Here is a 226,954-nt window from a genome sequence, read left to right on the forward strand (position 1 = left end):
GCCCCCGGGAGACGGTCGGGCGGGCCCGCGGCCCCCGGGCCGTGCGGGGCGGGGGGGGAAGCGATACGCGGGGCCGCGCCCCCCCCCCCCGCGGGGGGCCCGGGGGGGGGGGGGGCCCCCCCCCGGGGCCCGGGGAACCCGCGCGGCGGTGCCTCACTCCCGCCGCGGCGGGTGGTCCGGCCGCGGGCTCTACAGCGCCGGGTAGGCGTTCTGCATGAGCTGCGCGAACTGGGCCGGGAACCAGGCGCCGGAGATCGGCGCGTCCGGCAGGGCACCGGACATGCTGTTCCCGTTGCGGGCGTTACCGGTGTACGTCGGGTCGCACATCCGGTCGAAGCCCTTGCCCTCGTTGTTCGGGATCTCCTTGCTGGAGCCGTCCGACTCGCCCGGGGGCTTCACCCAGACGTAGGCGTCGATACCCGGCTCCGGGTTCGCCCGCGGCCGCTCGCCGAGGCCCGCACCGGCCTGGTTGCACCAGTTGCCGGCGTGGATGCGGCGGTCGACCCGACCACCGTTGACGTAGGCGTCCACGCTGGTCAGCGGGCCCGCACCGGTCGGCCGCGCCGAGCCGCCCCAACCGTTGCGGGAGGTGTCGATCAGCATGCCGATGTTGCTGTCGAAGCCGATCGAGACCAGCTTCTGCCGGAACGCCTGGGCGAACGAGAGCTCGTCGACGTAGAAGTTCCAGTCGATCCACTTGGCCTGCCGCACGGTCTGGCCGTTCACCGAGTCGGTGATCTTGATGTACGGCTCCTTGAGCGCGGAGTAGTTCGCCGTGTTGACGATGAAGCCCTGCACGTTCTTCACCGTGCTGCCGGACGCGACGGCGGCGGCCTTGAGCTGGTCGGCGGTCGGGCCGAAGTTGCTGTCCCAGCCGATCCAGCCGTGGTGCGCGGCGTCGATGTAGTTGTAGACGTTGCCGATCGCGCCGAGCTTCGCCAGCGCGTAGCCCACGCCGTTGACGTACGCGCCGTTGGCCTTGACCGTGTCGCACATCGCGGTGCCGCCCGGCTGGCCCGAGGTGTTGGTCACCAGGTTGGGCAGCGAGTCGATCTCGATGATGTTGACGATGCGCAGGTTCTTGTACTTCGCGTCGGCCTGGATCGCGGCGATCGGGTCGATGTACTCGGTCTTGTAGCGGGGCAGGTCGTCCGGACCCAGCTCACCGTTCGACGCGAGCGCGGCGCAGTCGCGGCCGGGCAGGTTGTAGATGACGAACTGGATGTAGCCGGCGCCCTGGGCGAGCGCGGCGTCCAGGTGGGCGCGGACGCCCATCGCACCGTTGGAGCTGCTGTCCGGCGTGCCGTTGATGGCGGCGATCCGGTCGATCCAGACCGCGGTCGGGTTGTTCGACACCCGGTTGCCACCGGCCACCGACTCGGCCTTGGCCTTCCACTCCGGGTTCACGTACCCCTTCACCCCGGCGTACGGGTTGTCCACCTTCTGCCCCGGCGGGGTGGTGGGCGGCGGCGTGGTGGGGGGCGGGGTCGTCGGCGGGGTGCTCGTGGGGGGCGTGCTGGTCGGCGGCGTGCTCGTGGGCGGGGTGCTGGTGGGCGGCGTGCCGCCGTTGCAGACCGTGCCGTTGAGCGTGAACTGCGTCGGCTTCGGGTTGCTGCCGCTCCAGGCGCCGTTGAACCCGATGTTGGTGCTGGCGCCGGTGGCGAGCGAGCCGTTGTAGGACTCGTTCTGCGCGGTGACGTTCTGGCCGCTCTGGGTCCACTTCGCCGACCAGCCCTGCTGCACGCGCTGGCTGCTGTTCGGGAACGTGAAGCCGAGGGTCCACGAGCTGACCGGGTCACCGAGGTTCTTGATGACCACGGTGCCGGTGAAGCCACCGGCCCAGTCGTTGGTGGTGTAGTCAACGCTGCACTGCGTCGCGGCCTGCGCCGCGGTGACCGGAAGGGTCACCAGCCCGCCGGCCACGAGGACGCCGGCGCCGGTGAGCGCGAGCGTCCGGCTCCGGCCGGACAGCCTTCTCCACAGATTCATACCACTGATCTCCTTGGGCGAGACCGGATCCGCGTACGGCCCGGCGGAATGGCGGCGGTGGTCGCCCTGCGGGAACGACCGTGCGCGCCATGGGTTACTTCGGGGGACGCCCGTCCCGGACGGGCGTGAGGGTGGTGGTGCCGACCGGTCCGCAGGACCGGCCGAAGGAGCCGGACGTCGTCCGGTGAGACCGGTTGCCCTCGACGTCTGAGCTCGCGGTGTGGCTCCCCGAACCGCGTGCAGCGATTCTTGCATGGGAGCGCTTCCATGGCAATGGCTCGATACGCCCGCCTCGACCCTACCCCCGCCCCCACCCCACCCCGCCTTCCGAACCCGCCCCACCCCCACGCCGTTGATCATGAAGTTGACGGCGCCGGAAAGCGTTTCCCCACTCGCCAAACTCCATGATCACCAGCCCCGAGGTGTCGCTCGGAGGTCGCCGCCGGTGATCAAGGGGTTGGCGGGGTGGGGCACACGGGCCCAGATGGCTACAGGAGTCGCCTTACCCTCCGGAAAGCCGCATCATCGGCAAACTCCTAAAAACGAATCTTTCCCCGAATAAGTCGCGAAAAGGTCTAACGTCGGCCGTAGCTCGACTGACGTCGGGCTCAGGACGAACAGGGATGGAGTGACGCTGGTATGGCTGACAAGATGCTCGGGAAGATCGTCGCGGGTGCTGCTCTCGGCGGCGCGAGCCTTCTCGTGTTCACCCCGGGAATGGCCTACGCAGGCGGGCACGACGACGAGGGCAAGGTGATCGCCAAGCCGCACGTGGTCAAGGCCGGCGACAAGGTGGAACTGCTCCAGATCTGCGCGGAGCCCCAGGAGCACGCCTACGTCTGGTCGAAGGTGACCGGCAAGGTCGACCTCCACCCGGCCCGTGACGGCGAGCACGGCGACTGGGCCGACCAGGGCGGCAGTAACTGGGCCGACCAGGGAGGCGACTGGGCCGAGGACGCGGACCAGGGCCCCGACGGCAAGGACGGGCACGGGGAGGAGCACGGCAAGGCGCCGGAGGGCAAGGACGAGCACGGCAAGGCCGAAGAGGGCAAGGGCCCTGAGGGCAAGCCCGAAGAAGGCAAGGGCCCCGAGGGCAAGCCCGAAGAGGGCAAGGGCCCCGAGGGCAAGCCCGAAGAAGGCAAGGGCCCCGAGGGCAAGCCAGAAGAGGGCAAGGACGGGCACGGGCCCGGCGAGGCGGGGATGCCGGAGCCGCCGGCCGACGCGCCGAAGCCGGCCGGCATGGGTGCCGGCATGGCCGCCGACGCCGGGGACCAGGGTCCGCAGGGCCACGAGGAGTACGGCCAGGACGCCGAGCCGGGCTGGGACGCCGCCGACTGGACCCGGGACGAGTACGGCCCGGACGGCAAGGACGGACACGGCCAGGAGGCCAAGGACGAACACGGCGCCCGGCCGGAGGGCAAGAAGGACGAGCACGGCAAGGACGGCAAGGACGAACACGGCAAGGACGCCAAGGACGAACACGGCGCCGACGCCAAGGACGAACACGGCAAGGACGGCAAGGACGAACACGGCCAGGAGGCCAAGGACGAGCACGGCAAGGACGGCAAGGACGAACACGGTAAGGACGGCAAGGACGAGCACGGCGGCTGGCAGGAGGACTGGCAGGACGACGCCGGGTACGGCCAGGGCGAGGACGAGGCCGGCTGGGAGCACGGGAAGGACTTCGTCTACTACGGCGAGGCCCGCGTCTCCGAGGACGTCCACCCCGGCCGGTACGAGCTGAAGGGCTCCTGCGGCGAGGGCGAGCTGGTCGTCCTGCCCCGGGGCGGGGTCGACGGTGGTGACGGCGGCATGGCCACCACCGGCCTGGACCGTGGTCTCGCCACCGGGGGCGCCGGCATGATCGGTGCCGCCGCGCTCGGCGGACTGGTGCTGCTGCGCCGGCGGCGGGCCGGTGGCCTGGTCTGACCGGACGACGACCCGGGCCGGCGGCCGTCACGGGAGACCGTGGCGTGCCGCCGGCACGGCCGTCGTCGTCCTGCTCGCCATGCTGGGCTCCGGCCTGATCGGCGCATCCGTCCGCACCGTCCCGCCGCCCACCCCGCCGCAGCCGATCGCGCAGGCCGGACCGACCGGCACGACGGATGCCGCCGACCCGGCGTCCGGACCCGACGCGGACGGCGAGATCGCCGGACCCGACGCGGACGGTGGGGCCGTCACGCCGTGGGACGACGTCGACCCCGCACCGACGTCGCCGACGGCACCGCCCGCAGCCACCCCGACCGGCCCGGCGGGAACCGTCCCGCCCGGAACCACGCCGGCAGCACCATCCGGGGTCACGCCGCCCGGAGCTATGCCGGCGACACCGCCCGGCTCCCGCCCGGGGAGCGCTCCGGGCGTACCCTCCGCGGCCGTGCCGCCGGGTCCCGGGGCCGCGCCGACCGGGCCCACGGGTCCCGGGGCCGGGGCCGACCGCGGCCCGGCCGCGCTGCCCCGCTCCGCGCCCACCACCATCGTGATCCCGCGGATCGGGGTCCACGCCGAGATCATGACGCTCGGCACCAACCTGGACGGCACGGTCCAGGTGCCCCCGCTGGACCAGGCGATGAAGGCGGGCTGGTACTCCCCCGGCGCCAGCCCCGGCGAGGTCGGCAACGCGGTGGTCGTCGGGCACGTCGACTCCGCCAAGCTCGGCCCGGCGGTCTTCTTCAACCTGGGCGCGCTGCTGCCGGGCGACACCATCGCCGTGTCCCGGCAGGACGGCTCGACCGCCACGTTCACGGTGGAGGAGGTCCGGTCGTACCCGAAGACCGCCTTCCCGGCGGAACAGGTCTACGGCCCGTCCGCCGTGCCCGGCCTGCGCGTGGTCACCTGCGGCGGCGTGTTCGACCGGAGCGCCGGCAGCTACCTGAACAACATCGTGGTCTACGCGCGCATGATCACGTAAACCACCTCATGCACGGAAAGAGTGCCCATCCGAAGCGCGATGGGCACTCTTTCCGTGTATCAGCGAGCGGGCCGGGCGACGGGGCGTCAGGCCGCCGCCGAGGTCCGGACCAGGGTACGGATCTGGCGCAGCAGGACGGACAGCGCGGACAGGTCGGCGCGGGACTCGTCGAACTCCCCCATCGCCCGGTGCGCCCGGTGGATCGAGGTCGCGTTCGCCTGCTCCCACTCCTGCACCCGTTCCACCGGCGGCTGGCTGTCCGAGGTGGAACTCAGCACCTCCGCGGTGAGCGCGGCCAGCGCGGCGTACAGGTCGTAGCGCAGCGCCATCCGGGCCAGCGTCTGCCAGCGGTCCTCCCGTGGCAGCAGGGAGATCTTCGACAGCAGCGCGTCCACCCGGAACCGGTCGGAGAGCACGAAGTAGACCGAGGCCACCTCGCTGACCTCCCGCCCGGTCGCCTTCGCCGTCTCGACGATGTCGAGCAGGCCGAAGCTGTACATCAGGCGGGTCGCCTGCACGGCCAGCTCAGGCGGCAGCCCCTTGCCGACCAGCGCGTCGATGTGCGCCGCGATCGCCTCTCGCTCGGTGCCCCAGAACAGGCGCTCCAGGTCCGGCATGAGCTGGGCCACGCCGTCGCGCAGCCGGGCGATCTCCGCCGGCACGTCGATCGGCGAGCGCCGGTTGGTGACCAGCCAGCGCACCGCGCGGTCGAGCAGCCGCCGGGTGTCCAGGTAGACGGCGGTCTGCAACTCGGGCGAGACCTTGTTGTCCAGCGCCTCGACCGCGTTCCACAGGTCGCCCAGCTCGAACACCTCGCGGACCACCACGTACGCCCGCAGCACGTCCGCCGCCGAGGCGGCCGTCTCCTCGACCGTCCGGAACACGAACGAGATGCCGCCCCGGTTGATCGCCTCGTTGACCAGCACCGTGGTGACGATGTCCCGGCGCAGCCGGTGCCGGCCCATCCGGTCGGCGAAGCGCTGCCGCAGCGGCGTCGGGAAGTAGTTGACCAGGACGTCGGTCGTCCACTCCTCGTCCGCCAGGCCCTCGCCGACGATCTCCCGCTCCAGCACGATCTTCACGTACGCGAGCAGCACCGCGAACTCCGGCGGGGTCAGCCCGGTCTCGACGCGGACCGCCAGCTCCTCGTCCGACGGCAGCGCCTCCAGCGCCCGGTCCAGCGCGCCGGACCGCTCCAGCTCGTTGATCATCCGGCGGTGCACCGGGAGCAGCGAGGCGGCCTGGGCCTGGGCGTTGTTCAGCGCCCGCGCCTGGTCGTAGTTGTCCCGCAGCACCAGCTCGGCGACCTCGTCGGTCATCTGGGCCAGCAGCTCGTCGCGCTCCGGCCGGTCCAGTTCCCCGTCGGCGACCGCGGTGTTCAGCAGGATCTTGATGTTCACCTCGTGGTCGGAGCAGTCCACCCCAGCCGCGTTGTCGATGAAGTCGGTGTAGATGCGGCCGCCGCCGGCGGCGTACTCGATCCGGCCCTGCTGGGTGAAGCCGAGGTTGCCGCCCTCGCCGACCACCCGGCAGCGCAGGCTCTTGCCGTCCACCCGGATGGCGTCGTTGGACTTGTCCCCGACCTCGGCGTTGGTCTGCGTCGACGCCTTCACGTAGGTGCCGATGCCGCCGTTCCAGAACAGGTCCACCGGCGCGGTGACGATCGCCTTCATCAGCTCCTGCGGGCTGAGCTGCGTGACGTCGTCGTCGAGGCCGAGCACCGCGCGGACCTGCGGCGTGATCGGCACCGACTTCGCGGTACGCGGGAAGATGCCGCCGCCTTCCGAGATCAGCTCCGGGTCGTAGTCCTCCCAGGACGACCGGGGCCTGTCGAACAGCCGCTTGCGCTCCCGGTACGAGGTGGCCGCGTCCGGGTCCGGGTCCAGGAAGATGTGCCGGTGGTCGAACGCGGCCAGCAGCCGGATGTGCTCCGAGAGCAGCATCCCGTTGCCGAACACGTCGCCGGACATGTCGCCGACGCCGACCACTGTGAAGTCCTGGGTCTGGGTGTCGTGCCCCAGCTCCCGGAAGTGCCGCTTCACCGACTCCCAGGCGCCGCGGGCGGTGATGCCCATCTTCTTGTGGTCGTAGCCGGCCGAGCCGCCGGAGGCGAACGCGTCGCCCAGCCAGAAGTGGTGCGCGGTGGAGATCTCGTTGGCGATGTCGGAGAACGTCGCGGTGCCCTTGTCCGCCGCGACCACCAGGTAGGGGTCGTCGGCGTCGTGCCGGACCACGTCCTCCGGCGGCACGATCTCACCGCTGGCGATGTTGTCAGTGACGTCGAGCAGCGCGGAGATGAACTCCTTGTAGCAGACCACCGCCTCGTCCCGGTCGCCCGGCTTCTGCTTGAGCACGAAGCCACCCTTGGCGCCGACCGGCACGATCACCGCGTTCTTCACCATCTGCGCCTTGACCAGGCCCAGCACCTCGGTACGGAAGTCCTCGCGCCGGTCGGACCAGCGCAGGCCGCCCCGGGCCACCGGCCCGAACCGCAGGTGCACGCCCTCGAAGCGGGGCGAGTAGACGAAGATCTCGAACTTCGGGCGCGGGGCCGGCAGGTCCGGGATGGCCTGCGGGTCCAGCTTGAACGCCACGTACGGCTTGGGCCGCCCGCCCACCGGCTTCTGGTAGAAGCTGGTGCGCAGCGTGGCCTGGATCAACGTCAGGTAGGCACGCAGGATGCGGTCCTGGTCGAGGCTGGCCACCTCGTCCAGCGCCTCGCCGATCGCGTCGACCAGCTCGCCGCTGCGCTGCCGCCGCTCGTCAAGCGTGGTCGCGCCGGGCGCGAACCGGGTCTCGAAGAGCTGCACCAGCAGCCCGGCGATGCGCGGGTACGCGATGAACGTCTGCTCCATGTACTCCTGGGAGAACACGGTGCCGGCCTGCCGCAGGTACTTCGCGTACGCGCGCAGCACCACCACCTGCCGCCAGGTGAGCCCGGTGCGCAGCACCAGCTCGTTGAAGCCGTCCACCTCGGCCTCGCCCCGCCACGCGGCGGCGAACGCGTTCTCCACGTGCGGGCGCACCTCGGCCAGGTCCTGGTGCCGCTCCGGCAGCTCCAGGCCGAAGTCGTAGAGCCAGATCCGGCCGTCGACGCGCTCCACCTCGTACGGGTGCTCGTCGACCACCTTCACGCCGAGCGAGTGCAGCACCGGCAGCACGGCGGAGAGCATCATCGGCTCGCCGTACCGGTAGACCTTGAACCGCACGTCCATCGACTCGTCGGCGTCGGCGGCCCGGCCCGAGTAGGCCCGGGGCGCCAACTGCTTGCGGAACAGGTGCATCTCGAGCTGGCCCGGCTCCTCCAGCAGCTCCAGCTTGGCCAGGTCCTTCATCGCCTCGTACGGCGTGTGCCCGTCCTTGTAGCCCTCCGGGAACGCGTCGGCGTACCTGCTGAACAGGTGCTTGGCCTGCTCGTCGCCGAGCTTGCGCTCCAGCACCAGCCGGTAGTCGTCGTCCCAGAGCCGGGTGGCGTCGGCCAGCTCCTCGGCGAGCAGGTCGGCGTCGATCTCGCCGGGCGGGTTGTTCGGGTCGGTGCGGACGATGAAGTGCACCCGGGCCAGCATCGACTCGGTGACCCGGGTGGTGTAGTCGACGCCGACGCCGTTCAGCTCGCGCAGCAGGATGTCCTGCATGCGCAGCCGGTTCTGCGTGGTGAAGCGGTCCCGGGGCAGGTAGATCAGGCAGGAGATGAACCGCCCGTACGCGTCGCGCCGCAGGAAGACCCGGAGCTGCCGGCGGCCGGCCATCCGCAGCACGCCGATCACCGCGTGGTAGAGGTCGTCGGTCTTGATCTGGAACAGCTCGTCGCGCGGGTAGGTCTCCAGGATCTGGAGCAGGTCCTTGCCGGAGTGGCTGCGCAGGCTCAGGCCGGAGCGGTCCAGCACCTCGGCGACCTTGCGGCGCACCACCGGCAGCTCCTGCACGCTGGTCCGGTAGGCGGCGGTGGAGAACAGGCCCAGGAAGCGCCGCTCCCCGACCACGTCACCGGCGTCGTTGAAGATCTTGAAGCCGATGTAGTCGAGGTAGGCCGAGCGGTGCACCGTGGCGCGCGAGTTGGCCTTGGTGATGATGAGCAGGCGCTTCTCCAGCACCCGCTCGTGCGCCTCCGGGGTCATCGAGTTCAGCGACCGGGCCTCCGGCGAGTCGGAGCGCAGGATGCCCAGCCCGGTGCCGAGGACCGCCTCCAGGGCCTGCCCGCCGTCCGCCCCGTCCGCGTCGACCAGGCGGTACTCCCGGTAGCCGAGGAACGTGAAGTGGTCGTGCGCGAGCCAGCGCAGCAGCTCCACCGAGTCCGTGATGTCCTTCTCCGGCACCGGCGGGCGGTTGTCCGAGGTCCGCGCGGCGGCCAGCTCGTCGGCGAGCGCCAGCGCCCGCTGCCGCATCTTGGGCCAGTCCTCGACGGCCTCCCGCACGTCGGTGAGCACCCGCTGGAGCTCGCGGCGCACCGCTTCCCGCTCGGCCGGGTCGCGGACCGGGTCGATCTCGATCCGCATCCAGCTCTCGACCAGGTCTCCGGCGATCGCGTCGTCCGGCTCCACGTCCGCGGAGACCTCGGTGAGCCGGCCCAGCGGCTCCCGCCGGACCACGACCAGCGGGTGCACCAGCAGGTGCACGTCGAGGTGGCGGGAGTTCAGCAGCGCGGTCACCGAGTCGACCAGGAACGGCATGTCGTCGGTGACGATCTCGACGACGGTGTGGTGCTGCTCGGCGTCCGGCTCGTGGATGCGCAGCTTCAGCTCGCCCGGCACCCGCTGCTGGGCCAGGTCCCGGTGGGCCCGGGCCGCCTCCAGCATCTCCTCGGCGGTGAAGCCGATCAGTTCCTCGTCCGGCGCGAACCGCCAGAAGCGGTCCACCAGCGTGGCCGCGTCGTGGTCGTCGCCGGCCAGCGCGACCGCCTGGGCGACCAGCCGCTCCGCGTTGGGCACCGGCTCGTCCAGCTCGGCGTCCTCGACGTCGGCCAGCGCCTGCGCGGGCAGGCCCAGGTCGTAGAGGGTGTCGATGCTGGAACCGGTCAGGCCGGTCACTCCTGTGTCGAGACGGCCGAAACCGTCCCCGTCGGTCGCCGAATCGAAGCTGTCATCGTCCTGGCTGGTGTCAGCCTGGAGATCGGGTCCCGGTTTGATCGCCGGACGCCGGTCCATCGGTGCCACTCCCCTCGACCCACCGCGTTGTGGGTCACTCTGCCGCCCAGCCTAGGCCCTGCCGTCGTACCCCTCCGTCGGCGGACCACTGGCCGGACGTCCGGATCGGGACTGTGCCCTTTCACCTGTTGCGGGTTCGTGGTCGGCCGGCTGCGGATTACCCCGGCTGGCGATGTTCATCACACTGCCACACGCCCGTTCTGAACCCGCCGGAGGCGGTGGCGGGGCGGTGGGGAGCCGCGTGGCGTACTAGCGTGCAGGTCAGTTCGCACCGGAGGGACCGCTTCATGCCCCTGTCGTACCCCGTCCGCCCCCGTCGCCAATCCCGCCGCCGGCCGCTCGCGACGCTGGTCGCCGCGCTGCTGGCCGCCGGCGTGGTGACCGGGTGCTCCGGCGAGGACGGGCCGGCCCGCACCGTCGACGCCTTCCTGGCCGGCTGGCGCTCGGGTGACCTACAACCGGTTGGGTTCATCGCGCCGACCGGGGCACGGGTGCCGGCGGCCGAGGTGACCAAGCAGCTGAAGGCGCTCGTCGGCGACCTGGCCGGCACGCCGCCGGCGCTGGAGCGCACCGGTGAGATCACGACCGCCGGCGACATCGCCACCGCCCGGGTCCGGCTGACCTGGGCGCTGCCGGGCGGCGCCCGCTGGGCGTACGAGAACCCGGTGCGGCTCAAGGGCGGCGGCGACCAGTGGCAGGTGATCTGGGAGCCGGGCGTGGTGCACGAGAAGCTGACCGAGGGCGACCACCTCGCGTTGCGCCGGGAGCCGGCGGAGCGGGCCGCGGTGCTGGACGCCGCCGGCAACCCGATCGTGGCGCCCCGCCCGGTGGTCCGGGTGCAGGTCGCGCCCGGCGAGGTGAAGGACGTGCCGGGCCTGGTGCGGCGGCTGGACGCCGCGTTCAAGGCGATCCGGCCCGCGCTCAGCCCGCCGGTCGACGTCAGCGACCTGCCCAAGCGACTCAAGGAGGCGGACCGGGACGCGCTGGTCGAGGTGGTGACGCTGCGCGACGACGCCTACCGGCAGATCAAGTCCAAGATCTACGACCTGCCCGGCACCCGGTTCCCCACCGACCAGCTCATGCTGGCCCCGACCCGGGAGTTCGCCCGGGCGTTGCTCGGCTCCGTCGACCAGGCCCAGGCCGACGATCTCCAGGCCCACCCCGACCGGTACGCCCGCGGCGACCTGGTCGGCCACGGCGGCCTCCAGGGCCGGTACGACGAACGCCTGCGCGGCGTGCCCGGCGTCACCGTGATCACCGAGCGTCCCGCCGCGGAGGGCGCCACCGAGCCCACCGGCACCGAGGTGTTCCGCAGCGACCCGAAGCCCGGCCAGCCGGTGAAGACCACGCTGGACGTGGCCACCCAGAACGCCGCCGACGCCGCGCTGCGGGGCCAGACCCGCCGTTCCGCGCTGGTCGCGGTGCGGATCAGCGACGGCGCGGTGCTGGCCACCGCGAACGGCCCCGGCGCGGCCGGCGAGAACCTCGCGTTCACCGCCCAGGTGCCGCCCGGCTCCACGTTCAAGATGGTCAGCGCGCTCGGCCTGCTCGACCGCGGCGCGGTGACCCCGCAGACCACGGTGAACTGCCCGAAGACCGCCGAGGTCGACGGACGCATCTTCAAGAACTCGGACAACTTCGAGTTGGGCGCGGTGCCGTTCGCCACCGACTTCGCGAAGTCCTGCAACACCGCCTTCACCGCGCTGGCCCCGCAGCTCGGTCCGGACGGGCTCGCCCAGACCGGCCGCACGCTCGGGTTGGAGGCCGGCTGGGACCTGGGCGCGGACGTGTTCACCGGCAAGGTCTCCGCGAACGGGGGCCGCACCGAGCAGGCCGCCGCCGCGATCGGCCAGGGCACCACGGTGGTCAGCCCGCTGGCCATGGCCGGTGCCACCGCGGCCGTGGCGCGGGGCCGCTTCGAGCAGCCCAGGTTGCTGCTCGACCCGGTGCCGGGCAAGCCCGCCCCGGCCGGGCCGGCGCTCAAGCCGGAGTCCGTGGCGGCGCTGAAGACGCTGATGCGCGGCGTGGTCACCGCCGGCACGGCCACCGCCCTGGCCAAGGTGCCCGGTGAGCCGGTGCACGGCAAGACCGGCACCGCGGAATACGACAACAACCCGGCGCACACCCACGCCTGGTTCGTCGGCTGGCAGGGCGACGTGGCCTTCGCCGTCTTCGTCGAGCAGGGCGGTTCCAGCACTGCCAGCGCGGTGCCGATCGCCGAGCGGTTCCTGCGCGGCCTGGCCCGTTGAGCGCGCGGGCCGTCGACGACGGTGGAGTGACCGCTCAGGCGGGTTCGCCGGCTGCCGGCGCCTGCCTGACCGGCGCGGCGTCCGCCTCGGGCACCGCGACGCGGCGGAGCAACCCGGGGCCGACGGCCGGCCCGGAGACCTTCTCGCCCGGCTCCGGCAGCCACGCCGCCGTGTCGTCGTCGCCGTCCTCGTCGTCGTCGTCCAGGACGGTGCGCGGGCCGGTCGGGTCCGTCGCGTCAGCGGGTACCGGCACCGTCACCGCCCCGCGCGCCATCCGACCGTGGCCCGGCCGGGGCGTCGGGGCCGCCGGGCCGGCCGGCAGCAGCCGGGGCGGCACCGCGCCCGGGGCGACGACCGGGGCGAGCCCGGCCACCACCGTGTTCACGATCTCCGCCGCGTACGCCCCGTCCGGGTCGTAGTCGGGGTCGAAGACGGTCAGCTCGACGCCGAGGCAGTGCGGCGTGTCGACCAGCCCGGCGAGCAGGATCTCCAGTTCGGCGAAGGCGATGCCGCCCGGGTCGGGCGCGTCGACGGCGGGCATCACGGCCGGGTCGAGCACGTCGACGTCGATGTGCACCCAGTAGCCGGCGCAGTCGACGAGCTGCTCGTGCGCCCACTGCGCGGTCCGGGCCGCGCCCTCGGCGCGCAGCGCCGGCACCGGCCGGGTGGTGATGCCGGCGGCCTGGAGGTCGAGGCGATACTCGTCCTGGGCGCGGATGCCGAGCACCACCACGTCGACGTCGCGGAAGTAGGGGCGCCGCCCCTCGATGGCGGCCAGGTCGGGCTGCCCCCGCCCGGTGACCAGGGCCAGGTCCTCCCCCGCCGCGGCGCCGACGTAGGAGGCGTTGCCGGGGTGCCGGAAGTCGGAGTGGCCGTCCACGAAGACCAGCCCGATCCGCCCGCCGACCGCCTCGCCGAGCCGGTGCATGGCCAGCGCCGAGCCGAGCAGCACCGAGCAGTCCCCGCCGAGCACCAGCGGAAACTCGCCCCGGTCGATGATCGCGCCGACCCGGTCGGCGAGCGCCACCGAGTAGGCCGAGATCTCCGGTGCGTGGCAGACACCGTCGCCGGGCCGCCAGTCGCCCGGGTCGTACCGGGGCGCGGTGAGGCAGCCGGCGTCGCGGGCTCGCAGCCGGGCGAGCAGCCCGTGGTCGCGCAGCGCGCCGGGCGCCTTGCCGCAGCCGGGGACGGAGCTGGCCGTGGGCGGGCGCAGTCCGAGGTTTGTCGGCGCGTCGAGGACGGCGATCCGGCGCATCATGAGCTCCCGTCCTCGATGGTCGGGCGGGCCGGCGGTGCGCCGGCCCGCGCGGGCGTGCGTCGAATTCAGAACAGGGCGCTGGCCAGGGCGCGTCGGGCGGAGGCCACGGCGGGGTCGTCCGGGCCGGCGATGGTGAACAGGCCGATCAGGTGCTGGCGGACCCGGTCCCGCTCCTCGCCGGCGGTCCGGCGGACCAGGCCGACCAGTCGCTGGTAGGCCTGCTCGGCCAGCCCGCTGAGCACCTCGATGTCGGCGGCCAGCAGTTGGGCGTCCACGTCGTCGGGGGCCGCCGCGGCGGCGTCGAGCGCCCCCTGCGGGTCCGCGCCGGCCACCCGGCGGGCCAGCCCGACCTGCGCCAGGCCCGCCTCCGCCGCCGCGTCCGCCGGGGACTCGGCCAGGATCTTCCGGTACGCCGCCTCGGCGGCGTCCAGGTCGCCGCTCATCAACGCGTCGTCGGCGGCGTCGAGCCGCGGGTCCTCCGGCTCGGCCACCTCGACGCCGCCGGCCTTGAGCACGGCCTGGAGCCACTTGCGCAGCTCCGACTCGGGCAGTACGCCCGGGAAGGCGTCGACCGGTCGACCGCCGACGATGGCGTAGGTGGTGGGCAGCGCCTGGAGTTGGAACATCTGCGCGAGCCGGGGCTGCTGCTGCACGTCGACCCGGGCCAGGAGCCACGCGCCGGCGCCCTCGGCGGCCAGCCGCTCCAGCACCGGGGCGAACTGGTCGCTCTCCGGATAGCCGGCGGCCCCGAAGAAGACCACGACCGGTGTGGAGAGCGAGCGTTCGAGCACCTCGGACTGGATGTTCGCCTCGGTCACGTCGATCACGGCGGCCGAGCCGGCGGGGCTGCTGGGCAGCCCGGCGGGCGGGCCGCCCTGGGACGGTGTGGCGGGAGAGGTGTCGGCCGGTGCGGGGGTGCGCAGCGCGCTGAGGTCGACCGCGCCGCGGGTGAAGATCGACGAGGTGATCCGTGGGTCGCTCATGGTTGTCTAGTCTCGCACGTGCGGCCCGGAACTCGGCTCACCCGCAATGGCGACGTTGCGACTCTCACCCCTGCTCAGAGGCGCAAGGAGGGGGCCCCGCTTAACACCCGTCTGTTAAGCGGGGCCCCCTCCTAACCGCTAGAAGCGGGCGGGCTCCCGGTAGACGCCCCACTCGGCGCGCAGCGCGTCGCAGATCTCGCCCAGGGTGGCCTCGGCGCGGACCGCGTCCAGCATCGCCGGGATCATGTTCTCGCCGGTCCGGCTGGCCGCCACCATCCGGCGGACGGCGGCGGTGACCGCGGCGTCGTCGCGGACCGACTTGCGCTCGGCCAGCACCCGGCGCTGCTCCAGCTCCACCTCGTGCGAGATGCGCAGGATCTCCAGCTCCTTGGCGACCGTGCCGGTGTGGCAGTTGACGCCGACGATCTTCTTCTCGCCCTTCTCCAGCGCCTGCTGGTAGACGAACGCCGACTCGGCGATGTGCCCGGTGAACCAGCCGTCCTCGATGCCGCGCAGGATGCCCGAGGTCATCGGGCCGATCTGGTGCGGGCCGTCGCCGCCGAGCTGCCGGATCCGGGCGAAGATCTCCTCCGCCTCGGCCTCGATCCGGTCGGTGAGCGCCTCGACGTACCAGGCGCCGCCGAGCGGGTCGGCCACGTTGGTCACGCCGGTCTCCTCCATCAGCACCTGCTGCGTCCGCAGGGCGATCTCGGCCGACTCGTCGGTGGGCAGGGCCAGCGTCTCGTCCAGCGCGTTGGTGTGCAGCGAGTTGGTGCCGCCGAGTACCGCCGCCAGCGCCTCCACCGCGGTGCGTACCACGTTGTTGACCGGCTGCTGGGCGGTCAGCGACACCCCGGCGGTCTGCGTGTGGAACCGCAGCCACTGCGCCTTCTCGCTGGTGGCGCCGTACACGTCGCGCAGCCAGCGGGCCCAGATCCGGCGGGCGGCGCGGAACTTGGCGATCTCCTCGAAGAAGTCCAGGTGGGAGTCGAAGAAGAAGCTCAGGCCGGGCGCGAAGACGTTGACGTCCAGCCCGCGCGACAGGCCCAGCTCGACGTAGCCGAACCCGTCGGCCAGCGTGTACGCCAACTCCTGCGCGGCGGTCGAGCCGGCCTCGCGGATGTGGTAGCCGGAGACCGAGAGCGGCTTGTAACGCGGGATCTCCGCCGCGCAGTATTCCATCAGGTCGCCGATCAGCCGCAGGTGCGGCTCGGGGTCGAAGAGCCACTCCTTCTGCGCGATGTACTCCTTGAAGATGTCCGTCTGGAGCGTGCCGTCCAGCGTGGACAGGTCGGCGCCCTGGCGCTCGGCGGCGACCAGGTACATGCAGAACACCGGCACGGCCGGCCCGGAGATGGTCATCGAGGTGGTGACGCCGGCCAGGTCGATGCCGTCGAAGAGCGTCTCCATGTCGGCGGCCGAGTCGATCGCGACGCCGCAGTGGCCGACCTCGCCGAGCGACTGCGGATCGTCGGAGTCGCGGCCCATCAGCGTGGGCATGTCGAACGCGACGGAGAGCCCGCCGCCGCCCGCGCCGAGGATCATCTTGTAGCGCTCGTTGGTCTGCTTGGCGTTGCCGAAGCCGGCGAACTGCCGGATGGTCCAGGCCCGCCCGCGGTAGCCGGTCGGGTGCAACCCCCGGGTGTACGGGAACTCGCCCGGCCAGCCGATCCGCTCGAAGCCCGGGTAGGCGGTGCCCTCCGGTGGGCCGTACACCGGGTCGACCGGCAGGCCGGAGAGCGTGGTGAAGTCCGCGTCGCGCTTGCGGGCGGCGTCGTAGCGGGCCTGCCAGCGGGCCCGGCCGGCGGCGATCTCGTCAGCGTCCATGCGCGGAGCTCCTCCTCGGGTCCTGGTCCGGACACCGAGTGTAGAACGCCGGACTGAACGATCGCTAAGGACGGGCGTACCGACCGGTAACCCGCCGGGCGCACGGCCCGTCGTGGTCGACCCGGAGCAGGCAGCGCCGGCCGCCGACCATCCGCAGGTCACCGAAGACCCGATGGCGTACGCCCTGCTCGTCCCCGGCCGACACGGTCGTCTCGCCGGGGTCGGCCGAGGCGAGCATCCTTGACCAGCGGGCGATCACCCGGGCCAGGCGTACCGGGCCGGCCAGGTCGCCGGCCACCACGGGCAGATGGACGACGAACCGTTCCGGCATCGCGCTCGCCTCTCGCGTCGGAGCACTGGAAGGGCGGGACCGCCCACCCGCCCCGCAGCGTCATTCCGCAGCACGGCACCAGGGCAACTCAGTCGGCAGGCGCCCACCAACGGGTCGAGTACTGGGGTGATGACTGGTCACCACCAGCGGACCGTTCGGCACCCGGGTCCGGGAAGCGCCTCGGCGACGGCGGGTCGAGCTCGATCCCGGCAGTTCGGTCGTCGCCCGGATGCCGACCGGGAACGAGCGCCGGACGTTGCAGCTCGACGAGGGCGTACCGGTTCTGGAGGTCCACGGCCCGAGCGGCGACGTGGCGCTGCTGCCCGGCGACGAGGTCGAGCTGATCCGCCCACCGGACGCCTGACCGGGCCGGCCAGCTCCGACGTCGTCCGGAGCATCGAGCCCGGCGATGGTCATCGTCGGGCTGGGCGCCGCCGAGCTGAGGGCGCAGACCGCTCAGACCCCACCGCCTCGCTCCCGCGCGTCACTAGGCCCACCAGCGCGCCGATACACCCACGCCGTTCCACCCGCGGCCTGGGTGGGGCGTCACTGGAACGCCATGGGTGTCTGCGGCGCCCTGACGCACCCATGGCGTTCCACTGACGGTCCAGATGGGGCGCGGGTGGAACGGCGTGGGTGTCTGGGGGCGCTCGGGATGACGGTGGGCAGCCGGCTCGGGCGTCGCCAGGCGTGCGGAATCAGCCGAGCGGCGTGCCCGGCTCACCGATCGCCACGTCGTCCACCCGGATGTTGATCTCGTCGACACGCAGCCCGTAGGCCTCGACCGCGGAGGTGACCGCGGCCCGTACGCCGTCGGTGACCTGCGGCACCGGGTGACCGCCGTCGATCACGATGACCAGGTTGACCACCGCCGCGCCGTCGGTGACGTGGGCCGAGCAGCCGCGCCGGGCGTCGCCGACCTGGTCCAGCCCGACCCGGTCCAGCACGGCGTTGAAGAACCGGGCCACGTCGCCGCCCAGTTCGGCCACGCCGGGCACGGACTTCGCGGCGGCCACCGCGATCTTCTCCACCACCTCGTCGGCGACGTGCGTCGTCCCGCCTGCCGTCGCCGCCGGCGTGATCGACAGCTCCTGCGTAGCCTCGTGCTCCACGCTTTCCCCCACCCTCGCTCCAACCGACCCCGGGAGCGTACAAGCCACGCCGACCCGGCCACGCCCCCGCCCGACACCACCGTCGATCATGGACTTTGTGCCCGGCGAATGCCCCTTGTGTCGCCTTTGCCGGGGCAGCAACCGCAAGATCGACGAGGGGGAAGGGGGAAGGGGGTCAGGTGGCGAGCTGGGTGAGCAACTCGTCCGCGGCGGCGTAGGGGTCCAGGGTGCCCTTGGCGACCTTGGCGGCCAGCGCCGGGAGCTGCGTACCGTCGCGCAGGGAGCCGATGCGGGCGCGGAGCGCGCCCAGCGCGATGGCCTCGATCTCGGCGGCGGCCCGCGCCTCCCGGCGGCGGCGCAGCTCGTCGTGGCGCTCCAGCCAGTCGCGGTGCTTGTCGATCGCGGCGGCGATGTCGTCGATGCCCTCGGCACGGGACGCGATCGCGCGCACCACCTGCGGTCGCCACTCCCCCGGCCCGCGCTCGCCCAGCGCGATCATGCCCTGGATGTCGCGGACCGTGGCGTCGGCGCCGTCCCGGTCGGCCTTGTTGACCACGAAGACGTCGGCGATCTCCAGGATGCCGGCCTTCACCGCCTGGATCGCGTCGCCCATGCCCGGCGCGAGCAGCACCAGCGTGGTGTCCGCCAGCGAGGCCACCTCCACCTCGGCCTGCCCGACGCCCACGGTCTCGACCAGCACCACGTCGCAGCCGGCGCCCTCCAGCACGCGCACCGCCTGGGGGGTCGCCGCGGAGAGCCCGCCGAGGTGGCCCCGGCTGGACATGGAGCGGATGTAGACGCCGGGGTCGGTGGCGTGGTCCTGCATCCGGACCCGGTCGCCGAGGATCGCCCCACCGGTGAACGGGCTGGACGGGTCGATCGCCAGCACCCCGACCCGGTGACCGCGCGCCCGAAGCGCCCGTACCAGCTCGTTCGTGGTGGTCGACTTGCCCACGCCCGGCGAACCGGTCAGGCCGACCACCTGGGCGTGCCCGGCGTACGGCGCGAGGGCGGCCGCCACCTGCGGCAGCACCTCGTCGCCGGACTCGACCAGGGTGATCAGCCGGGCCACCGCGCGGGGGTCGCCCGCGCGGGCCCGCTCGACCAGCAGGGGTACGTCACGGCTGCGGCGCACCGGACCGGGGGCCGGGATGGTCACGTCACTCACGCGTGGGACTCGCCGCCCGTCGGCACGTGGATGATCAGCGCGTCGCCCTGGCCACCGCCGCCGCAGAGCGCCGCCGCGCCGGTGCCGCCGCCGCGCCGCTTCAGTTCCAGCGCCAGCGTGAGCACTAGCCGGGCGCCGGACATGCCGATCGGGTGGCCGAGCGCGATCGCGCCGCCGTTGACGTTGACCTTGTCCGCGCTGATCCCGAGGTCACGGGTGGACTGGATGCCGACCGCGGCGAACGCCTCGTTGATCTCGATGAGGTCGAGGTCGTCGAGGCTCAGGCCGCCCTTGCGCAACGCGTGGTTGATGGCGTTGGACGGCTGCGAGTGCAGCGAGTTGTCCGGCCCGGCCACGTTGCCGTGCGCGCCGATCTCGGCCAGCCAGGTGAGCCCCAGCTCGGTCGCCTTGGCCTTGCTCATCACGACCACCGCGGCGGCGCCGTCGGAGATCGGCGAGGCGCTGCCGGCGGTGATGGTGCCGTCCTTGGCGAAGGCGGGACGCAGCCGGCCCAGCGACTCGGCGGTGGTGTCCGGCCGGATGCCCTCGTCCTCGCTGACCACCAGCGGGTCGCCCTTGCGCTGCGGGATGATCACCGGGGTGATCTCCTCGGCGAAGTGACCGTTCTTCTGGGCGGCGGCGGCGCGCTGGTGGCTGGCGGCGGCGAAGGCGTCCTGCTCGGCGCGGGTGATGCCGTGCTTCGCGCCGTGCCGCTCGGTGGACTCGCCCATCGAGCAGCAGTCCCAGGCGTCGGTGAGACCGTCGAGCGCCATGTGGTCCTTGACCGTCACGTCGCCGTACTTGTAGCCGGCGCGCTGCCCGAGCAGCAGGTGCGGGGCGTTGGTCATCGACTCCATGCCGCCGGCCACCACGACGTCGAACTCGCCGGCCCGGATGAGCTGGTCGGCCAGCGCGATGGCGTCCAGGCCGGAGAGGCAGACCTTGTTGATGGTCAGCGCCGGGGTGGACATCGGGATGCCGGCCTCGACCGCCGCCTGGCGGGCCGGGATCTGGCCGGCGCCGGCCTGGAGCACCTGTCCCATGATCACGTACTGCACCTGGTCGGGGGCGACGCCGGCGCGCTCCAGGGCCGCCTTGATCGCGATCCCACCGAGCCTGGTCGCGGGGAGGTCCTTGAGGTTGCCCAGCAGGCGCCCCATCGGGGTACGCGCGCCGCTGACGATCACCGAAGCCATGCCTGCCTCCGAGGGGGTGCCGACCTGTACGCCTTAACGATTGTTCGGTCAGACTAGCGCCATGGCTGAGAACTCCTCCGTCGAGCCCGCTGCCGAGTTTGTCACAGACATCGGCCTGCGCCGCATCGACCACGTCGGGATCGCCGTCGCGGACCTGGACGCCGCGATCGACTTCTACCAGCGCACCTTCGGCATGCGCTGCGTGCACACCGAGACGAACGACGAGCAGGGCGTACGCGAGGCGATGCTGGCGGTCGGGCCGGACGCCTCCGGCGGCATGGTGCAGTTGCTCGCCCCGCTCTCGCCCGACTCGACCATCGGCAAGTTCCTGGACAAGCGCGGACCGGGCATCCAGCAGGTCGCGTACACCGTGGCGGACATCGACGCGGCCTGCGCGGCGCTGCGCGAGCGCGGCGTCCGACTGCTGTACGAGGCGCCCCGACGCGGGACGTCGGACTCACGGGTCAACTTCGTGCACCCGAAGGACGCCGGCGGCGTGCTGATCGAGCTGGTCCAACCCGCCTGAGCGGGTAAGGAGGGGCCCCCTTTTAACACCCGTCTGTTAACAGGGGGCCCTTCCTAACCAGTGGGAACACGCGCGGCCATGCGCGGTTGCGCGTTCCCACGGACATCTCCACGCATCGGCCGATGCAGTTTTTCACACACACCTTCCGACCCTAGCTACCGTTCAGTAACGTCCCGGCCCACAGGAGCGCGACCGGTGCCGGATGTGTCGATTGCCGACATGGCGGTCCCGTCGCACCGGCGCCGACGATGGCAGCACCCCTGCCCCGGTGCGGGTGCTGACGAACGGGAGGTCACCGTGCAGGACATCCTTGAAGCGATCATGGCGACGGAGGGCTCGGCGCGGCCGGAACGGGACCTCGCCGGCCTCGCCGGCCTGCCGGTGCCGGAGAGCTACCGGGGCGTGGTGGTCCGGGCCGAGGAGACCCGGATGTTCGAGGGCATGGCCACCCGCGACAAGGACCCGCGCAAGGCGCTGCACGTCCAGGAGGTGCCCACCCCCGAACTGGGGCCGGGCGAGGCGCTGGTCGCGGTCATGGCCAGCGCGATCAACTACAACACGGTGTGGACCAGCATCTTCGAGCCGCTGCCCACGTTCAAGTTCCTCCAGCGGTACGGCCGGCTCTCCGAGCTGACCCGCCGCCACGACCTGCCGTACCACGTGGTCGGCTCGGACGCGGCCGGCGTGGTGCTGCGGACCGGACCCGGCGTGACCCGGTGGAAGACCGGCGACGAGGTGGTCGCGCACTGCCTGTCGGTCGAGCTGGAGGACGCCGCCGGCCACGACGACACCATGCTCGACCCGCAGCAGCGGATCTGGGGCTTCGAGACCAACTTCGGCGGCCTGGCCGAGCTGTGCGTGGTCAAGGCCAACCAGCTGATGCCGAAGCCGCGCCACCTGAGCTGGGAGGAGGCGGCCAGCCCGGGGCTGGTCAACTCCACCGCCTACCGGCAGCTCGTCTCGCACCACGGCGCGAACATGAAGCAGGGCGACGTGGTGCTGATCTGGGGCGCCAGCGGCGGTCTGGGCGGCTACGCGACGCAGATGGCGCTGGGCGGCGGCGCCATCCCGGTCTGCGTGGTCTCCTCGCCGGAGAAGGCCGAGCTGTGCCGGAAGATGGGCGCCGAGCTGGTCATCGACCGCACCGCCGAGGGCTTCCGGTTCTGGTCCGACGAGGACACGCAGGACCAGGACGAGTGGCGCCGGTTCGGCGAGCGGATCCGCGAGCTGACCGGCGGCGAGGACCCGGACATCGTCTTCGAGCACCCGGGCCGGGAGACGTTCGGCGCCAGCGTCTACGTCGCCAAGAAGGGCGGCACGATCGTCACCTGCGCCTCCACCAGCGGCTTCCTGCACCAGTACGACAACCGCTACCTGTGGATGCACCTCAAGCGCATCGTCGGCAGCCACTTCGCCAACTACCACGAGGCATGGCAGGCCAACCGGCTCGTCGCGCTCGGCAAGGTGCACCCGACGGTGTCGAAGACGTACCCGCTGGAGCAGACCGGTCAGGCCGCGTACGAGGTGCACCGCAACGCGCACCAGGGCAAGGTCGGCGTGCGGTGCCTGGCGCCCACCGACGGGCTCGGCGTCCGGGACACCGAGCTGCGGTCCCGCCACGAAAGCGCGATCAACCGGTTCCGCGGGCACTGACCGTACGGTGACGCCGGATTGCCTTTCCGGCGGACCGGGACGCCATTCGACTGTCGCCGAGACAGTCATGAAGTCAGCCGTGAACACAAAGGGCCGCGGGCACCCGTCCGCGGCCCTTTCCCGCCACCGTCCCGCACCGCCGCCCGGCCCGGGACCTGCCAAGATCGCCGATTGGTCCGGCTCCGTCGCCGGCAGAAGTTGACCATGTAAAGAGGACGCGAAAGCTGCCGACCACTCTTGCGAACCACCCTGGGGCGTCTGCGAGTATGTCCCAATGCCCCAGCAGCAGTCCTCCCCTCTTGCGTTCTTCGATAACGCGAACTCACAGCCCGATTTCACTGTTGGCCTGCGCGGATACAACACCAACCAGGTCGACGACTTCATCGGCCGGCTGAGCGCCGCACTGAGCCAGTCCGAGCAGGCCCGCGCCGAGGCCGAGCAGCGGATGAACGACGCCCAGCGCCGGCTCCGGCAGGCCGAGCAGCGCCAGGGCGCGCTCGAGCAGAAGCTCACCGAGACCAACAAGCAGCTCGAGGAGAACAGCCGGCCGACCCTCTCCGGCCTGGGCACCCGCGTCGAGCAGATCCTCCGGCTGGCCGAGGAGCAGGCCAACGACCACCGCAACGAGGCCAAGCGCGAGTCGGAGGGCATCCTCTCCGCCGCCCGGCTGGAGGCGCGGGAGATCACCGACAAGGCGCGCGCCGAGGCGGCCGCCATGAAGGCCACCGCCGAGCGGGAGGCCGGCACCGTCCGCACCGCCGCCGAGCGGGAGGCCGCCGAGGTCCGGGTGCAGGCCCGCCGCGAGGCGGACACGCTGCGCGCCGACGCCGACCGGGAGACCAAGCAGCTGCGTACGGTCACCGCGCATGAGGTGGCCGAGCTGAAGTCGACGGTCGAGCGGGAGGTCGCCACGCTGCGCGCCACCGCCGAGCGGGAGATCACCCAGCAGCGGGCCAAGGCCGCCCGCGAGGCCGAGGAGAAGCGGGCCGAGGCGACCAAGCTGCTCACCGACGCGCGCGACAAGCGCGACAAGGACCTCCAGGCCCTGGAGCTCCAGCTCGCCGAGCGGCGCGAGAAGTCCGAGCGCGAGGAGTCGGCGCGGCACGCCGCCCAGGTCACGCAGACCCAGAAGATGGTCAACGAGGCCGAGCAGCGGGCCCGGGCCGCGCAGGAGCGGGCCAAGGAGATCGAGCAGCGGGCCGAGGCGCGCCGGGTCGAGTCCGAGCGCACCGCCAACGACACGGTCGACAAGGCCAAGGCGCTGGCCGACAAGACGCTGAGCGAGGCACGGGCCGAGGCGCAGCGGGTGCTCAACGAGGCCCGCACCGAGGCCGAGCTGACCACGCAGGCGGCCCGCCGCGAGGTCGAGGACCTGACCCGCCAGAAGGATGCGGTCACCTCGCAGCTCGGGCAGATGCTCTCCGGCCTGGCCGGCATCGTGCCGGGCGTGCCGGCGGGCGGCAACACGGCGGCCGAGGCGCCGAAGTCCGACACCTCCGGGCAGAAGGTCACGGCCGAGTCGGCCGGCTGAGCCACCACCCGCTGACGGGGCATGAGCCACGGCGCGGGGTGACACCGGGTGACCGGTGCCGCCCCGCGCCGTCATGCTTTTCCCGGCCCGTTTCGCCACGAGGGTGAAGTAGGTCCCAGAAGGGGCGTCCGTATCGCCCCCGCAGGGGCGGATGCGTGTGAGGATGGGGGCATGTCGCACGGCGAGGAACTGTTCGCGCTCGGCGGGGACGTGACCACGGAGCCCAGCTTCGAGTCCGCGCTGCGGGGATACGAGAAACGACAGGTCGACCGCTACGTCGCCCGCGCGGAACACGAGATCGCGGCGCTGACCACCGAGCGGGAACAGGCGTACACCCAGATCCACAAGCTCGCGGGTCAGGTCGAGGTGCTCCAACGCGACCTCGCCCAGGTGCGCAAGCAGGTGGGCGTCGTGGACCGGGCCTCGTTCCGGCACCTCGGTCCCCGGGTCGAGCAGATCCTCACCATGGCCGAGGAGCAGGCCGACGACATCCTCGCCGCCGCGAACGAGGAGATCGAGGCTCGCCGGGCCGCCGCCGAGCACATCGTCGAGGAGGCCCGGGAGCAGGCCGCGCAGGCGCTCAAGGACTTCGAGATCGCGCTCGCCGCGCGCCGGGCCGAGGAGGAGCGGCACACCGCCGCCCGCAAGGCCGAGGCGGAGGCCACGCTGCGGGCCGCCCGCGACGAGTCGGCGAAGCTGCGGACCACTGCCAAGGACGAGTCGGACAAGCTGCGGACGGCCGCCCGGGACGAGGCCGAGAAGCTGCGCCGGACCGCGCAGGACGCGCTGGCCAAGGCCCAGCAGGAGGCCACCCAGCTCCGGGACACCGCCAAGGAGATCCACGCCCGGGCCCAGCAGGAGGCGGCCCGGCTGCGCGAGTCGGCCAAGGAGGCGCTGGCCAAGGCGCAGCAGGAGGCCAACCAGCTTCGCGAGGCGGCCAAGGAGGTGCACGCCAAGGGTCAGCAGGAGGCCAAGCGGCTCACCGACGCCGCTGCGGAGGCGGGCCGGGCGACCCACGCCAAGGCGCTCGCCGAGGCCAAGAAGATCGTCGACGACGCGGAGGAGGCCGCCAAGGCCACCCGCGGCCGGGCCCGCACCGAGGCCGCCCGGCTCACCACCGAGGCCACCGAGGCCGGCAAGCGCAACCGCGCCGAGGTCGAGGCGTACGTGCAGCGGATGCGCACCGAGACCGAGGCGTACGTGCAGCAGTCCCGCGCGCAGACCCAGCAGGAGCTGGGCGCCTGGCGGGCCGGGGTGGAGAAGGAGGTCGCCGGGCAGCGGGAGAAGGCGGAGAAGGAGCTGGCCCAGCGCCGCGCCGCCGCCGAGCAGGAGTTCGCCAAGCGCCGCGACGAGCTGGACAAGCAGCACACCGCCCGGCACGAGGAGCTGGAGCAGGCGTACGCCGCCCGGCGCGACGAGATCGAGCGCAACGCCGGGAGCATCCGGCAGGCCGCCGAGTCCGACGCGCTCACCATGCGGCAGCAGGCCGAGCTGGAGGCCGCCGAGCTGCTGCGCCGGGCCGAGGCGGACGCCACCGAGCAGCGCCGCCGGGCCGACGAGCACGTGGCGGCCTCGCGTCGCCAGTTCGAGGAGTACGCGGCCACCACCCAGCAGCACCTGGCCACCACCCAGCAGCACCTCGCCGCCACCCAGCAGGAGGTGGCCGCGGGCCGGCAGCAGCTCGCCCACGTGATGCTGGAGATCGCCACGGCGCAGCAGGAGCTGGCCGATCTGCGCACCGAGACGTGGAAGTCCCGGCAGGAGTCCGACGACCTCCAGCACCGGCTCACGGAGCTGCGTCGGGACGCCGACTCGGCCGGCATCTCCGCCACTCCGATCGACCCGGCTGACCTCGCCGCCACCACCACCGGCGGCCGCCCGGCGGGTGACGGCGCACCAGTGGGCGGCGGCGCCCTGGTGGGCGGCGGCGCGGCGAAGGGCACCGCCGCGGTGACGGCCAACGGCACCGGCCCGGAGCGGGGCGGGAACCGGTCGACCGGCGAGCCGGCGGAGGCCGGGCAGGCGAAGCCGGTCGCCGAGCCGGTGACCACGATGGACTCGGCCGCCGGCGCGGGCGTCGACGGGGAGCCCACAGTGGCCGCCGTACCGGGCGAGGGCGGCCGGGGCGCCACCCCCACGAAGATCACCAGCACGGGCGAGAACGGCAAGCGCCCGACCAAGCCCACCACCGACGAGCGCAGCGCCAAGCCCAGCGCGGTAACCGTCGACAAGGACTGACCCGCCGCACCCCGCCACCCCCTCCCCCTCAGCTCCCCAACCCTCCTTCGGATTGATCAAGGAATTCGCGTCACAGTCGATCTCCGCAATGACGCAAACCCCTTGATCACCCGCCAGGGCGGGGCCGACCGTGCGGTGATCATGAAGTTGACCGGTTCGGAGAGCGCTTTCTTCGCCGTCAACTTCATGATCAACTGCGCTGGGCGGAGGGGGTGAGGGGGGCGGAGGGATGGTCGGGGCTGAGGGGGGCCACTAGCCTGCGGGGAGAGGGCTGCGGCCTGGGCGACACGCGGGCCGCTCACAAGCGCTCCGACGCGCCGGTCGGGGCTGACGGGGAGTGGGGGGAGGTGCGGGTGTCAGACGAATCCGCCGCCCCGGAGGACGACGAGCCGTTCGAGGCGCTGCGCAAGGAGCCGGGGCCGACCGACCCGGACCACGCGCCGACACCGTCGAACGAGGCCGCCCCGAAGGACACCCTTCCCGCCCGGCCTCCGGGTTCCGGCGGAACCCCCCGCACCTGCGACGGACTCGGCCCGGTAACCCCGAGCGGAAGCACAGGCGCCGACGCCACCGCGATCGAGCCCGGCGAGTTCGAGCCGTCGGGGCGGTTCGGTGTGCCCGGGCGACCACTGCGGCGCAACAGCTTCCTGGTCGGTTTCACCGGCGCGCTCGGCGTGCTGCTGGCGTACGCGGTCTTCCTGGGTGTGCGGAACGCGGCCGGCATCCTGGTGCTGGTGGTGATCGCGCTGTTCCTGGCGGTCGGCCTGCACCCGGCGGTGGTCCGGCTGCAAGGGTGGGGGGTGCCGCACGGGCTGGCCGTGGCAGCGGTGGCGTTGACCGTGGTCCTGCTGATCGTCGGCGGGCTGCTGGCGCTGGTGCCACCGGTGGTGACCCAGTCCGGGCAGTTCGTCCAGCAACTGCCCGGGTACGTCGAGGAGCTACGCCGCAACCCCACGGTCAACGATCTCGTGGTCCGGTACGACGTGATGGAGCGGGTCCGGTCGGCGGCGGACGCCGGCACGATCGGCCGGGCGCTCGGCGGCGTGCTGGGCGGGGCGCAACTGATCTTCGGCACGGTCTTCCGGGTGCTGACCGTGCTGGTGCTGACCATCTACTTCCTGGCCTACTTCGACCGGCTGCGCGATCTCGGGTACGCGTTGGTGCCGCGCTCCCGCCGGGAGCGGGTCCGGCTGATCGGCGACGAGATCCTGACCCGGGTGGGCGCGTACATGGTCGGCGCGTTGGCCATCGCGGTGCTGGCCGGCGCGACCACGTTCGTGTTCGCGCTGGTGGTCGGCCTGCCGTACCCGTTCGCGCTGGCGGTGGTGGTCGCGGTGACCGACCTGATCCCGCAGATCGGGGCGACGCTGGGCGCGGTGGTGGTGACAGTGGTCGGCCTCGCCACCGACCTGCCGGTGGGCATCGCCTGCCTGGTGTTCTTCGTGGTCTATCAACAGCTGGAGAACTACCTGCTCTACCCCAAGATCATGCGGCGGGCGGTGGCGGTCAACGAGGTGGCCGCGCTGCTCGGGGCGCTGCTCGGGGTGTCGCTGCTGGGCGTGGTGGGCGCGTTGATCGCGATCCCGACCGTCGCCGCGTTGCAGCTGATCCTGCGCGAGGTGGTGCTGCCCCGCCAGGACGCGCGCTGACGCGCTACTCGGCGCGCCGCTGCGCCGGGCCGGGGACCGGGGTGTCGGCGAACGCGGCCACCGTGCGGTCCGCGTACGCGCTGACGTCGCCGGTCTCCATCGGGCCGTCCCAGCTCGTCGGCAGCGGCAGCGGCACGGCCGGGGCGACGCGCCGGACGATCTCGTCGAGCACCTTCTCCGCGTCGCCGACCCAGAGGTGCTTGGCGCCGTCCACGCCGACCACCTCGGCCTGCGGCACGGCGGCGAACCGCTGCCGGGCCTCCTCCGGGCGCAGGTAGTCGTCGAACTCCGGCACCAGGGCGGTCAGCGGTCGACCCGACTCGGCCCAGACCGCGAGATCCTCCGGCGCGGAGAACCGTAGCGGCGGGGAGAGCAGGATCGCGCCGGCGACCGCCGGGTCGCAGCCGTACTTCAGCGCCAGGTCGGTGCCGAACGACCAGCCCACCAGCCAGATGTTCGGCAGCTCGTGGAACTCGGCGTACTCGATCGCGGCGGCCACGTCGAACCGCTCGCCGACCGCGTTGTCGAACGCCCCCTCGCTGGTGCCACGGACGCTGCTGGTGCCTCGGGTGTTGAACCGGAGCACGGCCAGGTCGGCCAGCGCGGGCAGCCGCCAGGCGGCCTTGCGGAACACGTGGCTGTCCATCATCCCGCCGTGGGTGGGCAGCGGGTGCAGGCAGACCAGCGTGCCGACCGGCTCGCGCTCCACCGGCCGGGCCAGTTCGCCGACCAGCGTCAGCCCGTCGGCGGTGTGCAGCTCGATGTCCTCCCGGCGGCCGGGCAGGATCGACGACGCGCGAATCGGAGTGCTCACCGTGCCAGTGTCCCGCGCCACCGGCCCCGCCGCCCGCCGGGGCGGGAACCGGGTGATCCAGATCGCTCAGCCGTGCCGGGGGGCGCCACGACCGCGCTGGAGGTTGGGGCCGCGCCGGTCCCGGGCCCGCCAGCAGCCGCTGTGCCAGTGCCGGCGGTCGGTCAGGTCACCCCGGTCGTCGGCCGGCCAGGCCACCAGGTGCGCCACGCCCGGACGGATCTCCTGGTCACAACCGGGACAGCGGTACGTCTTGGCGGACGCGCCGCCGCTGATCCCACGCACCTGCCAGTCGCCGTCGCGCCACTGCTGCACGGTCGGCACGCCGTGCCGGGCGCGGTCGGCGTCCAGGCCGATGGTCTCGTCCCGGCGGGGCCGGTTGCGACGGGGGCTCACGATCACCAAGCGTACGGCCCGTGGCCCGCGAGCCCCGCTCGGGCATTCGCGGTGGGACGGGTGGCACGGCAGGTCAGGGCCAGCTCTGCGGGCGGGAAAGGTCCTTCGCCACCTGTGCACCGGCCAGCACGGTCGCCGCCTCGGCCTCGGTGAAGTCCACCTGGCTCGCGGGCCGGTCGCCCGGGAAAGGCCAGGCGAAGTCGACCGTCAACCGACCTCTGGGGATGCCGAGCAGTTCCAACCGCGTGCCGTCGGGGTAGCGGTAGCCGGGCCGGCCGCCCAGGTCGCGGTTGCTGCTCCGGCCCGTGTCCTCCGCCATCTGCGCCCCGTAGATCAGCCGTGTCCACATGACCGAGGAGGGCTTCCGGGAGACGGTGAGCTGGGCCGTGAAGCCCTTCGGGAAGCCGGCCACGTCCACCGAGCATCCCGTCACCGCCGCGTTCGCCGGCAGCGTGGTCAGCCGCACCGGAGCGGCGCACCGCCGCGCCTCGTCCCAGCGCACCACGCCGGCGGCCCGTTCCAGGGCGGGCAGGTCACCGCCGAGCGTGGCCGCCCGGGCGTAGAGACCGGGGGCGGGCTGCCACGACTTGACCAGACCGCCGGTGGTGCCGGCGACGCGCAGCACGCCACCGTCGAAGGTCATCCGGCCGATGACCGCCTGCACCGGGAAACCCTCGATCGGGGCGTCGTCGAGGGTCCGCGCCTCGTGGCTCACCTCCAGCAGCACCGATTGGCCACCACCGACGCTGAACCGGATCGACTCGACCTGGTTGGAGCTGTAGACGGACCAGCCCAGGTAGCGGGCTCGGCTGCTGTCCAGGCCCAGGTGCAGCACCTGCGGATCGCTGCCGATGAGGTCGGGACGCTCACGGGCCCCGGGCACCCCGTCGGCGAGCGGCGGCACCGGCGGCGGGGCCACCGCCGGCGTGGTGGCCGCCCAGGGCATCCGCCCGGCCAGCCCGCCCACGTCCGCCCGCACCACACCGACCAGACCGAGCACGCCGACCAGGGTGAGCGCGGTGCCGGCGGTGATCCGGCGGCGCGTCTGCCGGCGGCGGCCGAGCGTGCGGGAACCGCGCAACAGGCGGTCGGTGTCGATGTCCCCGTCGGCGCGCTCCCGCAGCGCCGACGCGATCCGCTGGTCGAGGTCGGTCACGGCCGGCTCCCCTTGGTCGTCGGGACGCCGCAGCGCTCCCGGAGGTGGGCGAGCGCCCGCATCGCGTGGGTGCGGACGGTGACCGGGGAGCAGTCGAGGATCTGGGCGATCGTCGCGTCGTCCAGGTCCTCGTAGTAGCGCAGCACGAGCACGGCGCGCTGGCGGTCGGGTAGGGCGCGGATCAGCCGCCACATCTCGTCCCGGTCGGCCGCCTCGCCGTCGAGGTCGCCCCGAACGGGCCGCTCGGCGAACGTGTCCACCGCCAGCTCGCGGTTGGACCGCCGCCGCCACCAGGAGTTGTTGGCGTTGACCAGCATCCGGCGCACGTACACGTCGGGCCGGTCGGCCCGGGCGATCCGCCGCCAGTGCACGTACGCGCGGGCCAGCACGTCCTGGGTCAGGTCCTCGGCGCGGTGCGCGTCGCCCGTCAGCAGCCGGGCCAGGCGCAACAGGGCCGGGCCCCGGCTGCCGACGTACTCCTCGAAGGTCACACCCTCATGACGCCGTCACCGGCGCGGGCCGTTGACCCGCTCAGCGGTTGGTGTGGTCGCGGAACCCGCGACCGCTCTTGCGACCCAGGTAGCCGGCGGTGACCAGGTGCTCCAGCAGCGGCGCCGGCGCGAAGCCGGGCTCGCGCAGTTCGAGGTACAGCTCCCGCTGGATGGCCAGCGAGACGTCCAGGCCGACCACGTCGAGCAGCTCGAACGGGCCCATCGGGTAACCGCAGCCGAGCTTCATCGCGTGGTCGATGTCGTCGGCGGTGGAGTAGCTGGCCTCCAGCATCTTCACCGCGTCGTTCAGGTAGGGGAAGAGCAGCGCGTTGACGATGAAGCCGGACCGGTCGCCGCAGACCACGCCGGTCTTGCCGAGCGCGGCGCAGACCGCACGCGCGGTGGCCGACGTCTCGGCGGAGGTGCGGATGGTCCGCACGATCTCCACCAGCGGCATGATCGGCGCCGGGTTGAAGAAGTGCAGGCCGATCACGTCGGCCGGGCGCTGGGTCGCCATCGCCACGTCGATCACCGGCAGCGACGAGGTGGTGGTGGCGAGCACCACGCCCGGCTTGCAGATCTCGTCCAGGCTGGCGAAGAGTGCCTTCTTGACGCTCAACTCCTCGACCACTGCCTCGACCACCAGGTCGACGTCGGCGAGGTGCTCCAGCGTGGCGGACCAGGTGATCCGGCCCAGCGCGGCGTCCCGGTCGGTCTCGGCGAGCTTGCCCCGCACCACGCCCTTGTTGAGCGAGGTCTTGACCGCCTCGCAGACCGTGGCGGACTTCTCCGCGCCCCGGGTCACCGAGATGACCTCGTACCCGGCCTTGGCGAAGACCTCGATGATGCCGGTGGCCATGGTCCCCGACCCCACCACGCCGACCTTGGCCACGACCCGGGCGCTGTCGGCGAGCGCGGCGGCCGTCGCCGCCGGCGTGTGCTCGTCGGGTACGACCTTCGGCGAGCCCGGCCGCTCGTAGGTGTAGAAGCCGCGGCCGGACTTCCGGCCGAGCAGCCCGGCGGTGACCATCTGCTTGAGCAGCGGGGCCGGGGCGTGCCGGCGGTCCCGGCCGCCGCGCCGGTACATCGTGTCGAGGATCTCGTACGCGGTGTCCAGGCCGATCAGGTCCATCAGCGCCAGCGGGCCCATCGGCAGGCCGCAGCCGAGCTTCATGGCGGCGTCGATGTCCTCGCGGGTGGCGTAGCGGGCCTCGAACATGCCGACCGCGTGGTTCAGGTAGCCGAACAGCAGCGCGTTCGCGATGAAGCCGGCCCGGTCGCTGATCGTCACGTCGACCTTGCCGAGCCGGGCGCAGAGCGCCTCCACGTCGGCCACCACCTCGGCGGAGGTGACCACCGTGCGGACCACCTCGACCAGCTTCATCACCGGTGCCGGGTTGAAGAAGTGGATGCCGATGACCTGGTTCGGCCGGGTGGTGGCGACCGAGATCTCGGTGACGCTCAGCGACGAGGTGTTGGTGGCCAGGATGGCGTCGGGCTTGCAGACCCGGTCCAGCTCGGCGAAGATCCGCTGCTTGAGGTCCAGGTGCTCGGGCACCGCCTCGATCACCAGGTCCACGTCGTGCAACGCGTCCAGCCCGACCCGGAAGTCGACGCGCGCCATCAGCGCGTCCCGGTCGGCCTCGGCGAGCTTGCCCTTGGCCACCGCACGGTCGGTGGAGCCGGTCAGCGTGACCCGGCCGCGTTCCAGCGCGGCGTCGGAGATCTCCACCGCGGTCACGTCGACGCCGTTGCGGGCGAACACCTCGACGATGCCGGCACCCATGGTGCCCAGACCCACCACGCCCACCCGGGTGAACTCGCGCGCCACGACCGGCCTCCCTCGGTTGCCTCCGCCGTTGCCGACATGAACGGCCGCTAAGGTTATGCGCCGGAGTCTGCCACGTGACGCTGCGTTGTCGAGACGCGGTGGGATATTTCACGCACCACGTCTCACCCGGGCGCGGTCACCCCGGCGAGCGCCAGCAGCTCGGCGACGAACTCGGCCGGCCGCTCCAGGTGCGGGCTGTGCCCGCAGCCGGGCAGCGCCACCTCCCGGTAGGTCCCACCGGCCGCCGCGTACCGGTCCAGCACCGCGCGGGTCTGGCCGACCATCGGCTGCGGCGGGCACCGGTCCGCGCCGGGCCAGCCGGGCACGATCCCGAGCTGACCGAGGTACGCCAGGTCGAACAGCGAGGTGTCCGAGACGATCACGTCGGCGTCGCCGCGTACCCAGGTCACCGGCGGCTTGACCGGCACGGCGACCAGCTCGTCGGCGAGCCGGAAGTGGGCCGGGGCCAGCGCGTTGAGCACGCCGCGCCGCCCGGCGGCGGTGCCCGGCCAGTGGTCCGAGGCGAGCGCGGTGCCCGGGTAGTTGTCGTCCCCGGTGGCGGTGGTCAACATGCTCTCCAGCAGCAGGTCCTCGTGGTCGCCGAGCGACGCCGGGTCGGCCACGTACGCGGTGCGCAGCACGCTGCGCGGGCTGGTGGGGCCGTCGGCGCTGCGGTCACCGGCGGCGAGCCGGGCCACGAAGTCCGGGTTCGCCCCGCCCGCGCCGGTGCCGGCGAAGTCAGGCGTGGTGGGCGTGCCGTCGAGGTCCCGGGTGCCGCCGAAGCCGTACGGCGAGACCGGCGCCTCCAGCAGCAGCCCGGCCACCCGCTGCGGGTGGTCGACCAGCAGCCGCATCGCCACCCCGCCGCCGAGCGAGTGCCCGACCACCACCGGTCGGGCGCCGGCGGCGAACAGCCCCGGGGCGTCGAGCAGGGCGGCCACGTCGTCGGCGACGTCACCGAGGCCCCGGGTGGCGTCGACCGGCACGGTGTCGGTCTCGCCGTAGCCGCGCAGGTCGGGGGCGACCACCCGGAGCGTCTCCGGCAGCCTCGCCAGCAGCGGTTCCCAGAACGCGGCGGAGGAGACGTTGCCGTGCACCAGCAGCACCGGTACGCCGTCCGGGGGCCCGGCCACCCGGACCGCGTGGGTGATGCCGTTGGCCTGGACCGTGTGCCGCGTGCTCCGCATCAGCGCATGCTGGCACACCGCCCGCCCGGAAGCCATGTGCGCGCCCCACACACCGCCCCGCCCTGCCCGCGCGCCCTGTTTCACGGAAAGTGCGGCTATCCGGGCCGCGATAGCCGCACTTTCCGTGAATCCGCGCGCACGGTGAATGCGCGCGTGGGTGCGTGGGTGCGTGGGTGCGTGCGGTCAGCGGGCCTCGGCGGGCTGCGCCTCGCGTGACTCGATCGACTGTCGGGGTGCCGGGACCGGCAGCGGCAGCGTGGGCCGCTGGTCGCGGCGGGGCGCGCCGAAGGTCATCCCGACCGGGTCGGTCCGGGCCACGCCGGGGTCGTAGAGGCGCAGGTCGGTGCGCCCGAGCCGGACCACGTCCCCGTCGGAGATCGGCACGCTGCCGGTGATCCGGGTGTCGTTGAGCCAGGTGCCGTTGGTTGAGCCGAGGTCGGTGAGCACCACTCCCTCGGGGGTGGCCTGGACGCTGGCGTGCCGGCGACTCAGGTGCGGATCGGGGAGCACGACGTCGGCGGTCGGCGCCCGGCCGATCACCTGTACGCCCCGGCCGATCCGAAAACTGAGCCCCCGCATCGCCCCGCCCGACACCGTCAGCAACGGCATCAGCTCCGGATGCTCCTCCATGGACAGTCGACCTCCACCCCACATCGCCCCGCGGCGTCAGCCTGCCATCTCACCGTAGTGGCTCCCACCACCGCGCGGTCACCACCGCGACCCCGGCCGGTCATCTCCCGTTCGCCGTTCGGGTGGCCGGGAAGGGCGCGATCGGTCATCACGTACGTCGATGTGACGAACGTCGGTCCGGGCAGCGTAGGGGGCCCGCGCCACCTACCGATGAGTAATATTCGGGTCTAGACTGCGGCCATGACCGCAGTGCATGTCCCCGGAACCCCGCTCATCGAGGCCGGTCGACTGGTGTCGACCAGCCCGGCGACCGGCGCGGAGGCCGGGCGGCTCCCGGTGGCGACCGAGGCGGACGTACGCGCCGCCGTCGACCGGGCCCGCGCCGCCGCCGACTGGTGGGCCGGGCTCGGCTTCACCGGCCGGCGCGACCGGCTCGAGCGCTGGCGCGGCGTGCTCGCCCGGCGTATCGAGGAGCTGGCCGACCTGATGCACACCGAGGGCGGCAAGCCGGTCGGCGACGCCGTGGTGGAGATCCTCACCGCGCTGGAGCACGTCGACTGGGCGGCCCGCAACGCCCGGCGCGTGCTCGGGCCCCGGCGGGTCCGCTCCCGGCTGATCCTGGCCGAGTTCACCGGCCACCTGGAATACCAGCCGTACGGCGTGGTCGGCGTGATCGGCCCGTGGAACTACCCGGTCTTCACCCCGATCGGCTCCGCCGCGTACGCGCTGGCCGCCGGCAACGCGGTGGTGTTCAAGCCGAGCGAGTACACCCCGGCGGTGGGCCAGTGGCTGGTCGACCGGTTCGCCGAGGTCGTGCCGGAGCAGCCGGTGTTCCAGGCGGTGCACGGGCTCGGCGACGTCGGCGCGGCGCTGTGCCGCTCCGGGGTGGCGAAGGTGGCCTTCACCGGCTCCACCGCCACCGCGAAGAAGGTCATGGCGGCCTGCGCCGAGACGCTCACCCCGGTGCTGCTGGAGGCCGGCGGCAAGGACGCCATGATCGTCGACTCGGACGCCGACCTGGACGCCGCCGCCGAGGCTGCCGTCTGGGGCGGGCTGACCAACGCCGGCCAGACCTGCATCGGCATCGAGCGGGTCTACGCGGTCGACCAGGTCTTCGACGCGTTCGTCGACAAGGTGGTGGCGAAGGCCGGCCGGCTGACCGTCGGCGTCGACGGCGCCGACCTCGGCCCGATCACCATGCCGGCCCAGATCGACGTGATCCGCCGGCACATCGACGACGCGGTCGCCCGGGGCGGCCGGGCGGTGCTCGGCGGCCCGGAGGCGGTTCGGCCGCCGTACGTGCACCCGACCGTGCTGGTCGACGTGCCGGAGGACTCCGCCGCCGTCCGCGAGGAGACGTTCGGGCCGACGCTGACCGTCAACCGGGTCCGCGACGTCGACGAGGCCGTCGAGCGCGCCAACGCGCTGCCGTACGGGCTCGGGGGTTCGGTCTTCGGCCGGGCGCGGGCGGTGGCCGTGGCGCGGCGGCTGCGCTCCGGGATGGCCTCGGTGAACTCGGCGCTGACCTTCGCCGGCATGTCCACGCTGCCGTTCGGCGGCACCGGCGAGTCCGGCTTCGGCCGGATCCACGGCGAGGACGGGCTGCGCGAGTTCGGCCGCCCCAAGGCGGTCACCCGCCGGCGGGCCCGCTCGCTGCTGCCGGCCATGACGTTCGAGCGCACCCCGGCCGACGTCGCCCGCCTGGTCAAGGTCGCCAAGCTGATGTACGGCCGGAAGCGCTAGAAGAGCGTCAGCTCGTCGCGCTCGATGCCGCGCAGCTTGTCGTAGTCGACCACCACGCAGCGGATGCCGCGGTCGGTGGCGAGCACCCGGGCCTGCGGCTTGATCTCCTGCGCGGCGAACACGCCGGTGACCGGCGCGAGCAGCGGGTCGCGGTTCATCAGTTCCAGGTAGCGGGTGAGCTGCTCCACCCCGTCGATCTCGCCGCGCCGCTTCACCTCGACCGCGACCGCGCCGGCGTTGGCGTCCCGGCAGAGCAGGTCGACCGGGCCGATCGCGGTCATGTACTCCCGCCGGACGAGCGTGTAGCCCTCGCCGAGCGTGCCCGGGTTGGCGGCGAGCAGCTCCTGGAGGTGCGCCTCCACGCCGTCCTTGCGCAGCCCGGGGTCGAGGCCCAGCTCGTACGAGGTGTCCTGGAAGATCTCCTCCAGCGTGATGCGCAGCTCCTCGCCGGCCTTGTTGACCACCCGCCACACGCCGGGCGCCTCCTCCAGCCGGCACGGCGGGCTCATCCAGTTCAACGGCTTGTAGGCCCGGTCGTCCGCGTGGATCGACACCGAGCCGTCCGCCTTGACCATGAGCAGCCGGGTGGCCGGCGGCAGGTGCGCCGAGAGCCGTCCGACATAGTCCACCGAGCACTTCGCAATGACCAACCGCACCCGACGAGGGTAGCCGAGCCCCCGGCCGGCGCCGACGAGCGCCACTGGCGCACCGGTGCCATATTGAGATCGTGCTCGAAGTTCTCACCGGTTCCGGTCTGGCCGCCTCGGCGGGCCTAAACGCCTACATCCCGCTGATGCTGATGGGCCTGCTGGCCCGCTACACCCACCTGATCGAGCTGCCGAGCGGCTGGCAGTGGCTCGGCAACGGCTGGGTGCTGCTGATCCTCGCCGTGCTGTTGGCGGTCGAGGTGGTGGCCGACAAGGTGCCGGTGGTCGACCACGTCAACGACATGGTGCAGACGGTGGTCCGGCCGACCGCCGGCGGGCTGGCGTTCGGCGCCGGGTCGGGCTCGGAGACGGTCACGGTCAGCGACCCGGACACGTTCTTCTCCACCCACCAGTGGGTGCCGGTGGTGGTGGGCGTGCTCATCGCGCTCGGCGTGCATCTGCTCAAGGCCGCCGCCCGACCGGTCGTGAACGCCACCACGGCCGGCTTCGGCGCGCCGGTGGCGAGCACCGCCGAGGACGCGACGAGCATCATCATGTCGGTGGTGGCGATCCTGCTGCCGGTGCTGGTGCTGGTGTTCGCGGTCGGCCTGGTCGTCTTCACGGTCTGGCTGGTCCGCCGCCGCCGGGGCCGTCGACGGGAACGCGCCGCGGCCCGCGCGGCGGGCTTCCGCGTCTGACCCGCATCAACCCCCAAAACCTCTAAAATCAGGGCAATAACCCATGGAGGTACGGGAATGACCGCGTCGATGGAAATGCCCCGGGTCCAGGAGTGCGCCGTTCGCTCCTGCGCCTACAACCACACGAACGACTGCCACGCCTTCGCCATCACGATCGGCAGCAGCGATCACGCGCACTGCCACACCTTCGTGGAGATGCCGGTGCGCGGCGGGATCGCGCAGTCGATCGCCCAGGTCGGCGCCTGCTCGCGATCCGACTGCCAGCACAATGCCGATCTGGAGTGCCACGCCCCGGCCATCACGGTCGGCCCGGACATGGACATGGCCGACTGCATGACCTACCGGGGCCGCTGACCGCCACGCCCGGCCGACAGGTGTTAAGAAGGGGCCCCGCCTCTACCGAATGCGTTAAGAAGGGGCCCCGCCTTACATCCGCTCGCGGATGACGGTGACCAGCTCGTCGATGATGCCGGTGAGCGCGAAGTCCTTCGGCGTGAACACCCGGGCCACGCCGGCGGCCCGCAGCGCCTCGGCGTCGGCGGGCGGGATGATGCCGCCCACCACCACCGGCAGGTCGCCCCGCCCGGCCGCGCGCAGCCCGTCCAGCACCGCCGGCACGGCGGCCAGGTGCGAACCGGAGAGCACGGAGAGCCCGACCAGGTCGACGTCCTCCTCCACCGCGGCGGCCACGATCTGCCCGGCGGTCAGCCGGATGCCCTGGTAGACCACCTCGAAGCCGGCGTCGCGGGCGCGTACCGCGATCTGTTCCGCGCCGTTGGAGTGCCCGTCCAGCCCCGGCTTGCCGACCAGCAGCCGCAGCCGGCCGGTGCCCAGCTCACGCGCGGTGGCGGCGACCCGTTCCCGGACCGCCGCGAGGCTCGCGTCGCCACCGGCCCCGGCCGCGCCGGTCAACCCGGTCGGCGCCCGGTACTCGCCGAACACCTGGCGCAGCGCGCCGGCCCACTCCCCCGTGGTCACCCCGGCGGCCACGCACGCCAGCGTCGCCGGCATCAGGTTCGCGGTGGTCGCGGCGTCCGCGCGCAGCCGGGCCAGCGCGGCGTCGACGGCCGCCGCGTCCCGCCCGGCCCGCCATTCGCGTACGCCGGCCGTGGCGGCCGCCTCGACCGCCGGGTCCACCTGCTCGATCGCCTCGGCGCCGGCCGCGGTCAGCGGGGACGGCTCGGTCTCGGTGAACCGGTTGACGCCGATCACCACGTCGGTGCCGGCCTCCATCCGCCGCCGCCGGTCGGCCAGCGAGGCGACCAGCGCGCTCTTGAGGTAGCCGGACTCCACGGCGGTCACCACGCCGCCCATCGCCAGCACCTTGTCCAGTTCGACCCGGGCGCCGGTCACGATGTCGTCGACCAGCGCGGTCATCACGTGCGAGCCGTCGAACAGATCGGGATACTCGAGCAGGTCCGACTCGTACGCCAGCACCTGCTGCATGCGCAGCGACCACTGCTGGTCCCACGGGCGGGGCAGGCCGAGCGCCTCGTTCCAGGCGGGGAGCTGCACGGCGCGGGCCCGGGCGTCGCGGGACAGCGTGACGCCGAGCATCTCCAGCACGATCCGCTGGATGTTGTTCTCCGGCTGCGCCTCGGTCAGGCCCAGCGAGTTGACCTGGACGCCGTAGCGGAACCGGCGCTGCTTCGCCTCCGTCACGCCGTAGCGGTCGCGGGTGATCTCGTCCCAGAGCGCGCCGAACGCGCGCATCTTGGCGATCTCCTCGACGAAGCGCACCCCGGCGTTGACGAAGAAGGAGATCCGCTGGACCACGTCGCCCATCCGCTCGGCCGGCACCTGGCCGGAGTCGCGCACGGTGTCCAGCACGGCGACGGCGGTGGCGAGCGCGAAGCCGACCTCCTGCACCGGTGTCGCGCCGGCCTCCTGGAGGTGGTACGAGCAGATGTTGACCGGGTTCCACCGCGGCATCTCCCGCAGCGTGTACGCGATGACGTCGGCGGTCAGCCGCAGCGACGCGGCCGGCGGGAAGATGTACGTCCCCCGGGACAGGTACTCCTTGATGATGTCGTTCTGCGTGGTGCCGGCGCAGCGGCGCAGCTCGGCGCCCTGCTCGACGGCGGCCGTGCCGTAGAGCGCGAGCATCCACATGGCCGGCGCGTTGATGGTCATCGAGGTGTTCATCTCGGCCAGCGGGATGCCGTCGACGAGCGCGCGCATGTCGCCGAGGTGCGCCACCGGCACGCCGACCCGGCCCACCTCACCGGCGGCCAGCTCGTGGTCGGGGTCGTACCCGGTCTGGGTGGGCAGGTCGAACGCGACCGACAGCCCGGTCTGCCCCTTCGCCAGGTTGCGGCGGTAGAGCGCGTTGGAGGCCGCGGCGGAGGAGTGCCCGGCGTACGTGCGCATCACCCACGGGCGGTCCCGCTCCGGCAGGCGTCCCGGCGTCGCGTCATCCATGGCCGGAGTTTAAGTTACCGTTCAGTAAAAGGGGCTGTGCAAAACCACACAGTTGGATGTCCGCGCCGGTGGGCCGGCCGGGCCCTCGCATGTGGCCGGCCCACCTGGCGGGTCATTCGCTGCGGGCGGTCTGCGGACCGGTGACGCGTTCCAGCAGCGGCAGCGTGGCGGCGATGACGGCCAGGCAGCCGACCAGCCCGACGGCCACCACGGCGGCGAACCCGATCCCGGGCAGGTGCAGGTCGTAGTGCATCTGCGCGCGCAGGAACAGGTGCGCGGCGACCAGGCCCATCCCGACCGCCACCGCGGCGACGGTCAGCATCGGCACCACGCTCTCCAGCGCCACCACCCGGCGCAGCAGCCGCACCGGCGCGCCGCTGAGCCGCAGCAGGCTGAACGGCCGCCTCCGCTCGCTGAGGCCGGCCGCCACGGCGACCGCCAGGCTGCACCCGGCGAGCGCGAGGCTGGACACCACGACCACGTCGGCCAACCGCTGCCAACCCCGCATCGTGTTCGTGAAGTCGGACTCGAAGTCGCCGGGCACGTTCGGGGCCACCACGTAGGCGGGGAACGCGACCTCGATGACCGTCCGGGCCCGCTCGATTGCGGCCGGACCGTCCGCGTCGACCGCCACCGAGTCCACCGGCAGGCGCGGGAGGGCCGCCGGCTCGACCGGGGACGCGGGCCAGACCCGGTCCGCCGAGGCGGACTCCCGCCAGGGGATCAGGCCCGACGCCACCTCGGCGACGGCCACCCCGTCGGCGCACCGCCCGTAGGCCGGCGGGATGTCCGCGCAGGCGATCACGCCCGACCCGCCGCCCCCGCCGCGCGCCGGGTTCTCCCGGACGACCAGCGGGTCGCGCACGCCCGGAACCGCGGCCAGGTCGGTCAGCAGCGTGGCGGGCACCGGCGCGTCGTTCACCAGATTGAACGACAGCCGACCGGCCTCCAGCGAACCCCGGGGGGCCGGGCCCCGCTCGGCGGCGATCGTCCCCATCACGCCGACCGCCACTGTCGTCACGAAGAGCGCGAGCATCACGCCGCTGACCGCGCGGAAGCCGGCGGCCGGGTTGTCGGCGAGCCGGCGGGCGGCGATCAGCGCGGCCGGCCGGCTGGCGCGGGCGGCCATCGCCCGCGCGCCGACCATGGTCAGCCAGGGCCCGCCGGTGACCAGCCCGGCCATCACCAGCAGCAACGCGGGCAGGAAGAGCGCCGTCTGCCCGTCCGCGGTGCCCGGCCGGTAGACCAGCGCGAGGCCCAGCACGGCGAGCCCGAGCACGAGCGGGATCAACCGGTACGCCCGCGGCGGCCGGGGCGTCACCCGCCGGGTCACGCCGAGCGGGGAGATCCGCACCCGGCGCAACGCCACCCAGGCCGCGGTCGCCGCGCCCGCCGGCACCCCGAGCGCCACCAGCACGACGTCCGGCACGCCGAGGGAGAGGTCGTCGGGGAAGTACGGCATGCCGGTGAACGGGATTGCGGCGAGCTGCCGACGGAACGCGAGGAACAGGGCGAAGCCGACCGTGGCGCCGGCCACCGCCGCGAGCGTGGCCTCCACGGCCGCGACCACCGAGATCTGTCGCGGGGTGGCCCCGACCAGGCGCATCGCGGCGAAGCGCTGCTCCCGGCGGGCGGCACCGAGCCGGGTCGCGGTGCCGATGAAGATCAGGACGGGGAAGAGCAGCCCGCCGGCCACCACGCCGAGGATGAGGTCGATCGCCGTCTCCGGCAGCGGGGCCCGGTTGTCGTCGATCCGGGTGACCTTCCGGACCCACTCCAGCGCCCCGACCTGCTCCGGGGTGCCGCCGACGAGGATGAGCAGGGTGTCCGGCGAGGTGAGCGCCGCCGGGCCGACGACGCCGAGGTCGCGGCCCGGGTAGCGGTCGGCGAGCTGGTCGGCGGGGGTGGTGGCCAGCAGCTTCCGCAACGCCGGGGAGGCGTAGTACTCGCCGGGGCCGGGCACCCGGGGCACGCCGACCGGGGTGGGCGCGCTCGGCCCGGTGGCGGCGACGTCGACGCGGAGGATCTGCGTGCCGTGGAAGTAGTCGTACCGGGTCGACCAGAGCAGCGGATCGGCCGCGCCGCCCGTTGTCTCCTGCGGGTACATCGCGGCGTACCGGCCGAGCTGGGCGTTGGTGGCGTGCACGCCGGCGACGGTGGTGAGCAGCAGCCCGGTGCCGATCGCGACGGCGGCGGCGATGACCACCAGTCGGACGAGCGCCTCCCGGCCGCCCGCGACCGCGAGGCGGAACGCGAGGGCGATCACGAGCCGACCCTGGCCGGCGCGTTGATCCGCCCGTCCCGCACGACGACCTCCCGGTCGGCGTACGCGGCGACGCGCGGTTCGTGGGTGACCAGGACGACAGTGGTGCCCTGCTCGCGGGCGGTGTCGACCAGCAGGGCCATCACCTCCTCGCCGGTGAGCGAGTCGAGCGCGCCGGTGGGCTCGTCGGCGAAGAGCACCTGCGGGCGGGCGACCAGGCCCCGGGCCAGCGCGACCCGCTGGGCCTGCCCGCCGGACAGCTCACCGGAGCGTCGGTGCTCCAGGCCGGCCAGCCCGAGCCGCTCGAACCAGCCGTGCGCGGCCCGCAGCGCCGGGGCGCGGCGGACGCCGCCGAGCAGCAGCGGCAGCGCGACGTTCTCCGCCGCGGTGAGTTCGGGGACGAGCTGGCCGAACTGGAAGACGAACCCGAAGCGGTCACGGCGCAGCGCGCTCCGCTCCGCCTCGCCGAGCGTGTCGATCCGTACGTCACCGAACCGGACCTCGCCGGAGTCGGGCGGCAGGATGCCGGCCAGGCAGTGCAACAGCGTCGACTTGCCGGAGCCGCTCGGTCCCATCACGGCGACGACCTCGCCGGCGTCCACGGCGAGGCTCGCGCCGCGCAGGGCCGGGGTCTCGCCGAACGAGAACGTGACGTCGCGGGCCTCGATCGTCACGGTCATCGCCGGACCGCCTTCCGCAGGGCGTCGAGTCGGGCGCCGGTCGTCTCGATCCATCGCAGGTCCGCCTCCAGGTGGTAGAGGCCGTGGTCGGCGAGCATCACGTCGACCAGCCCGCCGTTCCGCTTGACCTCGGTCAGCTCGCGCATCCGGTGCAGGTGGGCGGCGCGCTGGGTGTCCAGGTACGCCTCGGCCGGGCGATCCAGCATCAGCGCGAGCACGACCTTGGCGAACAGCACGGTCTGCAGGTGTGGTTCCGGCTCGACCGGCTCGGTGAGCCAGTGCTCCACCTCGGTGGCGCCGCGGTCGGTGATGACGTAGCGCTTGCGGTCCGGCCCGGCGCCGGGCTCGACGTCGCTGACCACCACCTTGCCGTCGCGGGCCAGCCGGCTCAGCGTCGAGTAGACCTGCCCGTACGGCAGCGGTTTGCCGCGCCCGAAGAACGTGTCGTAGTCGCGTTTCAGGTCGTAGCCGTGGCTGGGCTCGCGTTCGAGCAGGCCGAGCAGCGTCAGGGGAACGGTCATGCGGTGACTCTACACCCGATGTATACCCCGCGTACATAGCGAACCCCGGCATCGGGGCCGGGGCCGCACGACGCACACTTGAGTCATGGACCAGCAGCTCGCGATCTCCGTACGGGGACTGCGCAAGACGTACGGCGACAACGTCGCGGTGGCCGGGGTGGACCTGGACGTCCACCGGGGCGAGGTGTTCGCCCTGCTCGGCCCGAACGGCGCGGGCAAGACCACCACGGTGGAGATCCTGGAGGGCTACCGGCACCGCGACGCCGGCGAGGTACGGGTGCTCGGCGTCGACCCGGCCCGCCCCGACGCCGGCTGGCGTTCCCGCGTCGGCATCGTGCTCCAGGGCACCGGTGAGTTCGACGAGCTGACCGTGGGCGAGGTGGTCCGGCACTTCTCCGGCTTCTACCCGGACGCCGACGACCCGGCCAAGGTGGTCGAGCGCGTCGGGCTGGGCGCCAAGGCCAAGGCGCGTACGCACACGCTCTCCGGCGGGCAGAAGCGCCGCCTCGACGTGGCGCTGGGCATCATCGGCCGCCCCGAGCTGCTCTTCCTCGACGAGCCGACCACCGGCTTCGACCCGGAGGCCCGGCGCGAGTTCTGGGAGCTGATCCGGGACCTGGCCGCCGCCGGCACCACCATCGTGCTCACCACCCACTACCTGGACGAGGCCGAGGCGCTCGCCGACCGGGTCGGGGTGATCGCGGCGGGCCGGGTGGTGGAGGTCGCGCCGCCGAACCGGCTGGGCAACCGGCAGGAGGCGCTGGCGACCGTCTCCTGGCGTAACCCGGACGGGACGCCCGGGTCGGCGCAGACCGCGACGCCGACGGCGCTGGTGTACGACCTGGCCGCGCGCTTCGGCGGCGAGGTGCCCGGCCTCACCGTGGCCCGGCCGACCCTGGAAGACGTCTACCTGCGGATGATCGGACACTGATGACCACCACGACGAAGCCGGCGGCCCCGGTCGCCGCCGCACCGGCCCGGCGGCTGGGCGCGGGCGCGCTGGCGCTGCGCCAGGGCCGGCTGGAGATCACCCAGTTCCTGCGCAGCCGGGAGTCCGTCGTGTTCACGATGGGCTTCCCGATCATCATGATCCTGATCTTCGCGGCGATCTTCAGCGACGAGATCGCCCCGGGCGTCAGCTACACGCAGTACTTCATCACCGGCATGATCGCGACCGGCCTGATGACGGTGAGCTTCCAGAACCTCGGCATCTGGATCCCGATCGAGCGGGACCGGGGCGTGCTCAAGCGCTACCGGGGCACCCCGATGCCGAAGTGGGTCTGGTTCGCCGGCAAGGTGATCATGGTGGTGGTGATCGGCATCGCCGAGACCGCGTTGCTGCTCGCCGTCTCGGTGGCCCTGTTCGACCTCGACCTGCCGCAGACCGCCGCCAAGTGGCTCACGTTCGGCTGGGTCGCCGTCCTCGGCGTCACCGCCTGCACGCTCTGCGGCATCGCCATCTCGTCGCTCGCCCGCACCGCGCGCAGCGGCTCGGCGGTGGTCACCCCGGTCGCGCTGGTGCTCCAGTTCATCTCCGGCGTGTTCTTCGTCTTCACCAGCCTGCCCACCTGGATGCAGCAGGTCGCCGCGATCTTCCCGCTGAAGTGGATGTGCCAGGGGCTGCGCTCGGTCTTCCTGCCGGACAGCTTCGGCGGTCAGGAGCCGGGCGGCTCGTTCGAGCTGGGCAAGGTGGCGCTGGTGCTGGGCGCGTGGTGCGTGATCGGCCTGATCCTCTGCCTGACCACCTTCCGCTGGACCACTCGCCGCGACGGCTGACGTGAAAGGAGGGGCCCCTTCTTAACGCCTGGCGTATAGAAGGGGCCCCCTCTCACACCCGGGGCGCTCACCCGCCGGCGACGCGCGCGGCGCCGGCCCCGTGAACGGCGGTTGCCCGGCGGCGCGTACCGGATGGCACACTCGCCGGCATGGCACGCACGTTGAGCCGGCGGACGGTGCTGACCGCCGCCGCCGGGATCGCCGGGGCCGGTCTGGTCGGGGGCCTGGCCGCCCGGCAACTCTCCGGGCCCCGCCCCGGGCCCGGACCCGCCGTGCCGGACGCGCCGGCCGGCGACGAACGGCTGATCCGGATCGCCTCCGCCGCCCGGGGCCGGGAGGTGGACTTCTGGACCGCCGTGCCCGAGGGGTACGGCGATGGTCGCGGCCTGCCCGTCTGCCTGGTCCTGCACGGCGCCTCGGCCACCCCGCGCGACTACGGCCGGTTCGGGCTGGCCCGCTTCCTCACCGACGCGGTACGCCGTGGCGCCCCGCCGTTCGCGCTGGCCGGCGCCACCGGCGGGCGGCTCTCCTGGCGCCCGTCGGGCGACGACGACCCGCAGCGGATGGTGCGCGAGGAGCTGCCCACCTGGTGTGCCCGGCGCGGCTTCGACAGCAGCCGGCTGGCCGCCTGGGGCTGGTCCATGGGCGGCTTCGGGGCGCTGCTGCTCGCCGAGACGTACCCGGACTGGTTGCGGATGGTCGCGGCGTTCTCGCCGGCGGTCGGCCGGGGCGACGCGGTCTTCGCCGGCGTCGACAAGCTGCGCGGCACGCCGGTCGGGCTGTGGTGCGGCCGGCAGGACAACTTCCTCTCCGACGTCCGCGCGCTGGCCCGGGTGCTGCCCGAACGCCCGGTGCGCGCGGCCTGGGCCGACGGGCGGCACAACTTCGGCTACTGGGGCACCGTCATCCCGGACGCGTTCGCGCTGCTCGGCGCCGCGCTCACCCCACCCCGGACATGAGTCGTCCGGGGCGGGGCGGTCGACATGCTCAGTACGGGTAGAAGCCCTGGCCGGTCTTGCGGCCCAGGTCTCCGGCGGTGGCCATGCGCTGGAGCAGCTCCGGCGGGAAGAACTTCTCGTCGGCCGTGTCGGTGTAGATGTTGCGGGTGGCGTTGAGCAGCACGTCCACGCCGGTCAGGTCGACAGTGGCCAGCGGGCCCATGGCGTGCCCGAAGCCGAGCTTGCAGGCGGTGTCCAGGTCCTCGGCGGAGATCACGCCGGACTCGACCAGCTTGACCGCCTCCATCGCCAGCGCGCAGATCAGCCGGGTGGTGACGAAACCGGCGATGTCCCGGTTGACCACCACGACGGTCTTGCCGATCTCCTCGGCGAACGACCGGGCGGTGTCCATGGTCGCGTCGCTGGTCTTGTAGCCCCGGACCAGCTCGCAGAGCTTCATCATCGGCACCGGCGAGAAGAAGTGGGTGCCGACCACCGACTCCGGACGCTCGGTGGCGGTGGCGATCTGGGTGACCGGGATGGCCGAGGTGTTGGTGGCCAGCACCGCATCCGCCTTGCAGATCTTGTCCAGCGCGCGGAACACCTCGTGCTTGATCTCGATCTTCTCGAAGACCGCCTCGACCACGATGTCCGCGTCGGCCGCCGCCTCCAGCTCGGTGGTCGGGGTGATCCGGCCCAGCGTCGCCTCGACGTCGGACGCCTCGATCTTCCCCTTCTCGGCGAACTTCGCCAGCGACTTCCGGATGCCGTCGACGCCCCGCCTGGTGGCCGCGTCGTCGACGTCGCGCAGCGTCACCTGCCAGCCCGCCTGTGCCGCCACCTGGGCGATGCCCGAGCCCATCAGCCCGGCACCGACGACCGCGAGTCGACCCGCCATCTGCTTCTCCCTCGCCGTGTTCTGGAGTGTCCTCCAGCACCCTACTTAACGAGGGATAAGGATCGTCAGATGGCCAGGTCCGGTTCCTCCGGCGCGGTGCTCCGCTCCACCGCGACGCCGAGCGCCCGCAGGTCCGCCACGAAGTCCGGGTAGCCCCGGTCGACGTGGTGCACGTGCGAGACCTCGGTGATCCCGTCCGCGCAGAGCCCGGCGATGATCAGACCGGCGCCGGCCCGGATGTCGGTCGCGCGCACCGGCGCGCCGGACAGCCGCTCCCGGCCGCAGACCAGCGCGTGGTGGCCGTCGGTCCGGATCTCCGCGCCGAGCCGCATCATCTCGTTGGCGAACATGAACCGGCCGTCGAAGATGTTCTCCGTGATCAGGGAGCCGCCGTGGCTCACCGCGGCCAGGCCGATCGCCATCGGCAGCAGGTCGGTGGCGAAGCCCGGATAGGGCAGCGTGACCACGTCCACCGCCGCCGGCCGGTCGTCCATCCGGACCCGGAAGGCGTCGCCGCGGGTCTCCACCAGGCCGCCGGCCGAGACCAGCTTGTCCAGCGCGACCTCCAGGTAGGCCGGGTCGAGGCCGGTCACGGTGACGTCGCCCCGGGTCATCGCGGCGGCGAACGCCCAGGTGCCGGCCACGATCCGGTCCCCCACCGTGGCGTGCCGCACCGGGCGCAGGTCGGGCACGCCGGCGATCTGCACCGTCGAGGAGCCGGCGCCGGAGATCCGGGCACCCATCCGGTTGAGCATCGTGCAGATGTCGACGATCTCCGGCTCCCGGGCCGCGTTGTCGATCGTCGTCGTGCCCCGGGCCAGCACCGCCGCCATCACCAGGTTCTCGGTGGCGCCCACGCTCGGGAAGTCCAGCACGATGTCGGCGCCGTGCAGCCCGTCCGGCGCCTCGGCGATGACGAAGCCGTGCTCGCCGGAGATCTCCGCGCCCATCCGGGCCAGCCCGGCGATGTGCATGTCCAGGCCACGCGAGCCGATCGCGTCGCCGCCGGGGTGCGCGACCCGCACGTGCCCGCGCCGGGCCAGCAGCGGGCCGAGCACGCAGATCGACGCGCGCAGCCGGCGGACCAGGTCGTAGTCGGCCTCCGCGCCCGGCCGCTCCGGCACGTCGATGACGACCGAGCGGGACCGTTCCTTACCGCCGCCGGCGACCATCGGGTCGACCGGGTCGTCGGGGCCGAAGCGTACGCCGCAGCCGAGCCGGCGCAGCACCTCGCCCATGATCGCGATGTCGGTGATCCGGGGCACGTTGGTGATCACGCTGCGGCCGGGCGCGAGCAGCGCGGCGGCCATCAGCTTCAACGCCGAGTTCTTCGCGCCCACCACGTGCACGGTGCCGGCCAGCCGGGCGTCCCCGCGTACCCGGATGACGTCGACGTCGCTGACCGCCGGGTCGCCGGCGTCACCCGGCCCCACCGCGGTCGGCCGGTCCGGCCGCACCGGGATGGTCAGGTCCGGTATCCGTAGGCTGTGCGTCATGGCCGTCCACCTCACGCGCATCTACACCAAGGCCGGCGACGCCGGCATGACCAGGCTGAGCAACAACGAGCAGGTGCCGAAGACCGATCCGCGGATCGCCGCGTACGCGGACGTCGACGAGTGCAACGCCTCGATCGGCGTCGCGCTCGCCCTGGGGCAGCTCCCGGACGAGCTGCGGGAGGTGCTGGAGTCCGTGCAGAACGACATGTTCGACGTCGGCGCGGACCTGGCGACGCCGGTCGAGCCGGATCCGGAGTATCCGCCGCTGCGGGTCACCGAGGAGTACGTCGAGCGCCTCGAGGGTTGGTGCGACGAGTTCAACGCGCGCCTGGGCAAGCTCGACTCCTTCATCCTCCCCGGCGGCACCGCGGGTGCGGCACTGCTGCACGTGGCACGGACGACCGCCCGGCGCGCCGAGCGTGCGGCATGGGCGCTGGTCGCGCACGACCCCGATCGGACCAGCCCCCTCCCGGCAAAGTATCTCAACCGGCTCTCCGATCTGCTCTTTATCCTGTCAAGAACGGCAAATCCGGGCGGCGATGTGCTATGGGTGCCGGGCGGGAAGCGCTGACCGTCGGCGGCCTGCACCACGTGGAGGTCTGGGTACCCGACCTGGCGGCAGCCAGACCTGCCTGGGGCTGGCTTCTCGGCGAGTTGGGCTGGACGCCGTACCAGGACTGGCCCGCCGGCCGGTCCTGGCGCCTCGGTTCCACCTACCTGGTGCTGGAGGAGTCCCCGGCGCTCACCGGGCGGACCCACGACCGGTGTGCGCCCGGCCTCAACCACCTGGCGTTCCACGCCGGTCCGCCGGCGGCCGTCGACCGCCTGGTAGCCGTCGCGCCCGACCATGGCTGGACGCTGCTCTTCCCGGACCGGCATCCGCACGCGGGGGGCGCGGACAGCTACGCCGCCTACCTCACCGACAAGCAGGGGTACGAGGTCGAACTGATCGCCGAGACCGGCTGATCCGGGTACCGGGACCGGCCGACGCCCACCCGGTAGCCGGCCGGTCCCAGCAGCGGTCGACGGGTCTCCGCCGGCCTCAGCAGCGGTCGACCGCGCCCCGCCGGACCGGCGCGGTCCGGCCCGCACCCGGCCGGCGGGAACCCGGCCGGCGGCGCGTGGAGCCCCCGCGCGCCGGCACCGGCCCGGAGCACGCACGGCGGACGGCACGCCGCCGGCGTACCCGCAGGCGCCGGAGCCCGACCGCGAGAGCGACCGCCGCCACCACCCCCACCCCGGCGGCGGCCGGCAGACCGGCCGGCAGACCGCCGGCCACCCAGCCGACCAGGACCGCGCCGGGCACCCAGACGACGACCGCCACGCCGTCGAAGAGCACGAACCGGCGGTACGGCAGCCCGGCCGCCCCGGCCACCCGGGGCACCAGCGTGCGGACGAACGCGGTCCAGCGGCCGAGCAGCACCGCGGTCCCGCCCCGCGCGGCGACCAGCGCCTCGGCGCGCCGCCACCGCCGCTCCCCCACCCGGCGGCCCAGCGGACCACGCCGCAACCGTGGGCCGAGCAGCCGCCCCTCCAGGTAGCCGAGCTGGTCGCCGGCGAACGCGGCGGCGGTGGTCACCGCCAACGCGACGCCCAGGTCGACGCGGCCGGCGCGGGCCAGCAACCCGACGGTCAGCATGGTGGTCGCGGCCGGCAGCACCAGACCGACGAGCAGCCCCACCTCACCGGCGAGGACCGCCGCCGCGACCAGCAGCACGAGGCCCGGCGGCAGCGTGTCGAGGCGGGCCACCAGCGAATCCAGGAAGGTCATGCCTCCCAGCGTGGCGGCCATGCCGGACGGCGGCGTCCTGCCCACGGCCGACCGGGGTCCTCCGGGTGGCCGGTCGTCGCCCTAGGGCCCGCCCGGCCGTCACCCCTAGGGTCCGCCCGGTCGGCTTCCTAGGGCCCGCCCGGACCTGGCACCGGGTTGAACCCGTCGTCGACCAGGCCGAGCCGGTGGGCCACCACCGCGGCCTGGACCCGGTTGCGCAGCTCCAGCTTCTCCATCGCGGCCGAGACATGCGTCTTCACGGTGGTCACCCCGAGGTGCAGCCGGGCACCGATCTCCGCGTTCGACAGGCCCGCGCCGACCAGCGCCAGCACCTCCCGCTCCCGGGGGCTGAGCTGCCCGAGCCCGGCGGCGGCCGGATCCGGGGCACGGTCCCGGTCGTGCGCGGCGAGCGCGCGGCGCAGCACCCGGGCCAGCACCGGCGGGGCGAGCAACGGCTCACCCGAGGCCGCACGCCGTACCGCGTCCACCAGATCCTCCGGGGCGCCGTCCTTCACCAGGTAGCCCTGCGCGCCGGCGCCGAGCGCGCCGTAGACGTTCACGTCGTCGGCGAACGTGGTCAACACCAGCACCCGGGCCGACGGCTGCTGCCGCAGGATCCGACGGGTCGCCTCGATGCCGTCCACCCGGGGCATGCGCAGATCCATCAGGATCACGTCCGGCCGCAGCCGCTCGGCCAGCCGGACCGCCTCATGGCCGTCGCCCGCCTCCCCCACCACCTCGAAGCCGCCGGCCGTCCGCAGCACCAGCCCCACCCCGGCGCGCACCAGGGCCTGGTCGTCGACCACCAACACTCTGATCATTCGCTCTCCCTGATCGGCAGCCGGACCCGGACCCGCCAACCGCCGCCGTCGGTGCGTCCCGCGACGAGCGTCCCACCGAGCAGACCGACCCGCTCCCGCATCCCGCGCAGGCCGTGCCCCGAGGCCGGTAGCCGGGTACGCGGGCGCGCCGGGCCGCTGTCCAGCACCTCGATCAGGAGCGCGCCGTCGACCACCTGGACGTCGACCGAGACGATAGCGCCCGGTCCGGCGTGCTTCAGGCTGTTTGTCAACGCCTCCTGGACCACCCGGGCCGCGGTCGTCCCGACCACCAGCGGCACCCGGTGCAGCACCTCCGGCATCCGCACCTGCACCGCCAGGCCGGCCTCCCGCACCCGGCGGGCCGCATCCCGGATCACCTGGGCCGGATCGACGTGCGACTCGTCCGACGCCACCGCCTCCGGGTCGCGGAGCACCCCGAGCAGCTCGCGCAGTTCGTCCAGCACCTGGCCGGCGGTGTCCCGCAGCTCGCCGAGCGCCAGCACCGCCTCCTCGGGGCGGCCGGTGTGCTGCACCGCGTACCGGGCCGCGCCGGCGCGCAACGCGATCGCCGCGACGTGGTGGGCGACGATGTCGTGCAGGTCCCGGGCGATCGCGGTCCGCTCGGTCAGCCGGACCATCCGCGCCTCCGTGGCCCGCCGCTCCTCCGCCTCCCGGGCCCGCTCCTCGGCCGCTGTCGCTGCCTGGCGTACCCCGCTCAGGTAGCGGCCGAAGGCCACCGGCGCGGCGGCGATCCCGGCCAGCATCACCAGCCGGAGCACCCCGAGACCACCACGGAGCACCTCCGCGTTGCCCGGGTCGATCACGTTGACCAGCGTCACCGCCAGGAAGAGCACGTACGCGGCGGTCGCGCCCGGCCAGCCCGACCGGTACGCCACGTAGCCCAGCGCGACCGCGGCGGCGATCTGGGCGGTGTCCGCGCCGATCACCCCCACCGCGTCGGCGGCGAGCATCAACGCCGACGTGACGAGCAGCACCGGCCACGGCCAGCGGCGGACTCCGACGAGGGCCACTCCGGCGAGCACCGCGAAGACAGCCGCCCACTCCTCGTGCGGGATGCCGGGGATGGCGGTCTGGCTGCTGATCAGCCCCAGGACGGCCGTGCCGAGCCCGAGCAGCAGCTCGGGCCACCAGGTCCACCGCCCACCCCTCACCCGGCCACCATACGGAGCCGGCACGGTGGGACGGCCCTTCCTTCGGCCGGCGCCCCTCCTCCTACTGGCCGGTGTACCGGGCCCGCCGCACGAGACCCGGCCGGCGTCGGGCCGCCTAGCGTCGATCGGCGTGATCAGCGACGCCCCCGCCTTCCTCGGCCAGTTCGCCCGACACCCGTTCACCACCGGCGCGGTGCTGCCCAGCGGCATGATCCTCGCCTGGGACATCACCGCCGCCGTACCCCGCCACGGGCACCCGCTGGTGGTCGAGCTGGGCCCCGGCACCGGCGCCTTCACCCGGGCGATCCAGCACCGGCTGGCCGGACGCGGCCGACATCTGGCGGTCGAACTCAACCCGAGCTTCGCCACCGCGCTGGCCCGCCGTCACCCGGCCGTGCAGGTGGTACGCGCCGACGCCGCCGCCCTCGACCGGGTCCTTGCCGACCGGCAACTCCCGGCCGCCGACGTCGTGGTGAGCGGGCTGCCCTGGGCGGCTTTCGGCGCCGGACGGCAACTGGCCGTCCTCGACGCGGTGCTGCGGGCGCTGCGGCCGGACGGCGTGTTCACCACGTTCGCGTACCGGCACGCGCTGGCGACCCGCCCCGCCCGCCGCTTCAAACGGCTGTTGGCCGGCGGGTTCGAGGAGGTGACGATCGGGCGGACGGTCTGGACCAACCTGCCGCCGGCCCTGGTCTACCACTGTCGCCGGCCGGTGAGCCGGTGAAGGCCGGCACCCGTCGTTCGGGGTGCCGGCCTTCGGTGTCTTACTTGGTCCAGTGCTGGGCGACCAGGTCGGTGGCCTGCTTCTCCCACTGCGCGTACGCGTCCGGGTAGGCCGACACCTGCACGGTCTGGGCAGCCTTGGTCAGCGGCATGTCCTGCCAGCCGTCGACCTGCTTCAGACCCTTCAGGAACGCCAGGGTCGAGTACTCCGGGTCGGTGATCTGCTCCGGGCTGCCCCACCCACTGGACGGGCGCTGCTGGAACAGACCCAGCGAGTCGTGATCGTTGCGGTCGCCGAGGTGACCCAGGTTCTCCAGCTTCGACTCCTGCAGGCTCGTCGCGATCGAGATGACCGCCGCCCGCTCCGGCAGGCCGGCCTTCTTCGTCGCCGCGATGATCGCCTTGGCGTTCGCGGTCTGCTCGTCGTTCAGGCTGATGGTCGACTGCTCGCCCTGCACGGTGGCGGCGGCGACGGGCTTGCCGGCGCTGGCATGGGCGGTGTCGGCGTGGGCGGCGATCGGACCGGCGAACACACCACCGGTGAAGGCCAGACCAGCGATACCCAGGATGCTCTTACGCAGGATCGTGTTCATGAGGGGGCTCCATTCGGGGGTCAACACACCCGGGGATGGGTGCGGGCACCGTCAGGCGCTCTCGGGGGGATCCGGCCGGCTCGCGGAAGCGCGGGGCCTCGACGCGGCGCCGGAAGACTCTGCAACGACCGGCCGCCCACCGTCATTCCCCGGGGGCGGGGTCGGCGGCGCAGGGGCTGGCGCTCGCCTTCCACGGCCGTGCACCCGGTTACAACGCCACGCACCCGCCGACGATTCCATCGCCAGCGTGCCACCCACCACGCCCGAACCGGACATCACACCCATCCGACACGATCGGTGGCACACCACGGCTGTCTCAGCCCATCGCAGACACCCATGACGTTCCACCCATCACCCGATGCCCCCGCGAGTGGAACGCTATGGCTGTCTCAGGTCCCCGCAGACACCCATGGCGTTCCACCCGCCGCCGAGTGGGCAGGGCCGCCCGGCCGCGAGGGGGGTCAGGCGGCGGGCCAGTCCTGGGAGGCCAGACGCGGCGAGGCCGCCCCCGGAGGGGCGGCCTCGAGCCAGGAGAGGAAGCCGGTGACCGTGGATCGCGCCATGGCGATCTCCACCGGAGCATGGTGACTGGTACAGCGCAGGATCACCCAGTCGGCCGGCATGGAGAAGCGCTCCTGCCCTTCGGGCAGCCGACGCCGCTCCACCGCCAGATCCTTGCGGGAGAGCACCCGCTTCGGGCGGAGCGCGAAGCTGAACATGCGATACCAGCGGAGCTGGTCGCCTGCGAAGCGACCGAAGCCGGGCGACCAACCGCGCCCGTCGAGCATCGTGGTGACCCGGACGCTCAGCCGGATGATGCCTCCGCTACGGGTGAACAGGGCCCGCCGGATGAAGAGGATCAGAAGCGCGACGACGACGACCGCGACGCCGATTCCGATCCCTTCCACGATCTCCATCGGCGGGTCGGCTCAGCGGGCCGGAGTGGCCGGGGTGGCGCTCTCGGCGAGGACGGTCACGCCCTCACCGGTCACCGACAGGAAGCCGCCGGCGACGTCGTACGCGACCTGCTGGCCACCGGCCTGCTTGATGCGTACCTGGCTGGGCTCCGCGAGCTGGCCGAGCAACGGCGCGTGCCCCGGCAGCACACCGAGCTCACCCTCGGTCGTCCGGGCGACGACCATCTCGGCCTCACCGGTCCAGACCTTCTCCTCGACGGCTACGAGCTCGACGTGAAGCTGCTGTGCCACGCTGTCTCCTTGCTGCGGCGGCGGATTGCCGAAAGTCTAGTCGCGCCCCCGAGCGCCACCCAACGCGGGTGGTGAGAGCCGGACCACGACGCCCCGCACCCGCTCAGGCTACCGGGTCGTCTGCTTGAAGTCGGGGTGCTCCAGCAGGAAGGCGTCCACCTGCTCGGTACGCAGGGCCGCGAAGAAGTCGTCGGCCGGGGCGAGGAGCTGCTCACCCCGGTAGGCGCTGCCGCTCCCGATCGGCCCACCGGGCAGCTTGATCGTCTCGATGGCGTCCGGGCGGATGTCCTTCAGGGCGAGCCCGAAGTCGACGACGCTGTTGCCCCGGCCATTGAAGACCAGCGACTGCCCGGCCGCCCGCAGCACCCGGTCCAGCTTGACCGGGTTGGCCACCACGTCGGCACTGAACGCCTGGCTCACCATCGCCTTGACGAACTGCTGCTGGTGCCGCTGCCGGCCGTAGTCCGCGTCCGGCACGCCGTTCTTCGGGTAGCGCTGCCGGACGTAGTCCAGCGCCTGCCAGCCCTTGAGGTGGGCGTTGCCCTTCTCGTACCGGGCCTGCGGGCCGAGGTAGCCGCCGCCACCGGGCTTGAGCTGGCGCGGCGAGCCGTCCGGCTGGAGGTGCTCGGACTTCACGTCCCGCTCGATGTACATGTCGACGCCGCCCATGGCGTCCACGATCTTCTTGAACCCGCTGAAGTTGATGATCGCGCCGGCGTCGAAGCGCTTGATGCCGGTGACCCCCTGCACGGTCTTGGCGAGCAGCTCGAAGCCCTGCGCCGCGCTCGGGTTCTTGCCCGGCACGTTGCTGCCGTGCGACATGGCGGCGTTGATCCGGTCGGTGCCGCCGGCGTAGTCGGCCTTCGGGAAGGCCGGGATGTCCACCCGCAGGTCGCGCGGGAGCGAGAAGAGATAGCCCCGGTCCATGCCGGCCGGCACGTGCAGAATCATGATCGAGTCGGACAGCGGTCGGGCCGTCGAGGTGCGCGGGTCGATGCCGACCAGCAGGATGTTGAGCGGACCCTTGATGTTGCTCTTCTTCTCCGTGGCGCCGGCAGCCTGGTCGCCGAAGAGGTCGCCCTTGCCGACCGCGCCCTCGTAGCGCGCGACCAGCGTGTGGTAACCCACCAGCACCGAGCCGCTGAGCACCATCATGACGATGCCGAGGATGGTGCTGACGCGGGCCCACCGCGGCACGCCACGCCACATGGACCGCTTGCCGCGGTCCGTGCCGCCCTTACCCACGAGCATCTCCAATCGTCGCGCCCACGAAGAGGAGACGGGCGCAGGGGTCCGTTTCGTTGCAGAGATCAACGACGGTGACGCGAATTCGTGTCACGAACGGTACCGCGCGCTTCGGCGGACCGCTTGCCGGCGAACCGGGCGTCTGGTACGGCACCGGCCCTGAACAGGCGAAGGCCGTCCCGACGAGATGTCGGGACGGCCCTCACGGTGTGAGCGGGCTCTCAGCCCTCCTCACCCATCAGCTCCTCGGCCTTGGCCTTCAGGTCCTCCAGGCCACCGCACATGAAGAACGCCTGCTCCGGGAAGTGGTCGAACTCCCCCTCGCTGATCCGGCGGAAGGCGTCGATGGTCTCCGCGATCGGCACCGTGGAGCCCGGCACGCCGGTGAACTGCTCGGCGGCGTACGTGTTCTGCGAGAGGAACCGCTCGATCCGGCGGGCGCGGCCGACGGTGAGCTTGTCCTCCTCGGAGAGCTCCTCGATGCCGAGGATGGCGATGATGTCCTGCAGGTCCTTGTAGCGCTGCAGGATCCGCTTCACCTCGGTGGCGACGGCGAAGTGCTCCTCGCCGACGAACTCCGGGGCGAGGATCCGGGACGAGGACGCCAGCGGGTCCACGGCCGGGTAGATGCCCTTGTCGGAGATCGACCGCTCCAGGTTGGTGGTCGCGTCGAGGTGGGCGAACGTGGTGGCCGGCGCCGGGTCGGTGTAGTCGTCGGCGGGCACGTAGATCGCCTGCATCGAGGTGATGGCCTGACCCCGGACGGAGGTGATCCGCTCCTGGAGCTCGCCCATCTCGTCGGCCAGGGTCGGCTGGTAACCCACGGCGCTCGGCATGCGGCCGAGCAGCGTGGAGACCTCGGAGCCGGCCTGCGTGAAGCGGAAGATGTTGTCGATGAAGAGCAGCACCTCCTGCTTCTTCACGTCGCGGAAGTACTCCGCCATGGTGAGCGCGGAGAGCGCGACCCGCAGCCGGGTGCCCGGCGGCTCGTCCATCTGGCCGTAGACCAGCGCGGTCTTGTCGATGACGCCGGACTCGGTCATCTCGGCGATGAGGTCGTTGCCCTCGCGGGTGCGCTCACCCACGCCGGCGAAGACCGAGGTACCACCGAAGTTCCGGGCCACCCGGGTGATCATCTCCTGGATGAGCACCGTCTTGCCCACGCCGGCACCACCGAACAGGCCGATCTTGCCACCCTTGACGTACGGGGCGAGCAGGTCGATGACCTTGATGCCGGTCTCCAGCATCTCGGTCTTCGGCTCCAGGTCCGCGAAGGCCGGGGCCTTGCGGTGGATGCCCCAGTGGTCGTCCGCCTGGATGGTCTCGCCCTCGGTGAGGTTGAGGCACTCGCCGATCGCGTTGAACACGTGGCCCTTGACCGCGTCGCCCACCGGCACGCTGATCGGCGAGCCGGTGTCCCGCACGTCGGCGCCGCGGACCAGGCCGTCGGTCGGCTGCATCGAGATGGCGCGGACCAGGTTGTCACCCAGGTGCTGGGCGACCTCCAGGGTCAGCGTCTTCTCACCGCCGGAGAGCGTCACGTCGACGTGCAGGGCGTTGAACAGCCCCGGCATGGCGTCGCGCGGGAACTCGGCGTCGACGACCGGGCCGATGACCCGGACCACGCGACCCGTGGCCGTCTTGGTCTCCACTGCGGATACAGTCATCACACTTCACTTCCCGACGCGGCCAGCGCGTTCGCGCCGCCGACGATCTCACTGATCTCCTGGGTGATGCCGGCCTGACGGGCCGAGTTCATCTCACGCGTGTACTTCTCGATCATCTCTTCGGCGTTGTCGGTGGCGCTCTTCATCGCCCGCCGACGGGCGGCCGACTCACTCGCCGCCGACTCCAGCAACGCCGCGTAGATCCGCGTGTTGATGTACTTCGGCAGCAGCGCGTCGAGCAGCGACTCCGGCTCCGGCTCGAACTCGTACGCCGGCAGCAGGCCCTCGGACCGCGGCCGGTCCTCCACCTGCATCGGGCCGACGATCCGGGTCACCGGGTTCTGCGTCATCAGGGACTTGAACTCGGTGTAGACGATGTGCAGCTCGTCCACGCCGAGGATCCCGTCCGCCCCGGCGTGGCCGTCCGCGTCGTCCGCGCCGGCGGTGAACGCCTTGATCAGCGTGTCACCGACCTCGCGGGCGTCGTCGAACGACGGCTGCTCGGAGAAGCCCGTCCAGCTGCCGGCGATCTCCCGGTTGCGGAACCGGTAGAACGCCACGCCCTTGCGGCCGATGACGTAGAGCACCGGCTCCTTGCCGTCGGCGCGCAGCCGGGCGATCAGCGACTCGGCGGTCCGGATCGCGTTCGAGCTGTACCCGCCGGCCAGACCCCGGTCGGCGGTGACCAGCAGGACGCCCGCCCGCCGCACCCGCTCGCGCGGGGTGAGCAGCGGGTGGTCGATCCGCGCGTTGGAGGCCAGCGCCGTCAGCACGCCGGTGATCGCCTCGGCGTACGGCAGCGAGGCCGCCACCTTGGCCTGGGCCTTGGCGATGCGGCTCGTCGCGACGAGCTCCATCGCCTTGGTGATCTTCTTCATCCCCTTGGCGGAACGGATCCGCTGTCGGAGAACGCGTACCTGGGCGGCCATCGGATCAGCTCTCGGCGGGGCGGTCGGTGGTGCCGTCGCGGAAGCGGGTCACCGTCTCGCGGGTCTGCTCACCCTCCAGCGGCTCGGCCGGGGCCTCGTTGACGCGGACCTCGTCCTCCTTGCCGAGGAAGACCTGCTTGAACTCGGTGATGGCCGAGTCCAGCGAGGCGATGATGTCGTCGCCCCACTTGTTGTCCGCGATCGAGGCCAGCACGCCCTCGTGCTTGTGCCGGAGGTACTGCAGGAACTCCGACTCGAAGCGGCGGACCTCGCCGACCGGGACGTCGTCCAGCTTGCCCTCGGTGCCGGCCCAGACGGAGACGACCTGCTCGTTCACCGGGTACGGCGAGTAGTTCGGCTGCTTGAGCAGCTCGACCAGGCGGGAACCACGGGCGAGCTGGTTCTGCGAGGCGCGGTCCAGGTCGGAGGCGAAGGCGGCGAACGCCTCCAGCTCACGGAACTGGGCCAGGTTGAGCCGCAGCGAGCCGGCGACCTTCTTCATCGGCTTCACCTGCGCGGCGCCGCCGACCCGGGAGACCGAGGTGCCGACGTTGATGGCCGGCCGGACGCCCTGGTTGAACAGGTCGGTCTCGAGGAAGATCTGACCGTCGGTGATCGAGATGACGTTGGTCGGGATGAACGCCGAGATGTCGTTCGCCTTGGTCTCGATGATCGGCAGGCCGGTCATCGAACCGCCGCCCAGCTCGTCGGAGAGCTTCGCGCAGCGCTCCAGCAGGCGGGAGTGCAGGTAGAAGACGTCACCCGGGTACGCCTCACGGCCCGGCGGGCGGCGCAGCAGCAGCGACACGGCGCGGTACGCCTCGGCCTGCTTGCTCAGGTCGTCGAAGACGATCAGGACGTGCTTGCCGCCGTACATCCAGTGCTGCCCGATGGACGAGCCGGTGTAGGGGGCGAGGTACTTGAAGCCGGCCGGGTCGGAGGCCGGGGAGGCGACGATGGTGGTGTACTCCATCGCGCCCGCGTCCTCCAGCGTCCCCTTGATGGAGGCGATGGTGGAGGCCTTCTGGCCGATCGCGACGTAGATGCAGCGGACCTGCTTCGTCGGGTCGCCGGAGCGCCAGTTGTCCCGCTGGTTCAGGATGGCGTCCAGCGCGACGGTGGTCTTGCCGGTCTTCCGGTCACCGATGATCAGCTGACGCTGGCCGCGACCGACCGGGGTCATCGCGTCGATGGCCTTGATGCCGGTCTGCAGCGGCTCGAAGACGGACTGGCGGGCCATCACGTTCGGGGCCTGGAGCTCCAACTCGCGGAAGCCCTCGTTGGCGATGTCGCCGATGCCGTCGATCGGCTCGCCGAGCGCGTTGACCACGCGGCCGAGGAACGCGTCACCGACCGGCACGGAGAGCACCCGGCCGGTGCGCTTGACGCGCTGACCCTCTTCGATCCCGCCGAAGTCGCCGAGGACGACGACACCGATCTCGCGCACGTCGAGGTTCAGCGCCACGCCGAGCGTGCCGTCCTCGAACTCCAGGAGCTCGTTGGTCATGGTCGAGGGCAGACCCTCGACGTGGGCGATGCCGTCGCCGGCGTCGGCGACGGTGCCGACCTCCTCACGGGAGACGTCGGCCGTGTAGGAGGAGACGTAGCGCTCCAGGGCGCCGCGGATCTCCTCCGTCGAGATGGTCAGCTCGGCCATCCTCTGCTTCCTTAAAGTTCAGGGGCCCGGGATACCAGGTACCGACCGGTCCGATGGCGTCGAAATCAGGGCTGCAAGACGCTGGTCAGCGCTTCGCGAGCGCGTTGCGGGTCTCGTTGAGGCGGCGCAGGACGGTGCCGTCGTACAGGTCGGAGCCGACCCGTACGCGCACCCCGCCGAGCACGTCGGGGTCGACCGTCTGCTTGACGGACACCTCCCGACCGTACATGCCGGAGAGGCGGGCACCGAGGCGTCGCTCCTCCTCCTCGGTCAGCGGGGCCGCCACGGTCACGTACGCGACCTGACGGTCCCGCCGGTCCGCGGCCAGCTCGACCAGCCGAGTGAGCGCGCCCGCGAAGGAGCGACCCCCGAAGCCCGCGAGCGCGACCTCGACGAGGCGGACGGTGACCGGTCGGGCCTTGCCGTCGAGCAGTTGGCCGGCGAGGCCGGACCGCCGCTCGGCCGGGGCCATCGGGTCGGAGAGCGCGTTGGACAGCTCGGCGGAACCGGAGACGACCTGCCCGAAGCGGAACAGCTCGTCCTCGACCTCGCCCAGCTCGCCGGCCGAGTCGGCACTCGCCAGGAGCGCCTCCACACCCAACCGCTCGACGCCGTCGAGCAGCTCGGACGGGGCCGACCAGCGGCCGGCCACCAGCGCGGCGAGCAGGTCGAGCGCGTCCGCGCCGACCTTGCCGCCCAGGATCCCGGTGAGCAGCGCGGACCGGTCCTCGCCCGAGCGCGCCGGGTCGGAGAGCGCCCGGCGCAGCCGCGGCTCGCGCCGCAGCAGGTCCGCGACGGAGAGGATGTCGTCGGCGGTGGAGGCCACCGCCGACGGCTCCGCGCCGCGGACGTACGCGTCGAGGCGCTCGGCCCCGGCCCGGTACGACTCCCGGCTGGCGGCCTGCATCAGCGGGCCCCCGTGCTCTCGAGACCGCTCAGGAACCGGTCGACGGTGCCCTTGCGACGCGCCTCGTCGGCCAGCGACTCACCGACGATCTTGCTGGCCAGGTCCACCGCGATGGTGCCCATCTCGGTGCGCAGCTCACGCACGATGGTGGCCCGCTCGGCCTGGAGCTGCTCCTTGCCGGCGGCGATGACCCGGTCGGACTCCTCGCGCGCCTTGGCGAGGATGTCCTGGCGGATGCCCTCGGCGTCGGCCCGGGCGTCGTCCCGGATCCGGGCGGCGTCGGTACGCGCCTCGGCGAGCTGGGCACGGTACTGCTCGAGCAGCTGGTTCGCCTCGGCCTGGGCGGCCTCGGCGCGCTTGATGCCGCCCTCGATCGCGTCGACCCGGGCCTGGAACGTCTGCTCCATGCGCGGGAAGACGAACTTCATCAGCACGAAGCAGAGGACACCGAAGGCGACCAGCCCGACCACGATCTCCTGCCAGACAGGGATGATCGGGTTGTGGGTCGTCTCACCACCCTCAGCGGCGAGGAAGAACATGGAAGACCTCCCGGTCGAAGGGGGGCTGGATTAGAGCTGGCCCTGCCAGATGAAGCCGAACGCGATGCCCAGCAGCGCCAGCGCCTCGATGACGGCGAAGCCGATCCAGACGTAGGGAAGGGTCATCCGGGACGACTCCGGCTGGCGGGCGGTCGACTGGATGTAGGCCGAGAAGACCAGGCCAACGCCGATGCCCGGGCCGATGGCCGCGAGACCGTAGCCGATGGCGGCGGTGCTGCCCTCTACCGCGGCGTAGATGTCCATTGGTTGGTTCCTCCTGGGTATCACGCGTGACGGTCACGCGGGACGACAACGGTTGGTGCGAAAGAACGGATCAGTGCTCGTCGGCGAGGGCGCCCTGCACGTAGCTGGCGGTCAGCACCGTGAAGACGTACGCCTGAAGACAGATCACCAGGAACTCGAGGAAGGTCAGCGCGACCGTCATCGTCCAGGACAGCACCGACACCGGCGCCAACCAGGCGTTGGCGCTGATCATGGCGAACCCGCCGAGCGTGAAGACCAGCAGGAGCATGTGGCCGGCGAACATGTTCGCGAAAAGACGGACGGCGAGCGAGAACGGCCGGACGATGAACGTCGAGAAGAGCTCGATCGGGATCAGCAGCGGCAGGATGAACCAGGGCGCCGGCGGAACCAGAGAGTTCTTGAAGTACTTCACGAAGCCGTGGTGCCGGATGCCGACGTAGTTGAACATCACGTAGCTGATCACGGCGAGGAAGGCCGGGAACGCGATGTGCGAGTTCGGCGAGATCTGGAAGAACGGCACGATCGCGAAGAAGTTCGTCAGCAGGATGAAGCAGAAGAGCGTGGTGAAGTACGGCGCGAACCGCACCCCCGCGTGCCCGATCATGTCCACCGCGATGTTGTTGCGCACGAAGCCGTAGATCGACTCGGCGAACCACTGCTTCTTGGTGGGGACGAGTTGCGGCTTCCGGTAGCTGACCAGGAAGAAGATGATCAAGATGCCGACGGCGACCCACACCATCGCCGTGATCTTGGTGAACCAGTACGAGTTCTCCGCACCCCAGGGCAGGATGCTGGGCAGGTAGAAGTCCCCCACGCTCGGTGGGAATTCCGCCTGGCCCTGAGCCAGGACGTTCGCCTGTCCGAACACCGCGTCCCTTCCTAAGTAGGCGTGCCCAGCCGGCGGACGACCAGGATGATGCCCCCGGCCATGCCGAGCACGACCCCGATGCCGGTGGCGACGCCGCCGGTATCGAGCCAACGGTCGACCAGCCAGCCGACGAAACCCCAGACGAGCATGCCCCCGATGAGGTATGAGAGCGCGGTCCAACCCTGACCGGCACCGGACGGAACGTCGCCCGGGCCGCCAGTGTTGGGGGGTTTCTGGTCACCGGCCATGACGGGGCGAACGATATCAGCAAGGCAGAAGAGGTTGTGCCTCACCCCCCGCACAACCTGGTTGTGTGGGACACGGGCGGGCGAAGTCGTCTGGAGGCACCGTACTCCTCCCGCGCCACTGAGAGAATGACCGATCGCGGACGCTTCGGCGCGTCGCCCGAAGGATGGGACGCGTCAGCGCGCGACGCGTCGCGCGTGGACGGTGGCCAGCCACCAGATGTGCACCCCGGTCCAGATCACCACGCCCGCCGCGAGGCCCACGCAGAACGGGATCAGCCCTGGCCAGCCGGTGGAGGCGACCAGCACCAGCACGCCGCCGAGCGCGGTCATCTTGGCCACGTAGAGACCCAGCCCGAACGGCAGCACGAGCTGCGGGTCCCGGGCGTCGGCCCACGCCAGCACCACCGTGGTGAGCGTGTAGCTCACCGCCGTGACGGCCACCCCGCCGGCCGCGCCGAGCGCGCCGTCCGCGCCGCGCCACACTCCGCCGGCCACCGCCGCCACCGCGGCCAGCACCGCCACCGCGGCCAGCAGCACGGGCAGGTGGCGCAGTCGCCACCCACGGTCCGCGACCGCCTCCGCCGCGCGCGTGCCCGGCTCAGTCACGGGGGTACGCCGGGAACACCGTGATCATTTGCCGCTCCCTCGCGTTCTCCACAGCGAAGGAGTCTACGGAGCCGCACACTGGAGCCCGTGAGATGCCTCGTCACCGGTGCCACCGGCTACATCGGCGGGCGCCTCGCGCCCCGGCTCCTGACCGAGGGGCACACCGTGCGCTGCCTGGCCCGCAAGGCCGGGCGGCTGCGTGACGTGCCCTGGGCCGCCGAGGCGGAGATCGTCGAGGGTGACCTGCGCCGGCCGGAGACGTTGCCGCCCGCGTTCGAGGGCGTGGACGTCGCGTACTACCTGGTCCACTCGCTCGGCCAGCGCGGCTTCGAGGCGGCCGACCGGGAGGCGGCGACGAACTTCGCCGAGGCGGCGCGCGCCGCGGGCGTACGCCGGATCGTCTATCTCGGGGGCCCGGAGCCGGCGGAGCGGGACGGCCTGCCCTCGGCGCACCTGCGCTCCCGGGCGGAGGTGGGCCGGATCCTGCTCGACAGCGGCGTGCCGACCGCGGTGCTGCGGGCCGCGGTGATCATCGGGTCCGGCTCGGCCTCGTTCGAGATGTTGCGCTACCTGACCGAGCGACTGCCGGCGATGATCACCCCGCGCTGGGTGCGCAACCGGATCCAGCCGATCGCGGTCCGCGACGTGCTGCGCTACCTGGCCGGCTGCGCGCACCTGCCGCCCGACGTGAACCGCGGCTTCGACATCGCCGGCCCGGACGTGCTGACGTTCGCGCAGATGATGCAGCGCTACGCCCGGGTGGCCGGGCTGCGGCGCCGGGTCATCCTGCCGGTGCGCCCGCTCACCCCGGGGCTCTCCTCGCACTGGGTCGGCCTGATCACCCCGGTGCCGAACGCGATCGCCCGACCGCTGGTGGAGAGCCTGATCCACGAGGCGGTCGCACACGAGCACGACATCGCCCGGTACGTGCCCGACCCGCCCGGCGGGCTGACCGGCTTCGACCAGGCGGTCGGCCTGGCGCTGGCCAAGGTGCGCGACGCGGAGGTGGAGACGCGCTGGTCCACCGCGAGCGGGCCGGACGCGCCGGCCGAGCCGCTGCCGTCCGACCCGGACTGGTCCGGCGGCACGGCCTACACCGACCTGCGGGAGCAGGCGGTGAACGCCCCACCGGGGGCGCTGTGGCGGGTCATCGAGGGCGTCGGCGGCGAGCACGGCTGGTACTCGTTCCCGCTGGCCTGGTCGGTGCGCGGCTGGCTGGACCGGCTGGTCGGCGGCGTGGGGCTGCGCCGGGGCCGGCGCGACCCGCACCGGCTCCAGGTCGGCGAGGCGCTGGACTTCTGGCGGGTGGAGGAGATCGTCCCGGGTGAACTGCTGCGGCTGCGCGCCGAGATGCGGCTGCCCGGCCGGGCCTGGCTGGAGATGCGCGCCGAGCCGGCCGCCGACGGCCACAGCCGGTACGTCCAGCGTGCCGTCTTCCTCCCGCACGGCCTGCCCGGCCACCTCTACTGGGCCTCGGTCGCCCCGTTCCACGCCGTCGTCTTCGGCGGCATGGCCCGCAACATAGCCCGCAACGCCGAACACCCCACCCCCTGACGCGCTCCTCCCTCCCACCCCCACGCCCCCACGGGCCTCTTTCACGGAAAGAGTGGCCATTTCCGGCCGCTTGGCCACTCTTTCCGTGAAACAGCGCCCGACGGGGGTGGGGGGTGGGTGGGTGGGTGGGTCAGTTGCCGGTGCGGGGGCTGGTGTGTTGGAAGGCGACCGCCTCGCCGGGCGGGACGAAGTCGCGTACCGGCTGGTCGCGCAGGGTCCAGGCGAGGATGCGGCCGACGGCGGCGATCTGCCGCTTCTGCACGCCGCCGCCGACCGCGTCCCGCGGGTCGTCCGGGTTCGCGGCGATGGTGGCCACCGCGAGCTGCGGGGTGAACGCGACAACGGTCTCCGTGGCGTTCCGCTCCGAGCTGCCGGTCTTGCCGGCCAACGGGCGTCGTAGGCCCGGCGCCAGCTCCTCGGCCGTGCCGCCGGCACACTTGCGGTACATCGACTGGTCGCCCACCGGGCAGCGGCTGGCGTCGGCCGCCGCGCGGGCCACCTCGGTGTCCAGCACCTGCCGGCAGTCGGTGTCGCCGGCGGCCACCCGACGACCGGTCGCGTCCGTGATCGAGGTGACCGGGGTGGGCCGACACCAGGTCCCCTCGGCGGCCACCGTGGCGTACGCGTTCGCCAGGTCGAGCGGCGTGGTGGCGGAGACCCCCAGGGTGAACGGCCCCCAGCTCGCCGCCCCGTCGCGGGCCAGCTTGGCGTCCTGCGGCGCGCGGAACACGATGCCCAGCCGCTCGGCCATCTCGACCACCCGGTCCGCGCCGACCCGCTCGGTCAGCCAGGCGAAGTAGGTGTTCACCGAGCGGCCGAACGCGTCCCACATGTCGCGGTCGCCGTCCATCCAGTAGGTGTTGGCGTTCGCCGGGCACCACCGGCCGCCGCAACTGGCCGGGCCGCCGGAGATCGGGTACTTCGTGACGTACACCTTCGGGGCGTCGAACTCGGTGTCCAGCGGCAGGCCGGCCTCCAGCGCGGCCAGCAGCGCGAACAGCTTGAACGTGGAGCCGGCCTGGTAGCCGGTGATGCCGCCGCCCCCGGCCACGAGCTGGTTGACCGTGTTCGGGTAGTTCTGCTGTCCGGCCGGGTTGTTCCCCACGCCGTAGCCGCGGTTGACCGCCATGGCCAGCACCCGCCCGGTGCCGGGCTGCACCACAGCGGTCGGCGCGGCCCGCGCGATCGTCTCCGGATAGATCGTCCGGACCTGCTCGCTCGCCTTGGCCTGCACGTCCGGGTCGAGCGAGGACACGATCGACCAGCCGCCGCGGCGCAGCGTGCGCTGCCGTTCGTCGACGGTCTTGCCGAACGCCGGCTGGGCGTTCCACCACTGGGTGAACCAGTCGCAGAAGAAGCCCCAGTCGTTGTGGCCGGCGGGCACCGCCGTGCAGTCGTTCGGGGTGGCGCTGGGCTTGAGCTCCAGCTCGGCGCCCTTGGCCGCCGCCGCCTCCGCCGCCCCTACCCGGCCCGTCTCCACCATCCGGTCCAGCACGTACGCCCGGCGGTCCAGCGCCGCCGCGGCGTCCCCGTTGATCGGGTCGTCGTGGTCCGGCGCCCGCACCAGCCCGGCGAGCAGCGCGGCCTGGGCCAGCGTGAGCCGGTCCGGCGTGGTGGAGAAGTAGCGCTTGCTGGCGGCGGCGACGCCGTACGCCCCGGCGCCGAAGTACGCGATGTTCAGGTAGCGCCCGAGGATCTCGTCCTTGCCGACCTGGCGTTCCAACGTCAGCGCGTACCGCATCTCGCGGATCTTGCGGCCGGCGGTGATCTCGGTGGCCGCGGTCCGCTGCGCCTCGGTCAGCCGGGGGTCACCGGCCAGCGCGTTGCGCACGTACTGCATGGTCAGCGTGGAGGCGCCCTGCCGGGTGCCCTCCGTGCGGTTGGCGGTCAGCGCCCGCAGCACGCCCCGCACGTCGACGCCGTGGTGCTCGTAGAAGCGCACGTCCTCGGCGGCCACGATGGCGTCCCGCATCACCGGCGCCACCTCGCCCACCGGCACGTCCACCCGGTCCTCGACGTAGAACGAGGTGATCAGGGTGTGGCCGTCGTTGGCGTAGAGGTTGGAGCGCTGCGCCGGCTGCGGTGCCCGGAGCGCCTCCGGCAGCTCGGTGTACGGCATCAGGTTCCGCACGCCCAGCCCGAAGACCAGCGCGGCCGGCAGCGCGGCGGCGGCCAGGGCCAGTCCGGCGAGCACGCCGGCGAGCAGCACGGTGAACAGCTTGTCGAGATGGGCGCGGTTCATCAGCTCTCCCCGCAGGAGCCGGCCGTACGGACCCGTTCAGAATGACCGGATTCGCCGCTTTCGCCGACACCTTCGGAGAAATGCGCAGGAAGTTCGCGAGAAAGGATGAACGTCAGGGCAGCAACGCGGCGGCCAGCGGCTGGACCGTCTCCTCGATCTCGTCGGCCACCCGGCTGAAGCACTGGTCGCCCCGACCCCACGGGTCGTCCAGGTCGTCGGTGGGCAACGCGGAGTCACCCCGTCGGGCGGCGTCGGCGGCCGCCACCAGGGCGACCCCGCGCGCGTGCACCGCCTCCGGCGTCGGCCCGGCGGGCGGCAACGCGGACCGGTCCAGCGCGCCCAGCAGCCGACCGAACTCGCCCAGCACGAACGTGTGCCCGGCGGCGTCCGGCCGCAGGGCCACCACGTACTCCTGCTGGTCGGCGGTGGCGGTGAGCACCAGGTCGGCGGCGTCGATCAGGTCGGAGCGCAGCCGCCGCGCGGCGAACCCGGCCACCTCACCGCCACGCGCGGTCACCTGTCGCGCGGCCGGCGGGTTCATCTCCTCGCCGGCGTGCCACCCGCCGGTGCCGGCGCTGTGGCTGTGCACCAGCGCGTCCGAGCCGGCCGGATCGACGTCGAGCCGGGCCAGCCGCTCCCGCACGGCGAGCAGCAGCAGCCGCTCGGCCATCGGCGACCGGCAGATGTTGCCCATGCAGACGTGCAGGACGGTGAACGGCGGCACTCAGAACCCCCGCTCGTCGAGCATGTCCGGCGCCACCTCGCGCAGCTTCGCCAACGACACCGCGCCCTGGCGCAGCACCCGCGGCACCTCGCCGGTCAGGTCGACGATCGTGCTCGGCACCGGATCCACCGCCGGCCCGGCCTCCAGGTAGGCCCGGACGCCGTAGCCGAGCTGGTCGCGGGCCTCCTCGGCGGTCAGCGCGGCCGGCTGGCCGATCTTGTTGGCCGAGGCGACCGCCATCGGCCCGGTCTCCCGCAGCACCTCCAGCGCGACCGGGTGCAACGGCATCCGCACCGCCACCGTGCCGCTGGTGTCGCCGAGATCCCAGGCCAGGCTCGGCGAGTGCTCCACCACGATCGTCAGCGCGCCCGGCCAGAACGCCTCGACCAGGTCGCGGGCCGCCTGGGGCAGCGAGAAGACCAGGCCGTCGAGCGTGTGCCGGGAGCCGATCAGCACCGGCGGCGCCTGCCGGGCGCCACCCTTGGTGTCCGCCAGGGCCTTCACCGCGTACGGGGTGAACGCGTCCGCCCCGATGCCGTAGACCGTGTCGGTCGGCAGGACGACGAGTTCCCCGTTCTTGACCGCCTCGATGGCAGCGGCGATGCCGCGGTCCCGGTCGGCGGGCGACCGACAGTCGTAGAGCATCACGAGGAGTCAGTCTGCCACGCCGGGGCGGGGTCGGCGTGGGGGCCGTCCGCCCGCCGGGACGCGGTCGCCCACCGGGGCCGCCCGGCCAGGTCCCGGTGCTCCTCGACGCGCTCGTACCGGCCGTCGCCGGAGAGCAGGGCCGGCACCGCCGTGGCGTGCGTGTCGTCGTGCTCGACGCCGATCACCCCGCCCGGCCGCAGCAGCGTCGCGGCACGGGCCACCACCGGCCGGAGCACGTCCAGCCCGTCCGCGCCGCCGAACACCGCCTCGTCCGGGTCGTGGCCGGCCACCTCCGGCGGCACGGTCACCGACCTCGGCACGTACGGCGGGTTGCAGAGCAGCACGTCGACCCGGCCGACCAGGTCCGCCAGCAGTTCGGGATCGGTCACGTCGGCGGCCACCACCTCGACCGGCCGGTCCCCCGCGTCGGCGCGGGCCGCGGCGTTGCGACGCAGCCAGGCCAGCGCGGCCGGCGAGCGTTCCACCGCCACCACCCGGGCCGACGGCACCTCCTGGGCGACCGCCAGCGCGATCGCGCCGGAGCCGCTGCACAGGTCCACCACGAGCGGCGCGGCGAGCCGGCGGGCCGCGTCGACGCCCCAGCCGGCCAGCAGCTCCGTCTCCGGTCGGGGCACGAACACCCCCGGCCCGACCGCCAACTCCAGGTGCCGGAAGCCGGCCGCGCCGGTGAGATGCTGCAACGGCTCCCGGGCCACCCGCCGGTCGAGCAGCGCCGCCAGGCGGTCACGGTCGGCCGGGGTGAACCCGTCGGCCAGCGCCAACCGGCCGCGCGGCACCCCCAGCACGTACGCGGCCAACTGCTCGGCCTCCGCCCGGGGCGCCTCCACGCCGGCGGCGGCCAGCGCCCGGGCCGCCCCGGCGATCACCGGCGAGACGCGTTCGCGTTCTGTCCCTTCGGACGGGTGTTGTGGGAGTGTGCTCACGCAATAATCATGAAGCGTCGCGGTTCGCCACACGAGCGGGTGCGTCCGGGCGCACACGGCAGGGAGGTCGCGAGTGGGCTGGCTCGACCAGGTCGAGGACCAGGTTGACGCCCTCCGACGTGCCCGGGCGTTGCAGGAGGCGAGCCGTTCCGCCGAGGCGTGCGTGCTGCTCGACCGCGTGATCCGCACCACCGACGATCCGTACGCCCGCGCCGACGCGCTGGTGCAGCGCCTGTCCGCGCTGATCAATCTCGGTCGGACCGCCGAGTTCACCCGGGCCGTCGAGGACGCCTCCGCCGCGGTGCGCGACCTGGCCGAGCCCTACCTGCACGGGCACCTCAACGCGCTGGCCGCGCTCGCCGCCCACCACCAGGGCGCGCTCGACCGGTGCGTGATGCACCTGGTCCGGGCCGCCCGCGCGCTCGGCGCCGACGACACGCCGGACCGGGACACCGCCTGGGGCTGGCACGACCTGGCGATGGCGTACTCGTACCTCAGCTTTCACGGCCACGCGCTCGGCGCGATCGAACGCGCTCGCGAGGTGGGACTGAGCGCGGGCATCCCGGAGGAGACCTTCGCGGCGCCGGGGATCCGGCTGCGCAACGCGGTCGCCCTGGACCACAACGGCGACAGCGACGGCTGCCTGCGGGTGCTGCGCGACGTGGCCGGCGACCTGGCCCGGTTCCTGCGCGGCGGGCGGGCCGGCAACCTGCGGCCCAGCAGCCTCGCCGCCTACGGCTACGCCGCCGCCCGACGCGCCGCGCTCGGCGACCGGGTGGAGTCCGCCGGGGACGCCGACCCGAACCGCCTGCTCGGCCACGGCGGGGACAGCGCCCGCGCCCGCGACCTGCGCCAGCTCGGCCAGGTCTGCCTGGCGGTCGCCGCCGGCCGGCCGATCGAGGCGGTCACCCGGCTGGACACCGTCCGGGCGTCCGACGAGACGCTCGGCGCGGCCGAGCCGCCCCGGCTGCGCAGCATCGCGCTGGCCCGGGCCGGCGACCACGCCGGCGCGCACCGCGCGGACCGGCACGCGTTCCGGCTGGCCGCGCGCCGCAGCGACCGCCTGCGGGACGTCTACATCGACGGCATCGCCGCGCGGATCGACCACGAGGAGATGCGCCGGGAGGCCGCCCGCTACGAGGGCGAGGCGCTCACCGATCCGCTCACCGGCCTGCCCAACCGACGCCGGCTGGAGCGTTACCTCGGCGCGGTGGTGTCCCGGGGCGAGCGGGTGGTGATCGGCGTCTGCGACCTCGACGGGTTCAAGGCGGTCAACACCCGGCACGGCCACCACTCCGGTGACCTGGTGCTGCAACGGGTGGCCGGCGTGATCAACCGGGTGATGCGGCGGGGCGACTTCGTGGCCCGCTACGGCGGCGACGAGTTCGTCGTGGTGCTCCCCGACACCGGCATGCCGGAGGCGGTCGAGGTGGCCCGACGGATCGAGGCGGCCGTGCGCACCGAGGACTGGGAATCCCTGGTCCCGGGCACCCCGGTCGGGGTGACCATCGGGTTCGCCGAGGTCGACGGCAGCACCACGATCAGCGTCCGGGAGGCGCTCGGCGCCGCCTTCGAGCTGGCCGACCGCGAGATGCTGCGCGCGAAAGACCGCCTCCGCGCGAGCTGAGGTGTAAGGCGGGGCCCCCTGTTAACGCCTCAGGTATAGGCGGGGCCCCCGCTTAACACCGCCGCCGCCGCGCGGTCAGCGACGGGACAGCTCGGTCCCGCCGGCCAGCCGGGCCGCGCGGTCCGCCTCGGTCAGCGCGTCGAGCACCCCGTCCAGCTCGCCGGCCAGCGCCAGGTCGAGGTTGTACGCGGTGTAGCCGATCCGGTGGTCGGTGATCCGGTTCTGCGGGAAGTTGTAGGTGCGGATCCGCTCCGACCGGTCCACGGTGCGGACCTGCGCCTTGCGGGCGTCCGAGGCGGCCGCGTCGGCCTGCTCCTGCGCCGCGGCGAGCAGCCGGGCACGCAGGATCCGCATCGCCTGCTCACGGTTCTGGAGCTGCGACTTCTCGTTCTGGCAGGACACCACGATGCCGGTCGGCACGTGGGTGATCCGGACCGCCGAGTCGGTGGTGTTGACCGACTGGCCGCCGGGGCCGGACGAGCGGAACACGTCGATCCGCAGCTCGTTCGCGTCGATGGTGACGTCCACGTCCTCCGCCTCGGGCAGCACCAGCACGCCGGCCGCGCTGGTGTGGATCCGGCCCTGCGACTCGGTCACCGGGACGCGCTGCACCCGGTGCACGCCGCCCTCCCACTTGAGGCGGGACCAGACGCCGTTGCCGCCCTCGGGCACGCCCTTGGTCTTGATCGCCAGCGAGACGTCCTTCACGCCGCCGAGGTCGGAGTCCTGGGCGTCGATCACCTCGGTGGTCCAGCCCCGGCGCTCGGCGTACCGGGTGTACATCCGCAGCAGGTCGCCGGCGAACAACGCCGACTCCTCACCGCCCTCGCCGGCCTTGATCTCGACGATCACGTCCTTGGCGTCGTGCGGGTCACGCGGGATGAGCAGCTCGGCGAGACGCTCCTCCAGCGCCGGCAGGGCGGCCGCGATGGTGTCCGCCTCGGCGGCGAACGCCGGGTCCTCGGCGGCCAGCTCGCGCGCGGCGACCAGGTCCGCGCGGGCCTGCTCCAGCTCGCCGGCCGCCTTGTGCAGCGGCACCAGCTCGGCGTACCGCCGGCCCACCCGCCGGGCGGTGCCCTGGTCGGCGTGGATGGCCGGGTCGGCCAGCCGCTTCTCCAGCTCGGCGTACTCGTCGAGGAGGGCGGCCAGGCGCTCACTGCTCATGCTGCGGATGCTCCTTCGGACGACACGACGACACCGGCGGAAACGGACGAACGCCCGTGCCCGGCACGGAGCCGGACACGGGCGTCGTCGACGGAGCTACTTGGCCTTCTTGGCCTGAACCTTGGCGTACTTCTGCTGGAACTTCGCGACCCGACCGGCGGTGTCCAGCACGCGCTGCTTACCGGTGTAGAACGGGTGGCAGGCGCTGCAGGTCTCGACGCTGATGGCGCCGCCCTTGGCGGTGCTGCGGGTCGTGAACGTGTTGCCGCAGGAGCAGCGGACCTCGGTGGTCACGTACTCCGGGTGGATGTTGGGCTTCATGTCGCCTCGGTCCTTTCGTGGGTGGTCGCCGGGTCGCCGTCGGTGTGCCCCGTCGTGGTGACGGGCTCGGGCGTGAACCGGAACCGGTGGCCGATTGACCAGTGTGCCATGGGCGTCGGCCGGCCGGCACAGCAGGTCCGCCCGCCACAACGCCCGACCATCTCCCCGCATTCCCACCCGCCGCCCCACCACTCCCCCACCCGCCCCCCAACCCCGTGGTGGGGGTCCGGCGAGGGCTCCTCCCCCAGGATGAGGAGCCCTCGCCGGGACCTCATGCGGCGGGGCGCGCCTGCGCCGCCGCGGCGGTGGTCACCGTCGCCTCGGCGCGTACGCCGTTGACGGTGACCGTGAGCAGGACCCGTGCGCCGGGCCGCAGCGCGGTGAGTTGCCCGGTCTCCGGGTCGAACCGGGCCACGTGCCACGGGCGTACCCCGGCCGCGTCGCCGACGTGCAGGTTGGGGGAGCCGGCCCAGTCGGCGCTGACCGGCGCGGCCACCGGCACCTTCCGGCCGCCGGGCTGGGTGAGCGTGGCCGGCACCGCCACCGGTGCGCCGAGGCGAACCTGGGCCGGCGCGTCCAGCGTGAGCCGGTCGACGTGGGCGTGCATCTCGGCGGCCACCCACTCCGGCCCCTCCGCCAGCGGGTCCCGGCGGGCCCGCTCCGCCTCCCGCGGGGTGACCGGATCCACCCCGAACTCGGTCCAGCCGGTGAAGCCGCCGAGCCCGGCCGGGGTGGACGGGTCCTTGCCCGCGTTGCCGTTGATCACGTACGGGACGCCGTCCACCCGGTCGGCGTGGAACGTGCCGACGTGCCCGTTCACCATCAGCGCGCCCTTGCCGGTGCGGTGCTGGAAGTCGGCCAGCCACTGCTCGACGAGCGCGGCCTCCTTCCGGTCCCCCAGTTGGCTGGCCTTGACCGGGCTCGGGTCGCGCGGCGGGTGGTGGAAGAACACCGCCACCGAGCCGACGGCGCGGTCGGCAGCCGCCTCGTCCAGCGTCCGGCGCAGCAGCTCCACCTGGTCGAACCCGCCCCCGCGCAGCGACCCGCTGGCCGTGCTCAACGTGAGGAACCGGGTGCCCCGGTGGTCGAAGACACGCTTGGTGTCCCCGAACACGCTCCGGAAGTTGTCGATCGGGGCGCCCATGATCTCGTGGTTGCCCGGCACGTAGTGGTAGGGCACGTCGCCGCCCAGCTCCTCGTCCAGGATCCGCTTGGCCAGCGCGAAGTCCGCCGGGTACGCGGTGTCCACGAAGTCGCCGTCGATGATCAGGAAGTCCGGCCGGGCGGCGCGGACCTCGCGCAGCGTACGGCGGGCCTGGGCGACCAGTTCGCTGTCCGGGTCGGCGGCGACGAACTGGGCGTCGGAGAGCACCGCGAAGCGCCAGGGCGCGCCGTCGACGGTGCCGTCGCGCAGCACCACCCGGTCGGTGCGGTGCGGCTCCGGCGGGGCCTGCACGTCCGGTGGCACCCGGGCGACCAGGTCGTCGACGACCACCTCGCTGCGGTACTGCTTCGCCGGATCGGTCTCGGCCACGTAGAACCGGCGCACCCGCACCGGGTACTGCACGCCCGGCGGGACCGCGAACTCGACGTACTTCCAGCCGGTCCAGTCGAGGTACGGGCCGCGCAGCACGAACTGGGTGTCCTGCGCGTCGTGCAGGTGCAGGCTCGGCCACTCGCCGGTGCCGTTCGCCCTGATCCACATGCCGAACGCCTGCGGCTGGCCGGGCACGTCGATCCAGGCCGGCGGATCGGCGTACGCCGCGCGGGTGCCGGTGGACTGGCTGAAGTCGTACGACATCTTCAGGCCGGTGCCGGTGTGCCCGTCCGTCGGGGCGACCGCGCCGGACGCGCGGGCCTGGCTGAACCGCCAGGACGCGGCGTCGTCGAAGCCGGCCACCGGCACGTCGGTCAGCCCGACGGTCACCGGCAGCACCGTGGTACGCGTACCGACCCGGGCGGTGACCAGCGCGGAGCCGGACCCGCCGAGGGCCTTCACGGCCAGGTTGCCGTCGGCGGTGGGGGTGACGGAGAGCAGGTCGTGGTCGTACTCCAGCCTCAGGTCGGCCGGCTCGATCGGCGCGGTGTTGCCCTCGGCGTCGTAGCCGACCACGCCGAACAGGCCGGTGTCGCCCGCCCCGTCGAGGCCGACCCGGTCGACGGTGCCGTCGATCCGCGCCAGCGGGCCGAGCACGGTCAGGTCGAGCGTGCCCCGGGCCCGCCCGCGCGCGGCGGTGACGGTGCTCCGGCCGGGGCTGCCGGCCCGGAACACCCCGTCGTCGTCCACCCGGCCGCGGGTGGCGTGCCAGCGCGGCGCACCGGCCGCCGGCCCGTACGTCTCGTCGTGGCCGGCGGCGGTGAGCCGGCGGGTGAGGCCGGGGAAGACGCGGTCCGGCCGGCCGCCCCGGACCGGGGCGACGCCCGGCGCGGCGGTCGGGTCGCTGGCGGTCTCCAGCCAATAGCCGGTGAGCCGGCCGCTGCCCTTCGGCGCGTAGACGGCAAGCCCGTTGGGCACCGGCCGCTCACTGCCGTCCGACGGGCTGTTCTCCACCTGGACCGCTGCCGCGCCGGGCTCCCGGGCCAGCAGCGTGGAGGAGCCGCCGCCGTCGAGGTTGAGCGCGTTCGCGGCGCCCAGCTCGACCATCATCCGGCCCATCTCGGTCTGGGTGACGCCGCGGCTGTCCACCTGCCGGCCGTCCACCGTCAGCATGATCATCCGACGGCCGTCGGCGGAGAACCCCACCGAGGTACGCGGGGCCAGCGACTGGTCGGCGATGGTCTGCACCACGCCGTCCCGGACCAGCACGTTGCCGCCGCCCACCGCGGCACGCAGGTCGCCGCCGTCGGAGGCGCGCGGACGCCAGGACAGGTCGACCGGGTCACCGGGGCGCAGCGCGGCCAGCGCGTCCGCCCCGCTCTCCCGGGCGAGCAGCACCGTGCTGCCGGCCGGGATCGGCCCCTCCCCCGCCGTGGTGGCGACGGCGGCCACCCGCCCGCCGGTCACCGTCACCTCGACCACCCGCGCCGCGCCGTCGACCGCGCGCTGCCGGGGGTACGCCCCCCAGAGCGGGGTGAACACGCCCACGCCGTCACGCTGCACCATGTTGTTGAACTGGGTCAGCGGCACCGGCCCGCCGGGGAGCGCGGCGGTGCCCTCGAAGCCGACCTCGACCACCCGGCCGAGGCCGCCGGCACCGATCCCGACCGCGTTGGGGTGCCCGGCGACCGGCGACTGCACCAGCTCGCCGGAGCGGATGCCGACGCCCTGGGCGGCGCCCGAGTTGTTGATGTCGAAGAAGTCGCCGTTGACGGCCGCCACGGCGCGGGACCGGTCGACCGCCGCCCGCAGCGGCTCGTCCCGGGTGACCGCGCCGGAGTTGACGTAGTCAACGGTCAGCCCGCCGGACAGGTCGGCGGTGAGCGCGTCGGCGCGCAGCCAGCCGGCGGCGTCGTAGCGGTCGAAGGAGGTCAGGTCCAGGCCGGGCGCGACCGGCCGGGTGGTCTTCGCGGTCTCGAGGCCGCCGGCGGGTTCCACAGCGGCCAGCGTGACCGCGGTCGACGGGGTGGCCGCCACGGCCGGCGGTATGGGCGCGGCGAGGGTGAGCAGCGGCGTCAGCAGCAGGACGCCGAGGGAACGGACAGATCGACTGCGCAATCGCATGGACGACAGTCAACCCGACCGTGAATAGAAGTTTCAACACCTCCCGACTGAACCGTAGAAAAACTTCAGCAAGCCGGGGAGTCGGGCGTGTCGCGGCGCGCAAGACGTTCGCCGCGAAGCGATATACCACAGAGTCATAATTATGACCTCCAGGTATATCGCCGAAAACCGATCTGGCTCCCACCCCGACCCGCCGGTACGCGAACGAGGGGCACGGCCGGTGGCCGTACCCCTCGTCGTCGATCCGTCAGGTCACTCGCCCGGAGTGGACTTCGCGATCTGCATCAGGAACTCGATGTTGGTGCGGGACTGCTTGAGCCGGTCCAGCAGCAGGTCGAGCGCGGCCTGCGAGTCCAGCGAGTGCAGCACCTTGCGGAGCTTGTGGATGATCGCCAGCTCCTCCGGCGCCAGGAGGACCTCCTCCTTGCGGGTGCCGGTGGGGTTGATGTCGATCGCCGGGAAGACGCGCTTGTCGGCGATCTTCCGGTCCAGCTTCAGCTCGGCGTTACCGGTGCCCTTGAACTCCTCGAAGATGACCGTGTCCGCCATGGACCCGGTCTCCACCAGCGCCGTGGCGATGATGGTGAGCGAGCCGCCGTTCTCGATGTTGCGGGCCGCGCCGAGGAAGCGCTTCGGCGGGTAGAGCGCGGTGGAGTCGATACCACCCGACATGATCCGGCCACTGGCCGGCGCCGCCAGGTTGTACGACCGACCGAGCCGGGTCACCGAGTCGAGCAGCACGACCACGTCGTGCCCCAGCTCGACCAGGCGCTTCGCCCGCTCGATCGCCAGCTCGGCCACCGTGGTGTGGTCCTGCGGCGGACGGTCGAACGTGGCCGCGATGACCTCGCCCTTGATCGACCGCTGCATGTCGGTGACCTCTTCGGGCCGCTCGTCCACCAGCACCACCATCAGGTGGCACTCCGGGTTGTTGCGGGTGATGGCGTTCGCGATCGCCTGCAACACCATCGTCTTGCCCGCCTTGGGCGGCGACTGGATGAGCGCCCGCTGTCCCTTGCCGATCGGCATGACCAGGTCGATCACCCGGGTGGTCAGGATGTGCGGCTCGGTCTCCAGCCGCAGGCGCTCCTGCGGGTAGAGCGGGGTGAGCTTGTAGAACTCGGGCCGACGCTTCGCCTCGTCCGGCTCCATCCCGTTGATGGTGTCCAGTCGGACCAGCGGGTTGTACTTGTCGCGCCGCTGCTCGCCGTCCCGGGCCGCCCGCACCGCGCCGGTGATGGCGTCACCGCGGCGCAGGCCGTACTTCTTGATCTGGGACATCGAGACGTACACGTCGTTCGGGCCGGCCAGGTAGCCGGTGGTCCGGACGAAGGCGTAGTTGTCGAGCACGTCGATGATGCCGGCCACCGGGACGAGCACGTCGTCCTCGCCGACCTGCGGCTCGCGGACGGCACCGCCGTCGCCGCTCTCGCCCCGCTCGCCACGGCCACGTCGACGGTCCCGGAACCGGCTGCGCCGGCCCCGCCGGCCGCCGCCCTCGTCGTCGTCGTCGTTGTCCCGGCTGTCCCGGTTGTCCCGATCGGCGCGCTGACCCCGGTCGTTCCGGTCACCGCGATCGTTGCGGTCACCGCGATCGTTGCGGTCACCGCGATCGTTACGGTCACCCCGGTCGTTGCGGTCGCCCCGCTCGGCACGCTCGCCCCGGTCGTTACGGTCGCCGCGATCGTTACGGTCACCGCGATCGTTACGGTCACCCCGGTCGTTGCGCTCGGCACGCTCGCCCCGGTCGGCGCGGTCGCCCCGGTCGTTGCGCTCGCCCCGGTCGGCACGCTCGCCCCGCTCGGCACGCTCGCCCCGGTCGGCACGGTCGCCCCGCTCGGCACGCTCACGGCCCCGGCCCTCGGCGCGCTCGTCGCGCTCGGCCCGCTCGCCGCCGCGCTCGGCCCGCTCGCCGGTCTCGGCGGGCGCCACCTCGGCACGCGCCTCGGCCGGACGCACCTCGGCCGGACGCGCCTCGGTAGCACGCGCCTCGGCCGGACGCGCCTCCGCAGAACGGGCCTCGGCCGGACGCGCCTCGGCGGTCGCGGTGGCGGTCCGGGTGCGACGACCACGCGTACGGCCCTCGGTCACCTCGGCGGCCGGCGCTGGCTCGGCGGGACGACGCCCGGCCTCGGCCCGCTCCTCACGGACCTCGGCGTGCACCTCCTCGCGGGCGGGAGCGGCCGCGGCCGCGACCTCGGCCCGCGGTCGAGGGGTTCCGGCGGCGGCGCCGCCCTGGCGCTCGCTGATCGCACTGATCAGCTCGCCCTTGCGCATGCGAGCCGTACCAGAGATGCCGAGCGACGCGGCCAGGCTCTGGAGCTCCGGCAGCAGCATCGCCGACAGGCCGGTACCACTGCGCCGACGGCGCGTGGGGGCCGCGGTGGTGGCATCGCCAGCGACGTTGGAAACATCCGACGTCACGTCGGTGGTGTCGCTCAATGGATTCCTTCCCTCGATAGGCCGGGACTGCCCGGAGTCGTGGAACCAGGTGGCCGGGCGGCCTCGGTGCACCCGCCTCGCATGGACGCGTCGCGGGAGTCTGTAGCACAGCAGCCGGTCGGTTTCCCGACTCACCACCATCGGTGAGCAGGTCTCGCCGTCTGCGGCGACCTGTGGAAACTGCGGTGCGGCGTAGGCCTTGGGCAGGGGTGACGGGCTGACCGCCGAGAGCTTCGGGGGTGCGCCGAACCGCAGGAAGATCGCATGCTTCGCGGCTGTGCTCGGTCTAGAGCGTAATCAACTCTTCCGACCTGCGGCAACAGGGTCCCGCTCGGCGTGTCAAAGTCTACCCCGGAAAACCCGCGCTCCGCTGACATCTGTCGGCAACTCCCACCGACGCCATTCTGTTCCCACCTCGAACCCCACCGGCACGTCGGAGAGCGCCAGCACCGTCGGGCCGGCCCCACTGACCACGGCGGCCACACCGGCCGCACGCAGCTCAGCGACCAGTTCGGCGGTGCCCGGCATCCCCGGGGCGCGCTGCTCCTGGTGCAGTCGGTCGACGGTGGCCGGCAGCAGCAGCGCCGGGTCGACGGTCAGCGCGTGCACCAGCAGCGCGGCACGGCCCGCGTTGGCCGCCGCGTCGGCGTGCGGCACGGTGGCCGGCAGGGCGGCGCGGGCCTCCGAGGTCAGACCCCGCTCGGCCGGCACGAAGACGGTCGGCCGAACGGCGGGCGCCACCGGCAGCGAGACCGCCCGGGCGCCGGACGGCTCCGTCCAGGCGATCGTGAAGCCGCCGAGCAGGCACGGCGCCACGTTGTCCGGATGGCCCTCCAGCTCCGCCGCCAGGCGCAGCGCGGCGTCGTCGGCCAGCCGCTGCCCGCCGTCGACCACCAGCGCGCGGGCCGCCAGCACGCCGGCCACGATGGCCGCCGAGGACGAGCCGAGACCGCGGGCCTGCGGGATCCGGTTGACGCACTCCAGCGCCAGGCCGGCGGGCTGCGCGCCCAGCACGTCGAACGCGGCCCGCATGGCGGTCACGACCAGGTGGCGGTCGTCCGCCGGCAGCTCACCGGCACCCTCACCGGTGACCTCCACCCGGACGCCGCCGCCGGTCACCTCGGCCGTCACGTCGTCGTGCCGGCCCAGGGCCAGCCCGAGCGCGTCGAAGCCGGGGCCGAGGTTGGCGCTGGTCGCGGGCACCCGGACCCGGACCGGACCGGAGGCGAAAGTCGTCGGCACCGGCTCATGCTAGGGCCTGGTCCCGACACCGCGCCGGACCGCCCGGAGCGTGGGACCGCCGGTCAGCCCGCCGACGGCTGCGCCGGGTCGGTGAGCGAGAGGCGTCGGGTGGCGAACCGCCAGCCGATCGCGTAGACCACGGTGACCAGGCCGCAGCCGGCCAGCACCGTGCGCTCGTCCACCCGGTCCACCACCAGCGCCACCACCAGCTGGCTGATCGCGATGGCCAGCGTGGCGAGCATCATGTCGGTGGCGAAGACGCGGCCGCGCAGCCGGTCCGGCACCTCGCCCTGGAGCGCGTAGTTGGACAGCACCCAGTTGCTGCCGCCGCCGAGGTGGGCCAGGAAGACCAGCGCCAGCACCAGCGGGAACCAGGACACCGCCGAGGCGCCCAGGTAGGCCAGGCCGTAGGTGGACATGGACAACGCGAGGCCGGTGAGCAGCCAGGCCCGGTTGCTGAGCACCCGGCGCATCAGGATCGGGCCGACCAGCGCACCCGCGCCCCGGGCGGCGAAGAGCAGGCCGGCGCCCACCGGGCCGACCCCGTACACGCCGGCCAGCAGCGGGAAGACGGTCAGCACGCCGTTGCCCAGGCCGACCGCCGACTTCACCGTCACCAGCGCGAGCACGCGTGGCCGGTGCGCGATGTAGCCGAGCGCCTCGCGGATCGCCGCCGAGGTGCGCGGCACGCCCGCCGCCGGGTCCCGGGGCGCCTGCAGGGGCCGGCGGATCAGCGCGGCCAGCCCCACCGCCCCGGCCAGGCCCGCCGCGGCCACCCAGAAGCTGGCGTACGGGCCGGCCACGGCGCTCAGGATCCCGCCGAGCGAGGCGCCGACCACCGTCATCGTGCCCCAGGCCGAGCCGGCGACCGCGTTGGCCGCCGCCAGGTCCACCGGATCGACCACGTTGGGCAGGGCGGCCTGGGCGGCCGGCGAGTAGAACGCCTTCGCCACCGCCACGACCGCGATGGCCAGCAGCGCCAGCCAGGCGGTTCCGGCACCGCGGACACCGAGCAGCAGCAGGACGCCGGCGAGCGCGGCCACATTGGCCGCCATCATGACCCGGCGGCGGTCGAACCGGTCGGCGACGGTGCCGGCGTACGGGAGCAGCAGTGCGGTGGTGCCGGTGTCCACGGCCAGCACCAGCGCGCCCCAGATCCCGCTGCCGGTCAGTTCCGGCAGCAGCACCAGCAGCGGCACCATGACGAACCAGTCGGCGCCGAAGACGACCAGCTCGGCGAGGAACAGATTGCGGAAGTCGCGGTTGCGGACGAGGACCGAGAGGGTGGGTGACACGCCGGCACCCTATCCGGCGGCTCCCGGGCCGGCTGTGCGACGCAGCAGGTCGGAGACGGTGACGAACGCGTAGCCCCGGGCCCGCAGCCCGGTGATCATGTCGGGCAGGCCGCGGAGCGCGACCAGCCGTCGCTCGTCACCGACGTCGTGGCCGAGCAGGATGGTGCCGGGCCGCACGTCGGCCACGATGCGGCGGGCGTGCCCGGCCGGGTCGTGCGGGAACTCGCTCTCGACCATCTGGAGTGTCCAGAGCACCAGCCGGTAGTCCAGTTGGGCCGCCGCGTACAGCACCGCCCCGCCCAGGTGCCCCCAGGGCGGGCGGAGCAGCCGGGGCGCCGCGCCGGTGGCCGCCGTGATCGCGTCGTGGCTGCGGCTCAGGTCGTCGTGGACCGTCGCGGCGTCCATCCGGGCCAGGTCGTGGTGCGCCCAGCTGTGGTTGCCCACCTCGTGGTCGCCCATCCGGTCGCGTACCAGGGCGGCGTGCCGGCGGGCCCACTCACCGACCAGGAAGAACGTGGCCGGCACCCGGTGCTCGGCCAGCGTGTCCAGCACCATCGGCGTCCACTGTGGCCGGGGGCCGTCGTCGAACGTCAGCGCCACCAGCGGTTCGCCGGTGCGGGCGCCCCAGACCACCTGCACCCCGCCTCCGCCGACGTCCTGGTGACGGTTGCCGAGGGTCGCGCTGGCCGGGCCGCCGGCCAGCGGCAGCCGACGATCGGCCACCCACGTGCTCTCCAGCGTCGCGGCGGAACCCAGCGCGGCACCGCCGAGCAGCAGCGCCGACCGGCGCAGCAGACTACGCCGACCCCACCGGCCCACGCCGTCCGCCATCGCGCCCCCGCACCCAAAGTAGGCACCAGCTCACCGAGCGTACCGCTCGGCGGCACCCCAGCGGGGGGAGGTGTTAGGCGGGGGCCCCGCTTATGCAGAAAGCGTTAAGCGGGGCCCCCGCCTTTCACTCGGTCGGGGGAAGCGGGGAACGACGGCTCTTGGGCAGGCGGAGCACCTCGAACTGGTCCGTACCGTCGATCAGCGCCCCGGACGGGCGGGCCGGCGGCACGGCCGGGTCGCCCCCACCGCCGACGGTCACCGGCGCCGGAGTCGGGGCGACCGCCGGCTCGACCGGGCCGGCCGGCTCCGGTACGCCCCGACGGCGGTCCCGGCGGTCCCGCAGCGAGCCCTTGGTGCGCTCGATCATGGTGTAGAGCGTCGGCACCAGGACCAGCGTCAGCAACGTCGAGCTGAGCAGGCCACCGATCACCACGACCGCCAACGGCCTGGAGATGAAGCCGCCCTCGCCGGTCAGCCCGAACGCCATCGGCAGCAGCGCGAACACGGTGGCGACCGCGGTCATCAGGATCGGTCGCAGCCGACGCCGGCCGCCCTCGACCACCGCCTCGGTGACGCCCATGCCCTGCGCCCGGTACTGGTTGATCAGGTCGAGCAGCACGATCGCGTTGGTCACCACGATGCCGACCAGCATGAGCACGCCGATCAGCGCCGGCACGCCCAGCGGCGTCCCGGTGGCCAGCAGCAGCGCGATCGCCCCGGTCGCCGCGAACGGCACCGAGATCAGCAGGATCAGCGCCTGGGTCAGGCTGCGGAACGTGGCCACCATGATCAGGAAGACGATCGCGATGGCGGCCAGCACGGCCAGGCCGAGGTCCGCGAACGCGTCCGCCTGGTCGGCGCTCACCCCGCCGATGACGTACGTGGCACCCGGCACGTCCAGCGCGTCCAGCTTCTTCTGGAGCTCAGACGTGGTGGCGCCCAGGTTCGAGCCGGTGGCCGTGCCGGTCACCGAGACGCTGCGCTCGCCGTCGATCCGGGTCACCTGCTGCGGGCCGTCGACCTGGTTGACGTCGGCGATCGCGTCAAGCGTCACCGGGCCCACCCGCAGCGCCCGCAGCTCCGCCACGCTCAGCGGCGGCTTCGCCCCGGTGCTCAGCACCACGTCCTGCGCGGTGCCGTCCAGCGTGACCTGGCCCAGCGGCACCCCCCGGTACGTCTGCGCGACGAGCTGCCCCACGGCCGCCTCGGTCAGACCCGCGCGGGCCGCGGCGACCCGGTCCACGGTCACCTCCACCCGGGGCACCCGGGTGGCCAGGCCGGTGGTGACGTCCTCGACGCCGGAGGTGCCGGCCATCGCGGCCCGGACCTCCTCCGCCGCCCGGGCCAGCGTCTCCTGGTCGGCGGCCTGCACCACCACCTCGACCTGGTTGGCGGAGGCGTCCTGCCCGCCGCCGAACGTCAGCTCGCCGGCCTCCGGGCCGAGCGCGTCGAACTCCTTGCGCAGCGCCTCCCGCACCGTCCTGGCGTCGGTGTCGTCGGCCAGCGCCAGCGACCAGGAGGCCCGGTCGCTGCCGCCGCCCCCGGCGAACGGGTTGTCCCCACCACCGGCGCTGACCTGGTAGGTCTCCACGCCCGGCGTACGCTTCAGCACCTCCTCGACCCGGGCGGCGGCCCGGTCGGTGCCGGTGAGCCCGGTGCCGGCGGGCATCTCCTGCCGGATGGCGAGGGTGTCCTGGCCGGAGTCGTCCAGGAAGTTGGTCTCCAGCTTCTGCGCCAGGCCGAACGTGCCCAGCAGCACCAGCAGGCCCAGCGCCACGGTGGCCCACCGGCTCTTCCGGGAGCGGGTGGCGAAGCCGATCACCGGCAGGTACGCCCGCTGGAGCGGGCTGCGCAGCTCCTTCTCCTCGGCGGCCCGGCGGGCGGCCTCGTCGTCCGCGCCGCGGCGCGGCCGGAGGAACCAGTACGCCAGCACCGGGATCACGGTCAGCGACACCAGCAGCGAGGCGAGCAGCGCCACCGTCACGGTGATCGCGAACGGCGCGAAGAGCTGCCCGACGAAGCCGCCCACCAGGGCGATCGGCGCGAACACCGCGACCGTGGTCAGGGTGGACGCGGTCACCGCGCCGGCCACCTCGCGCACGGCGGTGAGGATCGCGTCGCGCTTCTCCTCGCCGTACTCCAGGTGCCGTTTGATGTTCTCCAGCACCACGATCGAGTCGTCCACCACCCGGCCCACCGCGATGGTCAACGCGCCCAGCGTGAGCAGGTTCAGCGAGTAGTCGCCGGCCCAGAGCACGATCAGCGCGACCAGCACCGACAGCGGGATGGAGACGGCGGTGACCACGGTGGACCGCACCGAGAGCAGGAAGACCAGGATCACCACCACCGCCATCAGCAGGCCGAGCAGGCCCTCGGTGGTGAGGCTCTCGATGGACCGCTCGACGAACGGGGCCTGGTCGAAGACCACTGTCAGCTCGGCGCCGGAGGCGGCCGTCAACTCGTCCAACCGGTCGCGGATGTCGTGCGAGATGCCGACCGCGTTGCCGTCCGGGCTGGCGGTGACCGCGATGCCGAGGCTCGGCTTGCCGTTGGTGCGGGTGAACGACGTCGCCGGGGCGAGCTGCGGCTCCACCCGGGCCACGTCGCCGAGGCGGACCGGCGCGGCCGGCGCGGTGGTGAGCACGATGCCGCGCAGGTCGTCCACGGTGCGGATGGGCGTGCCGACCTGCACCGGCAGCGACCGGTCGCCGTCGGCCAGCGCGCCCGCCGGCACCGCCACCCCGTTGGTCTTGAGCGCCGCCGCGATGGCGGTCGGGGCCACCCGGGCGGCGGCCAGCTTCGCCGGGTCGGGCGTGATCGACACCACCTGGTCCCGGGCGCCGGTGACGTCCACCGAGCGGACCCCGTCCAGCCCTTCCAGCTCCGGCACCACTGTGGCGCGCAGCTTCTCGGCCAGCGCCCGCTCGTCGCCGTCGCCGGTCGCGGCGATCACCACGGCGGGCAGGTCGTCGGTGCTGCCGGCGATGACCTGCGGGTCGACGCCCTCCGGGAGCTGAGCCCGGTTGATCGCGGTCTCCATCTTGTTGACCACGTCGTCCAGGTCGGTGCCGAACTCGTACTGCACCTGGACGGTGGCCGCGCCCTCGCGCGAGGTGGAGGTGACCTTCTCCAGCCCCGGGATGCCCTGGAGGCTGTTCTCGATCGGCTCGGCGACCTGGGACTCGACGATCTCGGGGGCGGCGCCCGGGTACGGCGCCACGATGAACGCGGCGGGGAACTCCAGCGACGGCAGCAGCTGCTGCTTCAACGACGGCACGGCGAACGCGCCGAACGCCGTGGTCACCAACGCGATCAGGGCGATCAGGCCCCGGTTGGCAAGACTGAATCTGGCGAGCAACGACATGGGCGTTGGTCACTCCTGAAGAGGGGTCTGCGGGGTGCCCTGAGTCTGCCGCACCCGATCACGCTCCCCGCCTGCGGGGCGGGTGGGTCAGGCCAGGTCGAGGGAGCGGGCCGCGGCGAGGGCGTCGTTGGCGATGGTCACCGGCGCCGGGGCCGTCGAGATGGCCCACTCCGGGTCCTTCAGGCCGTGGCCGGTGACCGTGCACACCACCCGCGACCCGGCCGGCACCTTGCCGGCGGCGGCCTGCTGGAGCAGGCCGGCCACGCTGGCCGCGCTGCCCAGCTCGACGAAGACACCCACCTCGCGGGCCAGCAGACGGTACGCGGAGAGGATCTCCCGGTCGGTGACCGCCGAGATCAGCCCGTCGGACGCGTCCCGCGCGTCGACCGCCTTCGTCCAGCTCGCCGGGTTGCCGATCCGGATGGCGGTGGCGATGGTCGACGGCTCGGGCACCACCTGACCGGTGACGATCGGGGCCGCGCCGGCCGCCTGGAAGCCGTACATCCGGGGGGCCTTCGTGGCGTTGCCGTCACGCAGGTCCTCGGAGTAGCCCATCCAGTAGGCGGTGATGTTGCCGGCGTTGCCGACCGGCAGGCAGTGGATGTCGGGCGCGTCGCCGAGCGCCTCGACGATCTCGAAGGCGGCCGTCTTCTGGCCGTGCAGCCGGTACACGTTCACGGAGTTGACCAGCGCGACCGGGTAGTCCTGGGCGAGCTTGCCGGCCAGCGCCAGGCAGTCGTCGAAGTTGCCCTGCACCTGGAGCAGCTTCGCGCCGTGCACCAGCGCCTGGGCCAGCTTGCCCAGCGCGATCTTGCCCTGCGGCACCAGCACCGCGCAGGTGATCCCGGCGCGGGCCGCGTACGCGGCGGCCGACGCGCTGGTGTTGCCGGTGGAGGCGCAGATGATCGCCTTGTCACCGCCCTCGACCGCCTTGGAGACGGCGAGCGTCATGCCCCGGTCCTTGAACGAGCCGGTCGGGTTCGCGCCCTCGACCTTGAGCCACACGTCCGCGCCGACCCGGGCGGAGAGCACCGGCGCCGGCAGCAGCGGCGTGTTCCCCTCGTGCAGGGTGACGACGGGAGTGGCGTCGGTGATCGGCAGCCGGTCCCGGTACGCCTCGATCAGCCCTCGCCACATGTCGCGCTCCTCGCCTCTCCCGCCCCGGTCACGGGGCCCGACTACAGCGTGGACCAGCCTCCCCGACCGGTCACCGGCACACTCTGCCCTAACCATCAGGCGGGACGCCGGGGTTACGCGCCGCCCTCGACCCGCAGCACGCTGGTGACCGACCGGACGGTGTCCAGCCCGCGCAGCTCACGCACCGTGGTCGCGAGCGCGGCGTCCGGCGCGACGTGGGTGACGATGACCAGCTCGGCGTCGCCGCCGGCGGGCCCCTGCCGGACGGTGGCGATGGAGACCTCGTGCCGGGCGAACACCCCGGCCACCGACGCCAGCACACCCGGCCGGTCGGCCACGTCGAGGCTGATGTGGTAGCGGGTGAGCGCCTCCCCCATCGGCCGCACCGACAGGTCGGCGTACGCCGACTCGCTGGCCGCGCGCACCCCGGCCAGGCGGTTGCGGGCCACCGCGACCACGTCGCCGAGGACCGCGCTGGCGGTGGGCGCCCCGCCCGCGCCCCGGCCGTAGAACATGAGCTGCCCGGCCGCGTCCGCCTCGACGAAGACCGCGTTGAACGCGTCGCCGACACCGGCGAGCGGGTGGGTCAGCGGGATCATCGCCGGGTGCACCCGGACGTTTACCGTCTCGCGGCCGGTGGCGTCGACGCCCCGGGCGGCGATGCAGAGCAGCTTGATCGTGCAGCCCATGGCCTTGGCGCTGGCCACGTCCGCGGCGGTCACCTCGGTGATGCCCTCCCGGTGCACGTCGGCGGCGGTGATCCGGGTGTGGAACGCCAGCGAGGCGAGGATGGCGGCCTTGGCGGCGGCGTCGAAGCCCTCCACGTCGGCGGTCGGGTCGGCTTCCGCGTACCCCAGTTCGGTGGCCTCCTCCAGCGCCTCGGCGAAGCCGGCGCCGGTGGCGTCCATGGCGGAGAGGATGAAGTTGGTGGTGCCGTTCACGATGCCGGTGACCCGGGTGATCCGGTCGCCGTGCAGCGACTCGCGCAGCGGGCGCAGCAGCGGGATGGCCCCGGCGACGCTGGCCTCGTAGTAGAGGTCGGCGCCGCCCTCGGCCGCCGCGTCGTGCAGGGTGGCGCCGTCCTCGGCGAGCAGCGCCTTGTTGGCGGTGACCACGCTCTTGCCGGCGCGCAGCGCCTCGACCAGCCAGCCGCGGGCCGGCTCGATGCCGCCGACGACCTCGATCACCACGTCCACGTCGTCGCGTTTGACCAGCCCGAGCGGATCGGTGGTGAACAGCGCCGGATCGACCGGCAGGTCGCCGCGGTCGCGGCCGAGCCGGCGTACGGCGATGCCGGCGATCTCCAGCGGGGCGCCGATCCGGGCGGCGAGGTCGGCCGACTGCGCGTGCAGCAGGCGTACCACGTCGCTGCCGACCGTGCCGCAGCCGAGCAGCGCCAAGCGAACCGGTGAGGTCATCCCACATCCAATGCGAGCAGGTCGTCTTCGGTCTCCCGGCGAACGATCACCCGGGCTCGTCCGTCACGCACGGCGACGACCGGGGGCCTCGGCACATGGTTGTAGTTGCTGGCCATGCTCCGGCAGTAGGCCCCGGTGCCGGGCACCGCGACAAGATCTCCGGGCCGCACGTCGGCGGGCAGGAATTCATCCTTCACCACGATGTCCCCGGACTCACAGTGCTTTCCCACCACGCGGGCGAGCATCGGCTCCGCGGTCGACGCACGGTTCGCCACCGTCGCCGAGTAGGACGCGTCGTAGAGCGCGGTGCGGATGTTGTCGCTCATCCCCCCGTCGACGCTCACGTACGTCCGCAGGCCGTCCAGTCCCTTGACGGTCCCGACCTCGTACAGCGTGAACACGGCCGGGCCGACGATCGCGCGGCCGGGCTCGACCGAGAGGTGCGGCACGGCCAGGTTCTCCGCCGCGCACTCGCCGTCGACGATCTTGCGGAGCCGCTTCGCGAGGTCGTGTGCGGACGCGGGGTCGTCCTGCGTGGTGTACGCGATGCCGAAGCCGCCGCCCAGGTCCAGCTCGGGCAACTCCACCCCGCGGGCGTCGCGGATCTGCGCCTGGAGGGCGAGCACCCGGCGGGCGGAGACCTCGAAACCGCTGGCGTCGAAGATCTGCGAGCCGATGTGCGAGTGCAGCCCGCGCAGCTCCAGCACGTCCTCGTCGAGGATCGTGAAGGCGGCCGCCGCGGCGGTGCCGCCGGCCAGCGAGAAGCCGAACTTCTGGTCCTCGTGCGCGGTCGCGATGAACTCGTGGGTGTGCGCCTCCACGCCGACCGTGACCCGCAGCAGCACCCGGGGGCGGACCCCGCGCTCGCGGGCCAGCGCGCTGAGCCGGTCGATCTCGGTGGACGAGTCGACGATGATCCGGCCCACGCCGGCGTCCACCGCGCGGGTCAGCTCGGCCACCGACTTGTTGTTGCCGTGGAAGCCGATCCGTTCCGGCGGCATCCCGGCCGAGAGCGCGGTGGCCAGCTCCCCGCCGGTGCAGACGTCGAGGAACAGGCCCTCCTCGGCGATCATCCGGACCACCGCGCGGCAGAGGAACGCCTTGCCGGCGTAGTAGACGTCCGCGTCCGGGAAGGCGGCCCGGAACTCGCGGCAGCGTTCGCGCAGGTCGTCCTCGTCCAGCACGTACGCCGCGGTGCCGAACTCGGCGGCCAGGTCGCGGACGTCCAGGCCGGCGACGGTCAGCGCGCCGGCCGGGCCGCGCTCCACGTGGCGCGGCCAGAGCTGCGGCACCAGGGCGTTGACGTCGACCGGGGTACGCAGCCAGGCGGGCCCCCGGTTGCCGATGTCGCCGTGCAGGGCGCCGGCCTCATGGGCTCGCACCGGGGATCACATCCTTTCCGGCGCGGAGACGCCGAGCAGGCGCAGGCCGTTGGCGATGACCACCCGGGTGGCGTCGTTGAGCCAGAGCCGGGCCCGGTGGGTGTCGGTGATCTCCTCGTCGCCCTGCGGCGCGATCCGGCAGTTGTCGTAGAACCGGTGGTACGCCTGCGCGACGCTCTCCTCCAGGTAGCGGGCGATCCGGTGCGGCTCGCGCAGCTCGGCGGCGGTGGCCACCACGGCGGGGAACTCGGCGAGCGCCTTGAGCAGCTCGTTCTCCTTCTCGTGGCCGAGCAGCTCGGGGCGGAACGCGGCGGCGTCGGACCGGGTCAGCCCGATCTCGGCGGCGTTGCGGGCCACCCCGGCCGTGCGGGCGGCCACGTACTGGACGTAGTAGACCGGGTTGTCGTTCTTGGCCCGGGTCCACAGCTCCACGTCGATGTCGATCGGCGAGTCGGCCGAGTAGCGGGCCAGCGCGTACCGGGCGGCGTCCACGCCGATGGCGTCGACCAGGTCCTCCAGGGTGACCACGGTGCCGGCGCGCTTGCTCATCCGCACCGGGGCGCCGTCGCGGACCAGGTTGACGAGCTGGCCGATGAGGATCTCCAGGTTGCGCGCCGGGTCGTCGCCGAAGCAGGCGGCCATCGCCTTCATCCGGCCGATGTAGCCGTGGTGGTCGGCGCCCAGCATGATCACGACCCGCTCGAAGCCGCGCTCGCGCTTGTCCAGGTAGTAGGCGCAGTCGGCGGCGAAGTAGGTCCACTCACCGTTGGACTTGCGCAGCACCCGGTCCTTGTCGTCGCCGAAGTCGGTGGTGCGCAGCCAGGTGGCGCCCTCGGACTCGAAGACGTGTCCCTGCTCCCGCAGCCGGGTCAGCGCCGCCTCCAGCTCGCCCCGGTCGTGCAGGTCCTTCTCGTTGAAGTAGGTGTCGAACTCGACCCCGAAGTCGTGCAGCGAGGACTTGATCTCGGCGAACATGAGCTGGACGCCCTCGACCCGGAACACCTCCTGGGCGGCGTCGTCGGCCAGCTCCCGCACCTCGGGCCGACGACTGACCACCTGGGCGGCGATCTCCGCGATGTACGCGCCGCCGTAGCCGTCCTCCGGCGCCGGCTCGCCCTTGGCGGCGGCCAGCAGCGAGCGGGCGAACCGGTCGATCTGCGAGCCGGCGTCGTTGAAGTAGTATTCCGTGCCCACGTCGGCGCCGGTGGCGCGCAGCAGGCGGCTGAGCGCGTCGCCGACGGCCGCCCAGCGGACCCCGCCGATGTGCACCGGGCCGGTCGGGTTCGCCGAGACGAACTCCAGGTTGATCCGCTGCCCGGCCAGGGTGTCGCTGCGCCCGTACGCCGGGCCGGCCTCGACGATGACCTTGGCGAGCTGGCCGGCGGCGGCCGCGTCGAGCCGGATGTTCAGGAAGCCGGGGCCGGCGATCTCCACCGACTTGACCCCCGGCGCGTTGCCGAGCTGCTCGGCCAGCGCGGCGGCCAGCTCCCGCGGCGGCACCCCGACCTTCTTGCTGAGCTGCAACGCCAGCGTGGAGGCGTAGTCACCGTGATCGGGGTTACGGGGTCGCTCGACGGTGGTCTGCGCGGGCAGCGCGGCAGGGTCCAGGCCCCGCTCGTCGAAGACGGCGTGGGCTGCGGCGAGGACGACCTCGGCGAGTTCTGCGGGAGTCACCGAACCATGTTATCGGGGGTAGACTCGGGCACCGCGGCGGCGACCCAGCATGTGAACGGGCCCCGCGCTCCCCTGACCGACCGACCTGACGAGGCACGATGAGCATCAGCACCCCGGGCGGCCCGGAACGCCGTCCCACCGTGGTCAGCACCGGCAAGAAGCCGGCCGCCGGCCGGCCCGCGGCTGCCGAGAAGCCCGCCGCCAAGACCGGTGCGGGCAAGCCCGGCGGCGGCAAGGGCGTTCCACGGCCGGGCGCCGGGGGCAAGGGCCGCAAGCCGGTCACCCCGGTGAAGGTGAGCCAGGGTCGCTCGTGGGGCCCGATCGCCCTGTTCGTCGCGGTCGGCGTGCTGGCGGTCGGCATCATCGGCATCGGTGCCTGGGCGGTCTACCAGGGCGCCCAGCCGTGGCAGAAGCGGGCCGACGCGATCGACGGCGTGGTCGACTACCGCAAGACGGACAAGGACCTGCTCAAGGGCGGCAACCACCAGCCCGGCACGCTCAAGTACGACGTGCTCCCGCCGATCGGCGGCCCGCACAACCAGGCGTGGCAGAACTGCATGGGTGACGTCTACGACGCCCCGATCGCCAACGAGCACGCGGTGCACAGCCTGGAGCACGGCACGGTCTGGATCACCTACCGCCCGGACCTGCCGGCCGACCAGGTGGCGAAGCTCAAGAGCAAGGTGCAGGGCAAGGAGAAGCTGATGCTCAGCCCGTTCGAGGGGCTGGACAAGCCGATCTCGCTCCAGGCCTGGGGCTTCCAGCTCAAGGTCGACAACGCTGACGACGGCCGGATCGACGAGTTCATCAAGACGCTGCGGGTGAACGCCTCGATCGAGGGTCCGAACGCGCTCTGCGACCAGGGCGTGACCGCCACCGGCACCACCCCGCGTGACAACCTCCAGCAGAACATGCCCGAGCAGCCCACCCAGTGAGGACGCCGCGATGACCGCTCCGGTGACCACCGACAGCGAGCTCGACGAGGCCCCGGCCGCCGACGAGGACGGCCGGCCGGCGGCGCGCCGCTACGGCCTGCTGGCCGTGGCCGCCGCCGTCGTGGTCGGGCTGCTCCTCGGGTACGCCGGCGGCCTGCTCACCCCGACGCTCACCCGCCCGGGCGAGAACTCGGCCGAGGCCGGGTTCGCCCGGGACATGACGGCACACCACAACCAGGCGGTGGCGATGGGGCTGCTGGCGTTCCGCCAGGGGCAGGACGCGGAGGTCCGCCAGGTCGGCGTCGACATCGCCACCGGGCAGCAGGGCGAGATCGGCACCATGCAGACCTGGCTGCGCTCCTGGAAGCTGGACCCGACCGGCGAGCAGGCGCCGATGGCGTGGATGCCGGACGGCGCCGGGCTGGTCAAGAACGGCCTGATGCCGGGCATGGCCACACCCGACGAGATGGCGAAGCTGCGGGCCGCGAGCGGTCGCGAGTTCGACGTGCTGTTCCTGAGGATGATGATCCAGCACCACATCGGCGGGGTGCACATGATCGACGGCATCCTCGACGAGGGGCACGACGACGACGTGCTGGCGGTCGCCCAGGTCATGAAGAACACCCAGCAGAACGACCTGGCCAACCTCACCGCGGCGCTCAAGCGCCTGGGTGGCACGCCCTGACGGTCCCGCCGTCCGTTCACCGGAGCCCGCGTCGCGCTCGTGACGCGGGCTCCGGCGCGTCAGGGCTCTTCAACTTTGTCCGTTATGACGGTTCAGGGACTTTTTCTACCTACATATCGTGACCGGTAGTGATTCGGGGTCGTTGCGTAGGACGTGGGGGTTGCACTCAGAGACGCAGGGCGGTCGGTGACCAGCTGGTGCCGACGCCACACCATCGGCGGTGACGGAGCGGTGGCAGCCGTCCGTCGCGGACTGCGGCAGGGCGAGCCGGGAACGCTCAGCCGCGAACAGGAACTCGAACTGATCGACGTGCTGCGGGGCGTCCACCCGGACGAGTTCGGCCTCGACGAGGAGTTGTGGACGCGGCAGAGCCTGACCACGCTCATCGAGCGCCGGTTCGCGCTGGCCATGGACGCCGGCACCGTCGGGGCGTACCTCCGGGCCTGGGGGTTGGGGCCGCGCGAGCCGCGCGAGCGGGCCTGCGGGCTCTGCGTGGGCGCTGTCGAACGGTGGGTGCGCAGCGAGTACCCGGCGATCACCCGGGCGGCCCAGGAGCACGCGGCGGAGATCTACTGGCTCGGCCGGGTCCGGCTGCGCGGCACCATGCCCGCCGCGGACGTGGTCTCGGCGGTCTCCTCCCGGGGGCGGGTGCGGTTCATGGTCACCACACCGTCGGTGGACCCGCCGCTGCCCCGCGACTTCGTGCTGCGGCTCAGCGGGGCCGAGGAACGCACCGTGCACCTGATCGTGGACGGCTCCTGGCCACGCAACGAGTGGCCCCGGCGGCTGCCCCGCCGCATCGCGCTGCACCCGCTGCCGAGCTGCGGTCGCACCCTCGCCGCCGCCTGACCGGCGAAGATCGACTCGCGGGCGATACCGATTCGGTGATCCGGGAGGGGGTTTGCTACTCTTCTCGGGTCGCTGAGCCCCCGTAGCTCAGGGGATAGAGCACCGCCCTCCGGAGGCGGGGGCGCAGGTTCGAATCCTGCCGGGGGCACATTACCGAACTGCAAACGCGATACCCGACCGGTCGATCGCTGATCGTGGAAGCCAGTTTCGCGTTCGAGTAGGCGTTCAACGATGCCCCCGGCCGAGCGGACGACCGCAGCCCGCCCAGGCTTCGGGATCACTCCTGTCGCCGCTGTCCACCGCAATGTGGTGTGGCTCTCACCGATCAGAATTCTTCCGCCGGGTCGTCGGTTCCGGTAGCTCCCTCGCACCGGTGGAAGGATTGGTGACCATGACCGACGTTAGACCGCTGGGCGCTGACGCGGCCTCGTTCATCGCGGTGGTTCGCTCAGGCGATACGGCGGGGTTCGCGCTCATCACGGAGCGCCACCGGCGTGAGCTGCAGGTGCACTGCTACCGGATGCTTGCGAACTACCAGGACGCCCAGGACATGACGCAGGAGACGTTCCTGCGAGCGTGGAACAAGCGGGAGTCGTTCAAGGGCCACTCCGCGCTGCGGACCTGGCTGTACCGGATCGCGACGAACGCCTGCCTTGACTTCCTGGCGAAGCGCAATGACCGCACACCCGTACCGTCCGGGCTGCCGGACTCCTCCGAGGTGCTGTATTTGCAGCCGTACCCCGACCGGATGCTCCCCGAGGACCCGCAGGAATCGGTGGTGGCGCGGGAGACGATCGAGCTGGCGTTCATCGTCGCCGTCCAGCACCTGCCGCCGCGGCAACGGGCGGTGTTCATCCTGCGCGACGTCGCCGGCTGGCCGGCGTCGAAGGCCGCCGACGCACTCGATCTGACCATCGCATCGGTGACCAGCGCGCTGCAGCGGGCACGCGTGACGATGCGCGAGCAGCTGCCTGACCGCCGCCTCGACTGGCGGAGCCCCGCCGCCCACGAGCTGTCGAACGACGAGCGCGGCGTGGTGAAGTCGTACATCGACGCCCATGAGCGCAACGACCTCGACGGGCTGATGTCCCTGCTCCGCGACGACCTGCGCTTCGTGATGCTGCCCGAGGCGGGCACCTCGGCCGTCACGGCCAAGGACGCGGTGGACGGCTGGGTCTCCAATGGGCTCTTCCAGCCCGGCTACGACGACTGGCACGGTATCGCCACGACGGTCAACCGCATGCCCGCCGCCGCGCTGTACCTCCGCACCCCTGACGACCCGGAGTACCGGTTGTTCACCATCGCGGTCCTGCAGATCGTCGACGGGAAGATCGCCGAACTCACCGGATTCGACGCCACCGACAAACCATGGCTGGACCTGCCCCCGACACTGTGATCAGAGCTGAACATGAACGCGACAACGCGAACACCACTGCCCCGCCGGCGTTGCCGGCGGGGCAGCTTGCTCATCGCCTCGTCTCGTATCGGGTCAGCAGCATGCCGCCGGGAAACGTCCGCGTCTCCACCAGGTTCAGTTTCACCCAGCTGTCCAGGGCCGCAAAGAACGGCGTGCCGCCGCCCACCAGGACCGGGTGGGTGACCAGCACGTACTCGTCGATCAGCCCGGCGCGCATGGCCGCCCCGGCGAGCGTGGCGCCGACGATGTCCATCGGGCCGCCGTCCTCGGCCTTGAGCCGGGTGATCTCGGCGACCGCGTCGCCGGTGACCAGGCGGGTGTTCCAGTCGACCTTGTCGACCGTCGAGGAGAACACCACCTTCGGCATGTCCCGCCAGCGGCGGGCGAACTCGACCTCCGCCCGGGTAGCGTTTGGCCGCTGGTCGGCGGTTGGCCAGGAACTCATCGCCTCCCACACCTTGCGCCCATACAGCGCCAGGCCCGTCGCAGCCACCCGGTCGGACCACCACTGGAACAGCTCGTCGCTCGACGACGCGTCCGGTCCCTCGCCCTCGCCCCCACTCCAGCCGAGGTCGTCGCCGGGCGCGGCGATGTAGCCGTCCAAGGTCACATTCATGCCAAAGGTCAGTTTCCGCATCATGCCAGCCTCTCGTCGGTCGATCTCATACATCCAGACGGGAGCTGCGCGGAAACCTCATCGGTGCGCGCTGCTGGCACCGGACATGTCGAAGCCCGGGCCGTCGCGCCCGGGCTTTCGCGTCGGATCAGCCGGCCTCGCGCCGCGCCTTCGCCCGCCGCTTGCCCTCGTGCATCGCCTGGACCCGGGCCACCGGGATGGTCCGCCCCTCGGCGACCAGCTCCGCCGGCAGCGACTGCGGCGCGGGCAACGCCTCCGCCCACGGGTCGCGGTCGCCGAGCAACGCGGGCACGGTCCGCACGGTGAAGTCGGCGGGCGTCGCCGACTCCAGGTCGGCCCAGCCGATCGGGTACGACACCGGCGTGCCGGGCCGGATCCGCGGGCTGTACGCGGCTACCACCGTCGCCCCGTACGCGCGGGTGGAGTCCACGAAGACCCGGCCACCGCGGTCGGCCACGATGAACGCGGTGGTGGCCAGCGCCGGGTCGAGCCGTTCGGCTCGGGCCGCGAGCGCGCGGGTCGCGGCGGCGGCCTCCTCGGCCGTGGTCTCCGGCGTCACCGGCACGATCACGTGCAGGCCCTTCGCGCCGCTGGTCTTGACCGCGCCGGCGAGCCCGGCGTCGGTGAGCGCCGCCCGCACCAGCAGCGCGACCCGCACCACCGCGCCGAACGCGTCCCCCTCCGGCGGGTCCAGGTCCAGCACCAGGTGGGTCGGGTGCTCGGCCTGTCCGGCGTGGGCCAGTGGGGCGTGGTACTCCACCGCCCGCTGGTTGGCGAACCAGAGCAGCGTCCGCCGGTCGTCGCAGAGCGCGTACGAGATCCGCCGGTGCGACGCCTCCGCCCAGACCTCGGTGCGGCGCACCCACTCGGGCGTGTACTTCGGCAGGTTCTTCTGCATGAACGGCTCCTGGCCGGGCCGGACCCGCAGCACCGACAGCGGTCGGTCGCGCAGTTCGGGCAGGATCCGCCCGTGCACCGCGTCCAGGTAGTCGACCAGGTCGCGCTTGGTCGCGCCGGCGGAGTCGAACAGCGGCTGGTCCAGGTTGGTCAGCGAGATCCCGTCCCGGGTCTCGTCAGCGGCGCCCATCCGCCCACCTTCCCGGTCCGGGCGCCCCTCGGCAACCCCGACACGTGGCAGCCCGTCGCCGGCCGTGGCGCATGATGGTCACCGAGGCCGCCGTCGAGGTCGAGCGGAGGGAGGCGCGGTGACGTCCCAGAAAGACCGGTGCACGTCCGGCCAGGTCGGGGCGTGCACGGTCCGGGAGGCGCTGGACCGGGTCGGCGGCAAGTGGAGCATCGGCATCCTGATCGCCGCCTCGGCCGGTCCGATCCGCTTCACCGAGCTGGAGCGCCGGGTGGAGGGCATCAGTCGACGGATGCTCACGCTGACGCTGCGCAACCTGGAGCGCGACGGCCTGCTGGTCCGGCAGGTGCATCCGACGGTGCCGCCCAGGGTGGAGTACACCGCCACCCCGATGGCCCGGGAGCTGCACGAGTCGCTGGTCGCGCTCACCCGCTGGGCCGAACGGCACCGGGCGGCGATCAGCGCGGCCCGGGCCGCGTACGACCGGGAGCACCAGGGGCCTGTGGCGAAGCCCACGCAAACCTTCTGACCGATCGGTCAGGTGCTGACCGATCGGTCAGGCATGCTGGAGGGCATGGCACGTGCTACCCCGGCCACCCACGACGAGCTGCTCACCGCCGCGGCCCGTCGGTTCGCCGTCACCGGCTACAAGGGCACCTCACTCCAGGACATCGCCCGCGAGGTGGGCTGCTCCAAGGCCACCGTGCTCTACCACTTCGCCAGCAAGGACGCCCTGCTCTGCGAGCTGATGGCCCCGGCCATCGCGATGCTGGAGGAGCTGGACGCCCGGATCGCCGACCTCACCGGCGCGTCCGCCCAGCGGGTCGCCGCCGAGGGCTTCGTCGACCTGGCGGTCCGCTACCGCCGGGAGATCGCGCTGCTCCGCGGCGAGTTCCCGGACCTGCTCCAGCAGCCGGCGTTCGCGCACATCCAGCAGATCTCCGAACGGCTGGTCGCCGCGTTCGCCGGCTTCTCCGACCGGCCGGCGGCCCGCGTCGCCGCGCTGGTGGTGCTGGCCGGCATCGCCGAGACCTGCGGCGAGTTCCTGGACATCCCCGACGAGGAGCTGCGACCCGCGCTGCTCGCCGTGGCGCACCGCGCGCTCGAACCCACCACCTGATCCCACCAGTTCGCACCCGAGGACGAAGGAAGGTCCATGGCGACCCTGCTGTACCGGCTCGGCCGGGCATCCCTGCGCCGACGGCGACTCGTCGCCGTCGTCTGGCTCGTCGTACTCGTCGGTCTCGGCCTGGCCGCGGCCACGCTGCGCGGCCCGACGGCGAGCAACTTCACCATGCCGGGCACCGAGTCGCAGCAGGCCATCGACCTGCTCGCCGACCGGTTCCCGGCGGCCAGCGGCGCCACCGGCACCATCGCCGTCAAGGCGCCGCAGGACGGCGCCCTCATCACGCCGGCCGGTCAGGCGGTGGTCAAGCAGGTCACCCAGGAGGCGGCCACGCTGCCCGGCGTGGTCGGCGCCGTCGACCCCTACCAGGCGCAGGCGCTCACCCCGGACGGCCGGTACGCGCTGATCCAGGTGCAGTTCGCCGGCCGTGCGGACGACGTCACCACCGAGCAGCGCGACGCGTACGAGAAGGTCGGCGCGCAGGCCGAGGCGCAGGGCTGGCAGATCGCGCCCGGCGGCGAGGTGCTCAACGGCGAGCCGGAGGTCGGCTCGACCGAGGCGCTCGGCGTGCTGGTCGCGGCGATCGTCCTGGTGATCACGTTCGGCTCGCTGGTGGCGGCCGGCATGACCATGCTGAACGCGCTGATCGGTGTCGGCGTCGGGATGGCCGGCCTGTTCGCGCTCAGCGGCGCGGTCGAGCTGACCAGCACGGCCCCGATCCTGGCGCTGATGCTCGGCCTGGCGGTCGGCATCGACTACTCGCTGTTCATCACGTCCCGACACCGGCAGAACCTGCTCGACGGGCTCTCCCCCGAGGAGGCGGTCGGCCGCGCGGTCGGCACCGCCGGCTCCGCCGTGGTCTTCGCCGGCGCGACGGTGGTGGTGGCACTGGCCGGCCTGGCCGTGGTGGGCATCCCGTTCCTCACCGTGATGGGCCTGGCCGCCGCCGGCACCGTCACCGTGGCCGTGCTGGTGGCGATCACGCTGGCCCCGGCGCTGCTCGGCTTCGCCGGCCGCAAGGTGCTGCCGCGCAAGCTGCGTGACCGCAAGGCGGTCGAGGACCCGTCCACCGGCTCGGAGGCACGCTCCGGCTTCGGGTTCCGCTGGGCACACTGGGTGACCCGGTTCCGCATCCCGGTGATCCTGGTCGGGCTGCTCGGTCTCGGCCTGCTGGCCATCCCGGCCCAGGACATGCGCCTGGCGCTGCCGGACGCCTCCAGCGCCGCCGAGGGCACCCCGGCCCGGGTCAGCAACGACCTGATCCAGGAGGGCTTCGGCCCGGGCTTCACCGGCCGGCTCGCGGTCGTGGTCACCGCCGACTCGCCGCAGGCCACCCAGGCCGCCGTGCCGCAGGTGGCCGCGCTGATCCAGAAGACCGACGGGGTGCTGGCGGTGGCCCCGCCGCAGCTCGACCCGTCCGGCCGCACCGCGCTGCTCGGCGTGATCCCGAAGACCGGGCCGACCGACGAGAAGACCGAGGAGCTGGTGCACGACATCCGCCGGCAGGTCGGCGGCATCCAGAACGCCGACGTGCTCCTCACCGGCGTCACCGCGATCGGCATCGACGTGTCGGAGAAGCTCTCCGACGCGCTCCCGGTCTACCTGCTGCTGGTCGTCGGCCTCTCCGTGCTGCTGCTGATGCTGGTCTTCCGGTCGATCCTGGTGCCGGTCAAGGCGGCGCTCGGCTTCCTGCTCACCGTGGCGGCCACGTTCGGCATCACGGTCGCGGTCTTCCAGCAGGGCCACCTGGCCGGGCTGCTCGGCGTGGACACGCCGGCACCGCTGGTCAGCTTCCTGCCGATCCTGCTCATCGGCATCCTGTTCGGCCTCGCCATGGACTACGAGGTCTTCCTGGTCTCCCGGATGCGCGAGGACTTCGTGCACGGGGACACCGCCCGCCAGGCCACCATCAACGGCATGGGGCACGGCGCCCGGGTGGTCACCGCCGCGGCGCTCATCATGATGTCGGTCTTCGGCGGCTTCGTCTTCCTGGACGACCCGATCATCAAGTCGATGGGCTTCGCGCTCGCGATCGGCGTCGCCATCGACGCGTTCGTGGTCCGGATGACCATCGTCCCGGCGGTGATGTCGCTGCTGAACAACGCCGCGTGGTGGCTGCCGCGCTGGCTGAACAAGCTCCTGCCCAACGTGGACGTCGAGGGTGAGGGCCTGCGCGCCCACCTCGCCGCGCGCGAGCCCGCCCAGGTGAAGTGAAAGGCGGGGCCCCCGGTTAACGCCTGGCGTATGGCAGGGGGCCCCGCTTAACACCCCACCTCACACCCCCGCCGGGTACGTCTCCATCTCGCCCGGCGTCACCAGCGCCGGCAGCGGGTGCAGCGCGGTCGTCTCGTCGCACCAGACGAACGCGTCGTACCGCTCGCCCAGCCGGGTCGGCACGTAGTTGCCCCACGACTCGAAGCTCGGGTCGTACACCACGCCGATGGCCCGGTGGTCCGCCTCCCCGGTCACCCAGTCCGGCTGGTCCGGACCGCCGAACACCAGCACCGCCCGGTCCGGCATCAACTCGTGCAGCCGGTGCTCCACCGACCCCTCCCGGGCCGGCGGCACCACCATCGTCTCCGCCGGGGAACCCCAGCGCGGGGCGGCGACCACGCTGCCTCGCCAGCTACCGAACCCGATCAACGCCACCGCGTCCCGACCGTGCCGTTCCCGGCCGAGCTGACCGATGTTGACCATGCCGTCGCCCGCCATCTCGGTGGCCCGCGCGTCGCCGACATGCGTGTTGTGCGCCCACACGATGCCGCGCGCGTCCGGTCCGTAGCGGTCGAGCAGGCGGTCGAGCGTGTCGGCCATGTGGATGTCGCGGACGTTCCACGACTCCGGGCCGCCGCCCACCATGGCCCGGTAGTAGCGTTCCGCGCCGGCCACCACCTCCGCGTTCTGCCAGGCCGAGAAGCGGTCCGGGCCGTCCGCGGCGGCCTGTTCCCGGGTACGCGCCAACAGCCGCACCACCTCCTCCTCGCACCGAGCGGAGACGAACCGGCTGGCCAGGCCGTACTCCTCGGCCTGCTTGCCGTACGGCTCGAAGCAGCGGTACGCCTCCTGGGCCGCCTCCAGCGACGCCGGGTCCTCCTCGCCCAGGTAGTCGAAGATGGCCTGCATCGACTCCCAGAGCGAGTAGACGTCGAGGCCGTGGAATCCCGCCCGCTCCCCCTCCGGTCGCTCCAGGTTCCAGGCGCGCAGCCACCGGCAGAACCGGGCCACCTCGGCGTTCGCCCACATCCAGGTGGGCCAGCGTTCGAACCGCTCCAACGCGACCATCGGATCGGCCAGCCCACCCGGTGCGCCCACCACCGAGCGGTGCACCCGGTCGCAGTCCGGCCAGTCCCCCTCCACCGCGACGAAGTCGAAACCCTGCTCGGCGACGAGTCGCCGGGTCAACTGCTCCCGCAGCCGGTAGTAGTCATAGCTGCCGTGCGTCGCCTCGCCGATCATCACGATGCGGGCGTCCCGGACGCGCTCCAGCAGCGGGTCGAAGTCGCTCGGCGCACCGAGCCGCTGAACCAGCATGTGCGCGGCTACCCGGGCCCTGCCGGGGCAAACCGCCGGGCCGGCGCATGCCGCCCCGCCCAGCGGGTAGCCGCGCGGCATGACCGTCACCGGCGCGCAGTTGCAGGAGTTCGTCTCCGGGCTCGACTACCCGGTCTCGCGGGAGGACCTGGTCCGCTGGGGGCAGGAGAACGGCGCCAGCACCGAGACGCTCCAGATGCTCCGCACGTTGCCGGCCGAGGAGTTCGACACCCCGGCCGAGTTGGGCGAGGCGCTGACCCTGTTCACCGGTTAGGCGGGCACTCGCCTCTCATCGCACCGTCAGGGTGATGGTGTGGTGGCCGGTGGCGCCGTCGGGGAACGGGGTGCGGCGTTGCTCGGGTTGCACCGCACCGGTGCCGTCGGTGGCGCGTACCCGCAGGCTGTGCGGGCCGGCCGGGGCGGACCAGGCGTACCGCCACTGGACCCAGGTGTCGGTGGAGGCGGTGGGCAGCAGCTCGGCCGCCCGCCACGGGCCCCCGTCCACCGACACCTCCACCGCCGCGATGCCCCGGTGCTGCGCCCAGGCCACCCCGGCCACGGTGACCGGTCCGGCCGGGATCCTGGCGAACGGCGCGGGCCGGTCGATGCGGGACGCGGTCTTCACCGGTGCCCGCCGGGCCCAGCCCCGCCGCACCCAGTACGCGTCGAAGTCCTGGAACGTGGTCACCTCCAGCTCGGTGACCCACTTGCAGGCGCCCGCGTACCCGAACAGGCCGGGGGTGAGCATCCGGACCGGGAAGCCGTGCGCGAACGGCAGCGGCGCCCCGTTCATACCGACCGCGAGCATGGCGTCCCGCCCGTCGAGGAGCGTCTCGATCGGCGTACCGATGGTCATTCCCTCGTCGGAGCGGGCGACGAGCTGGTCGGCGCCGGACCGGATGCCCGCCGCGCGCAGCAACGGGGCGAGCGGCGCGCCGAGCCACCGGGCGGTCCCCACGTACGGGCCGCCGACCTCGTTTGACACACAGCTCAGCGTGATGTCCCGCTCGATCAGCCCGCGATCGAGCAGCTCGGCGAAGCTCAACTCGACCGGCCGCGCCACCAGGCCGTGCAGTCGGAGCCGCCAGGCGTCCACGTCGATCCGGGGCACGGTCAGCGCGGTGTCCACCCGGTAGAACTCCTCGGTCGGGGTGCGGAAGCCGGGCGCCACGCCGGCGGGCAGTGGCCGGGCCGGCGAGGCCGGCGCGGGCAGCCGGACCGCTTCCCGGGAGCGGGCCGCGTCGGCCACGTTCAGCCGGCGCAGCACGGCCGCGCCGGCCCCGGCGAACACGGTGCCGGCGGCGACCAGCGTCGCGTTCCGCACCACCGCCCGCCGCGTCGGCCCGCCCGCCGATCCCGAGCCACCGGAGCCGCCCGCACCATGGCCGCCCGCACCGTGGCCGCCCCCATCAGGGCCGCCCCCGCCAGGGCCACACCTCTCCGGACCGCCCACCCCGGCGGAACCGGCCGCGCCGCCCCCGGACGCCGCCCGGCCCACCCCCACCGGGTCGGCGGCGGCGTCCGGGGTGTTCGGGGCGGCCGGCAGGCCGGGCAGGGGCAGCCAGCGCAACAGGGCGGCGGCCACCGCGGCGCCGGCCAGGGCCGGCAGGGCGTCGGCCGGGCGCGCGTCGGGGCGGGTCAGCGCCGCGGCGACACCGGCCACCCCGAGCACCGCGGGCCCGAGCAGGCCCAGCGCCGGGCGGCGTCGGGCGGCGACCCCGGTCAGCGCGGCCAGCAGGGCCAACGCCAGCGTGATGCCGCCCAGCAGCAGTGGCTTGTCGTACGTGCCGAACGTGCGCACCGCCCATTCCTTGACCGGGGTCGGCGCGCCGTCCACCACGGCGCCGCCGACCGCGACCAGCGGTGCCGCCTGCGGCCGGACGCCGGTGGCGAGCAGCTCCGCGACCGCCACCCCGGCGGCCGCCGCGAGCAGGCCCGTTCCGGCAGCCGCCAGGGTACGGCGGATCATCGGTTCCTCCCCTCGCCGATCGTGTCCGCGTCAGGACTTCGGCATCAGGACCGAGTCGACGATGTAGACGGTCGCGTTGGCGGTCTGCACGTTGCCGCAGACCACCATCGAGTTGCCGTTCACGGTGAACTCGGTGCCGCTGCCGGCGACCGTCACCTCACCGCCCTGGAGCGTCTTGTGCGCGCCGGCGAGCTGGTCCGGGCCGAGCCGGCCCTCCACCACGTGGTAGGTCAGCACGTCGGTCAGCATCTTCTTGTCGGCGAGCACCTTGTCCAGGTCGGCCTTGGGCAGCTTGCCGAACGCGTCGTTGGTGGGCGCGAAGACGGTCAGCCCCTGGGCGCTGTTCAGCGAGTCGACCAGGCCGGCCTGCTTGACGGCGGTGACCAGCGTGCTCAGCAGCGGGTTGCCGGACGCGGCGGTGGCCACCGGCACCTGCGCCATGGCGGCGAAGCTGCCGGGGTTCGACGCGTCGGTCGGCACCGCTGCGCAACCGCTGCCGAACTGGCCGTCGGCCATCGCGGGAGCGCTGCTGGCCGGCGCGGAACTCATCGGGGCGCTGCTGGCCGGCGCGGCGGCGCCGCTGTCGTCGCCATCCCCGCCGCAGGCGGCGAGCCCGAGGCTGAGCGTGGCGGCGAGGGCGACGGCGGTGAGCTTCATGGGGCGCATCGGGTGAATCCCTTCAAGTGGTGAACTGTCGGTCTGGAAGGGATTCGGCGCTCACCGCCGTCCGGATGGGTCGGTCCGCGAAAAAAGATCAGGTGATCGCGAACGCCACCAGCGGGGTCATGGTCGGCTGCGCCGACCCGCTCGCCGGCTCCTCGGTCACGCCGAATACGCCCTTGCCGCGGACGCCGGAGAGCAGCTTCGTGCCGCCGCCCGCACCGGCCGGCAGCGACCCGGCCGACGTGGCGGTGGTGCCCTCGATCAGCCAGAGCTGGTAGGCCCGGCCGGGCGCGGGCGCGGCCAACCCGTCCAGCACGGCCACCCCCTCGTCCCGGCTCGCCGACGCCACCACCGTGACCCGGCCGCCGGCCGGCGCGGCGCCGGTGCGGACCACCGCGTCCGGGGCGGCCAGCACGGCCCGGATCCGGCCCGCCTCGTCCCGGGCCGCGCCGGCCTCGGTGCGCGCGTCGCGTACCCGCTGCTCCTGGGCCGTCCAGGTGACCGCGCCCGCGCCGCCGGCCAGCAGCACGGCGGCGGCAGCGACCGCCAGCCGGCGCCGCCAGGACCGGGCCGGGTCCCGACCGGCGCGGCCCACCGGACCGGTCCGCTCCTGCGGGGTACGCCGGATCTCCGCCAGCACCTGCGTGCGCAACGCGGGCGGCGGTACGGACCAGGTCGGGTCGGCCAGCCGGGCGACCGCCTCGCGCAGCTCGGCCAGTTCCAGCGCGCAACTCTCGCAGCCGTTCAGGTGCCTGGCGAACGCGGCCCGCTCGACGTCGTCCACCGCGTCGAGCACGTACGCCCCGGCGAGCGCGTGGATGTCGGTCATCGGCTCAGCTCCACTCCCAGACAGTCGCGGAGACGGATCAGCCCGTCCCGCATGCGGGTCTTGACGGTCGGCAGCGCGGCGCCCAGCAGGCCGGCCACCTCGCGGTAGCTGTGCCCGCCGTAGTAGGCCAACGTGATCGCCTCGCGCTGCACCTCGGTGAGCGCGTCCAGGCAGTGCCGCACCTGCTGCCGTTCCAGCCGGGCCGCCGCCTCCTCGGCCACCTCGTCGTACGGCGTCTCCGACGAGCCGGCGGCGACGCGGCGGGCACGTTCGGCACCGGCCTGCTCCGACCGGACCCGGTCCACGGCGCGACGGTGGGCGATGGTGAAGACCCAGGCGGTGGCCGAGCCCTTGGCGGGGTCGAAGCGGCCGGCCGTGCGCCACACCTCGACCAGCACCTCCTGGGCGACCTCCTCGGCCTGGGCCGGGTCCCGCAGCACCCGTCGGGCGAGCCCGTAGACGCGGGGCGACACGATGCCGTAGAGCCGTTCGAACGCCGCCTCGTCGCCGCGCGCCACGGCCCGCAGCAGACCGTCGGTCTCCGCCCGTTGGTCCGGGGCGGCCGGGGGCACGGCGTGCAGCCTCGGCCGCCCCGGCACGTCACCGGCGCTGTCGCCCTGGGTCATCCGGTCCCGCCTTCCGTACGCTCCGTCTGCCAGCACGGTAGGCATTCGGAGCGGACGCCGGCCCGGATGGCCGCGATTTCCCGGCCCACCCGGGGTCGATGGCGTGCAGGAGGCGGAACAGCACCAGCCACTGCTCGGGCCAGACCAGCCCGACCGGGGTGTCCGGCGCGATCCGGGCGGCCCGTAACGCGCCGTCGACCCGGCGGCGCGGGTGGGCGGTGCGCAGCGAGGCCGCGAGCGAGCCGCCGACACCGCCGAAGCCCAGCTCCACCATCCTCCGGTACGCGGGCAGCACGGCCGGCGCCAGCAGCGGCGCGGTCCGGCGCTCCAGGCGCAGGATGCCGCCGTCCACGGCGGGCACCGGGCGGAACGCGCCCCGGGGCACCCGGCCGGCCAGCCGCCATTGGTGTTCCGGCCAGGTGAGCACCGTGAGCCGGCTCCACCGGCCGTGGTCGCCGGTGCGCTTACGGGCGTAGTCGAGCTGGGTGAGCAGCGTGGCCGCGCGCAGTCCGGGCGCGGCGAGGCACCACCGGACCACGGCCGCGGTCAGCGACCAGGGGATGTTGCCGGCCACCGCGAACGGTCCACCGGGCGGGGGCGCGGTCAGGAAGTCGGCCGCCCGGACCTCGACGTGCGGCAGCGGTGCGCAGGTCGCGACCAGCTCCGGCAGCACGGCCGGGTCCACCTCGTACGCGATCAGCCGACCGCACCGCGCGGCGAGCGGCCGGGTGAGCCGGCCACGTCCGGCGCCCACCTCCAGCAGCAGGTCGTGCGCGCCGGGGCGGGCCGCCCGGACCATCCGCGCGACGGCGGCCGGGTCGGCGAGGAAGTTCTGGGACAGTACGCGACGGGACCGGTCGCGTGCGGTGTGTCGGCGGGGCGCCACGGGTTCGTCCTGTCTGTCGCCGGACGGCGACGGATACGGACCGCTGCGCAGAGGTCGACGCCACGCCGGGGCCGACGGGCGGGTCCGACGAAGCCGGACACCGCCGGGCTCGACGAGCCGGCGTGGATCGGGTGGGCGGGCGGTCCGAGTGGATCGGGACTCGGACGGCCCTGGGAAGGTGGTCGGGACGCGGAGCGTCAGGCGCGGTGGGCGTCCCGGCCGGCCAGGGCCGGGCGCCGGACCCGCGGGCGGGCGACCAGGAGGAGCCCCCGCGCGGCCGGCGCGACGGCCACGTCGATCAGGGCATGCGTGAACATGTCGGCGACGCTAGCGGCGTGCCGGCCCGGCCGCGACGGGTTTTCTCACAGGTCGACCGTGCGCCCCTGCGAACGGGCGGTCTCGGCGGCGTCGAGCACCGCCACCACGTCCCGGCCGAACCGCACGTCGCAGCGGTGGTCGCGGGTGCCGGCGTCCACCTCCGCCAGCAACTGGTCGAGCGCGACGCCGAACGCCTGGAGCGCGCTGCCGTCACCGGGCGGGATGCTCTCGGTGCCGTTCGCGCCGAACAGGACGACGTCCCGGGTGACCGCCTCGGCCGGCGCGTCGAGGGTGAGCGAGAGCGTGCTCGTCGCGCCGCCGTCGTGGGTGAGCAGCAGGTGCACCAGGCCGCTCGGCCCGTCCATCGCGGCGACCCGGGTGACCCGGCCGAGCACCGGCAGGATCAGCGACAACGCGTGCGGGCCGATGTCCCACAGCGCGCCCCGGTCGCGCCGCCACTGCGAGTCGCCGTACGGGTTGCCGGGCTGGTAGATCGAGGCGAACATGGTCCCCCGGGCGTGCTGCCAGCCGCCGGCCGCCGCGGCCGAGGCGAGGACCCCGGTGACGTTGCTGTGGAAGCGCTGGGTGAAGAACACCACCGAGGCCACCCCGGACGCCTCGGCGGCGGCGACCACCCGGTCGGCGTCGGCGAGGCTCAGCGCCAACGGCTTGTCCAGCAGCAGGTGCCGCCCGGCGGTGGCGGCCCGGACCGCGATGTCGGCCTGCACGTCGGGCGGAAGCGCCACGGCGACCGCGTCGACGGCGTCGAGCAGCGCGTCGACGTCGGTGAAGGCGGGCACGCCGTGCCGGGTGGCGAGCGCCGCCGCCTTCTCCGGGTTCCGCCCCCACACGCCGGCCAGTTGGGCCCGCGGGTGGGCGTCGATGGCGGCGGCGTGCGTCTCCGCCGCCCAGTGACCGGTACCGAACAACCCGAACCGCACCCAAAACCCCCTGCCGTCGTCGTGGGCCATCGGCATACGCCGGGACCGTGATCCACGCTAGTCGTCCGGCCCGTTCGGCGCGCCCCGACCCGCGCGCAGAGCCGCTACTACAGCGCTTAGTAGGCTGGCCCGGTGAACGACACTGCGTCGATGACCAGCGCCGCGGCAGCCGGCTCGCCGGTGGACGGGCTCCTCCCCACGCTCGCGATCGTGCTGTCGCTGGCGGTCGCGGTCTGGGCCCTGGTGGCGGCGGTACGCCACCGCCCGCCGGACCGGGTCCAGCTCGTCGGCCTGGCCGTGGTGGAGGTGGCGCTGCTGGCGCTGACCGTGGTGGCGCTGGTCGCGCTCGGCGGTGGTGACCGGCCGGGCGAGCCGGGCGCGTTCTTCGGCTACCTGGTGACGCTGGTCTGCCTGCCGCCGCTGGCCTGGGTGCTGGCCCGGATGGAGCCGACCCGGTGGGGTTCGGCGATCGTCTGCGCGATCTGCCTGGTCACGCCGGTCGTGGTGGTGCGGTTGCAGCAGACCTGGGAGGTCGTCGGTGGCTGAGACGAGGGCTTCCGAACGCGCCACCAACCGCGGGCCGGGGCGGCTGCTGATCGCGGTCTACATCCTCTTCGCCATCGCCGCGACGTCGCGGGCCGGGCTCCAGATCGCCACGAAGTTCGACGAGGCGCCGGTGGCGTACCTGCTCTCCGCGCTGGCCGCGCTGATCTACATCGTGGCGGCGGTCGGGCTGGCCCGGGCCGGGCACGCCGGCCGCCGGGTGGCGCTGGCCTGCTGCTCGGTGGAGCTGGTCGGGGTGCTGGCGGTGGGCGTGTTGAGCATCGCCGACCCGGAGTTGTTCCCGGACGAGACGGTCTGGTCCGACTTCGGCAGCGGCTACGGCTACATCCCCCTGGTGCTGCCGGCGCTCGGCCTGCTCTGGCTCCACCGCACCCGGCGCTCCCTCCCCTGACCGTTACCCCCCGCCCCGCGCTCTCTCCCGGAAAGAGTGGCCATGGAGCGCGAAATGGCCCCGCTTTCCGAGAAAGAGGGGCCATCCGCCATAGACGGGGGTGGGTCAGTCCTTGGGGCCGCCGGCGACGTAGATGACCTGGCCGGAGACGAAGGACGCACCCTCGCTCGTGAGGAACGAGATGGTGTGCGCGACGTCCTCCGGGCGGCCGGCACGGCGGACCGGGATCTCGGCGGCGGCGTGCTCCTGGAGCGCGGCGAAGTCGACCTTCATCCGGGCCGCGGTGGCCGCGGTCATGTCGGTGACGATGAAGCCCGGCGCGACCGCGTTGACGGTCACCCCGAACGGGCCCAACTCGATGGCGAGCGTCTTGGTGAAGCCCTGCATGCCGGCCTTGGCGGCGGCGTAGTTCGCCTGGCCCCGGTTGCCCAGCGCGGACGTGCTGGACAGGTTGACGATCCGGCCCCACCTCCGCTCGACCATGTGCTTCTGCGCGGCCTGGCTGAACAGGAACGCGCCGCGCAGGTGCACGCCCATGACGGTGTCCCAGTCGGCGTCGGTCATCTTGAACAGCAGGTTGTCGCGGAGCACACCGGCGTTGTTGACCAGCACGGTAGGCGCGCCCAGCTCGACGGCGACCCGCTCGACGGCGGCCTCGACCTGGGCCCGGTCGGCGACGTCGGCGCCGACGCCGAGCGCCCGGCCACCGGCGGCGACGATGCCGTCGACGGTCTCGCCGGTGGTGGACTCGTCGATGTCGACCACGGCGACGGCCATGCCGTCGGCCGCCAGCCGGCGGGCGGTGGCCGCACCGATGCCGCGCGCGGCTCCGGTCACGATGGCGACGCGGGGCTCCTCCGACATGATTACCTCCCGGTAACTTGGCTCGATCGGAGGAGCCTAACCCGCGTCACGCCGCGCTACCGCGCCCCACCCCGGCAGAGCCGGATCCAGCGGTAGCCGTGACCGTTCAGCTTCAACCGGTCGAGCTTGCCCACCTCGTCGTAGTTGCGGTCGCTCAGCACGTCGATCGGCAGGTCCGCCTCGGGCGCCAGCGTGCTCAGGTCGACCTCCACGTCCTCGGTGCCCAGGTTGTGCAGGAAGACCATCGTCCCCGTCGGCCCGTCGGCGCGGTGCGCGAGCACCCCGGCCGGCATGGGCACGTCGATGTGGGTGGTGCTGCCGGAGCCGACCTCCGGGGCCTCCCGCAGCGTACGGATCATCCGCTCGAACCAGCCGAGCAACGAGCGCGGGTCCTTGCGCTGGGCGGTGACGTTGACCTGCTGGTAGCTGTACTCACCCTGGTCGATCACCGGGCGGACCAGCTTCTCCGGCTCGGCGGTGGAGAAGCCGGCGTTCTCCTGGTAGGACCACTGCATCGGGGTACGGATCGCGTCGCGCCCCTTCAGCGTCAGGTCCTCCCCCATGCCGATCTCCTCGCCGTAGCGCAGCACCGGCGTGCCGCGCAGCGAGAACTGGAGCGCGTACGCCAGCTCGATGTGCCGGCGGTCGTTGCCGAGCATCGGGGCGAGCCGGCGGCGGATACCCCGGCCGTAGAGCTGCATGTTCTCGTCCGGCCCGAACTTCGCCAGCACGTCGTTGCGCTGGTCGGCGGTGAGCCGGGACAGGTCGATCTCGTCGTGGTTGCGCAGGAACGTCGCCCACTGGCCGCCGGTGGGCAGCTTCGGGGTGTCGCGCAACGCGTCGATGATCGCCTCCGGGTCCTCCCGGGCGAACGCGAGCATCAGCCGGCCGTTCATCATGAAGTCGAAGAGCATGTGGATCCGGTTGCCCGAGCCGCTGCCGTCGCCGAAGTAGACCGGCAACTGGTCCGGCTCGACGTTCGCCTCGGCCAGCAGCACCGCGTCGCCACGTCGCCACTGCACGTGCTGGCGCAGGTCGGTGAGGAACTCGAAGTCCTTGGGCGCGTTCGGGTTGCCCGGCTCGGTCTTCTCGATGATGAACGGCACGGCGTCCATCCGGAACCCGGAGACGCCGAGCTGGAGCCAGAACGAGGTGATCTTCTTGATCTCCGCGCGGACCTTCGGGTTCTCGATGTTCAGATCCGGCTGGAACTTGTAGAAGCGGTGGTAGAACCACGCCTTGGCGGTCCGGTCGTAGGTCCAGGTCTCGTGCTGCTCGCCCGGGAAGACCATGCCCTGGTGCCGGTCGTCCGGCTCGTGGTCGGCCCAGACGTACCAGTCGCGGTACGGCGAGTCGGGCGAGGACCGGGCGGACTGGAACCACGGGTGCTGGTCCGAGGTGTGGTTGACCACCAGGTCGATGATCACCCGGATGCCCCGGTTCTGCGCCTGGTGCAGCAGCTCGGCGAAGTCGCCGAGCGTCCCGAGTCGCGGGTCGACGTTGTAGAAGTCGGTCGCGTCGTACCCGTCGTCCTTGTTGGGCGAGGGGTGGATCGGGTTGAGCCAGAGGCAGGTCACCCCCAGCCGGGCCAGGTAGTCCAGGCGACCGATCAGCCCCTGGAAGTCACCCACCCCGTCGCCGTCGGAGTCCGCGTACGTGTCGACGTCGAGGCAGTAGACGACCGCCTCCTGATACCACCTGTCACCCATGCGGGCTCTACTTCTCCGAACGCGCGCGCCGGCAAACCCGGTACCGTGCCGGCATGAGCGAGGACACCGACTGGTCCGGCGGGACGTGGCTCAACCCGCCGGAGCGGGTGGAGGCGGTCGACGGCGGGCTGCTCGTCGAGCCGCGCGGCGGCAGCGACTTCTGGCGGCGCACCAGCTACGGCTTCGTACACGACGACGGTTCGGCGCTGCTCGCGCCATTCGCCGTGGACAGCGCCGTGGAGGTGTCCTTCCGGCTCGACTACGCCGCGCAGTTCGACCAGGCCGGCGTGCTGGTCCGGGTGGACGAGCGACGGTGGACCAAGGCCGGCGTCGAGGTGAGTGACGGCGTGCCGCAGGTCGGCGCCGTGGTGACCGACGAGTTCTCCGACTGGTCGGTGGCGCCGGTGCCGGAGTGGGCGGGACGTGACGTGACGGTCCGGGTGAGCCGGGCCGGCGACGCGTTGACGGTCCGGGCCCGGGTCGACGCCGAGCCGTGGCGGCTGGTGCGGGTCGCGCCGCTCGACCCGGCGGCGGCGGCCACGGCCGGGCCGTACTGCTGCTCGCCCAGCCACGGCGGCCTGCTGGTCCGCTTCACCGGCTGGCGGCGGGGGCCGGCGGACGCGGCGCTGCACCCGGACGGTTAGCCGGATCACCGGCGGGTGTGAGCCAGGCTCGCACGGGTACTACCCCCGGATCTCCGGCACCCGTGTGGAAGGACCGCCATGGCCCTGGCCCAGAACGTCGATCCGAACCAGTTCACCGGGCTGACCGGGTGGGTGGCGAGCGTGATCGACGCGTGGGGCGCGATCGGCGTGGCGCTGCTGGTGGCGCTGGAGAGCATCATCCCGCCGATCCCGAGCGAGATCGTGCTGGCGATGGCCGGCTACCTCTCCGCCGAGGGCCGCTTCAACGTGGTGGTGATCGTGCTGGCCGCGACCGCCGGCTCGCTGCTCGGCGCGCTGGTGCTCTACTGGCTCGGCGCGGCGCTCGGCGAGGACCGGCTCAAGCGGTGGCTGGACCACATCCCGCTGGTCGACCTGGAGGATCTGGAGAAGGCGGACCGCTGGTTCGAGCGGCACGGCCGCTGGGCGGTGCTGATCGGCCGGGTGGTGCCGGTGGTCCGCAGCCTGGTGTCGATCCCGGCCGGCGCGAACCGCATGCCGTTGGGCGAGTTCGTCCTGCTCACCACGCTGGGCAGCGGGGTGTGGAACACGCTGATCGTGGGCGCCGGCTTCCTGCTCGGCTCGCGCTGGGAGGACGTCGACCGCTACAGCCAGTGGTTCAACTACGCGATCTTCGCGGTCTTCGGCGTGATGATCGTGAGCTGGGCGGTGAAGAAGGTACGCCGGCGGCGCGCCCGGCAGTCGGTGACCGCCGGGCGCTGACCACCGACTCAGCGGCGGAAGGTGAACCAGTTGACGTTGACGAAGTCCGACGGCTGGCCGCTGCTGAACGTGAGGTAGACGGTGTGCCGGCCGGTCACCGCGCCCACGTTGCCGGGCACCGAGGTCCAGGTCTGCCAGCCGCCGGTGTTGCCGACCGCGAAGCTGCCGATCGGCGGCGCGGTCGGGCTGTCCACCCGCACCTCCACCAGGCCGCTCACCCCGGCCGCCGCGCCGGACGCGACCCGGGCCACGAAGTCCCGTGGCGGCGTGGAGCCGAAGTCGACGTTGTCGTAGCGGGCCCAGTCACCGTTGGCCAGGAAGCCGATGTCCTGCCCGCCCTCGGCGCACGTCTCCACCTGCACACCGTTCTGCGCGTTGAACGACTCGGCCTGGATGGTCGCGTACGCGTCCCGCACGCCGCCCGGCGGCGGCGTGGTCGGCGTCGGTGAGGGGTTGCCGCCGCCACCCCGGGAGTAGACCGCGACGTAGTCGACGAGCATCGGTCGGCCCGACACGGTCGACGCGGTCGGCGTGGCGGAGCCGGCCACCCCGTTCGGGAAGCCGCCGCCCATCGCCACGTTGAGCAGCAGGAAGTAGCCGGCGTGGCTGGTCATCTGGGTCCAGTACGGCTCGCCGACCTGGCTCTGCGTGACGGTGTGGAAGAGTTGGCCGTCGACGTACCAGCGCAGTTGCTGCGGGCTCGCCGAGGTGTCCCACTCGAACCGGTAGGTGTGGAACGCCGACTGGCAGGTGCTGCCCGGACAGGCCCGGGACGCCCCGCGGCCGTTGAACTCGTCGCACGGGCCGCCCGGCGCGACGCCGCAGTGCAGCACGCCCCAGACCGAGTTGATCCCGTTGACGTTCTCCATCACGTCGAACTCGCCGATGCCCGGCCAGTTCTGGTAGTTGCCCCGGTAGGGCGAGCCGAGCGCCCAGAACGCCGGCCAGTAGCCGGCCGCGGCGGCGCCTGTCACGTTGGGCATCTGGATCCGGCCCTCGATCGCCAGCACGCCGCCGCTCGGCGGCTTGAAGTTGCTGCGTACCGTCTCGATCCGGGCCGAGGTCCACCGGCCGGCAGCGTCCTTGAGCGGGGTGATGCGCAGGTTGCCGCCGCCGTCCTGGGCGAGGTTGGCGGTGCTGGAGGTGTAGGTCTGGATCTCGCCGGTGCCCCAGTTGGCCGGGCCGCCGGGATAGCTGGTGCCGGTGTCGACGATCCAGTTGGCCGACGAGGGCAGCGTGCCGGCCGCGCCGGTGAAGTCGTCGCTCCACACCAGGTTCCACCCGGCGGGCGGGGACGGCACGGCCGCCTGCGCGGTCATCTGGACGCCGGCGAGCGCGGTGGTGGCGGCGAGCACGGCCGCGGCCAGGCCGAGCCGGCGGCGGGACCGGGACGTGGTGGTGGGGGCGGCCGGGGCCGCCGGGATCGGGTTCATTCGGGGTGCCTCTCTGCGGGGACGGGGGCGGAGAGCGCTCTCTAAGCGCGATTTGTACGCGCCCGTTCCCGCATTTGTCAACAATCTTCAATGAATGGCGGTGGCGCTCGGCGGTCAGGAGGACTCGCGGACCAGCGGGAAGGGCAGCGTCTCCCGGATCGACCGGCCGGTCAGCAGCATCACCAGGCGGTCCACGCCGAGCCCCAGCCCGCCGGTCGGCGGCATCGCGTACTCCAACGCGGTGAGGAAGTCCTCGTCCAGCTCCATCGCCTCCGGGTCGCCGCCGGCCGCCTGCAACGACTGGGCGGTGAGCCGCCGCCGCTGCTCGGTCGGGTCGACCAGCTCGGAGTACGCCGTGCCCAGCTCCATCCCGTACGCCACCAGGTCCCAGCGCTCGGCCAACCGGGGATCGCGCCGGTGCTGTCGGGTCAGCGGCGAGACCTCGGTCGGGAAGTCGAGATAGAACGTGGGCGCCTCGGTACGCGCCTCGACCAGCCGCTCGTACAGCTCCAGCAGCACCGCGCCGGTCGCCCAGCGCGGATCGAACGGCACCCCGGCCGCGTCGGCCAGCTTGCGCAGCGCGGCCAGCTCGGTGTCGGCGGTGACCTCCTCGCCCAGCGCGGCCGAGACCGCCTCGTGCACCGTCCGGGTCGGCCACTCCCCGCCCAGGTCGACCAGCTCGCCGCCGGGCCGACGGGCCACCGGCGCGCCGTGCACCGCGGTGGCCGCCGCCACGATCAGCTCCCGGGCCAGCGCCCGCATGTCGTGGTAGTCGGCGTACGCCTGGTAGGCCTCCAGCACGGTGAACTCGGGGTTGTGGGTGGCGTCCACGCCCTCGTTGCGGAACGCCCGGCCCAGCTCGTAGACCCGCTCGATGCCGCCCACGGCGAGCCGCTTCAGATACAGCTCCGGCGCGATCCGCAGACTCAACCGCAGGTCGTACGCGTTGATGTGGGTGACGAACGGGCGGGCGTTGGCGCCGCCGTGCACCCGTTGCAGGATCGGCGTCTCCACCTCCAGGAACTCGCGCCCGGCCAGCCCGGCGCGCAGGCTGTGCAGCGTCGCGCCGCGCGCCCGCACCATCTCCCGGGCCGCCGGGTCGAGCGCCAGGTCGAGGTAGCGCTGCCGGACCCGCGCCTCCGGGTCGGCCAGCCCGTGGTGCTTGTCCGGCAGCGGGCGCAGGCACTTGGCGGTCAGCTCCCAGCCGGTCACCCGCACCGACAGCTCGCCACGCCGGGTGGCGTAGACCTCGCCGGTGGCGCCCACGTGGTCGCCGATGTCGACGGTGGACCGCCACCGGTCCAGGTCGTGCTCCAGCAGGAGTTGGAGGTCGCCGCTGCCGTCACGGACGGTGGCGAAGAGGACCCGCCCGTGGTCACGGACCAGCAGCACCCGGCCGGCCACCCCCACCGTCTCGCCGGCGCCGGTGTCCGGGGCCAGCCCGGCGTGCCGTGCCCGCACCGCCGCGCAGCTCGCCGTGCGCGGATAACCCACCGGGTACGGGTCGACGCCCTCGGCCCGCAGCCGGTCGAGCTTCGCCAGGCGTACCCGGATCTGCTCCGGCCGGCGCGCGACGGGCGGCTCCGGCGGGACGGCCCGGACCGCCGCGGCGGCCGGCGGCACGTAGTCGATCCCGCCGCCGGCCGGCGGCACCCCGTGCAGCGGGGCGGGCCGGCCACCGGGCAGGGCCAGGAAGCCCTCCGCGGCGACCGCCGCGAGACCCACCCGGGCCAACTCGCGGCGCTCGGCGAAGCAGAGGTAGCGCGGCGACCAGTGCGGTTGGTACTTCGCGTTGGAGAGGTAGAGCGACTCGAGCTGCCACCAGCGGGAGAAGAAGAGCAGCGTGTGCCGCCAGGCCCGGATGATCGGGCCGGCGCCGATCCGCGCGCCCTGCTCGAACACCGACCGGAACGCGGCGAAGTTGAGCGACACCCGGTCGACGCCGAGACGCGGGCCGGCGGCGAGCAGCGCGGCCACCATGAACTCGGTGACGCCGTTCTCGGCCGTCCGGTCCCGACGCATCAGGTCCAGCGACACCCCGTGCGTGCCCCACGGGCTGAACGAGAGCAGCCCGCGCACCCGGTGAGTGCCGTCGCGCGCCTCGACCAGCACGCAGTCGCCGTCGGCCGGGTCGCCGAGCCGGCCCAACGCCATCGAGAAACCGCGCTCGTGCCCGGTGTCCCGCCAGGCGGTGGCCAACGCGGCCAGCTCGGCCAGCTCCTCCGGCGGGATCTCGGCGTGCCGGCGGACCCGGGCGGTGTAGCCGGCCCGCTCGACCCGGTGCACCGCCTGCCGGACCGGGCGCATGTCCCGGCCGTCCAGGTCGAACTCCCGGGTGTGCAGGATGGCCTCGTCGCCGAGCTGGAGCACCTTCAGCCCGTGCCGGCGGTACGCCCGCGCGCCGGCCTCGCTCGCGCCGAGCACCGCCGGCGTCCAGGCGTACGCCCGGGAGTGCTCCAGCCACGCCTCGATGGCCGGCCCCCACGCCTCCGGGTCGCCGACCGGGTCGCCGCTGGCCAGGCTGACGCCGTTGACCACCCGGTAGGTGAGCGCGGCCTTGCCGCTGGCCGAGAAGACGGCCGCCTTGTCGCGCCGGGTGGCGAAGTAGCCGAGCGAGTCCCGTTCGCCGTGCCGGGCGAGCAGCTCCCGGATCCGCTCCTCCTCGCCGGCGTGCAGCACCGCGTTGGCCCGCTGCGAACGGACCAGGGTGAACAGCGCGGCCAGGAACGCCGTCGCGCCGAACGCGCCGAGCAGCAGGTTGACCCAACCGGGCGCCTGGCCCCGGCGGGTCAGGTCCAGCGTGATCGCCCCACCGAAGACCTTCTCCACCGCGTAGCCGAGCCGGTCGGACCAGGTGTGCAGGCTGCCCGGCTCGACCAGGAGCAGCAGGTAGCCGAGGCCGACGAAGGCGGCGGCCAGGCCGGCGAGGACGCCCAGCGCGCGCCAGGTGCTGCCGGGGCGGACCCGGGCGTAGAACTCCCGCCGGGCGGCCATCAGCAGCGCCACCGCGGCGGCGGCGAACGCGATGCCGACCCAGACGCCGATCGTCTCCAACGTGCCGAAGAGCCGCTGGCCGGCGGCGTGGTTCAGCTCGTTGGCGCCCACCATCAGCAGCAGCCCGCCGGCGGTCAGGCCGACCACCAGCGTGAGACTGAAGTAGACCAGCAGCACCCACCAGGCCAGCCGCTTGCGCCGTCGGGCCGCGGCGGCCAGCACGCCGAGGAAGACCGCGTACGCGAGGTTCGCCGGCGCGGGCACCAGCAGCGCGTCGATCGCGTTGCGGACCGGTTGGACGTCGGCGGCCACCGCGCTGCTCAGCGCCGCGAGCGCGCACACCGCGGCGATCACCGCGAGCAGGATCGCGAAGGCGCGCGGGACCTGGGCGCGTACGCCGGTCACCGTCCGCGACGTGCCGTTCGGAGTCACCATGACCTCCTCCGGCCCGGCGACCGCCCGCCGGGCCGGCTCATCGTAGTCCCGCGTTCCGTCGCCCGGCGGCCCTCCGCGGCGTCGTGGCGCGCGACCGGGCGGACGAATCGGGCCGACACGCCGTCCGGTGCGTTTCCGGGCCCGGACACGGTGGGTAACAGGGCGTCGACCACGCGGCACGGTGCCGCGACCGGTCCGGAGGAGACGGTGGTGACCATGAGCGGCTCAGTGGCGGAGCGGGAACGGAACGCCGCCGCGGGCGGGACGGACCTGCTGACGGTCGGCGTGGAGGAGGAGTTCCTGCTCGCCGATCCGCACACCGGGACCGCCGTGCCCGCCGTCGACCTGGTGATGGAACAGGTGCCGGCCGAGCTGCGGGGCCAGGTGGAACGCGAGTTCCAGACCAGCCAGATCGAGATCGGCAGCCCGCCGGGGCTGGAGCTGTCCTCGATCCGGCACTCGCTGGGGATGCTCCGCGCCGAGCTGGCCGACGCGGCCGAGCGGGCCGGCGTACGCCTGCTGGCGATCGGCACCGGCCCGGTCGACGGACCGGTCCCGGCGGTGGTGGACAAGCCCCGCTTCGACCGGATGATCGAGCGGTTCCGGCTGCTGGTGCCCGGCCCCGGCAACAACGGCATGCACGTGCACGTCGGCATCCCGGACCCGGACACCGGCGTGCACGTGCTCAACCACGTCCGGCCCTGGCTACCGATCCTCCAGGCGGTCACCACCAACTCCCCGTTCGCGCGGGGCGCGGACACCGGCTACGCGAGCTGGCGTTCGGTCGAGTGGGAACGCTGGCCGTCGGTGGCGCCCACGCCCTACCTGGAGTCGCACGAGCACTACCAGCGGCTGATCCGGCAGCTCATCGCCAGCGGCGTGATGCTGGACGAGGGGATGCTCTACTGGTACGCCCGGCTCTCCGCCAAGTACCCGACCGTGGAGATCAGGATCGGCGACGTCTGCCCGTCCGTGGACGACGCGGTGCTGGTGGCCGCGCTGGTCCGGGGCCTGGTCGCGACCGCGCTGACCGACATCGCCGCCGGCCGGCCGGCCATCAACACCGATCACCACCTGCTGGTCGCCGCGCACTGGCGGGCCGCCCACGACGGGCTGGAGGGCCAGGGCGTCGACCTGACCGACGGCGAGCTGCGCCCGGCGTGGGAGCTGCTGGACCGGCTGGTCGACCGGCTCCGCCCGGAGCTGGACCGGCACGGCGACCTCGACCGGGTGACCGAGCTGCTGGACGGGCTGCGCCGGCACGGCACCGGCGCGGCGCGGCAGCGGGCGGTGTTCGCGCAGACCGGCAAGCTGGTCGACGTGGTCGCCGACGTGGCCCGGCAGACCCGTGGTTGAGCTGCCCCGCGGCCCGGTCACGGCGTGACAGGATGAGCGGCGTGGCGGAGCGGATGATCGTCGTCGGCGGGGACGCCGCCGGCATGTCGGCGGCCTCCCAGGCGCGGCGCCGCCGCGACCGGGCGGACCTGGAGATCGTCGCGTTCGAGCGGGGGCACTTCACGTCCTACTCGGCCTGCGGCATCCCCTACTGGATCAGCGGTCTGGTGCCGGAACGCGACCAGCTCGTCGCCCGCACCCCGGCCGCGTTCCGCGACGAGTTCGACATCGACGTCCGGACCCGGCACGAGGTCACCGCGATCGACCTGGGCACCCGCGAGGTGGTCGCCCGGGACCTCGACGGCGGCGGCGAGGTCCGCGCCGGCTTCGACACCCTGGTGTACGCCACCGGCGCCACCCCGGTGCAGCCGGAGTGGGCCCGCGACGAGGTGGCCGGCGTGTTCGGCGTGCAGACGCTCGACGACGGCGCCGCGGTGCTCGACTGGCTCGAACGCGAGCCCCGGCCGCGGCACGCGGTGGTGGTCGGCGGCGGCTACGTCGGCGTGGAGATGGCCGAGGCGCTGGTGCACCGCGGGCTCTCGGTCCAGCTGGTCGAGCAGTCCGCGCAGCCGATGGCCACCGTGGACCCGGACATGGGCGAGCTGGTCGGCGAGGCGATGCGCAAGGTCGGCATCGGCATCCGCACCGGGCTGACCGTCACCGGTCTCCAGGAGCGGGACGGCCGGATCGCCGCAGTGGTCACCGACGAGGGGCCGATCCCGGCCGACGTCGTGGTGCTGGGCCTCGGCGTACGCCCCAACACCGCGCTCGCCGAGGCCGCCGGCCTGCCGCTCGGGCCGTCCGGCGGGATCCGGGTGGACCGGCGGATGCGGGTGCCCGGCGTGCCCGGCGTGTGGGCGGCCGGCGACTGCGTGGAGAGCCTGCACCGGGTCAGCGGCATGCCGGTGCACATCCCGCTCGGCACCCACGCCAACAAGCAGGGCCGGGTCGCCGGGATCAACATCGGCGGCGGGTACGCCACGTTCCCCGGCGTGATCGGCACCGCCGTCACCAAGGTCTGCGAGCTGGAGGTCGGGCGCACCGGGCTGCGCGAGCGGGACGCCGCCGAGGCCGGGTTCGAGTTCGTCACGGTGACGGCCGAGTCGACGAACCGGGCCGGCTACTACCCGGGCGCGCAGAAGATGACCGTGAAGCTGATCGCCGAGCGGCCCAGCGGGCGGCTGCTCGGGGCGCAGATCGTCGGCTGGTCCGAGGCGGCCAAGCGGATCGACGCGTTGGCCGTGGCGCTGTGGAACGGCATGACGGTGGACGAGATGACCGCGCTCGACCTGGGCTACGCGCCGCCGTACGCCCCGGTGTGGGATCCGATGCTGATCGCCGCCCGGAAGGCCGTCGACGCCCTCGCCCAGAGGTAAGGCGGGGCCCCCTCTTAACGCCTTCTGCATAGGAGGGTGCCCCGCTTAACATCCGGCTCCCTGTCAGGGGGTGGGGTTATCTTGTGCGCGTTGCTGGTTCGGCGCTTTCCTTGGAGGTCCCCTTGTCGGCGGAGACGACTTACCTCGAACTGTCCGAAGTGGATGGTGCGGCCCACAAGTTCTACGAGGTGGTGGTCGACGACACAGCGATGACCGTCCGCTTCGGACGGATCGGTGACCACGGCCAGGTGAAGACCAGCGCCTACCCGGACAACGCCCGCGCCCGGGCCGCCGCGGCGAAGAAGATCGGCGAGAAGGTCCGCAAGGGCTACGCTCCGGCAGTGCCCGGCGTGCGCCGGAAGCGGCCGGTCTCCCGCCGGGAGATCGTGAGCACCCGCTCCACCGCCCGCACCGCCCCGGTCCTCTGGCGGTACGCCTCGGGCGCGCCCGCCTTCGGCATCTTCGTGGACGGGCGGCACTGCATGGTCGGCAACGAGCACGGCGTGATCACCACGCTGGACCACGACGCCCGGATGGTGAACCAGGTCCGGCTCCCCGACGGCGTGAAGTGCATCGTCGCCGACGACGCCTGGGTCTACGCCGGCTGCGACGACGGCAATGTCTACGACCTCTCCGGCAAGGTGCCCCGGGCGGCGTACGCGATCGCACCGGAGATCGACATCTACTGGCTGGACATCCACGACGGTGTCCTCGGCGTCTCCGACCGCGAGGGCGGCGTCGCCGCGTTCGACCACGAGGACGAGTTCCTCTGGCGCCGGGCCGGGCGTGGCCGGTCCGCCTGGATGGTGCGCTGCGACGCCGACGCGCTCTACCACGGCCACTCGCAGGGGGTCACCGGCTACGACTGGCGCACCGGGCGGGAGCTGTGGCACACCGGCACCGGCGCGGTGCTCTTCGGTTGGCAGGAGCGCGACACGGTGTTCGCCGGCACCGGCACCCGGGAGGTGGTGCGACTGCGCAAGGACGGCCGCGCCGAGCAGACGTACCGCTGTGACGCCGCGGTCTTCTCCTGCGCCACCGCCGAGGACGGCCGGTACGTCTTCGCCGGGGACAGCGCCTCCTCGATCTACTGCTTCGACGAGGCCGGCAACCGGCTGTGGAAGCTCGGCACCGGCTGCGGCTCGGCGTACTCCATGCAGTATCACGACCAGCGGCTCTACGTGGTGACCACCAGCGGCCACCTGGCCTGCATCGACGCCGACGAGGCGGCGATCCGGGCGGCCGAGGCCGGCGACGTGCCCGAGGTGGTGGACGTCAAGGCGCCGGCCCGGCTGCCCGAGCCGGCCGCCTGGGCCACGGTCGAGGTCACCACCGACGCCCGGGACGGCGTGGTGGTGCAGTGCGTCGAGCACGGCGGCCGGCTGCGGGTCCACGTCCTCTCCGACGGCTACCAGCGGGACTGGTCGGTCCAGTTCCCCAAGGGCATCCGGGAGCCCGGCGCCCGCTACCTGGTCAGCGAGGTCCGCGAGTCCGGCCGGGGTGGCTTCTACCGGGCGTACGGCGACATCCGGCGGCTGCGGTGACCGCGGCCGCGGCCCGACCCGCCGGGGTCGGGGCGGCGCCGATCGCCGCGCTCGGCCAGGATGGCCGGATGCGGTGGGAGATCCCGGACGGGTTGCGGTGGACCGAGCGGACGCCGCTCGGGCGGGCGTGGCTGGCGGAGCTGCCGGACCGGTTGGCGGAGTGCGAGGCGCGGTGGGAGCTGACGGCCGTCGGGCCGCCGTTCGCCTACGCGTTCGCGTCGCTGGCCGTGCCGGCCGAGCTGCCGGACGGCACGCGGGCGGTGCTGAAACTGCAGTACCCGGACGACGACAGCGTCCACGAGGCCACCGCGCTGGCGCACTGGGCGGGCCGGGGCGCGATCCGGCTGCTCGCCCACGACGCCGACCGTCGCGCGCTGCTGGTCGAGCGCTGCGACCCGGGCGTACCGCTGCACACGCTGGCGGCCGACGCCGCGCTCGACGCCGCGGTCGACCTGCTGCCCCGGCTCGCGGTGCCGGCCGGCCCGCCGTTCACGCCGCTCGCCGAGGAGGCGGCCGGCTGGGCCGAGCGGATGCCGGCCAACTGGCGGCGGACCAACCGGCCGTACGAGCGGCGGCTGCTCGACGCCGCGCTCGGGCTGCTCGCCGAGCTGGCACCGGACCAGGGCGAGCAGGTGCTGGTCAACCAGGATCTGCACGCCGGCAACGTGCTGGCGGCCGGCCGCGAGCCGTGGCTGGTCATCGACCCGAAGCCGCTGGTCGGCGAGCGGGAGTTCGCGGTGGTGCCCCTGGTCCGGGGCGCCGAGCTGGGTCACTCCCCGGCGGCGGTGCGGCACCGGCTCGACCGGCTCAGCACCGAGCTGGGCCTGGACCGGGCCCGGGTCCGCGGCTGGGCGATCGGGCAGACGCTGGCCTGGAGCATCGGCGGTGACCAGGTCTTCACCGGCAACGTCGAGACGGCCCGCTGGCTGCTCGACGAGTGCTGACTCAGCCGGCCTGGCAGGTGGGGCACCAGTAGAGGTTGCGGCCGGCGAGCGTGCCCCGGCTCACCGCGGTGCCGCAGACGTGGCAGGGCGCGCCCGGGCGGCGGTAGACGTACACCTCGCCGCCGTGCCGGTCGACGCGCGGGGCCCGGCCGGTGGCCTCCGGCAGGTGCACGTCGCGCACGGTGTCGATCCGGCCGCGCCCGACCGCGCGGGTCATCAGCGCCACCAGGTCCGCCCAGAGTTCCGCCCAGCCGGCCGGCGTCAGCTCCCGCCCGGGCAGCAGCGGCGGCAGCCCGGCGCGCAACAGCGCCTCGGTCACGAAGATCAGCCCGGTGCCGGCCACCACGGACTGGTCCAGCAGCAGCGCGGCGAGCGGGGTGGGGCTGCGACGGATCTGCGCGTACGCCCGGTCCGGGTCGGCGTCGGCGCGCAGCGGGTCCGGGCCGAGCCGGCCGCGCAGCGCCGCCACCTCGGGCGGGGTGAGCAGTTCGCACGCGGTGGGCCCGCGCAGCTCCAACCAGTTGCGGTCGCTGTGCAGGCGCAACCGGACCTGGCCGACCGGCGCCGGCGGCTCCCCCGGCCCGTCGGCGAACTTGCCGTACAGCCCGAGGTGCACGTGCAGCGTCAACTCGCCGGCGTAGTGGTGCAGCAGGTGCTTGCCGTACGCCTCGGTGCCGTCCAGGACGGTGCCGGTGAGCCGCGCCGCGCCCTCGGCGAAGCGCCCCTGCGGGCTGTCGGCGTGCACCTTGTCGCCGGCGAACAGCTCGGCGTGGCGCGCGGCGAGTCGGTGGATGGAGTGTCCCTCTGGCACGGGTGCCAAGCGTAGTCAGCGGTTCTCACCCCTGCCGGGGCTGACCGCCGTCAGGTCGAGCAGGTGGGCCAGGCGGTATCGCAGCACCCGCGCCTGCCCGATCGACAACACCACCGCGGACGCCGCGCCGCTCAGGTTCACCATCGTCTCGGCGGCGGGATGCAGCGCCCGCACCAGCCCCACCTCGACGACGGACGCCTCCGAGCGGTCGGTGTCCACCCGGCGGGCACGGGACCGGTGTCGGCCGCGGAGCCGGCACCGGTCCCGGTCGCACCACCGCGGGTGGGCCAGGTCGTCGGGGGCGGCGAGCGCGCCGGTCGGATAGACGAACACGTGCCCGCAGGGCCGCGACACCCCGGGCCCCAAACCGGTCGGGTACGCGTCCAGCCCGGCTCCGCCGATCGCGGCGGTGGCCTGCGCGGTGTGCGCCGCGCAGGTGTACGCGCAGGCGTCCAGCGAATCCGTCGTGTACACCTCGATCCGCACGGTCGCCGGTGCTCCGCAGTCGGGCAGGGTGGGTAGCGTCCTCACGGGTCGCCTCCTCGGGGCGGTCTGACATCATGCCAAGTCATCGGCGTTTATTTGGCCTCCTGAAGCTAACTTACTGGTGCATGTTTGGCCAAACAAGAATCGCGGAAGTCACGCACCACTTGGCCGATGAGATCATCTACGGCATGGCCAACCGACTAGCGGATGCGGTGCGCGCGTTTCACATGGCGCAGGCGACCGCCGCCGCCTCCGCCCAGCGCGCGGCCGAGGATCGGGAGAAGGTCACCGAGGCACGCGATCAACTCGCCACCGCCATCGCTGAGGCGTCCCGGGCCGGCATGCGACAGGTCGACATCGTGCGGGTCACCGGTTACACGCGTGAGCGCGTACGCCAGATTCTCCGCTCCCACGGCATCGCGCCCGACTAGGTGGCCAGCCCACTCAGCAACGTGCCGCTCTACCGGCAGTTGGCGGACCTGCTTGCCAAGCAGATCGAAGAGGGCACGTTGCGTCCGGGGCAGCCGCTGCCGAGTGAACTCCACTTGCAGCAGACCTACGGCGTAGCCCGGGGAACCGTGCGGATGGCGATGCGTGAGCTGCGGGATCGCGGTCTCGTCATCACCGTGCACGCACGGGGAACCTTCGTCGCTGAGCAGCGGTAGCGGCCGCAGCGCGGGACGTCATTGAATCGACGTCTGTCGAATGCCAGACTGGCTGGAGTTCGCGCTCGGGAGCCGGTGCGAGCCGCTCGACCCAGCAGGAGAGTGACGCGCGGGGTGGTGTGTCACCCGGCGCCGGGCAGTCCTCTCCGGCAGTCCGCCGTGCCGCCGATCGCGCCACGGGGCCCGCAGCTCAGCTCAGGAGCGCAGATGATTCGTACCCTCGGCGCGGCCCTGGCCGCCGCCCTCACGCTGACCGGCCTGGCCGCCTCGACCGGCGCCGCCCGGTCGCCCGCCACCCCCATGATGACGCCCGCGCCCACCCCGACGCTGGCGTGCCCGCCGGCGCTGCCGGTCGGCGGCCAGGTGACCGGCGCCACCACCACCAGCCTCACCATCAGCTACTCGATGCTGCTCAGCCCGCCCTGCGGTTACGACCCGCCGCTGGTCGTCAGCCTCTTCACCAGCCGCGAGGACGCCACCGGGTGGCGTAATCCGGTGGCCGAGGCCGTTACCGGGCCGGAGCGGTCCGGGACGGTGACCGTCGGCGGGCTGACCCCGGACACCGACTACTGGTTCCGGTTCAGCGACACGCACGGCACGCGCGACCCGTACTTCATCGGTGGACCGGCGCGGACGCTGCCGACGTCGACATGCACCGCGACGGTCACCATCGACAGTCGGTGGTACGGCGGCTTCGTCGCCACGGTCACCGTGCGCAACACCGGGACCGACCCCACCGCCGGCTGGGCCGTCTCGTGGCGGTGGACCGGTGACGAGCGCATCGAGTCGATCTGGGGCGGGGCGGCGGTGCGTACCGGCGAGAACGTCGTGGTTCGCAACGCCTCCTGGAACGGGACGCTGGCGCCGGGCGGCTCGACCACGTTCGGCGTGCTGGTGGCCGCCAGCAGCGCGTCCGCCGGCATCTCGCCGGTCTGCGGTCGGTGACCGGCATGCGGTCGACGGATCGGGCGGTCCCCCACGGCGGGAACGACCGGATGAGCCGGGGCGGACGACTCGGGGCGGCCCTGGCGGCGCTCACCGTGGCCGTCGCGACGGTGCTGGTCGGGCCGGCCACGGGCGCGCTGGCGGCGCCGGTGACCGTCACCAACGGCACCCAGTTCACCGACACGAGCGGCGCGGTGGTGCACGCCCACGGCGGCGGCGTCCTCAAGGTCGACAACTACTACTACTGGTTCGGCGAGAACCGTAACCCGGACAACACGTTCCGGGCGGTCTCCGTCTACCGCTCCACGGACCTGCGCACCTGGGAGTTCCGCAACAACGTGCTCACCCCGTCGTCGGCCACCGAGCTGCGGGGCGCCAACATCGAGCGGCCGAAGGTCATCTACAACGCCGGCACCGGCCGGTTCGTGATGTGGATGCACAAGGAGAACGGGTCCGACTACAACGAGGCGCGGGCCGCCGTCGCGTCGTCGGCCACCGTGGACGGCAACTACACCTACCACGGCAGTTTCCGGCCGCTCGGGCAGCACATGTCGCGGGACATCACGCTCTACAACGACAACGGCACCGCGTACATGATCTCGGCGGCCGACGACAACTACGACCTGAACATCTACCGGCTCACGTCGGACTACCTCAACGTCGCCGGCCTGGTGGGCAACTTCTGGGACGGCGCGCACCGCGAGGCGCCCGCGATGTTCAAGCGGGGCAGCACGTACTTCCTGCTGACCTCGGGCGCGACGGGCTGGAGCCCGAACCAGGCCCGGTACGCGACCGCGCCGAGCATCTCGGGACCGTGGAGCGGCTGGACCGACGTGGGCAACGGCACCACGTTCAGCTCCCAGCCCGCCTTCGTGCTGCCGATCCAGGGCACCGCCACCACCAGCTACCTCTACCTGGGTGACCGGTGGGCGGGGGCCTGGGGCGGGCCGGTCAACGACTCGCAGTACGTGTGGCTGCCGATCTCGTTCCCGACCAGCACCAGCATGAGCCTGACCTGGTACCCGTCCGTCACCATCGACACGGCCACCGGGACGGTCACCGGCGACGCGCCCGTCTCCTACCGGGTCACCGCCCGGCACAGCGGCCGGGTGCTGGACGTGATCGGCAGCTCCACGGCGAACAATGCCGAGGTCAAGCAGTGGGCGTGGAACGGTGGCGGCAACCAGCGGTGGGAGTTCCAGGACGCCGGCGGCGGCTGGTTCCGGCTGGTCAACGCCAACAGCGGCAAGTGTCTCGACGTCGCCGACGCGTCCACCGCCGACGGCGCCAACGTCATCCAGTACACCTGCGGCGGGGGCGCCAACCAGCAGTGGCAGTGGGCCGCGACCGGCAGCTGGTTCCAGCTCCGGGCCCGGCACAGCGGCAAGTGCCTGGACGTGGTCAACGCCGGCACCGGCGACGGCGCGGACGTCCAGCAGTACACCTGCGGCAGTGGGACCAACCAGCAGTGGTCACGTACCCAGTCCTGACGACGACGCCCGCGTGACGTGACCGGGCCCGCCCTCGGCCGGCACGACGCCGGCCGGGTGGCGCCCGGTTCCGTCGCCGGGTGTCGACTTCCGCATGCCTGGGTACCTCCTCACTGTCATGCGCGGCCTCCGCGCCTGCATCAGGAGGTGCCAAGGTGAACATCTTGTCCCGCCGGAACTCTCCGGCGCGCAGTACCGATGTGAACGGCGACGGTGTCGTGGACGCCCGCGACGAGAACCCGGTCGCGGACGGAACGGCCGGCCAACCGGTGGTGACCGACCGCGACGCGGCGCGGACCACGTACCGCAGCGGCGCGACCGCCACCGACGCGGAGCGTGCCGCCGACGCCGGGCCGGTCGGCGACGCGAGGCCGGTCGCCGACGCGAGGCCGGTCGGCGAGACCAGGCCGGTCGCCGACGCCGGACCGGTCGGCGACGGGCGCGTCGAGACCGTGCCGCGCACCGGCGAGGCGGAGCGGCGGGCGGCCGCCCGGGCCGCCTCGGCCCGGGCGGTGACCAGCCGGCCGTTGGGCCGGAACACCCGGACCGTCGACCCGGAACCCACCCGGGAGCAGACCGTCGACCTGAACGGGGACGGCCGCGCCGTCGACCCGGACCGGGACGGTCGCCCGGATCGCGCCGTCGACCTGGACCGGGACGGCCACGCGGACCGTCCCGTCGACCTGGACGGCGACGGTCGCCCCGACCGGGAAATCGACCCGGAGCTGACGAAGAAGCCGCGCGCCAGCCTGCTCGCCACGCTCGGTCTGATCGTGTCCGTGGTCGGCGCGCTCTTCGTGCTCTCCGGCACGCTGGCCGGCTACGGCATCGGGCTCGGCGCGGTCGGCGCGGTGCTCGCGGTGCTGGGTCTGATCGCCACCCGACGCCGGCACGTGGCCGGGAAGACCGACGCGCTGATCGGCATCATGGTCGGCCTGGCCGCCGTGGTGCTCGGCGTCGTGGCGATGACCGGCCAGTTCGACTGGCCGACCACGGACGGCGAGTGGGTGGGCCGGTTCCGTGAGTGGCTTGATTCACAGTTTATCGATCGATTCTGAGGGCACATTTTCGATCGCCGGCAGCGACCGGCAGCCCGATAAGAGCTCCGGTGGTTCACCGGGCAGCTCCGGTGGTTCACCGGCAGGGCAACACCCTTTCGGGGGGCGGCGATTCGCCGCCCCCCGAAGTGTTTTTTCCCGCCCCGCCCGACGCGCCCCGCGATCGCACCCGCTGCCGTCGGACGCCACCGGCCGAGCGGCACCTGCTCCCGAGCGGCCCGAGATCTTGGTACGAAATGGCCCCCAGAGGGGCCGAACCGTACCAAGATCTCCGGGTATCTCAAGGGGTGGAACGTTCGTCTCTGATGGCGGGAGTGGGCGGGATGCCGGGGCGCACGGCAGAGTCGAGAGGCGCGTCGAAGCGACGCCGGGTCGCCGTGGTGGCGGTGGGGCGGGAGCCGAACGGACACGGAGCGCGTAGACGCAACGATCGGCCGGACCGGAGCCGGTAGACGCAACGATTCGCTGCTCAACGCAAGTTCCCACGGTGGAAGTCGACGCCCCGGGCCGCATACGGTTGAACCACGGCGCCAGCCCGTGGGCCGACCGTGGCCGGGCGCGCCCGACCCTGGGAGCACCACATGACGATGGACGCCACCCGCCAGCGCTTCCTGATGTGCCGGCCGACGTACTTCGCCGTCGACTATGCGATCAACCCGTGGATGGACCCCACCGCCCCGGTCGACGCCGACCTGGCGATCCGGCAGTGGGAGCAGCTCCACCAGACGTACCTCGACCTGGGCCACGACGTCGAGCTGATCGACCCGGTCGCCGGCCTGCCGGACATGGTGTTCGCGGCCAACGGCGGCACGGTGATCGACGACAAGGCCATGGCGGTGCAGTTCCGTGACCCGCAGCGCGCCGACGAGGCGCCGGCCTACCGGGCCTGGTTCGAGGCCGCCGGCTTCGAGATGCACGACCCGAAGCACGTGAACGAGGGCGAGGGCGACGTCCTGCTGGTCGGCGACCACCTGCTCGCCGGCACCGGGTTCCGCACCGCGCACGCCTCGCACGCGCAGCTCCAGGAGGTCTTCGGCTACCCGGTGGTCACCATGCAGCTCGTGGACCCCCGCTTCTACCACCTGGACACCGCGCTGACCGTGCTCGACGAGCGGACCGTGGCGTACCTGCCGGAGGCGTTCTCGGCGGGCAGCCGGGCGGTGCTGCGCCGGCTCTTCCCGGACGCGATCCACGCCACCATGGCCGACGCCGAGGTGCTGGGCCTGAACGCGGTGAGCGACGGCCGGCACGTGGTGCTGCCGGCGCAGGCCACCGACCTGGCCGCGAAGCTGCGCGACCGGGGTTACGAGACCATCGGGATCGACCTGTCCGAGCTGCGTAAGGCCGGCGGCGGACCGAAGTGCTGCACGTTGCGACTCCGTCAGGGAAAGGCAATCAAGTGATCATCGACGACATGCTGCGGACGCCCTCCGCGGTCCGGGACGCGGAGCGCCACACGGCGCACAACTACCACCCGCTGCCCGTGGTGATCTCCTCGGCGGAGGGCGCCTGGCTGACCGACGTGGACGGCCGCCGCTACCTGGACTGCCTGGCCGGCTACTCGGCGCTGAACTTCGGCCACCGGCACCCGAAGCTGATCGAGGCCGCGCACGCCCAGCTCGACCGGCTCACGCTGACCAGCCGCGCGTTCATCCACGACCAGTTCGCCGACTTCTGCCGGGAGCTGGCCGCGCTCTGCGGCAAGGAGCTGGTGCTGCCGATGAACACCGGCGCCGAGGCGGTGGAGACCGGCATCAAGGTCGCCCGCAAGTGGGGCTACCAGGTCAAGGGCGTCACCCCGGGCCAGGCCAACATCGTGGTGGCGGAGGGGAACTTCCACGGCCGCACCACCACCATCGTCAGCTTCTCCACCGACGAGGACGCGCGGGCCGACTTCGGGCCGTACACTCCGGGCTTCACCGTGGTCCCCTACGGCGACCTGGCCGCGCTGACCGAGGCGATCGACGAGAACACGGTGGCCGTGCTGCTGGAGCCGATCCAGGGCGAGCAGGGCGTCGTGGTGCCGCCGGAGGGCTACCTGCCCGGGGTCCGCGAGCTGTGCACCGAGCGCAACGTGCTCTTCGTCGCCGACGAGATCCAGTCCGGGCTGGGCCGCACCGGCGCGACGTTCGCCTGCGACCTGGAGGGCGTCGTCCCGGACATGTACCTGCTCGGCAAGGCGCTCGGCGGCGGCATCGTGCCGGTCTCCGCGGTCGCCGCGAACGCCGACGTGCTCGGCGTGCTCCAGCCCGGCCAGCACGGCTCGACGTTCGGCGGCAACCCGCTGGCCTGCGCGGTCGCCACCGAGGTGGTCCGGCTGCTCGCCACCGGTGAGTTCCAGCGGCGCTCCGCCGAGCTGGGCGAGCGGCTGAAGACCGGCCTGGAGGCGCTGCTCGGCAAGGGTCTCGTCGCGGTCCGGGTGCGCGGCCTCTGGGCCGGCGTCGACATCGACCCGGGGCTGATGAGCGGCCGGCAGGCGTGCGAGCGGCTGATGGAGCGTGGGGTGCTGGCCAAGGACACCCACGGTTCGACCATCCGGCTCGCCCCGCCGCTGGTGATCACCGCCGACGAGATCGACCACGCGGTGGCGCAGCTCGCCGCCGTGCTGGCCGGCTGACGCCGTACGCGAAGAAGGGCGCCGGGACCACGACGGTCCCGGCGCCCTTTCGCGCACGTGGGCTCAGGGGCGCGGCAGCCGCATCGCCATGGTCGGGGCCTCGGCCATCACCGAGTTCGGGGTGTAGGTGGCGTCGCTGGCCGTCTCGGCGGCCCGCCCGATCTGCACGCCCGGGTAGAGCTCGATCAGGTCGCCCTCGCCCAGCGCGCGGGACTGCTGCGGCGGCAGCGGGATCCGCTCCGTCTCGACCATCGACCCGCCCGGCCGGATGCCGGAGCCGTTGGTGCTGGTGTCGGTGACCACCACCTCACCGCCGCGCCCCAGGTCGAACCGGACGTGGCTGCGGCTGATCCAGCGGCGGGCCTCGTCGTTGAGCCACTGGCCGAGCGTCACGCCGCCGGGGCCGTCCGGGGCCCGCCCGACCGCCACCGGCTCGGTCTCGGTGAGCACGAACCGCTTCCGCACCAGCCCGCCGATCCGCACCGCCAGCACCTCGGCGCGCGGGCGCTGCCCGGCGTCCGAGAGGCGCGCGCCGTGCCGGGGGCAGGTGGGCGCGCCGGTGCGCAGCGTGGGCGGCGGCTGCTCGGACGGGGCCCGGTCGATCCCGGCCAGGTCGGCGAACGCGCCGCCACCGCCACCGCCGCCGAACAACGCGCAGCCCGGCTCAGGGCAGCGCCACTGCCGGGAGAGCAGCTTGACGCCGGCCGGTGAGCGGCTGCCGGTGACCGGGTCCTGGCCGCCGCCGACGTGCGCGATGAAGACCGGGCCGCCGGCGCCGGGCACCGGCGCGAGCACCCGGCCGGCCTGGCCGAGCCACGGATAGCGGCCGACGAGCCCGTCCAGCCGGGCCCGGGTGAGCACCGGCAGGCCGAGCAGGTCGGCCACCTCCAGCAGCCGGTCACCGGGCTGGTCGAGCACCTCCACCAGGCCGTCGTCGGCCCAGCGGCGGACCACCATCCGCTCGTTGGAGGTCAGGTCGGCGTCGGACAGCAGCGCCCGGTGCACGATCGCGTAGACCTGGACGCTGTCCTCGCCGATCTGCCGGGACAACGCGTCGATCACCATCCCGAGCCGCAGCAGGCTGGCCGGCCGGCCGCCGTCCAGGTTCTGCCAGCGGATCACCTCGGCCAGGTCGACCACGGCCCGCGCCAGCGACGGGTCGGTGCAGACCCGCCCCTCGATGGCGTCCAGCACCTTGCTGATCTCGAATCTCATGCCGCGCTCCGCACGATGTCGTCGCTTGACCCGGTCGGGGCCTTCTCGCCCGCCGCGCCGCGCGTCACCGGGGTGACGCGCCCGTCCCACCACTGCGACGACCCTACCGGCCGCGTCCGACGGCGGCGTTCCGACGCACGCCGGAAGCGGCGTACGCCACCGGCCGGCCCGGGTGGGGACACCCCTCGACACCCCCGCCCGGCCCGCCCGGCTCAGCCCGCGCGCAGCGGTCGCCCCACCTCGTGCAGGTGCGCCAACCCCTGGCGGTACGACTCGATCAGCCCGGTCTCCGCGTACGGGATGCCCTGCTCGGCGCAGTAGGCCCGGACCAGCGGGCGGGCCCGGCGCAGGTTGGCGCGCGGCAGGTTCGGGAACAGGTGGTGCTCGATCTGGTAGTTGAGGCCGCCCAGCGCCACGTCGACGAACCGGCCGCCGCGCACGTTGCGGGCGGTGAGCACCTGCTTGCGCAGGTAGTCGAGCCCGTCGTCGGCGGTGGGCATCGGCATGCCCTTGTGGTTCGGGGCGAACGCGCACCCCATGTAGAGGCCCCAGAGCCCCTGGTGCACGGCGGCGAAGAGCAGCGCCTTGCCCGGTGACATCACCACGAGCAGCAGGCCGACGTAGCCGGCGGTGTGCGCCGCGAGCAGCGTCGCCTCCACCGCCCGGTGCCGCACCGGGACCCGCCACCGGCCGTCCGGCTGCCGGTCGGCCAACGCCCGGATGCTCGCCACGTGCAGCGCCAGCCCCTCCAGCAGCAGCAGCGGGAAGAACAGCCACGCCTGGTGGCGGGCCATCCACCGGCCCACGCCCCGGGTCGCCAGCGCCTGCTCGTACGTCCAGACCAACGCGCCCGCGCCGACGTCCGGGTCCTCGTCGGCGTGGTTCGGGTTGGCGTGGTGCCGGTTGTGCTTGTCCACCCACCAGCCGTAGCTGAGCCCGACCGCGAGGTTCCCGGCGACCAGGCCGGCCACCTCGCTCGGCCCGCGCCGGCGGAACATCTGCCGGTGCCCGGCGTCGTGCCCGAGGAACGCCACCTGGGTGGTCGCCACCGCCATCCCGACCGCCAGCGGCAGTTGCCACCAGGAATCGCCGACGGCCACCACCAGCACCCAGCCGGCCAGGAAGGCGCCCAGGGTGAGCGCGATGCGGACCGCGTACCGCCCCGGTCGCCGGTCGAACAGCCCGGCCTCGGCGACCCGGCGGGACAGGCGTGCGTAGTCGCTGCCCCGCCGGCCCTGCGGTGCCGCCACCGTCGAAGAACTCATTCGCCATCGCTCCTCGGTTGCCGGTAGTCACGCCGACCGTGACCCTCGGTGACCATCCTGCCGAAATCCGTGGCCCTCGGTAATCCCGTCATCCCCCGAACCCTCGGTGGGGTTGACCCCACCCCGGCGGGGTGCGGTCAGGTCAGCCGGGTGACGGCGGCGCGGAGCCGGGCCAGGTCGCGTCGGCGCCGCTCGTACGTGGCGGCCAGGCCGATCAGCGCCAGACCGCCCAGCGCGAGGAAGATCCAGCGGGGCAGCAGGTCCCAGCTCCGGGCCAGCTCGTGCAGCGCCAGCGGCACCAGCGTGGCCGCGCCCAGCACCACCGGCGCCTGCCAACGGCGGGCCGCGCCGCCCAGCACGGCGCCGAGCGCCACCAGGCCGAGCGCCAGCCGGCGCAGCGGCTGCGGGTCCGGTGCGGCCAGCACCGAGACCAGGCTGGGCAGCAGCGCCGCGCCGAGCCCCGGGCCGAGCGCCAGCCAGCTCGTCAGCCCGGGTCGACGCCGCAGCGCCAGCAGGCCCGCGCCGAGGGCGAGCACCGCCGCCGGCACCGTGTACGCCTCCAGCACCGCCACCCCGCCGGCCGCCAGCAGCAGCCAACCGCCGAGCAGCTCACTGCCGCCCGCGACCGCCGCGAGGCCGGTGCGCCGGGCCGGCGTCTCACCACGGCGCAGCACCCGGACCGCCACGACCGCGCCCCACAGCACGCAGATCGCCGCCGCGTAGCGCAACGCACCGCCGGTGAGCAGCAGCGCGAGCAGCGCCACCGCCTGCGCCGCCCCCTCCAGCGCCGCCCCCGCCGACGCCGACGCCCACCGCGTCGATCTTGGAGTTGTGGCGCCCATGATGTCGGGATCGCGCCTTTTGCGAACGACCACAAGTCCAAGATCGACGAACCGGGGGGTGGACCGCAGGGCCGGCGCCGCGTGCAGGGTCACCGCCGCGACGGCCAGCACCGCGAAACCGGCGGTACGCAGCGGCAGATCACCGGCCAGCGGCGCGGTGACCGCGAAGCCGGTGGCCGCGGCCACCGCGCCCAGCCAGCCGGCGAGCCGGACCGCGCCCGACCGCCCCGCCACGCCCGCCACCGCACCGGCCACCACCAGCGCCCCCAGCCCGGCCAGCGTCCCCGCCCGGGTGGCGACCAGGCCGCCGAACCCGAACCCGCCGAGCACCGCCCCCGACAGCACCAGCACCGGCAACCACCAACCCGGGGCCGACGCCGCCCGCGCACCCGCCGGGCCCACCGTCGACACCGGACGCGCCCCCGCCGTGGCGGCGGTCAGCAGCGCGGCGAGACCGGTGCCGAACGCCACCGCCGGCACCACCGGCCAGGGCGTGCCGGCCGCCGCCAGCAGCACCGGCACGGCCACCGCGCCGAACGGCAACGCCACCAGCACCGGCCGGCGCCGGCCGGCCGGCGTCACGATCCGGGCGTACGCCGCCGCGGCGGCGCCCAGGAGCAGCAGCGCCAGCCCGGCCCGGGCCGCCTCCGCCGGGGCCGCCGTGCCGGCGGGCACCCCCGACCAGGGCCGCACCGGCAGGCCCCCCAGCACCGCCAGCGCGCCCGGAGCGGCGGCCAGCAGGGCCAGCCCGGCCAGCGCCACGCCCACCGCCCGCGGGGCGTACGCCGGCCGGGTCCCGCCGCCGGCGGCCAGCGCCAGCAGCACTCCCGCCACCGCGTAGAGCGCCACCGGTTCCTGGCCCGGCCCGACCAGCGGCACGAGGCCGACCGCGGCGAGCGCCACCGCGAGCCCCGTCGAGGCGTACCCGGTCAGGTCGGGCCACCGGCGACGGACCGCGAGCACGGCGACCACCGGCACCACGACGGCGGCCGTCGCGCCCCGCATCTGCCACCAGGGCGGCGCGCCCAGGCCGAGCAGCGCGACGGCCACCGCCGCCGGTACGGCGAGCAGCGCCACGGCCAGCGCCACCCCGGCGACGACCGGCTGCGCCCCCGACCCCCGCCGGCCGAGCGCGGCCACCGGCACGCCGAGTACGGCCGTCACCGCGAGCACCGCGACCACGCCGGCCGGCTCGGCACAGCCGACCAGCAGCGCGTGCCCGGCCAGGAGCGCGCCGGTCGACGCGGCGACCGGCACGGTGACCCGGCCACCGCGCGGCCGGGCCACGGCGCCCAGCAGCAGCGCGGCGGCCACCGCGAGGTCGGCGACCAGCACCACCGGCCACGGCGTGCCCCCCACGGCCGGCGCGGCGAGGACGGTCAGCCCGGCGGCGACCGTCCCGACCAGCGGCCGGCCGGCCCGGGGCGTCAGCAGCGCCACCGCGCCGGCCACCAGCAGCAGCGCGGGCGGTAGCTGCCAGCCCCACGACGGGACGGACCCGCCCGGACCGGCCCGGAACGCGGCGACCGCGGTCGCCGCGGCCACCACCCCGGTCAGCACGACGGCGACCTGTCCCAGCCCGGCGGCCACCACGAGCGCGCCCACCCGGGGCCCGGTGCGCAGCCGCGCCGGCAACGCCCGGACCGCACCGGCCAGCACCGCCACCACGAGCCCGGCCGCGAGCAGCAGCAGGCCGGGGCGCGCGGCGGCGACCGGGCGCACCAGCGCGACGGCGAGCACCGGCACCAGCAGCCCGGCCGTCACCGCGCGCCACACCCGGCCGCCGGCCGCGAGCGCGCCCACGACCAGGGCGAGCGCCACCACCAGCAGCGGACCGCCGGCCAGCAGCGGGGTACCGGCCGCGCGGCCGACCGCCAGCGGCACCAGCGCGAAGCCGGCGGCCAGGGCCAGCGCCGCGCCGTGCCCGAGCCAGCCCAGCACCTGCCCGGCCCAGAGCGTCCCGCCGGCCGGGCCCGTGCCGGCGCCGCCCCCCAGACGCGCGCCGCCGGCACGGGCGGTCCGGCGGCGCAGGGCGACCACCACCGCCAGGTCACCGAGCGCCAGCACGGTCAGCACCAGCGCCCACCCGGCCGCCGCCGGCCGGGCCGCCGCCACCGCCAGCGGCAGCACCGGTTGGGCGGCCAGCCACGCCGCGAACCACGGCGCGGTCAGGCGGCTGAGTCGCCCGTACCCGGCCGCCACTGCGGTGCTGACGGCCGCGACCAGCGCGGCGTACCGGCTGCCCGGCCAGCCGGCCACCCCGAACAGGTCCACCGACCAGGCGGCGTACCCGTCGAGGAGCACCAGCAGCAGCCCCACCGCGGCGATCGTCTCGGCGGTGCCGCGCAGCCCGCGCGCCCGGGCCAGCAGCGGCGCGGCGAGCGCCAGCACGGTGACGGCGAGCAGGATCAGCGCCCGGCCGGCCACCCCGAACGCGGCCCAGGCGACCGCGGTGAAGACGATCGCGGCGGTGCCGAGCAGCAGTCCACCGAGGACGAAGAGCAGGCCCTGCACGGCCCGGGTGGACGTCTCCGCGCCGCCGGCACGGGCCGGCACGCCAACCGGCGGCGCCGGTCGCACCGGCTGCGGCGGCACCGCCGCGGCGACCGGGCGCGGCGCGGGGATCTCCAGGCGGATCCGGGCCGCCAGCGCCGCCCGCCGCTGCCGGGCCGTGGACAGCCGGCCGGCCAGTTCCTGGTACGCGAGCCGGGCCGCGTCCACCCGCGGGGTCAGCGCGGCGATCTCCCGGTCCAGCCGGACCACCTCGGCGGCGGGCGGGTAGGGCGGGCGGCCGCAGCCGCGGCAGCCGGCGACGAGGTCGGCCGGGGCGCCGCAACCGGGGCAGGGGTAGCCGGTGTTCTCCACCTGGCCAGCCTCGCCGGTGGCCGGGCGGGCCGACAGAGTAGGCGTACCTAGGGACGGGTGTGTTCGCGGACCCAGGCGGTGTAGTCGGGGTTGCCGCTGTCCTCCCGGGCGACCAGGATCTCCGGCACCTCGTACGGGTGGCTGGCCCGGAGCTGGTCGACCAGCGCGTCCACCCGGTCCGGCGTGGTCTTGAAGCGCACCGACCACTCGGCGGTGGTCTGGATCGCCGCCTGCCACCAGTAGGTGCTGTCCACCGGGCCAGTGACCTGGGCACACGCCGCCAGGCGGCCGGCGACGGCCGCGGCCGCCAACACGTCCGCCACCCGACGGGCGTCCACCACCGTCGTCACCACGCAGATCTGATCCACCAGCGCACCCTACGCGGCGTCCGGGCCGCGCCGCCGCAACCGGGCGCGAAAGCCGCTCAGGCGTCGGCAGTGCCGTCCCGGTTGGCGGCGATCCACCTGTCGATCCGGGCCCACCAGTCGAACAGCCAGTCGATGCGCTCCTGCTCGCCGGCGGGCACCTCCTCCGGCGGCACGGACCAGAACCGCATCACGATCCGCTTGTCCATCGGCAGCTCACGCCACACGTCCGCGACCGTGAGCATCTGGTCCAGGCCGGTGTGCGCCACGAAGATCACCCCGGCGTCCGGAGCGGCGTCCAGCGCGGCCAGCAGCCCACCGGGCTGCGGGGCGAGCACGTGCTGCATCCGCTCGGCCCGCAGCGCCATCCGCTCCAGCCCGAGCGACCGCAGCCGGGCGATCGCCCGCAACCGACGCGACGGGGTGAAGTTGCCGCCCTCGGGGAAGATCACGAAGGCGTCGTCGTCGTCGAGGCCGGTCGCCAGGTGGCTGATCTGCCGGACCGCCGAGTCCCGGCCGTCCGCGCCGGGCGCGATGAACCGGTTGGGCAGCCGGTTGAGCAGCACGTCGATCGCCGGGTCCCACTGGAGGCTCTCCTTGAGCACGATCCGGGGCTCCCGGTGGAACCAGTTCACCAGCGCGTGGATCAGGATGAACGAGTCACCCGGCCCGGCGTGCCGGCAGAGCACCAGCTCGGGGCGGCCGGGCAGCGCGGTGTCCGGGTCGGTGCCGACCACGTCGATGCTCAACCGCAGCGTCCACCGGGCCTGCCAGAACAGCACCCGCAGGAAGCGGCCGGCGACCACGTAGTGGGCCCGCTGGAACGCCGGCGAGCGCTTGAACCGGCCGAACCCGGAAGCCAGCCAGAGCACGAAGAGCGTGAGCAGCGCGGCGGCGTCCCAGACCAGGTAGACGGCGCCGATCCAGAGCAGCCGCAGCGGGCGCAGCCGCCCCGGCACCAGCGGCGACGCGGCCAGCGCCAGCAGCGCCCAGCCCGGCAGCGTGGTGACCACGGCGACGGCGAGCAGCACGACGCCGGGCGCGAGCAGCAGCCGGCGTACCCAGCGGGGTGGCAGCGGCATCAACGCTCCAGCGCGGTGTCCAGGTAGCGGCGGGAGGCGGTGTACGCCCGGCTGATCCGCCGTCCCACGGCCGCCATGTCCCGGTACGCCCACGGGCTGTCGTCGCGCGGCTCCAGCCCGCCGGTCGGCAGCACGTGCACCTCGACGCCGTCGGGCAGCGCCGCCATCTCCCGGGCGAACCGGTGCCGGCGGGCGATCTCGAACGCGACCTGGGCGACCTCCCAGGGCCGGCGCGGCGGGCTCAGCTCGCGTTCGATCCGGCCCACCTGGAGGACGAAGATCTGCGTCGCGCCGGCCGCCACCGCCTCACCGACCGGGATCGAGTTGACCACCCCGCCGTCGACGTAGTGCTGGCCGGCGATCTGGGCGGGCGGCAGCAGCCCCGGCACCGACGCGGACGCGAGCACCGCCGGCACCACCGGCCCGTCGGTGAACCAGTGTTCGGCGGCGCGCTCGATGTTCGCCGCGCAGCAGCGGAACGGCACGGCCAGGTCGGCGAACGTGGTCGTCTCGCCCAGTTCGCTCTCCAGCAGGCGGCGCAGCGGGCGGGGCGAGTGCAGGTGGGTCCGCGCGGCGAAGCGTCGCAACTGCCGGGCGACCGAGTCGCCGTACACCTCGCTCGCCTCCGGGGAGGCCCAGAGCCGGACCAGCCGGTCGGTGACCGCCTCGGTCGGGTCGGCGGCGACCAGGGCGCCGTTGACCGCGCCGATCGAGGTGCCGAGCACCAGGTCGGGCCGGATCCGGGCGCGGAACAGGGCGCGCAGCATGCCCACCTCGACCGCCCCCAGCACTCCCCCGCCGCCGAGCACGAACGCCACCGGACCGCCTGCCATGCCGTTCATCCTGGCACGGGGCGCGCGGTCCGGCCCGCCGTGCCCGGCTGGGCACGGTGCGCCACGGCCGGCGCGCGGAGCGCGACGGGGGTCCGGACACCCGTTGACAGGCCGGACACATTCCCGCAACCTGGTAGCGCTCCCGAGCCCAGGCAGGTGCGAGGTGAAGGCGACACTCCAAGCCGGCCGTCTGCTGGCCCGGCGGTACCGGCTCATCGACCGGATCGGTGCCGGCGGCATGTCGGTGATCTGGCGGGCCCGCGACGAGGTGCTCGACCGGGTGGTGGCGGTGAAGGTGCTCGCCCCCTCGCTCGCCGCCGACGCCCGGTTCCGCGACATGGTGCGCGAGGAGGCCCGCTCGGCCGCCCAGCTCGACCATCCGCACGTCACCGCCGTGCACGACTACGGCGAGACGGTCGCGCCGGACGGCTCGATCACCTCGTTCGTGGTGATGGAACTGCTCAGCGGCGAGGAGTTGGAGCACCGGCTGACCGAGGGGCCGCTGCCCTGGCCAGCGGCGGTGGAGACCGGCGCGCAGGTGGCCGAGGCGCTGGCCGCGGCGCACCGGCTCGGCATCGTGCACCGGGACGTCACCCCGGCCAACGTGATGATGACCGGCATCGGGGCGAAGGTGCTCGACTTCGGCATCGCCACCCGGGTCGGCGCACCGGACGAGGACGAGGACGGCGGCACGTTCGGCACCCCGGCGTACGTGGCGCCGGAGCGGCTGGACGGGGCACCGGCGCAGCCGGCCACCGACGTCTACTCGCTGGGCGTGCTGCTCTTCGAGACGCTGACCGGCCAGCCGCCGTACCCGGCGGACACCTGGGAGCAGCTCAGCACCGCGCTGGCCGAGCACGCGCCGCCCACGCTCGACGGCGTACCCGGGCTGCCCCGGCCGGTCGCGGAGATCTGCCTGCGCTGCCTGGCCCGTGACCCGCGGGACCGACCCACCGCGCACCGGGTGGCGGCCGTGCTGCGCGACCAGTTGCTGCCCGCCGACCCGCAGGCCGCCACCATGCTGGCGCCGACCATGACGCTGCCCGCGCTGACCCGGGCGGCAGCCCCGCCGACCCAGCCGGTCCCGGCCCCGCCGACCCAGCCGGTCCCGGCCCCGGCGGCCGAATCCGGTCCGGCGGCCGGTGGGCCGGGCCGGCGCCGGGTCCTCGTGCTGGCGGGCGCCGGGGTGGTGCTGGTCGCCGCCGCCGCGTTGCTGGTGCCGGCGCTGACGCCGGACCGGCCGGTCGCGCCGCGGGTGCTGCCGACCGCCGGGCCGGTGGAGACGCCGATCAGCGCGTCGCCCGATGAGGGGAACCCGACCACCACGCCGCCACCCGAGCCGAGCCGCAGGCCGGCCACCACCGTCCCGGCCGCGCCGACCGACGACCCGGCCGACCCGGCCGAGCGGGTGGACGGGCTGATCGAGGCCGGGCTGACCGACGGTCAGATCCGCAGCGACGTCGGGGTGGACCTGCGCAACCTGCTGCGCAACGCGGTGGCCGCGAGCGGTGCGGACGAGGTGACCGCCGCGGTGGAACGGCTCCGCGGCAAGATCGCCGAACGCCGACGCGAGGGCAGCATCAGCCCCGGGTACGCGCGGCTACTCGACGCCGCGGCGGCGGCGCTGGTGGTCGGCCGCACCTGACCGGTCAACCGGGGACGAGCCGCGCGACCGCCCGGGGGCCGTCCGCCGTCGCCCGCCCGGCCAGGAAGCCCCGGTACACCGCCTCGTAGCCGGCGGCCATCCGCTCCACCGAGAAGCTCTCGGCGACGTGCGCGACACAGTCGGCCGGGTCCAGGTCGGCCGCCGCGCGCAGCGCCGCCGGCAACTCCTCGGCGCGGTCGCAGACCAACCCGGTGATGCCGGGACGCACCAGCTCCGGCACCGCGCCCCGGCGCAGCGCCACCACCGGCGTACCGGTCGCCATGGCCTCCACCATCACCATGCCGAACGGCTCCGCCCACTGGATCGGCATGATCAGGCAGCGGGCGTCGAGCAGCAGCCGCAGCACGGCGTCGCGGTCCGCGTTCACCACCAGCGTGACGTCCTCGCCCAGCAACGGCTCCACCGCCTGTTCCAGGTAGCGGCGCTCGGTCGGCTCGTTGCACTTGCCCGCCAGGGTGAGCGGCAGCCCGGCCGCCCGGCAGGCCCGGATCGCCACGTCGGGGCCCTTGTCCGGGCTGAACCGGGCGAGCCAGAGCACCGGCCCCGCCCCCGGCGCGTGCTTGTGCGGGAAGTCCCGCAGCGGCATCGCGTTGTGCACCGTGCCGACCCACGGCAGGCCCGGGTTCGCCCGGCGCTGGGCGTGCGAGATCGCGATCAGGCCGACCCCCCGGTCGGTGTTGCTGAGCACGGTGCCGTACTCGCCGACCGGGTTGCCGTGCACGGTCGCCACCGTCGGGACCCGGCGGCGGCCGGCCACCATCGGGCCGATGGTGCTGTGGTCGTGCACCAGGTCGAAGTCGGCCGGGTCGACGAGGTGGTCGACGTGCGCCAGGTGGGCCAGCTCGGGCAGCGACTCGCCCAGCCGGTCGTACTGCAACTCGGCACACGTGGAGACGAAGTCGGCGGCGGTGCCGTGCTCGGTGCCGGCGCCGAACAGCGTCACCGCGTGCCCGCGGTCGATCAGGGCGTCGACCAGGCCGGCCACCAGCGTCTCCAACCCGCCGTAGCCGGGTGGCGGCACCGACAGCCACGGCGGGACCACCATCGCGATCCGGAGCGGCCCGCCCCGCACCCGGTCCGACAGCGGCTGGTTGACGGCCACGAAGTCCCTCCCCGCTGGTCCCCGGCGTACCCGATCGGCGGCGGGTTCCCGACGCGGCACGCGGTAAACGGCGTCCGCGTCGGCCTCACCCGGACCGGATGAGGAGCGACGAAGGGGCGGTGGGCGACGAAGCCAACCCCCTTGGCTCCGTCGCCCACCGCCCCGGGAGGGAGGTAGGTCTGTGGACTATGACGTCTCGGCGAGCGTCACGGTTGCCGTCTCGTCGGATCCATTTCGCTTGTACTGGAGTTCGACCCGGTCGCCGACCTTGCCGGCCTGCACGGCGCCGACCAGGTCGTTGGAATCGTTGATCACCGTGTCGCCGAACTTGGTGATCACGTCACCCCGCTGGATGCCGGCCTTCTCGGCGGCGCTGCCCGGGGTGACCGCGGCGACCATCGCGCCGCCGTCCTCCGCGGCGTTCACGCTGACCCCGAGCGACGGGTGGCTGATCTTCTCGCCGCGCTGGAGCTTCTCGGCCACGTCCTTGGCCTTGTTGCTCGGGATGGCGAAGCCGACGCCGATGTTGCCGTTGCTGCCCTGCCCGGCGGTGGCGATCGCGGTGTTGATGCCGATCACCTCGCCGCGCGTGTTGACCAGCGCGCCGCCGGAGTTGCCCGGGTTGATCGGGGCGTCGGTCTGCAACAGGCCGGAGATCGAGCTGGCGCCCTGCTGCGGGGTCTGCTGCTGCTGGCCGCCCTCGCCGGCGGAGATGGTGCGGTCGCGGGCGCTGAGGATGCCGGCGGTCACCGAGCCCTGGAGCCCGAGCGGGCTGCCCAGCGCGAGCACCTGGTCGCCGACCTGCATGCCGTCGCTGTCGCCGAACTTCGCCGCCTTCAGGTCGCGCACGCCGCTGGCCTGGACCACCGCGAGGTCGGTCTTCGGGTCCGTCCCGACGATCTTCGCCGAGGCGGTCTTGCCGTCCGCGAAGACCACCTTCACCGTGTCGCCGCTGGCGGAGGCGACCACGTGGTTGTTGGTCAGCACGAACCCGTCGGCGCTGAGGATCACCCCGGAGCCCTCACCGCTGTCCGTCATGATCGTGACGATGCTGTCCTGCACGGCAGCCGCGATCTTGGGCAGGTCGGCGCTGTTGATCACCGGAGCGGCGGAGTAGGTGCGGGTGACGCCGCCGCCGTCGTCGAACGCGAGGGCCAGCGCGCCGCCCGCCACGCCCGAGCCGAGCATCAGCGCCAGCGCCAACGCGCCCGCGCCGATGAACTTGCCGGCCCGACTCGGCCGCGCCGGCTGCTGCGGGCCCCACGGCGGGAGCGGCTGCCCGGCCTGGTGCGGCTGGTGCTGCGGGTACGGCTGGTGGCCCGGCTGCGCCTGGTACGTCGGCACCGGCCCGCCGGCCTGCGGCGACGACGGATAGCCGGTGCCGCCCTGCTGGGCCCAGCCGCCGTGCTGCTGCTGTCCCCCGTACCAGTTCTGCGGCTGCCCGGAGGCCGGGTACGGCGGCGCGGACGGCTGGGCGTACGGGCTGCCGGACGGCTGGGCGTAAGCGCCACCCGACTGGCCCGGCGCGTACGGATTGGCCGGCGCGTCGGACGACGGCGCGTACGGATTGGCCGGCGCGTCGGACGACGGCGCGTACGGATTGGCCGGGACGTCGGCGTGGGCGGTGGTTCCGGCGGCCGGGGAGTCGGCCGGAACCGACGCGGCGGCCGGGGTGGAGTCCGATGTCCCGCTCTCGACGCGGGGCAGCTCGGCGGTGTGGTGCGACGGCTCGGCGTCGGCAGGTGCCGGCGACCGCTGCGGCTCGGTCTCGTGGTCGGTCATGGCTACAGCTTTCCCTGTGGCACTGTCACCAGCCTGGAATCCGCCTGAATGTTTTCTGTAAGTCACTCGCCCGGCTCCGGCGTCTCGGGCAGCAGCGGCAGTTTCACCCGGAACGTGGCCCCGCCTCCCGGCGTCGCGACCGCCTCGACCGTGCCGTGGTGCGCCGCCACCAGCGCGGCGACGATGGCCAGGCCGAGGCCGGTGCTGGTCGGTCCGGCGGCCCGCCGGGTCCGGGCGGCGTCCACCCGGTAGAACCGTTCGAAGACCCGCTCGGCCTGCTCCGGGGTCAGGCCGGGGCCGGTGTCCGCCACCTCCACCACCGCGACGTTCCCCGCCTCGGCGCGCAGCCGCAGCGTCACCGCGGCGTCCGACGGGGTGTGGGTGAGCGCGTTGGTCATCAGGTTGCCGATCACCTGCCGCAGCCGGGCGTCGTCACCGAGCACCACCAGCGGGCCCGAGCCCGGTTCCAGCTCCAGCTCGATCCGCCGCTGCGGGTCGACCACCCGGGCCGCCTCCACCGCGTCCGAGGCCAGCACCGGCAGCTCCACCGGGGCCAGCGCGATCGGCCGTTCCCGGTCCATCCGCGCCAGCAGCAGCAGGTCCTCGACCAGCAGGCCCATCCGGGACGCCTCGTCCTCGATGCGGCGCAGCAGGTCGGCGGTCTGCTCCGGGGCCCGCGCCGCGCCCTGCCGGTAGAGCTCGGCGAAGCCCCGGATGGTGGTCAGCGGTGTCCGCAGCTCGTGCGACGCGTCCGCGATGAACTGCCGCATCCGTTCCTCGGACCGGCGGGCGCGCGCCTCGGACGCCTGCGCCAGGGCGGCGGCGTCCCGGGCGCCCATCTCGGCGCTGCGCGCCGCCGCCTCGGAGGCGGCCCGCGCGGTGAACGCGGCCTCGATCTGCGCCAGCATCGTGTTCAACGCCCGGGAGAGCCGGCCCAGCTCGGAGGTGGGGCAGGGTCGCCCCTCCTCGGGGTCGGGCACCCGTCGGGTCAGGTCGCCGCCAGCGATGGCCGCCGCGGTCCGCTCGATCTCCACCAGTGGCTTGAGACTGGTACGCACGATCCCCGCGCCGACCGACGCCAGGATGATCAGCACCGCGCCGCCCACCAGCAGGTCTATCCAGATGAGCTGCCGGACGGCCTGGTCGACGTCGGTCAGGTGTTCACCGATCAGCGCCATCTGCCCGTTCGGGAGCTGGGTGTAGAGCACCCGCCACCGCACCGAGCTGCCCCGCGCCCGTTCGGTGGTCAGCTCGCCGACCCGCTCCCGGAAGCCGGCCTCGTTCGCCGGCCACGGGGGCAGGTCCCGCTCCTGGAAGCGGGGGTTGTCGTAGACCGGTCGCAAGATCGCGCCGGTGTCCGGCTCGGTCAGCACCACGAGGTAGTCGCTCGGCAGCGTGATGGTGCCGGTGCCACTCGGCGGGATCGACTGGAACCGGTTCGCCGAGTTCCGCAACTCGGCGTCGATCTGTCCGACCAGGTAGCTGTGCAGGAAGTAGGCGGTGGAGACGCTGATCACCAGCAGCGCCGCCGCGACCAGCGCCAGAACGGAGGTGACCAGCTTGAGCCGGAGCGGGATCCCGCGCAGCCAGCCCTTCGCGTCGTGGACGGCGTTCACGCCGCCGGCTTGCGCAGCACGTACCCCACCCCGCGCAGCGTGTGGATCAGCCGGGGCTGGGTGTTGTCGACCTTGCGGCGGAGGTAGGAGATGTAGGACTCCACGATGTTGTCGTCGCCGCGGAAGTCGTAGTTCCACACGTGGTCGAGGATCTGCGCCTTGCTGAGCACCCGGTTGGCGTTGAGCATCAGGTAGCGCAGCAGCTTGAACTCGGTCGGCGAGAGCTGCACCCGCTGGCCGGCCCGGTGCACCTCGTGGGTCTCCTCGTCCAGCTCCAGGTCGGCGAACGTGAGCCGGGACGGCGCCTGCTCGCCGGTCGCGGTGCGGCGCAGCACGGCCCGGATCCGGGCGGTCAACTCCTCCAGGCTGAACGGCTTCGTGACGTAGTCGTCGCCGCCCAGCGTCAGCCCGCGGATCTTGTCGTCCGTCGCGTCCCGCGCGGTCAGGAACACCACCGGGGTACGCGTACCGCCCTCGCGGAGCATCCGGATGACCTCGAAACCGTCGAGGTCGGGCAGCATCACGTCGAGCACTACCAGATCGGGCCGGTGGTCCTTGGCGGCGTGCAGCGCCGCGCTGCCGCTGGTCGCGGTCGCCACGTCGAAGCCCGCGAAGCGCAGGCTCGCGGAGAGCAGTTCGAGGATGTTGGGATCGTCCTCGACGACGAGCAGTCGAGCCTCGGTCTGGGTAGCCGCCATGGCCCCATCATCCGTGCTCCGGCTGCGGTCGCGCTGGGTGGTGGCTGGAAACAACCTGTGAGCTCAGCGGAGCAGCCGGCGTAGCCCGTCGAGCGCGCCGTCGAGCAGCCGGATCGCGGTCCGGAGCTGGTTGTCGCTGAGCCGCCCGGCCCGGACCAGCGCGCCGACCTCGACGGTGAACGCGGCCAGCCGCTGGTCGAACTCGGCGAGCAGCGGCGCTTCCGCCGGTCGGGCCGCACCTCCGTTGCCGCCGGCCCGGGTGGCCGGCGGGGGCGTCCAGCGGCCCTGCCGGGTCTGCCGGGTCACCTCGCGCAGCTCCCGCTTCAGGTCGCGCACCGAGCCGCGTACCTCGGTGCGGATCTCACCGGCCAGCGCGGAGAGGTCCTCCACGGAGGCGCTGATGTCGGTTTCCAGGGTGGCCAGCTCGTCGGCGCGCTGCCGCAGCTCGGCGCGGCCCGCCTCGGTGATCTCGTAGACCTTGCGACCGCCCACCGCGGTGTGCCTGACCAGCCCCTCCACCTCCAGCCGTTGCAGGCGGGGATAGATGGTGCCGGCGCTGGGCGCGTACAGGCCGAGGAAGCGCTCCTCCAGCAGGCGGATCAGCTCGTAGCCGTGCTTCGGACCGTCGTCGAGGAGCTTGAGCAGATAGAGCCGGAGCCGCCCGTGGCTGAACACGGCGGTCACGGCAGGTCCTCCACGTCGTCGGCGTCCGCGACCGGGCGGGCCAGCAGCGCGATGCTGCCGGACGTCGCGGACGCCCAGAGCTTACCCGCGCCCCCGCCGAGCACCCCGTGGCTGTCCTTGACCGCGCCGAAGCCGTGCTGGCCGCCGCAGATCTGCGGGAAGCCGCTGGTGATCCGGCCGGAGGTGGTGTGCAGGTGCACGCTGAGGTCGCTGTCCTCGCGGACCCGGACGGTGATGCTGCCGGAGATGGCGCTGAGCCGGATCTCGCTGCCGCGCGGGTTGTCCAGGTCGCAGGTGATCGAGCCGGAGACCGCGTGGGCCCGCACCCGCTCGGGCGCGCTGTCGGCCAGGATCAGCTCCCCGGAGACCGTCTCGAGGTCGAGGTCGCCGCCGATGCCGAGCGCCTCCACCGGGCCCGAGACGACCTTGGCGGTGGTGCGACCACGCAGCCCCATCAGGGTGACCTGGCCGGAGGTGACGTCGACCCGGGTGTCGCGGCGCAGCCCGGAGGCGACCAGCGCGCCGTCGACCAGGTGCAGGTCGGCCAGCGCCTGGGCCGGCACGGCGACCGACACCTCGGCGCGGAACCGGCGGCGGAGCTGCCCGAGCCACCAGAGCACGCCGGGCCAGCGGGGGGTCCGCTCGTGCCGGACGGTCAGTCGGCCGTCGTGCAGCTCGACGATGATCGGCCGGCGGCTGATCCGGGTGACGTCGACCCGGGCCGGGCCGTCGGTGCCGACCACGTTGAGCCGGCCGCTGACCAGTCGGACGTCGAGCCGGGTGACCGGCTCGTCGAGCGTGATCCGGTGTGGGCTGTCGACCGTCCAACTCGCCATCGTGCCCTCCCCTGTACGACGTGCCGCACGGCACGTCCGGTGACCGGGGGAAGCATAACGCGATACATCGCGACTGAACAAGACTGTTACGCGTCCCCGCCGCACCGCACCGCACCGCACCGCACCGCACCGCAGTGAGAGATCTTGGAAGGAAATGGCCCTCATCGGGGCCGTTTTCTTCCAAGATTCACTACCGTCCCAGCAGACGGAAGATCATTCTCTGCTGGTGGGAGCGCTCGGGGATGGGGGCGAGTCTCGACGAAAGGCGAGCTGGCTCAGGCCACCAGATCGACAGCCGGCTCGCCAGGCACCGGCGCGGACGCCGCCACCGCCGGTCGCGGAGGCGGGACGACACCCGGTAGCTGGACGGCGCCCGGGAGCGGGAGCGATCCCCGGGTGGGGCGGGCGGCCGCCGTCCGGGCGGGGCGGACCGGGTGGATCGCGGCCTCGGCGGCGCGGGCGAGCAGCCGCCGGTCCGCCCCGTCGGCGGGGTGCAGCGCGGCGGCCACGGTCACCGTCACGGTCAGGTCGCGGGCCGCCAGCACCCGGCGCAGCGACGCCCAGAGCGTCTCCGCACCGACGAAGGCGGGCAGCGTGCTCGGCTCGCCGGCGTACCGGTAGGCGAGGCCGAGCGGCACCACTGGCGCGCCGGCCGCCACCGCGGCCTCGAACATGGCCGGGCGGAAGCCGCGCGTGGGGCGGCAGCCGGACGGCGCGCCGCACCACGTCGTGCCCTCCGGGAACACCGCCACCGGGTGCCCGGCGCGCAGCGTCTCGGCCACCCGGTTGACCGTGGCCGGCAACGCGCGCGGCCGGGACCGGTCCACGAAGACGGTGCCGGCCGCCGCGGCGAGCACGCCCACCACCGGCCAGCCGCGGACCTCCCGCTTGGCCAGCATCCGGGCCGGCGACACCGCGAGCACCGCGAGGATGTCCAGCCAGGAGACGTGGTTGGCGACCAGCAGCGCGCGGCGGCGCGGCGGCCGGCCCCGGACCACCAGGCGTACCCCGAGCGCACGCAGCGTCGCGCGGGCCCAGCCGCGCAGCGCGGCCCGCCGGTCGGCCGCCGGCAGCAGCGGCAGCGACGCGGCGAGGACGGCCCCGGCCAGCAGCATGCCGAGTACGCCGAGCAGCCGGCCGACCCGGCGAGTCGCGGAGACGTCCGCGGCGGCCGGGGACGGCAGGCAGGCCGGCCCGCAGCCGGAGGCCGGCCGCCACAGGTCGGCGCCGTCCCGGTGACCGGCGAGGGGCGTCACGATCCCACCTCGCCGAGGAAGTGCCGCAGGTGACGCGGGTTCATCCGGTCCAGCGAGAACAGCACGTAGAAGTCGGCGCAGCCGAAGTCCGGGTCGTACGCCGGCTCGCCGCCGACCCAGGCGCCGAGCCGCAGGTAGCCGCGGAGCAGCGGCGGGACGAGCGCTCGGCGTTCGGCCGGCGTGAGTGACGCCGGCGCGGGCCGGGCCGGCGCCTCGGCGAACCAGGGCCGGCGCGGGGTCACCCGCAGCGGCGGCGGGGCGAGGTGTCGGTCGGCGGCCTGGGCCCACACCTCGGCGGCTGCGGTCCCGCCGTCGGCGAGCGGCACCGAGGCGCAGCCGCCGAGCCAGCGCGAGCCACGCAGGTGCAGGTAGCGGCAGATGCCGGCCCACATCAGGTTGATCACGGCGCCGGTGCGGTGGTCGGGGTGCACGCAGGAGCGGCCCGCCTCGACCAGGTCGTCGCGCAGCGGGGCCAGCGGGGTCAGGTCGAACTCGCCGTCGGCGTACCGGAGGTCGGTGCGACCGGGCGGGAGCAGGCGGTAGGTGCCGACCACCTCGCCGGTGTCCTCGCGCAGGACCACCAGGTGGTCGCAGTGGGCGTCGAACTCGTCGGTGTCGAGCCCGGCCGCGCCCGGTGGCAGGGTGGCGCCGAGTTCGCCGGCGAACACCTCGTGGCGCAGGCGTTGCGCGGCCGCGACCACTGTCGGGTCGTCGGCGATCAGCAGGGTGTAACCGCTGGTCGTGATGGGTGCGCCAGCGGCGTGCAGAACGGCCATGGGTCCTGTGTAAGGGGCGCGGGTTGCCGGGCCCGGGGGGAGGGATGTCGATCCGGTGAACGCCGGTCGGCGGCGGCGTGCGGACCCGTACCGGTGGGTGTGCGAGGCTGCCGGGCGACCACCGGCGACGGCGCCGGCGGACCATCATCCGGAGGTGCACGTGCTGGTCGAGGCCCGTTTCCACGGACCGGACGGTTCCGGCAACGGCGGCTGGAGCGCCGGGATCTTCGCCGCGCTGATCGACGACCGGGGGCCGGTGGAGGTCACGTTGCGCCGGCCGCCGCCGCTGGACACGCCGCTGACCGCCGCCGACGGGGAGATCCGCGACCCGGCGGGCCGGCTGGTCGCCGAGGTACGCCGGGTCGGGCCGGTGGACGCGGTGGTGCCGCCGGTGGACCGGGCGACGGCCGAGCGGGCCGCGGCGGCGTACCCCGGTCTGGTGGACCACCCGTTCCCCGGCTGTTTCGTCTGTGGCCCGGACCACCCGGACGGCCTGCGGATCTTTCCCGGCCGGCTGCCGGACGGGCGGACCGCGGCGCCGTTCCGCGCGCCGGCCGACGTGGTGCCCGCTACGGTCTGGGCCGCGCTGGACTGCCCGGGCGGCTGGGCGGTGCTCTCCGCCGGCCGCCCGTACGTGCTGGGCCGGATCGCCGCGCAGGTCACGGCGCTGCCCCGGCCGGGCGACGAGTGCGTGGTGACCGGGCTCGCGGTCGGCGGCGAGGGGCGGAAGGCCGAGGTGCACACCAGCCTGTACGGTCCGGACGGCGCGCTGCTCGGTCGAGCGCGTGCCACCTGGGTGGCGCTGCCGAGCGGTTGATCTCCTCCCTGAGGAGGACGGCGCGTACGCATCCCGCCTGATTGACCCGCTTGCGCCGGGTTGTCAGGCTGTGCGGGGCGCCCCCGCAACGGCGTCCCACCGGCGTGCGTCCAGCGCGCCGGGGAGGAGAGGAGAATGATGTCCGACGGGCAGCCACGCCCCAGTGCCGGGACCGGCCAGATCATCGTGTCCGGCTTGACCAAGCAATACAAGAACGTCCGCGCGGTCGACAACCTGTCGTTCACGGTCGAGCCGGGCCGGGTCACCGGCTTCCTCGGCCCGAACGGCGCCGGTAAGACGACCACGCTGCGCATGCTGCTCAACCTGGTCACGCCGACCGCCGGCACGGCCACCATCGGCGGCCACCGGTACGCCGACCTGACCGACCCGCTGCGGACGGTGGGCGCGGTGCTGGAGGCGTCCAGCGCGCACAAGGGCCGTACCGGAATCAACCACCTGCGGGTGATCTGCGCGGCGGCCGGGCTGCCGAAGGAGCGTGCGGACGAGGCGTTGGCCCTGGTCGGGCTCTCCCCGGCGGCGAAGCGCAAGTTCAAGGGCTACTCGCTGGGCATGAAGCAGCGGCTCGGCATCGCCGCGGCGATGCTCGGCAACCCGCAGGTGCTGATCCTGGACGAGCCGGCCAACGGCCTGGACCCGGAGGGCATCCGCTGGATGCGCGGTTTCCTCAAGGGCCTGGCCGCCGAGGGCCGGACGGTGCTGGTCTCCAGCCACCTGCTCTCCGAGATGCAGCTGCTCGCCGACGACGTGGTGATCATCGCGGCCGGCAAGCTGGTCCGGCAGGGGCCGGTCGAGCAGGTGATGGGCTCGATGACGCACGGCGCCCGGGTGCGGGTGCGCACCCCGCAGGCGGACGAGCTGGCCGTGGCGCTGCGCGAGCAGTCCGCCACTGTCGACGCCGAGCCGCACGGCGCGCTGCTGGTCGGCGGCGTGGACGCGCCGACCGTGGGTCGGATCGCGCTGGCCGCGAAGGTGGAGCTGCACGAGCTGACCACCGAACGTCCGGACCTCGAAGGGGTCTTCCTGGAGCTGACGGCCGGAAAGGCGGAGATCCGATGACGCTGGTCCGATCCGAGTTGCTCAAGATCCGCACCACCAGCACCTGGTGGATCTTCGGGCTGATCACGCTCCCGCTGTGGGGGCTCGCGCTCTTCTTCAACTACCTGCAGACCGATGCCCTGGCCAGCGGAAACGTGGGCGAGGCCGCCGGCGAGCAGGCCGACCAGCTCCAAGCCGCCGCGGCGGCCGACAACCTGGCCGCCAACCTCTACACCAACGGCCAGTTCTTCGGCCTGCTCATCGTGATGTTGCTCGGCATCGTGGTGGTGACCAGCGAGTTCTTCCACCAGACGGTGACCACCACGTTCCTCACCGCGCCGCACCGCACCGCGGTGATGCTGGCCAAGCTGGCCGCGGCCGGCGTGCTGGCGCTGCTGTTCTGGGTCGTCACCACGGTGCTCAACCTGATCGTCGCGCCGCTGATCCTGAACGCGGTGGACGTCGACTCGCAACTCGGCAGCGGGGTGGTCTGGCGCGCGATCGCGCTCAACGGGCTGGCCTACCTGCTGTGGTCCGTGCTCGGCGTCGGGCTCGGCGTGCTGATCCGCAGCCAGATCGGCGCGACAGTGACCGGCATCCTGCTCTACCTCGGCGGCACCATCGGCGCGGCCATCGCGATCGGCCTGCTGGCGGCACGGTACGGCGAGTGGATCAGCAAGCTCCAGCTCCTGGTGCCGTCGCTGGCCTCCAGCCTGATGGTGGGCGGCGACACGGACATCCCGGGCAACCCGCCGCAGTGGGCCGGGGCGGCGGTGCTGATCGGGTATGCGGTGGTGACCGGCGTGATCGGCGTGCTGACCATCCGGCGGCGCGACATCTCCTGACCCGCCGTTCGATTCGGCCCCGGCCGGTGACCGCGTGTCACCGGCCGGGGCCGTCGCCGTTCCGGTCGCCGTCTAGCAGGAGTCGGGCGGACACGCAGCGTTTGCCGAAGTTCTGGCATCTTCTGTGAAACGGGCCACCAGCCGGAGGCGAGAATGCCGGTGGCAATCGCACGGCGTAGCCTGGGATCCGTCCCCTGTGCGTCGGCGTACCGGGCACGGGGCCCCACCGCGTGACATTCACAACCGCGTGAAAGAGGCGATTAGCGGCCGTGTCGACCCAGCAGACATCGCAGGAGAACCCACTGGCGGGTTTCGGCCCGAACGAGTGGATCGTCGAGGAGATGTACCAGCGCTACCTCGCCGACCCGTCGAGCGTCGACTCGGCCTGGCACGACTTCTTCGCCGACTACCGGCCGGCGCCGGGCGCCGCGACACCACGCCCGGACGGCCAGGCCAAGCCCGCCGCCAAGCCGGCGGCCAAGCCGGAGCCCGCCGAGCAGCAGGAGGCCGTCGCCACGGTCACCGAGCAGCCGGCCCCCGCCAAGGCCCCGCCGGCCAAGCCGGCCGAGAAGCCCGCCGCCAAGCCGGCGGCGAAGACGCCCGAGCCGGCCCCGGCGAAGAAGGCCGCCCCGGCCAAGCCGGCCGCCGCCAAGGCGCCGGCCGCGAGCAACGCCGGCACCACCCCGCTGCGCGGCGTCGCCGCCAAGATCGTCCAGAACATGGACGCGTCGCTCGCCGTCCCGACCGCCACCAGCGTGCGCGCGGTCCCGGCGAAGCTGCTGGTCGACAACCGCATCGTGATCAACAACCACCTGGCCCGCGGCCGCGGTGGCAAGGTCAGCTTCACCCACCTCATCGGGTACGCGATGGTCCGGGCGCTGATCGAGCACCCGGAGATGAACAACTCCTTCGTCGAGGTCGACGGCAAGCCGGCGATGCTCCGGCCGGAGCACGTCAACCTGGGCATCGCCATCGACCTGGCCAAGCCGGACGGCTCCCGCAACCTGGTGGTGCCGTCCATCAAGGGCTGCGAGCAGATGGACTTCCGGCAGTTCTGGCAGGCGTACGAGGACGTGGTCCGGCGTGCCCGCCGCAACGAGCTGACCATGGAGGACTACTCCGGCACCACCATCTCGCTGACCAACCCGGGCGGCATCGGCACGGTGCACTCGATCCCGCGCCTGATGCAGGGGCAGAGCGCCATCATCGGCGTCGGCGCGATGGAATACCCGGCGCCCTACCAGGGCATGAGCGAGGCCACCCTGGCCGAGAACGCGGTCAGCAAGGTCATCACGCTGACCAGCACGTACGACCACCGGATCATCCAGGGCGCGCAGTCCGGCGAGTTCCTGAAGGTGATGCACGAGCTGCTGCTCGGCGAGCACGCCTTCTACGACGAGATCTTCACCTCGCTGCGCATCCCGTACGAGCCGGTGCGCTGGATGCGCGACGTGGCCGTCGACAGCGAAGGCCAGATCAACAAGACCGCGCGGGTGCACGAGCTGATCCACGCCTACCGGGTGCGCGGGCACCTGATGGCCGACACCGACCCGCTCGAGTTCGAGATCCGCAAGCACCCCGACCTGGACGTGCTCCAGCACGGCCTCACCCTGTGGGACCTGGACCGCGTCTTCCCGGTCAACGGCTTCGCCGGCAAGCAGCGGATGAAGCTGCGCTCGATCCTCGGCGTGCTGCGCGACTCCTACTGCCGCCGGGTCGGCATCGAGTACATGCACATCCAGGACCCGGAGGAGCGGCGCTGGATCCAGGAGCGGGTCGAGCGCAAGTACGAGAAGCCCAGCTCCGACGAGCAGAAGCACGTGCTCAACCGGCTCAACGCGGCCGAGGCGTTCGAGACGTTCCTCCAGACGAAGTACGTGGGCCAGAAGCGCTTCTCGCTGGAGGGCGGCGAGTCGCTGATCCCACTGCTGGGCGAGGTGCTGGAGTCCTCCGCCGAGGCGGGGCTGGACGAGGTCGTCATCGGCATGGCGCACCGCGGCCGGCTCAACGTGCTGGCCAACATCGTCGGCAAGCCGTACGAGAAGATCTTCTCCGAGTTCGAGGGGCATCTCGACCCGCGGTCCACGCAGGGCTCCGGCGACGTGAAGTACCACCTCGGCCAGAACGGCAAGTTCACCACCCCGGACGGCGACCACGCGGTCAAGGTGTCGGTGGTGGCGAACCCGTCGCACCTGGAGGCCGTCGACCCGGTGCTGGAGGGCATCGTCCGGGCCAAGCAGGACCGCATCGACCTCAAGCTCGAGGGCTACACCGTGCTGCCGCTGGCGGTGCACGGTGACGCCGCCTTCGCCGGCCAGGGCGTGGTCGCCGAGACGCTCAACCTGTCCCAGTTGCGCGGCTACCGCACCGGCGGCACCGTGCACGTGGTGGTCAACAACCAGGTCGGCTTCACCACCGCCCCGGAGTACAGCCGGTCCAGCCTCTACAGCACCGACGTGGCCCGGATGATCCAGGCGCCGATCTTCCACGTCAACGGCGACGACCCCGAGGCCGTGGTCCGGGTCGCCCGGCTGGCGTTCGAATACCGGCAGGCGTTCAACAAGGACGTCGTGATCGACCTGGTCTGCTACCGGCGGCGCGGGCACAACGAGGGCGACGACCCGTCGATGTCCAACCCGCAGATGTACAAGATCATTGACTCGAAGCGGTCGGTCCGGAAGCTCTACACCGAGGAGCTGATCGGGCGCGGTGACATCACCGTGGAGGACGCCGAGGAGCTGCTGCGGGACTACCAGGCGCAGCTCGAACGCGTCTTCAAGGCCACCCGGGACGCGGCCACCACGCCGCGCCAGCTCGGCCGCCCGAAGCGGGAGGAGGAGCCGGAGCCGCAGGTCGACACCGCTACCGACGCCTCCGTGGTCAAGGCGATCGGCGAGGCGCACGTCAACCTGCCGGAGGGCTTCACCCCGCACAAGCGGATCCAGCAGCTTCTGGAGCGGCGCCGGAAGATGTCCGTCGAGGGCAACATCGACTGGGGCTTCGGCGAGATCATCGCGTTCGGCGCGCTGCTGCACGACGGCGTCACCGTCCGGCTCGCCGGGCAGGACTCGCGCCGCGGCACGTTCGTCCAGCGGCACGCCTCGGTGGTCGACGCCCGCACCGGCGACGACTACCTGCCGCTGAAGACGTTCACCGCCGACGGCGAGCGGTCCCGCTTCTTCGTGCACGACTCGCTGCTCTCGGAATACGCAGCCATGGGCTTCGAGTACGGCTACTCGGTGGAGAACGTCAACGCGCTGGTGGCCTGGGAGGCCCAGTTCGGTGACTTCGTCAACGGCGCCCAGTCGGTGATCGACGAGTTCATCTCCTCCGGCGAGGTGAAGTGGGGCCAGCGTTCCGCGGTCACGCTGCTGCTGCCGCACGGCCACGAGGGCCAGGGGCCGGACCACACCTCCGGCCGCCCGGAGCGCTTCCTCCAGCTCTGCGCCGAGGACAACATGCGGGTGGCCATCCCGACCACCCCGGCGAACTACTTCCACCTGCTGCGTCGCCAGGCGCTGTCGCCCAAGCGCAAGCCGCTCGTGGTGTTCACGCCGAAGTCGCTGCTGCGGCACAAGCTGTGCGTGTCGCCGGTGGAGGACTTCACCACCGGCACTTTCTCCCCGGTGCTGGCCGACACCGCCGCCCCGGCGCCGGAGCAGGTCAAGCGCGTGCTGCTCTGCTCGGGCAAGGTCTACTACGACCTGTTCCAGGCCCGCCAGGAGCGCGGCGTCACCGACACCGTGATCCTCCGGATGGAGCAGCTCTACCCGCTGCCGGTCGACGAGGTCCGGGCCGCGCTGGCGCAGTACCCGAACGCCGAGGACTTCGCCTGGGTCCAGGAGGAGCCGGCCAACCAGGGCGCCTGGTCGTTCGTGGCGCTCAACCTGCTGGAGCACCTGCCCGAGGTCCGGCTGCGCCGCATCTCCCGCCCGTCGGCCGCCGCCCCGGCGGTCGGCTCGGCGAAGATGCACGAGGTCGAGCAGAACGCGCTGATCGAGGCGGCCCTGCCCCGCCCGTGACACCCCACCGCAGCGGCCCGTCCCTCCACCGGGACGGGCCGCTGCCGTACGACGAGAGGACGACCGTGTACTTCACCGACCGTGGCATCGAGGAGCTGGTCGAGCGCCGGGGCGACGAGCAGGTCAGCCTGGAGTGGCTGGGCGAGCGCCTGCGTGACTTCGTCGACCTGAACCCGGAGTTCGAGACGCCTGTCGAGCGGTTCGCCACCTGGCTGGCCCGCCTGGACGACGAGGACGACGAATGACAGTTCGCGTTTGACTAGTTGCGCTGTGTGACGTCCACTGTTGAGGTATGGAACCCGGGACCCGAAAGCCACCGCAGGACGCGGTGACCGTACGCCACCTGCGCCTCGGCATCGGATCGGTGGGCCTCGCGCTGCCGGTCGTGCTGGTGGTCGGCCACGTCGCCGCCACCCGACGTCTCACCCTGCTCGACTCGCTCAGCGGCTACTACCACTCCGAGATGCGGGACGTCTTCGTCGGCGCGTTGTGCGCCGTCGGCGTCTTCCTGATCAGCTACCGCTACCGCCGGCCGGAGGACGTGCTGGGCACGTGCGCCGGCGTGCTGGCGGTCGTGGTGGCGCTGTTCCCCACCACCACGGGCGTGCCGGCCGCCACTGTCGACGGCGTCGACCGGACGGCCGGTGTGGTGCACCAGGTGGCGGCCGCCGGGCTCTTCGCCGGGCTCGCGATCTTCTGCCTGGTGCTCTTCGTGCGCCCGGACCGGGCCGGGGTGCCGCCCCGCCGTTCGGCGCAGGTCTTCTACCGGGCCTGCGGCGGGCTCATCCTGCTCGCCGTCGCGCTCGCGCTGGCCAGCACACAGCTCCCGGCCGACGTCCGGCACACGCTCAAGCCGGTGCTGTGGTGCGAGACGCTCGCCGTGTTCGCCTTCGGCGCGGCCTGGGTGGTGAAGAGCGACGCGCTCCTGCGCGCCGCCGAGCCGGCCGGCGGGCCCGACGTGACCGAGCCCGAGCCCCGGACGACCGCGCCGGCGTGACCGGCGGTCAGGCGGCGGCGCGGCGCACGGTCGCGTCGAGATTTCCGGTACGCCGCAGCTTCTGCCAGCCCAGCCGGCCACCGGTCAACGCGGTGACCAGCGACTGGATCAGCACCAGGTACATCAACTGCCGGTAGACGAACTGCTGCAACGGCAGCACCCACAGCACGCCGAGCTTCTCCCGGTCCAGCCGGAACGCCACCACCGCGGTCACGAACTGCACCGCGAGCATCGCCAGCCAGGCCACCACGGTCTCGGTCCGGTCCAGGAAGACCAACCCGTACAGCGCGAGCAGGTCGATGACCGGGGCGGCCAGCGGCAGCAGCACGCCGAACAGGGTCAGGAACGAGAGGCAGCGTCGGGTGAACCGGCCCGACGGGCCGCGGTCGAGGACCGCACGCCGGTGCTTCCACATCGCCTGCATGGTGCCGTAGCTCCACCGGTACCGCTGCTTCCACAACTGGCCGAGCGTGGCGGGCGCCTCGGTCCAGGCGCGGGCGCTCTCCTCGTACACGATGTGCCAGCCGGCGCGACCCAGCGCCATGGTGATGTCGGTGTCCTCGGCCAGCGTCTCGTCGGTCATGCCGCCGACCTGCTCCAGTGCCGTCCGCCGGAACGCGCCGATCGCGCCGGGCACGGTCGGCATGCAGTGCAGCGTCTCGTAGAGGCGGCGGTCCAGGTTGAAGCCGATGACGTACTCGACGTGCTGCCACTTGGCGATCAGGCTCCGCCGGTTGCCGACCTTGACGTTGCCGGCCACCACGCCGACCCGGGGGTCCGCGAACGGCTGGACCAGCCGACGGACCGCGTCCGGCTCGAAGACGGTGTCGCCGTCCACCATGACGATCAGCTCGTGGCGGGCCAGCGCGACGCCGGTGTTCAACGCGCTCGGCTTGCCGCCGTTGGGCTTGCGCACCACCCGGACGTTCGGCAGGCGCAGCGCCGCCACGATGTCGGCGGTGCCGTCGGTCGACCCGTCGTCGACCACCACGACCTCGATGCCGCCGGGGTGGTCGCCGCCCGCGAGGGAGCGGACCGCCGCCGCGATGCCCTCCTTCTCGTTGTACGCGGGCACGATCACCGACACGGGGTCGGTGACCGGCGGGCCCCACGACCAGTCGTGCCGACGGCGGCGGGCCGCGTGCCGCAGGGCCAGCACGAAGAGCAGCAGGGCCCGGCCGACGGTGAGCACGCCGACGACCACGAAGAAGACGCCGAACAACCCGAACATGCCGTCGGCCCCGCGTACCGCGCCGACCAGCACGTCGCCGCGCCAGCGGTCGGCGCGCGGGGCGGCGACCTGTCCGCCCACCTGGTCGGTGACGCCGGCCTCGGCGAGCGTCCGGCGGAGACCGTCGCTGACCGTGGTGAACGTGTAGCCGCGCTGCTGCATCATCGGGATGTACCGGTCCAGCGCGGCCACCGTGCCGGACCGGTCCCCGCCGGCGTCGTGCCACAGCGCGATGGTGCCGGCCGCCCCCGCCGGGGTGGCGTTGGCGAGCATCGCGTCGACGGAGGGCTTCTCCCAGTCCCGGCTGTCGACGTCGTTCACCACCGTCAGGTAGCCCAGCTCGCCGGCCTGCCGCAGCATCGGCCAGTCGCGGTCGGTGTAGGCGTCCGCGCTGGACGAGTACGGGAAACGCAGCAGCGAGGTCCGGACGCCAGTGGTGCTGGCGATGGCGAGCTGGGTCTGCGCGTACTCCAGCTCGCGTCGCCAGCCGGGCAGGACGGCCAGGTCGGGATGGGTGAACGTGTGCACGCCCAGCTCGTGGCCCTCGGCCGCCATGCGGCGGGCCAGCGCGGGGTTCCGGACGACCTGCGTGCCGATGACGAGGAAGGTCGCCTTCACCTGGTACTTGTCCAGGACGCGCAGCACCTCCGGCGTCCACCGCGCGTCCGGGCCGTCGTCGAAGGTGAGCGCCAGGGTCCGTGGCGGCAGCCGGTGCGACTGGGTCCGGCCCTCCGCGCCGACGTTGACGATCGGGCCGCCCTCGACCACGGAGGTGGGCACCTCCCGCTGGCTGCCCGGCCCGGTCCGTTCGCCGGGCACGAACGCGGCGTTGGCGTACGCCTCGACGAAGAGCAGGCCGCCCAGGATGACCAGGACCATGGTGAGGATGGCCCAGCTCGGCCGCGGCACGATGCGTCGGCTGCGGGACCGCCGAGCGGCGGCCACCTGCCGGGCGTCCAGCGCGACGGTGGGTACGTCGGCAGGCCGTCGCCCGGCGCGCTGCCGGCGGGCGGCGGCCACCCGCCTCGGGTCGAGCCGGGTGGTGGGCTCGTCACTCACCCGTGGTTCCGTCCGGCTCGGCCGGCTCGGCCGGTGGGTCGACCACTGGCGGCGGCGGGCTGGTGGTGGCCGGCGCGGTGGTGGCCGGCGGCGTCGTGGTGGCCGGCGCGGTGGTCGTCGGCGGCCTCGTGGCCCGGGGCGTGGTCGTCGGGCTCCCGCTCGGCGACGGCGAGGCGGTGGGGGTCCGGCCGGCGCTGCCACCCGGCGTGGCGGTGAGGGCCGGGGGCCGTGCCGGGGCGGTGCGGGCGGGCGGGGGCACGGCCGTCGCGGACGGCGTGACAGTGGTGGTCGGGGACGCCGGTGGGGTCGAAGGCGGCGGCTTCTCCTCGGCGGTCGCCTCGACGAACGGGATGACCGTGTCCGGGGTGATCGGCCCGCCGGCGAAGCTGATCCCGACCAGCACCGTGTAGACCACGCCGGCCGCGCCCGCGCAGTAGGCGACGCGGCGCAGGACCCGACGCCGCCGCCCGGTCGAGTCGACGAAGACGGGGGGCGGTTCGGGGGCGACGGGGATCAGGTCGGTCGGGCCTTCCACCCGAATAACTATAGATACGAAAAAACCCCACCTTCTCCCCCACCCCCCGCCCTGACCAGCCACAACAGACCCCCAGCCCCACGCGATCCTGCAGTTGCCGCCCCGGCGAAGGCCGCTTTCCGGTCACCCGAGGGGCCGTAACCGCACGATCGGCGGGAGAAGGAGGCGGGGACAAGGACCCGGGCGGGGGGACGGGCGATCTTGTAGCGTGAGGGCGTGGCGCGCAGCGTGTACCTGACCGGCGTGGGATCGGGCGGGGGGAAGTCGACAGTGGCGCTCGGCCTGGCCGAGCTGCTGTCCCGGCAGGTCGAGCGGATCGGCGCGTTCCGGCCGCTGGTCGCCGGCGGCGACACCCCGGACCCGATCCTGGCCCTGCTCACCGAGCGCTACCGGGTGGAACTGCCGGTCGACGAACTGCACGGCGCGACGTACGCCGAAGCCACCGCGCTGGTCACGAACGGTCGGCGGGAGGAGCTGATCTCGGCGATCGTGACCCGCTACCGGGAGGTGGAACGGCGCTGCCCCGCCGTCGTGGTGGTGGGCAGCGACTTCGCCGACGGGGACGGCGCCGGCCCCCGCGAGCTGGCCTTCAACGCCCGCCTGGCGGTCGAGTTCGGCAGCGTCGTGGTGCCCGTGGTGGACGGGTTCGGCCAGCCGCCCGAGGCCATCGCGGCGGCGATGCGCGGCGCGTACCACGATCTGGCCGACCTCGGCGCGACAGTGGTGGCGGTGGTCGCCAACCGGGTGCCCGGCCCGATGACGCTGCCCGAGCTGCCGGTCCCCGCGTACGCGATCCCCGAGGTGCCGACCGTGTCGGCGCCGACGGTGGCCGAGGTGGCGATCGCGCTCGGCGCCACCCGGCTCGCCGGCGACCGGGCCGCGCTGGACCGCGACGTGCTCGACTACGTGGTCGGCGCGGCGCACGTGCCGACGCTGCTGGACCACCTCACCGACGGCGCGCTGGTGATCACCCCCGGCGACCGGGCCGACCTGCTGGTCGCCGCCGGCGCCGCGCACGTGGCCGGGCAGGTGTCGCTGGCCGGGCTGGTGCTCACGCTCGGCGAACAGCCCGACCCGCGGGCCATGCGGCTGGTCGAGCGGATGAACACCGGGCTGGCGGTGCTGTCGGTGACCAGCGACAGCTACGACACGGTCGAGGCGTCCAGCCGGATCGAGGGCCGCCCCAGCACCGCCAACCCGCGCAAGGTCGAGGCGGCCCTGGGCGCGTTCGAGCGCTGCGTGGACACCGACGACCTGGCCGCCCGGCTCCGGGTCACCCGCTCCGCGCGGGTCACCCCGCTGATGTTCGAGAACGACCTGATCGACCGGGCGCGGGCCCGACGCCGCCGGCTGGTGCTGCCCGAGGGCGCCGAGGAGCGCATCCTGCGCGCGGCGGAGGTGCTGCTGCGCCGCGGCGTCGCCGAGCTGACGCTGCTCGGCCGGCCGGACGAGATCGCCCGGCGGACCCGCGAGCTGGGCGTCGACGTCGGCGACGCGCAGCTCGTCGACCCGGCGACCAGCGAGTGGCGGGACGAGTTCGCCGCCGCGTACGCGAAGCTGCGCGCCCACCGGGGCATGACGCCGGAGCTGGCGCACGACGTCGTGGCGCAGCCCAACTACTTCGGCACCATGATGGTGCAGGCCGGCCGCGCCGACGGGATGGTCTCCGGCGCCACCCACACCACGGCCGCCACCATCCGGCCGGCCTTCGAGATCATCCGGACCGTGCCCGGCGTCTCGGTCGCGTCAAGCGTCTTCTTCATGCTGCTCGCCGACCGGGTGCTGGTCTACGGCGACTGCGCGGTCAACCCCGACCCGGACGCCGCCCAGCTCGCCGACATCGCCATCTCCTCGGCCGACACCGCGGCCCGGTTCGGCATCGAACCGCGGGTGGCGATGCTGTCGTACTCGACCGGCAGCTCCGGCGCCGGCGCCGACGTGGAGAAGGTCGCGGCGGCCACCGAGCTGGTCCGGCAACGCCGGCCCGAGCTGCTGGTCGAGGGGCCGATCCAGTACGACGCGGCGATCGACCCGCAGGTCGCCGCCACCAAGCTGCCGGACAGCGCGGTGGCGGGGCGGGCCACCGTGTTCATCTTCCCGGACCTGAACACCGGCAACAACACGTACAAGGCGGTGCAGCGGTCGGCCGGCGCGGTGGCGGTCGGCCCGGTCATGCAGGGCCTGCGCCGGCCGGTCAACGACCTGTCCCGGGGGGCGACCGTGCCGGACATCGTCAACACGGTGGCGATCACCGCCATCCAGGCCGCCACGGAGGCGTCGGCATGAGCCGCATCCTGGTCCTCAACAGCGGGTCCTCGTCGGTCAAGTACCGGCTGTACGACGGCGACGAGGTGCTCGACAGGGGCACCGTGGAGCGGGTCGGCGAGCCGGGCGGCGGGCCGGCCGACCACGAGAGCGCGGTCCGGGAGATCATCGAACGGCTCGACCTCGACGGGCTGGCCGGTGTGGGGCACCGGGTGGTGCACGGCGGACGGCGGTTCAGCGCCCCGGTGCTGATCGACGACGCGGTGGTCACCGCGATCGAGGAACTCGTCCCGCTCGCGCCGCTGCACAACCCGGCGAACCTGGCCGGCATCCGGGTGGCCCGGGAGGCGCTCCCGGACACCCCCCAGGTGGCGGTCTTCGACACCGCGTTCCACCACACGCTGCCCGAGTCCGCCGCCACGTACGCGATCGACCGGGCCACCGCCGAACGCTACGACGTGCGGCGGTACGGCTTCCACGGCACCTCCCACGCGTACGTGTCACGGCGGACCGCCGAACTGCTCGACCGGCCGTACGCCGAGCTGAACACCATCACGCTGCACCTGGGCAACGGGGCGAGCGCGTGCGCGGTGGCCGGCGGCCGGAGCGTGGCCACCTCGATGGGCATGTCCCCGCTGGAAGGCCTGGTGATGGGCACCCGCAGCGGTGACCTCGACCCGACGATCATCTTCCACCTGCGCCGCGAGGCGGGGATGGGCGTGGACCAGATCGACGACCTGCTCAACCACCGCAGCGGCCTGCTGGGGCTGACCGGCGACAACGACATGCGGGAGGTGCTGGCCCGCCGGGACGCCGGCGACCCGGCCGCGGCGCTGGCGTTCGACGTCTACTGCCGCCGGATCACCGGGTACGTGGGCGCGTACTACGCGCTGCTCGGGCGCGTCGACGCGGTCTCCTTCACCGCCGGGGTCGGCGAGCACGCCGCTCCGGTCCGGGCCGCGTCGCTGGCCGGCCTGGACCGGCTCGGCATCGCCGTCGACCCGGGCCGCAACGACGGCACCGGTGACCGGCTGATCTCGCCGGCCGGTGCCGAGGTGGCGGTGCTCGTGGTCGGCACCGACGAGGAGCGGGAGATCGCCCGCGAGACCCGCGACGTGCTCGCCGCCTGATCGCGATCGACGCCACCTCGGGAGGTGGCGTCGATCCGGCGCGTCCGATGCCGCGACGGCGACCGACGTGGGCCAGTGCCACGACTACCTGGTCTCCCGGGCCGCGGCCCGGATCCGGTCGCCGGCTGGACCGGGTCAGCCCAGGGCGACCCAGGCGACCAGGGCGACGACCACCACGGCGGCGACGGCGAGGCCGGCGATCAACGGCAACCGGGACGGCGCGGGCGCCGCCGCGGCCGGCTCGGGCGTGTCCACGAAGGCGCGGAACTGCGCGGTGTTGCCGCTGGGGTCGGTGTAGTTCTCAGCCATGCGGGTGACCCTAGCGAAGCCCACCGCCCACGAGTGTCCCGCCGGGCCGGAGTCGGCGTGCCCGGGCGGCCGGGGCGGGCAGACCCCGGCCGGGTGGTGGAGGCGTGGCCCGGCCGGGTGGCGGGGGCAGCCGCCCGGACGGCGGGCGCGGGCGGGCCGCTCGGCTGCCTACCGTGCAGGCATGACGGGGCGGCGGCTGGTGGCCGTGTTGACGACGGCGCTGCTGGCCGGCTGCGGGTCGGCCGTCGCCACCACCGGCCCGGTCCCGGCCGGCGTACGGACCGCGCCGGAGCGCCCGTACGCGGTGGGGGTGCGGCAGTTCACCGTCGACCCGGACGGCCCCCGCCCCCTGCCGGTCACCGTCTGGTACCCGGTGGACCCGTCCACCTTCCCCGGCCCGGTCACCGCCCTCTCCTGGCCACCGCGCCCCGTCGGCACCCCGGGAGCGCGCTCCTCCGGACCGGATCGGCCGGCCGGCCCACCGAGCCCTGGCGCGGAGGCGGGGCCGAGCGTCCGGGCGCGGGCGGCGGTGGCCGCCGGACGGTTCCCGGTGGTGGTCTTCAGCCACGGACTGCGCAGCCTGCCCGCGCTGCACGCGCAGCTGACCACCCGCTGGGCCGCCGCCGGTTTCGTGGTGGCGGCCCCCACCTACCCCCGCACCAACCTGCGCGCCCGCGCCTTCACCCGCGACGACGTCCGCAACCAGCCGGCCGACGCCCGGCGCCTGATCCGTCACCTGGTCCGCCTGGGTGCCCGTCCCGGTGACCCGCTCGGCGCGCACCTGGCCGTGGACCGGTTCGCCGCCGTCGGGCACTCCGCCGGTGGCCACACCACGCTCGGCATGTTCGTCTCCGGGCGACCGTCCCCGCTGCGGGCCGGGATCGTGATCGCCGGTGGCCGGCCGGTCGCCGGCCCGGCCCGACCGTGGGCGCCGATGCTGTTCGTGCACGGCGCGGCCGACCGGATCGTGCCGGAGTCGATCGGCCGGGCCGCGTACGCCCGCTGTCTCGGGCCGGCCGCCTTCCTCAGCCTGCCCGGTCAGGGCCACGGCGAGTACCTGAACCCGGGCCGCCCCGGCTTCACCGAGGTGCTCGCGACCACCACGGACTTCCTCCGCTGGACGCTCTACGCCGACCGGACCGCGCTGCGCCGCCTCCCCACCGACGCCACCGCCCCCGGCGTCACCACCTTCACCTCCCGCGCCCTCCCCACCTGACCCCCCGGCCCCGCCCCGCCCCATCCCACCCCGTCGATCATGAGGTTGACAGTGCTCATTGTCCCGATTTGTCACCGCCAACTTCATGATCACCTCGTGGGGCGGTGGGGCGGCGGGGGCGCGGGGTAGGTTCGGGCGGTGGAGGGGTTGGTGGAGCGGCAACTGGGCGCGATCCGTGAGGTGGTCGAGACGGCGGGCGCGGCCGGGATCGAGGTGTGGCTGCGCGGCGGCTGGGCGATGGACTTCCACCTCGGCGCGGTGACCCGACCGCACGTCGACGTCGACTGGTACTGCTGGCGGCGCGACGCCGACCGGTTGGCGGCCCGGCTCGGCGGGCAGGGCTGGCGACCCGACCCGCGGATGCCGGCCGCGCAGCAGCTCGACCTGATCCGGGGCGACGTCGAGCTGAGCTTCGCCTACCTGGAACGCGACGCGGCGGGCCGGGTGGTGGTGGGCGCGGGCCCGTGGGCGGGCACGCCCCTGCCGGCGGGGATGCTCGACACGCCGGCCGGCCGGCTCGGGTCGCTCACCGCACCGGCGATCAGTGTCACCGCGCAGATCGAGTTCAAGGAGATGTTCCCGGTCTGGATGCCGGAGCGGCCCCGCCGCGCGAAGGACGCCGCCGACCTGGCCCGCCTCCGCGCCTCGGTCGGCGACCGTCCGGCGGGCTAACCCGGCCACCGCTCGCCGCCCGCCCAAGGTGTTAAGCGGGGGCCCCGCCTCTACCGCAGGCGTTAACAGGGGGCCCCTCCTTACCCGCCCGGTCGCCCGCCGACGCGAGGCACAATCGAGGTCATGCGCTGTCGTCCCGTCGTTCTGGCCACCGCTGTTGCCCTGCTCGGCGCCGGTCTGGCCGGGTGCTCGGAGCCGACCGTCCCGACCGGGCGGCCCGCCCCCGACACCTCCCCGAAGAGCGCCACCCCGACCCCCCGGGTACCCGCCGGCAAGGCGCCCGCGAAGAGCTTCGCGGTCGGCGTACGCCAGCTGAAGCTGAACCGCGACGGCGACCGGCCGCTGCCGGTGTCGCTCTGGTATCCGGCGGCCGGCCCGGCCGGTGGCGCGGCGGAGCGTTCCGTCCCGGCGGCGGCCGGCCGGTTCCCGGTGGTGCTGTTCAGCCACGGGCTGAGCGCCCGGCCGGAGGACTACCGGGTGTTGCTGACCCGCTGGGCGGCGGCCGGGTTCGTGGTGGCCGCGCCGCGCTTCCCGCACACCTCCTCCGGTGGCGACGGCAACCCGCTCGACGTGCTCAACCAGCCGGCCGACGTGTCGTACGTGCTGAGCCGGGTGCTCGCGCTCGACGGGACGGCGGACGATCCGCTGCGAGGCCGGCTGGACCCGACGCGGGTGGCCGCGACCGGGCACAGCGCCGGCGGGGTGACCACCATCGGGCTGTTCACCACCGGCCGGGACGAGCGGCTGGACGCGGGCATCGTCTTCGCCGGCACGTCGCTCGGCGTGGGCACCGCGTTCGCGGGCGCCGCCGCCCCGCAGTTGTTCGTGCACGGCGAGGCGGACGAGGTGGTGTCGTACGCGGCGGGCAAGGCCGTCTTCGACGCGGTGCCGTGGCCGAAGGCGATGCTCAGCCTGCCGAAGGGTGACCACGGCCGGGCGCTGCTCGGCGACGGGAAGGCGCTGCGGGTGGTCGCCGACACCACCGTCGAGTTCCTGCGCTGGACGCTCTACGGCGACCCGGCCGCGAAGAAGCGACTCCCCACCGACGCGGCTCGCGGCGGCCTGGCCACCCTCGACGACCGGCTGTAAGGCGGGGCCCCTTCTTAACGCCTTCGGTAGAGGAGGGGGCCCCGCTTAACACGTTGGCTCACGCCGTGTGGTCGACGACCACCTTGCCGAAGACCTCGCCGGAGTGCAGCCGGGCGAACGCCTCGCCGATCCGGCTGAACGGCACCACCCGGTCCACCACCGGCCGGACGCCGTGCTCGGCGCAGAACGCGAGCAGCTCGGCCAGCTCGCCCGGGGTGCCCATGGACGTGCCGAGGATCTCCAGCTGCATGGCGAAGACGCGACGCAGGTTGACAGTCGGCTCGTGCCCGGCGGTCGCGCCGGAGACCACGATCCGGGCCATCGGCGCGGCCGACTTCAGCGAGTGGTCGAACGTGGCCGCCCCGACGGTCTCGACCACCACGTCGACCCGCTCCGGCAGGCGCGCGCCGGGTTCCAGCGCGGTGGCGCCCAGCTCGGTGATCCGCTCCCGCTTGGCGGCGTCGCGGCTGGTCGCGTACACCCGCTTGCCGAGCGCGACGCCGAGCGCGACCGCCGCGGTGGCCACGCCGCCGCCGGCGCCCTGGACCAGCACCGACTCGCCGTCGGCGACCCGGCCCTTGGTGGTGAGCATCCGCCACGCGGTGAGCCAGGCCGTGGGCAGGCACGCCGCGTCGGTAGCCGACAGGCCGTCGGGCAGCGGCAGCAGGTTCATCCGGGGTACGGCGACCAGCTCGGCGAACGTGCCCTGGTAGTGCTCGGAGAGGATGGAGACGCCGCGCGGGTCGCCCGGGGTGGGCACCACCGGGTAGATGACCACCTCGTTGCCGTCCGGGTCGGTGCCGACGGCGTCGCAGCCGAGGATCATCGGGAGCTGGCCGGCGGTCAGGCCCACGCCACGCAGCGACCAGAGGTCGTGGTGGTTGAGCGAGCTGGCCCGCACCCGCACGGTGACCCAGTCGTCCTGCGGGTGGACCGGCTCGGGACGGTCGCCGACGGCGAGCGCGGCGAGCGGGTTGTCGGCGTCGAAGGCCGAGGCATAGGCAGCACGCATGATCGGCACGGTAACAAGCTGAGCGGGCGTTAAGAAGGGGCCCCGCCTCTACCGGAGGCGTTGAGAAGGGGCCCCTCCTTACCCCTCAGCGGCGGGCGACCCCGTCGCGGCGCGCGGCGTCGGCCACCGCCGAGGCCACCGCGGGGGCGACGCGCGGGTCCAGCGGGGACGGCACGATCGCGTCCGCGGTCAGCGACTCGGCCACCACGCCCGCGATGGCGTCGGCGGCGGCCACCTTCATCGAGTCGGTGATGCGGGTGGCCCCGGCGTCCAGCGCGCCCCGGAACACGCCCGGGAAGGCGAGCACGTTGTTGATCTGGTTGGGGTAGTCGCTGCGACCGGTGGCGACCACCGCGACGTGCCGGGCGGCCACCTCGGGGTGCACCTCCGGGGTGGGGTTGGCCAGCGCGAAGACGATGCCGCCGGGGGCCATGCCGGCCACCGCCGCCTCGGGGATCTGGCCGCCGGAGACGCCGATCAGCACGTCCGCGTCGCGCAGTGCCTCGGTGACGTCGCCGTGGCGGCCCTCGGCGTTGGTGAGTTCGGCGAGTTCGGCCTTGGTGCCGGTCAGCTCGCGGTGCCGGCCGATGATGCCGCGCGAGTCGCAGACCACCACCCGAGCCGGGTCGACGCCGCCGGCGATCAGCATCTTCGTCACCGCCACGCCGGCCGCGCCGGCGCCGCTGACCGCGACCCGCAGGTCGCCGAGCTTGCGGTTGAGCAGCGTCGCCGCGTTGCGCAGCGCGGCCAGCACCACGATCGCGGTGCCGTGCTGGTCGTCGTGGAAGACCGGGATGTCCAGCGCCTCGTCCAGCCGGCGCTCCACCTCGAAGCAGCGCGGCGCGCTGATGTCCTCCAGGTTGATGCCGCCGAACGACGGCGCGATCGCCTTGACTGTCGCGACAATCTCGTCGACGTCCTGGGTTTCCAGGCAGACCGGCACCGCGTCCACGCCCGCGAACTGCTTGAACAGCACCGCCTTGCCCTCCATCACGGGCAACGCGGCGCGCGGGCCGATGTTGCCCAGACCGAGCACGGCGGAGCCGTCGGTGACCACGGCGACGGTGTGCGACACCCAGGTGTAGGTGTCGGCGAGATCGGGATCGGCGGCGATGGCCTCACAGACCCGGGCAACCCCCGGGGTGTACGCCAGGGAGAGGTCTTCCCGGCTGGTCAGCGGCACGGTGGAGACGACGGCCATCTTGCCGCCGAGGTGAAGTCGGAAGACGGGATCAGCGGGGTCCGGGGTGGACGCAGACATGGTGACTCCAGGATCTGTCGAGCAGACGGACCGGCGGGCGAGGTCAGCGGTGGTCAGCGACCGGCGGGGCGGCGGTGCGGGGGGTCACCCGGGCACTTTTCGAGCATAGTCACGCCCCGGCTCCCAGGATGTGAGCGGGGTCATATTCATCGGCTACCCCCACCGGCCCCTGATCCGTCCCGGACGCGGCCACCAGCGGGCCACCACCCGGCCTCGAACGTCGGCCACCCCGTAGGCCCGGGAGTCGTCGGTGACCAGGTCGTTGTCGCCGCGTAGCCACCAGCCGCCGTCGCGCGGCTCGACCGCGCGCTTCACCACGAGCAGGTCCGGGCGGCTGCGGAAGACGGCGACCACCACGTCGCCGGGGCGGACCGGCCGTCCACCGGTGCGGACCAGCACCGCGTCGCCGTGGCGCAGCGTGGGCGACATGGACGGGCCGGTGATCAGCACGGGCATCACGGGGTTTCACCTCCCGCCCGCTGGAAAGCATCTCCAGGAGTAATGTCGTCTTGGATCATCGCAAACATCCCATGGAGGACCCTGATGCGCCTTCCTCGCATCCTCACGCCCCGGGTGACCGCCAGTGCCCACTGTGACCTGCCCTGCGGCGTCTACGACCCGGCCCAGGCCCGGATCGAGGCCGAATCGGTCAAAATGATCTGCGAGAAGTACCAGGCGAACACCGACCCGGAGTTCCGCACCCGCGCCATCCTGATCAAGGAGCAGCGGGCCGACCTGGTCAAGCACCACCTGTGGGTGCTCTGGACCGACTACTTCAAGCCGGCGCACTTCGAGAAGTACCCGCACCTGCACCAGCTCTTCAACGAGGCCACCAAGCTGGCCGGTGCGGCCGGCGCCAAGGGCGGCACCGACCCGGCCAAGGCCGACGAGCTGCTCTCGAAGATCGACGAGATCTCCAAGATCTTCTGGGAGACCAAGCAGGCGTGACCTCGCCCGTCACGGCACCGACGATCCGGCCGGTACGTCCCGAGGACGTACCGGCCGTCGTCGCCATGGTGCACGAACTCGCCGCGTACGAACGCGCCCCGGAGCAGTGCCACCTCACCGTCGAGCAGCTCCACGCGGCGCTCTTCCCGAGTGCTCCGGCGCTGTACGGGCACGTCGCGGTGGACGCGGCGGGCCAACCGGTGGGCTTCGCGCTCTGGTTCCTCAACTTCTCCACCTGGGCCGGCGTGCACGGCATCTATCTGGAGGACCTCTACGTCCGCCCGGACGCCCGGGGCACCGGCGCCGGCCGGCAACTGCTGGCCACGCTGGCCGCGATCTGTGTGGAGCGCGGCTACCAGCGGCTCGACTGGTGGATGATCAACTGGAACCCGGCGGCCCGTTTCTACGCCGCGATCGGGGCCACCCCGATGGACGAGTGGACGCCGTACCGGCTGGCCGGGGCGCCGTTGCGCGATCTCGCCGCGCGGGCGACGCCCGCGCCCACGCGCCCGGCCGCCTGACCGGGTAGAGTCCCGCACCGGGGGGATGAGGCGTGACTCAACTGACCGGGCAGCCGACGACGGATGACGACGTCGTGCACCTCACCGTGCCCGCCGACGGTGGTTACCTCGGCGTGCTCCGCACCGCCACGGCCGGGCTCGCGGCCCGGCTCCAGTTCGCCCTCGACGAGATCGAGGATCTGCGCATCGCGGTGGACGAGGCGTGCGCCATGCTGCTCGCCATCGCCACCCGCGATGCCGAGCTGGAGTGCCGCTTCGCGGTCACCGAGGACGCGCTCACCGTCGAGGTGACAGTGCCGACCGTGCGGGGCGCCACGCTGCCGTCCGAGTCGTCCTTCGCGTGGAAGGTGCTCACGGCGCTGACCACCGGGGCCGGCGCCCGGGCGGCCGACGGCCGCGCCACCATCTCGCTGCTGACCCGCCGCGCCGGCGGCTACTGAGCACCCGGCCGCGGGCCGAAGCCGAGCGCCCGGTTGGTGGGACCGCTCACCAGCAGCGCGACGACGCCGATCCCGAGCGCCATCAGCGGCAGCCCGAGCCAGCCCAGCCCACCGGAGATCATGTACCACCCGATCGGCAGCAGCATGAGCTGGAGCACGATGGCCGGCGCGCGAGCGCCGGACCGCCGCCGGGCCAGCGCGCCGCCGAGCGCCCAGAGCGCGACCGCCCCGGCGACCGCGAACGCGGTCACCAGCAGCGCGGAGGTCAGGTCGGTGGTGCGGGCGGTGAGGTCGGACCAGATCAGCCACGCCGCGACCAGCCCGAGCGCCACCGCCTCGGCGCGCAGCAGGAGCACCGCCGCGCGGAGCGGGCCGGGGACCGGGTCCGAGTCGATCGTCACGGCCGCCACGATACCGGTGGGTAGGCGCGGTAAGGTGCCGCCCATGCGGGCCGTCCTGGTGGTCAATCCGAAGGCCACCACCACGAGTGAGCGCAGCCGGGACGTGCTGGTCCGGGCGTTGCGCAGTGAAGTCGACCTGTCGGTGCGCTACACCCGCCGACGGGGCCACGCCATGGACCTGGCCCGGGAGGCCGCCCAGGAGGGCGTCGACCTGGTGGTCACGCTCGGCGGCGACGGCACCGTCAACGAGGTGGTCAACGGGTTGATGGTGGCGGAGCCGCCGACGTTCCGCACCGGGCCGACCTCGGCCGAGCGGCTGCCGGCGCTGGCCACCGTGCCGGGCGGCTCGACGAACGTCTTCGCCCGCGCGCTCGGGCTGCCGCGGGAGTGGCCGGACGGCACCAGCATGATCCTGGAAGGGCTGCGCCTGGGCCGGTCCCGCACGATCGGGCTGGGTCGGGCCGACGACCGGTACTTCACGTTCTGCGCCGGCTTCGGGCTCGACGCGGCCGTCATCCGCCGGGTGGAGCAGGCCCGCAAGCGGGGCCGGGTGTCCACCCCGGCGCTCTACTTCCGGTCCACGGCGAGCCAGTACTTCGTCGGCTCGGACCGTCGCCACCCGGCGATCACGTTGGAGCGCCCTGGCGAGACGCCGGTGACGGAGCTGTCCACCGCCATCATCCAGAACACCGCGCCGTGGACCTACCTCGGCGACCGGGAGATCAACCCCAACCCGGAGGCGTCGTTCGACCTCGGGCTGGACGTGCTCGCGCTCCGGCAGCTCAAGGTGGCCAGTACAGCACGGACAGTGACGCAGTTCTTCTCCCGGCAACCCGATCCGCACGGCAAGCAGGTGCTCCGGCTGCACGACTTGTCGGAGTTCACCCTGCTCACGGCACGTCCGTTGCCGTTCCAGCTGGACGGGGACTACCTCGGCGAGCGGGAAAAAGTCAGATTCACCTCCGTACCCGCCGCACTGAGAGTAATCTGCTAGGTCTCGGGTATCCCCGTCGGTTGACGCGGACCCCCACCGCGCCGGGTGAGGGCCGCCACGCCGAGGAAGGGTGCCGGAAATGTCAGCAACGTCACGCAGACCGTACTATATTGATCCTCGACTGTGGCACGCCGGGTAACGAGAGCCCTCGCAAACCGGGACAAACGGGTGGTGAGGCCGCTCACTGTTCGGAGTTTTTCCGAGCGTCACCCTTGACATCGCTGTAGTTCGTGAAAGTATTCACAAGCGAACTCGTGTTACCGGGACATTGCCTGGATATGCTCGTCAGGTTGAGCTGTTCCAGCAGGTCCAGGGGCCCGCAGCCTGCTCACGCAGCGCCGAATTGACGGATGCTGACCGTCACCTATCGGCAATGCGGATGCATATAGGAATAGCAACGAAGCGTTATCTGGCCATCCACTAAGAATGAGGAGTGTTGCCGCCATGGACTGGCGCCACGATTCGGTCTGCCGCGACGAGGACCCGGAGCTGTTCTTCCCGATCGGGACGTCCGGTCCGGCTCTCCTGCAGGTGGAGCAGGCGAAGGCCGTCTGCCGGCGCTGCCCCGTGACCGACCAGTGCCTGCAGTGGGCGCTGGAGTCCGGTCAGGACGCCGGTGTCTGGGGCGGGATGAGCGAGGAGGAGCGCCGCGCGGTCAAGCGCCGCGGCGGTCTCCGGGTGCTGCGCGCTCACTCCGCCTGACCCCCACACACACGCCGCACGCCCCGGCCGGGATTCCGGCCGGGGCGTGCTGCTGTCCGGGGCCGGTCAGCCCGCCGCCGCCGCCACGCGCCGCCACACCAGGTCCGCGAGCTCCGGCAGGTCGGTGAGCGGGTCGGCGACCGCCACCGCGCCGGCCGAGCGGGCCGCCGCGCGTACCCCGTCGTGGAACCGGCCCGGCGCCAGGAAGTAGGCGGCCACCGCGACCCGGCGGGCACCCGCCGCGCGCAACCGCCGCACCGCGCCCCCCACCTCCGGAGGCGCCGCCGAGGCGTACGAGACCCGGCAGGGCACGCCCAGCCCGGTGCCGAGCGCCGCGGCGACCCGGCCCACCGAGGCCCGCGCGGCGGGATCGCGGGTGCCGGCCGCGGCCAGCACCACCGCGTCCGCGTCCGCCCCGGCGGCCTCGGCCAGTCGGCGCCGCAGGCCGGCCAGCAGCCGGCCGTCGACCACGCCGCCGGTCGGCCCCAGCACCTCGGTCACCCGCACGTCGAGGCCGGCGCCGGCCGCCGCGACCGCCGCCGGGATGTCCACCTTCCGGTGGTACGCGGCGGTCAGCAGCAACGGCACCAGCACCACCCGGGAGTGCCCGGCGGCGGCCAGGTGCCGCAGCACGTCGGCCGGCCCGGGATCGGTGTGGTCGAGCCAGCTCGGCAGCACCGGCCGGCCGGGACAGCCGGCCCCGACCGCCCGGGCCAGCGCCCGGGTCGCCTCAGCCGCGCGCGGGTCCCGGCTGCCGTGCGCCACCAGCACCACCGGCGACGCGTCGGTCAGGTGTGCAGGCCGCACTCGGTCTTCTCGAACATCGCCCAGCGCCCGGCCCGCGGGTCCTCCCCCGCCTTCGTCCGGCGGGTGCACGGCCAGCAGCCGATCGAGCCGTAGCCCCGGGCGAACAGCTCGTTGACCGGGATGTCGTGGCGGGCCACGTACGCGTCCACCTCGCGCTGCGTCCAGGCGGCGATCGGGTTCACCTTCACCTTGCCGCGACGCGGGTCGAAGCCCACCACCGGCGTGTTGGCCCGGGTCGGCGACTCGTCCCGGCGCAGCCCGGCGGCCCACGCGTCGTAGCCGGCCAGCGCCCGCTCCAACGGCTCCACCTTGCGCAACTGGCAGCAGTCGTCCGGGGACCTGTTGAACAGGCGGGGCCCGTACTGGCCGTCCTGCTGGCCGACGGTCATCCGGGGCCGGATCGAGCGGACCCGCACCGGCATCCGCCGGGCCACCTCGTCGCGCACCCGGAGCGTCTCCGGGAAGTGCAGCCCGGTGTCCAGGAACACCACGTCGACCCCGGGCGCGACCCGGGAGACCAGGTGCGCCACCACGCCGTCGGCCATCGAGCTGGTCACGCAGAACCGCTCACCGAACGTCTCCGCCGCCCAGCGGGCGATCTCCAGCGCGGGCGCGTCCGCCAGCTCCCGGCCGGCCTCCTCGGCCAACGCGCGCAACTCCTCCGGGTCCCGCCGGGTCGGCTCCGGCGGTGCGCCCGCACCGACCAGACCGAGACCGGCGGCGGAGACCAGGCCGGTCACCGGGCCACCGCCCGGCCCAGCAGTCCGGTGAACTTCACCGAGAAGACCCGCGCGCAGGCGTGGCACTCCCAGGCGCCATGGCCGGCCTCGTGCGGTCGCAGGTCCTCCTCCCCGCAGTACGGGCAGTAGAGAGGCGCAGATCGAGCATCACTCACCGAAGCTCCTCCTCGTCGACTCTGATGACCCAGGTGGCGAAGCTCTCGCCCTCGGTCCGGCCGGCCAGGTAGCGGCGGGCCAGCCGTTCCACGTACTCCGGAAGCTCGTCGGCGGTCGTCTTCAGGCCGCGCAGCTTGCGGCCGAAGCCGGCGGTCTGCCCGGCGGCCATGCCGAGGCCGCCACCGAGGTGCACCTGGAACCCCTCGACCTGCCGGCCGTCCGGCCCGACCACGAGCTGGCCCTTGAGCCCGATGTCCGCGACCTGGGTCCGGGCGCAGGCGTTCGGGCAGCCGTTCAGGTGGATGGAGATGTCCGCGTCGAAGTCGCGCAGCCGCTCCTCCAGCCGGGCCACCAGCTCCTCACCGCGCCGCTTGGTCTCCACGATGGCCAACTTGCAGAACTCGATGCCGGTGCAGGCCATGGTGCCGCGCCGCCAAGCCGACGGCCGGGCCTCCAGACCGATCCCGCGCAGCGCCGTCACCAGCTCCTCGGTCCGCTCCGGCGCGACGTCCAGCACCAGCAGCTTCTGGTACGGCGTGAGCCGCACCCGGTCGCTGCCGTGCGCCTCGACCACGTCGGCCAGTTCGGCGAGCTGGGTGCCGGAGACCCGACCCACCACCGGGGCCGCGCCGACGTAGTTGGCGCCGTCCCGCTGCGGGTGCACGCCGATGTGGTCGACCGGCTTCGCCGGCAGCTCCGCGGCCGGCCCGTCGAGCAGCGCCCGGCCCAGGTACTCCTTCTCCAGCACCTCGCGGAAGTGCTCCACGCCCCAGTCCGCGACCAGGAACTTCAACCGGGCGCGGTTGCGCAGCCGGCGGTAGCCGTAGTCGCGGAAGATGCCGACCACGCCCGCCCACACGTCCGGCACCTCGTGCAGCGGCACCCAGACCCCGAGCCGCTTGGCCAGCATCGGGTTGGTGGAGAGCCCACCGCCCACCCAGACGTCGAAGCCGGGGCCGTGCTCCGGGTGCTCGACGCCGAGCAACGCGATGTCGTTCGCCTCGTACGGCGTGTCGACCAGCCAGGAGATCGACGTCTTGAACTTGCGGGGCAGGTTGGAGAACTGCTTGTCGCCGACGTACCGGCGGACGATCTCGTCGATGGCCGGGGTCGGGTCGAGCACCTCGTCCCGGGCCACGCCGGCGACCGGGCTGCCGAGCACGATCCGGGGGCAGTCGCCGCACGCCTCGGTGGTCTGCAGGCCCACCGACTCCAGCCGGCGCCAGATCTCCGGCATGTCCTCGACCCGGATCCAGTGGTACTGGATGTTCTGCCGGTCGGTGATGTCGGCGGTGTCCCGGGCGAACTCGCGGGAGATCTCCGCGACCACCCGGAGCTGGGCCAGGCTGAGCTGGCCACCGTCCACCCGGACCCGGAGCATGAAGAACTCGTCCTCCAGCTCGTGCGGCTCCAGCACCGCGGTGCGCCCGCCGTCGATGCCGGCCTTGCGCTGCGTGTAGAGCCCCCACCAGCGGAACCGGCCCCGCAGGTCCTGCGGGTCGATCGAGGCGAAGCCCCGGTGGGCGTAGATGTTCTCGATCCGGTCCCGCACGTTGAGCGGGTCGTCGTCCTTCTTGATCCGCTCGTTGGGGTTGAGCGGCTCACGGTGCCCGAGCGCCCACTGGCCCTCGCCACGCGGCCGGCGGGGCGCCCGGGTGACGGGAGCCGAAACGTCCGAGCGGGTGGGGGTGCTGCTGACCGCCATCGCGGCGTCCTCCGTTGTCTGCTGCGGTGCCTGGGAGCGCGGGCGCGGCGGCCGGCCCTGAGGAGGGCCGTGGACGGCGGTGTCGCTGACGGCCGGCGCGGAGCGCCCGAGACGGATGGGTCGGGCGTCGTCAGTGGGCCGGACAGATCGCGCTGCGCACGCGGCCGTAGTCGACGTGGCGACGGGCCACGAAGCGGCGGACGACAGCGGCGGTCATGTGGCTCATGCTGCCACATCGCCGGACCACCGACCACCGCCCGACCCCGTGATCCCACATCACGGGCCGTCCCGCCCAGATCGACACCCGTCCACCCCCCACCTCCCGTGACCAGCGTCACTCCCCTCACCCCCGCCTTCGCGACGGTGATCAAGGAGTTCGCGTCATGGAGACCCCCGGTCACCTCCACCCGGACCGCCTCTGGACCGTCGATCATGAAGTTGGCGGGCAAAAAAGGGCCGGCAGACGCCGTCAACTTCATGATCGACCGCTGGACGCCGCCGGTGGGTGGACCGACAAGGGTGGAATCGGTGGAGCCGGCCGGCGGGGACGGGCGGGCGTGTGACGCTGCGGAGTGTGGACGGACCCGTTGAGCCTGCGGCGTCCCGCACCCGTCGGGGTTGGCCGGTGTGGGCGGTCCCCGGGCTGCTCACGCTGGCGATCACGCTGGTCGGGCTCGGGCACGCGCAACTCTGGCGGGACGAGCTGGCCACCTGGAGCGCGGCCACCCGACCGGTGCCGGACCTGGTCCGGCTGACCCGCACCATCGACGCCGCCACCGGGCCGTACTACCTGCTCATGCACGGGTGGACCGCGCTGGCCGGCACCTCGCCCAGCGTGCTGCGGCTGCCCTCCGCGCTCGCCATGGCGGCCGCCGCCGCGCTGACCGCCCGGCTCGGCGCGCGCCTGGTGGGCGATCGCGCCGGGTTCTTGGCCGGGCTGCTGTTCGCCGTGCTGCCCGCCACCTCGCGGTACGGCCAGGAGGCCCGCCCGTACGCGCTCGCGACGCTGCTCGCCGTGCTCGCCACGCTGCTGCTGGTCGACGCGTCGTGCCGGCCGTCGTGGCGGCGCTGGGCCGGGTATGCGGTCGCGGTCGCCGCACTCGGCCTGCTCCACCTGATCGCGCTCACCCTGCTCGCCGCGCACGCCGTGGTGGTGCTGCTGACCGCCGTACGCGGCCCGACCGCCGCCGGCCTCGACCCGACCCCGCCCAGCCGCAGACACCCACAGCGTTCCACCCACGCCCGACCTCGACCGCGAGTGGCACGCCATGGGTGTCACAGCGCCCCGCAGACACCCACAGCGTTCCACCCACCGGCGACCTCGACCTCGGGTGGAGCGGCCCCCGCGAGCGGCGAGCAGGACGCGAACCCGCCCGGCCGGCTTCTCGCGTGGTGGCTGCTGGCGCTGGTGCCGGCCGTCGTCCTCGTCACCCCGCCGGCGCTGGTCGCCCGGGGCCAGCGCGGCCGGCAGCTCGACTGGGTGGACCCGGCCCGCCTGCCGGACCTGGCGTCGCTGCCCGGCGGGCTGGCCCAGAGCGCGGTGGTGGGTGGGTTCCTGCTGGGGCTCGCCGCGCTCGGCGTGATCGGGCTCGGCCGGCGGGCGCTGCTGCCGGTGGCCGCGGTGCTGCTGCCGGTGCTGCTGCTCTTCGCCGCCGGCACTGTGGTGCCGCTCTGGGTGACCCGATACCTGATCTTCACGCTGCCGTTCGGCTGTCTGCCGGCCGGCGCGGCCCTGGCCCGGGTACGGCTCGGGCCGGCACTGGCCGTGGTGGCCCTGGTGGGGCTGCTCGGGCTGCCCGACCAGGTGGCGTTGCGCCGGACCCACGAGTGGCCCCGCAGCGCCCCGGTCGACTACGCGGGCGCGGCCGGGATCGTCGCCGCCGGTGAGCGGCCGGGCGACGCGATCGTCTACGCCCCCCGGGACGGCTGGCTCTTCCCAGATCTGGGCCTGGCGTACCACCTGGGGCCGCGGCTGCCGCGCGACGTGCTGGCGGTCCGCGACCAGCGGGCGGACGCGAGCCTCTGGGCCACCGAGTGCGGCGACCCGGCGCGGTGCCTGGCCGGCGTGGACCGGGTCTGGCTGGTGGTCACCGGCCGCCGGGCGGACCCGCTGGCGGCGGTGCCCGGCGCGAAGGGCGAGGCGCTGCGGGACGGCTTCACGGTCCGTCAGGTCTGGCCCCGCCCGGGGCTCACGGTGGCGCTGCTCGCCCGGTGAGGCGGTCGCGCGGGCGTCAGGGCGGCCCCGCCCGACCGGTGAGGCGGTCGGTGGTGCCGCGGGCCAGCGGGACGACGAGCACCGCCTCGGTGCCTTCGGCGGCGCCGTTGCGGAGCTCGATGGTGCCGCGCAGCTCCCCGGTGACCAGCGCGCGGACGATCTGGAGCCCCAGGTTGCCGCCGCGCTCGGCGTCGAACTGGGCGGGCAGGCCGCGGCCGTTGTCGGTGACCGAGACGTGCAACTGCTTGCGGTGCCGGTGCACCGAGACCACCACCTCGGGCCGGGGTGCGTCGGCCGGGGCGGGGGCGGCCTCCTCGTCGGCCGGCGGGAAGCCGTGTTCCACGGCGTTGAGCAGCAGTTCGTTGAGCACCATGACCAGCGAGGTGGCGATCTCGGCGGGTAGCACGCCGAAGGTGCCCCGGCGCCGCATGCCGACGGTCACCTCGGTGGCGGCCACCTCGGTCGCGGCGCTGGCCACCCGGTCCACGATGCCGTCGAACTCCACCGCCTCGTCGCTGGACATGGAGAGCGTCTCGTGCACCAGGGCGATCGAGGCGACCCGGCGTACCGACTCCTCCAGCGCGACGCGGGCCTCCGGCATGGACACCCGGCGGGCCTGGAGGCGCAGCAGCGCGGCGACCGTCTGGAGGTTGTTCTTCACCCGGTGGTGGATCTCCCGGATGGTGGCGTCCTTGGTGATCAGGGCGCGGTCGCGGCGGCGTACCTCGGTGATGTCGCGGACCAGCACCAGCGCGCCGATCGGCACGCCCGCGGGCATCAGCGGCAGCGCCCGGGTGAGCATGGTGGCGCCCCGGGCGTCGATCTCGCGGCGGGGCGGGGCCTCGCCGCGCAGGGCGGCGAGCACCGCGTTGCCGGCGTCGGTGCCTTCGAGGGGGTCGCCGGCGAGCCGCCGGTGCAGCTTGGCCAGGTCCTCCCCGACCAGGTGGGACGCGAAGCCGAGCCGGCGGTACGCGGACTGGGCGTTCGGGCTGGCGTAGGTGACCTTGCCGTTGGCGTCGAGCCGCACCAGACCGTCGCCGACCCGGGGCGCCGAGGTGGTCTCGCCCGGATGCCGGGGCGGCGGGAACGTGCCGTCGGCGATCATCTGGGCCAGGTCGTCGGCGGTGGTCAGGTAGTTGAGTTCGAGCTGGCTCGGGGTACGCGCGGTGGAGAGGTTGGTGTCCCGCCCGACCACGGCGATCACCTCGCCGCCCTCCCCGTCGCCGGTGCGCAGCCGCACCGGGATGGCCTCGTGCCGGGCCGGCACGTCGCCGTACCAGACCGGGTCGCCCTCCCGCCAGATCCGGCCCTGCCGGTGGGCCACCTCCAGGTGCGCCACCTCGGGCCCGCCGACGATGCGGCCGACCTGGTCGTCGAGGTAGGCGGTCGGGGCGGTGGTCGGGCGGACCTGGGCCACGCAGAGGAAGGTGCCGTCGCCGTCCACCGGCACCCAGAGCAGCAGGTCGGCGAAGGAGAGGTCGGACAGGAGCTGCCAGTCGCCGGCGATCCGGTGGAGGTGGTCGATGTCGGCCGGCCGGAGCGTGGTGTGCTCCTCGGCGAGGTCACGGAGGGTGGACACGCCCCACAGCGTGCCACGCCCGGCTCACATCGTGGTCGTGACCTTCTTCAACCCGCGCGGCGCGTCCGGGTCCTCGCCGCGGGTCAGCGCCAGCGCCAGCGCCAGCCGTTGCAGCGGCAGGATGTCGAGCAGCGGCGCGTACCGCTCGTCGACCTCCGGGACCGCCATCCGGGTCTCCCCGACGTCGGCGGAGCCGACCACCACCACGTCGGCCCGGCGTTCGCCGAGCCGGGGCAGCACCTCGCGCATCGACGTGCCGCCGGGGCCGGAGCCGACCACGGCGAGCACCGGCACGTCCGGGTCGGTCATGGCGAGCGGGCCGTGCAGCAGGTCGGCGCCGGAGAAGGCGAGCGCCGGCAGGTACGACGTCTCCATCAGCTTGAGCGCCGCCTCCCGGGCGGTCGGGTACGCGTAGCCCCGGCCGGTGGTGACGAGCTGGGCGGCGAAGCGGTAGCGCGGGGCGAGCCGGGCCGGGGTGTCGTCGGCGAGCGTCCGGGCGGCCAGCTCGGGCAGGCGGGCCAGCGCGGCCCGCTCGTCGGCGGGCAGCACGCCGTCGCCGGCGCGTACCCCCTCGATGAGCATGAGCAGCGCGAGCAGCTCGGCGGTGTAGGTCTTGGTGGCGGCGACCGCCCGCTCGTGGCCGGCGGCCACGTCCACGCTCAGCTCGGCGGTCTCCACCAGCGGCGAGTCGGGGTTGTTGGTGACCGCCAGGGTGAGCGCGCCGGAGGCCCGGGCCACCCGGAGCACCTCGGCGAGGTCGGGCGAGCCACCGCTCTGGCTGACGCCGACGACCAGCGCGTCGGAGAGGTCGGGGCGGGCGCCGAAGACGGTGATCGCGCTGGGCGAGGCGAGCCCGGCGGGCAGCCCGAGACGGATCTCGGTGAGGTACGCCGCGTAGAGCGCCGCGTGGTCGGAGGTGCCCCGGGCGGTGAAGACCACGTGCCGGGGCCGCCGCTGCGCGACGGTCGCCGCGACCCGGGCGATGGCGTCCGCGTGCTCGGCGGTGAGCAGACGCTCGTAGCCGGCCGGCTGCTCGTCGATGTCGGCGGCCATGCCGGCCCCTGGACGTGTCACCCAGCACCCCCTTCTGCGCGATTGCCGCGCGTTAGATGCTCAGTCTTGCACGTTTACGCCGCAACCAGCAACGCAACGAGCAGGAGTGCGCAGTGGATCACCACTCGTCGGCAAGATCCCCTAGGCTTGCCCGGCTGACCGACCGACCCCGCCGGCGAGAGGACGACGTGCCCGAGGACGACGCCGCGCTCTCCGCGGAGGAGGAACTCGCGCTGGCCCGGCTGGCGCTGGGCGAGGGCGACCTCCGGCACGCCGCCGACCACGTGGCCGCCGCGCTGGTGCGCTCCCCCACGCTGCCCGAGGCGCACGAGACGCTCGCCCGGCTCGCCGCCGCCAGCGGCGGTGACCTGGATCTCTTCCCGCTCGGCCAGCACGCCTTCGTCGGCGCCGTGGTGGCCCGGGCGCACCTGCTCGCCGCCGCCGGCCGCCCCGCCGAAGGGCTCGACCTGCTGGCCGCCGCCACCGGCTACGCCCCCGGCGCACCGTGGGCGGCCGTGCCCTGGGTGACCGCCACCGACCTGCCGGAACGGCTCGACCCCGAGCGCACCGCCCGCATCCTCATGCAGGTCTGCGCCGCCGCGCCCGACCCGGTCCCGCGCCGGCTGCGCGAGCCGCTCCAGCCGTACCTCACGCTGGCCCGCAACGCGATCACCGTGCATCCCGACCACCCGCTGCTGCTGGGCGCGGCGTCCGCGCTGGCCCGGCGGCTCGGCGAGGTCGCCCTCGCGGTCACCTGGGCCACCCGGGGGGTATGCACGGAGCCCACCAAGCTCGGCGAGGTGTGGCTCGGGTACGCGTACCGCAGCGCCGGCCGGACCGCCGACGCGCTGGCCGCCCTCGAACGTGCGGTCGAGCTCGACCCGGACGACCTGGCGGTCTACGCCGACATCGCCGGCACGCTGGCCGACCACGGCCGGCTCGACGCGGCGCTGGGCTGGGTCGACCGGGCGCTGGCCAAGGACCCGACGTTCGACTGCGCGGTGCACACCGCGCAGCGGCTGCGTTTCCTGCGCGACGGGAACGTGGACCACCTGGTGGCGCTCGCCGACTTCGTCCGCGACCACCCGGACGACTCGCACGAGCACGGCGACCTCGCCGAGTGCTGCCGCGGGCGGCCCTGGCTCGGCCAGGTGACCCCGGCCGCCGCCGACCACCGTCCCGCGCCGGACGACGACGCCACCCGCCCGTCGACCGACGCGGTGCAGCGGCTCCAGCACCTGGCGCACCCGGCGTGGCCCCATCCCCCGGCCGCGTACGACGCCGCCGTCGGGCTGGCCACGCTGGACCTGGCCGACCTGCGCGGCCTGCTGGCGTACCCGCCGGACGCGCCGCCGACCGCGCTGGGCCGGGTGCTCGGCGGCCAGGACCCGGCGCTCTGGGCGCGGTGCGCACAGGTCTGGGCCTGCCTCGGCCTGCTGCACCACCGCACCGACGAGCCGTGGGCGGAGTCGACCCGCCGCCGGGTGCTGCGGGAACTGGTCGCGGGCGAGCCCGGCCCGGTCGCCGAGGCGGCGCTGTTCGCCCTGATCACCGCCGCCTGGGTGGATCCCGCGGTACGCGCCGACGTGGCCGCGCTGGTGACCGGTCGGCTCGCCGAGGTGGCGGCCGGTCGGGGCCGCCGTACCCCGGTGGCGGTGTCGCTGGCCCACCTGGCGCGGGTCACCCCGGCCCTCGACGCGCCGACCCGCGCGACCGCCGACGCGTTGATCGGCACCGTGGGTGGTGGCCCGCTGCGCCGCTGGTGGCGGCGCCTCACCGGCCTGTTCCGCCGCGCCTGAGCCCGCGCGGCGGCGGTGCCCGGCGCGGCGGCGGTGCCCGGCGCGGCGGCGGTGTTAAGAAGGGGCCCCGGCACATCGCCAGGCGTTAAGCGGGGCCCCTTCCTTACCTCAGACGGGGGCCTTGCCGAGCGCGACCTCGACCTCGTCCTCGGGCGTGGCGCCGGCCGGCGGGGCGTCGTTCGTCGCGCGCAGCGGCACCTCCTTGATGAACCAGGCGAGCACCGGGACCGCCACGGTGATGAAGACGGCCCAGAGGAACACGTGCGAGATGGCGTCGGAGAGCGCGCCGAGCACCAGCTCCCGGGCCGGGCCGGTGAGCTTCCTGAGCGCCTCCAGGTCCATCGCGCCGCCCTCACCACCGCCCTTGCCGGCGAACGCGGGACCGGCGGCCGAGTCGGCCAGCCGGTTGGCGAAGATGGCGCCGAAGAGCGAGACGCCGAACGAGCCGCCGATGGACCGGAAGAAGGTGGCCGCGCCGCTCGCCGCGCCCAGGTCCTTCTGCTCGACGCTGTTCTGCGCGATCAGCATCGACGTCTGCATCAGGAAGCCCATGCCGACGCCGAGCACGACCATGTAGAGCGAGGACTGCGCCTTGCTGGTGTCGAGGTCGAGCAGGCTGAGCAGGCCCATGCCGAGGGCCATCACCACGCCGCCGACGATCGGGAAGGCGCGGTAGCGGCCGGTCTTCGTGATCGTGCGGCCGACCACCAGCGAGACCACCAGCATGCCGAACATCAGCGGGAGCAGCAGCAGGCCGCTGTTGGTGGCCGAGGCGCCCTGCACGGTCTGCTGGTAGAGCGGCAGGAAGTTCATCGCGCCGAACATGGCGAAGCCGAGCAGGAAGCCGATCACCGAGATGAGCGCGAAGTTGCGGTTGGCGAACAGGTTGAGCGGCAGGATCGGCTCGGGTACGCGCCGTTCCACGACCGCGAACACGCCCAGCGCGACCGCCGCCAGGACGGCCAGGCCGAGGATCTGCGGCGAGGCCCAGGGGTACTCGTTGCCGCCCCAGGTGGTGACCAGCACGATCGCGGTGATGCCGACGGAGAGCAGTGCCGCGCCCAGCCAGTCGATCTTGTGCTCGGTACGGTACTTCGGCAGGTGCATGGTGGTGGCGAGCAGCAGCAGCGCCACGCCGCCGAGCGGCAGGTTGACGTAGAACGCCCAGCGCCAGGAGAGGTGGTCGGTGATGAAGCCGCCGACCAGCGGGCCGGCCACCATGGCGATGGCCATGATGCCGGCGATCATGCCCTGGTAACGGCCCCGCTCGCGCGGCGGGACCAGGTCGCCGATGATCGCCATCACGCCGACCATCAGGCCGCCGGCGCCGAGGCCCTGGACCGCCCGGAACGCGATCAGCTCGATCATGCCCTGGTCGGTGCCGCCGAAGACGCCGGAGCCGGACATGCCGCAGAGCGCGGAGCCGACCAGGAAGACGACCACCGCGGTGAGGAAGACCGCCTTGCGGCCGTAGAGGTCACCGAGCTTGCCCCAGATCGGGGTGGAGACCGTGGTGCCCAGCACGTAGGCGGTGACCACCCAGGTGAAGTGGTCGGCGCCGCCGAACTCGAAGACGATGCGCGGCAGCGCGGTGCTGACGATCATGTTGTCGAGCATCGCGAGCATCATCGCGATCATCAGACCGAACAGGACGACACGGACGTTGGGTCTCGTGGTGACCGGGGCTGGTTGACTCATGGGTAGGCTCCCCCGCAGATCGGTGATCGACTTACTTGCCGCCCGGCTAGTGAACTTACTAGCCGGACGGTAAGCTGACGACGGACGAACGTCAAGCGGATAGGAAGGTGTCGGTCGGGTGAGCGAGAGCACAGGCGGCACACGGCAGCGCATCCAGGCCGTCGCGCTGGAGCTCTTCACCGAGCAGGGCTACGAGAAGACGTCGCTGCGGGAGATCGCCGAGCGACTCCACGTGACCAAGGCGGCGCTCTACTACCACTTCAAGAGCAAGGACGAGATCGTCAACAGCTTCGTCGACGACCGGCTGCGCCGGATGGACGAGCTGATCGCCTGGGCCGCCGAACAACCCGCCACGCTGGCCACCCGACGCGCGCTGATCGCCCGCTACGCGGACGCCATGTTCGCCGGCGAACTGCCCAAGGTGATGCGGTTCTTCGAACAGAACCAGACCGTGCTCAAGAGCCTCTCCGCCGGCCAGCAGATGCGCGACCGGATGATGCGGCTGGCCGGCGAGCTGTGCCGTGGCGACGCCTCACCGGCCGCCCAGCTCCGCGCCGCGCTCACCCTGTTCGCGGTGCACAGCAGCTGGTTCGCGGTGCGCACCCCGGGCGTCACCGACGAGGAGCGCAAGAAGATCGCGCTCGAGGTGGCCGACGAACTGCTCGCGAAGATCGGCGACGAGGGCTGACGCGCAGCCCGCGACGGTCGGGGCGCGCGCGTCGGTCAGCGTGTGCCGATCAGCGTGCGGCGCAGGCCGAGCAGCTCGACCCCGGGCAGCGGGGTCCAGTCCTTCTCCGGCGCCCGGACGAACCCGAGCCGGTCGTAGAGGCGTCGCGCGCTGCCCGCGAAGCCGGCGCGGACGCAGATCACCACCGCCGTGCAGCCCAGCTCGGCGGCGCGCGCCACGCACGCCTCGACCAACGCCACGCCGGCGCCCCGGCCCTGCGCCGCCGGATCCACCGCGAGCATCCGGAACTCCGCCTCGCCCGGCCCGGCGAGTTCGGCGTACGGGGTGCCCGGCAGCACGAACGTCACCGCGCCGGTGACCCCGTCCACGGCCACCAGCACCTCGCCGGTCTCCGCCCGGCCGGCCACGTCGGCGAGCACCGGCGCGTACCCGGTCTCGCCCTTGAGCTGGCCGTCCGCCTCGTACGCGGCCACCGTCAGGCGGGCCACCGCCGGGAAGTCCGCCGGCTCGGCGGGGCGGACGAGCGGGCCGGTCAACCGATCACCGCGATCAGGTCACCGTCCTGCACCACGTCGCCCTCGTTGACCGCGAGCTGCTGCACCACGCCGTCGGACTCCGCGACCACCGGGATCTCCATCTTCATCGACTCCAGGATCACCAGCGTGTCGCCCTCGGACACGGTGTCGCCGGCCGCCGCGACGACCTTCCAGACGTTCGCCACCATCTCGGCGCGGATCTCCTCGGCCATCTCCCGGCCCTCCCTCTCCCGACAGTCCTGCGGACGGTCATCCAATCATGACGCCGGTCACGTCGAATCTCTGACCACCGCGCCCCACCGCGTCCCCGGCGCGGTCGGCGGCACTAGCATCGTCCGGGTCGGCACCCGGGCGACCCGGGGACCGTACGCGACCTCCGCCGCGCTCGCCGCGGCCGGACCGTGACCAGCACTAGGAGGCAGAGCATGGCGAAGAAGGCCCGGAAGAAGAAGGCCCGGAAGAAGAGCGGCGCCAACCACGGCAAGCGCCCCAACTCCTGATCATCGATCAGCGTGTGGCCGGCCCGTGGGCCGGACGCACCGGTGGCCCGGGTCCGTGCGGACCCGGGCCACCGGTCTGTGGTCGATCGTGCTCGTCAGTCGGCCAGCTCGCGGGACTCGGCGGTCTCGAAGACCACCAGCTCGGTCAGCCGCAGCCGCAGCCGCTCACGCAGCTTCTCCGGCGCGGCCTCGTTGCCGCAGCAGCGAGCCACCAGCGCCTTGACCTCCTGCTCGATGCCGTACTCGCGCAGGCACGGCCCGCACTCCTCGAGGTGGTGCCGGATCAGCGTCCGGCGCTCCTCGGCACACTCCAGGTCGAGGTAGAGGTAGACCTCGGCGAGCACCTCGTGGCAGTCCGTCTCGTGCGGTCGTCCACAGCTCACGGTCACACCTCCCGGCCGGCGGCGGCGGTCGAACCCTTCGACGGCGCGGCGCTGAATCCGCGCTCCGCCGCGTATCGCTCGAGCAGCTTCCGCAGGTTGCGTCGGCCACGGTGCAGGCGGGACATCACGGTGCCGATCGGCGTGCCCATGATGTCGGCGACCTCCTTGTAGGAGAAGCCCTCGACGTCGGTCAGGTAGACCGCCAGGCGGAACTCCTCCGGCAACTGCTGGAGAGCCTCCTTGACGTCGCTGTCCGGCAGCCGGTCGAGCGCCTCGGTCTCGGCCGAGCGCAGACCACTGGACGTGTGCGACTCCGCCTCGGCGAGCTGCCAGTCGGTGATCTCGTCGGTCGGCGCCTGCACCGGCTGGCGTTGCCGCTTCCGGTAGGAGTTGATGTAGGTGTTGGTCAGGATCCGGTACAACCAGGCCTTCAGGTTGGTGCCCTGCTCGAACTGGTGGAAGGCGGCGTACGCCTTCAGGTACGTCTCCTGGACCAGATCCTCGGCATCCGCCGGGTTGCGGGTCATCCGCAGCCCGGCAGCGTAGAGCTGATCGACGAAGGGCATCGCGTCCCGCTCGAAGCGGGCCCTGCGCTCGTCCGTCTTCTCGGTGGTCAACCGCACATCCCCTCGCGTCGGATGCTTTCCCGCCGAGGATACGCGTACCCGCCTGCCGGCAGATTCACTTCCCGGTTGTGTGCCGGTGCTCACGGCCGACACCGACGCGGGCCACTCCGGCGCGTCGAGCAGCCGCCTGAGCTGCCGTTCGTCCCGTTCGTCCCGCTCCCGGCTCCGTGTCTGGATCGGCACCGGTCACCCCCCTCACGCTGGCCATGTCGTCCAAGGGGCTCAACGCGATCCCCGGCCCTCGGCATTCCGCTCCGCCGGGACCGCACCACGACGGCGGATCTTGGCGGGCAGGAGATCTTGGAAGGAAAGTGCCCCCATAGGGGCCGTTTCGTACCAAGATCTCGCGGGGCGTCGTGGGCCGACTGGGCCCATCCCGATCCCGGCCCCAGCCTCGGCCGCGACCGACGCTGGGACCAGGAAGGGCCTGGGAGGTGACTCCGACCACCCGCGTGCGGGCCGCCGGTGCCAACCGGTGCAACGACCGCCCACCGGGGACGGTCACGCGGGCACGTCGTCCACCGAGTCGCCGGCACGAACAGCGCCGCCACGGCCGCCGCCGCCCGCGCAACCGGGGGCAGGGCCGCCGAACTCCGGCAGGCTGAGCGCGAAGCAGGCTGGGGTCACGACAACCAACCCCGGGCGGCGAGCCAGTCGCGCACCACCACGGCGGTGCCGGCCGGATCCTTGCGCAGGTCGTGCCGCTCCCCCGGCCGGACGACCACGTCGACCCCCGGCCCGGGACCGGGCACGCCGAACGGATCCCGGTCGCCGTTGACCACCAGCGTCGGCAGGCCGGTGCCCAGCTCGCCTGCCCGCGAGCGGTCCGGCCGGCCGGGCGGGTGCAACGGGAACGCCAACGCCACCACACCCGCCGCCCCGACGGCGTGGGCGGTCCGGCAGGCCACCCGGGCGCCACTGGAGCGACCGCCCACCGCCCAGCGGCCGGCCTGCGGCAGTCGCCGGCGCAGTTCGGCCAGCACTGCCGTCCAGGCCTCGTCGAGGTGCCCGGCCGGGGCCGGCGCGCGCCGGCCGGCGACGCGGTAGGGCTGGGTGACCAGGACCACACCCGCACCGGCGGCACGGACCGCGTCGCGGACCGCCACGAGGTCGGGCGCGTCGACGTCGCCGCCCGCGCCGTGACCCAGCACCAGCACGGTGCCGCCGGCCGTCACCGGCGGGTCGAGCCGGATCCGGGCCGGCCCCCGGGGTGTGTCGATCTCGTCGTCGTGCCGCACCGGCCCATTCTGCGCACGCCGGGCCGCCCGGCGGGGGCGGGGCGCGCGGACGCCACCGGCTGCCGCCGGCCGCCGGCACGGTCCCGCCCACCACTGCGGTGACCAGCCCCGGCCACGCCAGCAGCAACGCGCCGGCCACCCGGTGGACCGCGTCGTCGGCCCAGTCGGCGGGCGTGACCAGCGTCAGCATCGCCCCGTCCGCCACCGTCACCTCGACGTTGTCGGCGAGCGCCCGCGGTCCGGTCGGTCGCCGCCATCACCTCCGGCAGCTTCGTGGCCGGCGGCGGGCCGCCGCCGGCGTCGCCCGCGGCCCGGCGCACCGGACCGCGGGCGGCGGTCGTGATCAGCTCAACGGCACCAGCGTGAGCAGGCGGTCGCGCACCGGCGGGCCGGGTTCGTCGGCCGCGTCCGGATCCGGCTGCACCTCGCTGCGCCAGGCGACCAGCATGGCCCGCCGTTCCCGCGGCGTGGTGCCGCCCCAAACGCCGTGGCAGTCGCCCACCTCCAGCGCCCAGGCCAGACAGGAGCCCTGGACGTCGCAGGTGCGGCAGAGCGCCACCGCCGCATCGGCCGGCTCGTTGGGCGCCGGAAAGAACGTCTCCGGATCGACGCTCTGACAGGTGCCCCTGGTGCGCCACGCCTCGTCCTGTCGCCGTTCGCGCAGGGCCCGCAGCAGTCGCGGATCACGCCGCGCGGCGGCCACCTCGTGCGGGCGGGGCATGCGTGCCCGTGTCAATACACCCACCTCCCCCGTGGGACCGGCGAAGATCTTCCAGAAGATCGATGAGTGTCATCCGCCCCGTGCGAACAGACCCCATCACCGGCGCTGTGTTCTATCGCATTCGCGCACGCGGGGACAAGGGTCTTCGGTAAACATGACTAAACGGCCGGGCGACGTTTCAGGCGCAACCCCGGCAAATCAGCACTCGACAATGTGCTGAGCGTGATCAGAACAGCGTCGCTTCGGCGCCCGCCTCCGCACCCTCCGGCACGACCCGGGCGATCAGCTCAGGACCGTCGTTGCGGACGTCGCCGACCGCCGGGGAGACCGGCCGGATCTCCAGCCCGGCGAGGTGCCCGGCGTCGGGCGGGACGAGCAACGCGGCGGGCTCGTCCGTCGGGTCGAGCCAGGACGCCCACCGCTCCCGGGGCAGCAGCAGCGGCATCCGGTCGTGCACCTCGGCCAGCTCGCCGAGCGCCGCGGTGGTCAGCACGCTGAACGTGAGCCGGGCCGACCCGGCCGACTCCCAGACCGACCAGATGCCCGCGAAGGCCAGCACCGAGCCGTCCCGCGGGGTCATGAAGTAGGGCTGCCGCCCGCCGTCGGGACGACGGACCCACTCGTACCACCCGTCGGCCGGCACCAGGCAGCGGCGGCGGGCGAAGGACGGAGCGTACGCCCGGCTGGTGGCGACCGTCTCGGCCCGCGCGTTGATCATGCGGGCGGCGCCCGACGCGCTGCGGGACCAGGGCGGGAGCAGCCCCCAGCGGCCGAGCGAGAGCAGCCGGTGCCCCTCCGGGGCGAGCCGGACCATCGGCGCGGGATCGGTCGGGGCGACGTTGAAGTCGGGCCCGACCTCGCCGGTCGAGTCGACGGACTCGAACAGCGCGCTCAGGTCGCCCGCGCTCCGGGTCGTCGCGTACCTCCCGCACATGGCGCCCACGCTAGCCGCACCGGGCCGTTCCGGCTGTCCCGCCCAACGGGAGCAGGCCCGCGGACCGGTCCCACCGGGCCGTCGGCTTGGCAGAATGTGGGCGTGGGGAATCTGACCGCTACCCGTCCGCCGCAGCCGTGGACCGCGCCGACCGCGAGCGACCCGGTCGCCGCGACGCTGCGCCTGCCCGGCTCCAAGTCGATGACCGCCCGGGCCCTGGTGCTCGCCGCGCTGGCCAGCGGGCCGTCGACGCTCGACCGGCCGCTGCGCGCCCGGGACACCGAACTGATGGCCGGCGGCCTGCGCGAGCTGGGGGCCCACATGTCGGTCTCCGACGACGACCGCTGGCTGGTCCGGCCGCACCCACCGGCCGGTCCGGCGCACGTCGACGTCGGTCTGGCCGGCACCGTGATGCGCTTCCTGCCCCCGGTGGCCGGGCTGGCCACCGGGCGGGTCACGTTCGACGGCGACCCGCACGCCCGCACCCGCCCGCTCGGGCCGCTGATCGGCGCGCTGCGCGCGCTCGGCGTCCGCGTCGACACCCCACCCACCGGCAGCCTGCCGCTTGTCGTCCTGGGCACCGGCCGGGTGACCGGTGGCGAGGTGGTCATCGACGCCTCCGCGTCCAGCCAACTGGTCTCCGGGCTGCTGCTGGCCGCGCCCCGCTTCGACCGGGGCGTGGTGCTCCGGCACGAGGGCCCGCCGGTGCCGTCCGCGCCGCACGTGCGGATGACCGTGCAGATGCTGCGCGCCGCCGGGGCGGCCGTCGACGACACCACGCCCGACGTCTGGGTGGTCGAGCCCGGCCCGCTCACCGGGCGCGGCTGGGAGATCGAACCGGACCTCTCCGGCGCCGCGCCGTTCTTCGCCGCCGCGCTGGTCACCGGCGGTCAGGTCACGCTCCAGGGCTGGCCGCGCAGCAGCCTCCAGCCGGTCGAGCAGCTGCGCGCGCTGCTGCACCGGATGGGCGCCGAGGTGACGCTGGGCACCGACGGGCTGACCGTGCGGGGCACCGGCACGGTGCGCGGGCTGGACGCCGACCTCTCCGAGGTCGGCGAGCTGACCCCGGTGCTGACCGCGCTCACCCTGCTCGCCGACGGCCCGTCCCGGCTGACCGGGGTCAGCCACATCCGGGGCCACGAGACCGACCGGGTCAGCGCGCTGGCGACGGAGTTCGCCGCGCTCGGCGCCGACATCACCGAGACCCACGACGGCCTGGAGATCCGGCCCCGCCCGCTGCGCGGCGGGACCTTCCGGACGTACGCCGACCACCGGATGGCGCACGCCGCGGCGGTGGCCGGGCTGGCCGTCCCCGGCATCGAGGTCGACGACGTGACGTGCACCTCGAAGACCATGCCGGAGTTCCCGGCACTATGGTCGGGGATGGTGACCGGCAAGAACTGACAACCGGGGGGACGTCCTGGCGACCAGGCGGCGGGAGTACGACGAGGACGACGTCCGGGTGCGCCCCGGCAAGTCGTCGCGGCCCCGCACCCGCACCCGCCCCCGGCACGCCGACGCGGTCGAGGGTTTCGTGATCGCGGTCGACCGGGGGCGCTACACCTGCGTCCGGCCGGACGCCGGCCCGGACGACCCGGTCGTCACCGCCATGCGCGCCCGCGAGCTGGGCCGCAAGTCGGTGGTGGTGGGCGACCGGGTGTGGCTGGTCGGTGACGTCTCCGGCGCGTCCGGCGCGCTGGCCCGCATCGTGCGCATCGCCGAGCGCACCTCCGTGCTGCGGCGCACCGCCGACGACGACGAGACCACCGCCGAGGGGCGGCTGGAGCGGGTGGTGGTGGCGAACGCCGACCAGCTCGTGATCGTCAGCGCGCTGGCCGACCCGCCGCCGCGCACCGGGTTCATCGACCGCTGCCTGGTGGCGGCGTACGACGCCGGCATCGAGCCGCTGCTCTGCCTCACCAAGGCCGACCTGGCCGGCCCGGAGGCGGTGCTCGGCTACTACACCGAGCTGGAGCTGCCGTACGTGCTGATCCGCCCCGGCTCCGACCTGGCCGACCTGCGCACGCTGCTCACCGGCCGCGTCTCGGTCATGGTGGGTCACTCCGGCGTGGGCAAGTCGACGCTGGTCAACCGCCTGGTCCCGGCGGCGGAGCGGGCGGTCGGCACGGTCAGCGCGATCGGCCGGGGCCGGCACACCTCGACCAGCGCGGTGGCGCTGCGCCTGCCCCCACCGCCCGACCCGGGCGCCGGCGCCGACCCGGGCTGGATCGTCGACACCCCCGGCGTCCGCAGCTTCGGGCTGGCGCACGTCTCCGCGGAGAGCCTGCTGCACGGCTTCCCCGACCTGGTCGAGGCCACCGTGGACTGCCCGGCCAACTGCCCGCACGGCACCGACGAGGCGGACTGCGCCCTGGACGCCTGGGTGGCCGCCGGCAAGGCGGACCCGCGCCGGCTCGCCTCGTACCGGCGGCTGCTGGCCTCCCGCAGCGGCGAGGGCGACGCGCGCGAGCCCGAACGCAACCCGGGCGATCCGCTCGCCGGGTCCTGACCGGCGGGCCGGCGGCCACCCGCCGGCATCGGCCGGGCGGGCCGCACTACCGTGTCGACCATGACCGGGTACGCCGACGACCTCGCCCTCGCCCACCTGCTCGCGGACGCCGCGGACGCCGTCTCCTCGGCCCGGTTCCGCGCGCTCGACCTGCGGGTCGAGTCGAAGCCGGACCTGACCCCGGTCTCCGACGCGGACACCGCCGTGGAGCGGGAGATCCGGGCGCTGCTGGCCGCCCACCGGCCCGCCGACGGCCTGCTCGGCGAGGAGTACGGCGAGCAGCCCGCCGCCGGCCCGGACGGGCGCCGCTGGGTGGTCGACCCGATCGACGGGACGAAGAACTTCGTCCGGGGCGTACCGATCTGGGCCACGCTGATCGCGCTGCTGGAGCACGACCGGCCGGTGCTCGGTCTGGTCTCCGCGCCGGCGCTGGGCCGGCGCTGGTGGGGCGCGCTCGGCGCCGGCGCGTTCGCCGGTCCCGGCCCGGCGGAGGCCACCCCGATCCGGGTCTCCGGTGTCACGGCGCTGGCCGACGCCAGCATCTGCTACTCCTCGCTGACCGGTTGGGAACAGGCCGGCCGGCTGGACGCGGTGTTGCAACTCATGCGGGACACCTGGCGCAGCCGGGCGTACGGCGACTTCTACGGCTACATGCTGTTGGCCGAGGGGGCACTGGACGTGATGGTGGAGCCGGAGCTGTCGCTGTGGGACGTCGCCGCGCTGGTGCCGATCGTCACCGAGGCCGGCGGCCGGTTCACCGACCTGGCCGGGCGCCCCGCGCCGGGCGGCTCCGGCTCCGCCGACATCAGCGCGGTGGCCAGCAACGGCCCGCTGCACGACGACATCCTGGGTCGGCTCGGCCGGCCGGCCGAGCGCTGAGGGGGCCCGAGCCTCTATCCTCGCCAGGTGGTCTCCTCCGGTTGGTGCTTCCTGGCGGCGATGATCGTCGCGTACGGCTTCGCCAACCTGCTCCAGTCGGTGGCCGCCGCGCGGACCACCGTGCACCACACCTTCGACCCGGGGCTGTTGCTGCGGCTGGCCGGCCACCGGACGTACCTGATCGGGTTGGCCTGCCAGATCATCGGTTTCGTGCTGGCCTTCCTGGCCCGCCGGGACCTGCCGCTGTTCCTGGTCCAGGCCAGTGTGGCGGCCGGGCTGGGGGTGACCGCCGTGCTCGGCGTGGTGGTGCTCAAGTGGCGCCTGCCGGCCGCCGAGGTGTGGCTGCTGGTGTTGCTGTTCGGCGGGATCACCGCGCTGGTGCTGTCGGCCGAGCCGGCGCCGTCCCGGCAGCTCGGCACCGCCGGGCTGGTCGGCCTGGTGGCGGCGCTCGGCGCGATCGCCGCGTCCGGTTTCTTCGCGGCCCGGCTGCACGGCGCGCCCGGGTCGGTGGTGCTCGGCTCACTGGCCGGGATGGCGTTCTCCGCCGCCGCGGTGGCGGCCCGGCCGCTGGCCTCCGCCGAGTCGACCGAGGCGTTCGTCCGTGACCCGCTGCTCTACCTGCTGATCGCGCATTCGCTGGTCGGCCAGCTCCTGCTCGGCCTGGCCATGCAGCGCGGGTCGACCACGGCGGCGGTGGCCGCGATGGACGCGGCCGGCGCGGTGCCCGCGGCGATCATCGGGGTGCTGCTGCTCGGCGACAAGATCTGGCCCGGCCGGGAGTGGCTGGCCGGGTTGGGCTTTCTGGTCACGCTGGCCGCCGTGGTCGGCCTGACCCGGTACGCCCAACCGCAGCACCACCACCCGGCCGTCCGGGACCGCGGGCCGGCGATGATCGGCGTCGGGGTGGTGCCGGCTCAGGCCGCCTCGACCGGCCCGCGTTCGGCGACCACCTCGACCGGCGGCGTCGGCTCCACCGGGGTGGCCGGTCGGCGTCGACCGATCACCCGCTCGTAGAGCCGCTCCAGCGCCGCCGCCGTCCGCTCCCAGGTGTAGCTGCACCGCACCCGGTCCACGGCGGCGTGCCCGTACGCGAACCGCCCGGCGTTGTCGGTGAGCACCCGGCGCAGCGTGACCCCGAGCGTGCGGACGTCGCCCGGTGGCACCAGCTTGCCGGTCACCTCGTCGACCACCGCGTCGGCGATGCCGCCCATGGCGTAGCCGACCACCGGCACGCCGCAGGCCATCGCCTCCAGCGACACCCGTCCGGCGGACGAGTAGTGCGGCGTGCAGGCCACCACGTCCGCGGAGCGGTACCAGGTGGCCATCTGGTCGTGCGGGACGGCGCCGACCAGGTGGATCCGCTCCGCCACCCCGGCCCGTTGGGCCAGCTCGCGCAGCCGACGCGCCTCCGCGTGCCCGGCCAGCCGGTCGGCCGGCGGCCCGCCGGCGATCACCAGCTCCGCGTCGCCGACCAGGCGCATCGCCCGGATCAGGTCGTCCTGGCCGTGGCCGGGGGTGAGCCCGCCGACGGAGAGGATGCGCGGCCGCTGGTCCCGGGGCGCGGCCTCGCCGTCCGGGTGGAACTGTCCGGTGTCCACCCCGGTGGGCACCATCGCCACCGAGGTGCGTTGCAGGCCCATCCGGGTCAGCTCGTCGACCTCGTCGTTGCACTGGGCGACCGCCACGTCGACGGCCCGGGTCAGCGCCCGTTCCAGCGGGATGCGCTGGCCCGGCCCGGCGTAGCCCCGGCCGAGGTGGCGGAGCTGCTCGACGCCGAGCGAGTGGAAGGTCTGCACGACCGGGATGTCGGTCGCGCGAACCGCGTGGGCGGCGGCCAGGCCACCCACCCAGTAGTGTCCATGCACCACCTCGGGCGTCCAGTCGCCGGCCCACTCGTCGGCCAGCCAGCGGCCGAACTCGGCCACGTACGGCACCAGTTCGGCGGTGGGCAGCGGATCGGGCGGGCCGACCGGGACGCGTTCCAGACGGTAGCCGTCCAGTTCGGCCAGGGCCGGTTGGGCGGCGGCGTCGCGGCGTTCGTACACGCGGACCTCGTGGCCTCGGACGGCGAGCTCAGCCGCCACGCGCGCAATGTGCTCCTGAGTCCCGACGGTGGGACCGTCGGTGGACGAGCCGGCGTGCGCACAGACAAGGCCGACGCGCATGGTGCACCTCCATGCGTTCTAGCTGGCGGGTTCTCCCGATCAGAGCGTCCCATTAACCCGGGGTCGGTGCGCGCAAACCTGGCAGATCGGCCCGGCGGCCTGGCGTCGCGTGGACGGGACAGCAGTTCCGACCGAACCCGATCAGCGCGGTCTCATCGGCATGACCGGCCGGTCCGGGGGTACCGCTCGGGAATGCCCCTCACCCGCAGTCTCGCCGACGCCACCGTCGTCATCACCGGCGCCTCCAGCGGGATCGGCGCGGCGACCGCCTACGCGTTGGCCGGGCGGGGCGCCGCCGTGGTGCTGGCCGCCCGCTCCGAGGACGCGCTGCGGCGCGTCGCCGAGCACTGCCGGGAACTGGGCGGGCAGGCGCTCGCGGTGCCCACCGACGTGACCGACGCGGACGCGGTGGAACGGCTGGCCGCGCGCGCGGTGGCCGAGTTCGGCCGGATCGACGCCTGGATCAACAACGCGGCCGTCGGCACGGTGGGGCTGTTCGACGAGATCCCGGTGGCCGAGTTCCGCCGGGTGGTCGACGTGAACCTGCTCGGCACCGTGCACGGGACACGCGCCGCGCTGCCCCGCCTCGCCGCGTCCGGCGGCGGCGTGCTGGTCAACAACGCGTCCGTGCTGGCCGAGGTGGCCATGCCCTACCAGTCCGCGTACAACGCCACCAAGCACGCGATCCGGGGGCTGACCGACACGGTGCGACAGGAGCTGCGGGTGACCGGGCGCGGGCAGATCTCGCTCTGCACGGTGCTGCCGGCCACCGTCGACACGCCGTTCTTCCGGCACGCGGCCAACCACACCGGGCGGGAGCTGACCCCGCCACCCCCGGTCTACCCGCCGGAGCTGGTGGCCGAGACCGTGGTCCGGCTGCTGCGCCGGCCACGACGCGAGGCGTACGCGGGCGGCGCGGCCCGGTTGATGGGGCTCCAGTGGCGACTCGCCCCGGCGTTGGCCGAGCGGGCGCTCGGCTGGTACACCGCGCGCACCCAGTTCGGCCCCGGCGTACGCCGGGACGCCGCCGGCACCGTCTTCACGCCCGACGCGACGGGCGCGCGGACCGACGGCTGGTCCGGCCGGCACGGCCAGTTGCTGCGGCTGACGGCCGCCTTCGGGCTGGCCGCCGCCGGCACCGCGGTCGGCACCGTCGCGGCGATCAGCCGACGGTCCCGGGCGGAACGATCATGAGTCCCGTCGACCGGACCGATGCGCGCGGGGCGACCGGAGTGCACAATGGGACGATCATGCCGACGGACGCGCGTTGCCTGGTGGAGCCCGACGAGTCCTCCGCGACGGTCAGGCTGACCGGTGTGCTCGACCGGGCCGGGGCCGAGACCGTACGCGGCGCGCTGCTCGCCCGGTGCTGGCAGCGGCCGGGCCCGATGCGGGTCGACCTGTCCGGGGTGCGCATGCCCGACCCGGGGGTCCGCGGCGTGCTCGACGCGGTCCGCGTCGAGGTCGCCGACTGGCCCGCCGCCGAGCTGCTGCTCGATCCGGCCGGGCCGCCGAGCCCCGAGCCGCCCGAGCTGCTCGACGCCGAGCTGCCCCCGGTGGCGGAGTCCGCCCGCCGGGCCCGGGTGCTGGTCACCGACGGGTGTGTCAGGTGGGGCCTGCCGGAGCTGGCGGAGCCGGCCTGCATCGCGGTCACCGAGATGGTCAACAACGTGGTGGCGCACGCCGCGACGCCGATGACGCTCCGACTGGCGCCGCGCGGCAGCGCGCTGCACGTGGCCGTCCGCGACCATTCCGCCGGGCGCCCCGCGTTCGCCGGGCCGGCGGCGGTCGACTCCGTCGGCGGCCGGGGGCTGCTGCTGATCGACACGGTGGCCCGCCGCTGGGGCAGCTCGGCACTGCCCGACGGCAAGGTGGTGTGGTGCGTGCTGTACGCCGAGGACGAGGCCGCCTTCCGCAACTGAGACGGGATTTCGCCGCTTTCCTCCCGATCCACCCTGCCGCTCACGGTTAATGCGGCAGGGGCAGTGGGTAGTTCACCGGTATGCGCGACGACGAGTACCCCACCCCCGTTTCCGACCCCGAGGCGGAGGGCCTGCCCGACACCGCCGACGACGACTCGACCGCCAACGACGACGTGCTCACCGGGCGCGAGGCGGACGGTCCGGAGCCGGCCCAGATCCCCGGCGACCGCACGCCGGTCGCCGTGGACCGGTTCGGCACCACGGCCGAGGAGCAGCTCGACGGCGAGTCGCTGGACTACAAGCTCGACCGCGAGCAGTACGAGCGTCCCGCCGACGACCCGCTGGCCGGCCCGGTCGACCCGGCCATCGCGGCCGAGGCGGACAGCGAGGAGGCCGCCGCGCAGGCCCAGCTCGACGCGGACGTGATCGATCCGGGCCCGGTCTCCGACCCGCACTCCCCGGTCTCGGTCTACGACCACGGCCAGCTCGGCACCGTCGCCGACCACGAGGTGGGCCGGCTGGTCGAGCCGGACGAGGGCGCGCACACCGACCAGGAGACCGACAACGTGGCCTACGACGCCGGCGCGGCCGGTGGCGGGGCGACCGCGGAGGAGCTGGCGGTGCACGAGACGCAGCCGCCGCCGGCGCACTGAGTCACTCGTCCAGGCCCCGCTCGATGGCGTACCGGGTCAGCTCGACCCGGTTGTGCAGCTGGAGCTTGCCAAGGGTGTTCTGCACGTGGTTCTGCACGGTCCGGTGGGACAGCCGGAGCCGCTCGGCGATCTGCTTGTAGGACAACCCCTTGGCCACCAGTCGCAGCACCTCGGTCTCCCGATCGGTGAGCCGGGGTGCGTCGTCGTGCGGGGCCGGCGGCGCGGCGGCCAGTCGGCGATATTCGCCCAGCACCAGCCCGGCCAGGCCCGGCGTGAACACCGGCTCGCCGGCCGCGGTGCGGCGCACCGCGTCGAGGAACTCGGCCGGCGCGGCGGACTTGACCAGGTAGCCGGTCGCGCCGGCCTTGACCGCGTCCAGCACGCTCTGCGGCTCGCCGCTGGCCGAGAGCATGAGCACCCGCACCTCGGGCAGCGCGGCGCGCAGCCCGCGGACCACCTCCACGCCGGAGACGTCCGGCAGTTGCAGGTCGAGCACGACCAGGTCGGGACGGGCCGCCGCGGCCACCCGGACCGCCTGCCGCCCCTCGCCGCTGGTCGCCACCACGTCCAGGCCGGCCTCGCTGAGGTCGCGGGCCACCCCTTCCCGCCACATCGGATGGTCGTCCACCACCATCACCCGGATGCTCATCGACGGCTCCTCGGCACGGTCAGCTCGATCTCGGTGCCGGCGCCCGGGGCGGAGACGATCCGCACCTCGCCGCCCAGGTCCGTCACCCGGCCCCGGATGGACTGGGCCACCCCGAGCCGGCCCTGCGCGGCGGCCTCCGCCAGCCGCCCGTCCGGGATTCCCGGCCCCTCGTCGCGTACCGAGACGGTCACCGTCTCCTCCTCGTCCTCGATCAGCACCCAGGCCCGCCCGCCGGCGTGCCGCGTCACGTTGTCCAGCGCCGCGCCGACGGCCGCGGCCAACTCCCCGGCGGCCTGGGCCGGCAGCGGCACCGGCGTGGCCGGCGCGGCCACCTGGACCTCGGTCGAGGCGTACCGGTCGAGCAGGTCACGCAGGTCGCGGTCGTCGCCGGCCTGCTCCGGCACGACGCCCGCCCGGCCGATCAGCGCCCGCAGCGCCGCCTCCTGCTCGCCGGCCAGCCGGGCCAGCTCGGCCGCCTCGCCGTCCAGGTCGGCGCCGCGCCGCCGCACCAGCGCCAGCACCTGGAGCACCGAGTCGTGGATGTCGCGGGCCAGCCGTTCCCGCTCGCGGGTGGCCGCCTCCAGCTCCACCGCCCGCTGCAACCGGGCCTCCGCCTGGACCGCCAGCCGGGCCACGTGCCCGACCACCACGCCGGCCAGCAGCAGGAGGATCGCCCCGGTGAACGCGGACGGGTTGACCGGATCCCGGGTGGCCAGGTCGGCGCCGCCGAGCACCAGCGCGGCCACCGTGCCCCGCCGCCGCCCGCCGGAGACCGCCCAGGCCAGCACCGGCCCGGCCAGCCAGGCGGAGGTCAGGACCGGCACACCGGCGGCGAGCGCCGGCCGGCCGACCACCCACGGCGTGGCCAGGATGATCCCCAGCACCACGCCGAGGTCGGCCAGGAGCAGCGGCCAGCGCCGCCCGGCCGGACGCCGGTAGCCGGCCGCGGTCACGCCGCTCCAGGCCAGCATGCCCAGCAGGACGCCGCCGGCGGCCACCGGGTGCGCGTACTGGCTGCCGTCGCGCAGCACCAGCACCCCGACGTAGGCCAGCGAGGCGAACCGGAACACCGCGATGGACCGCCAGAACGGGCCGACCAGGCCGGGGGACGACGGCATGGGCGTCACCCTGCCACAGTCGGTCTCGCGCGGGCCGGCGGGTGCGGGTCGAGAAACCCTGACGTACGGTGGAAAAGCCGCGAAAGTCGTCGAGGAGCACCGCCGGGACAGGGTCATGACAAACGCAGAACTCCCCGCACCGCGTACGGTTATGCCCATCGAACCTTCCCTTCTGATCGCCGAGGCCTTCGACCAGGCTCAGGTGACCGAGCTGCGGCACGCGGTCACCTCCTGCGCGCACGCCGCCGGGCTCGCCGGCCAGCGGCTGGACGACTTCGTGCTGGCGGTCAACGAGCTGATCACCAATGCGGTCCGGCACGGCGGCGGGCGGGGCCGGCTGCGGCTGTGGCGTCGCGACGGCGAGCTGATCTGCGAGGTCGCCGACCACGGGCACGGGATCAGCGAACGGCGGCTGCACGACCGCGACCGGCCGGCCCCGGAGACCGCCGGCGGCTGGGGCCTCTGGCTGGCCCGGGAGCTGAGCGACACGATGGAGGTCGAGACCGGCGACGCCGGCACGGTCGTCCGGATCACCGCCGCGCTGACCACCCCGCAACCCGCCACCCGCCCGCTGGACGGCTGACCGGCCACCGGGCCGCCCCGGCGTTTCAGCCGAAGAGCGCGCTCACCGACTCGCCGTTGTGGATCCGCCGCATCGCCTCGGCCAGCGCCGGCGCCACCGAGAGCACCTCCAGCTTCGGCACCCGCTTCTCGGCCGGGATCGGCACCGTGTTGGTGCAGACGATCTCCAGCACGCCGTCCTGCGCGCTCAGCCGCTCCAACGCGCCGCTGGAGAAGAGACCGTGCGTACAGGCCAGGCGGATCGAGCGCACCTGCCGCTGGCGCAGGTGCGAGATCAGCTCGACCACCGTGCTGCCCTTGGCGATCTCGTCGTCCAGCACGATCACGTCCCGGTCCGCCACGTCCCCGATGATGGTGCTGATCTGCACCCGGTCGTCGCTGAACCGCTGCTTCGCGCCCGCCGCCACCGGGGTGCCGAGCATCCGGGCGAACGCCGCCGCCTCCTTGGCGTTGCCCAGGTCCGGCGAGACCACCACCGTGTTGCTCAGGTCGTACCCGCGGAAGTGGGCGGCCAGCTCGCGCAGCGCGTGCAGGTGGTCCACCGGCACGCTGAAGAAGCCGTGCACCTGCGGCGAGTGCAGCGTCAGGGCCAGCACCCGATGCGCACCGGCCGAGGTGAGCAGGTCGGCGACGAGCCGCCCGCCGATGGAGATGCGCGGCGCGTCCTTCTTGTCCGACCGGGCGTACGCGTAGTGCGGGAGCACCACGGTGATCCGGCCGGCCGACGCGCCCCGGGCCGCGTCGATCATGAGCAGCAGCTCGACCAGGTGCTCCTGCACCGGCGGCACCAGCGGCTGGATGAGGAAGACGTCCCGCTCCCGGCAGTTCGCCTGCAACTGCACCTCGAGGCAGTCGTTGGCGAACCGGGACACCCGCACCGGGTGCAGCGGAACGGCGAGGTGGGCGCAGATCTCGGCGGCGAGGTCCGGGTGGGCGGTCCCGCTGAACACGGCAATGTCACGCACGTCTGCTGATCGTACGGGTCGATCGGAGGCAGACGGTGGACGCTCCCGGCGGGTACGGTGCCTGCGTGACCGGAGAGTTCGTCGCCGCCATCGACCAGGGCACCACCTCCTCGCGGTGCATAGTCTTCGACGCCGCCGGCGAGATCGTCGCCGTGGCCCAGCGCGAACACCGGCAGATCTTCCCGCGACCGGGCTGGGTCGAGCACGACGCGGAGGAGATCTGGACGAACGTGGAGCACGTGGTCCGGGAGGCGCTGGCGAGCGCCGACCTCGGCCCGGAGCAGCTGGCCGCGGTGGGCATCACCAACCAGCGGGAGACCACAGTCGTCTGGGACCGGGCCACCGGCCGGCCGGTCGCCAACGCCATCGTCTGGCAGGACACCCGCACCGGCCCGCTGCTGCGCGAGCTGGCCGAGGCGTACGACGAGGAGCGACTGCGCGCCCGCACCGGTCTGACGCTCGCCACCTACTTCGCCGGCCCGAAGCTGCGGTGGCTGCTCGACCACGTCGACGGGCTGCGCGAGCGCGCCGAGCGCGGCGAGGTGCTGTTCGGCACCATGGACAGTTGGCTCATCTGGAAGCTGACCGGGCGGCACGTCACCGACGTGACAAACGCCAGCCGCACCCTGCTGATGGACCTGGAAACGCTCGACTGGGCCCCGGAGCTGCTCGACGCGCTCCGCATCCCGGCCGCGATGCTGCCCGAGATCCGCTGCTCGGCCGAGGTCTACGGCACCGCCGAGGGCGTGCTGGCCGGGGTGCCGGTGGCCAGCGCGCTCGGCGACCAGCAGGCCGCGCTGTTCGGGCAGACCTGCTTCCGGCCCGGCGAGGCCAAGTGCACCTACGGCACCGGCAGCTTCCTGCTGCTCAACACCGGCGCCAGCCCGGTGCCGTCGCGGCACGGCCTGCTCACCACCGTGGCCTACCGGATCGAGGGCCAGCCGGCCGCGTACGCGCTGGAGGGTGCCATCGCGGTCACCGGCTCACTGGTGCAGTGGCTGCGCGACAACCTCGGCCTGATCTCCACCGCCCCCCAGGTCGAGGAGCTGGCCCGCACCGTCGACGACAACGGCGGCTGCTACGTGGTGCCGGCCTTCTCCGGCCTGTTCGCGCCGCACTGGCGCAGCGACGCCCGGGGCGTGATCGCCGGCCTGACCGGCTACATCACCAGGGGCCACCTGGCCCGGGCGGTGCTGGAGGCGTCCGCCTTCCAGACCCGCGAGGTGGTCGACGCGATGAACGCCGACTCCGACGTGGCGCTGCGCCGGCTGCGGGTGGACGGCGGGATGACCGGCAACACGCTGCTGATGCAGTTCCTCGCCGACGTGCTCGACGTGCCGGTGGTGCGGTCCCGGATCACGGAGACCACCTGCCTCGGCGCCGCGTACGCGGCCGGCCTGGCGGTCGGCTTCTGGCCCGACCTGGACACGCTGCGGGACAAGTGGCGCTCCGACGCCCAGTGGGAACCGGCGATGGACCCGGCCCACCGCGACCACGAGCTGCACCAGTGGCACAAGGCCGTGCGGCGCACCCTGGACTGGGTGGACTAGGTGTCCGGCCCGGAGAGGTTGGGGACCCGGCTGACGGTTCGGCCAGCGAGCGTGGCGGATGTCGCCTCACTGGTGGAGTTACGCCTGGCCAATGCTCGGACGCATCGTGCTCTCGACGCCGGCACCTACCGCGTTCCGCAGCGTGACGCCGTGGTGCGCCACTTCACGGCCGTGCTGGCCGACGAGGCCGGGCGGGACGCCGTCCTCGTCGCCGAGACCCACGACCGCCGGGTGGTCGGGATGGTCGAGGTGCTGCGGTGCGCCGATCCGCCGGAGCACCAGATCCTGCGGCCGGAACCGTCGGCGCAGGTCCACACCGTTGTGCTGCCCGACGCCAGAGGGCTCGGGGTGGGCTCGGCGTTGGTGGCGGCTGCCGCACGGTGGGCACGCAGCCGCGGGATCACGTACCTGTCGGCCGGCATCCACCACCGCAACGCCGATGCGGTGCGCTTCTACCGCCAACACGGCTACACCGACGCCGGCCTCTCCCTCGGCAAGACCGTGCCCTAGCCCCTCTCCCCCGCGATCTTGCACTTGCTGCCCCGACTTTTCGCACCATTCTGGACGGATCGCAGGCCGAAAGTGCAAGATCGCGGGCGCTGGCGGCGTCAGGCCGGGGCGAGGAGGCAGAACTCGTTGGCCTCGGGGTCGGTCAGGACCGTCCATGGGATGTCGGCGCGGCCGAGGTCGACGCGGGTCGCGCCGAGCGTCTCCAGGCGGGCCGCCTCGGCCGCCAGGTCGGCGCCCGGGTAGGGGCGGACGTCGAGGTGCACCCGGTTCCACCCGGTCTTCGGGTCGGGGTTGCGGACGAACTCCAGGTACGGGCCGACGCCTGCGGCCGAACGCAGTGAGGCGTGCTGGTCGGTCACCTCGTGCACGGTCCAGTCCGTCGCCTCGCCCCAGAAGCGGGCCATCTCCCGCGGATCCGCGCAGTCGACCACCATCGCCGCGATCGGCCCGGTGTCCCGGTAGATCGGGCGCGGCTCCAGCACGCAGAACTCGTTGCCCTCCGGGTCGGCCAGCACCGTCCACGGGACGTCACCCTGGCCGATGTCGACGGGCGTCGCGCCCAGCTCCGTCAGGCGCGCGACCAGTTCCGCCTGGTGGGCCGCCGACGTGGTGGCCAGGTCGACGTGCACCCGGTTCTTTCCGACCTTGGGTTCCGCGGAACGGACGAGGTCGACGCAGACGGCGACCGGGTCGGGATAGCCGAAACCCTCGGGTTCGAGGTTGGTCACGCCCGGCCCTTCGCTGGAGATCCCCCAGCCGAGCGCCGTGGCCCAGAACGCACCCAGCGCGGCGTCGTCCCGGGCCTTCATGGTGATCTGCACGAGCCTCGTCGACATGCGGACGAGACTAGACGACCATCCGGTGCGGTCCGCGCGCCGTCGCGGTCAGCTCCAGCGGTTGCCGGTGAGCTTCTCGTAGACCTCGACGTAACGGGCCCGGGTCGCCTCGACCACGTCGGCGGGCACCTCCGGCGCCGGCGGGCGCTTGTCCCAGCCGCTCTCCACGGCCCAGTCCCGCACGTACTGCTTGTCGAAGGAGAACTGGGCCCGACCCGGCTGGTAGGACTCGGCCGGCCAGAACCGGGACGAGTCGGAGGTCAGCAGCTCGTCGCCGAGCATCAACGTGCCGTCCGGCGTCCAGCCCAGCTCCAGCTTGGTGTCGGCGATCAGGATGCCCCGGTCGGCGGCGATCTCCGCGCCACGCCGGTAGACGTCGATGGTGATCGCCCGCAGCCGCTCCGCGGTCTCCGGCCCGACCTTGTCGACCACCTGGTCGTAGGTGATCGGCTCGTCGTGCTCCCCCTTGGGCGCCTTGGTCGACGGGGTGAAGATCGGCTCGGGCAGGATCGACGCCTCCACCAGCCCCCGCGGCAGCGACACGCCGGAGACCGCGCCGGTGCGCTCGTACTCGGCGAGGCCGCCGCCGGTCAGGTAGCCCCGGGCCACGCACTCGACCGGCACCATCTCCAGCCGCCGGCACCGGATCGCCCGGCCGGCGAACTCCGCCGGCACGTCGGTGGCGGAGAGGACATGGTTCGGCACCAGGTCCGACAACTGCTCGAACCACCACAGCGACAGCGCGGTGAGCAGGCGGCCCTTGTCCGGAATCGGGGTCGGCAGCACCACGTCGTAGATGGAGACGCGGTCGGAGGCGACCAGGATCAGGTCCGCGCCGTCGGCGTAGACGTCCCGGACCTTGCCCGAGTGCAGAAGTTCCACGGCGCTAAGTACACCATGGGCGTGGCGCGTCGACCGGCGCGCCCACCGGCCGTCCCGCCCGGCGTTGACACCCCCGGCCGGGGCCGATGGAATGATCCGTCCACCCACCTTCGGAGAGACCGTGCGCGCTCAGTGGTCCGTACCCCGTCCCGGCCTCGACCGGCGGCGGTTCCTCGGCGCGCTCACCGGCCTGCCGCTGCTCGCCGGCGGGCTGAGCGGCGGGCTGGCCGGCTGCAGCCCGGGGGACGACGAGGCCGCGGCCGACGACGGCCCGATCGAGCTGTCGGTGTTCTGGTGGGGCGGCAACCGTCGGGCCCAGGCCACCGAGCAGGCGTTGCGCCTCTACACCCAGCAGCACCCCCGGGTCAGCTTCCGGATCACCTGGCAGGGGCTGAACGGCTACTACGACCGGCTCGCCACGCAGGCCACCGGCGGCAACGTGCCGGACCTGTTCCAGATCGACGACACGCTGCTCACCGAGTACGACCGCCGGGACATCCTGCTCGACCTCACCCGCTACGCCACCGACGAGCGGCTCGACCTGCGCGGCCTGCCGGAGCAGTTGGCCCGCTACGGCCGGGTCGACGAGCGCACCGTGGCGGTGCCCGCCGCGCAGACCAACGCGGCGCTGGTCTTCAACCGGGACCTGCTGCGCCGGCTGGACGAGCCCGAGCCGCGCACCGGCATGTCCTGGAAGGAGTACGCCCGCTGGGCCGCCCGTGTCACCCGGGCCTCCGGCAACCGGGTGGCCGGCACCATGGATCCCTCCGGCGACTACCGGGCGCTCTGGCTCTGGCTGCGCGGCCAGGGCAGCGAGCTGTACCAGGGTCGGCAGCTCGGCTTCAGCTCGGCCGAACTGCTCGACTGGTTCGAGTTCTGGGAGGTCGCCCGCTTCGACCGGGCCACCCCGAGCGCCGCCCTGGTGGAGCAGGCGGACAGCGGCGAGCTGGCCCGTCAGCTCGTGGTCACCGGGCACGCCGCGGCGTCCTTCGCCTGGTCGCACCAGTTGCCGGAGCTGCAACGCCTCACCGAGGACGAACTAAGCGCGGTCGCCTTCCCCGGCGCGCCGGCCGCGCAGTGGCCCCGCGCGTCGATGTACTGGGCCGGCTTCCGCGGGACCCGCCACCCGGGTGTGGTGGTGGACGTGCTCGACTTCCTGACCACGAACGTGGCGGCCGGCCGGATCCTCGGCTTGGAACGGGGTCTGAACCCCAGCACGCAGGTCCGCACGTACGTCGCCGCCGACGTGACCGACCGGGCCGAGAAGCGGGTGGCGGCCCTCGGCGTGGAGCTGGACGAGCTGGCCGGCCCGGCGCCCGCGCCGCCGCCGAAGGGGCACGCCGCGGTGCGGACCCTGCTGATCGACGCCGCGGAGAGCATCCGGGGCAAGCGGGCCGGGGCCCGCAGCGCGACGTCGCGGTTCATGGCCCGCGCGAACGCCGCCCTCGCCGGCTGACGGGTAAGGCGGGGCCCCCGCTTAACGCATTCGGTAGAGGCGGGGGCCCGGCTTAACACCGGCGCGGCGACACCGGCGCGGCGCGTCAGCGTGGCGGGCGGTTCCGCCGGTTCCTCATCAACATCAGCACCAGCAGCACGATCCCACCGACCACCACCAGGCAGCAGAGCAGGCCGAGGACCCCGAAGCCGCCACCCCGGGAACGCCGTCGTGCGGCCTCCACCACGACCTCACCGGTCCCGGTCGACGCCCAGGCCGCAACCGGTACGAAGACCGAGAGCACGACCGTACCGATGACCGCGCTCAGGCGGCCCCACCATCTGTTCCATCCAGCCATGCCCCCATCCTCGCCGAGGCGCGCAACCGGGGCACGCCGGACGGGACGGAAAGATCCGGATACGGCGAAGGCCCCGGAGCGAACTCCGGGGCCTTCACGATCACGTAGCGGGGACAGGATTTGAACCTGCGACCTCTGGGTTATGAGCCCAGCGAGCTACCGAGCTGCTCCACCCCGCGTCGGTATGTGTACAGCCTATCGCATCCAGATCGTGGAGATCAGCCGGGTCCCCGATCCCGCCGGCGCACCCCCGTCACCTCGCCGAACCGGCGAGATGACCACCACCGGGCAGCCGGGCCGGAGCCGGGAACGGCGAAGGCCCCGGAGCGAACTCCGGGGCCTTCACGATCTCGTAGCGGGGACAGGATTTGAACCTGCGACCTCTGGGTTATGAGCCCAGCGAGCTACCGAGCTGCTCCACCCCGCGTCGGCTCGTTAACCCTAGCGCACCGGCCCGACGAGGCGCAAAACGGGTGCCCGACACGACCCGAGCCCGTGGCCGGTGACCGCTGGGGCCACCGAGCACGGGCTCGGAGTGTCGTCGCTCGACGTCAGTTGCTCGGTGACGGCGAGGCCGAGGCCGGCGCCGACGGCGAGGCGCTGCCCGAGGGCGCCGGGTTGCCGGACCCGTTCGCCGCCGCCTGAGCCTGCTGGAACGCGGTCATCGCCTCGTCCAGCGCCTTCAGCGCCCGCCCGTACCGCTCGAAGTCACCGGACGTCTGTGCGGCCTTGACCTCGGCGATGGCGGTCTGCACCTTGCCGGCCGCGTCGGCCAGCTCGCCGGTGAGCGGCGGCGGCGTGTTGTTGCCGCCGGTCGGCGGTGGGGTGTTGCCGTCGTCGCTCGGCGGCGGGGTGCCGGACCCCGCCCGCTTGCCCTGCTCGACCAACTGTTTGATGCCGTCGCTCAGGTTGTTGGCGAGCACCACGTACGAGCCGCCGTCACCGTACGAGAGCAGCACCTTCTGCAACAGCGGGTACGCGTCCTGGCTGCTGCTCTTCACGTAGACCGGCTCGACGTACAGCATCCCGTCGGCGAACGGCAACGACAGCAGGTTGCCGTACTGCACCTGGGCCTGGTTGGAGGAGAGCAGGTTGAGCTGCTGCCGGATGTCGCCGTTGTTGGTCATCTGTTGATGGACCTGGGTCGGACCGGAGATCCGGGTCTGATCCGGCAGCTCCAGCACCTCCAGTCGCGGCTTCCCGTCCACGTACGAGCCGGAGACCAGCGCGGCGAGGTTCTGCCGCCCGTTCGGGGTGACCGCGGAGGTGAGCTGGAAGCGTGGCCCGTCCTGCCCCGGGAACTGGGTGAACAGGTAGTAGGGCGGCTGCTTCTGCCCGCTGTCCGGCGCGTCCGGCACGTTCGGCACCTGCCAGAAGTCCTGGCCGGAGTAGAAGTCGCCCGGGTCGGTGACGTGGAACTTGGTGAGCAGGTTGCGCTGCACCTTGAACAGGTCGGCCGGGTAGCGGAAGTGCTCGGCCAGCTCCGCCGGGATGTCGCCCTTGGGCAGCACGACGTCGCCGCCGAACGCCTTGTTCCACGCCTTCAGCACCGGGTCGGTGTCGTCGTACGAGTAGAGCTTGACCGTGCCGTCGTACGCGTCGACAGTCGCCTTCACCGAGTTGCGGATGTAGTTGACGTTCTCCCGGGCGAGCTGGAACGTGCCCCGGCCGGTCAGCTCGTCGGCGGTCTCCGCCTGGAGGTTGACCCGCTCGGCGTACGGGTAGGTCGCCGCCGTGGTGTAGCCGTCGATGATCCACAGCACGCGGCCGTTCACCACGGCCGGGTACGGGTCGCCGTCGAGGGTGAGGAACGGGGCGACCTTCTCCACCCGGTCGCGCGGGTTACGCACGTAGAGCAGCTTCGAGTTCTCGTTGACCGCCTCGGAGAGCAGGAAGTTGGACTCCTGCTCCTTGATCGCGTAGAGCAGCCGCCGGGGGAACGAGCCGATCTTGACGCCGCCCTCGCCGCTGTAGGTGTAGTACTGCTCGCCGCCGGTCTGGGTGGGCCGGTCGAACTCGACGTTGCGGTCGCCGTTCTGCCCGACGATCGCGTAGTCGTCGGGCTCCATCCGCTCGCCGTAGTAGATCCGCGGCTGCTGGGCCGGGATCTCCTCGGTCGGCGAGGAGCACGCCTCCTGCGCCTTCTCGCCGAGGAAGCCGGAGACGAAGTACGGCTGCCCGCCGCAGACCACCTGGTTCGCCGGCGCGGCCACCAGGCCGTACCCGTGGGTGTAGACGGTGTGCCGGTTGATCCAGTTGCTCTGCTGGTCGGTCAGCTCGCCGTAGTTGATCTCCCGGACGCCGACCACGTAGTCGGAGGTCTTGTCCTTGACCGCGTACCTGTCGATGTCCAGCTTCGAGCCGAAGTCGTAGAAGCCACGCACCTGCTGGAGCTGCGTGTAGGTCTCGGAGACGAGCTGCGGGTCGAGCAACCGGATGTTCGACACCACCGAGGTGTCGGTGGACAGGTTGGCGGGTGGCACCAGGTTGCTGGCCGCGTACGGTGTGGTCTTCGTGCCGTCGAGGCTGAACGCGGACCGGGTCGCCTTGATGCTGCGTTCGATGTACGGCGCCTCCTTGTCCCGGGCGCTCGGCTTCACCTCGAACGTCTGCACCGCCCACGGGTAGATGCCGCCGATCGCCACCGCGGAGACGCCGAGCAGGGCCAGCGAGATGCCGGGCCAGACCAGGTTCCGCATCACCGCGTTGGAGAACACGATGATCGCGACGGCCACCAGGACGGAGATCCAGGCGAGGATCTCCTTCGCCGGGAGCAGCGCGTTCACGTCGGCGTAGCCGGCGCCGTAGAGCTTCGCGCCCTCGTTGTACTCCAGCAGCATCGCGCGCCGGTCCAGCACGTACGCGACGGCCTTGAGCAGGACGAAGACGGCGACCAGCGTGCTCAGGTGGGCGCGGGCGGCATTGGTCATCCGGTCCCCGACGCCCTGGAGGCGCACCCCGCCGAAGATGTAGTGCACGGCCAGCGCGCCGAGCAGGGCGAGCACCACAGCGGTGAAGCCGACGCCGAGCACGTAGCGCCAGAACGGGAGCTGGAAGACGTAGAAGCCGACGTCGACGCCGAACTCCGGGTCCTTGACGCCGAAGTCGCCGCCGTTGCGGAACAGCAGCCACTGGGCCCACCGGGTCTGCGCGGAGAGCCCGGCGAAGAGCCCGACGACTGCGGACACCAGCGCGATCCAGGTGCCGAGCCGGGGGCTCAGCAGCATCCGGTAGCGCTCCAGCGTGGCCTGCTCGGCCGAGTGCGGACGCATCCGGGGCCGCAGCCGGTACGCCAGCCAGAGGTTGCCGGCGATGATCACCGCCATCCCCACGCCGACCACCAGGAACAGCAGCAGCCGGGTGGCGAGCACGCCGGTGAAGACCTGGGTGTACCGGACCTCGTCGAACCAGAGCCAGTCGGTCCACGCGTTGACCCCCCACCCGAGCAGGGTGAACAACACGAACACCCCGACCAGGACCCCGATGGTGACGCGTCCGCGTCGGCTCATCCTCGGCAGGGGACTGCTACGCATGACCACTATTGGCTCCGCACGTTTGATGTGATCGGCTCCGACCAGGCACCCAAGAGTACGGGGTGTTCCTGAACACGTCGGGTCAAGGTCACGTCACGATCGCCCCGGGGCCGGTGACCGGTCCTGCTCAGCAGCGGGTCGGCTGTCCCCCGGCACGCAGCGTCTCCAGCGCCTTGAGCGCGTCGTCGAGCGTCGCCACCCTGAGCAACGGCAGATCCGGTTGCGGGTTACGGACCGCCTCGGCGCAGTTGTCCGCCGGGACCAGGAAGACCTTCGCGCCGGCGTCCTTGGCGCCGACCAGCTTCTGCGCGATGCCACCGATCGGGCCGACCCGCCCCTCGTCGTCGATGGTCCCGGTGCCGGCGACGACCTTCCCGCCGGTCAGGTCGGCCGGCTCCAGCTTGTCGATGATGCCCAGCGTGAACATCAGGCCGGCGCTCGGCCCGCCGATGTCCCCGAGGTCGATCTTCAGGGTGAACGGGTGCGGCTGCTGCTGGTCGATCTCGACCCCGATGCGCGGCCGGCCGTCCTGCTCCCGGCTGGTCACCGTGGCGGTGCCCGGGGTGCCGCCCCGGGTGTAGCCGATCGTCAGCGCGGTGCCGGCCGGCTTGGCGCGGATCAGCTCGGTGAGCTTGGCCGCGCTGGTCACCGGCGCCCCGTCGACCGAGGTGAGCACGTCGTCCGCGCGGAGCGCGTCCGCCGACGGCCCGCCCGGCGTGACGGTCTTGACCAGCACCTTGATCGGGTAGCCCAGTTCACGCAGGGCCGCCGTCTCGGCGCTGGTCTGCGAGTTCTGGAAGTCCTCCGCGTTGCGCTTCTCGACCTCTTCCTGCGACTCCCCCGGCGGGTAGACCAACTCCCGGGGCACCACCGCCTCGTCCGAGGAGAACCAGCCGGCCAGCGCCGACCGCAGCCGGACCGTGGGCTGCACACCGACAGTGGTGAGCCGGAGCTGCCCGGCGGAGGTGGACGTCGCGCGGCCGGAGACCTGGATGATCTCCTTGCCGTTCTCACTGCCGAGCGTGTTGACGGTCGGGCCGGGGCCGAGCACCACGTACGGCAGCGGCACGCTCAACACGCCGACGCTGAGCAGGGCGGTGAGCAGGGCACCGAGCAGGACGGTCACGCCACGACGTCTCATGCGCCAGAGCGTACCGATCCGTCCCCCGCCGTCCGGCGCGGTGACCGCAGGACTTCGCCCTCAGCGCAACGCCGACGAGCCCGACCTGCGGCGGGGCCCGCGTACCGTAGACGTCGTGCCTGATATTCCGTTCGGCTTCGCGCTCCCGGGTGGGCAACCACCAGACCCCAACGATCCCGCGCAGATGCAGCAGTTCATGTCGCAGTTGCAGCACCTGCTGTCCGCGCCGGGCAGCGGGCCGGTCAACTGGGACCTCGCCCGGCAGGTGGCCGCGAGTCAGCTCGCCGCCGCCGGCGACCCGGCGGTCTCGCCGTTCGAACGCAACGCGGTGGAGGACGCGCTCCGGATCGCCGACCTCTGGCTGGAGCCGGCGACCTCGTGGCCCTCCGGCATCCGTTCGTCGGTCGCCTGGAACCGCAACGAGTGGATCTTCAAGACGCTCGACGTGTGGCGCAAGCTCTGCGACCCGGTGGCCAGCCGGATGGTCGGCGCGATGGGCGACCTGGTGCCGCCGGAGGCCCGCGCCCAGCTCGGTCCGATGCAGTCGATGGTCGCCACGCTGGGCGGCGCGCTCTTCGGCGGCCAGCTCGGCCAGGCCCTCGGCTCGCTCGCCGCCGAGGTGCTCTCCGCCGGCGACATCGGCCTGCCGCTGGGCCCCGCCGGCACCGCCGCGCTCATCCCCGCCAACATCAAGGCGTACGGCGAGGGCCTGGAGCTGCCGGAGGACGAGGTACGCCTCTACGTGGCCCTGCGCGAGGCCGCCCACCAGCGCCTCTTCCAGCACGTGCCGTGGCTGCGCGGGCACGTGCTGACGGCGGTGGAGAACTACGCCGCCGGCATCCGGGTCAACCGGGAGGCGATCGAGGAGGCGATGGGCCGGGTCGACCCGACCGACCCGGAGTCGATGCAGGCGATCGCCCTGGAGGGCATCTTCACGCCCGAGGACACCCCGGCGCAGAAGGTCTCCCTGGCCCGACTGGAGACCGTCCTCGCCCTGGTCGAGGGCTGGGTGTGCCACGTGGTGGACAGCGCGGCCGGTGACCGCCTGCCCAACGTCGTACGCCTCGGCGAGGCGTTCCGCCGCCGCCGGGCCGCCGGTGGTCCGGCCGAGCAGACGTTCGCCGCCCTGGTCGGCCTCGAACTGCGGCCGCGTCGGCTGCGCGAGGCGACAGTGCTCTGGGCGGCGCTGACCGAGCAGCGCGGCATCGCCGGCCGGGACGCGATCTGGGGCCACCCGGACCTGCTGCCCTCGGAGGACGACTTCGCCGCCCCGGAGACGTTCGCGGCGACCGGCAGCGACCTCGACGAGGAGCTGGCCACCTTCGATTTCTCCGCGCCGGGCGCGCCGGAGGAGCCGACCCCGGGCGAGGACGACAGCAAGTCCTGACGCCGCACGTCGGTCGGGGCCCGCACGGATGTTCGTGCGGGCCCCGCCGCGTCCCGCGGGCTCGTCCCGGCCCGCCGCAGCCTGCGGCCCCGCCGTTGCCCTGTCCGCAGTGTGCCGTGCGACCAGCCGGGGATGAGACCCCTCAGCGCCTACAAACCTGATGGCGTCGATGACTCACCGCCCGCAGCCTCGCGGGGACCGTGGCGATCCCAGGACCGGCAGTCGCGATCCATCCTCGTCATCAAGTTTGTAGGCAGTACGAGCCCTTCTCCCGCCGCGCGGTCGGGGCGAACGATCCTCAAGACCGGGATGAACGCGCAAGCGCGGCAGCCCCGTGTGACAGGGCCGGCAACATGGCTGAGGCCGGCCCGGAAGCCGAAGCGCGTGGTGGGCGTGGCGGGCGCACGTAGGCGGACATGAAGGCCGGAGCGGACGGACCGCCCGGTGTGCGCGGACCGTCCGCGCCGGCGAGGGCCAGCGGTCAGCCCGGGTGGCCGGAGAGCAGCGCCCGGGTCGCGTCCCAGCCCTCGAACGCCGGGTCGAGGGCGCCGAGGTCGGCCGGGCCGCGCAGGCGACGCCACCCGGCGGTCACCGCCACGTCGCCGGGCCGGGGCGCCGCGGCCCGCACCTCGCCCGGCACGGCCGTGTCGAGATCCAGCGCCGGCAACCACTCCGGTACGGGCAGGCGCGCGGCCACCCCGAGCAGGCCCGGCCCGTTCCCCTCCGCCGGGGCGACTGCCACCGGCCGGCTGGACAGCGGCCGGAGCAGCTTGCCGAGGGTGAGTCCGGGCACGTCTGGCGCGTCGGCGGCGACCACCGCCGCCTGGTCGTAGCCGGTGAGCGTCGCGAAGACGGCGTTCGGGGTGGGCTCGGGCACCTCGTGCACGGCGGTGCCGGGCCAGACCACCGCGTCGGCGAGCCAGCGGTCCGTCGGGGTGACCGCCACCGCGGTCTCCACCTCGTTCAGCGTGGCCAGCAGGTCCACCACGTCCTCGGCGAGGGCGGTCCGCCACCGCGCCGGCTCGACCCCCGGCGGCGACCAGGTCACCGGGCCGAGCAACGCCACCACCACACGTCGCACCATCCGCCGACCCTAACCCCGCCCGGCCCTCACCCCACCCCACCCCGCCCCCGCTGCGCGCACATTCCCGGAAACAGGCGCGAACCGTGGGGGTGGGGTGAGGTGGGGCGGGGTCAGGGGATGCCGGCGGTGGCGGCGACGCCCTCCAGGTAGCCGCGGGCCCGCTCCGACCTCGGGTAGCGGGCGACCAGGGACCAGAACTGGGCGTTGTGGCTGGGAACGATCAGGTGCGTCAGCTCGTGGAGCAGGACGTAGTCGATCACCCAGTCGGGCATGTCCTGGATCCGGTGGGAGATCCGGATGGTGCGGTCGGCCGGGGTGCAGGAGCCCCAGCGGCCGTTCTGGTTGGTCACCCAACGGACGCTCGCCGGCTCGGCGGTCGCCCCGTGTTCCGGCAGGTAGAGGCCGATCAGGCGGGTGGCCCGGGCGAGCAGTTCGGCATCCGAGCGGGCGAACCGGCCCTCGCGGGCGGCCAGGCGGGCCAGCATCCGGTCGACCCACTCGCTCTCCTCGGCCCGGGAGAACTGGTCGGGGATGAGCACGACGACGCGCTCCCCGTCCCGGTACGCGGACACCGTGCGTCGCCGGCGCTGGCTGCGCCGCACCTCGACGACGGGCTTCCGCGTCCCGGCCATTACCGGGCCGCGCAGCCTCGGTTGACTGTCACGAGGGAAAGGTAATGCGTACTGACCAGGGCTCCGCAAGTGTCAACACCACGACACGCGCCCGGAAAGTGACGGTTGGTGGTCAGGAGTCCTGAAAAAATTCTTTGCGGCGGTAGGTGACCATCACCTGCCGGCTGCCCGTCACGTTAGGTGATCTACGCCGAGCCGCCGACGGCGGGGGCCCGTGAAGGGGATCTGAGCGCATTTACCCGGCGTGTCCCTGCGAAACTCACTTATCCGACGTTACCCGGCGTGCACACTCTCGTCGTCGACTTGCTCACAGAGTCGGCGTACAGCTGACATGGAACCGCCCAGACCTGGGTAGGGTCCGCCAACCAGTGGTCAGGAGACTGATCGCGGAGAACCCCCGGCGCCGGTGCCACGCGTGGCCCGTCGCCGGGATAACCCGCCGGGACACCTCCGGCGGACGAGACGAGGAGGCTACCGTGGCCGAGCAGGCCCAGACCTACAACGGTTACTGCGTCAAGTGCAAGGAGAAGCGGGACTTCGAGGGGCACGTGGAGGTCTCGAAGACCGGCATGAACATGGCCAAGGGCAAGTGCCCGGTGTGCGGCACAACAGTGAACCGCATCCTGGGCAAGGCCAAGGTCTGACCCGACCGGGTCGTACGGGGGAGGGGCGGCTGCGACCGCCCCTCCCCCGTCGCGCATCCGACAGGGTTACCGGCCGGTTGTGGAAAACCGGCGAATTCCTGTGGACAACGCTGGCCACGGCGCACCGCGCCTGTGGACAACGAGCCACCGAGCGCACGGACACGGTCACCATCGGTGGCGTGACGCATCCAACTCCACTCCCCCGTCCCACGCTGCTGCCCGGCCTGACCAGGCTGTGGCGCGACCGGCGCACGCTCCAGCTCGGCGTGGAGCCCGGCCCGGCGGTGCTGGTCGAGGTGACCACCCCGGGCACCACCCTGCTGCTCGACCTGCTCGACGGCACCCGCAGCGAACGCGCCGTGCTGGCCGCGGCCACCGCCGCCCGGGTGCCACCGGGCGAGGCGCGCGCCCTGCTCGACGCGCTCCGGGCCGCCGGTCTGGTCGTACCCGCGCAGACCCTGCTCCCCCGCGACCTCACCGGGCCGGTCCGGGCCCGGTTGACCGCGGAGGCGGACGCCCTGGCCCTGGCCGCGTCCGACCTGCCCGGCACGCCGGCCCGGCTGCTGCGCCGCCGCCGGGCCGCCCGGGTGCTGGTCACCGGCGCAGGTCGGCTCGGCGCCGCGGTCGCCGTCGCGCTGGCCCAGGCCGGGGTGGGGCATGTCATACCCGACCTGTCCGGCCCGGTCCACGCCGGCGACCTGGTCGGGACCGGCCTGCCCGGCACCGAGCTGGGTCGGCCGCTGGCCCCGGCGGTGTGCGCGGCGCTGGGCCGCTGCGCCCCGGGCACGGCCACCGCGCCGCTGCGGTCGGGCCGACCCGACCTGGTGGTGCAGCTCGGCGTGGGTCGGCCGGCCGAGGCGCTCGCCACCGGGTACGCCCGCCGCCGGCAGCCCCACCTCCTGCTCGACCTGCGCGGCGGCGTACCCGTGGTCGGGCCGCTGGTCCGCCCGCCCGCCGGCCCCTGCCTGCGCTGTCTCGACCTGCACCGCGGCGACCGCGACCCGGACTGGCCGGCGCTCGCCGCCCAGCTCGCGACCGATCGCGGCGAGCCGGCCTGCGCGGCCACCACCCGGCTCGCCGCGGCGGCGTTCGCGGCGGCCGAGGCGCTGGCCCAGCTCGACGGCGGCACACCGGAGACGCTCGGCGCGGCGGTGGAGGTGCGGGGCACCGGGCGTCTCCGGCACCGCAGGTGGTCCCCGCACCCCTCCTGCGGCTGCTGCGGGCGTCGCCCGATCCGGTCGGCCCCACCCGCTCCGGGCCGCACGGCAGCCGCGAGCCCCTCGCGTCGGTAACAATGGCCGAGTGACCGACATCCCGCGCCGCGCCGTGTCCCGCACCGCCAAACTCGCCGCCCTGCCGCTCGGATTCGCCGGTCGAACCGTCCTGGGGATGGGCAAGCGGGTGACCGGCCTCGCGTCCGACGTCATCTCCGCCGAGATCCAGCAGCGCACCGCCGAGCAGCTGTTCAGCGTCCTCGGGCAGCTCAAGGGCGGTGCGATGAAGTTCGGCCAGGCCCTGTCGGTCTTCGAGGCGGCGCTGCCCGAGGAGGTCGCCGCGCCCTACCGGCAGGCGCTCACCAAGCTCCAGGAGGCCGCCCCGCCGCTGCCCGCGGCGACCGTGCACAAGGTGCTGGCCGAGCAGCTCGGGCCGGACTGGCGGGACCGGTTCGTCTCCTTCGACGACACCCCGGCCGCCGCGGCGAGCATCGGCCAGGTGCACCGGGCGGTCTGGCGCGACCCGGGGTACGGGCCGAACGGCGGCCCCTGCCACCGGGACGTGGCCGTGAAGATCCAGTACCCGGGCGCCGGTGACGCCCTGCTCGCCGACCTCAAGCAGCTCTCCCGACTGGGCGGCATGTTCCGGGCCATTCAGCCAGGCCTGGACGTCAAGCCGCTCCTGGCCGAGCTGCGCGAGCGGATCACCGAGGAGCTGGACTACGAGCTGGAGGCCGAGTCGCAGCGGGCGTTCGCCGCCGCCTACGCGGACGATCCGGACATCTTCATCCCGGAGGTGCTCGACGCCGCGCCCCGGGTGCTGATCACCGAGTGGGTCGAGGGCATCCCGCTGTCCACGATCATCCGGGAGGGCACCGAGGAACAGCGCAACGAGGCCGGACGGCTGATGGCCGAGCTGCACCTCTCCGCGCCGGAGCGGGCCGGGCTGCTGCACGCCGACCCGCACCCGGGCAACTTCCGGCTGCTGCCGGACGGTCGGCTCGGCGTGATCGACTTCGGCGCGGTGGCCCGGATGCCGGAGGGCACGCCCGAGCCGATCGGCCGGATCGCCGCGCTGGCGCTGCGCGGGGACGCCGACGGGGTGGTGGCGGGGCTGCGCGACGAGGGTTTCGTGAGCCCGAACGAGCCGATCGACGCCCAGGGGGTGCTCGACTTCCTCCGCCCGATGCTGGAGCCGATCGCGGTCGACGAGTTCCAGTTCACCCGGGCCTGGCTGCGGGCCGAGGCGGGCCGGCTGGCCAGCCCCCGCTCCCCCGCGTACCAGCTCAGCCGGCAGCTCAACCTGCCGCCGTCCTACCTGATGATCCACCGGGTGACGTTGGGTTCGATCGGGGTGCTCTGCCAGTTGGAGGCGAAGGCGCCCTACCGGGCCATCCTGGAACGCTGGCTGCCCGGCTTCGCGCCGGTGGCCTGACCACGCGCGTACGCCGAAGGGGCGGTGACCATCGGAGTCACCGCCCCTTCCTCAGTGTGTCGATCTAGAGAACGCCCAGGTCGCGTGCCGACTGGCTACGACTCCGCATGGCGACGGTACGGGCGGAACGGGTTGCCTCAGTGCTCGTGGTGGTGCGACCGGCCTGAGGCCGACGCATTCGAGCCCTCGACAACGCTTCGTGGAGTAGTTGCATCTCGGTTCCGTTCGGCAGGTGCAGCATGGGTTTTCTCTTTCCAGTCAGCCGGTGGAGGGACACCGGCGTCGGTCGGCTTCGGAACGTCGGTGTGTCAGGCTGCCAGCCGGACGGCGCTACGCGACTCGGACAGCCCGCTGGCCGCCAGTCGCGCCTCCGCCTCGACCCGGAGCTGGGCGTCGCGGGCGAGGTCCTCCTTACGCGGACGGCCACGGGGCCGCTTGCGCGGGACGACCGCGCCACGCTCGAAGATCTCGCCGCCCCAGACGCCCCAGGGCTCGGCCCGCTCCACCGCCCCGGCCAGGCACTCGACGCGCAGCGGGCAGTCCCCGCAGAGCGACTTGGCCAGCTCGAGCTCGGCGGGCGAGTCGGAGAACCACAGGTCGGGGTCGAACTTCCGGCAGGGCAGGTTCGCCTCCATCTCGACGCTCACGTCGAGTGGGGCCAACGCCAGACTCATCCTCCGGTCACCTCTCTCTCACTTCGATCTCGTGGATCGCATTCGGTACTTCGGCGGGGCAAAAAAACTGAGGCCGCGGATCCCGGTAGCGGGTTCCGCGGCCTCGAGGTGAGCCGGTGGTCTGATGGATCAGACCGGTCTACCTCGAGGTGGAACGCCGCGGACATCGGTGCGCTTCTTGCCATCGATGCCCATGCCCGTGAAGCCACTGGTCCCCTCGACTCCGCGCAGCGGTGCAACGGTCAGGTTCAGCTCGGCCTGAACCTGGGCCTGGTGCACCTGCGGAGCCGACGGTCGAGCGGCAAGGGCCACCCGGACGGCCGACAGCGGAACGCCGGCAGCTGGCATCGCCGCCGGACGCTCGTAGGTGTAGATCTCCATTGGTGCCACCTCCCTGACTTTCCTCGTGCCGACCATGGACTCATCCCCCGTGAGCAGCCAGAACGGCGCCGCTCGCGTGGTGTGTCCTGAGGCTATTCCTCGCCCTCGGGCGAGGGCAAACGATTTACGGACTGATTTCCAAAGTTTTCTGCGGGCAGAACGTCGTCCACCCCGGCGCCGGCCACGAGGGCGAGCACCGGGTCGCCGTAGAGCCCCACCTTCCGGGGCCCGATGCCGGCGATCGCTACCAACTGCTCGATGCGGCCCGGCTTCCGCTCCGCCAGCGCGGTGAGCGTGGCGTCCGTGAACACCACGTAGGCCGGCACCCGCTGCGCGCCGGCCACCCGCTGCCGCCAGTCGCGCAGCCGCTCGTAGAGCTCCTCGTCCAGATCGGAAGGGCAGGTCGGGCAGCGGCCCAGCTTCCGGTCCGCGCCGGCGAGCAGCGTGGCGCCGCAGATCCGGCAGGAGACCACCTGCGGTCGACGCCGCTCGGCCCGCCGGGCCGGGCTGCCACCGCCGGCCCGCTCACCGCCGCCCGAGCGGTCGAGCTGCGGCAGGAAGCGGGACGGCCGCCGGGCCCGACCACCTGGTGAACGCGCCGTCGCGTACGACAGCCAGAGCCACTCCCGGGCCCGGGTGATGCCGACGTAGAGCAGCCGCCGCTCCTCCTCGACCTGCTCGGGAGTCTTCGCGTACGTGGTGGGCAGCGTGCCCTCGGCCAGCCCGACCAGGAACACCGCGTCCCACTCCAGGCCCTTCGCGGAGTGCAGCGAGGCCAGCGTGACGCCGTCCACGGTGGGCACGTGCTGCTGGGCGGCCCGCCGGGCCAGCTCCTCGGTGAAGCCGGTCAGCGTCACCTGCCGCTCGACCGCCGCGGCCTCCCCGATCGGCTCGATGTCGGGGGTGGCCGCGTACTCCTCGGCGAGCTGCACCAGCGCGGCGAGTGCCTCCCAGCGCTCGCGCGCGGCGCCGCCGGCCGGAGGCGCGTCGGGTGCCCAGCCGACCGCGGCGAGCCCCTCCACCACGGCGGCCGGCAGCGGCGTCTCGCCGGGCACCGAGCGGGTGGCGGCGCGCAACGCGACCATCGCCTGGCGCACCTCGGGCCGCTCGAAGAACCGCTCCGCGCCCTGGAGCACGTACGGCACCTCGGCCTCGGAGAGCGCCTTCTCGTACGCCTCGGACTGCGCGTTGGTGCGGAACAGCACCGCGATCTCCCGCGCCGGGGTGCCGCCGGCGACGAGCGCCCGGCAGCGGGCCGCGACGGCGGTGGCCTCGGCCGGCTCGTCGGTGAAGATCCGCAGCTCCGGCTCGGGGCCGGGCCGGCGCTGGCCGTGCAGCTCCAGCCGCAGCCGCGCCTCGGCGCCCCGGGCCGCCGAGATCACCGCGTTGGCCAGGCCGACCACCTGCGGGGTGGAGCGGTAGTCGCGGACCAGCCGCACCACCGTCGCGCCGCGGTGGTGACGCGGGAAGTCGACCAGGTACGACGAGGTCGCGCCCGTGAACGAGTAGATCGTCTGGCTGGCGTCGCCGACCACGGTGAGGTCGTCGCGCCCGCCGAGCCAGACGTCCAGCAGCCGCTGCTGGAGCGGGTTGACGTCCTGGTACTCGTCGACCACGAAGTGCCGGTACTGGCTGCGCACCTGCTCGGCCACGTCCGGGTGCTCCTCGATCCCCCAGACGGCGGCGCGCAGCATGTCCTCGAAGTCGATCACCCCGTTGCCGCGCTTGAGCCGCTCGTACGCGACGAACACCTCGGCCACCCGCGCCGGCTCGTACGGCGTCTCGCGCCGCGCCTTGGCCGCGGCGACCACGTATTCGTCCGGCTCGACCAGGGAGGACTTGGCCCACTCGATCTCGGCAGCGAGGTCCCGCGCGGCGGCCCGGTCGGTGCGCAGGCCCACCTTGGCGGCGGCCAGCGTGACCACCCGCACCTTGCTGTCCAGCAGCTCCGGCATGGCCCGCCCGGCCAGCAGCCGGGGGGCGAAGTAGCGGACCTGGCGCAGCGCCGCCGCGTGGAACGTCCGCGCCTGCACCCCGCCCACCCCGATCACGGTGAGCCGGCTGCGCATCTCGGCCGCGGCGCGGGCGGTGAACGTGACCGCCAGCACGTGCCGGGCGGAGATGTCGCCGCTCAGCGCCCGGTAGGCGATCCGCGAGGTCACCGCCCGGGTCTTGCCGGTGCCGGCGCCGGCCAGGATGCAGACCGGGCCGGCCGGGGCGGTCACCGCCGACCGCTGCTCCGGATCCAGCCCGGCCAGCACCCGTTCCGCCGCTGAGTGAACCCCCACGACAGGGAATCATCCCAGCCCCGTCCGACGTTGCAGCGGTTAGCCTGGCCTGATCGGACCGGGCGCGAGCCACAGTTGGAGGACCAGACCATGTTGACGATGTATTCCACCCCGTGGTGCGGCTACTGCCACCGGCTGAAGTCGCAGCTCGACCGGGAGGGCATCGCGTACGAGGTGGTCGACATCGAGCAGGACACCGCGGCGGCGGAGTTCGTGATGGGCGTCAACGGCGGCAACCAGACCGTGCCGACGCTGCGCTTCGCCGACGGCAGCGCCCTGACCAACCCCTCGATCAACCAGGTCAAGCAGCACCTCGCCGCCCTGCCCGGCTGACCTGCCCGCGCACGCTCCCGAGCGGCCGTACCCGGAACCCGGGTGCGGCCGCTCGTCGCCGTTCAGGGCGCCCGGCGCCGGCGGCTGGCGGCGAGCAGCTCGTCGTCGAGCGGCCGCCGGGGCACCGGGACGCGGGCCGGGCCGGCCGTCCCCGGCGGGGTGAGTCGACGTCCCCGCCAGAGGTAGAGGCCGCCGCCCGTGGTGACGGTCCCGACCAGCACGAACAGCAGCCGGTAGTCGAGGACGCCGACGAGTAGCGCGCCGGTGCCGATGGACACCGCCTGCGGTCCGCTGACCAGCGCCCTGGACGCGGCGGTGACCCGGCCCAGCAGCTCCGGCGGCGTCCGTCGCTGGACCAGCGTGTGCAGCCCCACCATGGTCAGCGGCAGCGAGACGCCGGCCAGCAGCAGCGCCACCACCCCGAGCCAGAGCCGGGGGTACGCCAGCGCCAGCGCGGCCGGGCCGAAGAACGTCACGCCGGCGGCCAGGGCACCCAGCTCACCGAGCCGGCGGACCACGGCGGCGGAGAGCAGCCCGCCGATCAGACCGCCGATCCCCTGCACCATGACCAGCACGCCGACGAACGCGGCGTCGCGGCGCAGGCCCAGATCGACGTACGCGAAGATCAGCGACTCGGTGAAGCCCATCACCAGCGAGGCGGCGCCGTAGCCGACCAGTGCCCGGCGCAGCGCCGCCTCGCGGGCCAGGTGGCGCAGCCCGGCGCCCAGCCCGGCCGGCCAGCGGTGCCCGGACCGGGTGGGTGTGCTCTCGTCCGCCCGGAGCAGCCCGACCACTGCGGCGGCGACCAGGAAGCCGGCCATGGCCAGGAGCACCAGCAGCCAGCCACCGACGGCGGCGTAGATGCCGGCCCCGGCGAGCGGCCCGACCAGCCGCAGCCCCTGGCGAACGGTCTGCAGCGCCCCGTTCGCGTCGGCCAGCAGCTCGGCCGGCACCAGGTGCCGGATCAGCCCGTTGAGCACGGCGGTCAGCGTGATCGAGGAGAGGCCGTAGAGCGCCGCGACCAGGTAGATCACCCACACGTCCCCCCGGTCCCGCACGGTGAGCAGCGGGCCGAGGAGCACGGCGGCGAGCAGGTTCGCGGCGATGAAGAAGGGCCGGCGGCGGTAGCTGTCGACCACCCAGCCCAGCAGCGGGGCGAGCGCCATCGGCGCGATCACGGCGAAGATGGTGGCCCCGGCCATGCTGTCCGAGCCGGTCAGGTCCTTCACCCAGACGGCGAGTGCGAGCAGCAGGATCGACTCGGCCGCCATGCCGGCCACCATCGCGGCGAAGAGCAGGCGGAAGTCGGGGCGGCGCAGGACGGTGCGCATCGGTTTCCCTCCGGCAGGATGCGCCCGTGGGCGCGTCGGGGGCGGGCGCCCGCGAAGGCGCTCTCCACAGTCCTCTTTTTGTCTCGTGACACGCCCTCGCCGGACCCGCCGACACCGGTCGCGCCGTCCATACTGACCGTGGGGGGCGAATTCCATACAGTTACCGTCGCGTCTCGCGACGGTCGACGGGAAAGAGGACGCCGTGCCTCCTGCCGCACCAGGCCCGTTTCTGCGCCGTCGCCGCCTCGGCATCGAGCTGCGACGGCTTCGCGAACAGGCCGGCCTCACCGGTGACCAGGTCATCGAGGGGGTCGGCTGGGCCTCCGCATCCAAGCTCTCCCGGCTGGAGAACGGCCGCAGCCGGCCCGACCCGGACGACGTCGACCTCCTGCTGACGCTCTACGGCGTCACCGACGAGCTGCGCGCGGAGCTGACCGGGATCGCCCACGAGGCCGGCGACATGCGCGGCTGGCTGCGCAACTTCCCGGTGATGACCCAGCAGCAGCGCGCCTTCGCCGAGCTGGAGGCGGGCTGCGCGGAGATCTCCGAGTACAACCCGGTGCTGGTGCCGGGGCTGCTGCAGACGCCCGGGTACGCCCGGCACCGGATCCTGTCCGCGACCCGGGTCGCCGAGGAGGCCGGCGACCCGGAGTCGGAGGACCCGGAGACCGAGGTGGGCGCCCGGCAGGCCCGCCAGTCGCTGCTGGCCCACGTGCCCCGCTACACCGCCGTCCTGGAGGAGGCCGCGCTGGACCGGCGTGCCGGCCCGCCGGACGTGCTGCGGGACCAGCTCCTCCACCTGTGTGAGCTGGCCGACCTGCGGAACGTGGAGCTGCGCCTGCTGCTCCGGGACACCCGGGTCGGCGACTGGTACGTCCCACCGACCGCGTTCTCGCTCTACCGGTTCGCCGACCCGCTCGATCCGGAGACGTTGGCCATCGAAAGTGGGTTCACCGACGTCATGTCGACCGAGGTGAACACCCTAAATCGCTATAAAGTGGTGTTCAAGTGGCTATGCAAGTCGGCACTCTCCGCATCGGACACCCTCTCCTGGCTGACCGAGGCGACCGGACGGCCGACCGGCACGGCAGTCGAGTCCACCGTGGCGCACGGGCCGGCAACGGCGCCGGCCCAGCGCCGCCGCGACTCGGGGCGCCTCACGTCGGAACGGTGATCCCCGCTCCGGCGCCGGCGTCACTCGTCCCCATCGGAGCACCTCACCAGGAGCAGGACACCATGAACGAGATCCGCACCAGCACGACCTCCCTCGCCGGCGCCGCCTGGCGCAAGAGCACCCGTAGTCAGACCTCGAACTGCGTGGAGGTCGCGCCGCTCGGCACCGGGCCGGCGACCATGGCGTTGCGGGACAGCAAGGACCCGAGCGGGCCGGTGCTGCTGTTCAACCGGGCCGGCTGGCTCGGCTTCATCGCCGGCGCGAAGAACGGCCAGTTCGATCTGAACTGATCCGGCGCGTGCCCGGGGGCCGTCGGCGTCACGCCGGCGGCCCCTCTCGTGTCCACCCCGGACAACCGTCCTGACCTGGCATCATCCGAACGGTCGAGCCGGCCCGTTTCACTTGCTGGGACGCGCTGCGGGCGTACGATGGCGCTGGAGTGACGTGGAAGTTCCACCGCGTATCCGTCCACTTCCGGGGGACACCATGCGGTTCCTGATCGTCCGCACCGAGATCCGCAGCGCCGCCGACGCCGACATCGCCGCCGCCTGGGCCGGTGGGGTCCACCTACGGGACGAGACCAGCGCGCCGGAACCACGTCGTCAGGTCGTGCACGCCGAGAACCGGGACGCCGCACTCCTGCTCGCCCGGGCCCTCTCCGCCGTCGGGGCGGTCCGCGCCGGCCGGCACCGGGTCAAGGTGCTGCCCATCGCGGAGTCCACCCCCGGTCGCCCGCCCCGGTGGGACGGCGGATGACCGACCGCTGACGTCCGTCGTGGCCGGACCGGCTCCCCCGCCGTGCTCCACGCCTCACCCGGCCACGACGGCCCGTGTTCCCGGCCCGGGACCGCCGCGGCAACGACGGTCCGGGCCGGGACCGCGTAAGGAGGGGCCCCCGCTTAACGCCTACGGCATAGGCGGGGCCCCCGCTTAACGCTTCGGCCCGGGCCGGCGCCGGTCAGCAGTGGCCGTCGAGCCAGCGGTGCACCAGGAACAACGCGATCGACGACGGCGGCGGCAGGAGCAGGTGGTCGCCGCCGTCCACCCGGACCGGCTCGCCGGCCAGCGCGGCGCCGATCTCCCGGCGGCTGAACCAGCGCGCATGCGCGATCTCGGTCGGGTCGACCCGGATCGGCTCGTCGACGTCGGCCCGGGCCAGGAAGCCGAGCATCAGCGAGCCGGGGAACGGCCAGGCCTGACTCGAGACGTACGCGATCTCCTCGACCGCGACGCCGACCTCCTCGCGGACCTCGCGCAGCACGGCGGCCTCGGCCGACTCGCCGGGCTCGACGTACCCGGCCAGGCAGGAGTAGCGACGTCGGCCCGGGGTGCTCGGCCAGGCGGCGTTGTTGCCCAGCAGGCAGCGGCCCTCCGGGCCGTCCACCCCGTCGTGCACCAGCACGATCATGGCCGGATCGGTGCGCGGCCACGTCCGGTGGCCACCCGGGTCGATCCGGGACCAGCCGGCCTCGTCGACCTGCGTCGGCTGCCCGGTGGACGCCGAGTAGCCGTGCCGGAGATGCCAGTTGAGCAGCGCCAACGCGGTGGTGAACAGGCCCGCGTCCCGGTCGGTCATCAGGTGGCCGACCTCACGCAGGTGCGCCCGACGGGTGCCGGGCAGCGCCGGCAGCGGGCTGTCCACCGCGAAGACCGGCACGCCGTCCGGCTCGACGCCGAGGAACATCGGCACCGAGCGGGGCACCTCGGGCAGCTCGCCGGCACCGACCAGGACCAGCTCCGGCGGGGCCGCCTCGCCCCGGACCAGGGCCCGACCCTCGTCGGCCGCGTCCAGCACCAGCACCCGGGCCTGCTCCCACGCCTCGGCCAGCCAGGCCGGGTCGGTACGCCGGTGCGCGGCCCGGTCCACCGTGGACCGGGCCAGCGGCGGCGCCGGCTCGCCGGTCACGTGGATTCACCCTCCGTGCGCACGGGGACGAGCGCGGCGAGCGAGTCGGCCACCCGGGCCGCGTCGCCGAGCACCACGGTGACCGCCTTCGCCGGGGCGAGGTACCGGGCCGCCACCTCGGCGACGTCGTCCACGGTCGCGGCGGCCAGCCGGGCGGCGTGCTCGG

Annotated in this window: 202 protein-coding genes, 3 tRNA genes and 4 pseudogenes (1 of these 209 cut by a window edge); 85 read left to right on the forward strand and 124 right to left on the reverse strand. The window is 73.5% G+C overall.

Going from position 1 to position 226,954, the window contains the following annotated elements:
* Nucleotides 1-189 precede the first annotated feature (189 nt).
* The gene (locus ACH495_RS05330) at nt 190-1,989 is read right to left on the reverse strand and encodes a glycoside hydrolase family 6 protein (protein WP_396856537.1); all 1,800 of its coding nucleotides are present in this window, start codon (nt 1,987-1,989) and stop codon (nt 190-192) included.
* Between the two features lie 639 nt (nt 1,990-2,628).
* Between ACH495_RS05330 and ACH495_RS05335 the strand changes: the two genes are divergently transcribed.
* From ACH495_RS05335 to ACH495_RS05345, 3 genes and pseudogenes are all read left to right on the forward strand, one after another.
* Nucleotides 2,629-3,918 (forward strand): hypothetical protein, encoded by a 1,290-nt coding sequence (locus ACH495_RS05335; RefSeq protein WP_396856538.1) that lies wholly within the window; start codon nt 2,629-2,631, stop codon nt 3,916-3,918.
* Nucleotides 3,905-4,126: pseudogene (locus tag ACH495_RS05340) on the forward strand (class F sortase); the annotation flags it as partial. The gene ACH495_RS05335 and the pseudogene ACH495_RS05340, both read left to right, overlap by 14 nt.
* Before the next feature lie 234 nt (nt 4,127-4,360).
* Nucleotides 4,361-4,897 (forward strand): annotated as a pseudogene (locus tag ACH495_RS05345) (class F sortase); the annotation flags it as partial.
* A gap of 86 nt (nt 4,898-4,983) precedes the next feature.
* Here ACH495_RS05345 and ACH495_RS05350 read toward each other — a convergent pair.
* Entirely contained in the window at nt 4,984-10,041 is a 5,058-nt protein-coding gene (locus ACH495_RS05350; protein WP_396856539.1) for an NAD-glutamate dehydrogenase, read from the reverse strand.
* A 287-nt stretch (nt 10,042-10,328) separates the two neighbouring features.
* On the opposite strand from ACH495_RS05350, the gene ACH495_RS05355 reads away from it, so the two are divergent.
* On the forward strand, nt 10,329-12,290 hold the full coding sequence (locus ACH495_RS05355; RefSeq protein WP_396856540.1) for a penicillin-binding transpeptidase domain-containing protein: 1,962 nt from the start codon (nt 10,329-10,331) through the stop codon (nt 12,288-12,290).
* A gap of 34 nt (nt 12,291-12,324) precedes the next feature.
* On the opposite strand, the gene ACH495_RS05360 is transcribed toward ACH495_RS05355, so the two are convergent.
* From ACH495_RS05360 to ACH495_RS05375, 4 genes are all read right to left on the reverse strand, one after another.
* Nucleotides 12,325-13,548, reverse strand: coding sequence for an arginase family protein (locus ACH495_RS05360; protein ID WP_396856541.1), 1,224 nt, complete (start codon nt 13,546-13,548; stop codon nt 12,325-12,327).
* A 65-nt stretch (nt 13,549-13,613) separates the two neighbouring features.
* Nucleotides 13,614-14,531, reverse strand: a complete 918-nt coding sequence (locus ACH495_RS05365) for a tetratricopeptide repeat protein (RefSeq protein WP_396856542.1) — start codon at nt 14,529-14,531, stop codon at nt 13,614-13,616.
* A 138-nt stretch (nt 14,532-14,669) separates the two neighbouring features.
* On the reverse strand, nt 14,670-16,358 hold the full coding sequence (locus ACH495_RS05370) for a methylmalonyl-CoA mutase (RefSeq protein ID WP_396856543.1): 1,689 nt from the start codon (nt 16,356-16,358) through the stop codon (nt 14,670-14,672).
* Between the two features lie 64 nt (nt 16,359-16,422).
* Entirely contained in the window at nt 16,423-16,689 is a 267-nt protein-coding gene (locus ACH495_RS05375) for a hypothetical protein (protein ID WP_396856544.1), read from the reverse strand.
* Between the two features lie 229 nt (nt 16,690-16,918).
* On the opposite strand from ACH495_RS05375, the gene ACH495_RS05380 reads away from it, so the two are divergent.
* Complete coding sequence (locus ACH495_RS05380; protein ID WP_396856545.1) at nt 16,919-17,053, forward strand: hypothetical protein; 135 nt, start codon at nt 16,919-16,921, stop codon at nt 17,051-17,053.
* Nucleotides 17,054-17,387: 334 nt separating this feature from the next.
* On the opposite strand, the gene ACH495_RS05385 is transcribed toward ACH495_RS05380, so the two are convergent.
* From ACH495_RS05385 to ACH495_RS05395, 3 genes are all read right to left on the reverse strand, one after another.
* Nucleotides 17,388-17,801 carry an Asp23/Gls24 family envelope stress response protein gene (locus ACH495_RS05385; protein ID WP_396856546.1) on the reverse strand — a complete coding sequence of 138 codons (414 nt, stop codon included), beginning with the start codon at nt 17,799-17,801 and terminating at the stop codon, nt 17,388-17,390.
* 175 nt (nt 17,802-17,976) lie between these two features.
* Nucleotides 17,977-18,960: a methylmalonyl Co-A mutase-associated GTPase MeaB gene (gene meaB / locus ACH495_RS05390; RefSeq protein ID WP_396857313.1), complete on the reverse strand. Its 984-nt coding sequence runs from the start codon at nt 18,958-18,960 to the stop codon at nt 17,977-17,979.
* A gap of 5 nt (nt 18,961-18,965) precedes the next feature.
* Nucleotides 18,966-20,165, reverse strand: coding sequence for an acetyl-CoA C-acetyltransferase (locus ACH495_RS05395; protein WP_396856547.1), 1,200 nt, complete (start codon nt 20,163-20,165; stop codon nt 18,966-18,968).
* Between the two features lie 61 nt (nt 20,166-20,226).
* On the opposite strand from ACH495_RS05395, the gene mce reads away from it, so the two are divergent.
* The 5 genes from mce (at nt 20,227) to ACH495_RS05420 (ending at nt 27,762) form a co-directional block, all read left to right on the forward strand.
* Entirely contained in the window at nt 20,227-20,691 is a 465-nt protein-coding gene (gene mce, locus ACH495_RS05400; protein ID WP_396856548.1) for a methylmalonyl-CoA epimerase, read from the forward strand.
* A 297-nt stretch (nt 20,692-20,988) separates the two neighbouring features.
* Nucleotides 20,989-22,344, forward strand: a complete 1,356-nt coding sequence (gene ccrA / locus ACH495_RS05405) for a crotonyl-CoA carboxylase/reductase (protein ID WP_396856549.1) — start codon at nt 20,989-20,991, stop codon at nt 22,342-22,344.
* A 274-nt stretch (nt 22,345-22,618) separates the two neighbouring features.
* Nucleotides 22,619-23,875 carry a DivIVA domain-containing protein gene (locus ACH495_RS05410; RefSeq protein ID WP_396856550.1) on the forward strand — a complete coding sequence of 419 codons (1,257 nt, stop codon included), beginning with the start codon at nt 22,619-22,621 and terminating at the stop codon, nt 23,873-23,875.
* Nucleotides 23,876-24,046: 171 nt separating this feature from the next.
* Nucleotides 24,047-26,113: a hypothetical protein gene (locus ACH495_RS05415; RefSeq protein WP_396856551.1), complete on the forward strand. Its 2,067-nt coding sequence runs from the start codon at nt 24,047-24,049 to the stop codon at nt 26,111-26,113.
* A 575-nt stretch (nt 26,114-26,688) separates the two neighbouring features.
* On the forward strand, nt 26,689-27,762 hold the full coding sequence (locus tag ACH495_RS05420) for an AI-2E family transporter (RefSeq protein ID WP_396857314.1): 1,074 nt from the start codon (nt 26,689-26,691) through the stop codon (nt 27,760-27,762).
* Nucleotides 27,763-27,766: 4 nt separating this feature from the next.
* Here the strand turns inward: ACH495_RS05420 and ACH495_RS05425 are convergent, their stop codons facing one another.
* The 7 genes from ACH495_RS05425 to ACH495_RS05455 form a co-directional block, all read right to left on the reverse strand.
* Nucleotides 27,767-28,576 (reverse strand): alpha/beta hydrolase, encoded by an 810-nt coding sequence (locus ACH495_RS05425; protein WP_396856552.1) that lies wholly within the window; start codon nt 28,574-28,576, stop codon nt 27,767-27,769.
* A gap of 66 nt (nt 28,577-28,642) precedes the next feature.
* Nucleotides 28,643-28,930, reverse strand: coding sequence for a hypothetical protein (locus ACH495_RS05430; protein WP_396857315.1), 288 nt, complete (start codon nt 28,928-28,930; stop codon nt 28,643-28,645).
* Between the two features lie 112 nt (nt 28,931-29,042).
* The gene (locus ACH495_RS05435) at nt 29,043-30,125 is read right to left on the reverse strand and encodes a hypothetical protein (RefSeq protein WP_396856553.1); all 1,083 of its coding nucleotides are present in this window, start codon (nt 30,123-30,125) and stop codon (nt 29,043-29,045) included.
* Nucleotides 30,122-30,616 (reverse strand): SigE family RNA polymerase sigma factor, encoded by a 495-nt coding sequence (locus ACH495_RS05440; RefSeq protein ID WP_396856554.1) that lies wholly within the window; start codon nt 30,614-30,616, stop codon nt 30,122-30,124. The genes ACH495_RS05435 and ACH495_RS05440 overlap by 4 nt, the downstream gene beginning before the upstream one ends.
* A gap of 40 nt (nt 30,617-30,656) precedes the next feature.
* Complete coding sequence (locus tag ACH495_RS05445) at nt 30,657-32,447, reverse strand: 3-hydroxyacyl-CoA dehydrogenase family protein (RefSeq protein WP_396856555.1); 1,791 nt, start codon at nt 32,445-32,447, stop codon at nt 30,657-30,659.
* A gap of 122 nt (nt 32,448-32,569) precedes the next feature.
* Entirely contained in the window at nt 32,570-33,634 is a 1,065-nt protein-coding gene (locus ACH495_RS05450; RefSeq protein ID WP_396856556.1) for an alpha/beta fold hydrolase, read from the reverse strand.
* A 183-nt stretch (nt 33,635-33,817) separates the two neighbouring features.
* Nucleotides 33,818-34,264, reverse strand: a complete 447-nt coding sequence (locus ACH495_RS05455; protein WP_396856557.1) for an FHA domain-containing protein — start codon at nt 34,262-34,264, stop codon at nt 33,818-33,820.
* Between the two features lie 240 nt (nt 34,265-34,504).
* Here ACH495_RS05455 and ACH495_RS05460 point away from each other — a divergent pair, with 240 nt between their 5' ends.
* Complete coding sequence (locus ACH495_RS05460; RefSeq protein WP_396856558.1) at nt 34,505-36,007, forward strand: aldehyde dehydrogenase family protein; 1,503 nt, start codon at nt 34,505-34,507, stop codon at nt 36,005-36,007.
* On the opposite strand, the gene nucS is transcribed toward ACH495_RS05460, so the two are convergent.
* Complete coding sequence (gene nucS / locus ACH495_RS05465; protein WP_396856559.1) at nt 36,004-36,663, reverse strand: endonuclease NucS; 660 nt, start codon at nt 36,661-36,663, stop codon at nt 36,004-36,006. The two genes, ACH495_RS05460 and nucS, sit on opposite strands and share 4 nt — an antisense overlap.
* Before the next feature lie 71 nt (nt 36,664-36,734).
* Between nucS and ACH495_RS05470 the strand changes: the two genes are divergently transcribed.
* A complete protein-coding gene (locus ACH495_RS05470; protein ID WP_396856560.1) occupies nt 36,735-37,352 on the forward strand; it encodes a DUF4126 domain-containing protein in 618 nt (205 codons plus the stop codon).
* Nucleotides 37,353-37,409: 57 nt separating this feature from the next.
* Nucleotides 37,410-37,706, forward strand: coding sequence for a DUF1540 domain-containing protein (locus tag ACH495_RS05475; RefSeq protein WP_107157015.1), 297 nt, complete (start codon nt 37,410-37,412; stop codon nt 37,704-37,706).
* Between the two features lie 72 nt (nt 37,707-37,778).
* Here the strand turns inward: ACH495_RS05475 and ACH495_RS05480 are convergent, their stop codons facing one another.
* The 4 genes from ACH495_RS05480 to ACH495_RS05495 all read right to left on the reverse strand — a co-directional run bounded on the left by ACH495_RS05480 (nt 37,779) and on the right by ACH495_RS05495 (nt 43,237).
* Nucleotides 37,779-39,773, reverse strand: a complete 1,995-nt coding sequence (locus ACH495_RS05480) for a protein meaA (RefSeq protein ID WP_396856561.1) — start codon at nt 39,771-39,773, stop codon at nt 37,779-37,781.
* A 112-nt stretch (nt 39,774-39,885) separates the two neighbouring features.
* Entirely contained in the window at nt 39,886-42,039 is a 2,154-nt protein-coding gene (locus ACH495_RS05485; RefSeq protein WP_396856562.1) for an FtsX-like permease family protein, read from the reverse strand.
* The gene (locus ACH495_RS05490) at nt 42,036-42,716 is read right to left on the reverse strand and encodes an ABC transporter ATP-binding protein (RefSeq protein ID WP_396856563.1); all 681 of its coding nucleotides are present in this window, start codon (nt 42,714-42,716) and stop codon (nt 42,036-42,038) included. The genes ACH495_RS05485 and ACH495_RS05490 overlap by 4 nt, the downstream gene beginning before the upstream one ends.
* Nucleotides 42,713-43,237, reverse strand: a complete 525-nt coding sequence (locus tag ACH495_RS05495) for a PadR family transcriptional regulator (protein ID WP_396856564.1) — start codon at nt 43,235-43,237, stop codon at nt 42,713-42,715. Before ACH495_RS05495 ends, ACH495_RS05490 begins: the two co-directional genes overlap by 4 nt.
* Nucleotides 43,238-43,322: 85 nt before the next feature.
* Between ACH495_RS05495 and ACH495_RS05500 the strand changes: the two genes are divergently transcribed.
* The 3 genes from ACH495_RS05500 (at nt 43,323) to ACH495_RS05510 (ending at nt 45,972) form a co-directional block, all read left to right on the forward strand.
* Nucleotides 43,323-44,168, forward strand: a complete 846-nt coding sequence (locus tag ACH495_RS05500) for an ABC transporter ATP-binding protein (RefSeq protein ID WP_396856565.1) — start codon at nt 43,323-43,325, stop codon at nt 44,166-44,168.
* Nucleotides 44,168-45,013 (forward strand): ABC transporter permease, encoded by an 846-nt coding sequence (locus ACH495_RS05505; RefSeq protein WP_396856566.1) that lies wholly within the window; start codon nt 44,168-44,170, stop codon nt 45,011-45,013. Before ACH495_RS05500 ends, ACH495_RS05505 begins: the two co-directional genes overlap by 1 nt.
* A 149-nt stretch (nt 45,014-45,162) precedes the next feature.
* Nucleotides 45,163-45,972 carry an alpha/beta hydrolase gene (locus ACH495_RS05510; RefSeq protein WP_396856567.1) on the forward strand — a complete coding sequence of 270 codons (810 nt, stop codon included), beginning with the start codon at nt 45,163-45,165 and terminating at the stop codon, nt 45,970-45,972.
* A gap of 28 nt (nt 45,973-46,000) precedes the next feature.
* On the opposite strand, the gene ACH495_RS05515 is transcribed toward ACH495_RS05510, so the two are convergent.
* On the reverse strand, nt 46,001-46,849 hold the full coding sequence (locus ACH495_RS05515) for a 3-hydroxyacyl-CoA dehydrogenase family protein (protein WP_396856568.1): 849 nt from the start codon (nt 46,847-46,849) through the stop codon (nt 46,001-46,003).
* Nucleotides 46,850-46,914: 65 nt separating this feature from the next.
* Nucleotides 46,915-48,345 (reverse strand): UDP-N-acetylglucosamine 1-carboxyvinyltransferase, encoded by a 1,431-nt coding sequence (gene murA / locus ACH495_RS05520; protein WP_396856569.1) that lies wholly within the window; start codon nt 48,343-48,345, stop codon nt 46,915-46,917.
* Here murA and ACH495_RS05525 point away from each other — a divergent pair.
* Nucleotides 48,344-48,916 carry a cob(I)yrinic acid a,c-diamide adenosyltransferase gene (locus ACH495_RS05525; protein ID WP_396856570.1) on the forward strand — a complete coding sequence of 191 codons (573 nt, stop codon included), beginning with the start codon at nt 48,344-48,346 and terminating at the stop codon, nt 48,914-48,916. The two genes, murA and ACH495_RS05525, sit on opposite strands and share 2 nt — an antisense overlap.
* Entirely contained in the window at nt 48,892-49,311 is a 420-nt protein-coding gene (locus ACH495_RS05530) for a VOC family protein (protein WP_396856571.1), read from the forward strand. Before ACH495_RS05525 ends, ACH495_RS05530 begins: the two co-directional genes overlap by 25 nt.
* Nucleotides 49,312-49,387: 76 nt before the next feature.
* Here ACH495_RS05530 and ACH495_RS05535 read toward each other — a convergent pair whose 3' ends face one another.
* The 3 genes from ACH495_RS05535 to ACH495_RS05545 form a co-directional block, all read right to left on the reverse strand.
* Nucleotides 49,388-50,116, reverse strand: a complete 729-nt coding sequence (locus tag ACH495_RS05535) for a DedA family protein (RefSeq protein WP_396856572.1) — start codon at nt 50,114-50,116, stop codon at nt 49,388-49,390.
* Between the two features lie 128 nt (nt 50,117-50,244).
* On the reverse strand, nt 50,245-50,937 hold the full coding sequence (locus ACH495_RS05540) for a response regulator (protein ID WP_396856573.1): 693 nt from the start codon (nt 50,935-50,937) through the stop codon (nt 50,245-50,247).
* Nucleotides 50,934-52,109 (reverse strand): sensor histidine kinase, encoded by a 1,176-nt coding sequence (locus ACH495_RS05545; RefSeq protein ID WP_396856574.1) that lies wholly within the window; start codon nt 52,107-52,109, stop codon nt 50,934-50,936. Before ACH495_RS05545 ends, ACH495_RS05540 begins: the two co-directional genes overlap by 4 nt.
* 130 nt (nt 52,110-52,239) lie before the next feature.
* Between ACH495_RS05545 and ACH495_RS05550 the strand changes: the two genes are divergently transcribed.
* On the forward strand, nt 52,240-52,833 hold the full coding sequence (locus ACH495_RS05550) for a class I SAM-dependent methyltransferase (RefSeq protein ID WP_396856575.1): 594 nt from the start codon (nt 52,240-52,242) through the stop codon (nt 52,831-52,833).
* 40 nt (nt 52,834-52,873) lie between these two features.
* On the opposite strand, the gene ACH495_RS05555 is transcribed toward ACH495_RS05550, so the two are convergent.
* From ACH495_RS05555 to ACH495_RS05615, 13 genes are all read right to left on the reverse strand, one after another.
* A complete protein-coding gene (locus ACH495_RS05555) occupies nt 52,874-53,425 on the reverse strand; it encodes a hypothetical protein (RefSeq protein ID WP_396856576.1) in 552 nt (183 codons plus the stop codon).
* A 461-nt stretch (nt 53,426-53,886) separates the two neighbouring features.
* Nucleotides 53,887-54,342, reverse strand: coding sequence for a DUF2550 domain-containing protein (locus ACH495_RS05560; RefSeq protein ID WP_396856577.1), 456 nt, complete (start codon nt 54,340-54,342; stop codon nt 53,887-53,889).
* 12 nt (nt 54,343-54,354) lie between these two features.
* The gene (locus tag ACH495_RS05565; protein WP_047893558.1) at nt 54,355-54,633 is read right to left on the reverse strand and encodes a F0F1 ATP synthase subunit epsilon; all 279 of its coding nucleotides are present in this window, start codon (nt 54,631-54,633) and stop codon (nt 54,355-54,357) included.
* 108 nt (nt 54,634-54,741) lie between these two features.
* Entirely contained in the window at nt 54,742-55,884 is a 1,143-nt protein-coding gene (locus tag ACH495_RS05570; RefSeq protein ID WP_396856578.1) for an LCP family protein, read from the reverse strand.
* A gap of 215 nt (nt 55,885-56,099) precedes the next feature.
* A complete protein-coding gene (atpD, locus tag ACH495_RS05575; protein WP_396856579.1) occupies nt 56,100-57,545 on the reverse strand; it encodes a F0F1 ATP synthase subunit beta in 1,446 nt (481 codons plus the stop codon).
* Nucleotides 57,545-58,474, reverse strand: a complete 930-nt coding sequence (locus tag ACH495_RS05580; protein ID WP_107156996.1) for a F0F1 ATP synthase subunit gamma — start codon at nt 58,472-58,474, stop codon at nt 57,545-57,547. Before ACH495_RS05580 ends, atpD begins: the two co-directional genes overlap by 1 nt.
* Nucleotides 58,475-58,478: 4 nt before the next feature.
* Nucleotides 58,479-60,131 (reverse strand): F0F1 ATP synthase subunit alpha, encoded by a 1,653-nt coding sequence (atpA, locus tag ACH495_RS05585; protein WP_396856580.1) that lies wholly within the window; start codon nt 60,129-60,131, stop codon nt 58,479-58,481.
* An 85-nt stretch (nt 60,132-60,216) separates the two neighbouring features.
* Nucleotides 60,217-61,038, reverse strand: coding sequence for a F0F1 ATP synthase subunit delta (locus tag ACH495_RS05590; protein WP_396856581.1), 822 nt, complete (start codon nt 61,036-61,038; stop codon nt 60,217-60,219).
* Entirely contained in the window at nt 61,038-61,577 is a 540-nt protein-coding gene (locus ACH495_RS05595) for a F0F1 ATP synthase subunit B (protein WP_107156993.1), read from the reverse strand. Before ACH495_RS05595 ends, ACH495_RS05590 begins: the two co-directional genes overlap by 1 nt.
* Nucleotides 61,578-61,607: 30 nt before the next feature.
* Nucleotides 61,608-61,841, reverse strand: a complete 234-nt coding sequence (locus tag ACH495_RS05600; protein ID WP_091571232.1) for an ATP synthase F0 subunit C — start codon at nt 61,839-61,841, stop codon at nt 61,608-61,610.
* A 70-nt stretch (nt 61,842-61,911) separates the two neighbouring features.
* Entirely contained in the window at nt 61,912-62,709 is a 798-nt protein-coding gene (gene atpB / locus ACH495_RS05605) for a F0F1 ATP synthase subunit A (protein WP_396777787.1), read from the reverse strand.
* A gap of 11 nt (nt 62,710-62,720) precedes the next feature.
* Nucleotides 62,721-62,957, reverse strand: a complete 237-nt coding sequence (locus ACH495_RS05610; RefSeq protein WP_396856582.1) for a hypothetical protein — start codon at nt 62,955-62,957, stop codon at nt 62,721-62,723.
* Between the two features lie 174 nt (nt 62,958-63,131).
* Nucleotides 63,132-63,563 (reverse strand): hypothetical protein, encoded by a 432-nt coding sequence (locus ACH495_RS05615; protein ID WP_396856583.1) that lies wholly within the window; start codon nt 63,561-63,563, stop codon nt 63,132-63,134.
* A gap of 87 nt (nt 63,564-63,650) precedes the next feature.
* Here ACH495_RS05615 and ACH495_RS05620 point away from each other — a divergent pair, with 87 nt between their 5' ends.
* Nucleotides 63,651-65,117 carry an SDR family oxidoreductase gene (locus tag ACH495_RS05620; RefSeq protein WP_396856584.1) on the forward strand — a complete coding sequence of 489 codons (1,467 nt, stop codon included), beginning with the start codon at nt 63,651-63,653 and terminating at the stop codon, nt 65,115-65,117.
* Nucleotides 65,118-65,247: 130 nt separating this feature from the next.
* On the opposite strand, the gene ACH495_RS05625 is transcribed toward ACH495_RS05620, so the two are convergent.
* The 4 genes from ACH495_RS05625 to prmC form a co-directional block, all read right to left on the reverse strand.
* Nucleotides 65,248-67,359 (reverse strand): transglycosylase domain-containing protein, encoded by a 2,112-nt coding sequence (locus ACH495_RS05625; RefSeq protein WP_396856585.1) that lies wholly within the window; start codon nt 67,357-67,359, stop codon nt 65,248-65,250.
* A 112-nt stretch (nt 67,360-67,471) separates the two neighbouring features.
* Nucleotides 67,472-68,083 carry a phosphotyrosine protein phosphatase gene (locus ACH495_RS05630; RefSeq protein ID WP_396856586.1) on the reverse strand — a complete coding sequence of 204 codons (612 nt, stop codon included), beginning with the start codon at nt 68,081-68,083 and terminating at the stop codon, nt 67,472-67,474.
* Complete coding sequence (locus ACH495_RS05635; RefSeq protein WP_396856587.1) at nt 68,084-68,728, reverse strand: L-threonylcarbamoyladenylate synthase; 645 nt, start codon at nt 68,726-68,728, stop codon at nt 68,084-68,086.
* A complete protein-coding gene (gene prmC / locus ACH495_RS05640; protein WP_396856588.1) occupies nt 68,728-69,675 on the reverse strand; it encodes a peptide chain release factor N(5)-glutamine methyltransferase in 948 nt (315 codons plus the stop codon). The genes ACH495_RS05635 and prmC overlap by 1 nt, the downstream gene beginning before the upstream one ends.
* A 73-nt stretch (nt 69,676-69,748) precedes the next feature.
* Here prmC and ACH495_RS05645 point away from each other — a divergent pair, with 73 nt between their 5' ends.
* Nucleotides 69,749-71,302 (forward strand): diguanylate cyclase domain-containing protein, encoded by a 1,554-nt coding sequence (locus ACH495_RS05645; protein WP_396856589.1) that lies wholly within the window; start codon nt 69,749-69,751, stop codon nt 71,300-71,302.
* Between the two features lie 75 nt (nt 71,303-71,377).
* Here the strand turns inward: ACH495_RS05645 and prfA are convergent, their stop codons facing one another.
* From prfA to argS, 12 genes are all read right to left on the reverse strand, one after another.
* Nucleotides 71,378-72,466 carry a peptide chain release factor 1 gene (prfA, locus tag ACH495_RS05650; protein ID WP_396856590.1) on the reverse strand — a complete coding sequence of 363 codons (1,089 nt, stop codon included), beginning with the start codon at nt 72,464-72,466 and terminating at the stop codon, nt 71,378-71,380.
* A 96-nt stretch (nt 72,467-72,562) separates the two neighbouring features.
* On the reverse strand, nt 72,563-72,787 hold the full coding sequence (rpmE, locus tag ACH495_RS05655; protein WP_013288272.1) for a 50S ribosomal protein L31: 225 nt from the start codon (nt 72,785-72,787) through the stop codon (nt 72,563-72,565).
* Between the two features lie 271 nt (nt 72,788-73,058).
* Complete coding sequence (locus tag ACH495_RS05660; RefSeq protein ID WP_396856591.1) at nt 73,059-76,448, reverse strand: phosphodiester glycosidase family protein; 3,390 nt, start codon at nt 76,446-76,448, stop codon at nt 73,059-73,061.
* A 252-nt stretch (nt 76,449-76,700) separates the two neighbouring features.
* Nucleotides 76,701-78,890: a transcription termination factor Rho gene (gene rho, locus ACH495_RS05665; RefSeq protein ID WP_396856592.1), complete on the reverse strand. Its 2,190-nt coding sequence runs from the start codon at nt 78,888-78,890 to the stop codon at nt 76,701-76,703.
* A 339-nt stretch (nt 78,891-79,229) separates the two neighbouring features.
* Entirely contained in the window at nt 79,230-80,132 is a 903-nt protein-coding gene (thrB, locus tag ACH495_RS05670) for a homoserine kinase (RefSeq protein ID WP_396856593.1), read from the reverse strand.
* 62 nt (nt 80,133-80,194) lie between these two features.
* A complete protein-coding gene (locus ACH495_RS05675) occupies nt 80,195-81,427 on the reverse strand; it encodes an MFS transporter (RefSeq protein WP_396856594.1) in 1,233 nt (410 codons plus the stop codon).
* Nucleotides 81,428-81,436: 9 nt separating this feature from the next.
* A complete protein-coding gene (locus ACH495_RS05680; RefSeq protein WP_396856595.1) occupies nt 81,437-82,258 on the reverse strand; it encodes a polysaccharide deacetylase family protein in 822 nt (273 codons plus the stop codon).
* A gap of 124 nt (nt 82,259-82,382) precedes the next feature.
* Nucleotides 82,383-85,622 carry an efflux RND transporter permease subunit gene (locus ACH495_RS05685; protein WP_396856596.1) on the reverse strand — a complete coding sequence of 1,080 codons (3,240 nt, stop codon included), beginning with the start codon at nt 85,620-85,622 and terminating at the stop codon, nt 82,383-82,385.
* 87 nt (nt 85,623-85,709) lie between these two features.
* Nucleotides 85,710-86,759, reverse strand: a complete 1,050-nt coding sequence (gene thrC, locus ACH495_RS05690; protein ID WP_396856597.1) for a threonine synthase — start codon at nt 86,757-86,759, stop codon at nt 85,710-85,712.
* A 113-nt stretch (nt 86,760-86,872) separates the two neighbouring features.
* The gene (locus ACH495_RS05695; RefSeq protein ID WP_396856598.1) at nt 86,873-88,177 is read right to left on the reverse strand and encodes a homoserine dehydrogenase; all 1,305 of its coding nucleotides are present in this window, start codon (nt 88,175-88,177) and stop codon (nt 86,873-86,875) included.
* Nucleotides 88,174-89,559: a diaminopimelate decarboxylase gene (lysA, locus tag ACH495_RS05700; protein ID WP_396856599.1), complete on the reverse strand. Its 1,386-nt coding sequence runs from the start codon at nt 89,557-89,559 to the stop codon at nt 88,174-88,176. The genes ACH495_RS05695 and lysA overlap by 4 nt, the downstream gene beginning before the upstream one ends.
* Nucleotides 89,560-89,565: 6 nt before the next feature.
* The gene (argS, locus tag ACH495_RS05705; protein ID WP_396856600.1) at nt 89,566-91,233 is read right to left on the reverse strand and encodes an arginine--tRNA ligase; all 1,668 of its coding nucleotides are present in this window, start codon (nt 91,231-91,233) and stop codon (nt 89,566-89,568) included.
* 98 nt (nt 91,234-91,331) lie between these two features.
* Between argS and ACH495_RS05710 the strand changes: the two genes are divergently transcribed.
* The 5 genes from ACH495_RS05710 (at nt 91,332) to ACH495_RS05730 (ending at nt 95,098) form a co-directional block, all read left to right on the forward strand.
* A complete protein-coding gene (locus tag ACH495_RS05710; protein ID WP_396856601.1) occupies nt 91,332-92,168 on the forward strand; it encodes a DUF3105 domain-containing protein in 837 nt (278 codons plus the stop codon).
* Nucleotides 92,169-92,178: 10 nt separating this feature from the next.
* Nucleotides 92,179-92,853 (forward strand): DUF305 domain-containing protein, encoded by a 675-nt coding sequence (locus tag ACH495_RS05715; protein WP_396856602.1) that lies wholly within the window; start codon nt 92,179-92,181, stop codon nt 92,851-92,853.
* Between the two features lie 153 nt (nt 92,854-93,006).
* Nucleotides 93,007-93,702, forward strand: a complete 696-nt coding sequence (locus tag ACH495_RS05720; protein ID WP_396856603.1) for a winged helix-turn-helix domain-containing protein — start codon at nt 93,007-93,009, stop codon at nt 93,700-93,702.
* A gap of 76 nt (nt 93,703-93,778) precedes the next feature.
* Nucleotides 93,779-93,850, forward strand: a tRNA-Arg gene (locus ACH495_RS05725).
* A 243-nt stretch (nt 93,851-94,093) separates the two neighbouring features.
* Nucleotides 94,094-95,098: an RNA polymerase subunit sigma-70 gene (locus tag ACH495_RS05730; protein ID WP_396857316.1), complete on the forward strand. Its 1,005-nt coding sequence runs from the start codon at nt 94,094-94,096 to the stop codon at nt 95,096-95,098.
* A 70-nt stretch (nt 95,099-95,168) separates the two neighbouring features.
* Here ACH495_RS05730 and ACH495_RS05735 read toward each other — a convergent pair whose 3' ends face one another.
* Both ACH495_RS05735 and ligD read right to left on the reverse strand, forming a co-directional pair.
* The gene (locus tag ACH495_RS05735) at nt 95,169-95,789 is read right to left on the reverse strand and encodes a dihydrofolate reductase family protein (RefSeq protein ID WP_396856604.1); all 621 of its coding nucleotides are present in this window, start codon (nt 95,787-95,789) and stop codon (nt 95,169-95,171) included.
* A 94-nt stretch (nt 95,790-95,883) separates the two neighbouring features.
* Nucleotides 95,884-96,843, reverse strand: coding sequence for a non-homologous end-joining DNA ligase (gene ligD, locus ACH495_RS05740; protein ID WP_396856605.1), 960 nt, complete (start codon nt 96,841-96,843; stop codon nt 95,884-95,886).
* A gap of 118 nt (nt 96,844-96,961) precedes the next feature.
* Here ligD and ACH495_RS05745 point away from each other — a divergent pair, with 118 nt between their 5' ends.
* From ACH495_RS05745 to ACH495_RS05755, 3 genes are read left to right on the forward strand one after another with little or no spacing between them, the layout of a single operon-like run.
* Nucleotides 96,962-97,369 carry a winged helix-turn-helix transcriptional regulator gene (locus ACH495_RS05745; protein ID WP_396856606.1) on the forward strand — a complete coding sequence of 136 codons (408 nt, stop codon included), beginning with the start codon at nt 96,962-96,964 and terminating at the stop codon, nt 97,367-97,369.
* 45 nt (nt 97,370-97,414) lie between these two features.
* Nucleotides 97,415-97,960 (forward strand): TetR/AcrR family transcriptional regulator, encoded by a 546-nt coding sequence (locus ACH495_RS05750; protein WP_396856607.1) that lies wholly within the window; start codon nt 97,415-97,417, stop codon nt 97,958-97,960.
* A 36-nt stretch (nt 97,961-97,996) separates the two neighbouring features.
* The gene (locus tag ACH495_RS05755) at nt 97,997-100,180 is read left to right on the forward strand and encodes an MMPL family transporter (RefSeq protein WP_396856608.1); all 2,184 of its coding nucleotides are present in this window, start codon (nt 97,997-97,999) and stop codon (nt 100,178-100,180) included.
* Nucleotides 100,181-100,240: 60 nt separating this feature from the next.
* On the opposite strand, the gene ACH495_RS05760 is transcribed toward ACH495_RS05755, so the two are convergent.
* A complete protein-coding gene (locus ACH495_RS05760) occupies nt 100,241-101,497 on the reverse strand; it encodes an erythromycin esterase family protein (protein WP_396856609.1) in 1,257 nt (418 codons plus the stop codon).
* Nucleotides 101,498-101,576: 79 nt separating this feature from the next.
* On the opposite strand from ACH495_RS05760, the gene ACH495_RS05765 reads away from it, so the two are divergent.
* A complete protein-coding gene (locus ACH495_RS05765) occupies nt 101,577-101,771 on the forward strand; it encodes a DUF2795 domain-containing protein (protein WP_396856610.1) in 195 nt (64 codons plus the stop codon).
* Between the two features lie 15 nt (nt 101,772-101,786).
* Here the strand turns inward: ACH495_RS05765 and ACH495_RS05770 are convergent, their stop codons facing one another.
* The 6 genes and pseudogenes from ACH495_RS05770 to ACH495_RS05795 all read right to left on the reverse strand — a co-directional run bounded on the left by ACH495_RS05770 (nt 101,787) and on the right by ACH495_RS05795 (nt 107,759).
* Entirely contained in the window at nt 101,787-103,466 is a 1,680-nt protein-coding gene (locus ACH495_RS05770; RefSeq protein ID WP_396856611.1) for a molybdopterin-dependent oxidoreductase, read from the reverse strand.
* A 30-nt stretch (nt 103,467-103,496) separates the two neighbouring features.
* Nucleotides 103,497-104,132, reverse strand: coding sequence for a fasciclin domain-containing protein (locus ACH495_RS05775; protein ID WP_396856612.1), 636 nt, complete (start codon nt 104,130-104,132; stop codon nt 103,497-103,499).
* 88 nt (nt 104,133-104,220) lie between these two features.
* Nucleotides 104,221-104,958, reverse strand: a complete 738-nt coding sequence (locus ACH495_RS05780) for an anti-sigma factor domain-containing protein (RefSeq protein WP_396856613.1) — start codon at nt 104,956-104,958, stop codon at nt 104,221-104,223.
* On the reverse strand, nt 104,955-105,584 hold the full coding sequence (gene sigK, locus ACH495_RS05785) for an ECF RNA polymerase sigma factor SigK (protein WP_396856614.1): 630 nt from the start codon (nt 105,582-105,584) through the stop codon (nt 104,955-104,957). The genes ACH495_RS05780 and sigK overlap by 4 nt, the downstream gene beginning before the upstream one ends.
* 100 nt (nt 105,585-105,684) lie before the next feature.
* A pseudogene (erm, locus tag ACH495_RS05790) lies at nt 105,685-106,470 on the reverse strand (ErmE/ErmH/ErmO/ErmR family 23S rRNA (adenine(2058)-N(6))-methyltransferase); the annotation flags it as partial.
* 362 nt (nt 106,471-106,832) lie between these two features.
* A complete protein-coding gene (locus ACH495_RS05795) occupies nt 106,833-107,759 on the reverse strand; it encodes a Gfo/Idh/MocA family protein (protein ID WP_396856615.1) in 927 nt (308 codons plus the stop codon).
* A gap of 120 nt (nt 107,760-107,879) precedes the next feature.
* Here ACH495_RS05795 and ACH495_RS05800 point away from each other — a divergent pair, with 120 nt between their 5' ends.
* Both ACH495_RS05800 and ACH495_RS05805 read left to right on the forward strand, forming a co-directional pair.
* A complete protein-coding gene (locus ACH495_RS05800) occupies nt 107,880-108,275 on the forward strand; it encodes a hypothetical protein (RefSeq protein ID WP_396857317.1) in 396 nt (131 codons plus the stop codon).
* Nucleotides 108,268-108,684, forward strand: coding sequence for a hypothetical protein (locus ACH495_RS05805; RefSeq protein ID WP_396856616.1), 417 nt, complete (start codon nt 108,268-108,270; stop codon nt 108,682-108,684). Before ACH495_RS05800 ends, ACH495_RS05805 begins: the two co-directional genes overlap by 8 nt.
* Nucleotides 108,685-108,789: 105 nt before the next feature.
* Here the strand turns inward: ACH495_RS05805 and fabG are convergent, their stop codons facing one another.
* Both fabG and ACH495_RS05815 read right to left on the reverse strand, forming a co-directional pair.
* Complete coding sequence (fabG, locus tag ACH495_RS05810) at nt 108,790-109,548, reverse strand: 3-oxoacyl-ACP reductase FabG (protein ID WP_396856617.1); 759 nt, start codon at nt 109,546-109,548, stop codon at nt 108,790-108,792.
* Nucleotides 109,549-109,604: 56 nt separating this feature from the next.
* The gene (locus tag ACH495_RS05815; protein WP_396856618.1) at nt 109,605-111,257 is read right to left on the reverse strand and encodes an alpha-amylase family protein; all 1,653 of its coding nucleotides are present in this window, start codon (nt 111,255-111,257) and stop codon (nt 109,605-109,607) included.
* 53 nt (nt 111,258-111,310) lie between these two features.
* Between ACH495_RS05815 and ACH495_RS05820 the strand changes: the two genes are divergently transcribed.
* Together ACH495_RS05820 and ACH495_RS05825 are read left to right on the forward strand one after the other, a co-directional pair.
* Nucleotides 111,311-111,901 carry a DUF1349 domain-containing protein gene (locus ACH495_RS05820; RefSeq protein ID WP_396856619.1) on the forward strand — a complete coding sequence of 197 codons (591 nt, stop codon included), beginning with the start codon at nt 111,311-111,313 and terminating at the stop codon, nt 111,899-111,901.
* Nucleotides 111,902-111,979: 78 nt separating this feature from the next.
* Entirely contained in the window at nt 111,980-112,642 is a 663-nt protein-coding gene (locus tag ACH495_RS05825; protein ID WP_396856620.1) for a DedA family protein, read from the forward strand.
* 8 nt (nt 112,643-112,650) lie between these two features.
* Here ACH495_RS05825 and ACH495_RS05830 read toward each other — a convergent pair whose 3' ends face one another.
* Nucleotides 112,651-114,075, reverse strand: coding sequence for a carbohydrate-binding protein (locus ACH495_RS05830; protein WP_396856621.1), 1,425 nt, complete (start codon nt 114,073-114,075; stop codon nt 112,651-112,653).
* 114 nt (nt 114,076-114,189) lie between these two features.
* The gene (lysX, locus tag ACH495_RS05835; protein ID WP_396856622.1) at nt 114,190-117,504 is read right to left on the reverse strand and encodes a bifunctional lysylphosphatidylglycerol synthetase/lysine--tRNA ligase LysX; all 3,315 of its coding nucleotides are present in this window, start codon (nt 117,502-117,504) and stop codon (nt 114,190-114,192) included.
* A gap of 207 nt (nt 117,505-117,711) precedes the next feature.
* Here lysX and ACH495_RS05840 point away from each other — a divergent pair, with 207 nt between their 5' ends.
* The 4 genes from ACH495_RS05840 to ACH495_RS05855 all read left to right on the forward strand — a co-directional run bounded on the left by ACH495_RS05840 (nt 117,712) and on the right by ACH495_RS05855 (nt 122,763).
* Nucleotides 117,712-118,860, forward strand: a complete 1,149-nt coding sequence (locus ACH495_RS05840; RefSeq protein WP_396856623.1) for a glutamate--cysteine ligase — start codon at nt 117,712-117,714, stop codon at nt 118,858-118,860.
* Nucleotides 118,861-118,901: 41 nt separating this feature from the next.
* Entirely contained in the window at nt 118,902-120,275 is a 1,374-nt protein-coding gene (locus tag ACH495_RS05845; protein WP_396856624.1) for an FAD-dependent oxidoreductase, read from the forward strand.
* Between the two features lie 122 nt (nt 120,276-120,397).
* Nucleotides 120,398-121,819 (forward strand): WGR domain-containing protein, encoded by a 1,422-nt coding sequence (locus ACH495_RS05850; RefSeq protein WP_396856625.1) that lies wholly within the window; start codon nt 120,398-120,400, stop codon nt 121,817-121,819.
* Entirely contained in the window at nt 121,816-122,763 is a 948-nt protein-coding gene (locus ACH495_RS05855; RefSeq protein WP_396856626.1) for an aminoglycoside phosphotransferase family protein, read from the forward strand. Before ACH495_RS05850 ends, ACH495_RS05855 begins: the two co-directional genes overlap by 4 nt.
* Nucleotide 122,764: 1 nt before the next feature.
* On the opposite strand, the gene ACH495_RS05860 is transcribed toward ACH495_RS05855, so the two are convergent.
* Together ACH495_RS05860 and ACH495_RS05865 are read right to left on the reverse strand one after the other, a co-directional pair.
* Nucleotides 122,765-123,574, reverse strand: a complete 810-nt coding sequence (locus ACH495_RS05860; RefSeq protein WP_396856627.1) for an Fpg/Nei family DNA glycosylase — start codon at nt 123,572-123,574, stop codon at nt 122,765-122,767.
* 15 nt (nt 123,575-123,589) lie between these two features.
* Nucleotides 123,590-124,105, reverse strand: a complete 516-nt coding sequence (locus ACH495_RS05865) for a hypothetical protein (RefSeq protein ID WP_396856628.1) — start codon at nt 124,103-124,105, stop codon at nt 123,590-123,592.
* Nucleotides 124,106-124,224: 119 nt separating this feature from the next.
* On the opposite strand from ACH495_RS05865, the gene ACH495_RS05870 reads away from it, so the two are divergent.
* From ACH495_RS05870 to rocD, 7 genes are all read left to right on the forward strand, one after another.
* Nucleotides 124,225-124,491, forward strand: coding sequence for a hypothetical protein (locus tag ACH495_RS05870; protein WP_396856629.1), 267 nt, complete (start codon nt 124,225-124,227; stop codon nt 124,489-124,491).
* Nucleotides 124,492-124,512: 21 nt separating this feature from the next.
* Nucleotides 124,513-124,725, forward strand: coding sequence for a GntR family transcriptional regulator (locus ACH495_RS05875; protein WP_396856630.1), 213 nt, complete (start codon nt 124,513-124,515; stop codon nt 124,723-124,725).
* A gap of 207 nt (nt 124,726-124,932) precedes the next feature.
* Complete coding sequence (locus tag ACH495_RS05880; protein WP_396856631.1) at nt 124,933-125,670, forward strand: cellulose binding domain-containing protein; 738 nt, start codon at nt 124,933-124,935, stop codon at nt 125,668-125,670.
* 5 nt (nt 125,671-125,675) lie between these two features.
* A complete protein-coding gene (locus ACH495_RS05885) occupies nt 125,676-127,160 on the forward strand; it encodes an RICIN domain-containing protein (protein WP_396856632.1) in 1,485 nt (494 codons plus the stop codon).
* A gap of 200 nt (nt 127,161-127,360) precedes the next feature.
* Nucleotides 127,361-128,218 carry a thrombospondin gene (locus ACH495_RS05890; RefSeq protein WP_396856633.1) on the forward strand — a complete coding sequence of 286 codons (858 nt, stop codon included), beginning with the start codon at nt 127,361-127,363 and terminating at the stop codon, nt 128,216-128,218.
* A gap of 587 nt (nt 128,219-128,805) precedes the next feature.
* A complete protein-coding gene (gene ddaH / locus ACH495_RS05895) occupies nt 128,806-129,621 on the forward strand; it encodes a dimethylargininase (protein WP_396857318.1) in 816 nt (271 codons plus the stop codon).
* Nucleotides 129,621-130,835 carry an ornithine--oxo-acid transaminase gene (rocD, locus tag ACH495_RS05900; RefSeq protein WP_396857319.1) on the forward strand — a complete coding sequence of 405 codons (1,215 nt, stop codon included), beginning with the start codon at nt 129,621-129,623 and terminating at the stop codon, nt 130,833-130,835. The genes ddaH and rocD overlap by 1 nt, the downstream gene beginning before the upstream one ends.
* Before the next feature lie 63 nt (nt 130,836-130,898).
* Here rocD and ACH495_RS05905 read toward each other — a convergent pair whose 3' ends face one another.
* The 6 genes from ACH495_RS05905 to ACH495_RS05930 form a co-directional block, all read right to left on the reverse strand.
* Nucleotides 130,899-132,050 (reverse strand): FHA domain-containing protein, encoded by a 1,152-nt coding sequence (locus ACH495_RS05905; RefSeq protein ID WP_396856634.1) that lies wholly within the window; start codon nt 132,048-132,050, stop codon nt 130,899-130,901.
* 212 nt (nt 132,051-132,262) lie between these two features.
* On the reverse strand, nt 132,263-133,315 hold the full coding sequence (locus ACH495_RS05910) for a fatty acid desaturase family protein (protein WP_396856635.1): 1,053 nt from the start codon (nt 133,313-133,315) through the stop codon (nt 132,263-132,265).
* 137 nt (nt 133,316-133,452) lie between these two features.
* On the reverse strand, nt 133,453-137,022 hold the full coding sequence (locus ACH495_RS05915; RefSeq protein ID WP_396856636.1) for an SCO7613 C-terminal domain-containing membrane protein: 3,570 nt from the start codon (nt 137,020-137,022) through the stop codon (nt 133,453-133,455).
* 47 nt (nt 137,023-137,069) lie between these two features.
* Nucleotides 137,070-137,390 carry a divalent-cation tolerance protein CutA gene (gene cutA / locus ACH495_RS05920; RefSeq protein WP_396856637.1) on the reverse strand — a complete coding sequence of 107 codons (321 nt, stop codon included), beginning with the start codon at nt 137,388-137,390 and terminating at the stop codon, nt 137,070-137,072.
* Between the two features lie 56 nt (nt 137,391-137,446).
* Nucleotides 137,447-138,469: a 1-acyl-sn-glycerol-3-phosphate acyltransferase gene (locus ACH495_RS05925; RefSeq protein ID WP_396856638.1), complete on the reverse strand. Its 1,023-nt coding sequence runs from the start codon at nt 138,467-138,469 to the stop codon at nt 137,447-137,449.
* On the reverse strand, nt 138,469-139,302 hold the full coding sequence (locus tag ACH495_RS05930) for a patatin-like phospholipase family protein (RefSeq protein WP_396856639.1): 834 nt from the start codon (nt 139,300-139,302) through the stop codon (nt 138,469-138,471). Before ACH495_RS05930 ends, ACH495_RS05925 begins: the two co-directional genes overlap by 1 nt.
* Before the next feature lie 163 nt (nt 139,303-139,465).
* Here ACH495_RS05930 and ACH495_RS05935 point away from each other — a divergent pair, with 163 nt between their 5' ends.
* Entirely contained in the window at nt 139,466-140,947 is a 1,482-nt protein-coding gene (locus ACH495_RS05935) for a protein kinase (protein ID WP_396856640.1), read from the forward strand.
* A 4-nt stretch (nt 140,948-140,951) separates the two neighbouring features.
* Here the strand turns inward: ACH495_RS05935 and ACH495_RS05940 are convergent, their stop codons facing one another.
* The 8 genes from ACH495_RS05940 to ACH495_RS05975 all read right to left on the reverse strand — a co-directional run bounded on the left by ACH495_RS05940 (nt 140,952) and on the right by ACH495_RS05975 (nt 149,718).
* Nucleotides 140,952-142,013, reverse strand: a complete 1,062-nt coding sequence (locus tag ACH495_RS05940) for a glycosyltransferase family 4 protein (protein WP_396857320.1) — start codon at nt 142,011-142,013, stop codon at nt 140,952-140,954.
* Nucleotides 142,014-142,256: 243 nt separating this feature from the next.
* Nucleotides 142,257-143,852 carry a trypsin-like peptidase domain-containing protein gene (locus ACH495_RS05945; protein ID WP_396856641.1) on the reverse strand — a complete coding sequence of 532 codons (1,596 nt, stop codon included), beginning with the start codon at nt 143,850-143,852 and terminating at the stop codon, nt 142,257-142,259.
* A gap of 62 nt (nt 143,853-143,914) precedes the next feature.
* Nucleotides 143,915-145,468: an ATP-binding protein gene (locus ACH495_RS05950; RefSeq protein WP_396856642.1), complete on the reverse strand. Its 1,554-nt coding sequence runs from the start codon at nt 145,466-145,468 to the stop codon at nt 143,915-143,917.
* The gene (locus ACH495_RS05955; RefSeq protein WP_091068807.1) at nt 145,465-146,166 is read right to left on the reverse strand and encodes a response regulator transcription factor; all 702 of its coding nucleotides are present in this window, start codon (nt 146,164-146,166) and stop codon (nt 145,465-145,467) included. The genes ACH495_RS05950 and ACH495_RS05955 overlap by 4 nt, the downstream gene beginning before the upstream one ends.
* A gap of 63 nt (nt 146,167-146,229) precedes the next feature.
* Nucleotides 146,230-146,850, reverse strand: a complete 621-nt coding sequence (locus tag ACH495_RS05960; RefSeq protein ID WP_396856643.1) for a PadR family transcriptional regulator — start codon at nt 146,848-146,850, stop codon at nt 146,230-146,232.
* Entirely contained in the window at nt 146,847-147,686 is an 840-nt protein-coding gene (locus tag ACH495_RS05965) for a DUF4097 family beta strand repeat-containing protein (protein ID WP_396856644.1), read from the reverse strand. Before ACH495_RS05965 ends, ACH495_RS05960 begins: the two co-directional genes overlap by 4 nt.
* Before the next feature lie 275 nt (nt 147,687-147,961).
* A complete protein-coding gene (locus ACH495_RS05970; protein WP_396856645.1) occupies nt 147,962-148,942 on the reverse strand; it encodes a lysophospholipid acyltransferase family protein in 981 nt (326 codons plus the stop codon).
* Nucleotides 148,939-149,718 (reverse strand): GNAT family N-acetyltransferase, encoded by a 780-nt coding sequence (locus ACH495_RS05975; RefSeq protein ID WP_396856646.1) that lies wholly within the window; start codon nt 149,716-149,718, stop codon nt 148,939-148,941. Before ACH495_RS05975 ends, ACH495_RS05970 begins: the two co-directional genes overlap by 4 nt.
* 160 nt (nt 149,719-149,878) lie before the next feature.
* On the opposite strand from ACH495_RS05975, the gene ACH495_RS05980 reads away from it, so the two are divergent.
* The 6 genes from ACH495_RS05980 to ACH495_RS06005 all read left to right on the forward strand — a co-directional run bounded on the left by ACH495_RS05980 (nt 149,879) and on the right by ACH495_RS06005 (nt 157,455).
* On the forward strand, nt 149,879-150,535 hold the full coding sequence (locus ACH495_RS05980; RefSeq protein WP_396857321.1) for a hypothetical protein: 657 nt from the start codon (nt 149,879-149,881) through the stop codon (nt 150,533-150,535).
* A 135-nt stretch (nt 150,536-150,670) separates the two neighbouring features.
* Nucleotides 150,671-151,612: an ABC transporter ATP-binding protein gene (locus ACH495_RS05985; RefSeq protein WP_396856647.1), complete on the forward strand. Its 942-nt coding sequence runs from the start codon at nt 150,671-150,673 to the stop codon at nt 151,610-151,612.
* Nucleotides 151,609-152,436: an ABC transporter permease gene (locus ACH495_RS05990; protein WP_396856648.1), complete on the forward strand. Its 828-nt coding sequence runs from the start codon at nt 151,609-151,611 to the stop codon at nt 152,434-152,436. Before ACH495_RS05985 ends, ACH495_RS05990 begins: the two co-directional genes overlap by 4 nt.
* 269 nt (nt 152,437-152,705) lie before the next feature.
* The gene (locus ACH495_RS05995; protein ID WP_396856649.1) at nt 152,706-156,458 is read left to right on the forward strand and encodes a multifunctional oxoglutarate decarboxylase/oxoglutarate dehydrogenase thiamine pyrophosphate-binding subunit/dihydrolipoyllysine-residue succinyltransferase subunit; all 3,753 of its coding nucleotides are present in this window, start codon (nt 152,706-152,708) and stop codon (nt 156,456-156,458) included.
* Nucleotides 156,459-156,523: 65 nt separating this feature from the next.
* Complete coding sequence (locus tag ACH495_RS06000) at nt 156,524-156,703, forward strand: DUF6104 family protein (RefSeq protein WP_091068787.1); 180 nt, start codon at nt 156,524-156,526, stop codon at nt 156,701-156,703.
* A gap of 47 nt (nt 156,704-156,750) precedes the next feature.
* Nucleotides 156,751-157,455: a DUF998 domain-containing protein gene (locus ACH495_RS06005; protein ID WP_396856650.1), complete on the forward strand. Its 705-nt coding sequence runs from the start codon at nt 156,751-156,753 to the stop codon at nt 157,453-157,455.
* Nucleotides 157,456-157,462: 7 nt separating this feature from the next.
* Here ACH495_RS06005 and ACH495_RS06010 read toward each other — a convergent pair whose 3' ends face one another.
* Nucleotides 157,463-159,565 carry a bifunctional polysaccharide deacetylase/glycosyltransferase family 2 protein gene (locus ACH495_RS06010; RefSeq protein ID WP_396857322.1) on the reverse strand — a complete coding sequence of 701 codons (2,103 nt, stop codon included), beginning with the start codon at nt 159,563-159,565 and terminating at the stop codon, nt 157,463-157,465.
* A 172-nt stretch (nt 159,566-159,737) separates the two neighbouring features.
* On the reverse strand, nt 159,738-160,280 hold the full coding sequence (locus ACH495_RS06015) for a hypothetical protein (RefSeq protein ID WP_396856651.1): 543 nt from the start codon (nt 160,278-160,280) through the stop codon (nt 159,738-159,740).
* A gap of 216 nt (nt 160,281-160,496) precedes the next feature.
* Here ACH495_RS06015 and pta point away from each other — a divergent pair, with 216 nt between their 5' ends.
* Together pta and ACH495_RS06025 are read left to right on the forward strand one after the other, a co-directional pair.
* Nucleotides 160,497-162,566: a phosphate acetyltransferase gene (gene pta, locus ACH495_RS06020; protein ID WP_396856652.1), complete on the forward strand. Its 2,070-nt coding sequence runs from the start codon at nt 160,497-160,499 to the stop codon at nt 162,564-162,566.
* Entirely contained in the window at nt 162,563-163,675 is a 1,113-nt protein-coding gene (locus tag ACH495_RS06025) for an acetate/propionate family kinase (protein WP_396856653.1), read from the forward strand. The genes pta and ACH495_RS06025 overlap by 4 nt, the downstream gene beginning before the upstream one ends.
* 135 nt (nt 163,676-163,810) lie before the next feature.
* Here the strand turns inward: ACH495_RS06025 and ACH495_RS06030 are convergent, their stop codons facing one another.
* Nucleotides 163,811-163,984 carry a hypothetical protein gene (locus ACH495_RS06030; protein WP_357302680.1) on the reverse strand — a complete coding sequence of 58 codons (174 nt, stop codon included), beginning with the start codon at nt 163,982-163,984 and terminating at the stop codon, nt 163,811-163,813.
* Nucleotides 163,985-164,165: 181 nt separating this feature from the next.
* Between ACH495_RS06030 and ACH495_RS06035 the strand changes: the two genes are divergently transcribed.
* The 3 genes from ACH495_RS06035 (at nt 164,166) to ACH495_RS06045 (ending at nt 166,961) form a co-directional block, all read left to right on the forward strand.
* A complete protein-coding gene (locus ACH495_RS06035) occupies nt 164,166-165,200 on the forward strand; it encodes an alpha/beta hydrolase family protein (RefSeq protein WP_396856654.1) in 1,035 nt (344 codons plus the stop codon).
* 138 nt (nt 165,201-165,338) lie between these two features.
* Nucleotides 165,339-165,872: a nucleotidyltransferase domain-containing protein gene (locus ACH495_RS06040; RefSeq protein ID WP_396856655.1), complete on the forward strand. Its 534-nt coding sequence runs from the start codon at nt 165,339-165,341 to the stop codon at nt 165,870-165,872.
* 123 nt (nt 165,873-165,995) lie between these two features.
* Nucleotides 165,996-166,961, forward strand: a complete 966-nt coding sequence (locus ACH495_RS06045) for an alpha/beta hydrolase family protein (RefSeq protein WP_396856656.1) — start codon at nt 165,996-165,998, stop codon at nt 166,959-166,961.
* A 58-nt stretch (nt 166,962-167,019) separates the two neighbouring features.
* Here the strand turns inward: ACH495_RS06045 and ACH495_RS06050 are convergent, their stop codons facing one another.
* The 3 genes from ACH495_RS06050 to ACH495_RS06060 all read right to left on the reverse strand — a co-directional run bounded on the left by ACH495_RS06050 (nt 167,020) and on the right by ACH495_RS06060 (nt 169,690).
* Nucleotides 167,020-167,982, reverse strand: coding sequence for a zinc-binding dehydrogenase (locus ACH495_RS06050; RefSeq protein ID WP_396856657.1), 963 nt, complete (start codon nt 167,980-167,982; stop codon nt 167,020-167,022).
* Nucleotides 167,983-168,058: 76 nt separating this feature from the next.
* Nucleotides 168,059-169,234, reverse strand: coding sequence for an NADP-dependent malic enzyme (locus ACH495_RS06055; RefSeq protein WP_396856658.1), 1,176 nt, complete (start codon nt 169,232-169,234; stop codon nt 168,059-168,061).
* A 153-nt stretch (nt 169,235-169,387) separates the two neighbouring features.
* The gene (locus ACH495_RS06060) at nt 169,388-169,690 is read right to left on the reverse strand and encodes a S24 family peptidase (protein WP_396856659.1); all 303 of its coding nucleotides are present in this window, start codon (nt 169,688-169,690) and stop codon (nt 169,388-169,390) included.
* 87 nt (nt 169,691-169,777) lie between these two features.
* On the opposite strand from ACH495_RS06060, the gene sodN reads away from it, so the two are divergent.
* From sodN to ACH495_RS06075, 3 genes are read left to right on the forward strand one after another with little or no spacing between them, the layout of a single operon-like run.
* Nucleotides 169,778-170,182: a superoxide dismutase, Ni gene (sodN, locus tag ACH495_RS06065; protein WP_107160972.1), complete on the forward strand. Its 405-nt coding sequence runs from the start codon at nt 169,778-169,780 to the stop codon at nt 170,180-170,182.
* Nucleotides 170,179-170,703 carry a GNAT family N-acetyltransferase gene (locus ACH495_RS06070; protein ID WP_396856660.1) on the forward strand — a complete coding sequence of 175 codons (525 nt, stop codon included), beginning with the start codon at nt 170,179-170,181 and terminating at the stop codon, nt 170,701-170,703. The genes sodN and ACH495_RS06070 overlap by 4 nt, the downstream gene beginning before the upstream one ends.
* A 32-nt stretch (nt 170,704-170,735) precedes the next feature.
* Nucleotides 170,736-171,143: an ATP-binding protein gene (locus ACH495_RS06075; RefSeq protein ID WP_396856661.1), complete on the forward strand. Its 408-nt coding sequence runs from the start codon at nt 170,736-170,738 to the stop codon at nt 171,141-171,143.
* On the opposite strand, the gene ACH495_RS06080 is transcribed toward ACH495_RS06075, so the two are convergent.
* Nucleotides 171,137-171,544: a hypothetical protein gene (locus ACH495_RS06080; RefSeq protein WP_396856662.1), complete on the reverse strand. Its 408-nt coding sequence runs from the start codon at nt 171,542-171,544 to the stop codon at nt 171,137-171,139. The genes ACH495_RS06075 and ACH495_RS06080 overlap by 7 nt on opposite strands.
* A gap of 43 nt (nt 171,545-171,587) precedes the next feature.
* Here ACH495_RS06080 and ACH495_RS06085 point away from each other — a divergent pair, with 43 nt between their 5' ends.
* Both ACH495_RS06085 and ACH495_RS06090 read left to right on the forward strand, forming a co-directional pair.
* Nucleotides 171,588-172,538, forward strand: a complete 951-nt coding sequence (locus ACH495_RS06085; protein WP_396856663.1) for a diacylglycerol/lipid kinase family protein — start codon at nt 171,588-171,590, stop codon at nt 172,536-172,538.
* Nucleotides 172,539-172,982: 444 nt separating this feature from the next.
* Nucleotides 172,983-173,240, forward strand: coding sequence for a WhiB family transcriptional regulator (locus ACH495_RS06090; RefSeq protein ID WP_013288358.1), 258 nt, complete (start codon nt 172,983-172,985; stop codon nt 173,238-173,240).
* Between the two features lie 66 nt (nt 173,241-173,306).
* Here the strand turns inward: ACH495_RS06090 and ACH495_RS06095 are convergent, their stop codons facing one another.
* From ACH495_RS06095 to ACH495_RS06110, 4 genes are read right to left on the reverse strand one after another with little or no spacing between them, the layout of a single operon-like run.
* Complete coding sequence (locus tag ACH495_RS06095) at nt 173,307-174,047, reverse strand: sirohydrochlorin chelatase (protein ID WP_396856664.1); 741 nt, start codon at nt 174,045-174,047, stop codon at nt 173,307-173,309.
* Nucleotides 174,029-174,787, reverse strand: coding sequence for a phosphoadenylyl-sulfate reductase (locus ACH495_RS06100; protein WP_396856665.1), 759 nt, complete (start codon nt 174,785-174,787; stop codon nt 174,029-174,031). Before ACH495_RS06100 ends, ACH495_RS06095 begins: the two co-directional genes overlap by 19 nt.
* Entirely contained in the window at nt 174,784-174,942 is a 159-nt protein-coding gene (locus ACH495_RS06105) for an IS1 family transposase (RefSeq protein ID WP_174530537.1), read from the reverse strand. The genes ACH495_RS06100 and ACH495_RS06105 overlap by 4 nt, the downstream gene beginning before the upstream one ends.
* On the reverse strand, nt 174,939-176,648 hold the full coding sequence (locus ACH495_RS06110; protein ID WP_396856666.1) for a nitrite/sulfite reductase: 1,710 nt from the start codon (nt 176,646-176,648) through the stop codon (nt 174,939-174,941). The genes ACH495_RS06105 and ACH495_RS06110 overlap by 4 nt, the downstream gene beginning before the upstream one ends.
* Before the next feature lie 574 nt (nt 176,649-177,222).
* Between ACH495_RS06110 and ACH495_RS06115 the strand changes: the two genes are divergently transcribed.
* Complete coding sequence (locus ACH495_RS06115) at nt 177,223-178,863, forward strand: glycosyltransferase family 39 protein (RefSeq protein ID WP_396856667.1); 1,641 nt, start codon at nt 177,223-177,225, stop codon at nt 178,861-178,863.
* Between the two features lie 16 nt (nt 178,864-178,879).
* Here the strand turns inward: ACH495_RS06115 and ACH495_RS06120 are convergent, their stop codons facing one another.
* Nucleotides 178,880-180,442, reverse strand: coding sequence for a histidine kinase N-terminal domain-containing protein (locus tag ACH495_RS06120; protein ID WP_396856668.1), 1,563 nt, complete (start codon nt 180,440-180,442; stop codon nt 178,880-178,882).
* Nucleotides 180,443-180,466: 24 nt separating this feature from the next.
* Entirely contained in the window at nt 180,467-181,495 is a 1,029-nt protein-coding gene (locus ACH495_RS06125; protein ID WP_396857323.1) for an SIS domain-containing protein, read from the reverse strand.
* A gap of 188 nt (nt 181,496-181,683) precedes the next feature.
* Here ACH495_RS06125 and ACH495_RS06130 point away from each other — a divergent pair, with 188 nt between their 5' ends.
* Nucleotides 181,684-183,294 (forward strand): tetratricopeptide repeat protein, encoded by a 1,611-nt coding sequence (locus ACH495_RS06130; protein WP_396856669.1) that lies wholly within the window; start codon nt 181,684-181,686, stop codon nt 183,292-183,294.
* A gap of 108 nt (nt 183,295-183,402) precedes the next feature.
* Here the strand turns inward: ACH495_RS06130 and ACH495_RS06135 are convergent, their stop codons facing one another.
* Complete coding sequence (locus tag ACH495_RS06135; RefSeq protein WP_396856670.1) at nt 183,403-184,992, reverse strand: MDR family MFS transporter; 1,590 nt, start codon at nt 184,990-184,992, stop codon at nt 183,403-183,405.
* A gap of 118 nt (nt 184,993-185,110) precedes the next feature.
* On the opposite strand from ACH495_RS06135, the gene ACH495_RS06140 reads away from it, so the two are divergent.
* Nucleotides 185,111-185,680, forward strand: coding sequence for a TetR/AcrR family transcriptional regulator (locus tag ACH495_RS06140; RefSeq protein ID WP_396856671.1), 570 nt, complete (start codon nt 185,111-185,113; stop codon nt 185,678-185,680).
* Between the two features lie 35 nt (nt 185,681-185,715).
* Here the strand turns inward: ACH495_RS06140 and ACH495_RS06145 are convergent, their stop codons facing one another.
* Entirely contained in the window at nt 185,716-186,216 is a 501-nt protein-coding gene (locus ACH495_RS06145) for a GNAT family N-acetyltransferase (protein WP_396856672.1), read from the reverse strand.
* Entirely contained in the window at nt 186,213-186,428 is a 216-nt protein-coding gene (locus tag ACH495_RS06150; RefSeq protein ID WP_013735733.1) for a biotin/lipoyl-binding carrier protein, read from the reverse strand. Before ACH495_RS06150 ends, ACH495_RS06145 begins: the two co-directional genes overlap by 4 nt.
* Before the next feature lie 213 nt (nt 186,429-186,641).
* Here ACH495_RS06150 and ACH495_RS06155 point away from each other — a divergent pair, with 213 nt between their 5' ends.
* Entirely contained in the window at nt 186,642-186,716 is a 75-nt protein-coding gene (locus tag ACH495_RS06155; protein WP_369700219.1) for a 50S ribosomal protein bL37, read from the forward strand.
* Between the two features lie 95 nt (nt 186,717-186,811).
* Here ACH495_RS06155 and rsrA read toward each other — a convergent pair whose 3' ends face one another.
* The 5 genes from rsrA to ACH495_RS06180 form a co-directional block, all read right to left on the reverse strand.
* A complete protein-coding gene (rsrA, locus tag ACH495_RS06160; RefSeq protein WP_396856673.1) occupies nt 186,812-187,099 on the reverse strand; it encodes a mycothiol system anti-sigma-R factor in 288 nt (95 codons plus the stop codon).
* A gap of 2 nt (nt 187,100-187,101) precedes the next feature.
* Nucleotides 187,102-187,908, reverse strand: coding sequence for a sigma-70 family RNA polymerase sigma factor (locus ACH495_RS06165; RefSeq protein ID WP_396856674.1), 807 nt, complete (start codon nt 187,906-187,908; stop codon nt 187,102-187,104).
* Nucleotides 187,909-188,348: 440 nt separating this feature from the next.
* Nucleotides 188,349-188,963 (reverse strand): alpha/beta family hydrolase, encoded by a 615-nt coding sequence (locus tag ACH495_RS06170; protein ID WP_396856675.1) that lies wholly within the window; start codon nt 188,961-188,963, stop codon nt 188,349-188,351.
* A gap of 343 nt (nt 188,964-189,306) precedes the next feature.
* Complete coding sequence (locus ACH495_RS06175) at nt 189,307-189,699, reverse strand: WhiB family transcriptional regulator (RefSeq protein WP_107161005.1); 393 nt, start codon at nt 189,697-189,699, stop codon at nt 189,307-189,309.
* Nucleotides 189,700-189,910: 211 nt separating this feature from the next.
* Nucleotides 189,911-190,618, reverse strand: coding sequence for an SOS response-associated peptidase (locus ACH495_RS06180; RefSeq protein ID WP_396856676.1), 708 nt, complete (start codon nt 190,616-190,618; stop codon nt 189,911-189,913).
* Nucleotides 190,619-190,720: 102 nt separating this feature from the next.
* Between ACH495_RS06180 and aroA the strand changes: the two genes are divergently transcribed.
* The 4 genes from aroA to ACH495_RS06200 all read left to right on the forward strand — a co-directional run bounded on the left by aroA (nt 190,721) and on the right by ACH495_RS06200 (nt 195,020).
* Complete coding sequence (gene aroA, locus ACH495_RS06185; protein ID WP_396856677.1) at nt 190,721-192,022, forward strand: 3-phosphoshikimate 1-carboxyvinyltransferase; 1,302 nt, start codon at nt 190,721-190,723, stop codon at nt 192,020-192,022.
* Nucleotides 192,023-192,227: 205 nt separating this feature from the next.
* Entirely contained in the window at nt 192,228-193,127 is a 900-nt protein-coding gene (rsgA, locus tag ACH495_RS06190; RefSeq protein ID WP_396857324.1) for a ribosome small subunit-dependent GTPase A, read from the forward strand.
* 60 nt (nt 193,128-193,187) lie between these two features.
* Nucleotides 193,188-194,006 (forward strand): histidinol-phosphatase, encoded by an 819-nt coding sequence (gene hisN, locus ACH495_RS06195; RefSeq protein ID WP_396856678.1) that lies wholly within the window; start codon nt 193,188-193,190, stop codon nt 194,004-194,006.
* A gap of 60 nt (nt 194,007-194,066) precedes the next feature.
* Nucleotides 194,067-195,020, forward strand: a complete 954-nt coding sequence (locus ACH495_RS06200) for a hypothetical protein (protein WP_396857325.1) — start codon at nt 194,067-194,069, stop codon at nt 195,018-195,020.
* On the opposite strand, the gene ACH495_RS06205 is transcribed toward ACH495_RS06200, so the two are convergent.
* The gene (locus ACH495_RS06205) at nt 194,921-196,171 is read right to left on the reverse strand and encodes a glycosyltransferase (RefSeq protein ID WP_396856679.1); all 1,251 of its coding nucleotides are present in this window, start codon (nt 196,169-196,171) and stop codon (nt 194,921-194,923) included. The genes ACH495_RS06200 and ACH495_RS06205 overlap by 100 nt on opposite strands.
* Before the next feature lie 192 nt (nt 196,172-196,363).
* Here ACH495_RS06205 and ACH495_RS06210 point away from each other — a divergent pair, with 192 nt between their 5' ends.
* The 3 genes from ACH495_RS06210 to ACH495_RS06220 all read left to right on the forward strand — a co-directional run bounded on the left by ACH495_RS06210 (nt 196,364) and on the right by ACH495_RS06220 (nt 198,746).
* Nucleotides 196,364-197,365 (forward strand): SDR family oxidoreductase, encoded by a 1,002-nt coding sequence (locus ACH495_RS06210; RefSeq protein ID WP_396856680.1) that lies wholly within the window; start codon nt 196,364-196,366, stop codon nt 197,363-197,365.
* A 56-nt stretch (nt 197,366-197,421) separates the two neighbouring features.
* Nucleotides 197,422-198,093, forward strand: coding sequence for an ATP-binding protein (locus tag ACH495_RS06215; protein WP_396856681.1), 672 nt, complete (start codon nt 197,422-197,424; stop codon nt 198,091-198,093).
* An 80-nt stretch (nt 198,094-198,173) separates the two neighbouring features.
* Nucleotides 198,174-198,746, forward strand: coding sequence for a DUF5709 domain-containing protein (locus tag ACH495_RS06220; RefSeq protein ID WP_396856682.1), 573 nt, complete (start codon nt 198,174-198,176; stop codon nt 198,744-198,746).
* 1 nt (nt 198,747) lies between these two features.
* On the opposite strand, the gene ACH495_RS06225 is transcribed toward ACH495_RS06220, so the two are convergent.
* Complete coding sequence (locus ACH495_RS06225; RefSeq protein ID WP_396856683.1) at nt 198,748-199,395, reverse strand: response regulator; 648 nt, start codon at nt 199,393-199,395, stop codon at nt 198,748-198,750.
* Nucleotides 199,392-200,513 carry a MacS family sensor histidine kinase gene (gene macS / locus ACH495_RS06230; RefSeq protein WP_396856684.1) on the reverse strand — a complete coding sequence of 374 codons (1,122 nt, stop codon included), beginning with the start codon at nt 200,511-200,513 and terminating at the stop codon, nt 199,392-199,394. The genes ACH495_RS06225 and macS overlap by 4 nt, the downstream gene beginning before the upstream one ends.
* Nucleotides 200,514-200,628: 115 nt before the next feature.
* Here macS and ACH495_RS06235 point away from each other — a divergent pair, with 115 nt between their 5' ends.
* A complete protein-coding gene (locus ACH495_RS06235; RefSeq protein WP_396856685.1) occupies nt 200,629-201,096 on the forward strand; it encodes an ATP-binding protein in 468 nt (155 codons plus the stop codon).
* A gap of 25 nt (nt 201,097-201,121) precedes the next feature.
* On the opposite strand, the gene ACH495_RS06240 is transcribed toward ACH495_RS06235, so the two are convergent.
* Entirely contained in the window at nt 201,122-202,060 is a 939-nt protein-coding gene (locus ACH495_RS06240; RefSeq protein ID WP_396856686.1) for a ribose-phosphate diphosphokinase, read from the reverse strand.
* A 65-nt stretch (nt 202,061-202,125) separates the two neighbouring features.
* Between ACH495_RS06240 and glpK the strand changes: the two genes are divergently transcribed.
* Both glpK and ACH495_RS06250 read left to right on the forward strand, forming a co-directional pair.
* Nucleotides 202,126-203,610, forward strand: coding sequence for a glycerol kinase GlpK (gene glpK, locus ACH495_RS06245; RefSeq protein ID WP_396856687.1), 1,485 nt, complete (start codon nt 202,126-202,128; stop codon nt 203,608-203,610).
* Complete coding sequence (locus ACH495_RS06250) at nt 203,611-204,120, forward strand: GNAT family N-acetyltransferase (RefSeq protein WP_396856688.1); 510 nt, start codon at nt 203,611-203,613, stop codon at nt 204,118-204,120.
* A 98-nt stretch (nt 204,121-204,218) separates the two neighbouring features.
* On the opposite strand, the gene ACH495_RS06255 is transcribed toward ACH495_RS06250, so the two are convergent.
* Together ACH495_RS06255 and ACH495_RS06260 are read right to left on the reverse strand one after the other, a co-directional pair.
* Nucleotides 204,219-204,956 carry a VOC family protein gene (locus ACH495_RS06255; protein ID WP_396856689.1) on the reverse strand — a complete coding sequence of 246 codons (738 nt, stop codon included), beginning with the start codon at nt 204,954-204,956 and terminating at the stop codon, nt 204,219-204,221.
* A 48-nt stretch (nt 204,957-205,004) separates the two neighbouring features.
* On the reverse strand, nt 205,005-205,838 hold the full coding sequence (locus tag ACH495_RS06260) for a phosphoribosylaminoimidazolesuccinocarboxamide synthase (RefSeq protein ID WP_396856690.1): 834 nt from the start codon (nt 205,836-205,838) through the stop codon (nt 205,005-205,007).
* A gap of 121 nt (nt 205,839-205,959) precedes the next feature.
* On the opposite strand from ACH495_RS06260, the gene ACH495_RS06265 reads away from it, so the two are divergent.
* Complete coding sequence (locus ACH495_RS06265; RefSeq protein ID WP_396856691.1) at nt 205,960-207,294, forward strand: ABC transporter substrate-binding protein; 1,335 nt, start codon at nt 205,960-205,962, stop codon at nt 207,292-207,294.
* 85 nt (nt 207,295-207,379) lie between these two features.
* Here ACH495_RS06265 and ACH495_RS06270 read toward each other — a convergent pair whose 3' ends face one another.
* From ACH495_RS06270 to ACH495_RS06290, 5 genes are all read right to left on the reverse strand, one after another.
* A complete protein-coding gene (locus ACH495_RS06270) occupies nt 207,380-207,631 on the reverse strand; it encodes a hypothetical protein (RefSeq protein ID WP_396856692.1) in 252 nt (83 codons plus the stop codon).
* Between the two features lie 105 nt (nt 207,632-207,736).
* Nucleotides 207,737-207,810: transfer RNA gene (locus tag ACH495_RS06275), tRNA-Met, on the reverse strand.
* A 174-nt stretch (nt 207,811-207,984) separates the two neighbouring features.
* Nucleotides 207,985-208,058 (reverse strand) — tRNA-Met (locus ACH495_RS06280).
* 124 nt (nt 208,059-208,182) lie between these two features.
* Nucleotides 208,183-211,140 (reverse strand): UPF0182 family protein, encoded by a 2,958-nt coding sequence (locus ACH495_RS06285; RefSeq protein ID WP_396856693.1) that lies wholly within the window; start codon nt 211,138-211,140, stop codon nt 208,183-208,185.
* A gap of 151 nt (nt 211,141-211,291) precedes the next feature.
* On the reverse strand, nt 211,292-212,305 hold the full coding sequence (locus ACH495_RS06290; protein WP_396856694.1) for a PDZ domain-containing protein: 1,014 nt from the start codon (nt 212,303-212,305) through the stop codon (nt 211,292-211,294).
* Nucleotides 212,306-212,420: 115 nt separating this feature from the next.
* Here ACH495_RS06290 and ACH495_RS06295 point away from each other — a divergent pair, with 115 nt between their 5' ends.
* Nucleotides 212,421-213,692, forward strand: a complete 1,272-nt coding sequence (locus ACH495_RS06295; RefSeq protein ID WP_396856695.1) for a zinc-dependent metalloprotease — start codon at nt 212,421-212,423, stop codon at nt 213,690-213,692.
* 481 nt (nt 213,693-214,173) lie between these two features.
* Here ACH495_RS06295 and ACH495_RS06300 read toward each other — a convergent pair whose 3' ends face one another.
* Both ACH495_RS06300 and ACH495_RS06305 read right to left on the reverse strand, forming a co-directional pair.
* On the reverse strand, nt 214,174-214,776 hold the full coding sequence (locus ACH495_RS06300) for a hypothetical protein (protein ID WP_396856696.1): 603 nt from the start codon (nt 214,774-214,776) through the stop codon (nt 214,174-214,176).
* A gap of 110 nt (nt 214,777-214,886) precedes the next feature.
* A complete protein-coding gene (locus ACH495_RS06305) occupies nt 214,887-215,408 on the reverse strand; it encodes a M48 family metallopeptidase (RefSeq protein WP_396856697.1) in 522 nt (173 codons plus the stop codon).
* A gap of 476 nt (nt 215,409-215,884) precedes the next feature.
* On the opposite strand from ACH495_RS06305, the gene ACH495_RS06310 reads away from it, so the two are divergent.
* From ACH495_RS06310 to ACH495_RS06320, 3 genes are all read left to right on the forward strand, one after another.
* Nucleotides 215,885-216,052, forward strand: coding sequence for a DUF5679 domain-containing protein (locus ACH495_RS06310; RefSeq protein ID WP_396856698.1), 168 nt, complete (start codon nt 215,885-215,887; stop codon nt 216,050-216,052).
* A 179-nt stretch (nt 216,053-216,231) separates the two neighbouring features.
* On the forward strand, nt 216,232-217,344 hold the full coding sequence (locus tag ACH495_RS06315) for a TOMM precursor leader peptide-binding protein (protein WP_396856699.1): 1,113 nt from the start codon (nt 216,232-216,234) through the stop codon (nt 217,342-217,344).
* 10 nt (nt 217,345-217,354) lie between these two features.
* The gene (locus ACH495_RS06320) at nt 217,355-218,701 is read left to right on the forward strand and encodes an ABC1 kinase family protein (RefSeq protein ID WP_396856700.1); all 1,347 of its coding nucleotides are present in this window, start codon (nt 217,355-217,357) and stop codon (nt 218,699-218,701) included.
* Nucleotides 218,702-219,009: 308 nt separating this feature from the next.
* Here ACH495_RS06320 and ACH495_RS06325 read toward each other — a convergent pair whose 3' ends face one another.
* The 3 genes and pseudogenes from ACH495_RS06325 to ACH495_RS06335 all read right to left on the reverse strand — a co-directional run bounded on the left by ACH495_RS06325 (nt 219,010) and on the right by ACH495_RS06335 (nt 222,044).
* Nucleotides 219,010-219,375 carry a WhiB family transcriptional regulator gene (locus ACH495_RS06325; protein WP_396856701.1) on the reverse strand — a complete coding sequence of 122 codons (366 nt, stop codon included), beginning with the start codon at nt 219,373-219,375 and terminating at the stop codon, nt 219,010-219,012.
* Between the two features lie 129 nt (nt 219,376-219,504).
* A complete protein-coding gene (locus ACH495_RS06330) occupies nt 219,505-219,756 on the reverse strand; it encodes a hypothetical protein (RefSeq protein WP_396856702.1) in 252 nt (83 codons plus the stop codon).
* A 124-nt stretch (nt 219,757-219,880) separates the two neighbouring features.
* Nucleotides 219,881-222,044: pseudogene (locus ACH495_RS06335) on the reverse strand (ATP-dependent DNA helicase UvrD2).
* 90 nt (nt 222,045-222,134) lie between these two features.
* Between ACH495_RS06335 and ACH495_RS06340 the strand changes: the two are divergent.
* A complete protein-coding gene (locus ACH495_RS06340; protein WP_091068606.1) occupies nt 222,135-222,377 on the forward strand; it encodes a mycoredoxin in 243 nt (80 codons plus the stop codon).
* Nucleotides 222,378-222,439: 62 nt separating this feature from the next.
* On the opposite strand, the gene ACH495_RS06345 is transcribed toward ACH495_RS06340, so the two are convergent.
* Complete coding sequence (locus ACH495_RS06345) at nt 222,440-223,708, reverse strand: MFS transporter (RefSeq protein WP_396856703.1); 1,269 nt, start codon at nt 223,706-223,708, stop codon at nt 222,440-222,442.
* A 202-nt stretch (nt 223,709-223,910) separates the two neighbouring features.
* On the opposite strand from ACH495_RS06345, the gene ACH495_RS06350 reads away from it, so the two are divergent.
* The 3 genes from ACH495_RS06350 to ACH495_RS06360 all read left to right on the forward strand — a co-directional run bounded on the left by ACH495_RS06350 (nt 223,911) and on the right by ACH495_RS06360 (nt 225,638).
* Nucleotides 223,911-224,882 carry a helix-turn-helix domain-containing protein gene (locus tag ACH495_RS06350; RefSeq protein ID WP_396856704.1) on the forward strand — a complete coding sequence of 324 codons (972 nt, stop codon included), beginning with the start codon at nt 223,911-223,913 and terminating at the stop codon, nt 224,880-224,882.
* Between the two features lie 62 nt (nt 224,883-224,944).
* Entirely contained in the window at nt 224,945-225,172 is a 228-nt protein-coding gene (locus tag ACH495_RS06355) for a DUF397 domain-containing protein (protein WP_343445277.1), read from the forward strand.
* A gap of 196 nt (nt 225,173-225,368) precedes the next feature.
* The gene (locus tag ACH495_RS06360; RefSeq protein ID WP_396856705.1) at nt 225,369-225,638 is read left to right on the forward strand and encodes a hypothetical protein; all 270 of its coding nucleotides are present in this window, start codon (nt 225,369-225,371) and stop codon (nt 225,636-225,638) included.
* 202 nt (nt 225,639-225,840) lie between these two features.
* On the opposite strand, the gene nudC is transcribed toward ACH495_RS06360, so the two are convergent.
* Nucleotides 225,841-226,788: an NAD(+) diphosphatase gene (nudC, locus tag ACH495_RS06365; RefSeq protein ID WP_396856706.1), complete on the reverse strand. Its 948-nt coding sequence runs from the start codon at nt 226,786-226,788 to the stop codon at nt 225,841-225,843.
* Nucleotides 226,785-226,954: the final stretch of a M16 family metallopeptidase gene (locus ACH495_RS06370; RefSeq protein WP_396856707.1), read on the reverse strand. Its footprint extends 1,171 nt past the window's final position; only the last 170 of its 1,341 coding nucleotides appear in the window; its start codon lies beyond the right edge, outside the window; it ends in the stop codon at nt 226,785-226,787. Before ACH495_RS06370 ends, nudC begins: the two co-directional genes overlap by 4 nt.

The organism is Micromonospora sp. NPDC018662, assembly GCF_044391475.1.
Classification (GTDB): Bacteria; Actinomycetota; Actinomycetes; order Mycobacteriales; family Micromonosporaceae; genus Micromonospora.

Excerpts from the sequence above, each read along its gene's own strand:
- ACH495_RS05560 (WP_396856577.1), bottom strand. The coding sequence starts at position 54,342 with ATGGAGATCGTGGAAGGGATCGGAATCGGCGTCGCGGTCGTCGTCGTC.
- ACH495_RS05355 (WP_396856540.1), top strand. The coding sequence starts at position 10,329 with ATGCCCCTGTCGTACCCCGTCCGCCCCCGTCGCCAATCCCGCCGCCGG.
- ACH495_RS05825 (WP_396856620.1), top strand. The coding sequence starts at position 111,980 with ATGGCCCTGGCCCAGAACGTCGATCCGAACCAGTTCACCGGGCTGACC.
- ACH495_RS05905 (WP_396856634.1), bottom strand. The coding sequence starts at position 132,050 with ATGAGATTCGAGATCAGCAAGGTGCTGGACGCCATCGAGGGGCGGGTC.
- ligD (WP_396856605.1), bottom strand. The coding sequence starts at position 96,843 with ATGGGCGCCGCTGACGAGACCCGGGACGGGATCTCGCTGACCAACCTG.
- ACH495_RS05635 (WP_396856587.1), bottom strand. The coding sequence starts at position 68,728 with ATGCTCTACGACTGTCGGTCGCCCGCCGACCGGGACCGCGGCATCGCC.
- ACH495_RS05350 (WP_396856539.1), bottom strand. The coding sequence starts at position 10,041 with ATGGACCGGCGTCCGGCGATCAAACCGGGACCCGATCTCCAGGCTGAC.
- ACH495_RS05765 (WP_396856610.1), top strand. The coding sequence starts at position 101,577 with ATGACCGTCACCGGCGCGCAGTTGCAGGAGTTCGTCTCCGGGCTCGAC.
- ACH495_RS06135 (WP_396856670.1), bottom strand. The coding sequence starts at position 184,992 with ATGAGTCAACCAGCCCCGGTCACCACGAGACCCAACGTCCGTGTCGTC.
- ACH495_RS05750 (WP_396856607.1), top strand. The coding sequence starts at position 97,415 with ATGGCACGTGCTACCCCGGCCACCCACGACGAGCTGCTCACCGCCGCG.
- ACH495_RS06330 (WP_396856702.1), bottom strand. The coding sequence starts at position 219,756 with ATGGAGATCTACACCTACGAGCGTCCGGCGGCGATGCCAGCTGCCGGC.
- ACH495_RS06355 (WP_343445277.1), top strand. The coding sequence starts at position 224,945 with ATGAACGAGATCCGCACCAGCACGACCTCCCTCGCCGGCGCCGCCTGG.
- ACH495_RS06285 (WP_396856693.1), bottom strand. The coding sequence starts at position 211,140 with ATGAGCCGACGCGGACGCGTCACCATCGGGGTCCTGGTCGGGGTGTTC.
- ACH495_RS05535 (WP_396856572.1), bottom strand. The coding sequence starts at position 50,116 with ATGACCTTCCTGGATTCGCTGGTGGCCCGCCTCGACACGCTGCCGCCG.
- ACH495_RS05410 (WP_396856550.1), top strand. The coding sequence starts at position 22,619 with ATGCCCCAGCAGCAGTCCTCCCCTCTTGCGTTCTTCGATAACGCGAAC.
- ACH495_RS05925 (WP_396856638.1), bottom strand. The coding sequence starts at position 138,469 with ATGCCGCTGCCACCCCGCTGGGTACGCCGGCTGCTGCTCGCGCCCGGC.
- ACH495_RS06110 (WP_396856666.1), bottom strand. The coding sequence starts at position 176,648 with ATGGCGGTCAGCAGCACCCCCACCCGCTCGGACGTTTCGGCTCCCGTC.
- sodN (WP_107160972.1), top strand. The coding sequence starts at position 169,778 with ATGCGCCTTCCTCGCATCCTCACGCCCCGGGTGACCGCCAGTGCCCAC.
- ACH495_RS06030 (WP_357302680.1), bottom strand. The coding sequence starts at position 163,984 with ATGGCTGAGAACTACACCGACCCCAGCGGCAACACCGCGCAGTTCCGC.
- ACH495_RS05985 (WP_396856647.1), top strand. The coding sequence starts at position 150,671 with ATGATGTCCGACGGGCAGCCACGCCCCAGTGCCGGGACCGGCCAGATC.
- ACH495_RS05625 (WP_396856585.1), bottom strand. The coding sequence starts at position 67,359 with ATGAACCGCGCCCATCTCGACAAGCTGTTCACCGTGCTGCTCGCCGGC.
- macS (WP_396856684.1), bottom strand. The coding sequence starts at position 200,513 with ATGCCGTCGTCCCCCGGCCTGGTCGGCCCGTTCTGGCGGTCCATCGCG.
- ACH495_RS05820 (WP_396856619.1), top strand. The coding sequence starts at position 111,311 with ATGAGCGAGGACACCGACTGGTCCGGCGGGACGTGGCTCAACCCGCCG.
- ACH495_RS05555 (WP_396856576.1), bottom strand. The coding sequence starts at position 53,425 with ATGAACACGATCCTGCGTAAGAGCATCCTGGGTATCGCTGGTCTGGCC.
- ACH495_RS05930 (WP_396856639.1), bottom strand. The coding sequence starts at position 139,302 with ATGGCAGGCGGTCCGGTGGCGTTCGTGCTCGGCGGCGGGGGAGTGCTG.
- ACH495_RS05770 (WP_396856611.1), bottom strand. The coding sequence starts at position 103,466 with ATGATCCGCCGTACCCTGGCGGCTGCCGGAACGGGCCTGCTCGCGGCG.
- ACH495_RS06325 (WP_396856701.1), bottom strand. The coding sequence starts at position 219,375 with ATGAGTCTGGCGTTGGCCCCACTCGACGTGAGCGTCGAGATGGAGGCG.
- ACH495_RS06235 (WP_396856685.1), top strand. The coding sequence starts at position 200,629 with ATGACAAACGCAGAACTCCCCGCACCGCGTACGGTTATGCCCATCGAA.
- ACH495_RS05610 (WP_396856582.1), bottom strand. The coding sequence starts at position 62,957 with ATGGCCGGTGACCAGAAACCCCCCAACACTGGCGGCCCGGGCGACGTT.
- ACH495_RS05450 (WP_396856556.1), bottom strand. The coding sequence starts at position 33,634 with ATGCGGAGCACGCGGCACACGGTCCAGGCCAACGGCATCACCCACGCG.
- ACH495_RS05595 (WP_107156993.1), bottom strand. The coding sequence starts at position 61,577 with ATGTTCTTCCTCGCCGCTGAGGGTGGTGAGACGACCCACAACCCGATC.
- ACH495_RS05955 (WP_091068807.1), bottom strand. The coding sequence starts at position 146,166 with ATGGCGGCTACCCAGACCGAGGCTCGACTGCTCGTCGTCGAGGACGAT.
- ACH495_RS05510 (WP_396856567.1), top strand. The coding sequence starts at position 45,163 with ATGGCACGCACGTTGAGCCGGCGGACGGTGCTGACCGCCGCCGCCGGG.
- ACH495_RS05480 (WP_396856561.1), bottom strand. The coding sequence starts at position 39,773 with ATGGATGACGCGACGCCGGGACGCCTGCCGGAGCGGGACCGCCCGTGG.
- ACH495_RS06090 (WP_013288358.1), top strand. The coding sequence starts at position 172,983 with ATGGACTGGCGCCACGATTCGGTCTGCCGCGACGAGGACCCGGAGCTG.
- ACH495_RS05590 (WP_396856581.1), bottom strand. The coding sequence starts at position 61,038 with ATGCAGGCCGCCAGCCGGGAGTCGTACCGGGCCGGGGCCGAGCGCCTC.
- ACH495_RS05780 (WP_396856613.1), bottom strand. The coding sequence starts at position 104,958 with ATGACCGACATCCACGCGCTCGCCGGGGCGTACGTGCTCGACGCGGTG.
- ACH495_RS05460 (WP_396856558.1), top strand. The coding sequence starts at position 34,505 with ATGACCGCAGTGCATGTCCCCGGAACCCCGCTCATCGAGGCCGGTCGA.
- ddaH (WP_396857318.1), top strand. The coding sequence starts at position 128,806 with ATGGACGCCACCCGCCAGCGCTTCCTGATGTGCCGGCCGACGTACTTC.
- atpD (WP_396856579.1), bottom strand. The coding sequence starts at position 57,545 with ATGACTGTATCCGCAGTGGAGACCAAGACGGCCACGGGTCGCGTGGTC.
- ACH495_RS05775 (WP_396856612.1), bottom strand. The coding sequence starts at position 104,132 with ATGCGCCCCATGAAGCTCACCGCCGTCGCCCTCGCCGCCACGCTCAGC.
- ACH495_RS06205 (WP_396856679.1), bottom strand. The coding sequence starts at position 196,171 with ATGCGCGTCGGCCTTGTCTGTGCGCACGCCGGCTCGTCCACCGACGGT.
- mce (WP_396856548.1), top strand. The coding sequence starts at position 20,227 with ATGGCTGAGAACTCCTCCGTCGAGCCCGCTGCCGAGTTTGTCACAGAC.
- ACH495_RS05800 (WP_396857317.1), top strand. The coding sequence starts at position 107,880 with ATGACCAGCGCCGCGGCAGCCGGCTCGCCGGTGGACGGGCTCCTCCCC.
- ACH495_RS06045 (WP_396856656.1), top strand. The coding sequence starts at position 165,996 with ATGCGCTGTCGTCCCGTCGTTCTGGCCACCGCTGTTGCCCTGCTCGGC.
- prfA (WP_396856590.1), bottom strand. The coding sequence starts at position 72,466 with ATGAGCAGTGAGCGCCTGGCCGCCCTCCTCGACGAGTACGCCGAGCTG.
- ACH495_RS05415 (WP_396856551.1), top strand. The coding sequence starts at position 24,047 with ATGTCGCACGGCGAGGAACTGTTCGCGCTCGGCGGGGACGTGACCACG.
- ACH495_RS06055 (WP_396856658.1), bottom strand. The coding sequence starts at position 169,234 with ATGTCTGCGTCCACCCCGGACCCCGCTGATCCCGTCTTCCGACTTCAC.
- ACH495_RS06005 (WP_396856650.1), top strand. The coding sequence starts at position 156,751 with ATGGAACCCGGGACCCGAAAGCCACCGCAGGACGCGGTGACCGTACGC.
- ACH495_RS05580 (WP_107156996.1), bottom strand. The coding sequence starts at position 58,474 with ATGGCCGCCCAGGTACGCGTTCTCCGACAGCGGATCCGTTCCGCCAAG.
- lysX (WP_396856622.1), bottom strand. The coding sequence starts at position 117,504 with ATGGTGACTCCGAACGGCACGTCGCGGACGGTGACCGGCGTACGCGCC.
- ACH495_RS05505 (WP_396856566.1), top strand. The coding sequence starts at position 44,168 with ATGACCACCACGACGAAGCCGGCGGCCCCGGTCGCCGCCGCACCGGCC.
- ACH495_RS05395 (WP_396856547.1), bottom strand. The coding sequence starts at position 20,165 with ATGGCTTCGGTGATCGTCAGCGGCGCGCGTACCCCGATGGGGCGCCTG.
- fabG (WP_396856617.1), bottom strand. The coding sequence starts at position 109,548 with ATGTCGGAGGAGCCCCGCGTCGCCATCGTGACCGGAGCCGCGCGCGGC.
- ACH495_RS05940 (WP_396857320.1), bottom strand. The coding sequence starts at position 142,013 with ATGGTGGTCCCGCCGTGGCTGTCGGTGCCGCCACCCGGCTACGGCGGG.
- ACH495_RS05685 (WP_396856596.1), bottom strand. The coding sequence starts at position 85,622 with ATGTCGTTGCTCGCCAGATTCAGTCTTGCCAACCGGGGCCTGATCGCC.
- ACH495_RS05755 (WP_396856608.1), top strand. The coding sequence starts at position 97,997 with ATGGCGACCCTGCTGTACCGGCTCGGCCGGGCATCCCTGCGCCGACGG.
- ACH495_RS05475 (WP_107157015.1), top strand. The coding sequence starts at position 37,410 with ATGACCGCGTCGATGGAAATGCCCCGGGTCCAGGAGTGCGCCGTTCGC.
- ACH495_RS05880 (WP_396856631.1), top strand. The coding sequence starts at position 124,933 with ATGATTCGTACCCTCGGCGCGGCCCTGGCCGCCGCCCTCACGCTGACC.
- ACH495_RS05490 (WP_396856563.1), bottom strand. The coding sequence starts at position 42,716 with ATGACCGTGACGATCGAGGCCCGCGACGTCACGTTCTCGTTCGGCGAG.
- ACH495_RS05660 (WP_396856591.1), bottom strand. The coding sequence starts at position 76,448 with ATGCGATTGCGCAGTCGATCTGTCCGTTCCCTCGGCGTCCTGCTGCTG.
- ACH495_RS06290 (WP_396856694.1), bottom strand. The coding sequence starts at position 212,305 with ATGAGACGTCGTGGCGTGACCGTCCTGCTCGGTGCCCTGCTCACCGCC.
- ACH495_RS05500 (WP_396856565.1), top strand. The coding sequence starts at position 43,323 with ATGGACCAGCAGCTCGCGATCTCCGTACGGGGACTGCGCAAGACGTAC.
- ACH495_RS06360 (WP_396856705.1), top strand. The coding sequence starts at position 225,369 with ATGCGGTTCCTGATCGTCCGCACCGAGATCCGCAGCGCCGCCGACGCC.
- ACH495_RS05540 (WP_396856573.1), bottom strand. The coding sequence starts at position 50,937 with ATGATCAGAGTGTTGGTGGTCGACGACCAGGCCCTGGTGCGCGCCGGG.
- ACH495_RS05760 (WP_396856609.1), bottom strand. The coding sequence starts at position 101,497 with ATGCTGGTTCAGCGGCTCGGTGCGCCGAGCGACTTCGACCCGCTGCTG.
- ACH495_RS05815 (WP_396856618.1), bottom strand. The coding sequence starts at position 111,257 with ATGGGTGACAGGTGGTATCAGGAGGCGGTCGTCTACTGCCTCGACGTC.
- ACH495_RS06215 (WP_396856681.1), top strand. The coding sequence starts at position 197,422 with ATGCCGACGGACGCGCGTTGCCTGGTGGAGCCCGACGAGTCCTCCGCG.
- ACH495_RS06060 (WP_396856659.1), bottom strand. The coding sequence starts at position 169,690 with ATGCCCGTGCTGATCACCGGCCCGTCCATGTCGCCCACGCTGCGCCAC.
- thrC (WP_396856597.1), bottom strand. The coding sequence starts at position 86,759 with ATGTGGCGAGGGCTGATCGAGGCGTACCGGGACCGGCTGCCGATCACC.
- ACH495_RS05525 (WP_396856570.1), top strand. The coding sequence starts at position 48,344 with ATGGCCGTCCACCTCACGCGCATCTACACCAAGGCCGGCGACGCCGGC.
- ACH495_RS05965 (WP_396856644.1), bottom strand. The coding sequence starts at position 147,686 with ATGGCGAGTTGGACGGTCGACAGCCCACACCGGATCACGCTCGACGAG.
- ACH495_RS05375 (WP_396856544.1), bottom strand. The coding sequence starts at position 16,689 with ATGCCGGAACGGTTCGTCGTCCATCTGCCCGTGGTGGCCGGCGACCTG.
- ACH495_RS06225 (WP_396856683.1), bottom strand. The coding sequence starts at position 199,395 with ATGAGCATCCGGGTGATGGTGGTGGACGACCATCCGATGTGGCGGGAA.
- ACH495_RS06180 (WP_396856676.1), bottom strand. The coding sequence starts at position 190,618 with ATGTGCGGGAGGTACGCGACGACCCGGAGCGCGGGCGACCTGAGCGCG.
- hisN (WP_396856678.1), top strand. The coding sequence starts at position 193,188 with ATGACCGGGTACGCCGACGACCTCGCCCTCGCCCACCTGCTCGCGGAC.
- ACH495_RS05530 (WP_396856571.1), top strand. The coding sequence starts at position 48,892 with ATGGGTGCCGGGCGGGAAGCGCTGACCGTCGGCGGCCTGCACCACGTG.
- ACH495_RS05990 (WP_396856648.1), top strand. The coding sequence starts at position 151,609 with ATGACGCTGGTCCGATCCGAGTTGCTCAAGATCCGCACCACCAGCACC.
- ACH495_RS06340 (WP_091068606.1), top strand. The coding sequence starts at position 222,135 with ATGTTGACGATGTATTCCACCCCGTGGTGCGGCTACTGCCACCGGCTG.
- ACH495_RS06085 (WP_396856663.1), top strand. The coding sequence starts at position 171,588 with ATGCGGGCCGTCCTGGTGGTCAATCCGAAGGCCACCACCACGAGTGAG.
- sigK (WP_396856614.1), bottom strand. The coding sequence starts at position 105,584 with ATGACCCAGGGCGACAGCGCCGGTGACGTGCCGGGGCGGCCGAGGCTG.
- ACH495_RS06305 (WP_396856697.1), bottom strand. The coding sequence starts at position 215,408 with ATGGCCGGGACGCGGAAGCCCGTCGTCGAGGTGCGGCGCAGCCAGCGC.
- ACH495_RS05455 (WP_396856557.1), bottom strand. The coding sequence starts at position 34,264 with ATGGAGGAGCATCCGGAGCTGATGCCGTTGCTGACGGTGTCGGGCGGG.
- ACH495_RS06345 (WP_396856703.1), bottom strand. The coding sequence starts at position 223,708 with ATGCGCACCGTCCTGCGCCGCCCCGACTTCCGCCTGCTCTTCGCCGCG.
- ACH495_RS05515 (WP_396856568.1), bottom strand. The coding sequence starts at position 46,849 with ATGGCGGGTCGACTCGCGGTCGTCGGTGCCGGGCTGATGGGCTCGGGC.
- ACH495_RS05715 (WP_396856602.1), top strand. The coding sequence starts at position 92,179 with ATGACCGCTCCGGTGACCACCGACAGCGAGCTCGACGAGGCCCCGGCC.
- ACH495_RS06300 (WP_396856696.1), bottom strand. The coding sequence starts at position 214,776 with ATGGTGCGACGTGTGGTGGTGGCGTTGCTCGGCCCGGTGACCTGGTCG.
- ACH495_RS05600 (WP_091571232.1), bottom strand. The coding sequence starts at position 61,841 with ATGGACATCTACGCCGCGGTAGAGGGCAGCACCGCCGCCATCGGCTAC.
- ACH495_RS05370 (WP_396856543.1), bottom strand. The coding sequence starts at position 16,358 with ATGGACGCTGACGAGATCGCCGCCGGCCGGGCCCGCTGGCAGGCCCGC.
- ACH495_RS05830 (WP_396856621.1), bottom strand. The coding sequence starts at position 114,075 with ATGAACCCGATCCCGGCGGCCCCGGCCGCCCCCACCACCACGTCCCGG.
- ACH495_RS06035 (WP_396856654.1), top strand. The coding sequence starts at position 164,166 with ATGACGGGGCGGCGGCTGGTGGCCGTGTTGACGACGGCGCTGCTGGCC.
- ACH495_RS06025 (WP_396856653.1), top strand. The coding sequence starts at position 162,563 with ATGAGCCGCATCCTGGTCCTCAACAGCGGGTCCTCGTCGGTCAAGTAC.
- murA (WP_396856569.1), bottom strand. The coding sequence starts at position 48,345 with ATGACGCACAGCCTACGGATACCGGACCTGACCATCCCGGTGCGGCCG.
- ACH495_RS05360 (WP_396856541.1), bottom strand. The coding sequence starts at position 13,548 with ATGATGCGCCGGATCGCCGTCCTCGACGCGCCGACAAACCTCGGACTG.
- ACH495_RS06210 (WP_396856680.1), top strand. The coding sequence starts at position 196,364 with ATGCCCCTCACCCGCAGTCTCGCCGACGCCACCGTCGTCATCACCGGC.
- ACH495_RS05365 (WP_396856542.1), bottom strand. The coding sequence starts at position 14,531 with ATGAGCGACCCACGGATCACCTCGTCGATCTTCACCCGCGGCGCGGTC.
- ACH495_RS06010 (WP_396857322.1), bottom strand. The coding sequence starts at position 159,565 with ATGGTCCTGGTCATCCTGGGCGGCCTGCTCTTCGTCGAGGCGTACGCC.
- ACH495_RS05695 (WP_396856598.1), bottom strand. The coding sequence starts at position 88,177 with ATGACCTCACCGGTTCGCTTGGCGCTGCTCGGCTGCGGCACGGTCGGC.
- ACH495_RS05335 (WP_396856538.1), top strand. The coding sequence starts at position 2,629 with ATGGCTGACAAGATGCTCGGGAAGATCGTCGCGGGTGCTGCTCTCGGC.
- ACH495_RS05380 (WP_396856545.1), top strand. The coding sequence starts at position 16,919 with ATGCCGACCGGGAACGAGCGCCGGACGTTGCAGCTCGACGAGGGCGTA.
- ACH495_RS05710 (WP_396856601.1), top strand. The coding sequence starts at position 91,332 with ATGAGCATCAGCACCCCGGGCGGCCCGGAACGCCGTCCCACCGTGGTC.
- ACH495_RS06200 (WP_396857325.1), top strand. The coding sequence starts at position 194,067 with ATGATCGTCGCGTACGGCTTCGCCAACCTGCTCCAGTCGGTGGCCGCC.
- ACH495_RS05910 (WP_396856635.1), bottom strand. The coding sequence starts at position 133,315 with ATGAGTTCTTCGACGGTGGCGGCACCGCAGGGCCGGCGGGGCAGCGAC.
- ACH495_RS05885 (WP_396856632.1), top strand. The coding sequence starts at position 125,676 with ATGCGGTCGACGGATCGGGCGGTCCCCCACGGCGGGAACGACCGGATG.
- ACH495_RS06220 (WP_396856682.1), top strand. The coding sequence starts at position 198,174 with ATGCGCGACGACGAGTACCCCACCCCCGTTTCCGACCCCGAGGCGGAG.
- ACH495_RS06270 (WP_396856692.1), bottom strand. The coding sequence starts at position 207,631 with ATGGCTGGATGGAACAGATGGTGGGGCCGCCTGAGCGCGGTCATCGGT.
- ACH495_RS06150 (WP_013735733.1), bottom strand. The coding sequence starts at position 186,428 with ATGGCCGAGGAGATCCGCGCCGAGATGGTGGCGAACGTCTGGAAGGTC.
- ACH495_RS05975 (WP_396856646.1), bottom strand. The coding sequence starts at position 149,718 with ATGGCCGTTCTGCACGCCGCTGGCGCACCCATCACGACCAGCGGTTAC.
- ACH495_RS05330 (WP_396856537.1), bottom strand. The coding sequence starts at position 1,989 with ATGAATCTGTGGAGAAGGCTGTCCGGCCGGAGCCGGACGCTCGCGCTC.
- ACH495_RS05680 (WP_396856595.1), bottom strand. The coding sequence starts at position 82,258 with ATGGCGGACGGCGTGGGCCGGTGGGGTCGGCGTAGTCTGCTGCGCCGG.
- ACH495_RS05945 (WP_396856641.1), bottom strand. The coding sequence starts at position 143,852 with ATGACCGACCACGAGACCGAGCCGCAGCGGTCGCCGGCACCTGCCGAC.
- rpmE (WP_013288272.1), bottom strand. The coding sequence starts at position 72,787 with ATGAAGCCCAACATCCACCCGGAGTACGTGACCACCGAGGTCCGCTGC.
- ACH495_RS05495 (WP_396856564.1), bottom strand. The coding sequence starts at position 43,237 with ATGACCGTTCCCCTGACGCTGCTCGGCCTGCTCGAACGCGAGCCCAGC.
- ACH495_RS06125 (WP_396857323.1), bottom strand. The coding sequence starts at position 181,495 with ATGGCCGCCGACATCGACGAGCAGCCGGCCGGCTACGAGCGTCTGCTC.
- ACH495_RS05735 (WP_396856604.1), bottom strand. The coding sequence starts at position 95,789 with ATGTATGAGATCGACCGACGAGAGGCTGGCATGATGCGGAAACTGACC.
- atpA (WP_396856580.1), bottom strand. The coding sequence starts at position 60,131 with ATGGCCGAGCTGACCATCTCGACGGAGGAGATCCGCGGCGCCCTGGAG.
- ACH495_RS06255 (WP_396856689.1), bottom strand. The coding sequence starts at position 204,956 with ATGTCGACGAGGCTCGTGCAGATCACCATGAAGGCCCGGGACGACGCC.
- ACH495_RS05570 (WP_396856578.1), bottom strand. The coding sequence starts at position 55,884 with ATGCTCGTGGGTAAGGGCGGCACGGACCGCGGCAAGCGGTCCATGTGG.
- rsgA (WP_396857324.1), top strand. The coding sequence starts at position 192,228 with ATGCGCGCCCGCGAGCTGGGCCGCAAGTCGGTGGTGGTGGGCGACCGG.
- ACH495_RS05730 (WP_396857316.1), top strand. The coding sequence starts at position 94,094 with ATGACCGACGTTAGACCGCTGGGCGCTGACGCGGCCTCGTTCATCGCG.
- ACH495_RS05795 (WP_396856615.1), bottom strand. The coding sequence starts at position 107,759 with ATGGCCCACGACGACGGCAGGGGGTTTTGGGTGCGGTTCGGGTTGTTC.